The sequence below is a fragment of the Pseudorhizobium sp. NPDC055634 genome (genome assembly GCF_053618655.1).
Window position 1 is genome coordinate 1 of the sequence record NZ_JBSHHW010000006.1, and the last position, 223,649, is coordinate 223,649.

214 protein-coding genes, 3 tRNA genes, 1 rRNA gene, 1 pseudogene and 2 riboswitches (1 of these 221 running past the window's edge) are annotated in these 223,649 nt (G+C 64.5%); of the genes and pseudogenes, 86 read left to right on the plus strand and 133 right to left on the minus strand.

From position 1 onward, the window contains the following. Nucleotides 1–244: ribosomal RNA gene (locus ACWGPT_RS11345) — 16S ribosomal RNA — on the minus strand; the annotation flags it as partial. A 755-nt stretch (nt 245–999) separates the two neighbouring features. Between ACWGPT_RS11345 and ACWGPT_RS11350 the strand changes: the two genes are divergently transcribed. Continuing rightward, nucleotides 1,000–2,940 (plus strand): M23 family metallopeptidase, encoded by a 1,941-nt coding sequence (locus ACWGPT_RS11350; RefSeq protein ID WP_452605715.1) that lies wholly within the window; start codon nt 1,000–1,002, stop codon nt 2,938–2,940. Between the two features lie 64 nt (nt 2,941–3,004). Here the strand turns inward: ACWGPT_RS11350 and clpB are convergent, their stop codons facing one another. The 8 genes from clpB to ACWGPT_RS11390 all read right to left on the minus strand — a co-directional run bounded on the left by clpB (nt 3,005) and on the right by ACWGPT_RS11390 (nt 14,679). Then, nucleotides 3,005–5,611, minus strand: coding sequence for an ATP-dependent chaperone ClpB (gene clpB / locus ACWGPT_RS11355; protein WP_452605716.1), 2,607 nt, complete (start codon nt 5,609–5,611; stop codon nt 3,005–3,007). Between the two features lie 228 nt (nt 5,612–5,839). Then, nucleotides 5,840–7,063 (minus strand): hypothetical protein, encoded by a 1,224-nt coding sequence (locus ACWGPT_RS11360; RefSeq protein WP_452605717.1) that lies wholly within the window; start codon nt 7,061–7,063, stop codon nt 5,840–5,842. Between the two features lie 181 nt (nt 7,064–7,244). After that, nucleotides 7,245–7,955, minus strand: a complete 711-nt coding sequence (locus ACWGPT_RS11365) for a DUF4167 domain-containing protein (RefSeq protein ID WP_452605718.1) — start codon at nt 7,953–7,955, stop codon at nt 7,245–7,247. Between the two features lie 303 nt (nt 7,956–8,258). Further along, the gene (gene prmC, locus ACWGPT_RS11370) at nt 8,259–9,128 is read right to left on the minus strand and encodes a peptide chain release factor N(5)-glutamine methyltransferase (protein WP_452605719.1); all 870 of its coding nucleotides are present in this window, start codon (nt 9,126–9,128) and stop codon (nt 8,259–8,261) included. After that, nucleotides 9,125–10,207: a peptide chain release factor 1 gene (prfA, locus tag ACWGPT_RS11375; RefSeq protein WP_452605720.1), complete on the minus strand. Its 1,083-nt coding sequence runs from the start codon at nt 10,205–10,207 to the stop codon at nt 9,125–9,127. The genes prmC and prfA overlap by 4 nt, the downstream gene beginning before the upstream one ends. A gap of 25 nt (nt 10,208–10,232) precedes the next feature. Next, a complete protein-coding gene (gene ptsP, locus ACWGPT_RS11380; protein WP_452605721.1) occupies nt 10,233–12,500 on the minus strand; it encodes a phosphoenolpyruvate--protein phosphotransferase in 2,268 nt (755 codons plus the stop codon). Nucleotides 12,501–12,585: 85 nt separating this feature from the next. Next, nucleotides 12,586–13,860: an aspartate kinase gene (locus ACWGPT_RS11385; protein ID WP_452605722.1), complete on the minus strand. Its 1,275-nt coding sequence runs from the start codon at nt 13,858–13,860 to the stop codon at nt 12,586–12,588. A gap of 198 nt (nt 13,861–14,058) precedes the next feature. Continuing rightward, nucleotides 14,059–14,679 carry an SH3 domain-containing protein gene (locus tag ACWGPT_RS11390; RefSeq protein WP_452605723.1) on the minus strand — a complete coding sequence of 207 codons (621 nt, stop codon included), beginning with the start codon at nt 14,677–14,679 and terminating at the stop codon, nt 14,059–14,061. A 358-nt stretch (nt 14,680–15,037) separates the two neighbouring features. Between ACWGPT_RS11390 and ACWGPT_RS11395 the strand changes: the two genes are divergently transcribed. After that, nucleotides 15,038–15,466, plus strand: coding sequence for a hypothetical protein (locus ACWGPT_RS11395; RefSeq protein WP_452605724.1), 429 nt, complete (start codon nt 15,038–15,040; stop codon nt 15,464–15,466). Further along, a complete protein-coding gene (ubiG, locus tag ACWGPT_RS11400) occupies nt 15,463–16,209 on the plus strand; it encodes a bifunctional 2-polyprenyl-6-hydroxyphenol methylase/3-demethylubiquinol 3-O-methyltransferase UbiG (RefSeq protein WP_452605725.1) in 747 nt (248 codons plus the stop codon). The genes ACWGPT_RS11395 and ubiG overlap by 4 nt, the downstream gene beginning before the upstream one ends. Nucleotides 16,210–16,211: 2 nt before the next feature. Here the strand turns inward: ubiG and ACWGPT_RS11405 are convergent, their stop codons facing one another. Genes ACWGPT_RS11405 through ACWGPT_RS11420 form a run of 4 tightly spaced genes read right to left on the minus strand, consistent with a single transcriptional unit; the run spans nt 16,212 to nt 18,595 of the window. Next, nucleotides 16,212–16,640, minus strand: a complete 429-nt coding sequence (locus tag ACWGPT_RS11405; RefSeq protein WP_452605726.1) for a DUF1178 family protein — start codon at nt 16,638–16,640, stop codon at nt 16,212–16,214. After that, on the minus strand, nt 16,637–17,491 hold the full coding sequence (locus ACWGPT_RS11410) for a carbon-nitrogen hydrolase family protein (protein WP_452605727.1): 855 nt from the start codon (nt 17,489–17,491) through the stop codon (nt 16,637–16,639). The genes ACWGPT_RS11405 and ACWGPT_RS11410 overlap by 4 nt, the downstream gene beginning before the upstream one ends. A 12-nt stretch (nt 17,492–17,503) precedes the next feature. Further along, complete coding sequence (gene grxC, locus ACWGPT_RS11415; RefSeq protein ID WP_452605728.1) at nt 17,504–17,761, minus strand: glutaredoxin 3; 258 nt, start codon at nt 17,759–17,761, stop codon at nt 17,504–17,506. 60 nt (nt 17,762–17,821) lie between these two features. Next, nucleotides 17,822–18,595: a ComF family protein gene (locus ACWGPT_RS11420; protein ID WP_452605729.1), complete on the minus strand. Its 774-nt coding sequence runs from the start codon at nt 18,593–18,595 to the stop codon at nt 17,822–17,824. A gap of 96 nt (nt 18,596–18,691) precedes the next feature. Here ACWGPT_RS11420 and ACWGPT_RS11425 point away from each other — a divergent pair, with 96 nt between their 5' ends. Then, a complete protein-coding gene (locus ACWGPT_RS11425; protein WP_452605730.1) occupies nt 18,692–19,582 on the plus strand; it encodes a methyltransferase domain-containing protein in 891 nt (296 codons plus the stop codon). Here ACWGPT_RS11425 and ACWGPT_RS11430 read toward each other — a convergent pair. From ACWGPT_RS11430 to ACWGPT_RS11455, 6 genes are all read right to left on the minus strand, one after another. After that, nucleotides 19,579–19,752 carry a Flp family type IVb pilin gene (locus tag ACWGPT_RS11430; protein WP_452605731.1) on the minus strand — a complete coding sequence of 58 codons (174 nt, stop codon included), beginning with the start codon at nt 19,750–19,752 and terminating at the stop codon, nt 19,579–19,581. The genes ACWGPT_RS11425 and ACWGPT_RS11430 overlap by 4 nt on opposite strands. A 38-nt stretch (nt 19,753–19,790) precedes the next feature. Beyond that, a complete protein-coding gene (locus tag ACWGPT_RS11435) occupies nt 19,791–20,111 on the minus strand; it encodes a hypothetical protein (protein WP_452605732.1) in 321 nt (106 codons plus the stop codon). 111 nt (nt 20,112–20,222) lie between these two features. Continuing rightward, entirely contained in the window at nt 20,223–20,642 is a 420-nt protein-coding gene (mutT, locus tag ACWGPT_RS11440) for an 8-oxo-dGTP diphosphatase MutT (RefSeq protein WP_452605733.1), read from the minus strand. Then, entirely contained in the window at nt 20,639–21,409 is a 771-nt protein-coding gene (locus ACWGPT_RS11445) for a GNAT family N-acetyltransferase (protein ID WP_452605949.1), read from the minus strand. Before ACWGPT_RS11445 ends, mutT begins: the two co-directional genes overlap by 4 nt. 8 nt (nt 21,410–21,417) lie before the next feature. Next, on the minus strand, nt 21,418–22,659 hold the full coding sequence (gene argJ / locus ACWGPT_RS11450; protein ID WP_452605734.1) for a bifunctional glutamate N-acetyltransferase/amino-acid acetyltransferase ArgJ: 1,242 nt from the start codon (nt 22,657–22,659) through the stop codon (nt 21,418–21,420). A 60-nt stretch (nt 22,660–22,719) separates the two neighbouring features. Continuing rightward, on the minus strand, nt 22,720–23,613 hold the full coding sequence (locus ACWGPT_RS11455) for a peptidylprolyl isomerase (RefSeq protein WP_452605735.1): 894 nt from the start codon (nt 23,611–23,613) through the stop codon (nt 22,720–22,722). Between the two features lie 248 nt (nt 23,614–23,861). Between ACWGPT_RS11455 and secA the strand changes: the two genes are divergently transcribed. The 3 genes from secA to ACWGPT_RS11470 all read left to right on the plus strand — a co-directional run bounded on the left by secA (nt 23,862) and on the right by ACWGPT_RS11470 (nt 29,417). Continuing rightward, nucleotides 23,862–26,579, plus strand: coding sequence for a preprotein translocase subunit SecA (gene secA, locus ACWGPT_RS11460; RefSeq protein ID WP_452605736.1), 2,718 nt, complete (start codon nt 23,862–23,864; stop codon nt 26,577–26,579). Between the two features lie 142 nt (nt 26,580–26,721). Next, nucleotides 26,722–28,131 carry a lipopolysaccharide biosynthesis protein gene (locus ACWGPT_RS11465; protein WP_452605950.1) on the plus strand — a complete coding sequence of 470 codons (1,410 nt, stop codon included), beginning with the start codon at nt 26,722–26,724 and terminating at the stop codon, nt 28,129–28,131. A 2-nt stretch (nt 28,132–28,133) separates the two neighbouring features. Next, entirely contained in the window at nt 28,134–29,417 is a 1,284-nt protein-coding gene (locus ACWGPT_RS11470) for a GNAT family N-acetyltransferase (protein ID WP_452605737.1), read from the plus strand. Nucleotides 29,418–29,420: 3 nt separating this feature from the next. Here the strand turns inward: ACWGPT_RS11470 and ACWGPT_RS11475 are convergent, their stop codons facing one another. After that, a complete protein-coding gene (locus ACWGPT_RS11475; protein WP_452605738.1) occupies nt 29,421–31,058 on the minus strand; it encodes an AMP-binding protein in 1,638 nt (545 codons plus the stop codon). Between the two features lie 196 nt (nt 31,059–31,254). On the opposite strand from ACWGPT_RS11475, the gene ACWGPT_RS11480 reads away from it, so the two are divergent. Further along, a tRNA-Leu gene (locus ACWGPT_RS11480) sits at nt 31,255–31,339 on the plus strand. 148 nt (nt 31,340–31,487) lie between these two features. Beyond that, nucleotides 31,488–32,015 (plus strand): disulfide bond formation protein B, encoded by a 528-nt coding sequence (locus ACWGPT_RS11485; RefSeq protein ID WP_452605739.1) that lies wholly within the window; start codon nt 31,488–31,490, stop codon nt 32,013–32,015. A 6-nt stretch (nt 32,016–32,021) separates the two neighbouring features. Here ACWGPT_RS11485 and ACWGPT_RS11490 read toward each other — a convergent pair whose 3' ends face one another. Beyond that, a complete protein-coding gene (locus ACWGPT_RS11490) occupies nt 32,022–32,579 on the minus strand; it encodes an HNH endonuclease (RefSeq protein ID WP_452605740.1) in 558 nt (185 codons plus the stop codon). A 92-nt stretch (nt 32,580–32,671) separates the two neighbouring features. Next, nucleotides 32,672–33,367 (minus strand): DNA-3-methyladenine glycosylase family protein, encoded by a 696-nt coding sequence (locus ACWGPT_RS11495; protein WP_452605741.1) that lies wholly within the window; start codon nt 33,365–33,367, stop codon nt 32,672–32,674. Here ACWGPT_RS11495 and gluQRS point away from each other — a divergent pair. Continuing rightward, nucleotides 33,366–34,247: a tRNA glutamyl-Q(34) synthetase GluQRS gene (gene gluQRS, locus ACWGPT_RS11500; protein ID WP_452605742.1), complete on the plus strand. Its 882-nt coding sequence runs from the start codon at nt 33,366–33,368 to the stop codon at nt 34,245–34,247. The two genes, ACWGPT_RS11495 and gluQRS, sit on opposite strands and share 2 nt — an antisense overlap. Here the strand turns inward: gluQRS and ACWGPT_RS11505 are convergent. Beyond that, the gene (locus ACWGPT_RS11505) at nt 34,212–35,177 is read right to left on the minus strand and encodes a YihY/virulence factor BrkB family protein (protein ID WP_452605743.1); all 966 of its coding nucleotides are present in this window, start codon (nt 35,175–35,177) and stop codon (nt 34,212–34,214) included. The genes gluQRS and ACWGPT_RS11505 overlap by 36 nt on opposite strands. 65 nt (nt 35,178–35,242) lie before the next feature. On the opposite strand from ACWGPT_RS11505, the gene ACWGPT_RS11510 reads away from it, so the two are divergent. The 7 genes from ACWGPT_RS11510 to ACWGPT_RS11540 all read left to right on the plus strand — a co-directional run bounded on the left by ACWGPT_RS11510 (nt 35,243) and on the right by ACWGPT_RS11540 (nt 40,506). Continuing rightward, complete coding sequence (locus ACWGPT_RS11510; RefSeq protein WP_452605744.1) at nt 35,243–36,076, plus strand: SDR family oxidoreductase; 834 nt, start codon at nt 35,243–35,245, stop codon at nt 36,074–36,076. A 23-nt stretch (nt 36,077–36,099) separates the two neighbouring features. After that, complete coding sequence (locus ACWGPT_RS11515) at nt 36,100–36,297, plus strand: twin transmembrane helix small protein (RefSeq protein ID WP_452605745.1); 198 nt, start codon at nt 36,100–36,102, stop codon at nt 36,295–36,297. 2 nt (nt 36,298–36,299) lie between these two features. Continuing rightward, entirely contained in the window at nt 36,300–36,872 is a 573-nt protein-coding gene (locus ACWGPT_RS11520) for a cob(I)yrinic acid a,c-diamide adenosyltransferase (RefSeq protein ID WP_452605746.1), read from the plus strand. Between the two features lie 22 nt (nt 36,873–36,894). Beyond that, nucleotides 36,895–37,641, plus strand: coding sequence for a rhomboid family intramembrane serine protease (locus ACWGPT_RS11525; RefSeq protein WP_452605747.1), 747 nt, complete (start codon nt 36,895–36,897; stop codon nt 37,639–37,641). Nucleotides 37,642–37,794: 153 nt separating this feature from the next. Continuing rightward, nucleotides 37,795–38,544, plus strand: coding sequence for an electron transfer flavoprotein subunit beta/FixA family protein (locus ACWGPT_RS11530; protein WP_452605748.1), 750 nt, complete (start codon nt 37,795–37,797; stop codon nt 38,542–38,544). 26 nt (nt 38,545–38,570) lie between these two features. Further along, a complete protein-coding gene (locus ACWGPT_RS11535; protein ID WP_452605749.1) occupies nt 38,571–39,500 on the plus strand; it encodes an electron transfer flavoprotein subunit alpha/FixB family protein in 930 nt (309 codons plus the stop codon). A gap of 121 nt (nt 39,501–39,621) precedes the next feature. Then, nucleotides 39,622–40,506 (plus strand): 3-hydroxybutyryl-CoA dehydrogenase, encoded by an 885-nt coding sequence (locus ACWGPT_RS11540; RefSeq protein ID WP_452605750.1) that lies wholly within the window; start codon nt 39,622–39,624, stop codon nt 40,504–40,506. Nucleotides 40,507–40,510: 4 nt separating this feature from the next. Here the strand turns inward: ACWGPT_RS11540 and tlpA are convergent, their stop codons facing one another. Beyond that, nucleotides 40,511–41,170, minus strand: a complete 660-nt coding sequence (gene tlpA / locus ACWGPT_RS11545) for a thiol:disulfide interchange protein TlpA (RefSeq protein WP_452605751.1) — start codon at nt 41,168–41,170, stop codon at nt 40,511–40,513. 23 nt (nt 41,171–41,193) lie between these two features. Between tlpA and argH the strand changes: the two genes are divergently transcribed. The 4 genes from argH (at nt 41,194) to ACWGPT_RS11565 (ending at nt 46,993) form a co-directional block, all read left to right on the plus strand. Continuing rightward, complete coding sequence (argH, locus tag ACWGPT_RS11550; protein ID WP_452605752.1) at nt 41,194–42,597, plus strand: argininosuccinate lyase; 1,404 nt, start codon at nt 41,194–41,196, stop codon at nt 42,595–42,597. Nucleotides 42,598–42,681: 84 nt separating this feature from the next. Further along, nucleotides 42,682–42,882: an LPS translocon maturation chaperone LptM gene (gene lptM / locus ACWGPT_RS11555; protein ID WP_452605753.1), complete on the plus strand. Its 201-nt coding sequence runs from the start codon at nt 42,682–42,684 to the stop codon at nt 42,880–42,882. 12 nt (nt 42,883–42,894) lie between these two features. After that, nucleotides 42,895–44,163, plus strand: coding sequence for a diaminopimelate decarboxylase (gene lysA, locus ACWGPT_RS11560; protein WP_452605754.1), 1,269 nt, complete (start codon nt 42,895–42,897; stop codon nt 44,161–44,163). Between the two features lie 160 nt (nt 44,164–44,323). Further along, on the plus strand, nt 44,324–46,993 hold the full coding sequence (locus ACWGPT_RS11565; RefSeq protein WP_452605755.1) for a TIGR02302 family protein: 2,670 nt from the start codon (nt 44,324–44,326) through the stop codon (nt 46,991–46,993). 1 nt (nt 46,994) lies between these two features. Here the strand turns inward: ACWGPT_RS11565 and ACWGPT_RS11570 are convergent, their stop codons facing one another. The 3 genes from ACWGPT_RS11570 to ACWGPT_RS11580 form a co-directional block, all read right to left on the minus strand. Further along, nucleotides 46,995–47,372 (minus strand): response regulator, encoded by a 378-nt coding sequence (locus ACWGPT_RS11570; protein WP_452605756.1) that lies wholly within the window; start codon nt 47,370–47,372, stop codon nt 46,995–46,997. A gap of 120 nt (nt 47,373–47,492) precedes the next feature. Next, a complete protein-coding gene (hpt, locus tag ACWGPT_RS11575; protein ID WP_452605757.1) occupies nt 47,493–48,047 on the minus strand; it encodes a hypoxanthine phosphoribosyltransferase in 555 nt (184 codons plus the stop codon). A 41-nt stretch (nt 48,048–48,088) separates the two neighbouring features. Continuing rightward, a complete protein-coding gene (locus tag ACWGPT_RS11580) occupies nt 48,089–48,730 on the minus strand; it encodes a hypothetical protein (RefSeq protein WP_452605758.1) in 642 nt (213 codons plus the stop codon). Between the two features lie 209 nt (nt 48,731–48,939). Here ACWGPT_RS11580 and ftsE point away from each other — a divergent pair, with 209 nt between their 5' ends. The 4 genes from ftsE to ACWGPT_RS11600 all read left to right on the plus strand — a co-directional run bounded on the left by ftsE (nt 48,940) and on the right by ACWGPT_RS11600 (nt 52,333). Next, entirely contained in the window at nt 48,940–49,599 is a 660-nt protein-coding gene (ftsE, locus tag ACWGPT_RS11585; protein WP_452605759.1) for a cell division ATP-binding protein FtsE, read from the plus strand. Further along, a complete protein-coding gene (locus ACWGPT_RS11590) occupies nt 49,592–50,599 on the plus strand; it encodes a cell division protein FtsX (protein ID WP_452605760.1) in 1,008 nt (335 codons plus the stop codon). Before ftsE ends, ACWGPT_RS11590 begins: the two co-directional genes overlap by 8 nt. A gap of 66 nt (nt 50,600–50,665) precedes the next feature. Continuing rightward, nucleotides 50,666–51,403: a YdcF family protein gene (locus ACWGPT_RS11595; RefSeq protein WP_452605761.1), complete on the plus strand. Its 738-nt coding sequence runs from the start codon at nt 50,666–50,668 to the stop codon at nt 51,401–51,403. 87 nt (nt 51,404–51,490) lie between these two features. Continuing rightward, complete coding sequence (locus ACWGPT_RS11600) at nt 51,491–52,333, plus strand: lysophospholipid acyltransferase family protein (protein ID WP_452605762.1); 843 nt, start codon at nt 51,491–51,493, stop codon at nt 52,331–52,333. Here ACWGPT_RS11600 and ACWGPT_RS11605 read toward each other — a convergent pair. Then, nucleotides 52,308–52,841 carry a gamma-glutamylcyclotransferase gene (locus ACWGPT_RS11605; protein WP_452605951.1) on the minus strand — a complete coding sequence of 178 codons (534 nt, stop codon included), beginning with the start codon at nt 52,839–52,841 and terminating at the stop codon, nt 52,308–52,310. The genes ACWGPT_RS11600 and ACWGPT_RS11605 overlap by 26 nt on opposite strands. Nucleotides 52,842–52,894: 53 nt before the next feature. On the opposite strand from ACWGPT_RS11605, the gene ACWGPT_RS11610 reads away from it, so the two are divergent. Further along, nucleotides 52,895–53,902, plus strand: coding sequence for a DUF2125 domain-containing protein (locus ACWGPT_RS11610; RefSeq protein ID WP_452605763.1), 1,008 nt, complete (start codon nt 52,895–52,897; stop codon nt 53,900–53,902). A gap of 2 nt (nt 53,903–53,904) precedes the next feature. On the opposite strand, the gene ACWGPT_RS11615 is transcribed toward ACWGPT_RS11610, so the two are convergent. The 3 genes from ACWGPT_RS11615 to ACWGPT_RS11625 all read right to left on the minus strand — a co-directional run bounded on the left by ACWGPT_RS11615 (nt 53,905) and on the right by ACWGPT_RS11625 (nt 56,783). Then, nucleotides 53,905–54,834, minus strand: a complete 930-nt coding sequence (locus ACWGPT_RS11615; RefSeq protein ID WP_452605764.1) for a prephenate/arogenate dehydrogenase family protein — start codon at nt 54,832–54,834, stop codon at nt 53,905–53,907. Continuing rightward, on the minus strand, nt 54,831–55,940 hold the full coding sequence (hisC, locus tag ACWGPT_RS11620; RefSeq protein WP_452605765.1) for a histidinol-phosphate transaminase: 1,110 nt from the start codon (nt 55,938–55,940) through the stop codon (nt 54,831–54,833). The genes ACWGPT_RS11615 and hisC overlap by 4 nt, the downstream gene beginning before the upstream one ends. Nucleotides 55,941–56,018: 78 nt before the next feature. Then, complete coding sequence (locus ACWGPT_RS11625) at nt 56,019–56,783, minus strand: class I SAM-dependent methyltransferase (RefSeq protein ID WP_452605766.1); 765 nt, start codon at nt 56,781–56,783, stop codon at nt 56,019–56,021. An 89-nt stretch (nt 56,784–56,872) separates the two neighbouring features. Between ACWGPT_RS11625 and gloB the strand changes: the two genes are divergently transcribed. Together gloB and ACWGPT_RS11635 are read left to right on the plus strand one after the other, a co-directional pair. Further along, nucleotides 56,873–57,643 (plus strand): hydroxyacylglutathione hydrolase, encoded by a 771-nt coding sequence (gene gloB, locus ACWGPT_RS11630; protein WP_452605767.1) that lies wholly within the window; start codon nt 56,873–56,875, stop codon nt 57,641–57,643. Between the two features lie 23 nt (nt 57,644–57,666). Continuing rightward, entirely contained in the window at nt 57,667–58,092 is a 426-nt protein-coding gene (locus tag ACWGPT_RS11635) for a cupin domain-containing protein (protein ID WP_452605952.1), read from the plus strand. Here the strand turns inward: ACWGPT_RS11635 and ACWGPT_RS11640 are convergent. From ACWGPT_RS11640 to ACWGPT_RS11650, 3 genes are read right to left on the minus strand one after another with little or no spacing between them, the layout of a single operon-like run. Continuing rightward, nucleotides 58,084–58,731, minus strand: a complete 648-nt coding sequence (locus ACWGPT_RS11640; RefSeq protein WP_452605768.1) for a lysoplasmalogenase family protein — start codon at nt 58,729–58,731, stop codon at nt 58,084–58,086. The genes ACWGPT_RS11635 and ACWGPT_RS11640 overlap by 9 nt on opposite strands. Before the next feature lie 10 nt (nt 58,732–58,741). Next, the gene (yddG, locus tag ACWGPT_RS11645; RefSeq protein ID WP_452605769.1) at nt 58,742–59,632 is read right to left on the minus strand and encodes an aromatic amino acid exporter YddG; all 891 of its coding nucleotides are present in this window, start codon (nt 59,630–59,632) and stop codon (nt 58,742–58,744) included. A 31-nt stretch (nt 59,633–59,663) separates the two neighbouring features. Further along, complete coding sequence (locus tag ACWGPT_RS11650; RefSeq protein ID WP_452605770.1) at nt 59,664–60,437, minus strand: DUF3108 domain-containing protein; 774 nt, start codon at nt 60,435–60,437, stop codon at nt 59,664–59,666. Between the two features lie 257 nt (nt 60,438–60,694). On the opposite strand from ACWGPT_RS11650, the gene rpmB reads away from it, so the two are divergent. Together rpmB and ACWGPT_RS11660 are read left to right on the plus strand one after the other, a co-directional pair. Next, nucleotides 60,695–60,985, plus strand: a complete 291-nt coding sequence (gene rpmB, locus ACWGPT_RS11655; protein ID WP_452605771.1) for a 50S ribosomal protein L28 — start codon at nt 60,695–60,697, stop codon at nt 60,983–60,985. A gap of 110 nt (nt 60,986–61,095) precedes the next feature. Then, nucleotides 61,096–61,734, plus strand: coding sequence for a queuosine precursor transporter (locus ACWGPT_RS11660; protein WP_452605772.1), 639 nt, complete (start codon nt 61,096–61,098; stop codon nt 61,732–61,734). A gap of 18 nt (nt 61,735–61,752) precedes the next feature. On the opposite strand, the gene ACWGPT_RS11665 is transcribed toward ACWGPT_RS11660, so the two are convergent. The 4 genes from ACWGPT_RS11665 to ACWGPT_RS11680 form a co-directional block, all read right to left on the minus strand. After that, nucleotides 61,753–62,733 (minus strand): esterase-like activity of phytase family protein, encoded by a 981-nt coding sequence (locus ACWGPT_RS11665; protein WP_452605953.1) that lies wholly within the window; start codon nt 62,731–62,733, stop codon nt 61,753–61,755. 14 nt (nt 62,734–62,747) lie between these two features. Next, nucleotides 62,748–64,646 carry a cobaltochelatase subunit CobT gene (cobT, locus tag ACWGPT_RS11670; protein WP_452605773.1) on the minus strand — a complete coding sequence of 633 codons (1,899 nt, stop codon included), beginning with the start codon at nt 64,644–64,646 and terminating at the stop codon, nt 62,748–62,750. Between the two features lie 12 nt (nt 64,647–64,658). Continuing rightward, nucleotides 64,659–65,651, minus strand: coding sequence for a cobaltochelatase subunit CobS (gene cobS, locus ACWGPT_RS11675; RefSeq protein ID WP_452605774.1), 993 nt, complete (start codon nt 65,649–65,651; stop codon nt 64,659–64,661). Between the two features lie 61 nt (nt 65,652–65,712). After that, on the minus strand, nt 65,713–66,333 hold the full coding sequence (locus tag ACWGPT_RS11680) for a J domain-containing protein (protein ID WP_452605775.1): 621 nt from the start codon (nt 66,331–66,333) through the stop codon (nt 65,713–65,715). 100 nt (nt 66,334–66,433) lie between these two features. Between ACWGPT_RS11680 and ACWGPT_RS11685 the strand changes: the two genes are divergently transcribed. Beyond that, nucleotides 66,434–66,715, plus strand: a complete 282-nt coding sequence (locus ACWGPT_RS11685; RefSeq protein ID WP_452605776.1) for a BolA family protein — start codon at nt 66,434–66,436, stop codon at nt 66,713–66,715. A gap of 3 nt (nt 66,716–66,718) precedes the next feature. Here ACWGPT_RS11685 and ACWGPT_RS11690 read toward each other — a convergent pair whose 3' ends face one another. From ACWGPT_RS11690 to ACWGPT_RS11700, 3 genes are read right to left on the minus strand one after another with little or no spacing between them, the layout of a single operon-like run. Then, the gene (locus ACWGPT_RS11690; RefSeq protein WP_452605777.1) at nt 66,719–68,023 is read right to left on the minus strand and encodes an HlyC/CorC family transporter; all 1,305 of its coding nucleotides are present in this window, start codon (nt 68,021–68,023) and stop codon (nt 66,719–66,721) included. Beyond that, a complete protein-coding gene (aroB, locus tag ACWGPT_RS11695; RefSeq protein WP_452605778.1) occupies nt 68,020–69,144 on the minus strand; it encodes a 3-dehydroquinate synthase in 1,125 nt (374 codons plus the stop codon). The genes ACWGPT_RS11690 and aroB overlap by 4 nt, the downstream gene beginning before the upstream one ends. Nucleotides 69,145–69,152: 8 nt before the next feature. Beyond that, a complete protein-coding gene (locus ACWGPT_RS11700) occupies nt 69,153–69,746 on the minus strand; it encodes a shikimate kinase (protein WP_452605779.1) in 594 nt (197 codons plus the stop codon). Between the two features lie 159 nt (nt 69,747–69,905). On the opposite strand from ACWGPT_RS11700, the gene ACWGPT_RS11705 reads away from it, so the two are divergent. From ACWGPT_RS11705 to ACWGPT_RS11725, 5 genes are all read left to right on the plus strand, one after another. After that, entirely contained in the window at nt 69,906–70,061 is a 156-nt protein-coding gene (locus ACWGPT_RS11705) for a hypothetical protein (protein ID WP_452605780.1), read from the plus strand. A 6-nt stretch (nt 70,062–70,067) separates the two neighbouring features. Further along, a complete protein-coding gene (xerD, locus tag ACWGPT_RS11710) occupies nt 70,068–71,012 on the plus strand; it encodes a site-specific tyrosine recombinase XerD (RefSeq protein ID WP_452605781.1) in 945 nt (314 codons plus the stop codon). Between the two features lie 40 nt (nt 71,013–71,052). Further along, on the plus strand, nt 71,053–72,006 hold the full coding sequence (locus ACWGPT_RS11715) for an acetyl-CoA carboxylase carboxyltransferase subunit alpha (protein ID WP_452605782.1): 954 nt from the start codon (nt 71,053–71,055) through the stop codon (nt 72,004–72,006). Between the two features lie 178 nt (nt 72,007–72,184). Continuing rightward, on the plus strand, nt 72,185–73,465 hold the full coding sequence (locus tag ACWGPT_RS11720) for a L,D-transpeptidase family protein (RefSeq protein ID WP_452605783.1): 1,281 nt from the start codon (nt 72,185–72,187) through the stop codon (nt 73,463–73,465). Further along, nucleotides 73,462–73,698, plus strand: a complete 237-nt coding sequence (locus tag ACWGPT_RS11725) for a sulfurtransferase TusA family protein (RefSeq protein WP_452605784.1) — start codon at nt 73,462–73,464, stop codon at nt 73,696–73,698. Before ACWGPT_RS11720 ends, ACWGPT_RS11725 begins: the two co-directional genes overlap by 4 nt. A gap of 12 nt (nt 73,699–73,710) precedes the next feature. On the opposite strand, the gene ACWGPT_RS11730 is transcribed toward ACWGPT_RS11725, so the two are convergent. Together ACWGPT_RS11730 and ACWGPT_RS11735 are read right to left on the minus strand one after the other, a co-directional pair. After that, a complete protein-coding gene (locus tag ACWGPT_RS11730; RefSeq protein ID WP_452605785.1) occupies nt 73,711–74,868 on the minus strand; it encodes a CobW family GTP-binding protein in 1,158 nt (385 codons plus the stop codon). A 9-nt stretch (nt 74,869–74,877) separates the two neighbouring features. Beyond that, on the minus strand, nt 74,878–75,933 hold the full coding sequence (locus ACWGPT_RS11735) for a D-alanyl-D-alanine carboxypeptidase family protein (protein ID WP_452605954.1): 1,056 nt from the start codon (nt 75,931–75,933) through the stop codon (nt 74,878–74,880). Nucleotides 75,934–76,127: 194 nt separating this feature from the next. Here ACWGPT_RS11735 and ACWGPT_RS11740 point away from each other — a divergent pair, with 194 nt between their 5' ends. Both ACWGPT_RS11740 and ACWGPT_RS11745 read left to right on the plus strand, forming a co-directional pair. Further along, on the plus strand, nt 76,128–77,291 hold the full coding sequence (locus ACWGPT_RS11740) for a M20 aminoacylase family protein (RefSeq protein WP_452605786.1): 1,164 nt from the start codon (nt 76,128–76,130) through the stop codon (nt 77,289–77,291). 94 nt (nt 77,292–77,385) lie between these two features. Then, a tRNA-Arg gene (locus ACWGPT_RS11745) sits at nt 77,386–77,462 on the plus strand. A gap of 12 nt (nt 77,463–77,474) precedes the next feature. Here the strand turns inward: ACWGPT_RS11745 and ACWGPT_RS11750 are convergent. From ACWGPT_RS11750 to ACWGPT_RS11760, 3 genes are all read right to left on the minus strand, one after another. Next, a complete protein-coding gene (locus tag ACWGPT_RS11750) occupies nt 77,475–78,182 on the minus strand; it encodes a fumarylacetoacetate hydrolase family protein (protein ID WP_452605787.1) in 708 nt (235 codons plus the stop codon). 115 nt (nt 78,183–78,297) lie between these two features. Next, nucleotides 78,298–79,398 carry a methyl-accepting chemotaxis protein gene (locus tag ACWGPT_RS11755; RefSeq protein WP_452605788.1) on the minus strand — a complete coding sequence of 367 codons (1,101 nt, stop codon included), beginning with the start codon at nt 79,396–79,398 and terminating at the stop codon, nt 78,298–78,300. A gap of 194 nt (nt 79,399–79,592) precedes the next feature. Continuing rightward, nucleotides 79,593–80,813, minus strand: a complete 1,221-nt coding sequence (locus tag ACWGPT_RS11760) for an FAD-dependent oxidoreductase (protein WP_452605789.1) — start codon at nt 80,811–80,813, stop codon at nt 79,593–79,595. A gap of 133 nt (nt 80,814–80,946) precedes the next feature. Between ACWGPT_RS11760 and dxr the strand changes: the two genes are divergently transcribed. Then, entirely contained in the window at nt 80,947–82,140 is a 1,194-nt protein-coding gene (gene dxr / locus ACWGPT_RS11765; RefSeq protein WP_452605790.1) for a 1-deoxy-D-xylulose-5-phosphate reductoisomerase, read from the plus strand. Between the two features lie 35 nt (nt 82,141–82,175). Here dxr and hemA read toward each other — a convergent pair whose 3' ends face one another. The 4 genes from hemA to ACWGPT_RS11785 form a co-directional block, all read right to left on the minus strand. Further along, entirely contained in the window at nt 82,176–83,390 is a 1,215-nt protein-coding gene (gene hemA, locus ACWGPT_RS11770; protein ID WP_452605791.1) for a 5-aminolevulinate synthase, read from the minus strand. A 188-nt stretch (nt 83,391–83,578) separates the two neighbouring features. Further along, on the minus strand, nt 83,579–84,376 hold the full coding sequence (locus tag ACWGPT_RS11775) for an FAD binding domain-containing protein (protein WP_452605792.1): 798 nt from the start codon (nt 84,374–84,376) through the stop codon (nt 83,579–83,581). A 12-nt stretch (nt 84,377–84,388) separates the two neighbouring features. Next, nucleotides 84,389–86,737, minus strand: a complete 2,349-nt coding sequence (locus ACWGPT_RS11780; protein ID WP_452605794.1) for a xanthine dehydrogenase family protein molybdopterin-binding subunit — start codon at nt 86,735–86,737, stop codon at nt 84,389–84,391. Nucleotides 86,738–86,839: 102 nt separating this feature from the next. Next, nucleotides 86,840–87,328 carry a (2Fe-2S)-binding protein gene (locus tag ACWGPT_RS11785; RefSeq protein WP_452605795.1) on the minus strand — a complete coding sequence of 163 codons (489 nt, stop codon included), beginning with the start codon at nt 87,326–87,328 and terminating at the stop codon, nt 86,840–86,842. Nucleotides 87,329–87,612: 284 nt separating this feature from the next. Here ACWGPT_RS11785 and ACWGPT_RS11790 point away from each other — a divergent pair, with 284 nt between their 5' ends. From ACWGPT_RS11790 to ACWGPT_RS11805, 4 genes are all read left to right on the plus strand, one after another. Beyond that, nucleotides 87,613–87,876, plus strand: a complete 264-nt coding sequence (locus ACWGPT_RS11790; protein WP_452605796.1) for a YMGG-like glycine zipper-containing protein — start codon at nt 87,613–87,615, stop codon at nt 87,874–87,876. 162 nt (nt 87,877–88,038) lie between these two features. Further along, nucleotides 88,039–89,961: an autotransporter assembly complex protein TamA gene (locus ACWGPT_RS11795; RefSeq protein ID WP_452605797.1), complete on the plus strand. Its 1,923-nt coding sequence runs from the start codon at nt 88,039–88,041 to the stop codon at nt 89,959–89,961. Nucleotides 89,962–90,009: 48 nt separating this feature from the next. Then, nucleotides 90,010–94,476 (plus strand): translocation/assembly module TamB domain-containing protein, encoded by a 4,467-nt coding sequence (locus tag ACWGPT_RS11800; protein ID WP_452605798.1) that lies wholly within the window; start codon nt 90,010–90,012, stop codon nt 94,474–94,476. Between the two features lie 206 nt (nt 94,477–94,682). Beyond that, complete coding sequence (locus tag ACWGPT_RS11805; RefSeq protein ID WP_452605799.1) at nt 94,683–95,162, plus strand: chemotaxis protein CheW; 480 nt, start codon at nt 94,683–94,685, stop codon at nt 95,160–95,162. A gap of 80 nt (nt 95,163–95,242) precedes the next feature. Here the strand turns inward: ACWGPT_RS11805 and ACWGPT_RS11810 are convergent, their stop codons facing one another. The 15 genes from ACWGPT_RS11810 to ACWGPT_RS11880 form a co-directional block, all read right to left on the minus strand. Then, nucleotides 95,243–96,898 (minus strand): OFA family MFS transporter, encoded by a 1,656-nt coding sequence (locus tag ACWGPT_RS11810; RefSeq protein WP_452605800.1) that lies wholly within the window; start codon nt 96,896–96,898, stop codon nt 95,243–95,245. A gap of 78 nt (nt 96,899–96,976) precedes the next feature. Next, complete coding sequence (locus ACWGPT_RS11815; protein WP_452605801.1) at nt 96,977–97,321, minus strand: formate dehydrogenase subunit delta; 345 nt, start codon at nt 97,319–97,321, stop codon at nt 96,977–96,979. Continuing rightward, the gene (fdhD, locus tag ACWGPT_RS11820) at nt 97,311–98,138 is read right to left on the minus strand and encodes a formate dehydrogenase accessory sulfurtransferase FdhD (RefSeq protein WP_452605802.1); all 828 of its coding nucleotides are present in this window, start codon (nt 98,136–98,138) and stop codon (nt 97,311–97,313) included. The genes ACWGPT_RS11815 and fdhD overlap by 11 nt, the downstream gene beginning before the upstream one ends. Before the next feature lie 8 nt (nt 98,139–98,146). Further along, the gene (gene fdhF / locus ACWGPT_RS11825; RefSeq protein WP_452605803.1) at nt 98,147–101,026 is read right to left on the minus strand and encodes a formate dehydrogenase subunit alpha; all 2,880 of its coding nucleotides are present in this window, start codon (nt 101,024–101,026) and stop codon (nt 98,147–98,149) included. A gap of 4 nt (nt 101,027–101,030) precedes the next feature. Continuing rightward, nucleotides 101,031–102,587, minus strand: coding sequence for a formate dehydrogenase beta subunit (locus ACWGPT_RS11830; RefSeq protein ID WP_452605804.1), 1,557 nt, complete (start codon nt 102,585–102,587; stop codon nt 101,031–101,033). Continuing rightward, nucleotides 102,584–103,063, minus strand: coding sequence for a formate dehydrogenase subunit gamma (locus ACWGPT_RS11835; protein ID WP_452605805.1), 480 nt, complete (start codon nt 103,061–103,063; stop codon nt 102,584–102,586). Before ACWGPT_RS11835 ends, ACWGPT_RS11830 begins: the two co-directional genes overlap by 4 nt. A gap of 137 nt (nt 103,064–103,200) precedes the next feature. After that, nucleotides 103,201–104,094, minus strand: a complete 894-nt coding sequence (locus ACWGPT_RS11840; protein ID WP_452605806.1) for a LysR family transcriptional regulator — start codon at nt 104,092–104,094, stop codon at nt 103,201–103,203. Nucleotides 104,095–104,197: 103 nt separating this feature from the next. Continuing rightward, the gene (locus ACWGPT_RS11845; RefSeq protein WP_452605807.1) at nt 104,198–104,605 is read right to left on the minus strand and encodes a F0F1 ATP synthase subunit epsilon; all 408 of its coding nucleotides are present in this window, start codon (nt 104,603–104,605) and stop codon (nt 104,198–104,200) included. A 68-nt stretch (nt 104,606–104,673) separates the two neighbouring features. Next, nucleotides 104,674–106,116, minus strand: coding sequence for a F0F1 ATP synthase subunit beta (atpD, locus tag ACWGPT_RS11850; RefSeq protein ID WP_452605808.1), 1,443 nt, complete (start codon nt 106,114–106,116; stop codon nt 104,674–104,676). A 23-nt stretch (nt 106,117–106,139) separates the two neighbouring features. Then, complete coding sequence (locus tag ACWGPT_RS11855; RefSeq protein ID WP_452605809.1) at nt 106,140–107,021, minus strand: F0F1 ATP synthase subunit gamma; 882 nt, start codon at nt 107,019–107,021, stop codon at nt 106,140–106,142. Between the two features lie 42 nt (nt 107,022–107,063). Continuing rightward, entirely contained in the window at nt 107,064–108,593 is a 1,530-nt protein-coding gene (gene atpA / locus ACWGPT_RS11860) for a F0F1 ATP synthase subunit alpha (RefSeq protein WP_452605810.1), read from the minus strand. Next, nucleotides 108,593–109,159, minus strand: a complete 567-nt coding sequence (locus ACWGPT_RS11865; protein ID WP_452605811.1) for a F0F1 ATP synthase subunit delta — start codon at nt 109,157–109,159, stop codon at nt 108,593–108,595. The genes atpA and ACWGPT_RS11865 overlap by 1 nt, the downstream gene beginning before the upstream one ends. Before the next feature lie 248 nt (nt 109,160–109,407). Continuing rightward, nucleotides 109,408–109,791 (minus strand): AGROH133_08824 family phage infection protein, encoded by a 384-nt coding sequence (locus ACWGPT_RS11870; RefSeq protein WP_452605812.1) that lies wholly within the window; start codon nt 109,789–109,791, stop codon nt 109,408–109,410. Between the two features lie 53 nt (nt 109,792–109,844). Then, nucleotides 109,845–112,064 carry a primosomal protein N' gene (locus tag ACWGPT_RS11875; protein WP_452605813.1) on the minus strand — a complete coding sequence of 740 codons (2,220 nt, stop codon included), beginning with the start codon at nt 112,062–112,064 and terminating at the stop codon, nt 109,845–109,847. 51 nt (nt 112,065–112,115) lie between these two features. Then, on the minus strand, nt 112,116–113,033 hold the full coding sequence (locus ACWGPT_RS11880) for a GNAT family N-acetyltransferase (protein WP_452605814.1): 918 nt from the start codon (nt 113,031–113,033) through the stop codon (nt 112,116–112,118). Between the two features lie 136 nt (nt 113,034–113,169). Between ACWGPT_RS11880 and ACWGPT_RS11885 the strand changes: the two genes are divergently transcribed. Continuing rightward, on the plus strand, nt 113,170–114,105 hold the full coding sequence (locus ACWGPT_RS11885; protein ID WP_452605815.1) for a tyrosine recombinase XerC: 936 nt from the start codon (nt 113,170–113,172) through the stop codon (nt 114,103–114,105). A 78-nt stretch (nt 114,106–114,183) separates the two neighbouring features. Then, complete coding sequence (locus ACWGPT_RS11890) at nt 114,184–115,275, plus strand: TraB/GumN family protein (protein WP_452605816.1); 1,092 nt, start codon at nt 114,184–114,186, stop codon at nt 115,273–115,275. Here ACWGPT_RS11890 and ACWGPT_RS11895 read toward each other — a convergent pair. The 19 genes from ACWGPT_RS11895 to tsaD form a co-directional block, all read right to left on the minus strand. Further along, nucleotides 115,272–115,769: a cytochrome b gene (locus tag ACWGPT_RS11895; protein ID WP_452605817.1), complete on the minus strand. Its 498-nt coding sequence runs from the start codon at nt 115,767–115,769 to the stop codon at nt 115,272–115,274. The genes ACWGPT_RS11890 and ACWGPT_RS11895 overlap by 4 nt on opposite strands. A gap of 113 nt (nt 115,770–115,882) precedes the next feature. Continuing rightward, nucleotides 115,883–117,289, minus strand: a complete 1,407-nt coding sequence (gene lpdA / locus ACWGPT_RS11900; protein WP_452605818.1) for a dihydrolipoyl dehydrogenase — start codon at nt 117,287–117,289, stop codon at nt 115,883–115,885. 34 nt (nt 117,290–117,323) lie between these two features. Further along, on the minus strand, nt 117,324–117,737 hold the full coding sequence (locus tag ACWGPT_RS11905) for an MAPEG family protein (RefSeq protein WP_452605819.1): 414 nt from the start codon (nt 117,735–117,737) through the stop codon (nt 117,324–117,326). 24 nt (nt 117,738–117,761) lie between these two features. After that, nucleotides 117,762–119,000 carry a 2-oxoglutarate dehydrogenase complex dihydrolipoyllysine-residue succinyltransferase gene (gene odhB / locus ACWGPT_RS11910; RefSeq protein WP_452605820.1) on the minus strand — a complete coding sequence of 413 codons (1,239 nt, stop codon included), beginning with the start codon at nt 118,998–119,000 and terminating at the stop codon, nt 117,762–117,764. Nucleotides 119,001–119,049: 49 nt separating this feature from the next. Then, nucleotides 119,050–122,049, minus strand: coding sequence for a 2-oxoglutarate dehydrogenase E1 component (locus ACWGPT_RS11915; protein WP_452605821.1), 3,000 nt, complete (start codon nt 122,047–122,049; stop codon nt 119,050–119,052). Nucleotides 122,050–122,244: 195 nt separating this feature from the next. Then, nucleotides 122,245–123,150 (minus strand): succinate--CoA ligase subunit alpha, encoded by a 906-nt coding sequence (gene sucD, locus ACWGPT_RS11920; protein WP_452605822.1) that lies wholly within the window; start codon nt 123,148–123,150, stop codon nt 122,245–122,247. An 18-nt stretch (nt 123,151–123,168) separates the two neighbouring features. Further along, nucleotides 123,169–124,362 (minus strand): ADP-forming succinate--CoA ligase subunit beta, encoded by a 1,194-nt coding sequence (gene sucC / locus ACWGPT_RS11925; protein ID WP_452605823.1) that lies wholly within the window; start codon nt 124,360–124,362, stop codon nt 123,169–123,171. A 31-nt stretch (nt 124,363–124,393) separates the two neighbouring features. Beyond that, nucleotides 124,394–125,356, minus strand: coding sequence for a malate dehydrogenase (gene mdh / locus ACWGPT_RS11930; protein ID WP_452605824.1), 963 nt, complete (start codon nt 125,354–125,356; stop codon nt 124,394–124,396). Nucleotides 125,357–125,521: 165 nt separating this feature from the next. Then, nucleotides 125,522–126,694 (minus strand): cell division protein ZapE, encoded by a 1,173-nt coding sequence (gene zapE / locus ACWGPT_RS11935; protein ID WP_452605825.1) that lies wholly within the window; start codon nt 126,692–126,694, stop codon nt 125,522–125,524. Nucleotides 126,695–126,721: 27 nt separating this feature from the next. Then, a complete protein-coding gene (locus ACWGPT_RS11940) occupies nt 126,722–127,246 on the minus strand; it encodes a protease inhibitor Inh/omp19 family protein (RefSeq protein ID WP_452605955.1) in 525 nt (174 codons plus the stop codon). 169 nt (nt 127,247–127,415) lie between these two features. Next, nucleotides 127,416–128,195, minus strand: a complete 780-nt coding sequence (locus tag ACWGPT_RS11945; RefSeq protein ID WP_452605826.1) for a succinate dehydrogenase iron-sulfur subunit — start codon at nt 128,193–128,195, stop codon at nt 127,416–127,418. 18 nt (nt 128,196–128,213) lie between these two features. Next, nucleotides 128,214–130,067, minus strand: a complete 1,854-nt coding sequence (gene sdhA, locus ACWGPT_RS11950) for a succinate dehydrogenase flavoprotein subunit (protein WP_452605827.1) — start codon at nt 130,065–130,067, stop codon at nt 128,214–128,216. 7 nt (nt 130,068–130,074) lie between these two features. Further along, on the minus strand, nt 130,075–130,455 hold the full coding sequence (gene sdhD, locus ACWGPT_RS11955) for a succinate dehydrogenase, hydrophobic membrane anchor protein (protein ID WP_452605828.1): 381 nt from the start codon (nt 130,453–130,455) through the stop codon (nt 130,075–130,077). 11 nt (nt 130,456–130,466) lie between these two features. Beyond that, the gene (gene sdhC, locus ACWGPT_RS11960) at nt 130,467–130,859 is read right to left on the minus strand and encodes a succinate dehydrogenase, cytochrome b556 subunit (RefSeq protein ID WP_452605829.1); all 393 of its coding nucleotides are present in this window, start codon (nt 130,857–130,859) and stop codon (nt 130,467–130,469) included. Between the two features lie 633 nt (nt 130,860–131,492). Next, complete coding sequence (locus ACWGPT_RS11965) at nt 131,493–132,164, minus strand: class I SAM-dependent methyltransferase (protein WP_452605830.1); 672 nt, start codon at nt 132,162–132,164, stop codon at nt 131,493–131,495. A 7-nt stretch (nt 132,165–132,171) separates the two neighbouring features. Continuing rightward, nucleotides 132,172–132,612, minus strand: coding sequence for an EVE domain-containing protein (locus ACWGPT_RS11970; RefSeq protein ID WP_452605831.1), 441 nt, complete (start codon nt 132,610–132,612; stop codon nt 132,172–132,174). Between the two features lie 4 nt (nt 132,613–132,616). Beyond that, complete coding sequence (locus ACWGPT_RS11975) at nt 132,617–132,910, minus strand: YciI-like protein (protein ID WP_452605832.1); 294 nt, start codon at nt 132,908–132,910, stop codon at nt 132,617–132,619. Between the two features lie 19 nt (nt 132,911–132,929). Then, the gene (locus ACWGPT_RS11980; RefSeq protein WP_452605833.1) at nt 132,930–133,916 is read right to left on the minus strand and encodes an NAD(P)H-dependent glycerol-3-phosphate dehydrogenase; all 987 of its coding nucleotides are present in this window, start codon (nt 133,914–133,916) and stop codon (nt 132,930–132,932) included. Beyond that, on the minus strand, nt 133,913–135,010 hold the full coding sequence (tsaD, locus tag ACWGPT_RS11985) for a tRNA (adenosine(37)-N6)-threonylcarbamoyltransferase complex transferase subunit TsaD (protein ID WP_452605834.1): 1,098 nt from the start codon (nt 135,008–135,010) through the stop codon (nt 133,913–133,915). Before tsaD ends, ACWGPT_RS11980 begins: the two co-directional genes overlap by 4 nt. A gap of 71 nt (nt 135,011–135,081) precedes the next feature. On the opposite strand from tsaD, the gene hemC reads away from it, so the two are divergent. The 5 genes from hemC (at nt 135,082) to ACWGPT_RS12010 (ending at nt 140,200) form a co-directional block, all read left to right on the plus strand. Next, nucleotides 135,082–136,011 carry a hydroxymethylbilane synthase gene (gene hemC / locus ACWGPT_RS11990; RefSeq protein ID WP_452605835.1) on the plus strand — a complete coding sequence of 310 codons (930 nt, stop codon included), beginning with the start codon at nt 135,082–135,084 and terminating at the stop codon, nt 136,009–136,011. A gap of 4 nt (nt 136,012–136,015) precedes the next feature. Then, nucleotides 136,016–136,735 (plus strand): uroporphyrinogen-III synthase, encoded by a 720-nt coding sequence (locus ACWGPT_RS11995; RefSeq protein ID WP_452605836.1) that lies wholly within the window; start codon nt 136,016–136,018, stop codon nt 136,733–136,735. Between the two features lie 90 nt (nt 136,736–136,825). Further along, on the plus strand, nt 136,826–138,103 hold the full coding sequence (locus tag ACWGPT_RS12000) for a mitofilin family membrane protein (RefSeq protein WP_452605837.1): 1,278 nt from the start codon (nt 136,826–136,828) through the stop codon (nt 138,101–138,103). Further along, the gene (locus ACWGPT_RS12005; protein WP_452605838.1) at nt 138,100–139,725 is read left to right on the plus strand and encodes a heme biosynthesis HemY N-terminal domain-containing protein; all 1,626 of its coding nucleotides are present in this window, start codon (nt 138,100–138,102) and stop codon (nt 139,723–139,725) included. Before ACWGPT_RS12000 ends, ACWGPT_RS12005 begins: the two co-directional genes overlap by 4 nt. A gap of 10 nt (nt 139,726–139,735) precedes the next feature. Next, nucleotides 139,736–140,200: a tellurite resistance TerB family protein gene (locus ACWGPT_RS12010; protein ID WP_452605839.1), complete on the plus strand. Its 465-nt coding sequence runs from the start codon at nt 139,736–139,738 to the stop codon at nt 140,198–140,200. A 104-nt stretch (nt 140,201–140,304) separates the two neighbouring features. On the opposite strand, the gene ACWGPT_RS12015 is transcribed toward ACWGPT_RS12010, so the two are convergent. Next, a complete protein-coding gene (locus ACWGPT_RS12015; protein WP_452605840.1) occupies nt 140,305–141,540 on the minus strand; it encodes an MFS transporter in 1,236 nt (411 codons plus the stop codon). Nucleotides 141,541–141,670: 130 nt separating this feature from the next. Here ACWGPT_RS12015 and ACWGPT_RS12020 point away from each other — a divergent pair, with 130 nt between their 5' ends. Both ACWGPT_RS12020 and ACWGPT_RS12025 read left to right on the plus strand, forming a co-directional pair. Next, nucleotides 141,671–141,961: a YggT family protein gene (locus tag ACWGPT_RS12020; RefSeq protein ID WP_452605841.1), complete on the plus strand. Its 291-nt coding sequence runs from the start codon at nt 141,671–141,673 to the stop codon at nt 141,959–141,961. Next, nucleotides 141,958–142,272 (plus strand): DUF167 domain-containing protein, encoded by a 315-nt coding sequence (locus ACWGPT_RS12025; protein WP_452605842.1) that lies wholly within the window; start codon nt 141,958–141,960, stop codon nt 142,270–142,272. The genes ACWGPT_RS12020 and ACWGPT_RS12025 overlap by 4 nt, the downstream gene beginning before the upstream one ends. 1 nt (nt 142,273) lies before the next feature. On the opposite strand, the gene ppa is transcribed toward ACWGPT_RS12025, so the two are convergent. From ppa to ACWGPT_RS12045, 4 genes are all read right to left on the minus strand, one after another. Continuing rightward, nucleotides 142,274–142,810, minus strand: coding sequence for an inorganic diphosphatase (gene ppa, locus ACWGPT_RS12030; RefSeq protein ID WP_452605843.1), 537 nt, complete (start codon nt 142,808–142,810; stop codon nt 142,274–142,276). Nucleotides 142,811–142,906: 96 nt separating this feature from the next. Next, nucleotides 142,907–143,416 (minus strand): N-acetyltransferase family protein, encoded by a 510-nt coding sequence (locus ACWGPT_RS12035; RefSeq protein WP_452605844.1) that lies wholly within the window; start codon nt 143,414–143,416, stop codon nt 142,907–142,909. Nucleotides 143,417–143,604: 188 nt separating this feature from the next. Further along, the gene (gene typA, locus ACWGPT_RS12040; protein WP_452605845.1) at nt 143,605–145,428 is read right to left on the minus strand and encodes a translational GTPase TypA; all 1,824 of its coding nucleotides are present in this window, start codon (nt 145,426–145,428) and stop codon (nt 143,605–143,607) included. A 134-nt stretch (nt 145,429–145,562) separates the two neighbouring features. Next, on the minus strand, nt 145,563–147,650 hold the full coding sequence (locus ACWGPT_RS12045) for a M3 family metallopeptidase (RefSeq protein WP_452605846.1): 2,088 nt from the start codon (nt 147,648–147,650) through the stop codon (nt 145,563–145,565). Between the two features lie 274 nt (nt 147,651–147,924). On the opposite strand from ACWGPT_RS12045, the gene ACWGPT_RS12050 reads away from it, so the two are divergent. Then, nucleotides 147,925–149,100, plus strand: coding sequence for a multidrug effflux MFS transporter (locus ACWGPT_RS12050; protein ID WP_452605956.1), 1,176 nt, complete (start codon nt 147,925–147,927; stop codon nt 149,098–149,100). A gap of 56 nt (nt 149,101–149,156) precedes the next feature. Here ACWGPT_RS12050 and ACWGPT_RS12055 read toward each other — a convergent pair whose 3' ends face one another. Next, nucleotides 149,157–150,377 (minus strand): argininosuccinate synthase, encoded by a 1,221-nt coding sequence (locus ACWGPT_RS12055; protein ID WP_452605847.1) that lies wholly within the window; start codon nt 150,375–150,377, stop codon nt 149,157–149,159. A gap of 209 nt (nt 150,378–150,586) precedes the next feature. On the opposite strand from ACWGPT_RS12055, the gene ACWGPT_RS12060 reads away from it, so the two are divergent. Continuing rightward, on the plus strand, nt 150,587–151,228 hold the full coding sequence (locus tag ACWGPT_RS12060) for a LysE family translocator (protein WP_452605848.1): 642 nt from the start codon (nt 150,587–150,589) through the stop codon (nt 151,226–151,228). Between the two features lie 9 nt (nt 151,229–151,237). Here ACWGPT_RS12060 and tenA read toward each other — a convergent pair whose 3' ends face one another. From tenA to ACWGPT_RS12110, 10 genes are all read right to left on the minus strand, one after another. Next, nucleotides 151,238–151,900 (minus strand): thiaminase II, encoded by a 663-nt coding sequence (gene tenA, locus ACWGPT_RS12065; protein ID WP_452605849.1) that lies wholly within the window; start codon nt 151,898–151,900, stop codon nt 151,238–151,240. 31 nt (nt 151,901–151,931) lie between these two features. Further along, nucleotides 151,932–152,726 carry an ABC transporter ATP-binding protein gene (locus tag ACWGPT_RS12070; RefSeq protein ID WP_452605850.1) on the minus strand — a complete coding sequence of 265 codons (795 nt, stop codon included), beginning with the start codon at nt 152,724–152,726 and terminating at the stop codon, nt 151,932–151,934. Further along, entirely contained in the window at nt 152,723–153,604 is an 882-nt protein-coding gene (locus tag ACWGPT_RS12075) for an ABC transporter permease (RefSeq protein WP_452605957.1), read from the minus strand. The genes ACWGPT_RS12070 and ACWGPT_RS12075 overlap by 4 nt, the downstream gene beginning before the upstream one ends. Before the next feature lie 96 nt (nt 153,605–153,700). After that, nucleotides 153,701–154,654 (minus strand): ABC transporter substrate-binding protein, encoded by a 954-nt coding sequence (locus ACWGPT_RS12080; RefSeq protein WP_452605851.1) that lies wholly within the window; start codon nt 154,652–154,654, stop codon nt 153,701–153,703. A gap of 93 nt (nt 154,655–154,747) precedes the next feature. Next, a complete protein-coding gene (rlmN, locus tag ACWGPT_RS12085) occupies nt 154,748–155,920 on the minus strand; it encodes a 23S rRNA (adenine(2503)-C(2))-methyltransferase RlmN (protein ID WP_452605958.1) in 1,173 nt (390 codons plus the stop codon). A 272-nt stretch (nt 155,921–156,192) separates the two neighbouring features. After that, a complete protein-coding gene (locus ACWGPT_RS12090; RefSeq protein WP_452605852.1) occupies nt 156,193–156,696 on the minus strand; it encodes an invasion associated locus B family protein in 504 nt (167 codons plus the stop codon). A gap of 245 nt (nt 156,697–156,941) precedes the next feature. Beyond that, on the minus strand, nt 156,942–157,334 hold the full coding sequence (locus ACWGPT_RS12095; protein WP_452605959.1) for a YkvA family protein: 393 nt from the start codon (nt 157,332–157,334) through the stop codon (nt 156,942–156,944). Between the two features lie 55 nt (nt 157,335–157,389). Further along, nucleotides 157,390–157,692, minus strand: coding sequence for a 4a-hydroxytetrahydrobiopterin dehydratase (locus ACWGPT_RS12100; protein WP_452605853.1), 303 nt, complete (start codon nt 157,690–157,692; stop codon nt 157,390–157,392). A 14-nt stretch (nt 157,693–157,706) separates the two neighbouring features. After that, on the minus strand, nt 157,707–158,294 hold the full coding sequence (gene thpR / locus ACWGPT_RS12105; RefSeq protein ID WP_452605854.1) for an RNA 2',3'-cyclic phosphodiesterase: 588 nt from the start codon (nt 158,292–158,294) through the stop codon (nt 157,707–157,709). A 67-nt stretch (nt 158,295–158,361) separates the two neighbouring features. Further along, nucleotides 158,362–159,015: an arylesterase gene (locus ACWGPT_RS12110; RefSeq protein ID WP_452605855.1), complete on the minus strand. Its 654-nt coding sequence runs from the start codon at nt 159,013–159,015 to the stop codon at nt 158,362–158,364. Between the two features lie 74 nt (nt 159,016–159,089). Here ACWGPT_RS12110 and ACWGPT_RS12115 point away from each other — a divergent pair, with 74 nt between their 5' ends. The 4 genes from ACWGPT_RS12115 (at nt 159,090) to ACWGPT_RS12130 (ending at nt 163,967) form a co-directional block, all read left to right on the plus strand. Beyond that, nucleotides 159,090–159,800, plus strand: coding sequence for an ABC transporter ATP-binding protein (locus ACWGPT_RS12115; RefSeq protein WP_452605856.1), 711 nt, complete (start codon nt 159,090–159,092; stop codon nt 159,798–159,800). Further along, nucleotides 159,797–162,340 carry an ABC transporter permease gene (locus tag ACWGPT_RS12120; protein WP_452605857.1) on the plus strand — a complete coding sequence of 848 codons (2,544 nt, stop codon included), beginning with the start codon at nt 159,797–159,799 and terminating at the stop codon, nt 162,338–162,340. The genes ACWGPT_RS12115 and ACWGPT_RS12120 overlap by 4 nt, the downstream gene beginning before the upstream one ends. A 217-nt stretch (nt 162,341–162,557) precedes the next feature. Further along, nucleotides 162,558–163,304: a Bax inhibitor-1/YccA family protein gene (locus ACWGPT_RS12125; protein ID WP_452605858.1), complete on the plus strand. Its 747-nt coding sequence runs from the start codon at nt 162,558–162,560 to the stop codon at nt 163,302–163,304. A gap of 105 nt (nt 163,305–163,409) precedes the next feature. Further along, nucleotides 163,410–163,967: an N-acetyltransferase family protein gene (locus ACWGPT_RS12130; RefSeq protein WP_452605859.1), complete on the plus strand. Its 558-nt coding sequence runs from the start codon at nt 163,410–163,412 to the stop codon at nt 163,965–163,967. Here the strand turns inward: ACWGPT_RS12130 and ACWGPT_RS12135 are convergent. The 3 genes from ACWGPT_RS12135 to acnA form a co-directional block, all read right to left on the minus strand. Next, complete coding sequence (locus ACWGPT_RS12135) at nt 163,964–164,350, minus strand: DUF2794 domain-containing protein (protein WP_452605860.1); 387 nt, start codon at nt 164,348–164,350, stop codon at nt 163,964–163,966. The two genes, ACWGPT_RS12130 and ACWGPT_RS12135, sit on opposite strands and share 4 nt — an antisense overlap. A 252-nt stretch (nt 164,351–164,602) precedes the next feature. Next, nucleotides 164,603–165,352 carry a DUF1223 domain-containing protein gene (locus tag ACWGPT_RS12140; RefSeq protein WP_452605861.1) on the minus strand — a complete coding sequence of 250 codons (750 nt, stop codon included), beginning with the start codon at nt 165,350–165,352 and terminating at the stop codon, nt 164,603–164,605. Between the two features lie 322 nt (nt 165,353–165,674). Beyond that, nucleotides 165,675–168,368 (minus strand): aconitate hydratase AcnA, encoded by a 2,694-nt coding sequence (acnA, locus tag ACWGPT_RS12145; RefSeq protein ID WP_452605862.1) that lies wholly within the window; start codon nt 168,366–168,368, stop codon nt 165,675–165,677. 266 nt (nt 168,369–168,634) lie between these two features. Here acnA and ccmA point away from each other — a divergent pair, with 266 nt between their 5' ends. The 5 genes from ccmA to ACWGPT_RS12170 are packed head-to-tail and all read left to right on the plus strand — an operon-like array spanning nt 168,635 to nt 171,515. Next, nucleotides 168,635–169,279: a heme ABC exporter ATP-binding protein CcmA gene (ccmA, locus tag ACWGPT_RS12150; RefSeq protein ID WP_452605863.1), complete on the plus strand. Its 645-nt coding sequence runs from the start codon at nt 168,635–168,637 to the stop codon at nt 169,277–169,279. Continuing rightward, entirely contained in the window at nt 169,276–169,935 is a 660-nt protein-coding gene (gene ccmB / locus ACWGPT_RS12155; RefSeq protein ID WP_452605864.1) for a heme exporter protein CcmB, read from the plus strand. The genes ccmA and ccmB overlap by 4 nt, the downstream gene beginning before the upstream one ends. Nucleotides 169,936–169,979: 44 nt before the next feature. Beyond that, nucleotides 169,980–170,738 carry a heme ABC transporter permease gene (locus ACWGPT_RS12160; protein WP_452605865.1) on the plus strand — a complete coding sequence of 253 codons (759 nt, stop codon included), beginning with the start codon at nt 169,980–169,982 and terminating at the stop codon, nt 170,736–170,738. Between the two features lies 1 nt (nt 170,739). Next, entirely contained in the window at nt 170,740–170,913 is a 174-nt protein-coding gene (gene ccmD, locus ACWGPT_RS12165; RefSeq protein WP_452605866.1) for a heme exporter protein CcmD, read from the plus strand. Beyond that, nucleotides 170,910–171,515, plus strand: coding sequence for a DsbE family thiol:disulfide interchange protein (locus tag ACWGPT_RS12170; RefSeq protein ID WP_452605867.1), 606 nt, complete (start codon nt 170,910–170,912; stop codon nt 171,513–171,515). The genes ccmD and ACWGPT_RS12170 overlap by 4 nt, the downstream gene beginning before the upstream one ends. A gap of 7 nt (nt 171,516–171,522) precedes the next feature. Here ACWGPT_RS12170 and ACWGPT_RS12175 read toward each other — a convergent pair whose 3' ends face one another. The 6 genes from ACWGPT_RS12175 to ACWGPT_RS12200 all read right to left on the minus strand — a co-directional run bounded on the left by ACWGPT_RS12175 (nt 171,523) and on the right by ACWGPT_RS12200 (nt 177,996). Continuing rightward, complete coding sequence (locus ACWGPT_RS12175) at nt 171,523–172,116, minus strand: DUF2585 domain-containing protein (protein WP_452605868.1); 594 nt, start codon at nt 172,114–172,116, stop codon at nt 171,523–171,525. Next, nucleotides 172,113–172,760 carry a septation protein A gene (locus ACWGPT_RS12180; protein WP_452605869.1) on the minus strand — a complete coding sequence of 216 codons (648 nt, stop codon included), beginning with the start codon at nt 172,758–172,760 and terminating at the stop codon, nt 172,113–172,115. Before ACWGPT_RS12180 ends, ACWGPT_RS12175 begins: the two co-directional genes overlap by 4 nt. Nucleotides 172,761–172,813: 53 nt before the next feature. Then, nucleotides 172,814–174,184 (minus strand): signal recognition particle-docking protein FtsY, encoded by a 1,371-nt coding sequence (gene ftsY, locus ACWGPT_RS12185; RefSeq protein ID WP_452605870.1) that lies wholly within the window; start codon nt 174,182–174,184, stop codon nt 172,814–172,816. 14 nt (nt 174,185–174,198) lie between these two features. Beyond that, complete coding sequence (mtaB, locus tag ACWGPT_RS12190) at nt 174,199–175,473, minus strand: tRNA (N(6)-L-threonylcarbamoyladenosine(37)-C(2))-methylthiotransferase MtaB (RefSeq protein ID WP_452605871.1); 1,275 nt, start codon at nt 175,471–175,473, stop codon at nt 174,199–174,201. Further along, nucleotides 175,470–176,372: a diaminopimelate epimerase gene (gene dapF, locus ACWGPT_RS12195; protein ID WP_452605872.1), complete on the minus strand. Its 903-nt coding sequence runs from the start codon at nt 176,370–176,372 to the stop codon at nt 175,470–175,472. The genes mtaB and dapF overlap by 4 nt, the downstream gene beginning before the upstream one ends. Nucleotides 176,373–176,913: 541 nt before the next feature. Then, entirely contained in the window at nt 176,914–177,996 is a 1,083-nt protein-coding gene (locus ACWGPT_RS12200) for an MBL fold metallo-hydrolase (protein ID WP_452605873.1), read from the minus strand. Nucleotides 177,997–178,296: 300 nt separating this feature from the next. Here ACWGPT_RS12200 and ffh point away from each other — a divergent pair, with 300 nt between their 5' ends. The 6 genes from ffh (at nt 178,297) to ACWGPT_RS12230 (ending at nt 182,356) form a co-directional block, all read left to right on the plus strand. Further along, complete coding sequence (ffh, locus tag ACWGPT_RS12205) at nt 178,297–179,862, plus strand: signal recognition particle protein (protein WP_452605874.1); 1,566 nt, start codon at nt 178,297–178,299, stop codon at nt 179,860–179,862. An 8-nt stretch (nt 179,863–179,870) separates the two neighbouring features. Further along, on the plus strand, nt 179,871–180,185 hold the full coding sequence (locus tag ACWGPT_RS12210) for a chorismate mutase (RefSeq protein WP_452605875.1): 315 nt from the start codon (nt 179,871–179,873) through the stop codon (nt 180,183–180,185). A gap of 51 nt (nt 180,186–180,236) precedes the next feature. Further along, nucleotides 180,237–180,611: a 30S ribosomal protein S16 gene (rpsP, locus tag ACWGPT_RS12215; RefSeq protein WP_452605876.1), complete on the plus strand. Its 375-nt coding sequence runs from the start codon at nt 180,237–180,239 to the stop codon at nt 180,609–180,611. A 111-nt stretch (nt 180,612–180,722) separates the two neighbouring features. Further along, complete coding sequence (gene rimM / locus ACWGPT_RS12220; RefSeq protein WP_452605877.1) at nt 180,723–181,301, plus strand: ribosome maturation factor RimM; 579 nt, start codon at nt 180,723–180,725, stop codon at nt 181,299–181,301. Continuing rightward, nucleotides 181,298–181,990 carry a tRNA (guanosine(37)-N1)-methyltransferase TrmD gene (gene trmD / locus ACWGPT_RS12225; RefSeq protein WP_452605878.1) on the plus strand — a complete coding sequence of 231 codons (693 nt, stop codon included), beginning with the start codon at nt 181,298–181,300 and terminating at the stop codon, nt 181,988–181,990. The genes rimM and trmD overlap by 4 nt, the downstream gene beginning before the upstream one ends. Nucleotides 181,991–181,993: 3 nt before the next feature. Further along, on the plus strand, nt 181,994–182,356 hold the full coding sequence (locus tag ACWGPT_RS12230) for a DUF4260 domain-containing protein (protein WP_452605879.1): 363 nt from the start codon (nt 181,994–181,996) through the stop codon (nt 182,354–182,356). On the opposite strand, the gene ACWGPT_RS12235 is transcribed toward ACWGPT_RS12230, so the two are convergent. Continuing rightward, entirely contained in the window at nt 182,338–183,084 is a 747-nt protein-coding gene (locus ACWGPT_RS12235; RefSeq protein WP_452605880.1) for a sulfite exporter TauE/SafE family protein, read from the minus strand. The two genes, ACWGPT_RS12230 and ACWGPT_RS12235, sit on opposite strands and share 19 nt — an antisense overlap. 297 nt (nt 183,085–183,381) lie before the next feature. Here ACWGPT_RS12235 and rplS point away from each other — a divergent pair, with 297 nt between their 5' ends. The 3 genes from rplS (at nt 183,382) to ACWGPT_RS12250 (ending at nt 186,340) form a co-directional block, all read left to right on the plus strand. Then, entirely contained in the window at nt 183,382–183,915 is a 534-nt protein-coding gene (rplS, locus tag ACWGPT_RS12240; protein WP_452605881.1) for a 50S ribosomal protein L19, read from the plus strand. A 313-nt stretch (nt 183,916–184,228) separates the two neighbouring features. Then, nucleotides 184,229–185,638, plus strand: coding sequence for a 3-isopropylmalate dehydratase large subunit (gene leuC, locus ACWGPT_RS12245; protein ID WP_452605882.1), 1,410 nt, complete (start codon nt 184,229–184,231; stop codon nt 185,636–185,638). Between the two features lie 153 nt (nt 185,639–185,791). After that, a complete protein-coding gene (locus ACWGPT_RS12250) occupies nt 185,792–186,340 on the plus strand; it encodes a SixA phosphatase family protein (protein ID WP_452605883.1) in 549 nt (182 codons plus the stop codon). A gap of 56 nt (nt 186,341–186,396) precedes the next feature. On the opposite strand, the gene ACWGPT_RS12255 is transcribed toward ACWGPT_RS12250, so the two are convergent. Both ACWGPT_RS12255 and ACWGPT_RS12260 read right to left on the minus strand, forming a co-directional pair. After that, nucleotides 186,397–188,385, minus strand: a complete 1,989-nt coding sequence (locus ACWGPT_RS12255; RefSeq protein ID WP_452605884.1) for a PhoX family protein — start codon at nt 188,383–188,385, stop codon at nt 186,397–186,399. 80 nt (nt 188,386–188,465) lie between these two features. Continuing rightward, nucleotides 188,466–189,014: a L,D-transpeptidase family protein gene (locus ACWGPT_RS12260; RefSeq protein WP_452605960.1), complete on the minus strand. Its 549-nt coding sequence runs from the start codon at nt 189,012–189,014 to the stop codon at nt 188,466–188,468. A 134-nt stretch (nt 189,015–189,148) separates the two neighbouring features. Here ACWGPT_RS12260 and ACWGPT_RS12265 point away from each other — a divergent pair, with 134 nt between their 5' ends. Further along, nucleotides 189,149–189,832: a response regulator transcription factor gene (locus ACWGPT_RS12265; RefSeq protein WP_452605961.1), complete on the plus strand. Its 684-nt coding sequence runs from the start codon at nt 189,149–189,151 to the stop codon at nt 189,830–189,832. Nucleotides 189,833–189,840: 8 nt separating this feature from the next. Next, complete coding sequence (locus tag ACWGPT_RS12270; RefSeq protein WP_452605885.1) at nt 189,841–190,293, plus strand: cyclic nucleotide-binding domain-containing protein; 453 nt, start codon at nt 189,841–189,843, stop codon at nt 190,291–190,293. Between the two features lie 3 nt (nt 190,294–190,296). Here the strand turns inward: ACWGPT_RS12270 and ACWGPT_RS12275 are convergent, their stop codons facing one another. The 6 genes from ACWGPT_RS12275 to tesB all read right to left on the minus strand — a co-directional run bounded on the left by ACWGPT_RS12275 (nt 190,297) and on the right by tesB (nt 197,628). Beyond that, nucleotides 190,297–191,100, minus strand: a complete 804-nt coding sequence (locus ACWGPT_RS12275) for an exodeoxyribonuclease III (protein ID WP_452605886.1) — start codon at nt 191,098–191,100, stop codon at nt 190,297–190,299. 90 nt (nt 191,101–191,190) lie between these two features. Beyond that, on the minus strand, nt 191,191–191,841 hold the full coding sequence (locus ACWGPT_RS12280) for an outer membrane lipoprotein carrier protein LolA (protein WP_452605887.1): 651 nt from the start codon (nt 191,839–191,841) through the stop codon (nt 191,191–191,193). Between the two features lie 69 nt (nt 191,842–191,910). After that, the gene (locus ACWGPT_RS12285; RefSeq protein WP_452605888.1) at nt 191,911–194,553 is read right to left on the minus strand and encodes a DNA translocase FtsK; all 2,643 of its coding nucleotides are present in this window, start codon (nt 194,551–194,553) and stop codon (nt 191,911–191,913) included. Nucleotides 194,554–194,794: 241 nt separating this feature from the next. Then, the gene (locus ACWGPT_RS12290) at nt 194,795–196,156 is read right to left on the minus strand and encodes an ammonium transporter (protein WP_452605889.1); all 1,362 of its coding nucleotides are present in this window, start codon (nt 196,154–196,156) and stop codon (nt 194,795–194,797) included. Nucleotides 196,157–196,181: 25 nt separating this feature from the next. Beyond that, nucleotides 196,182–196,520 (minus strand): P-II family nitrogen regulator, encoded by a 339-nt coding sequence (locus ACWGPT_RS12295; RefSeq protein WP_452605890.1) that lies wholly within the window; start codon nt 196,518–196,520, stop codon nt 196,182–196,184. Between the two features lie 223 nt (nt 196,521–196,743). After that, on the minus strand, nt 196,744–197,628 hold the full coding sequence (gene tesB / locus ACWGPT_RS12300) for an acyl-CoA thioesterase II (protein WP_452605891.1): 885 nt from the start codon (nt 197,626–197,628) through the stop codon (nt 196,744–196,746). Nucleotides 197,629–197,678: 50 nt separating this feature from the next. Between tesB and ACWGPT_RS12305 the strand changes: the two genes are divergently transcribed. Further along, nucleotides 197,679–198,929 (plus strand): ubiquinone biosynthesis hydroxylase, encoded by a 1,251-nt coding sequence (locus tag ACWGPT_RS12305; protein ID WP_452605962.1) that lies wholly within the window; start codon nt 197,679–197,681, stop codon nt 198,927–198,929. Between the two features lie 9 nt (nt 198,930–198,938). Here the strand turns inward: ACWGPT_RS12305 and ACWGPT_RS12310 are convergent, their stop codons facing one another. The 4 genes from ACWGPT_RS12310 to ACWGPT_RS12325 all read right to left on the minus strand — a co-directional run bounded on the left by ACWGPT_RS12310 (nt 198,939) and on the right by ACWGPT_RS12325 (nt 201,489). Then, on the minus strand, nt 198,939–199,127 hold the full coding sequence (locus ACWGPT_RS12310) for a Trm112 family protein (RefSeq protein WP_452605892.1): 189 nt from the start codon (nt 199,125–199,127) through the stop codon (nt 198,939–198,941). A gap of 5 nt (nt 199,128–199,132) precedes the next feature. After that, nucleotides 199,133–199,807 carry an LON peptidase substrate-binding domain-containing protein gene (locus tag ACWGPT_RS12315; RefSeq protein ID WP_452605893.1) on the minus strand — a complete coding sequence of 225 codons (675 nt, stop codon included), beginning with the start codon at nt 199,805–199,807 and terminating at the stop codon, nt 199,133–199,135. Between the two features lie 116 nt (nt 199,808–199,923). Further along, a complete protein-coding gene (gene trxA / locus ACWGPT_RS12320; protein WP_452605894.1) occupies nt 199,924–200,913 on the minus strand; it encodes a thioredoxin in 990 nt (329 codons plus the stop codon). 54 nt (nt 200,914–200,967) lie between these two features. Further along, the gene (locus tag ACWGPT_RS12325; RefSeq protein ID WP_452605895.1) at nt 200,968–201,489 is read right to left on the minus strand and encodes a prolyl-tRNA synthetase associated domain-containing protein; all 522 of its coding nucleotides are present in this window, start codon (nt 201,487–201,489) and stop codon (nt 200,968–200,970) included. 277 nt (nt 201,490–201,766) lie between these two features. Here ACWGPT_RS12325 and ACWGPT_RS12330 point away from each other — a divergent pair. Further along, nucleotides 201,767–201,841 (plus strand) — tRNA-Gly (locus ACWGPT_RS12330). A 78-nt stretch (nt 201,842–201,919) separates the two neighbouring features. On the opposite strand, the gene ACWGPT_RS12335 is transcribed toward ACWGPT_RS12330, so the two are convergent. The 4 genes and pseudogenes from ACWGPT_RS12335 to ACWGPT_RS12350 all read right to left on the minus strand — a co-directional run bounded on the left by ACWGPT_RS12335 (nt 201,920) and on the right by ACWGPT_RS12350 (nt 205,895). Beyond that, entirely contained in the window at nt 201,920–202,933 is a 1,014-nt protein-coding gene (locus ACWGPT_RS12335; RefSeq protein ID WP_452605896.1) for an aldose epimerase family protein, read from the minus strand. A gap of 63 nt (nt 202,934–202,996) precedes the next feature. Further along, a pseudogene (locus tag ACWGPT_RS12340) lies at nt 202,997–203,948 on the minus strand (vWA domain-containing protein). Between the two features lies 1 nt (nt 203,949). Then, nucleotides 203,950–204,870 carry a homoserine O-acetyltransferase MetA gene (metA, locus tag ACWGPT_RS12345; protein ID WP_452605897.1) on the minus strand — a complete coding sequence of 307 codons (921 nt, stop codon included), beginning with the start codon at nt 204,868–204,870 and terminating at the stop codon, nt 203,950–203,952. 54 nt (nt 204,871–204,924) lie between these two features. Continuing rightward, a riboswitch (SAM riboswitch) is annotated at nt 204,925–205,002 on the minus strand. 53 nt (nt 205,003–205,055) lie between these two features. Next, on the minus strand, nt 205,056–205,895 hold the full coding sequence (locus ACWGPT_RS12350; RefSeq protein ID WP_452605963.1) for an AAA family ATPase: 840 nt from the start codon (nt 205,893–205,895) through the stop codon (nt 205,056–205,058). 98 nt (nt 205,896–205,993) lie between these two features. Here ACWGPT_RS12350 and ACWGPT_RS12355 point away from each other — a divergent pair, with 98 nt between their 5' ends. From ACWGPT_RS12355 to ACWGPT_RS12385, 7 genes are all read left to right on the plus strand, one after another. Beyond that, nucleotides 205,994–206,644: a thiamine diphosphokinase gene (locus tag ACWGPT_RS12355; RefSeq protein ID WP_452605898.1), complete on the plus strand. Its 651-nt coding sequence runs from the start codon at nt 205,994–205,996 to the stop codon at nt 206,642–206,644. A gap of 3 nt (nt 206,645–206,647) precedes the next feature. Continuing rightward, nucleotides 206,648–208,471: an ABC-F family ATP-binding cassette domain-containing protein gene (locus ACWGPT_RS12360; protein WP_452605899.1), complete on the plus strand. Its 1,824-nt coding sequence runs from the start codon at nt 206,648–206,650 to the stop codon at nt 208,469–208,471. Between the two features lie 150 nt (nt 208,472–208,621). Continuing rightward, nucleotides 208,622–209,071, plus strand: a complete 450-nt coding sequence (locus ACWGPT_RS12365; RefSeq protein ID WP_452605900.1) for a response regulator — start codon at nt 208,622–208,624, stop codon at nt 209,069–209,071. Nucleotides 209,072–209,121: 50 nt separating this feature from the next. Further along, nucleotides 209,122–209,220, plus strand: a riboswitch (TPP riboswitch). Nucleotides 209,221–209,237: 17 nt separating this feature from the next. Further along, nucleotides 209,238–210,260, plus strand: coding sequence for a thiamine ABC transporter substrate binding subunit (gene thiB, locus ACWGPT_RS12370; protein ID WP_452605964.1), 1,023 nt, complete (start codon nt 209,238–209,240; stop codon nt 210,258–210,260). A gap of 6 nt (nt 210,261–210,266) precedes the next feature. Then, a complete protein-coding gene (locus ACWGPT_RS12375; protein WP_452605901.1) occupies nt 210,267–211,898 on the plus strand; it encodes a thiamine/thiamine pyrophosphate ABC transporter permease ThiP in 1,632 nt (543 codons plus the stop codon). Further along, on the plus strand, nt 211,885–212,610 hold the full coding sequence (locus ACWGPT_RS12380) for a thiamine ABC transporter ATP-binding protein (protein WP_452605902.1): 726 nt from the start codon (nt 211,885–211,887) through the stop codon (nt 212,608–212,610). The genes ACWGPT_RS12375 and ACWGPT_RS12380 overlap by 14 nt, the downstream gene beginning before the upstream one ends. 190 nt (nt 212,611–212,800) lie before the next feature. Continuing rightward, nucleotides 212,801–214,330, plus strand: a complete 1,530-nt coding sequence (locus ACWGPT_RS12385) for a M48 family metalloprotease (RefSeq protein WP_452605903.1) — start codon at nt 212,801–212,803, stop codon at nt 214,328–214,330. Nucleotides 214,331–214,339: 9 nt separating this feature from the next. On the opposite strand, the gene ACWGPT_RS12390 is transcribed toward ACWGPT_RS12385, so the two are convergent. From ACWGPT_RS12390 to ACWGPT_RS12410, 5 genes are all read right to left on the minus strand, one after another. After that, nucleotides 214,340–215,200: an RNA polymerase factor sigma-32 gene (locus ACWGPT_RS12390; protein WP_152341715.1), complete on the minus strand. Its 861-nt coding sequence runs from the start codon at nt 215,198–215,200 to the stop codon at nt 214,340–214,342. Between the two features lie 290 nt (nt 215,201–215,490). Continuing rightward, nucleotides 215,491–216,060 (minus strand): CarD family transcriptional regulator, encoded by a 570-nt coding sequence (locus tag ACWGPT_RS12395; RefSeq protein WP_452605965.1) that lies wholly within the window; start codon nt 216,058–216,060, stop codon nt 215,491–215,493. A 370-nt stretch (nt 216,061–216,430) separates the two neighbouring features. After that, nucleotides 216,431–216,769, minus strand: coding sequence for a ferredoxin FdxA (gene fdxA, locus ACWGPT_RS12400; RefSeq protein ID WP_452605904.1), 339 nt, complete (start codon nt 216,767–216,769; stop codon nt 216,431–216,433). A 237-nt stretch (nt 216,770–217,006) separates the two neighbouring features. After that, nucleotides 217,007–217,351 carry an RNA-binding S4 domain-containing protein gene (locus ACWGPT_RS12405; RefSeq protein ID WP_452605905.1) on the minus strand — a complete coding sequence of 115 codons (345 nt, stop codon included), beginning with the start codon at nt 217,349–217,351 and terminating at the stop codon, nt 217,007–217,009. A gap of 2 nt (nt 217,352–217,353) precedes the next feature. Next, nucleotides 217,354–220,398: a helicase-related protein gene (locus tag ACWGPT_RS12410; protein WP_452605966.1), complete on the minus strand. Its 3,045-nt coding sequence runs from the start codon at nt 220,396–220,398 to the stop codon at nt 217,354–217,356. A 306-nt stretch (nt 220,399–220,704) separates the two neighbouring features. Between ACWGPT_RS12410 and ACWGPT_RS12415 the strand changes: the two genes are divergently transcribed. Continuing rightward, a complete protein-coding gene (locus ACWGPT_RS12415) occupies nt 220,705–220,860 on the plus strand; it encodes a DUF3309 family protein (protein WP_065814554.1) in 156 nt (51 codons plus the stop codon). A 31-nt stretch (nt 220,861–220,891) separates the two neighbouring features. After that, nucleotides 220,892–221,146, plus strand: a complete 255-nt coding sequence (locus ACWGPT_RS12420; protein ID WP_452605906.1) for a YMGG-like glycine zipper-containing protein — start codon at nt 220,892–220,894, stop codon at nt 221,144–221,146. 66 nt (nt 221,147–221,212) lie between these two features. Here the strand turns inward: ACWGPT_RS12420 and phbB are convergent, their stop codons facing one another. Further along, a complete protein-coding gene (phbB, locus tag ACWGPT_RS12425) occupies nt 221,213–221,938 on the minus strand; it encodes an acetoacetyl-CoA reductase (protein ID WP_452605907.1) in 726 nt (241 codons plus the stop codon). A 97-nt stretch (nt 221,939–222,035) separates the two neighbouring features. After that, nucleotides 222,036–223,217: an acetyl-CoA C-acetyltransferase gene (locus tag ACWGPT_RS12430; protein ID WP_452605908.1), complete on the minus strand. Its 1,182-nt coding sequence runs from the start codon at nt 223,215–223,217 to the stop codon at nt 222,036–222,038. A 237-nt stretch (nt 223,218–223,454) separates the two neighbouring features. Between ACWGPT_RS12430 and phaR the strand changes: the two genes are divergently transcribed. Further along, nucleotides 223,455–223,649: the 5' portion of a polyhydroxyalkanoate synthesis repressor PhaR gene (phaR, locus tag ACWGPT_RS12435; protein WP_452605909.1), read on the plus strand. Its footprint extends 381 nt past the window's final position; only the first 195 of its 576 coding nucleotides appear in the window; it begins with the start codon at nt 223,455–223,457; its stop codon lies beyond the right edge, outside the window.

Consider the following 223,649-nt stretch of genomic DNA (forward strand, 5'->3'; position numbering starts at 1 on the left):
CGAAGGGCACATACGGTATTAGCTCCAGTTTCCCGGAGTTGTTCCGTAGTAAAGGGTACGTTCCCACGCGTTACTCACCCGTCTGCCGCTCCCCTCCATCAAGAAAGCTTCATTCTGAAGCGTTCATGATCTTCTTTTTCTAGGAGTAAATCCTTCAAGCTTGCTTGAAGGAGGGGCGCTCGACTTGCATGTGTTAAGCCTGCCGCCAGCGTTCGTTCTGAGCCAGGATCAAACTCTCAAGTTGAGAATCCAATCCGTGACTGATCACTTGTTCTGAATCGACGAGAACTCACTCTGGACCCGACGCATCACTGCGCCAAACCCATGGTGTTCTCATATCAAAACGTGACCGTCACTTGTCTTCTTCATAGACAGTCCGAAGACCGTCCGCGAAAACCGCCGACCACGTTTCTCTTTCTTCCATTCTTCAATTGTCAAAAAACCGACGAAATCAACCCGAAACCGGACCTTCCGTCAAAAACCCAACTCCCCGACCCATGGCCGGGAAACAAACCAGCATTCGCCAATTCAAAGGGTTTCTCTAGAACGAGAGAGGTCGTCGCCAGCAGCGCCGCCGCCCTCGTTGGTGAGCGGTTTATAGTCCCAACCCCCAAAACAAGTCAACACGGATTTTCAAAATCATCCAAACTTTCATCCAACCAACTGATATAAAACACAAATTCCAAAACCAAAGGCCAAAACGCCGGTAAATCCCCTCCTGGCACGCGAGAGCACCGTGGATAAGCGGCACGCCAGAAGCAGGCGGCCTCCGTCCCGCCCCGACTTTTTCACAATCCTCATGTTAAGAGCGATTCCATTGCGGCCAAGGCCTGTCCGGTGCTTCGCCGGCGCGCCGCTCATGCGTCTCTCTTCCTTCCCTTATGGGGACGTGTCGTGATTTGACACGGTCGGGTGAAAAGGGGCACATGTTTGGCCCAAGCTCGCGGCGCCACGATGGCTCGGCGATCAGACGAGCATAAGGGGAATGCAGGGAGAGGCATGATCAACGCCCGCAACACGATCCGGACGCTCGGCAACGAGCCGCCACTGCTGGCCGACGGCCGGCGGGCCCCGGACCGGCGCGAGATCTCGCTGCGATGGCTGTCCGGCACCTTCCTCACCGGCATCACCTCCTCCATCCTCATGGGCGTCGCTCTCTTCGCCGCGCTCGACGGCCGCCAGCAGCTGGCGATCCCGGCCGAGGCCTCCGCCTCCCTGCCGCTCGAGGACGAGCCCGATACGGTCAGCCGCGGCGGACGCCTTCTCGGCGGCAACATCGTCGCCATGCCGACCGACCGCAAGGTTCTCGAAGTCTCGACCGTCGTCCACGAGGGCAACAAGGAAATCATCCGGCGGCGCCCCTTCGCGCATGTGAAGATGAACCTCGCCGCCAATCACGTCGCCCAGGAGGATTATCCGGACTTCGATCCGCTCACCATCTTCTCCTCAAGCGAGGGCAAGGCGCCCGCCCCCGGCACGACCGGCCTCATCTACGGGTCTGAAGTGGAATCGGAAGTCAGCCTGAGGACGATCGCCTTTCCCGCGAGCGGCGCGCACTATCCCTATGCGCCCTCCATGTCTCTGGAAGAGGTCGAGGAGAACGTCCGCTCCAACGGCTCCGTCCTGACCGACGGCGACACGCAGCTTTCGGCACTCTATTACGTCGACCCGCAGCGTTTCTCCTCCGGCGGCGACGGTCTCGACCTGACGGCGGGCCTTGCCGCCCGCATCGTCGAGCAGAACATGTCGGTGACGCCGGCGGAGCCCGTCACCCCCGAGACCCGAGACTATGCCGACGACATCATCCCGATCCGGGCGGAGAAGGACATCGCCGAGGCACTCGAGGATGTCGGCTATCCCGCCGGCAAGTCGCAGGAGATCGCCGGCCATCTCGGCAACCGGCTCCGCGAGCCGAAGCTATTTCCCGGCGACGTCCTCAGGATCGGCGTCGTCCAGCAGGGCGAAATGGTCCTCGTCGTGCGCGCCAGCGTCTATCGGAAGGGCGGGCACGAGGTCACCATCGCTGTCAGCGACCATGGAAGGATGATCGACGGCGAGGAACCCCCGATGATCGACGCCATCGCCGGCGCGTTCAGCGACCAGCCGGTCCAGGTCGTCGCCGGGCGCGAACTGCCCCGGGTCTACGACGGCATCTACCGCGCCTCGCTCTCCTACGGCATGACGACCGAAATGACCGGCCTTCTCGTCAAGCTTCTCGCGAGCAGCGTTGACCTGCAGGCGCAGCTGAAGCCGACCGACCGCATCGAGGCCTTCTTCTCCGCCCAGGACGAGAGCGGCCAGGCGAGCGAGCAATCCGAACTCCTCTACGTCAACGCCCATTTCGGCGACACGACCACCCGCTTCTACCGCTTCCAGGATCCGAAGGACGGCACCGTCGACTACTTTGACGCCGAGGGCCGCAGCATCCGCCAGTTCCTGCTCCGCAACCCGGTTCCGAACGGCCGCCTGACCTCGAGCTTCGGCATGCGCCGCCACCCGATCCTGCGTTATGCGCGCATGCATACCGGCACCGACTGGGCCGCCCCCCGGGGCACGCCGATCATCGCCGCCGGCAACGGCGTGGTGGAAAAGGCCGGCTGGGACAAGGGCGGCTACGGCAACCAGACGATCATCCGCCACGCCAACGGCTATGTCTCCTCCTACAACCACCAGAGCGCCATCGCCAAGGGCATCAAGCCCGGCGCCAAGGTCACCCAGGGCCAGGTCATCGGCTATGTCGGGTCGACCGGCCTTTCGACCGGCGCGCACCTGCACTACGAACTGATCGTCAACGGCAGCAAGGTCGACCCGATGAAGATCCGCCTGCCGGGCGGCAAGTCGCTCGAGGGCGACAACCTCGCCCGGTTCAAGGAGGAGCGGAACCGGATCGATGCGCTGCTCGGTTCGGGTGGCGATCCGGCCGAGGTCGCGAGCCGCTAGGGCATCGATGAAAAAATGGCGGCTCGGGGCCGCCATTTTCATGTCTGCGATGCGATCTGCCGGGTCAGGCCGCTTCGGCCTCCGCCACCGTCCGCCTGACGCGGAAGAGCAGCCGGTCGGAGCCGGCATCGACGGCGACCGCGGACCCGTCCGGGATATGCCCGCCGAGGATCTGCTCGGCCAGGGGATCCTGGACGAACTTCTGGATCGCCCGCTTCAGCGGCCGCGCCCCGTAGACCGGATCGTAGCCCTTGTCGGCCAGCCATTCGCGCGCATCCTCGCCGAGTTCGATCGTGATCTTCCGCTCGGCGAGCAGCGAGACCAGCCGCCTCATCTGGATATCGACGATCGCCCCCATTTCCGTCCGCTGCAGGCGGTGGAAGAGGATGATCTCGTCGACGCGGTTGAGGAATTCCGGCCGGAACGAGGCCTTCACCACGTCCATCACCTGTTCGCGCACCTGGTCGGTATCGGCCCCTTCCGGAAGGCCGGTGAGATATTCCGCCCCGAGATTCGAGGTCATGATGATGATCGTGTTCTTGAAGTCGACCGTACGGCCCTGCCCGTCCGTCAGCCGCCCGTCGTCGAGCACCTGCAGGAGAACGTTGAACACGTCCGGATGCGCCTTCTCGATCTCGTCGAACAGCACGACCTGGTAGGGCTTGCGCCGGACCGCTTCGGTCAGCGCCCCGCCTTCCTCGTAGCCGACATAGCCGGGAGGCGCGCCGATCAGCCGGGCGACGGAGTGCTTCTCCATGTATTCCGACATGTCGAGACGCACCATCGCCGTCTCGTCGTCGAACAGGAAGCGGGCAAGCGACTTCGTCAGCTCCGTCTTGCCGACGCCGGTCGGGCCGAGGAAGATGAACGAGCCGATCGGCCGGTTGGGATCCTGCAGCCCGGCGCGCGAGCGGCGCACCGCGCGGGAAACCGCCTGGACGGCGTCGCCCTGGCCGACGACCGACTTCGCCAGCTCATCCTCCATGCGCAGCAGCTTGTCACGCTCGCCCTCCAGCATCTTGTCGACCGGAATTCCGGTCCAGCGGGAGACGACATGGGCGATGTTGTCCGGGGTGACGACCTCCTGCACCATGGCCGTGGCGGTCGTATCCTGGGCTTCGGCGGCGGCCAGGTCCTTTTCCAGGCCCGGGATCACCCCATAGGCCAGTTCGCCGGCGCGCTGGAACTCGCCGCTGCGCTGGGCGATCGCCAGTTCGTTGCGGGCTTCGTCCAGCTGCTTCTTCAGGTCCGCGGCAAGCCCGAGCTTCTGCTTTTCTGCCTGCCACCGCGCCGTCAGCGCATCCGCCTCTTCCTGGAGGGAGGCGAGTTCGCTTTCGAGCCGGGCAAGCCGGTCGGCCGACGCCGTGTCGGTCTCCTTCTTCAGCGCTTCGCGCTCGATCTTCAGCTGGATGATGCGGCGATCCAGCTCGTCCAGTTCCTCCGGCTTGGAATCCACCTGCATGCGCAGGCGCGAGGCAGCCTCGTCCATCAGGTCGATCGCCTTGTCCGGCAGGAAGCGGTCGGTGATGTAGCGGTTGGAAAGGGTCGCAGCGGCAACCAGCGCGGAGTCGGAAATCCGCACCTTGTGGTGCTGCTCGTATTTTTCCTTCAGCCCGCGCAGGATGGAGATCGTGTCCTCCACCGTCGGCTCGTTGACCATGACGGGCTGGAACCGGCGGGCGAGCGCGGCATCCTTCTCCACGTGCTTGCGGTATTCGTCGAGCGTGGTCGCGCCGACACAATGCAGCTCGCCGCGGGCAAGGGCCGGCTTCAGGAGGTTCGACGCGTCCATCGCGCCGTCCGCCTTGCCGGCGCCGACCAGCGTGTGCATCTCGTCGATGAACAGGATGATCTCGCCGTTCTCGGCCTGGACCTCGCTCAGCACGGCCTTCAGACGTTCCTCGAACTCGCCCCGATACTTCGCGCCGGCGATCAGCGAACCCATGTCGAGCGCCATGAGCTTCTTGTCCTTGAGGCTTTCGGGCACGTCGCCGTTGACGATGCGAAGCGCAAGCCCCTCGGCGATCGCCGTCTTGCCGACCCCCGGCTCGCCGATCAGCACCGGATTGTTCTTGGTGCGGCGCGAAAGGACCTGAATGGTGCGGCGGATCTCGTCGTCACGGCCGATGACCGGATCGAGCTTGCCCTCGCGGGCCTCGGCCGTCAGGTCGCGCGCATACTTGTTCAGCGCGTCGAAGCCCTGCTCGGCATTCGCGCTGTCGGCCGTGCGGCCCTTGCGAACGTCGTTGATGACCTGGTTCAGCGCCTGCGCGGTGACGCCCGCCTTCTTCAGCGTCGCGGATGTCGAGGCTGTGCTTTCGATCGCCAGCGCGAGGAGAAGTCTTTCGACCGTGACGAAACTGTCGCCGGCCTTCTTGGCGGCATCCTCGGCGGTGGTGAAGACCTTTGCGAGCGGCTGCGACAGGTAGACCTGGCCGCCACCGCCGGAAACCTTCGGCAGCTTGGCAAGCGCCGCGTCATTGGCAATGCGTGCTTCCTTGGGGTCGCCGCCGGCGCGGGTGATGAGCGAGGACGCCATGCCCTGGTCATCGTCGAGCAGCACCTTGAGCACATGCTCGGGCGTGAACTGCTGGTGCCCTTCGGACAGCGCCTGGGTCTGCGCCGACTGCAGGAAGCCGCGAACCCGTTCGGAATATTTCTCGATATTCATGTAGAACCTCCACGAATCGTTCCGCCCAATCGTAAGGCACGGAGCGATGATTGAGATTGAGCTCCCTCAAAGGCCAGCCCGTCGCCGGATTGCCCGGCGTTGAAAGTGATATGGGAGGTCGTTTTGCGGTTTTAAAGGACCCGGCCGCCTGCAAAACGAGCGGCAGCCAGCCGGGCCGGAAGATGCCTTATGCGGTCCGGAATGCGCGGTGCACCGGCCCGTGGCGCGTCAGTGGTCCACACCCTCCCCACCGACCGCGACGATGTTGAACGGAAGGCCTTCGACCGGGATGCTGCGCGTCTCCTTCAGGGTCTCCGCATCAAGAATCCTGATGCGTTGCTGGCGGGGATCGCTCACGGCGATCTCGTCGCCCATGACGGCGAGCCGCGGCCGCGGGTCACGCCAGTGGCCGTCCTTGCTGTATGCTTCGGTGACCTGCGCCGAGCCGGTCAGTTCGCCGCTCAGTATATCGAGCACATGGAGCTTGCCGTCCTCGGTGAAGATATAGGCGGTCGACGGCCTGCCGGGATCGAGCGCGAAGTCGACCCGCCGGACCGGCAGCGGCACCACGCGGTATGGCTCGCTCGACGAGGGGTCAATCACAACCACCTTGTCCTCCCCGTAATTGCCGAGGAAGAACTGCATCGACCTGCCGCCGAGGAGCGTGCCGACCTGGCCCTGCGGCATGTCCTCACCGTAGGGCAGCAATTCGGCCTTCGGCGCCTCGCGGCCGCCGTCGCGCACCACGAGCACCCCTTCCTTGCAACCGAAGGCAACGAGACCGGCGGAACTCGCCTCGCCGTGCAGTCCGGTGCAAGGGTAGACCTCCCCGACCTGCCGGCCGTCCTTGCCCAGCACCTTGAGCCCGAGACGAGGCGGCAGCTCGCCCTCCTTGACCACAGCCTCGCCCGAAAGGTTCGGCTCCGAGACGAGCATGTACTCGCCCATCCGGACCGCGACCCCGTGATGCGGGGCTGCGGCTTTCACCACCTCGTGGTCCTTTCCGCCGTTCAGGAGTGCCGTTTCGTTAAAGATGCGCGCCTCTCCTTCCAGATCGAAGAATTGCAGCATCTCGTCGCCATGGGGAACCGCGTGAACGGGACGCTTTCCTTCCACACGCAGAAGAACTGCCGGCGTCTCCAGTTCGATGTCGCGGTGTTCGCCGTGATCCGTAAGGGCGACGCCGGTACTCACCACCTCCACCGCGTTGTGATCCATCTGAACGGCAAAGACCGTCCTGCCGCTTTCGCTCGCCACCAGGTGGGTCGCGTAACCCTTCAGCGGGAATTCCGCGACCCGCTCGCCGTTCGCCGCATCGAGTACGGTCAGCTTCGCGGCACTCTGATCACCGACGAACAGCCGCCACCGCTCGGTGTCGGCCGCGGGAACCGGCATCGCTCCTGCAGCCAGCAGGATTGCCACAAGAAAAATACGCGTTGGATGGAAATTCATTTCGACCTCCAAGTTATGTAATATCATAACGATTAGAGGGTTGAGATGCGCTTGTCCAGCGGGTCCGCATCCGGCGCCTCACAGGAAGAGAGCCTGGCACCGACTGGAGACCGGGTGCGGAAAACAAAAAAGCTCCGGCCGCGGGGCCGGAGCTTCGAACTGTTTATTGCTGAAGGAGCGTCTATTCGCCGCTCGCGTCCGCCATTTCCGGCTGGCCTTCGTCGGCGCCTGCTTCCGAAGCTCCGCCTTCCTCGCCGCGGCGGGGACGCCGCGGACGGTTGCCGGCGGTGCGGCGGCGAGGCTGGCGTTCGCGTTGCGCGCTCTGCTCTTCCGATTCCGCCGCCACTTCGGCGGGGATGCCTTCGATCACCGGCTGCGGACCGGAGCCGTCGATCGCGGGCGCTGCCTCGGCAGCCGGAAGCGGATCACGCTCGCGGCGGTTCTGGCGCGGCGGCTGCTGGTTGTCGCGGCGCTGCGGCTGGGCATCCGAGGACTGCGGCTGGCGGATCGAACCGTCGTCGTCGCCGTCCTGCATCTCCATGTCGTCGCCGTCCTGGCCGTCGCGATCCTGGAACTCGCCGCGTTCGTCGCGCTGGAAACGTTCCTGCATCTGCGCCTGGGCGGTAGCAATGATGCGGTTGTAGTGTTCCGCATGCTGCAGGTAGTTTTCCGCCATCACCCGGTCGCCCGAGCTCTGCGCATCCCGCGCAAGCGCCGAATACTTCTCGGCGATGTGCTGGGCCGTACCGCGGATTTTCACATCTGGGCCGGAGCTGTCATAGGTGCGGGTAAGAGGATTGCCGCCCTTGCGATTGAAGTTGCCGCCGCCGCCACCACTGTTGTTGCTGCCGCCACGCCCTCGACCGCGCTTGTTCTGCTGTCCTGGCCTCATTGATAGATCACCTGAATTGTCTGTTATCCGCTGATAAGGGGCCGCGCGGCCATGCTGGCTCTGCGCCAGACCAAGACTTCGCGCGCCGCGCACAGGAAGACACCAAGTCGCCTGCCGCTAGTGAAAGTCAAATTACCTGAATCACGCACCAGGAAATGTTCAACCTTTGAAACTCAAAAGAGCCGGTCTCAGGGTTGACCTTAACCCGAACGAATCTTCCGTTCATTCCCAGCCGCCCGGTACGTGGCCGCAAACTATCTTGCTTCCTTGGGGAATCCAAGCCTTTTCTTTCGCTGCGCAAAATCAACCGCCAGGTTCTGCACGGGCAAACAGGAGGACGCGATCATTGTCTCCGAAATCGCGAAACGCCTGCCGCAGCACGAAGCCTTTGGCCACGAAGACGGTCGTGACGCTGTCCTTCTGGTCGTATCCGATCTCGAGCCCGATGAGCCCGCCTTGCGTCAGCACCCGGCCTGCGCCTTCGGCGATCGCGCGGTAGCATTCCAGCCCGTCCGGACCGCCGTCCAGAGCCCGCATGGGATCAAACTCCCTGACTTCCGGCTCCAGCGCGGCGATTACATCCGTCCTGATATAGGGCGGATTCGAGACCACGATGTCGAACTGTCCGTCGACGTTTTCGAGCCAGTTGCTCGCGATCGTCTCGAAACGGTCCGCAAGCCCGAGGCTCGCTGCGTTTTCCCGCGCCGTCTGAAGCGCATCGTCGGAGATATCGGTCCCCACGCCGGTCGCCTGCGGACACTCCTTCAGGAGCGCCAGGATGATGGCACCGGTTCCGGTTCCGAGGTCCAGGATGCGAGCTTTCCCGCCCGATGCGACAATCTGCCTCACGCGGGGCAGGACCGCATCCACCAGAATTTCGGTATCCGGCCGCGGCTCCAGGGTCGCGGGGGAAAGCCTCAGCATCATGCCGTGAAATTCTCGTCTTCCTAATATGCGATGGACCGGCTCGCGTTTCAAGCGGCGCGCGATGGCATTTTCAATTTCGGCACGCTCGCCCGCGCCGATCATCCTGTCGCCCTCGACGAACACTTCCGTCGCCGTCAGCCCGAGAAGCCCCCCGATCAGGATCCGGGCTTCCAGCGCGGCGTCCGGCAGACCCGCCGCCGAAAGCCGGCTCCTCGCATCGACAACGAGGTCGGAGAGCGTCGTCAACCCTGCTGCTCGCCGAGTTGCGCCAACTGACCTGCCTGGTAATCGGCGATGAGCGCGTCGACCACCTCGTCGATCTCGCCCTCCATCATCCGGTCGAGCTTGTAGAGCGTCAGGTTGATGCGGTGGTCGGTCACGCGGCCCTGCGGGAAATTGTAGGTGCGGATGCGTTCCGACCGGTCGCCGGAGCCGACCTGGCTCTTGCGGTCGGCCGATCGCTCGCTTTCCGCCCTCTGCCTTTCCATGTCGTAGAGGCGCGACCTGAGGACCTGCATCGCCTTGGCGCGGTTCTGGTGCTGCGACTTCTCCGAACTCGTCACCACCAGCCCCGTCGGCAGATGGGTGATGCGGACGGCGGAATCGGTCGTGTTGACGTGCTGCCCGCCGGCGCCAGACGATCTCATCGTGTCGACGCGGATGTCCTCCGGGCGGATTTCGATGTCGATCTCCTCCGCCTCCGGCAGGACCGCGACGGTTGCGGCCGAAGTGTGGATCCGCCCCTGCGTCTCCGTGTCGGGCACGCGCTGGACCCGGTGCACGCCGGATTCGAACTTGAGCTTGGAGAACACCCCCCGCCCGCTGACGGTCGCGATGATTTCCCGGAAGCCGCCCGCCTCGCCTTCGCTGGCCGAAAGCACTTCGACCTTCCAGCCTTTGCCGGCGGCGTAGCGCTCGTACATGCGGAAGAGGTCGCCGGCGAAAAGCGCCGCCTCGTTGCCGCCTGTCCCGGCCCGGATTTCGAGGATCGCGCTCTTCTCGTCGGCGGCATCCTTCGGAAGGAGGAGGACCTGCATGTCCTTTTCCAGCGCCTCGACCCGCTCCTCCACCTCCGGAAGCTCCATCTCGGCCAACTCGCGCATCTCGCGATCGGTCGCCTTGTCTGCAAGCAGCGTCCGCAGGTCGGCCACTTCCGCGGTCGCCTTCTCGAAGTCGCGGATCTTGCGCACCACCGGCTGCAGTTCCGAATACTCCGAGGCCAGCCGCACATAGACGTCCGCGGCCGGACCCTCGGACATGCGGGCCTCGATCTCGCCGAAGCGGCGCTCCAGTTCGCGCATCTTCTCTACAGGAAGCTTCGCCACCCGCATCTACTCCATCTTGTTGTCGTCAGACCGGGATGCCGTTCTCGGCAGCGAACCGCAGCAGCAGTTCGCGCACAGGCTGTCCCGGCTGCCTGTCGTCCAGGGCCGTGTTCAGGGTTTCCATCAGCCTGTCCGCATCAAGGGACAGAAGCATGGCCTTGACCGGCCCGATGGAGGTGGGCGCCATCGAGACGGAGCGAAACCCGATCCCGATCAGTGCCATGGCGGAAAGCGGCTTCCCGGCCATCTCGCCGCAAAGTGTCAACGATGTCCTGTTGCGCTCCGCCGCTCTGACGATGTCGCGCAGCATCCGCAGGAACGGCCGGCCCAGCATGTCGAAGCGGTCGGAGACGCGGGCATTGCCCCGGTCGACGGCCATCGAGAACTGGAAGAGGTCGTTGGAACCCACGGAAACGAAGTCCACCTCCGCCATCAGCTCGTCCAGCTGCCACATCAGCGCCGGCACTTCCAGCATCGCCCCGAAGGAGAGCTTGCGCGGCAGGCTGTGGCCGAACTTCGAGAGGTGCTGGACTTCCTTCTGCAGGAGGTCGCGCACCGCGTGGATTTCCGCCACCTCGGTCACCATCGGCAGCATCATCCTGAGTTCCGCGTCGGCCGACGCCCGCAGCAGGGCGCGCAACTGCGTGCGCAGGAGGCCCGGGCGGTCGAGCGAAAGGCGGATCGCCCGCCAGCCGAGCGCCGGGTTCTCTTCCTCGTGGGCGCGGAAATAGGAGACTACCTTGTCGCCGCCGATGTCGAGCGTCCGGAAGGTCACCGGCATGCCGCCGGCCTGTCGGATGACGTTGCGGTAGAAGGCTTCCTGCTCCTCGAGCTTCGGCATGGTCGAGGCGATCATGAACTGCAGTTCGGTGCGGAAGAGACCTATCCCGTCGGCGCCCGATTCCGGCAGATGCGGCAGGTCGACGATCAGCCCCGCATTCATCATCAGGCTGATGCGCTTGCCGTCCCTGGTCACCGGCTCGACGTCGCGCAGGGCCCGGAACTGTTCCTGCCGGCGGGCGCGCAGCCGCACCTTTTCCTCGTAGGCCTTCAGCACGTCCGGCACCGGCCGCAGGTGAAGCTGCCCGTCGTCGCCGTCGATGATCGCCGCGTCGCCGTTTTCGGCGAGCGCCACCGCGCCGGCCGCCTGGCCGACCACCGGAATGCCCATAGCCCGCGCCACGATCACCACGTGGCTTGTGACGGCGCCGTCTTCCAGCACCAGCCCGCGCAGCCGCTCCCGCGGATAGTCGAGAAGTTCGGCCGCGCCCATGGCACGCGCGAAGATGATCGCGTCGGCCGGCAGGCCCTCGCCGATCGCCCGGCCGCTGAACCCGGTCAGCTGCCGCAGCAGGCGGTTGGCGAGGTCGTCGAAGTCGTGCATGCGCTCGCGCAGGTACGGATCGGTGAGGCGCATCATCCGCGCCTTTGTGTCGCTCTGCACCTTCTCGACCGCCGCTTCCGCCGTCAGGCCGTTGTGGATCGCCTCCTCCATCCGGCGCACCCAGCCCTGGTCGTAGGCGAACATCCGGTAGGTTTCGAGCACCTCGCGATGCTCGCCCTCGCTCGCCACGTCGCGGCGCGACAGCATGTCGTCGATGGAAATCCTGAGCGATCCCAGCGCCTCGGCAAGCCGCCGCACTTCGCTCTCGGCATCCTCGTTGAGAAGATTGGTCACCACCACGCGCGGCTCGTGCAGGATCACGTGCCCGAGGCCGATCCCCTCGTTATAGCCGTCGCCCCCGATCGTGACGGCGCGCGTCAGGTCGAGCTCCAGGCCCGGCTTGGTGATCTTCTTCAGCTCCCCCGTCGCAATCATCTCGGCAATCACCATGGCAGTCGTCTCGAGCGCCTCGACCTCATCCTCGCGATAGGTCCGACTCGCTCTGTTCTGGACGACCAGGACGCCCAAAGTGCGGCCCGCCCTCAAAATCGGCACGCCGAGGAAGGAATGGTAGATTTCTTCACCGGTTTCAGGGAGATAGCGGAAGGCGGGATGGGCCTGCGCATCGGAAAGATTGAGGGGCTGCGCCGATGCGGCGATCGTTCCGACGAGGCCCTGCCCCATTTTCAGCTGGGACAGGTGGACGGCTTCCGGATTGAGACCCTCGGTGGCGTAGAGTTCCAGCACGCCGTCCGATCGAAGCACGTAGACCGAGCAGACTTCCGCCACCATGTTGCTGGCGATCTGGCGGACGATTCGGTCGAGACGCTCCTGCGGATCGAGCGGCTCCGCCATCAGTTCGCGCAACCGCCGAAGCAGAACACGCGGCCCGGCCGACAGGTCTCTCATCGGCGTCCTAGCTCCCGAAAAAGGTGCCCCATGCGTCAGGGGCAGCACCTTCCCGCGCGGGAAGGGCGGCACCGTCCGCTCATGATCAACTCTTATCGAGACCGTAGGCGGAATGCAAAGTCCGAACGGCAAGTTCGGAATAAGCGCCATCGATCAGGATGGAAATCTTAATCTCGGAGGTGGTGATCGCCTTGATATTGATGCCTTTTTCGGCAAGTGCCTTAAAAGCTTGCGCGGCAACGCCGGCATGGCTGCGCATGCCGATGCCGATCACCGACACCTTGCACAGGCCTGATTCGTTTTGGGCGACGTCGAAGCCGATCTTTTCCTTGTTGTCCTCGAGAATCTTCAGCGCCTTCTGCACGTCCCCGTAGGGAACCGTGAAGGTCATGTCGGTGCGCGACCCGTCCTCGGAAATGTTCTGGACGATCATGTCGACATTGATATGCGCTTCCGCCAGCGGCCCGAAGATGGCGGCCGAGACGCCGGGGCGGTCCGCAAGCCGGCGGAGCGAAATCTGCGCCTCATCCTTGGCATAGGCGATGCCGGTCACGACTTCCTGTTCCACGATCTCATCCTCGTCGCAAATCAATGTACCGGGCGGGTTGATGAGGTCACCCATGCCCGGCGCATCGGGATCCTCGAAACTCGAACGCACGAAGGTGCGGACCTTGTGGACCATGGCAAGCTCGACGGAGCGAACCTGCAGGACCTTGGCGCCGAGCGACGCCATCTCCAGCATTTCCTCGAAGGTGATCTTCTTCAACCGTCGCGCCTGCGGCACGACGCGCGGGTCGGTGGTGTAGACGCCGTCGACATCCGTGTAGATGTCGCAGCGGTCGGCCTTGACGGCGGCAGCGATCGCGACCGCGGACGTATCCGAGCCGCCGCGCCCGAGCGTCGCCAGCCGATTATCCGGCCCGATACCCTGGAAGCCTGCCACGACGGCGACCTGCCCCTCGCCCATCCGCCGGATGATGTCGGAGCCGTCGATATCGAGGATGCGGGCAGCGCCGTGGGCATTGTCCGTCTTGATCGGGATCTGCCAGCCCTGCCAGGACCGCGCATTGACGCCCATCGACTGCAGCGCGATCGCCAGAAGACCCGAGGTCACCTGCTCGCCGGACGCCACCACGGCGTCATACTCGCGCGCGTCGTAGAAAGGGGAACTCGATCCGGCCACCTTGGGAATGTCCTGTACCCAGGCGACCAGTTCATTGGTCTTTCCCGACATGGCGGAGACGACGACGGCAACCTCGTTGCCGGCATCCACTTCGCGTTTCACATGGCGCGCGACATTGTGGATGCGCTCCAGATTGGCGACCGAGGTGCCGCCGAACTTCATGACGATGCGAGCCATGTTGACCAATACCACCCATTCGCCCCGGAGGGCGTCTGCATATGCTGCCTCGGGGGAGGCAGGAATTCGGGCGTCTCTTAGCGAAAAGGGAACATGCGCGCAATGGCACCGCGGGCGACAACCGTGCCCCTCAACAGTACGGGCTCCGCGAGGAGCCCGTACTGTTGGAAATCGGTTGGAAGCGGGCGATCGACGCCCTCAGCGCCGCAGGCAGCGCTCCTCGCCGGCGAAGCAGACCGTGCCGTCCGGACGGGTGATCACGCCGACGCGGTCGCCGTCGCGACGACGATCTCCGTCCCAGTCGCCGCGACGGCCATCGCGGTCCCTGTCCTGGCCCCTGCCCCTGTCCCAGTCGCCCCGCCGTCCGTCGCGATCGAAGTCGCGCCGGTCACGGTCGCGCCATTCGCCTCTGTCGCGCCGGTCCCAGCGGTCACGGTCGCGGTAGAAGTCCCGGCCGCGATAGTGCCGGTCCCAGTAGTTGCCGACCTCGAAGGTGACGCTCGGAATGCCGAGGGGACGGTAGTGCTGGGGACCGACATAGACGCGGCGCTGTTGAAGGGTGGCCTGGACGTAGTTGCCAGAGACCCAGCCGCGACCGCCGCTGAAGGCGACGTCGCACCAGTTCACGCTGCTCATGCATCCGTAGATGGTGACGGGCGCGCCGTTCGGGATGACGGTAACGGTGGGGTAGGATGTGCTCGGACCCGATCGCATGTTGACGTTCGCGGTCGCAAAGCCCCGCACCGCGGCATCGGCGAGCGAGGGGACGGCGATCACTGCACCGAATGCGGCGACAGCACTGATAAGATGTTTCCTCACGTATTCTTCTCCTGGAAAGCCTCCGCCAGGCAACCAACCCGGCCGGTCCCGCAAAAATGTCGATACGGCGTCATTGTTCCCCTCGCGCCTGAACCCGCCATGAACATGGCCTTCATCCTCGCTCGCCCTCTGTGTGCCGGAGTTGCGCTGGCAAAGAACACCGAACGGGACACGTCGCGTGTCACATAAAAACTAAACACGAGACACACGACGTGTCCCGGCCGATCCCCGGTAGAACCGGGGAATTAAAAGAGTTCAACCGTCCTGCTCCGGAAGGACGCAGAAAGATCCCCGGAACGCCAAGGGAGGAGTCCGTCCTTTTCACTGGCGCCCTCTCATCAGCCTCAAGGACGAGACGATGACCGCAGACATGACCGACTACGAAAAGATGCGGGCAGCCAGGCACGAGGCGCTCTGCCGCATGACCGCCAGCCTATCGACGATCAGGCTGACCTGCCGCTTTCGCCGGTGCCGCCGCGACCGCATCTGCAAGGGACCGCTGGTCCTCTCGAACCACCAGGCGCTGCAAGTCGAGGTGCAGCGCATGATCGGACTGAGCGGCAATGCCTGCGCGACTCTGCCGTCCTGTGTCGACCGCCTCCCCCCACGCGCTTATGAGCTGTTCAGGAAGGGAATGAGCGACTTCGCTGAGGACATGGCCCGGTGGCCAGAGCTCGATCCATGGGATGTCATCCATGACGCCGCCCGGCTTCTCGGCAGGCGCCCCTTGACTTCCGGCCCCGATCGTCCGACCTCAGGCGCAGATCCCGGAGATGATGCCCCATGACCGATGCCGCAAAGACGACGATTGACCAGAGCGAAGTCGACCGATTCTCCGCCATGGCGGCGGAATGGTGGGATCCCACGGGCAAGTTCAAGCCGCTCCACAAGTTCAACCCCGTACGTCTGGCCTATATCCGTGACCGGGTGGCCGAAAACTTCGGCCGCGATCCGAAGGCGCACCTGCCGCTTTCCGGGTTGCGGGTCCTCGACATCGGCTGCGGCGGCGGCCTTCTCTCCGAGCCGGTTGCCCGCATGGGCGCGACCGTGGTGGGCGCCGACCCGTCCGAGAAGAATATCGGGATTGCCTCGACCCATGCCGCCGAGACCGGCACGAGCATCGACTACCGCGCCGTGACGGCCGAGCAATTGCAGGAGGCCGGCGAGATGTTCGACGTCGTCCTCAACATGGAAGTGGTCGAACACGTCGCCGACGTCGACTTCTTCATGCGCACCTGCGCCTCCATGGTGAAGCCGGGCGGCCTGATGTTCGTCGCCACCATCAACCGCACGATGAAGGCTAGGGCGCTCGCCATCTTCGCCGCCGAGAACATCCTGCGCTGGCTGCCAAGGGGCACGCACCAGTACGAGAAGCTTGTTCGACCGGATGAACTGGAAGCCCCCCTTGAGGCGAGCGGCATGGACATCGTCCACCGCACCGGGGTCTTCTTCAATCCGCTGCAGGACCGCTGGAACCTCTCCCCGGACATGGACGTCAACTACATGCTGATGGCGAAGAAGCGGGGATGACCCTAGTTGGCATCTTCGGGCAGCGCCGGCAGCGGCGCGACCTCGATGCCTTCCTCGATGAGTTCGCGCACGTCGGCAAAGCTCGCCTGGCCGATGATGCCGCGCGCGTCGGCCTCGCCGTAGTGGATCTTGCGGGCTTCCTCGGGGAACTTCTCGCCGACATCCTCGGCATTGGCCTTGATGGCCGCCACCGCTTCGCGGATCTTCGCCATCACCTGCTTCTGGGCGATGTCCATCGCAACCGCCTGCTTCTCCTCCTTCTTGCGCGCGGTGGAGACGGAAGGCGCCATCAGCGACTTGGAGATCGCAGCCGAATTGCAGACCGGGCAGGTGAGCAGGCCTGCCTCGACCTGGCGGTCGAAGTCGGCACTGCCGGAGAACCAGCCTTCGAAGTCGTGGGCATTGTCGCAGACGAGAGAGTAGCGGATCACGCGGCCACCCCCTTCGCCTCCGAGGCCACCGTGTCGAGGGTGAAGTCGCGGGCGTTCTTGAGATTGGGGATCTTGCCCCGGGCTGCCTTGACCTGGTCGACGTCGATCTCGGCGATGACGATCGCCTCGCCGCTGCCGCCCGCCGACGCCAGGACCTTGCCCCACGGGTCGATGATCATCGAGTGGCCGAACGTCTCGCGGCCGTCCTCATGGACGCCGGCCTGGGCGGCGGCAATGACGAAGGCGCCGTTCTCGATGGCGCGGGCCCGCAGCAGCACTTCCCAATGCGCCTCGCCCGTCTGGCGGGTGAAGGCGGCCGGGACCGTCAGGACCTCGGCGCCGGCAACCGCCTCGGTGCGGAACAGCGAGGGGAAACGGACATCGTAGCAGATCGCAAAACCAAGCTTCGCGAACGGAAGCTCCGCCACCCGCGCCTCGCCTCCCGGCCGGTAGACGGCGCTTTCGCGCCAGCTCTCGCCGTTGTCGAGATCGACGTCGAACATGTGGATCTTGTCATAGGTGCAGATCCGTTCGCCGCCGGGTGCGAAGAGGAAACCGCGATTGGCGATCTTTCCGTCGGGCAGCGCAATCGCCGTGGAACCGACATGGACGTGGATGCCGAGGTCGCGGGCAAGGTCGCGGGCGGTGGCGACGATGACGTCGTTCGCCTCGTCCCGGAGCACGGCCATCAGGCCGGGGCGGTCCCTCTGTACCGCCCCGGTCATTTCCGGGGTCTGGACATAGACGGCGCCCTGGGAGGCGGCCTCGCGGACGAGCCTCTCCATGTCGGCGGCGTTCTTCTCCGGATCGACACCGGAGCACATCTGGATGGCGGCAGCCTTGAACGTCATCGTCCCTCTCCCTCAGGCAGCGAGCATCTCGTCGAGCTTCCCGGCCCGATCGAGAGCATGAAGATCGTCGCAACCGCCGACATGCTTGCCGTCGATGAATATCTGCGGGAAGGTGGAGCTGCCATTGGCCTTCTGGATCATCTCCTGGCGCAGGTCCGGGGAGAAGGTCGCGTCGTGCTCGGTGAAGCTGATCCCCTTCGACTGGAGCAGCGACTTGGCGCGGGAACAGTAACCGCAGCCCTGACGGGTGTAGATCGTGACATCGGCCATCGAGATTTCTCCGGGGCGCGACCGGGCGGGATGGGGCCGCGCAGAATTGTGTTACAAACTTCATATAGGCCCGGCGATAGCCATTGCAAAGGTCAAAACGGTGACCTCGGCGGCCCCCGCCTTCTTCAGCGCCCGCGTCGCGGACGACACGGTGGCGCCGGTTGTGAAGACGTCGTCGACCAGCACCAGACGCTTGCCGACAAGGTCGCTCTCCCGGCCGGGAACCACCTTGAACGCCGCCCGGACGTTCTCCTCGCGGCCCCTCGCCGTCAGCCCCACCTGCCGCGCCGTCCTCTTCACCCTGACGAGGGTCGACGGCAGGAAGGGATGGCCGGAAAGTCGCGCCAGGTGGCGGGCGAGTTCCGCGGACTGGTTGAACTTGCGCCCGGCAAACCGCCAGCGATGCAGAGGGACGGGAACGATGCCGTCGCATTCGAGGACATGCCGCTCCGAGGCGCGCAGCATCCACCCCGCCATCATCGCCGCGAGATCGGTGCGGTCGCGGTATTTCAGGCCATGAACCAGATGGCGCACCGGGCCTTCATGGATCGCCACGCTGCGCAGCCGGTCGAAAACCGGCGGCGCGGCGATCGCATCTGCCGAAACCATGCCCTCGCCCGGATCATAGCCGAACGGGATGCCGAGGACCTCGCAGTACGGACGTTCGATGAAGCGGATGTCCCGCCAGCACGTTGCACAGAAGCTCGTCCGCTCCGCGAGGATCGTGCCGCAGGCGGGGCAGGACGGCGGATAGACGAGGTCGCCGATCCAGCGCAGCCACGCCCGGCCGTGCGACGACGACCTTTCCCCGCTCGACTTGTCCCCACTCCCCATAGCCACCCCCCGCGGCCACCACGCTCACCCCTGTGGATTGACATTTGCTCCCGCCGGGCGCCATTCCGCAACTGGAAATACGAAGGACCACGCGCGATGGAGATTCTTTTCGACCAGGCTCTGGTGGAGGCACGTCGGGAACGGGCGTTCAGGAATGCCGATCCGGAAGCCTCGTTCCTGCTTGACCTGGTGGCCCGCGAACTGGCCGAACGGCTCTCGGTCGTGGAGCGGAGGTTCGACACCGCCGTGGAGCTTCATGGCGGCCCGGGACCGGCGGCGCGCCTCGCCTATGAAACCGGCAAGATCGGCTCGATTGAGCGGGTGGAGACAAGCACGGTCTTCGCGGCACCGGGCGAGCCCCTGACGGTCGCGGCCCTGGACGACGTTCCGCTGGAGCCTTCTTCAACGAACCTCGTGCTTTCGCCGCTCTCCCTCCATCTGGTCAACGACACGCCGGGCGTGCTCGTGCTAATTCGCCGCGCCCTGAAGCCGGACGGCCTGTTCATGGCGGCGATACCGGGAGCCGGCACCCTGGCCGAACTGCGGGACGTCCTGCTCGCCACCGAGATCGAGCGGACGGGAGGAGCAAGCCCCCGCGTCATCCCCTTCGCCGATGTCCGCGACGTCGGCGCGCTGCTGCAGAGGGCGGGCTTCACCCTGCCCGTGGTGGATGTCGAGAACTACACGGTGCGCTACGATTCCATCTTCCCGCTGATGCGCGACATCCGGGCGATGGGAATGGCCAATCCGCTCGTCGGACGAAGCCGGATGCCCGTCGACAGGGGCTTCTTCCTGAGGGCCGCAGAGCTTTACGCCGAGCGTCACGCCGATCCGGACGGACGCATCCGCGCCACCTTCTCGATCATCTACGTCTCCGGCTGGGCCCCGCACGAAAGCCAGCAGAAACCGCTGAAGCCCGGCGCCGCGAAGATGCGGCTTGCCGATGCGCTGCGCGTGCCGCGTGACGATGAACCGGGGAAAGGCTAGCTGACAGCGTTCGTGAGATAGCCGTCGATCGTGTCGAACACGCTCACCAGCGTGTCGGCAAGGCCACCGAACGCGACGACCAGCACGACCGCGATGAGCGCGGCGATCAGGCCGTACTCGACGGCGGTCGCTCCTTTTCGGTTGCGGGGAAATGCCTTCAGAATACGCATGCGATATATCCTTTCAGCAGGGCTCCCGGAACTGTCGATCAGCAGCGGGCGTCCGTGTCGTAGGGCTGTATGATGCAAACCGAGCCGGGCGTTTCCTGAAGTACGCTGCGGCGGATGGTGTAATGCCTCGACCCCCGGTCGACGGGCATGATCGACCCGGTGGTCATCCGGTCGAATTCTTCCTGGACATGGGCGAGACGCCGGCCGTCACCGCTGTCGGCGATCATCGGCGTGACGATCAGCGAAAGCGCGATCGCCGCCGTGCCGAACAGGAGAGCGATGTTCAGGACGCCGGTCCTGCCGGACCGGTACACCGACCGGTTTCGGACCCGGACAGTCTTCCACAATTCCTCGTCCATACCTTCAAAGCCTCGACGCCAGTACTGCCTTGGTGAAGCCGGAGACTAGGGGATTTGGTTAAACGATCTGTTAACACCGATTTACGGTTTGCCGCACTTGTTGCCGGCAATCTACAGCAGATCCTGCAGGAACGGGATGAGCGGCTCGTCGGCCGGCGGCATGGGATAGTTGCGCAAGTCGCGGGACCGGACCCACTTGATCGCCTGGCCTTCCTGCCCCACCGGAATGCCCTCGTATCGCCGGCAGATGTAGAGCGGCATCAGGAGATGAAAGCGCTCGTAGGTATGGCTGGCGAAGGTCAGCGGCGCAAGGCAGGGTATCTTCGTGGTGATCCCAAGTTCTTCGTGCAGTTCGCGCACCAGCGTCTCCTCCGGCGTTTCGCCCGGCTCGACCTTGCCGCCCGGAAATTCCCAGAGGCCCGCCAGTTCCTTGCCTTCCGGGCGCTGTGCCAGAAGGATGCGATTGTCGGTATCGACGAGCGCGCAGGCGGCGACCAGAAGCATGCGCCGCGGTTCGGATTGCACGGTCATGCCTCCCGCCAGTAGTGGTACCGATAGGCTTCGACGAAACCGAATTTCCGGTACAGCGCCATCGCCGGCAGATTGTCGGAGACGACCTGGACCCAGGCGCTTCGCGCGCCGTTGATCCGCGCCCAGCGGAGCGCCGAGGACAGGATTTCGGTGCCGAGCCCCTGACGCCTGGCCGTCGCATCGACGGAAAGTCCGAGGATGCCCGCGAGGTCGGTGTCCTGGACGCAGAAGCACACCGCAAGAGGACCGCCACCCGCAGCCTCGATGGTGAATAGCCCCTTGGTGGGTTTGATGGCGTTGAGGACCTCGGCGAGCGCGGGCTTCAGCGCCGGATCCTCCCCGGCGACAAGCAGGCTGGCGTCGATGAAGCGGCCGATGTCGTGCGTCGGCAGGTGATCGATCGTCTCTGGCAGCGACAGGCGAGCAAGGTCCGCCGTCATCACGCTCACCGTCTCGAACCGCTCCCATCCGGCTTCCCGCAGATGTGCGATGAGCTGCGGCGGCGCAAGCGGCGTTTCGCGCAGGATGAGCGGCCGGCCGTAGGACTGGAAGCGCTTTCGGGCCTTGGCAAGGCGCAGGTCCATGTCGCGAAAATCCGAGGGATCGAGCGGCACCACGCAGTTGAGGCGCTTGGAGGGATGCCCGCCGGCAAGCCGAATCTGCCAGCTCCCGTCGTAGATCACCGACGCGGCCGGCCAGGCCCGGAAACCGACGGCCTCCAGGCGGCGGACGAGTGGAAGATTTTGCGAGAGCGGCGTTGCCTGCATCGTCTGCATCAGCTCCGATAGTCTCCGTTGATGGCGACATACTCCTTGGTCAGGTCACAGGTCCACACGGTTGCCCGTCCCTCGCCCAGCCCGAGATCCACCCGGACCGGAATATCCTCGTTCTTCATCACCGCGCTCGCGGCCGCTTCCGAATAATCGGGATCGCGCTCGCCGTTGACGGCAACCCGGACCTCGCCGAACCAGATCGCCAGCCGGTCGCGGTCCGCCATCTGACCCGCCTTGCCGACCGCCATGACGACGCGGCCCCAGTTGGCGTCCTCGCCGGCGACCGCCGTCTTCACCAGAGGCGAATTGGCAATCGAAAGAGCGATGCGTTTGGCGGCGGCGGCGCTCTCGGCACCGGTGACGGTGACCTCGAGCATCTTGCGGGCGCCCTCGCCGTCGCGAACCACCTGAAGTGCCAGATCCTTGAGAAGCTCGTTCAGGGCCTCCCGGAAGCCGGCAAGAGCCGGGTCTTCGAACGAGGTGATCCTCGCCTGGCCGTCGGCAGAGGCCGCGCCGGTCGCAAACAGCATCAGCGTATCGGACGTGGACGTGTCGCTGTCGACCGTCACCGAATTGAATGTCGGGCCGACGCCCGCCGCCAGCAGCTGCTGCAGGACGTCGGGAGCGATGTCAGCATCCGTCGCGACGAAAGACAGCATGGTCGCCATGTCGGGCGCGATCATGCCGGCACCCTTGGCGATGCCGTTGACCGTCACCGTGACGCCGCCGATGGAAGCCGACCGTGTCGCGACCTTGGGATAGGTGTCGGTGGTCATGATGGCCTTGGCGGCCTCCAGCCAGAAGTCGGGCTGGGCCCCGGCATGCATGTCACCCAGCACGCCCGAGAACTTGCCGGCATCGAGCGGCTCGCCGATCACCCCGGTCGAGGCCAGGTAGACCTCGTTTTCATCGCATCCGACGGCAGCCGCAGCCGACTTTGCCGTCAGTTCGGTTGCGGCCTTCCCCTTGAGCCCCGTGAAGGCGTTCGCGTTGCCGGAATTGACGACGACCGCCCTCGCCTTGCCATGGGGCAGGTTCGCCCGGCAGAAATCGACCGGCGCGGAGGGGCACCTGGAGCGCGTGAAGACGCCCGCCACCGCCGCCGGCTGGTCGAAGACCATCAGCAATACGTCGGTACGGTTCTTGTACTTGATCCCCGCGGCGGCGGTTGCCATGCGAAGGCCCCTGATCGGCGGCATGTCGGGGAAGGACTTGGGTGCGAGAGGAGAGACGGAAGCGGACATGGAGGATGGCATCCAGACTGAATATGGAAAGGCCCGGAAAACCGGGCCCTTGCTGAAGACTTACTGCTGCGGCGCAGGCGTTTCGCCCGCTGCGGGATCGGCTTCCGGCGCCTTGGTGACGTCCTCATAGCCCTTGCGCAGCGTCTCGTCCATGATCTCGACTGGCTGCTCATCCTTGGCCTTCTCGATGAGGGCCAGATACTTGTCACGCATGACCAGCTGACGGACCTGGGGCTCGACCTGCTCCAGCGCCGGCGGCTGGACGTCGCGGCGATCCTCGAGCTTGATGACGTGGAAGCCGAACTGCGACTTCACCGGCGTCTTGGTGTAGGCGCCCTTCTCCAGCCCGAAGGCAGCTTCCTCGAATTCGGGAACCATGCGGCCCTTGGAGAACCAGCCGAGGTCGCCGCCGTCATCCTTGTTGGAATCTTCCGACTTCGCCTTTGCGAGTTCGGCGAAATCCTTGCCGGCGTCGAGTTCGGTGATGATTTCCTTGGCCTCGTCCTCGGTCTTCACCAGGATGTGCCGGGCGTGGACCTCTTCCTGCTTCGGCAGGGCAGCGATTTCCTTCTCGTAACGCGCCTTGACCTCGTCGTCGGTCACGGCATCCACGACGTGCTTGCGGAAGAAGGAATTGTGCAGTTCGCGGTCGCGGATATAGTCCATCCGCTTCTTGAACTCCTCGGTATCGCCGATCCCTTCCTCGGCCGCGCCCTGGGCAAGCAGCTTCACGTCGATGGCGCCCGACAGGGCCGCGACGCGCTTCTGCTCTTCGGGGAGTTGCTGCAGCTGCGGATCGAGGTTGGCGATGGCCAGGTCGAGTTCGGACTGGCGGATCTCCAGGTCACCGACCTTGGCCACCACGGCGTCTTCCTGCGCGAAGGCAGGCGCACCGGCGGAGAAGGAGAGCGCGACAGCAAGTGCAGCCGTTGCGAGAAGTTTATGGCGCAGCATCAAGTCACCTTTCAAGAATGATAGCCGGCCTTGAGAAAGCCCGCGGCCGGCCGGAAAGCGTTCACAAACATCGGAATGTGGCCTTTGTGTATCGGCCGCTACCGTTGACATCAATTCGACCCCCTCTTATCTGTCACGCAACTTTGCGTCCAGATGAGTTTCCGGGCGTAGCGGGCAATTTTGGCGGTTCTGCAGACTAGCCGCAGGCCTGCGATCACAAGTACGTATAATCAGAAAGGACCATTCGAATGGTCAGCTTCGGCGGATTGGCCCGCAAACTCTTCGGCTCGGCAAACGAGCGTCGCGTCCGCTCCTACAAGTCCCGCGTCGATGCTGTCAACGCCCTCGAGGAGAAGACGAAGGCGCTCTCGGATGCGGAACTGGCGGCCAAGACCGCAGAGTTCCGCCAGCAGCTGGCCGATGGCCAGAGCCTCGACGATCTCCTCACCCCGGCCTTTGCAGTCGTTCGCGAAGCCTCCCGCCGCGTTCTCGGCATGCGTCCCTTCGACGTCCAGCTGACCGGCGCGATGATCCTTCACGACGGCGCGATCGCCGAGATGAAGACGGGGGAAGGCAAGACGCTCGTGGCGACGCTTGCGGTCTACCTCAACGCGCTCGCCGGCAAGGGCGTCCACGTCGTTACCGTCAACGACTACCTCGCCCGCCGCGACGCCGCGACCATGGGGCGTCTCTACGGCTTCCTCGGCCTGACGACCGGCGTGATCGTGCACGGACTTTCCGACGAGGAGCGCCGCGCGGCCTACGCCTGCGACATCACCTACGCGACCAACAACGAACTCGGCTTCGACTACCTGCGCGACAACATGAAATACGACCGCGGCCAGATGGTCCAGCGCGGTCACAACTACGCCATCGTCGACGAGGTGGACTCGATCCTGGTCGACGAGGCGCGCACGCCGCTCATCATCTCTGGCCCGCTCGACGACCGCTCCGAACTCTACAACACGATCGACGCCTTCATCCCCATGCTGGATGAAAGCGACTACGAGATCGACGAGAAGCAGCGCTCCGCGAACTTCTCCGAAGCCGGCACCGAGAAGCTGGAGAACCTGCTGCGCCAGGCCGGCCTCCTGAAGGGCGAGAGCCTCTACGACGTCGAGAACGTCGCGATCGTCCACCACATCAACAACGCCCTGAAGGCTCACAAGCTCTTCACCCGCGACAAGGACTACATCGTCCGCAACGACGAGATCGTCATCATCGACGAGTTCACCGGCCGCATGATGCCGGGCCGCCGCTACTCGGAAGGGCAGCACCAGGCGCTCGAAGCCAAGGAAAAGGTCCAGATTCAGCCGGAGAACCAGACGCTCTCCTCGATCACCTTCCAGAACTATTTCCGCATGTACGACAAGCTGGCCGGCATGACCGGCACGGCCTCGACGGAAGCGGAAGAGTTCGGCAACATCTACAAGCTCGAGGTCGTGGAAGTCCCGACCAACCTGCCGATCCAGCGCATCGACGAGGACGACGAGGTCTACCGGACCTTCGAGGAGAAGTTCAAGGCGATCATCGCCGAGATCAAGGCGGCCCACGAGCGCGGGCAGCCGGTTCTGGTTGGCACGACCTCGATCGAAAAGTCCGAACTGCTCGCCACCATGCTGCGGCAGTCGGGCTTCGACAAGTTCCAGGTCCTGAATGCCCGCTACCACGAGCAGGAAGCCTATATCGTCAGCCAGGCCGGCGTGCCCGGAGCCGTGACGATTGCCACCAACATGGCGGGCCGCGGTACCGACATCCAGCTCGGCGGCAATATCGACATGCGCCTCGAGCGCGAGCTCGAAGGCATGGAGCCCGGCCCGGAGCGCGATGCGAGGGAAGCCGCGGTGCGCGAGGAAGTCCAGCGCCTCAAGGAACAGGCACTTGCCGCCGGCGGTCTCTACGTCATCGCCACCGAGCGGCACGAAAGCCGCCGCATCGACAACCAGCTGCGTGGCCGTTCCGGCCGTCAGGGCGACCCCGGCCGCTCGAAGTTCTACCTGTCGCTGCAGGACGACCTGATGCGCATCTTCGGCTCCGACCGCATGGACGGCATGCTGCAGAAGCTCGGCCTGAAGGAGGGCGAGGCGATCGTCCACCCGTGGATCAACAAGGCACTCGAGCGCGCCCAGAAGAAGGTCGAGGCCCGCAACTTCGACATCCGCAAGAACCTCCTGAAGTATGACGACGTCACCAACGACCAGCGAAAGGTGATCTTCGAGCAGCGCATCGAACTGATGGATGCCGATGCCGAGGACCTCAAGGAGATCGTTGCCGACATGCGCAACGAGGTGATCGAGGTCATGGTCGCCAAGCACATTCCGGAACGGGCCTATGCCGAGCAGTGGGATGTCGAAGGGCTGCAGGGCGAGGTCCAGCGCCTGCTGAACCTCGACCTTCCCGTCGTGGACTGGGCGAAGGAAGAAGGGATCGGCGAGGAAGACATCCGCGAGCGGATCACCGAAGCGGCCGACAAGGCCGTCGCGGACCGCACCGAACGCTTCGGCCCCGACATCATGACCTATGTCGAGCGGTCCATCGTGCTGCAGACGCTCGACAATCTCTGGCGCGAGCATATCGTCAACCTCGACCATCTGCGCTCCGTCGTCGGCTTCCGCGGCTACGCCCAGCGCGACCCGTTGCAGGAATACAAGTCCGAGGCGTTCGAACTCTTCCAGGCGCTGCTTGCAAACCTGCGGGAGGCCGTGACGGCGCAGATGATGCGCGTCGAACTGGTCCGCGAGGCGCAGGCTCCGGAACCGCCGCCGCTCATGGAAGGGCATCACATCGACGCGACGACGGGCGAGGACGAGTTTGCCGATGCCGACAATTCCGGCCTGCAGACGGCGCCCGAGGACCGCGATCCGGCCGATCCCCAGACCTGGGGCAAGGTCGGCCGCAACGAGGCATGCCCCTGCGGCTCCGGGAAAAAGTACAAGCACTGCCACGGCGCCTTCGAACAGGCCTGAGCCGGGCGCAGGATAGCCTATCGAAATGCCGCCTCCGGGCGGCATTTTTCGTTTCCGGCACCCCTTTCCAAAGGATTGTTAACCCTGCGGTGGCAAGAGTGGGATACCGGTATTGAGTTGATGTGAGTAGTGCGTGCCGATCATGGCGGTTCTCGAGACAGCTGAGAGATATCTGCCCGACGGCCTGCGTTCCAGGCTGAGGCCCGTGCTCGACTGGGTGACCGAGGCGAACGACCTGGATGACGAGACGGCCCGCGCCCAGCGGCAGGCCCTCCTCGCGTTTGCGATCCGCGTCTTCAGCGCCGCCATCGCCTTCGGTTCGCAGATCGTCCTCGCCCGCCTGATGGGCGAGTTCGAATACGGCATCTTTGCCTTCGTCTGGGTGATCGTCGTGCTGGCCGGAAATCTCTCCTGCCTCGGCTTCCATGCCTCGGTGATCCGCTTCCTGCCGCAGCACCAGGCCGATGGCGACCTCGCCGCCGCACGCGGCCTCCACGTGACGGCCCGCGTCTTCGCGATGCTGTCGGCAAGCCTCCTGGCCGTGCTCGGCTTCCTCTTCCTGCGCCTGTTCGAAGGCTCGCTCGAGGACTATTGGCTGGCGCCGCTGTTCCTCGCCCTCTTCACGCTGCCGATGATCGCGCTCGGCGACGTCCTCGACGGGACCGCGCGCGCCAGCGGCTGGACGGTGACGGCGCTGACGCCGACCTTCCTCGTCCGCCCGACGCTGATCCTCATCTTCATGGTCGGCGCCGTCCGGTTCGGCGCGCCCGACACGGCCGTGACGGCGATGGGGGCCGCCCTTGCCGCCACCTATCTCACGACACTGATGCAGTTCCTGCGCCTGCGCCGCCGGTTGCGGCGGGCGCTTGGCCCCGGACCGCTTCGCCTCGACGCCGGAGCATGGCTCGGCTATTCGCTGCCGATCTTCCTGGTCGATGGAATCGGCTTCCTGCTGACCAATGCGGACGTGGTGGTGGTCGGCCTCTACCTGCCGCCCGACCAGGTCGCCGTCTATTTCGCGGCAACGAAGACGATCGTGCTCGTCCAGTTCGTGGCCTTCGCCGTCAAGGCGGCCGCGGGCCCGAGCTTTTCGGCCATGCTCGCGAGGGGCGAGACGGAGGAACTGGCGGCGTTCGCGGGTCGGACGTCACGCTGGAGTTTCTGGCCCGCGCTCTTCCTCGGCGCGGCCACCCTGCTGGTCGGCGAGCATCTGCTTTCGCTCTTCGGCCCGGCCTTCACGGCGGGCTACTGGCTGCTGCCGATCCTCTTTGCGGGCATCCTCGCCAAGTCCCTGGTCGGCCCCGTGGAAGTGCTGCTCAGCATGGCCGGCCGGCAGAACCTCTGCGTGCTTCTCTACGCCGTCGTCCTCGCCGCAAACATCGTCATGAACATCGCGCTCATTCCCCGTTTCGGCCTGAGCGGCGCGGCAACCGCGACCGCCGGCGCCATGGTGCTGGAGGCGATCCTGCTCCACCTCGCCCTTCGCCGGACGCTCGGGATCGCCATGTTCGCCTTCGCCGCTCCCGCCCCCCACCCAGCAAAGGGGGGATGACCATGTCCTCGTCACCAGACAGCCGCCGGCAACAGGATCCCGCAGCATCTCTCTGGACGCCACCCCTGGCACCGCTGCCGCACGCCGACCGGCCCCAGGCCGACAGCCATGCCGAGGTCGGACGCCCGGGACGCGAACTCTGCGTCTATCCGGCCGCACTCGGCTACGACCTGCAGCAGGAGCTGGAATTCCTCTCCAACCGGGCGATGGAGCCGAACGTCTTCTTCAGCGCCCGCCTTCTGGCGCCCGCCATGCCGAGGCTCGAGGACAAGCAGGTCCGTTTCGCGGTGATCCGCGACGAGGACGATGTCCGATCCCGCATGCGCCTTCTGATGCCCTTCACGATCGAGAAGCCGGGTTTCTCGATCGGGCCCGCCATCACGCGTGCCTGGGCAAACCCGTTCGGACCGCTCGGGACGCCGCTGGTCGACGCGGAGGGCGCCGCGGAGACGATCGACAACCTGCTGGAAGGCCTCGCCCGGCCAGAGATGCAGCTTCCCTCCGTGCTGGTGCTGCCGCAGATCCGGGTCAATGGACGCTTCGCACAGCTGGCGCGCGCGGTTGCCGTCGCCCGCGACCTGCCGGTGACGCTGGCCGAGCGTGGTACGCGGCCCATGCTGGAAAGCCTCGAGGCGTCGGATGCCTATCTCAAGCAGGCGGTCTCCCCCCACCACTACCGGGAAATGCAGCGCCAGTGGCGACGGCTCGGCGAGCACGGGCCGCTCGACTATTCCGTCGCGCGGCAGCCGGAGGAAATCCGGCTTCGCATGGAGGAATTCCTGGCGCTGGAGGCGACCGGCTGGAAGGGACGCAAGCGCTCGGCCCTGATCAACGACCGCTACCGCGCCGCCTTCGCCCGCGAAGCGATCACCAATCTCGCCGAGATCGACGCGGTCCGCATCCATACGCTCGACCTCGGCGGTCGGGCGATCGCCTCGCTGATCGTCTTCGTCATGGCCGGTGAAGCCTATACCTGGAAGACCGCCTTCGACGAGGCGTTCGCCGCATGGTCGCCCGGCAAGCTGCTGATGATGAAGCTGACCGAATGGCATCTCGACGATGCCAACATCCTGCGCACCGATTCCTGCTCGACCGCCGACCACTCCATCATGAGCCGGCTCTGGCAGGAGCGGGAGGACATGGGAACGCTCGTCGTCGGCCTCCGGCACAATGCCGACAAGGACGTCCGCCAGGTGGCGGCCCAGCTTCACATGTACCGGAGCACGCGCAACATGGCGCGCATGCTGCGGCAGAAGATCCTGTCGATGGCAAGGCGGCCCGAATAGAGACTATTCGGCCGCCGCGCGCAGCCGCAGCTCGCGGCGGATCACCTTGCCGCTCGTCGTCAGCGGCAGTTCGTCGACGAACGCCACTTCGCGCGGATATTCGTGCATCGACAACCGGTACTTGACCCAGTCGCGGAGTTCGATCGCGAGCGCTTCGCCGGGCTCGTAGCCCTCCCGCAGGACGATGTAGGCCTTGACGATCTCCGTCCGAAGCGCGTCCGGCTTGCCGATCACGGCCGCCAGCCGGACGGCGGGGTGGCCGCTGAGGCAATCCTCGATTTCCGCCGGGCCGATCCGGTAGCCGGCCGACGTGATGACGTCGTCGTCCCGGCCGACGAACTCCACGAATCCGTCCGCGTCGCGGCGTCCGATGTCTCCCGTCAGAAGCCAGCCTTCCCTCACCTTTGCCTCCGTCGCGGCCGGATCGTTCCAGTAGCCGAGGAACATGACCGGGTCCGGCGCCCTGACGGCGATCTCGCCCTCGACGCCATCCCCAACTTCCAGGCCGCGCTCGTCGAGAATGGCGACCTCGTGGCCGGGCACGCCCCGTCCGATCGCGCCGGCCCTGGTGATGCCGAGCGCGGCGCAGGAACCGAGGACGAAATTGCACTCGGTCTGGCCGTAAAGCTCGTTGACGGAAACGCCGAGGGCCTGGCGGGCCCATTCATAGGTCTCCCGCCCGAGTGCCTCGCCCGCGGACGTCACCGTTCGCAGGCGATGCGGACGACGCGGATGGGAACCGGCGACCGATCGCATGAGGCGGAGCGCCGTCGGCGGGATGAAGGCATTGCGGACGTCCATCTCGGCGATGATCCGGAACGCCATGTCGGCGTCGAACTTCTGCGCCGGCGAGGAGACGACCGGAATGCCGAGCATCAAGGCCGGAAGTAGAACATTCAGCAGGCCGCCGGCCCAGGCCCAGTCGGCGGGCGTCCAGATGCGATCTCCCTCCTGCGGCGCAAACTCGTGGCCCATCTGGAAGCCCGGAATGTGGCCGGCCAGCACCCGGTGGCCGTGAAGCGCAGCCTTCGGCGGCCCGGTGGTTCCCGAGGTGAAGATCATCAGCGCCGGGTCGTCGGGTCCCGTTTCCTCGACCGGAAACGGGGACGGATGCCGATCCAGCAGGTCGTCGAACGCCAGCGCGCCGTCTCCCACGGGACCCGGACCGGCAACGATGACATGCCGGAGCGCCGGCAGCCTTCCGCGAACCGCCTGCAGTCGCGCCAGGCCGAAATGGTTGGTGACGATCGCCGCCGCACCCGCCATGCGCAGCCGGTATTCCAGCGCCTCTTCCCCGAAGAGCAGGGCCAGCGGCAGTGCGATCGCACCCAGCCTGTAGATCGCCATATGGGCAACGACGGTATCGAAGCCCTGCGGCAGCAGGAGGGCCACGCGGTCGCCGCGGCCGATGCCGAGCGAGCGCAACCCGCTCGCCAGCGACGAGGAGCGCTCCCGAAGCGCGCCATAGGTCGTGGCGAGATGCCGCCCGTCGTGACTGAAATGCTGGAGGCAGACGCGGGAGGGTTCTCTTTCCGCCCAGGCATCGCAGGCGACGTGGGCGATGTTGAACGAGGGCGGGATGCGCCATTCGAACGCGCGCAGGATTTCCTCGTAGGACGATCTGGAGGCAGGAAGCAGCATGGCCCGGGTCGCGTTTCGGCGTCTTAATCTGCTAGCATCACGGGACCGGACCCACAAGGCGCGGCAACGGCCGCCTCCGCCTTCGACCCTTCGCTCAGGCCGACCGCAGGAGCATCCCGCGCCCCTGCTCCGCCCCGCCACCTCGTCCCTTGCGCATCGGTGCGCGCGCATGATAGAGGCGATCCTTACCTTCCGTGCCCCGTTGGCGGAACTGGTAGACGCGCCTGACTCAAAATCAGGTTCCGAAAGGAGTGCTGGTTCGATTCCGGCACGGGGCACCACGCTTTCCCTTCCCAATCAGATCCCGCGCCGGCTCACGCAGATGTGTGCGCGGGAGCCTGCCGCCTGGATGCGGGACGATTTGCGCCGCCTTGAACGATGTTCTAATGAGCGGCCACGCTTGGTCGGCCCCGGCCCTGGAGACGTGCAATGGCATCCGAAACCCCTTCCCACACCCCTTTACCTGCCCCTTTCCTGATCTGCGCCTCGGTGGTGACGCTGGGCATGGCGGCGACCGTCGGCGGCGCGCTCGCCTTCGAACACATCGGCGGCTACATTCCCTGTGCGCTTTGCCTGCTGCAGCGCGATCCCTATTATTACGGCATTCCGGTCGGCATCGCCGCGATCCTCGCCTCGGCCTTCCACCTGCCTTCCTGGATCGCCCGCAGCCTGCTCGCGCTCGTCGGCATCATGATGATCGTCGGTGCGGGCATGGGCGTCTATCACGCCGGAGTGGAATGGGGTTTCTGGGAAGGGCCCGCCACTTGCGCCACAAGTTCGCCGGGCATCACGACCGATGCCGGCAGCCTGCTGGACGATCTGAACGCCTTCCGCGGCCCGTCCTGCACCCAGGCGTCGCTGCGCATTCTCGGCCTGTCCTTCGCCGGCTGGAACGTGATTGCAAGTCTCGCCCTTGCCGCCATCGCCTTTTTCGGCGCGACGCGGAAGGCGGCCTGAACGGCCTCAGGGCTGCAGTTCCGTATCCCAGTACAGGTAGTCCATCCAGCTTTCGTGCAGGTAGTTCGGCGGGAAGAGCCGGCCATTGTTGTGCAGATCCTGCACGGACGGCGGATAGGGCTTCTGGTGGGGGAACATGCCTGCGTGTTTGGGAAGCTTGCTGCCCTTGCGAAGATTGCAGGGAGAACAGGCGGCAACGACGTTTTCCCAGGTCGTCTGCCCGCCATGGGCGCGCGGGATGACATGGTCGAAGGTCAGGTCGTCGCGCGAGCCGCAATACTGACATTCGAAACGGTCGCGCAGGAAGACGTTGAACCGTGTGAAGGCGGGATGGCGGGTCGGCTGGACATAGGTCTTGAGGCTGACGACGCTCGGCAGGCGCATCGAAAAGCTGGGCGAGGAAACCGAATGCTCGTACTCGGCGATGATATTCACGCGGTCAAGAAATACGGCCTTGATCGCGTCCTGCCAGGACCAGAGCGACAAGGGATAATAACTCAACGGCCTGTAGTCGGCATTCAGCACGAGCGCCGGCAAGGCCTGGGGAGAGACTGCAATCGTCAAGGGGTACTCCTTACCGATTCGGCATCTGCAGTTCCGATATTAGGTCCGTTGCCACAGTATTGTGAAGCCAAAATAACAACGGTGCCCGGATGTTACTGCCCGACCGGTGCGACATCCTTGTGAAGCTTCGCGGAATAGTAGGCCCAGAGGAGCCGGGCGGCGACCGAGCGCCATGGACGCCAGTCCTCCGCGATCCGCGCAAGCTCCCGGGCACCCGGCCTTTCGGGCAATTGAAGGGCGGTCGCCGCCGCGGCCTGGAGCGCGACGTCGCCGGACGGAAATATGTCCGCATGACCGCCGCAGAACATGAGATAAACTTCCGCTGTCCACGGGCCGACACCTGGAAGGGCCGTCAGCGTCGCCATGGCGGCCCCGGGCTCGATCCGGGCGACGAGGTCGAGATCGACCTCTCCGGTGGAGACCAGCCTTGCGAGATTGTGGAGCGTCGCCGCCTTGGCGCGCGACAACCCGAACAGGGCGACGGTTTCGGGCTCGTGGCGCAGGTAATCCTCCGCGCTCGCCGACCCTGCGAGCGCCATGCGCCGCCAGATTGCCGCCGCGCTCGCCTTGGAGATCATCTGCGAGACGATGATGAAGGCAAGGCCGGCGAAGCCCGGCTCGATGAGCCTCAAGGGGACCGGCCCCGCCGCAGCGATCACGGGCGGCAGCCGGGGGTCGGCCGCCGCAAGCGCCGCGAGCCCTTCCCGTATGTCGTCGTCGCTCCGGATGGTCCGCATCATCCCCTCACCCAGTGGCCGCAGCCAAAATTTCATGGCAGAAGAAACCATGCCCGCGACACCCGGTCAAAGACCCGTCTTCCGTTTTGCGCCAAGCCCCAATGGCTTCCTGCATCTTGGCCATGCGCTTTCCGCCATCCTCAACCACGAGATGGCGGAGAAGAGCGGCGGCCGTTTTCTGCTGCGCATGGAGGATATCGACCTCGCCCGCTGCACGCCCGAGTACGAAGATGCCATCTACCGGGACCTCGCATGGCTCGGACTTCGATGGGAGGAGCCGGTCCGCCGGCAGTCGGATCATTTCGACGACTATGCCGTTGCGCTCGAGCGGCTAAGGGAGATGGACCTCGCCTACCCTGCGTTCATGACTCGCGGCGAGGTGAGATCCGCCGTCGCCGCTTCCGAATCGAGCGGCGACGCCTGGCCACGCGACCCGGACGGCTCGCCGCTCTATCCCGACATCGACCGCAACCGCAGCCACGCGGAACGCTCGCGCCTCCTGACGGAAACCACCCGGCATGCATGGCGTCTCGACATGGCAAAGGCGCTGGCTGCGATCGGCCGGCCGCTGTCGTGGCAGGAGACGGGTGGTGGCGGAGAACGGGACGTCGAGGCGGATCCCGCGGCCTGGGGCGACGTCATCCTGTCGCGTTCGGACGCGCCGTCCAGCTATCACCTGTCGGTCGTGGTGGACGATGCCCTCCAGGCGATCACCCATATCGTGCGCGGCATGGACCTCTACCCTGCGACCTCGGTCCATCGGCTGCTGCAGGAACTGCTGGGGCTTCCGGCACCCGTCTACTACCACCACCGCCTGATCCTCGGTCCGGACGGGCGCAAGCTTTCCAAGAGCGAACAATCGACCGGCCTTGCGGCGCTCAGGGCCGCCGGCGCCTCACCCGCGGATATTCGCAGACGGATCGGGCTCTGAGGCATCCTTGATGCGACCGCTGCACCCAGGGCGACCGTGGCGGCCGTGGCGCCTGCGGCGCGCATGCACCACCACCGAATAGACCCGGTACTTCATCAGCGCCGCATTGATCTCGGCCCCCAGCATAAAGATGACGCCGACCATGTAGAGGAAGACAAGCACGATCATCACCGAGGCGAGGCCCGCATAGGTGGCGGCATAGTTGGCGAAAGTGGCGAGGTAGGAGGCGAAGATGAGCGCGCCGATCGTCCAGAAGACGAGGGTGATCACGACACCGGGAAGGACGTCGACGATCCGCCGATGACCGTCCGGCAGCCATTTATGGGACAGGATCAGCCCGGCCATCAGCACGATCACCGTGCCGTAGACACCCCAGTCCGACGCTGCCCGCAGCACGCCCTCCAGCCAGGGAAAGAAGCGTTCCGCATAATGGAGGGCAACGGGAACGGCGACGAGAAGAATGCTGATGAAGGCGAAGATGATCGCCGCCGCCAACATGTAGCCGAGGCTCGCAAGCCGGGTGACGTACCAGGGGCGGGTCTCCGTGACCCGGTAGGCGCGGTTGAGCGAGACGCGAAGGGCCTCCACGCCGTTCGACGCGAAATAGGCGGCCGCCAGGACCGAAACGGTCAGCAACCCCCCGCGCGGAATGGTCAGCACCTGGCGGATTTCGGCCGCGAGCGGTTCGGCGATATCCTTCGGCCAGGCGTCGAACAGCAGGTGGACCGCCGTCTCCGAAAACGTGTCGGCGCCGAGAAGGCCGGCGAGCGCCGTGCCGAAGATCAGGAACGGGAAGAGCGCAAGCAGCCCGGACAACGCGACGTGGCTCGCCATCGCCCAGCCATCGTCCTCGTTGAAATGGCAATAGGCGTCGTAGGCGACCTTGTAGGCGAGCTCCAGGCCGCGGATCCTGCTCTTCTTTTCGGCCAATACCGGCTCCGTTGTCACTGCCCCCGAAATATGGGATGCACGGTCCCCTTGTACAGGACCCTTTCATGCCGCATCCCAGATCGATCATCGTTACCGGCTGCTCCTCGGGCATCGGCGCCCATTGCGCTCGTGCCCTGAAGCGCGACGGCTGGCGGGTCTTCGCCACCGTCCGCAAGGCCGAGGATCTGGCCTCGCTGGAGGCGGACGGTATCGAGGCGCTCTCGATGGACGATACCAGGCCCGACACGATCGCAGCGCTGGTGGAGGCCGTGCGGGAACGGACGGACGGCCGCATCGACGCGCTCTTCAACAACGGCGCCTACGGCCAGCCCGGCGCCGTCGAGGATATTTCGACCGCTGTGCTGCGCGAGCAATTCGAGACCAACCTGTTCGGCTGGCACGAACTGACCCGGCGGGTCGTGCCGCTCATGCGCCGACAGGGCCGCGGGCGGATCGTCAACTGCTCCTCCATTCTCCGCCTCCTGCCCTATCGTTACCGTGGCGCCTATACTGCCTCGAAATACGCGCTCGAGGGCCTGATGGTGACGATGCGGATGGAACTGGACGGCAGCGGCGTCCACGTCAGCCTGATCGAGCCCGGACCGATCGCATCGCGCTTCACGGCCAATGCGCTGGCGAAGATCGAGCAGCATGTCGACCTGGAAAACTCGGCGCATTCCATCGAGTACAAGCGCCAGCTTGCCCGGCTTGGCGGAACCGGGCAGAAGAACCCCCACCGCTTGGGCCCCGAGGCGGTCTACGACGTGCTGACGCATGCCTTGACCGCATCACGACCCAAGCCACATTATCTCGTCACGACACCCGCGAGACAGGGAGCCCTGCTCAAGCGCCTCCTCCCGGCCGATCTCTTCTACCGCCTGATGCGCCGGCTTGACTGACAACGAAAAGGTCAACATCCAGAATGTCCACATTCACCACCATCCTCACCGTCATCGTGATGGGACTGGTCGTCCTCGTCCTGATCCGCGGCCTGTTCAACATGATGAAGGGGACCGACGCCAACAAGTCGAACAAGCTGATGCAGCTGCGGCTGGTGCTGCAGGCGATCGCCATCGTGCTCATCATGCTCACCCTCTGGATCACCGGCGGGGGACGATAACCATGGTCAAGATCAACAAGGTCTACACGCGCACCGGCGACACCGGCATGACCTCGCTGGTGAGCGGCCCGCGACGGGACAAGCACGACCTGCGCGTAGACGCCTTCGGGACGGTCGACGAGACCAATTCGGTCATCGGCATGGCGCGCCTTCATACAGCAGGGATAGAGCCGCTCGACGCGATGCTCGCCCGCATCCAGAACGACCTCTTCGACCTCGGCGCCGACCTTGCCAATCCCGAGGTGGAGAAAAACCCCGAGTACGAACCGCTGCGCGTCGTGGCCGCCCAGGTAACGCGCATCGAGAACGAGATCGACGAACTGAACGCGGTCATCGAGCCTCTCCGCTCCTTCATCCTGCCGGGCGGATCGCCGGCAGCGGCCTATCTGCACCTCGCCCGCACGGTGGCGCGCCGCGCCGAGCGGCTGATGGTGGAACTGTCCCGGCAAGAGATCGTGGGCGAGCCCGCCCTGCAGTATATCAACCGGCTCTCGGACTTCCTGTTCGTCGCCGCCCGTCACGCCAATGACGACGGCCGGACCGACGTGCTCTGGGTGCCGGGCAAGAACCGCTGACGGAAAGGCCGGGCGGGCAGCCATGTTCATCCCCATCCATGATGCCAATACGCTGAAGCACATCCGCGTCCAGTACGTGACGATCGGGCTGATCGCGATCAACGTCGCGGTCTGGGCCCTGACCGCAGTCACGCCGGACATGGTGGGCGAACTCGCCGCGCTCGGCCTCGGCTTCATTCCGGCGGTGGCATCGAACCACGCCTATCTCGATCCGGAACTCGTGCTGGTGCCCGGATCGTTCACCTACACGACCTACGCCTTCGTCCACTTGGACTTCTGGCACCTCGCCTCCAACATGCTCTTCCTCTGGGTGTTCGGGGATAATGTGGAGGATGCGCTGGGGCACGTCCGGTTCCTGGTCTTCTACCTCCTCTGCGCCGCGGCCGGAGCTTTGCTGCATGCGGTTCTGGCGCCGGGATCCGAGGGGCCGCTGATCGGCGCATCCGGGGCCATCTCCGGGGTGGTGGCCGCCTACTTCATCCTGCATCCACGCGTAAGGCTCTGGGTTCTGGTGCTCTTCCGCATACCGCTTCCGCTGCCGGCCTTCATTCCCCTCGCGCTCTGGCTGATGCAGCAGTTCCTGATGCTGGTCGTCGACCAGGAGGGCGATGTTTCCTGGGGCGCCCATGTCGGCGGCATCCTGGCCGGCGCCGTTCTCGTCCTCTTCATGCGGCGGAAGGGCGTGCCACTCTTCGATCGCAGGATCGTCCTTCCCAGGGCAGTCTGTACCCGCGCCTCCGTACCCCTCGTCGGCTCCAGCCTGCCATAGATGTCCGTCATAGCGATATGACGAATGGGCAGGCCCTGCGGTCCAAAACCACGTTGTCTTCGGTAAAAAAATGGGTATCCATGTCGCCCACTGACTAAAGAAGCGAACGGCAGAGCCGCATGCGTGCGGCGTGATAAGTCAAGGAAGGACCCCATGAAGATCCTGGTGCCTGTCAAGCGAGTGGTCGACTACAACGTCAAGATCCGCGTCAAGCCGGATGGTACGGGCGTCGAGCTTGCCAATGTGAAGATGTCGATGAACCCCTTCGACGAAATCGCCGTCGAGGAGGCGCTTCGCCTGAAGGAGGCCGGCAAGGCCCAGGAAGTGGTCGTCGTATCGATCGGTCCGGCCAAGGCCGAGGAGACCCTGCGCACGGGCCTCGCCATGGGCGCGGACCGGGCGATCCTGATCGAAACCGACGACACCGTCGAGCCGCTCGCCGTGGCGAAGATCCTCAAGGGCGTGGCCGAGGCGGAAGCCCCGGGCCTGGTCATCATGGGCAAGCAGGCGATCGACGACGATTCGAACCAGACCGGCCAGATGCTCGCCGCCCTCCTGAAGTGGGGCCAGGCGACGTTCGCCTCCAAGGTGGAACTCGATGGCGGAGCCGCGAAGGTTACCCGCGAAGTGGACGGCGGCCTTCAGACGGTCGAAGTCAAGCTTCCCGCGATCGTTACCACCGACCTGCGTCTCAACGAGCCCCGCTACGCCTCGCTGCCGAACATCATGAAGGCGAAGAAGAAGCCGCTGGACAAGAAGTCGCCTGCCGATTTCGGCGTCGACACCGCCCGGCGCCTCAAGGTGCTGAAGACCGAGGAGCCGGGAGGCCGCAAGGCCGGCATCAAGGTGAAGACCGTCGCCGAGCTCGTCGAAAAGCTCAAGACCGAAGCCGGCGTGCTTTAAGTCGGAAGAACAGGGAGACTAAAGACATGGCCATTCTTCTTCTGGCAGAACACGACAACACCTCCGTTTCCGACCAGACCGCCAAGGCGCTGAGCGCGGCGAAGTCGATCGGCGGAGACATTCACGTCCTCGTTGCCGGCGCCGGCGCGAAGGCCGCAGCGGATGCCGCAGCAAAGCTCGACGGCGTATCCAAGGTACTGCTCGCGGACAGCGCCGATCTCGCCAACGGCCTTGCCGAGCCGCTCGCCGACCTGATCGTCTCGCTCGCAGGCAATTACGACACGCTCATCGCCCCGGCGACCGCATCGGCCAAGAACGTCATGCCCCGCGTGGCAGCCCTTCTGGATGTCATGCAGGTGTCGGAGATCACCGAAGTGGTCGCGCCGGACACCTTCAAGCGGCCGATCTACGCGGGCAACGCGATCCAGACGGTGCAGTCGACCGACGCCAAGAAGGTCATCACCGTGCGCACCGCGGCCTTCCAGGCCGCAGGCGAGGGCGGTTCGGCCTCGGTCGAGACCGTTGCGGCTCCGGCCAACCCCGGCCTTTCGAGCTTCGTCTCCGACGCGATCGCCTCCTCGGAACGTCCCGAACTGACCTCCGCGAAGATCATCGTATCGGGTGGCCGCGCCCTCGGTTCGGCCGAGAAGTTCAACGAGGTCATCCTGCCGCTCGCCGACAAGCTGGGTGCGGCCGTCGGCGCTTCGCGGGCGGCCGTCGATGCCGGCTACGCGCCGAACGACTGGCAGGTCGGACAGACCGGCAAGGTCGTCGTCCCCGACCTCTACATCGCGGCCGGTATTTCCGGTGCGATCCAGCACCTGGCCGGCATGAAGGATTCCAAGGTCATCGTCGCGATCAACAAGGACGAGGAAGCGCCGATCTTCCAGGTCGCCGACTACGGCCTCGTCGGGGATCTCTTCGAAATCCTGCCGGAACTCCAGAAGTCGCTTTAGCCGTTGCTTCGCACCTGCGAAAAACGCTAGAACTGAGGCTGATCGGCCACAACAACGACATGCCGGCCCTCCCCCGGGCCGGCATCAAGCGGGCGCCGCCGCGCGCCTCGGGAGCATATCCATGGGATTGGCTAGTATTCGCAACGTCGGCGTCATCGGAGCGGGGCAGATGGGATGCGGCATTGCCCATGTCGCTGCCCTGGCGGGCTACAAGGTCCACATCTACGACCTTTCGCAGGACCGCATCGAGGCCGGCCTCGCCACGATCAACGGCAATCTCGCCCGGCAGGTGACCAACGGCAAGCTGTCCGAAGAGGACCGCAAGGCGGCGCTTTCCCTCATCTCCGGCTCCTCCGACGTAAACGACCTGGCTCCGATGGACCTCGTCATCGAGGCCGCCACCGAGGACGAGAGCGTCAAGCGCAAGATCTACGCCCAGATCTGCCCGGTCCTGAAGCCGGAAGCGCTGCTTGCGACCAACACCTCGTCCCTCTCCATTACCCGTCTGGCTTCCGCGACCGACCGCCCTGAGCGCTTCATGGGCATCCATTTCATGAACCCGGTTCCGGTGATGAAGCTCGTGGAACTGGTCCGCGGCATTGCAACCGAAGAGACCACCTTCTCCACCGCGAAGGAATTCGTCGCGACGCTCGACAAGACGATCACGGTTGCCGAGGATTTTCCCGCCTTCATCGTCAACCGCATCCTGCTGCCGATGATCAACGAGGCGATCTACACGCTCTACGAAGGCGTCGGCTCGGTCGAGGCGATCGACACCGCGATGAAGCTCGGCGCCAACCACCCGATGGGCCCGCTGCAACTGGCCGACTTCATCGGCCTCGACACCTGTCTGTCGATCATGCAGGTCCTGCACGACGGCCTGGCGGATTCCAAATACCGCCCCTGCCCGCTGCTGGTGAAATATGTCGAGGCCGGCTGGCTCGGCCGCAAGTCCGGCCGAGGCTTCTACGACTACCGGGGTGAAACGCCGGTTCCGACCCGCTAACGGGTCAGGAACCCTTTGCGGCCGCGATCAGCGCCTTGGCATCGGCGCTGTCCCAGACGGCCGGTCCATTCATCGCCGAGACGAGACAGCCCTTCGGGTCGATGATGAGCGTGACGGGCAGGCCGAAGGCGAGCCCTTCCTTCTTCATGACGTTGAACACGCCCATGGTGCTGTCGCGGTAGTAGCCGAGGGCATCGACACCGGTTTCTGCAAGGAAGGCCTTCGGCTTCTCGTCCGTGCCCGTGTCGATATTGACGGCGACCACCTCGAAATCCTCCCCGCCCATCTCCTTCTGCAGATTGTTGAGCGCCGGCATCTCCTCGCGGCAGGGCCCGCACCAGGTCGCCCAGAGATTGAGAAGCACCGTCTTGCCGGCGAAATCGGTCGTTTTCAGATCCTGCCCCTGCGGCCCCTTGAACGAGAGGTCGATCAGCCGCGGCGACGTCGCGGCCGCCATGGCGGCAACTTCGCCCCGCGCGAACTCATCGACCGACCGGGCCAGTTCCACCGCGCCCTCGCAGGCACCGGCACCTGCGGCGACCTCGCCATTGCCAGACCCGGCATTCCTCACGTATACCGCCACGGCACCGGCCATCAGCCCGGCTATGGCGGCGATCACGATCAATCTGGCGGAGGGTAGGCCTAGCGGTCTCTTATTCGTCATCTAGCACTCCAGGACTTTGCATCATGGCTGACGGCACGAAGGACGCGGTTTCCTCCAACCAGATGTGGGGCGGTCGCTTCGCCTCCGGCCCGGATGCGATCATGGAGGAGATAAATGCCTCCATCGGCTTCGACAAGAAGCTCTACGCCCAGGATATCCGCGGCTCAGTGGCGCACGCGACCATGCTGGCGGCAAAAGGCATTATTTCCGCAGAAGATAAAGACAAGATCGTCGAGGGGCTGAACACGATCCTGTCAGAGATCGAGAGCGGCAATTTCCAATTCTCGCGAAAGCTGGAAGACATCCACATGAACGTGGAGGCACGGCTGGCCACCCTCATCGGCCCGGCCGCCGGCCGCCTGCACACCGCCCGCTCGCGCAACGACCAGGTGGCGCTCGACTTCCGGCTCTGGGTGAAGGAAGAGTTGTCAAAGACCGAACGGATGCTGACCGACCTGATCTCGGCCTTCCTCGACCGTGCCGAGGAACACGCCGATACCGTCATGCCGGGCTTCACGCACCTGCAGACCGCCCAGCCGGTGACCTTCGGGCATCACTGCATGGCCTATGTGGAAATGTTCGGCCGCGACCGGCAGCGGGTGCGCCACGCGATCGAGCATATGGATGAATCCCCGATCGGCGCCGCGGCGCTTGCCGGCACCGGCTTCCCGATCGACCGGCACATGACCGCGGCAGCACTCGGCTTCCGCGAGCCGACCCGCAATTCGATCGACACCGTTTCGGATCGCGACTTCGCGCTGGAATTCCTCTCCATTTCGGCGATCTGCGCGATGCACCTCTCGCGGCTCGCCGAGGAGATCGTCATCTGGTCGACACCGCAATTCGGCTTCATCCGCCTGTCGGACGCCTTTTCCACCGGCTCCTCCATCATGCCGCAGAAGAAGAACCCTGACGCGGCCGAACTGGTGCGCGCGAAGACCGGCCGCATCAACGGCTCGCTGGTCGCGCTGCTGACGATCATGAAGGGCCTGCCGCTCGCCTATTCGAAGGACATGCAGGAAGACAAGGAGCAGGTCTTCGATTCCGCCGAGAACCTGGAGCTTGCGATTGCTGCCATGACGGGCATGGTCCGCGACATGACGGTCCGATCCGACCGCATGCGCGCCGCTGCCGGATCGGGCTATTCGACCGCGACCGACCTTGCCGACTGGCTGGTCAGGGAGGCGGGGCTGCCGTTCCGGGACGCCCATCACGTGACCGGCCGGGCCGTGGCGCTTGCTGAGCAGAAGGGCTGCGACCTCGGTGAGCTCTCGCTTGCAGACCTCAAGGGTATTCACGACGCCATCACCGAGAAGGTCTTCGACGTCCTCTCGGTGGACGCGTCTGTTGCAAGCCGGACGAGTTTCGGCGGCACGGCACCCTCGGAAGTGCGCAAGCAGATCGCCTGGTGGCGCGCCCGCAACTAGCCATCGAAATGACGGCGGAGTGACTGCACAAGGGCCAGGAACTCCGCTATGACACCAGCGCAGCCTGCTTGGAAAGGAACCGGAATGTCGAAGATCGCTCAAAAATTCGGCGGCATCGCTCTGACGCTGGCGGTGGCCGGCATCGTTCTTTCCGGATGCGGCCGCAAGGGCGATCTCGACCGCCCCAGCACGCCCGTCGAGCAGCAGAACCTGCGCAAGACGGGAGACAACCGCAAGCCCGAGCCCGTCTCGGAAAAGCGCTTTTTGCTCGATCCCCTGCTCTGAACGAAGGCTTCCGTGAACCACTTCCAGTACATTGATGGCGTCCTGCACGCCGAGAACGTCCCGATTCCCGAGATCGCCAAGGCCGTCGGCACCCCATTCTACGTCTATTCGACCGCGACGCTGGAACGCCATTACAACGTCTTCTCCAAGGCCTTCGCTGATATCGACGCGATGGTCTGCTATGCAATGAAGGCGAATTCCAATCAGGCCGTGCTGAAGACGCTCGCCAGACTCGGGGCCGGCGTCGACGTGGTGTCCGGTGGTGAACTGCGCCGGGCGCTCGCCGCCGGCATTCCGGCCGACCGGGTCATGTTCTCCGGCGTCGGCAAGACCGCAGCGGAAATGGACCTGGCGCTCGATGCCGGGATCTACTGCTTCAACGTCGAGTCCGAGCCCGAACTCGAGGTCCTGAACCAGCGCGCGCAGCGCAAGGGCAAACGCGCGCCTGTCTCCTTCCGCATCAATCCGGACGTCGACGCCCGGACGCATGCGAAGATCTCCACCGGCAAGAAGGAAAACAAGTTCGGCATTTCCTACGAGCGTGCCCGCGCCGTCTACGCGCATGCGGCCACGCTGCCGGGAATAGAAGTGACCGGCATCGACATGCATATCGGCAGCCAGATCACCGATCTGCAGCCCTTCGAGGATGCTTTCCGGCTGCTGCGCGAACTGGTCGACACGCTGCGCGCCGACGGCCACGGAATCCATCACGTCGATATCGGCGGCGGGCTCGGCATTCCCTACCGGGACGACAACGATCCGCCGCCGCTTCCCGATGCCTATGCCGAGACGGTGAAGCGGCAGCTGAAGTCGCTCGACTGCAAGATCGTCACCGAGCCGGGCCGGCTCATCGTCGGCAATGCGGGTATCCTCGTGACCGAGGTCGTCTACGTCAAGGACGGGGGCGAGAAGTCCTTCGTCATCGTCGACGCCGCCATGAACGACCTGATCCGCCCGACGCTTTACGAGGCCTATCACGAGATCCGCCCCGTGATCGTGCCCGGTCCCGGTGCGCCGCGGATCCGCGCCGACATCGTCGGCCCGGTCTGCGAAACAGGGGACTACCTCGGGCTGGATCGCGAGATGGCGGCGCCGAAGCCCGGCGACCTCATCGCGGTGAGCTCCGCCGGCGCCTATGGAGCGGTACAGGCGGGCACCTACAATTCCCGCCTTCTGGTTCCCGAGGTCCTGGTCCGGGGCAGCGGCTTCCATGTAATCCGGCCGCGCGGCACCTACGAGGAACTCATCGGACTGGACTCGCTTCCCGCCTGGCTCGTCTGAAGCCTCATCAACGCCTGTTCACATCTGTTGGAGGCCGGCGGATTTATGCCGGCTTCGGCAACAGCGCTCTCGTCTTCGCCACAAAGATCGCTATCTTGAACGGATGCAGCGCTGCGCGCGGCGCGGCGTCGAGTTGCGCCTCCACGAGGAGAGGGATTGCATGAGCAATATCCGCAAAGGGGCGTTCGACGCCCTTCCGGGGCTTGCCCGACGGGTTGCCTGGAAGCGTGTCCTCGCCCGTGCGGTGCTCTTCCTCGAACGGGTGATACCCCGCCTCCTGCCCGTCGTCGGGGTCGCAGCCCTCTTCCTCGCCTTCGCATGGTTCGGCCTCTTCCGCCTCATGCCGGACATGATCCGCTGGGTTCTGCTGGCCGCCTTCGGGATCGCGTTTGCGGCCACACTTCTGCCGATCGCCCGCGTACGCTGGCCCGCCCCCGCCGATGCCGACCGTCTGCTCGAGGAGCGAAACCACCTGCCGCACCAGCCGGTCGCGGTGCAGGACGATGCGCTCTCCCACGACACCCCCTTCGCCCGCGCGCTGTGGAAGGAGCACCAGATCCGCATGGCGGAGCAGATCGCCGCCCTCGACGCCGGCCTGCCGCAGCCCGACATCGCCCGACATGACCGGCATGCCCTGCGCGCCATTCCCGCGCTCCTGCTGGTCATCGCCTTCGGCTTCTCCTTCTCCAACGGCGCGGGAACGATCGGCGATGCCTTCCGCCCGGCCGCGGCACCGGTCGATCTGGCCCCGGACCTGAGGATCGATGCCTGGCTGACGCCGCCTTCCTATACCGGCCGCCCGCCGGTCTTCCTCACCGGGGACGCGACCGGCGCGGCTTCGCCGCTCTCCCAGCCACAGCACTCGAAACTGACCGTCCGGCTTACCGGCGGAAACGGCGAGGAGACCGTGACCTTCAGACCGGCCGCACAGGCGGAACCTGTCGTCCTCGTGAGCGAAGAGGCGATCGCTGCGGAAAAGGCGACGGCGGGCGACGCTCAGGCGTCGCAGGTCGCTGTCCCCGCAACGCCTGCCACTCCCCCGGCAGGCCAGTTCCCGCAACGGCGCACCTATCTGATGACGCTCGACGGGAGCGGCGAGCTTGCGGTCAACGGGCAGACCTGGACGTTCGACGTCATTGCCGACCGCCCCCCGGAGATCGCCTTCGACAAGCAGCCGCGCCGTGCCGTGAACGGTGCACTGGAGATATCCTTCAAGGGCAAGGACGATTACGGCATCCGTGACGCCGAGGCGATCATCGAGCCGGCCGATGCGGCGGAAGCGGAAGCGTCCCCGCTCTACCCCCTCCCGACCTTTCCCCTCGAACTGCCCCGGCGAAGCGCCGAAGAGGTCAAGGGGCTGACCAGCCGCGACCTCACCGAGCATCCGCTGTCCGGGACGCGAGTGCGGATCACGCTCACGGCACGGGACGGCGCCGGCCAGACCGCGAAAAGCGAGCCCTTCGAGATGGTCCTGCCCGCCCGGCCCTTCTCGGAGCCGCTGGCTGCCGCAGTAGCAGAACAGCGGCAGGTCTTCGCCCTGGATAGCCGGCAGGTTCCGCGGGCGCTCGAACTCAACGAGGCCCTGACCCTTAGGCCTGACGAGACGATACCGAAACTGTCGCACTTCCTGCTTCTCCGTTCGGCCCACGGGCGAATGGAACTTGCCCTGAACGACGAACAGCTGAGGGAAGCGGCGGACTACCTCTGGACCATCGCGCTCGGGATCGAGGACGGCGATCTGTCGGCGGCGGAGCAACGTCTTCGGGATGCCCAGAATGCGCTGAACGAGGCGCTCAAGGACGGCGCTAGCGACGAGGAGATTGCCAAGCTCATGGAGGAACTCCGGCAGGCCATGCAGGAGTTCATGTCGGAGCTTGCCCAGCGCCTGCAGGACAGCCCCCGCGCATCGCAGGACATGCAGGCGCAGAACGTCCTTCGTCAGCGTGACCTGCAGAACATGCTCGATCAGATCGAGAACCTCGCCCGGTCGGGGAACCGCGATGCGGCCCAGCAGATGCTCTCGCAACTGCAGCAGATGATGAACAACCTGCAGGCCGGCCGCATGCAGCAGGGCCAGCAGGCGCAACAGGACAGCCCGATGCGCCAGCAGATCGACAAGCTTGGCGAGATCATGCAGGAACAGCAGCGGCTGATGGACCAGACCTTCCAGTTCGACCAGGCTCTGCGGGACCGCATGCAGCGAGGCGATCCCGGTGAGCAGGGCGAGCAGCCCTACGAAGATCAGCAGGCGCAACAGGGACAGCAGGGGCAACCGGGCTCGCCCACCGATGAGATGACCGCCGAACAGTTGCGGGAGGCGCTGAAGAACCTTCAGGCCCAGCAAGATGGTCTCGCCAAGAAGCTCCAGGAACTGCAGCAAGGCCTCAAGGACCTCGGCATGCAGCCGGGCCCGGGTTTCGGAGAGGCGGAGCGCGAGATGGGCAATGCCGGAAAGGCTCTGGGCCAGGGCGAAGGCGAACAGGCTGTCCAGGGCCAGGGCAACGCCCTCAATGCCCTGCGTCAGGGGGCCCAGGACATGATGCAGCAGATGATGCAGGCCATGCAGCAGGGCCAGGGCCAGGGTGAAGGCCCGGGCGAGGTCTCGCAGGGCGAGCGGAACGGCCGCGATCCGCTGGGACGGCCCCGCAACAACGAAGTGGTCATCGACGGGAGCCAGAAGGTGCCCAACGAGATCGATGTACAGCAGGCCCGGCGGATCCTGGACGCCATTCGCGAAAAGCTGGGTACCGCCATCGGAGAGCGGCTTCTCAACCCGTCAGCGGGTGAGATCGAGCGGAATTATCTGGAGCGCCTGCTGCAGTCCAAGTAGCTCAGGCGGCGCAGGTTTCCCGGCCCCGAAGTGCTGCGGCAACGGCCTTGCGGATTTCCGGCAAGGCAAACGGCTTCTGCACGACGTCGACGATCTTCTCGGCGAGATCGTCCGCCCGCTCCCGCTGCTCCGCATAACCTGTCATCAGGAGGATTTTGAGACCCGGGTGACGCGAGGCGGCGTGATGGGCGAGTTCGATCCCGTCCATGACCGGCATGCGAATGTCGGAAAGCAGAAGATCGAATTCCAGCTCCGCGAGCTTCTCCAATCCTTCCGCGCCGTCGCCCGCTTCATGGGTTTCGTGCCCGTCGAGACGAAGGGCACGAGCAACGAACATGCGCAGCGAATCCTCGTCCTCGGTAATCAGGATCTTGGCCATGGCGCTCGATTCTCCCTTTGGTCTTATTGAGGGAGCAAATCACCAGACTTTCCTTTGCGAGGAGTAAACGGGCTCCCGCAAAGCGGCTGACATGGTTAACGAGATACGGAGCGCGGACTGCTAGGTCTCGCCGGGCGCGTCGCCGGTGACGACGCCGACGAAGGGGAGTTCCCGGAAAGCGTAGGCGACGTCCATCCCGTAGCCGACGACGAAATAGTCCGGGCATTCGAAGCCGACATAGTCCGCCTCAAGGTCTTCCTTGCGCTTCACGCTCTTGTCGAGGAGCACGGCGATAGAGACGTGCCGCGCACCGCGCTCGTAAAGCATCTGCTTGGCAAACAGCAGGGTGCGGCCGGATTCCAGGATGTCGTCGATCAACAGCACGTCGCGATCCTTCACGTCGCTGTCGATATCCTTGACGATGCGCACGCCCTGCGAAACCGTGCCCGCCCCGTAGCTGGAGAGCGTGATGAATTCCACCTCCGGCGCCAGGCCGACATCGTGGAGCGCCCGGATGAGATCGGCGGCGAAGATGAAGGAGCCCTTCAGGATGGCGATGACGAGCAGGTCCTTCGTGGGACCCTTGGCGATCTCCGCAGCGATCGCGCGATTGCGTTCCGCGATGGCCTCGGCGGAATAAAGCGGCTCAATGATCTTGCCGCGAACGACGGGCATGGGGCTCTCCTGACTGCTTCAGAAGGCCGCCGATAGCATAATCAGGGCGTGGAGGCACCCGCCGATGCGAAGGAAAGCCGCAGTTGCGGCATTTTTCCACCAGGATGGGGAATGCGCGCGGAAAACCCGTGGCTCTCGCCAGCCCTGATTGCCGGCACGGGCGGGTCGATGACGGCACTGGCGACCGTCGCACCGTCCGACATCAGGTCCGCGTGGATCGGCAGCGCGTCGAGCGGATCCTCGCTGTTGTTTTTGATGATCCCGGTGATCAGCAGAAGCGACATGCCGTTCGCATCCTGCGGCGTCAGGTTAACATGCGTCAGATCGAGCCCGGCCGCATGTGCCCGCGCCGGCTCGGCCAGGAACAACGCGAAACCACCCGCGAGACCGAACACGGTCACGAAGACGACCGCGACGAGAGCCGCGAACACATCGGCCGAAAGGTTCATGAGCGACCGCTCTATCATCGAGAGGATTGCCCCGGCAGTCTGCTTCTCCGCCACTGCTCGCCGAGGGGCCGATCGCGGCCGAAGCCTTTCCGAACGTTCGGCTGCGGGCGCGTTTCTACGGGAGGTGGCGTTCACGGTGACGAAGGCGGCGTCCGCGACATTGCCGGTGGCGCGATGGGTGAGGCGTCCGCGGGCGGATCTCGGTTCGGGGGGCAGGATATCGATGACGGTCATCGCTCGCCTTTCCGGGCTCCGGCCTGCCGGGCCCTGAATGCCGCTTTTCCCCACTCGGAAAACTTGGCATTGAATCGAATCTTGCCCAGTCGTAAATTCAAATGGTTAATGCTTCGGAAATGCGGCCCTCAAGACGACCTGATCCGGCGGCGATGCAAATCGCCTGACTTCGGTTGCAGGGGCAGCGCAACACGGGACCAGGTTTCCTCTTGATCCACTTCGAGAACGTCGGCCTCCGCTACGGGATGGGGCCGGAAATCCTTCGGGACATGACCTTCGATATCCCGAAGCGGTCGTTCCAGTTCCTTACCGGCCCCTCCGGAGCCGGGAAGACGACGCTTTTGCGCCTGCTTTTCCTGTCGCTGCAGCCGACCCGCGGCCTGATCCGGATGTTCGGGCGCGACCTGACCCAGATCCCCCGCGGCGAACTGCCGATGCTGCGCCGGCGGGTGGGCATCGTGTTCCAGGATTTCCGGCTGCTCGACCACCTGACCACCTACGAGAACGTCGCACTTCCGCTGCGCGTCCGCGGCAAGGAGGAGAGCGGCTACCGGAACGATGTCGTCGAACTGCTGAAATGGGTGGGCCTCGGCGAACGCATCAATGTCCTGCCGCCGGTGCTTTCCGGCGGGGAGAAGCAGCGCGCGGCGATCGCGCGCGCCCTGATCGACCGCCCGGAAATCCTGCTCGCCGACGAGCCGACGGGAAACGTCGACCCGCCCATGGCAAAGCGGCTTCTCTCGCTCTTTCTGGAACTCAACCGACTGGGTACCGCCGTGGTCATCGCCACCCACGACCTCGCGCTGATGGACCAGATCGATGCGCGTCGCATGATCCTGACCGAAGGGCGGCTCGACATCTATGAATGAGATGACCCGCTCCAATCCGGCACAGCGACCGACGCAGCAGCGCACGGCGATGCGCGTGCGCCCGACCGGTCCCATCCTGCCGCCCTCCAACATCCAGGGCAATGCGCTGATCGTCGTCATCGCCATCATGGCCTTCCTGGCATGCCTGACCTTCGGCGCCGTCACCATGGTCCGGGCAACCGCATCCGGCTGGCAGAGCGAGATCGCCCGGGAGATCACGATCCAGATCAAGCCTTCCGAGGGGCTCGATATGGATGCGGCACTGGAGAAAGCCAGGGAACTGGCTCTCGGCTTCGTCGGCACCGAGCAAGGAACGATCCTCGACGACAGTGCAACGGCGCGGCTTCTCGAGCCCTGGCTCGGCACGGGGCTCGACCTGAAGGAACTGCCGGTTCCCAGGCTGGTGGTGATCACCATCGACGAGGAAAATCCGCCCAACTTTGCCGAGATGCGGGAACTGCTGGCGCATGAACTGCCCCAGGCGATCCTGGACGACCACCGCACCTGGGTCGACCGCCTCGTCTCGATGGCGAGCACCACGGTGATGATCGGCACCGGCGTCCTCGTCCTCGTCTTCACGGCCATGGTCCTCACCGTCGTCTTCGCGACCCGCGGCGTCATCGCGGGCAATCGCCACATCGTCGAGGTGCTGCATTTCGTCGGCGCGGAGAGCAGCTTCGTGGCGCGGGAATTCCAGAAGCACTTCCTCAAGATCAGCCTCAAGGGGTCGGCGGCCGGAAGCGCGCTCGCCGCAATCCTCTTCGCGACGCTGGGCTTCTGGCAGGCCAATACCCGGGCGACGCCCGAAAGCGACCAGGCGATGGCGCTGTTCGGGACGTTCTCGCTCGGGCTGAGCGGCTATCTCGGCATCATCGCGACAATGATCCTGATCGCGCTCCTGACGACGCTAACTGCGCGCCTGACCGTGATGCGCACGATCGACGAAATCGATCTCATCCGCTCGGATCCCGCGCGATCCGACGGTCTCCCCGCATCGTGAAGGTAGCGACCGGAGAGCGGATACAAAAACCTGTTCATCGCGGGGGACTCGGTCTATTCACTTCCCATGAGCACGACTCGTCAATCGAAGCAGGAACGCCTGCCCGACTCGCCGCGTGAGCGTGTAGCGACGCAGCTCTTTTCCCGGAGCAGCAGGCTGAGGCGGGTTGCGCGCTGGATCATAATCGGTTCCCTGGCCGTAATCGCCGCCATCCTCGGCGGGTTCCTGTGGTTTGCCGATTCGGTTGCCTCCCTGCGTCCGCCGGAAGGGGTAAAGGCCGATGCGATCGTGGTGCTGACCGGCGGCTACCAGCGCATCGACCAGGCGATGGGCCTGTTGCGCGACGGTGCCGGCAAGAAGCTGCTGATCTCCGGCGCACATCCTTCCACCAGCCCGGCGCAGATCCGCAAGATGACTCAGACGCCGTCCGACCTATTCTCCTGCTGCGTCGACATCGGCTATGACGCGATCGACACGATCGGCAATGCCAACGAGATCTCCCGCTGGATCCACGACAACGGTTTCAGCGTCGTGCTGGTGGTCACCCAGAACTACCACATGCCGCGCAGCCTTCATGAACTGCGCCGTGCCGACCCCGTTACGGAATTCATCCCCTATCCGGTGGTCAATTCGGACCTGACGCGCAAGGCGTGGTTCGCCGAACCGGACGTCGTCCGCACGATGATGCAGGAATATGTGAAGGTCGTCGCGGCGACGATGAGGGACTGGGTGGGCCTTGGCCACCGCAACGGCCTGCGAACCGGCGACAAGTCGGAGGCCGCCGGGTACAAGGCGAAGCTCTGAGAGCGGCCTTTGCCCATGCGTGGTTGAGACAGCTTTTGCTGCGGGTCATTCTCGTGTAGGCAGGCATCGTTCACGAGGAAGTCCCGTATGCTGATGGTTCGATCCATCCTCTTCAACCTGGCATTCTATGCCAACCTCATCCTGCAGATGATCGTCCTGACGCCGGTCTATTTCTCGCTGCCCCGCAAGGAGGCCCTGAGGGTCCCGAAGAACTGGGCGCGCTCCAACCACTGGCTGATGGAAAAGATCGTCGGGACGACCTTCGAGATCGAGGGGCTGGAGAATATTCCGGAAGGCGGCTGCATCTTCGCACCCAAGCATCAGTCCTTCTGGGACACTTTCGCGCTCCTGCCCTGGCAGAACGACCCCGTCTACATTCTCAAGCGCGAGCTCCTCTGGATCCCGCTTTTCGGCTGGTACGTGATGAAGCAGCGGATGATCCCGGTCAATCGCGGCGCCCGCGGCAGGGTGATGGTGGGCGTGATGGAGCGCACCAAGGAGGAGATGAAGAAGGGCCGCCAGCTCATCATCTATCCCGAAGGGACCCGTCGTCCGCCGGGAGCCGAGCCGGAATACCGCTATGGCATCGCGCGGATCTATCGGGACATCCAGGTGCCGGTCGTGCCTATCGCCATGCATCCCGGCCTGTTCTGGCCCCGCCGCCGGTCGATCCGCTACCCCGGCCATTTCAAGGTACGCATCCTTCCGCCGATAGAGCCCGGCCTCGACCCCGACGTCTTCTTCCAGACGCTGACTGACCGCCTCGAAAAGGCAAGCGACGAACTGCTCGTGGAAACCGTGGAAGCCAATCCGCACCTGAAGCTTCCACCGACCGCCGTCAAGCGACTGGCGGAACTGCGGGCGGCGGCGGAAACTCCACACCGCGCCGAAGCAGGCGCAGCCGTCACTCCAGATCGATCAGCCGGCTGACGCCTTCCAGCCAATGGTCGCGAATTCCCATCTCGCGAAGATGGGAAACCGTGTTGAGCACATAGGCCGGGTTGGGTCCGGACTTGCCCGCCGCACTTCGCACGATCTGCGCCGCTTCTCCCACGTCCAGCACGCCTGCATATTGTGCATGGCGGCGGTCCACCACATAGCTGAGCGCGTGGACCTGTCGCCGGTCGTCCAGCACGGCGGGCAGCAGTCGTTCCTTGTAGACGTGGGTGACGAGTTCCCGGGCCCGCAGGTAGGCGAGCACCTCGAGACGCTCCTCGCGCGGCACGCGAAATGCCAGGCCGCGACAGGAGCCGCCACGATCCAGCCCAAGGACCAGGCCCGGCTGTTCCGGAGTGCCGCGATGGACATGGGAGCGAACGCAGAGCGAGCGGCGATAGCCGAATATGTGCGCCTGGGCCTTCTCCTCGAAGGGGAAGCCCGGGTTCCACATGAGCGACCCGTAGCCAAATACCCAAAATTCGTCCATATCCGGCGCCATGCGTACCCGTCGGCGTAGTTTGCGCTGCAACAGACCACCTTTGGGAGAACATCATGGCAGCGTCAAGCCGATCCGGCACGGCGAAGAAAGTTTGGTTTCTCGCGATAGCCATCGTTCTGGTCATCGCCATCTATACCGGCGGGTGGTTCTACGCCGCCCACGCACTGAGAGAAAGGACGCTTGCGCTTCTCGGAAGCAAGGAGGCCGAGGGAGTGACGGCCGAATGCCTGGACGCCGAGTACCGGGGCTACCCGTTCCGGATCGGACTGTTCTGCTCGCGGGTCAACATCGACGACCGCAATCACGGGGTCTCGGCGAGCCTCGGCGCCCTCCGCTCGGCAGCACAGGTCTATGACCCCGGCCACATCATCTGGGAGATCGACGCGCCCGCGGAAGTCAGGACCAGCCACGGCCTTTCGGCCTCGTCGGTCTGGGAAAGCCTTCAGTCGAGCCTCGTCACCAGCAGCGGCCGCATCGAGCGCAGTTCGACCGTGATCCAGCATCCTTCCACGAGCCTCGTCTCCACAACAGCGGGGCAATCGCTGAGCCTTGCGGCCGACCGGGCGGAAATCCACCTGCGCCAGAACGGCGATGATCTGGACGCGGCGCTCAGCCTCGACAACACCCGGGCAAGGGACGAGGGTCTGGCGGACCTTCTCCCGGCCGCGTCTGCCGTCGTCGACATGACGCTGGTGGGCCGTGCCGGAATGGCGGATGGCACGGACCCCAACGGTCTTGCCCTCTACGGCACGCAAGGCGAGATGCGCAGGCTGGCGATCGATCTCGGCGAAGGCCGGCTCATCACCGTCACCGGCCCCTTCTCCATCGATGACGAGGGCTATCTTTCGGGCCGGCTGAAACTGCAGGTGGAGCAGATCGAGGCCTGGCGAAACAGCCTCGCCCAGGCATTCCCCGAGGTCGAGCCGGTCATCAGGACGGTTTCCGGCATGCTCTCTGCATTGACCGGGGGCGGCCAGAATGCCTCAATCGACCTGACGATCGACCGCGGCAAGGTGCTAGCCGGCGGATTTATTCCGGTCGCCGAGATCCCGCCGATCTGAGCCTATTTCTTGACGTCCAGCGCGTGGCGGCCGAAGTCGGGCGCGTCCACGTCCTGGCCGGCCTCGATGATCGACCGGCGGACGGCCCGCGTCCGCGTGAAGAGGTCGAACAGCTTGTCGCCCTCGCCCCAGCGGATCGCCCGCTGAAGATAGGCGAGGTCCTCGGAAAACCGTGCCAGCATTTCCAGGATCGCATCTCTGTTGTGCAGGCAGACGTCGCGCCACATGGTCGGATCGGAAGCGGCGAGGCGCGTGAAGTCGCGGAAACCGGAGGCGGAATACTTGATGACCTCCGATTCCGTCACCGTCTCGAGATCGTCCGCCGTGCCGACGATGTTGTAGGCGATGATATGCGGCAGGTGCGAGACGATGGCGAGAACCTTGTCGTGGTGCTCGGGGTCCATCTCGTCGATGCGCGAACCGAGCGCGGTCCAGAAGGCCTTGAGCTTGTCCAGGGCGCCTTGGTCGGTGTCCGGCAGCGGCGTGAAGATGCACCAGCGGCCGTGGAAGAGGCCCGCAAACCCGGCGTCGGGGCCGGATTTTTCCGTTCCCGCCAGCGGGTGGCCCGGAATGAAATGCACCCCCTGCGGCATGTGCGGCGCCATCTGCGCGATCACCGACGCCTTGGTCGAGCCGACATCCGTGACGATGGCTCCGGGCTTCAGGTTGGGGGCGATCTGCTTCGCCACCTCTTCGGAGGCGCCGACCGGAACGGAAACGATCACCAGGTCGGCATCGCGCACCGCGTCCGCCGCCGAAGCGACGTAGGCCGTCCCGAGATCCAGTTCCTCGGCCCGCTTCAGCGTCTGGCTGCTGCGGGTGGAGATGACGACTTCCTTCGCCAGCCCCAGTTCCTTGATATCACGGGCGATCGACGAGCCGATGAGGCCGATCCCGATGAGCGCGATCCGGTCGAAATGTGCGTCCGTCATGCGCCGCGGCCCATGAATTCGCCGAGCGTCTCGATCACGCCGCGGTTCGCCTCCTCGGAACCGACCGTCATCCGCAACGCGTTCGGGAAGCCATAACTTTTCACCGCACGCAGAATGTAGCCGCGGCTGGTGAGCAAGGCGTCCGCGTCCTCGGCCCGCTTGCCGTCGACATCCGGGAAATGGATGAGGAGGAAGTTGGTGACCGACGGCGTGACCGTGAGCCCGATCGCCTCGAAGGCATGCGTCAGCTTGTCCAGCCATAGGCTATTGTGCGCGACGGCGGCCTCGATGAAGCCCTGGTCGCGGATGGCCGCAGCTCCTGCGGCAATGGCCGGGGCATTCATGTTGAACGGCCCACGCACGCGGTTCAGCGCATCGACAATGGCGGCTGGCGCGTACATCCAGCCGATGCGCAGCGCTGCCAGCCCGTAGGCCTTGGAGAAAGTGCGCGTCATCACGACATTGCGGCTTCCCGAGACGAGCTCGAGCCCGGCCTCGTAGTCGTTGCGGCGGACATATTCCGCATAGGCCGCATCGAGCACCAGGACGACGTTCTTCGGCAGCCCCGCATGCAGGCGGCGGATTTCCGATACCGGCACATAGGTCCCGGTCGGATTGCCGGGGTTGGCGATGAAGACGATCCTCGTCTTTTCCGTCACGGCCGAAAGTATCGCATCCACGTCGACGCAACAGTCCTTCTCCTTGACGACGACCGGTGTGGCCCCCGACGCCATGATCTGGATCTTGTAAACGAGGAAACCGTGTTCGGTGATGATGCCTTCGTCGCCGGCCCCCAGGTAGACGTGGCAGAGAAGCCCGAGCAGCTCGTCGGAGCCGTTGCCGCAGAGGATATTGGCCGCGTTGAGGCCGTGCACGCCCGCGATCGCCTGGCGCAGATGGGTTGCCTGGCCGTCGGGATAGATTTCGAGATGGTCGGCCGCAGCCTTGAACGCTTCGATCGCCTTCGGGCTCGGCCCGAGCGGGGTTTCGTTGGAGGAAAGCTTGAAGACGCGCGCGACGCCCGGCGCATGTTCCTTGCCCGGCACATAGGCGGCAATGTCCAGGATACCAGGACGGGGAACAGGCTCGTTGACGACGATACTCATGGAAACGACCTTCTGAAGGGTGCCGGTACCGGCAAATAATGCTGTGGCATTAATGCCGAAACGGGTCTTTGTCGAGGGTCAGGCCCCCGCCCCGCAGCCATCGGCCGCATCCCGGGTCGTCGGCACGCCATGCGGGGCGAGGACGGGCACGAACACCCGGCGGGACGCCCGCGCGGCGACCGGCAGCCCCTGATAGAGACGCTTCTGTGCTTCGACGATGATGACGCCGGAAAAGACCGGCCAGAATCGTCGCCCCATCCGCTCAATCACGTTCCTGAACCGCAGCACGGTCCGCAACTTCGAGGGCGGAAAGAACAGTGCCTCGGCGCTCGCGGCGGGCGTAAAATTCGTTTCCCGCAGCAGGTGGGTCAGCTGGCGGCGTGAATAGGGACGGCCGGAGCCGAACGGGGTATGTTCCATGCGGGCCCAGACACCGCGACGGTTCGGGACAACGATGACGAGCCGTCCGCCCGGCGCGAGCACGCGCCACAATTCCTTCAGCGTCTCTCGCGGGTTCTCGGCGAATTCGAGCGAGTGCACCAGCAGCACGCGGTCGATCGAGGCGTCCGGCAGCGGCAGCTCTTCCTCAAACACGAGAGCCGTCGCCGACAGTTCACCGGAGGGCCAGTTCACCGCGCCCTGCCCGGCCGGCATGAAGGCGAAAGTCCGCTCGGTATCGGCACGGAAGCGTTCGAGATAGGGAACGGCATATCCCAGCCCGACAAGCCGCTCTTCCGGCAGCCTCGCCCAGAGGGAGGCGAGCGCGAAGGTGATCGATCGCTCCGCAAGGCGCCCCAACCGGGAGTGATAGAATTCGCGGAGATCGACGATATCTGTATGCATCGGAGAAATGCTAGCAGAGAGCGGTTGGACATCATAGCCGGAGCCCCTACATTGTCCGCCGGCGCCATTTTTGCAACGGGGACAGCATCATGAAGCCGCTGGAGATCGAAGTCTTCCAATGCCGGAGCGACAACTACGGCGTGCTCCTGCACGATCCCGAAACGGGGCAGACCGCGTCGATCGATGCTCCGGAGGAACAGCCCATCCTCGACGCCCTCGCAAGGCGGGGCTGGACGCTCACCCATATCCTGACCACCCATCATCATACCGATCATGTCGAGGGCAATCTCGGCCTCAAGGAGCGCTTCGCGGTCGAGATCGTCGGCCCGGTCAACGAAGCCGTCGCCATACCGGGACTCGACAGGTCGGTCGCCGATGGCGACGAATTCGAGTTCGGCGACCACACCGTCTGCGTGATCGAGACGCCCGGCCACACGGCGGGACACGTCTGCTACTATTTCCCGGACGACAAGATCCTCTTTGTGGCAGACACGCTTTTCGCGCTCGGTTGCGGGCGGCTGTTCGAACGACCTGCCGCGGACATGTGGCATTCGCTGCAGAGGCTCTCCGCGCTGCCTGACGAGACGGCGGTCTATTTCGGCCACGAGTACACGCTTTCCAATGCGCGCTTCGCACTGACCATCGACCCGGACAACAAGAGGCTTCAGGCGCGGGTTCGCGACATCGAGGAGGCCCGCGCGGCAAGCCGCTTCACCATCCCGACGACGATCGGGCTGGAGAAGGAGACGAACCCGTTCCTGCGCGTCACTGATCCCGCGGTGCGCCGCAACCTCCTGATGGAATCGAAATCGAACGAGGACGTGTTTGCGGAAATCCGCAAGCGCAAGGACAACTTCTAGCCCACCGAAAGGGCAGCGCGATGATGGACCCGCAGCAGATCATCAGCCTTCTCGACATGCAGCATCACCCTGAAGGGGGATGGTACACGGAGACGTTCCGCGACCCGGCAGGGGGCGACCGCAGCTATTCGACTGCGATCTATTACCTGCTCCAGGCAGGCGAGCGGTCCCACTGGCACCGGGTGCGCGACGCCGCGGAGATCTGGCACTATTATGGGGGCGATCCGCTCCGCCTCGACATCTCCATTGACGGGGTCAACCGGGAGGCGGTGACGCTCGGCATGGACATCGCCAACGGCGAGCGTCCCCAGGTCGTCATCCCGGCGGACGCGTGGCAGGCGGCGGAGCCCCTTGGCGCCTTCACCCTGGTCGGCTGCACGGTGGCTCCGGGGTTCGAATTCTCCGCTTTCGAAATGGCGCCTCCCGGCTGGGAGCCGGGCTCAGGCTGACGGGAGCCCCACGATCGCAAGAGTGAACACGAGCTGCGCTGTGTAGTAGCTCGCCCATACGACGTTGCGCAGCACGCGACTTGTCCGCGTGCCCGAGGCGACCAGGAACTTCTCCACCGCAAGTGCCGTGTCGGAGGACAGGAACAGGGCGGCCCCGACAAATACTGCCACATCCGTGACCGCCAGTGCCGTCAGGCCCATGCCGCCGATAACCAGCCCATAGACGGCGACCGGCAAGGCCAGGGGTCCGGCGGGGCCCCTGAGGACGAGGATCAGCACCGGAACCAGGACTGCCAGCAGGCCGGCGCCGGCAAGCCGCCACACCTCGCCGGAAATCGCTGCCGGGTCGGCCATCGGCCAGAACAGCATGACATAGGCCAGATGCGAGAGGAGGAAGGCGACGAGCCCCGCCATGAAGGCACGCTCGCCATCATGGGCAAGGCAGAAGTCCCCCAGGGCGCCGAGGAGGAGTGCCGTCGCCAGCCAGGCGGGCCCGCCGGCGACCATTGCGTAGACGGCCAGAAGCAGGACGGGCGCGGTCTTGAGAACCGCGCGGCGATGGCTGGCCGGCTTTGCGAGAAGGCGGAAATAAAAAAGCGCCAGCAGAACCGACAGAACAAGAGCCAGGAGAGCCAGCATCGGCGACAGGCTATTCTGCCGGCGTCGACTGCCGCGACGCTCGCGGCATGATCATGTCCCGTGCCGCCAGCACGGCTCCGCCGGTGATCAGCAGGCAGGCGACGCCGATGCGCCAGTCCGGCTCGGCGTAACCGCTTGCCACCAGGATCAGCGTCGAAAGCAGGGGAGCCGCATAGCTCGCGGCACCGATGATCTGGATGTCGCCGTTCTTCACCCCGTAGTCCCAGGCGTAGAAGGCAGCCCCCACCGGAAGCAGGCCGAGCCCCGCCACCGCCAACCATTCGCCGCCGCTGGCAGGCCACACCGTCGTCTCGAGAAGAAGATGGCAGAGGAGCGACAGGAGCGAGGTTGCCAGGCAGAACCCGGTGACGACATCGGTCGAGACACGGTCGAAGCTCCGCGTCAGCAGCGAATATCCGGACCATGTGAAGGCGCAGAGAAAGGCGGCTCCGTAGCCGAGGGCGTACTGGTCGTCGAAGGAGATGCCGTTTCGCGACACGATCGCCACGGTTCCCACAAGGCCGGCCACGGCGCCCGCGACATGATACCAGCGGAGACGCTCGCCGGGCAGCAGGGCCGATCCCACGACGATGAAAAGCGGCCACAGATAGGCGATCAGGCCCGCCTCCACCGCCGGCGCGCTCCTGAGCGCGGTGAAATAGAGGAAATGGTAGCCGAACAGACCGGCAATGCCGATGATCCACACCCTGGGCGGTTGGCGCAGGAACCTCAGCCGCTGCGGTCGTGCCGCGAAAAGGAGAAGACCCGGAAGGCTGCCGATCGCAAAGCTGATGGCCGAGAGCTGGAAGGGTGGCATCTTTCCGGACGCCGCCGTCATCAATGCCAGCAATGACCACATGAGAATGGCCGTGAAGCCGATCAGCGTCCCGCGTACCTTCACCCTGCCCCCTTCGGGGCGGATAGAGCCCCCGTCAGCCGCCGTATTTCGCGGCCTTCACATATACCTGCCCCATGCTCGTCGGTATGCGGGCATAAACGGGAGCATATACATTTACCGATTGCGCCTTGGCAAACCAGATCTCCATCGGCGTCTTCCTGAGATACTCGATATCGGAACGCCCGCGCTTGAAGCCTGATTTCGGCACGTAGCGGATCTCGCAGACCAGCACCTCGCCCTCGAAGCCTTCGGTGGAAAAGTTCTCCGTCCCCTTCGGAGTAAGGATAAGGTCCATCCGCGATTCCCCGTCATAGATGGGGACGCGGCGTGGGCAGGATTTCGCGTCACCGGAAAAGACCAGCCCCGTCAGCGGGTCGAGCACGGAACGCAGGTCCTCCGGCGCGACCGGCACCCAGCTGTCGGGCCGCGGCTTCGGCTCCGGCTTCGTCACGGACCGCGTCACGTCGCCGTTTTTGTAGGTTACCTCGTAGACGCGGGTGCGCTTGCCGGTCTTGTACACGAGGTCGTATTGCTCCGCCTCCAGCCTGTCGCCGCGCTTGCGACCGGTGACGCTGGTCTCCGCCGAGATCTTGCTGATGATCTCCGCCAGCCCCCAGGAGCGGAAGGTCCCGGCGATGCGGTATTCACTGCTGCCGAACTCGCTCGCGAAGGCCGCCCGTGCAATGGGCAGGATGCCGAGCGAGATATGATACTCGCTGACATGGCGGATACCCGCCGTTCCCACGGGTCCGGCCAGTAGGGAAAAGGCGCATGCTGTGGCTATAACGGCCCCGCGGCCCCTGGACATGATCGTGCCTCGACAGAAGTGAGCATGGGGATGGTCCGTCCCCGGTCGAAACGATATAAGCCCGCCACTATGGCAAGAAAATAGCCGGCCTCCGCCACTTGCACCGGATTCTGCACCAGCAACCCCAAGGTTTGGCTTGACGCGACCGCCCTCACTGACTATAGAACCGCAACTTTCCAATCAGACCAGTTGGATCGGCGCGCCGGGCATTGCCCGGAAGTACCATTCGATTGCAGAAGAACAACAAAGGTGTACCCATGTCTCGTATGTGCGAACTGACCGGCAAGGGCGTTCAGACCGGCAACAACGTCAGCCACGCAAACAACAAGACGCGCCGCCGGTTCCTGCCGAACCTGTGCCACGTCACGCTGATCTCCGATGCGCTCGGACAGCGCTTCCGCCTTCGCGTATCGGCGCACGCCCTTCGCTCGGTCGAGCATCGCGGTGGCCTCGACGCCTTCCTGCTGAAGGCTGACGAAACCGACCTGTCGATGCGCGCCCGCCTGCTGCGCCGCCAGATCGTCAAGAAGACTGCCGAAGCCGCCTAAGCTTCGACCGACCTTTCATGGTTCCAGCAGGGGCTTGACGGGCGACCGTACAAGCCCTTTCTGTTGAACAACATACGACTCGAACTGGTGGCATCACCCAGGATAAAAAAATGCGATATTTTCGCTATACCTTTGTCTATACGCTGCTGATGGCGTTCGTCGTCGTCGCCTCGAACTTCCTCGTCCAGTTCCCGCTCGCCGGCACGCTGTTCGGCGTCCAGCTCGGCGACCTGTTGACATGGGGCGCATTCAGCTATCCCGTCGCATTCCTCGTCACCGACCTCACCAACCGGCAGTTCGGCCCCTCGATCGCCCGGCGCGTCGTGCTGGCCGGTTTCGTCGTGGGCGTGACCGTCTCCTTCTTCACCTCCGTGCCGCGCATCGCGATCGCTTCCGGAACGGCCTTCCTGATCGGCCAGCTTCTCGACATCTCGGTCTTCAACCGGCTGCGCCGGCAGACGTGGTGGCGGGCACCGCTCGCCGGCTCGCTCGCGGGCTCGGCAATCGACACCGCCCTCTTCTTCTCGATCGCCTTCGCGTCCGTGTTCATCCTTCTCGGCCCGAACGACCCGTTCGCGATCGAATCGGCTCCGATCCTCGGCATACTGTCGATGGAAGCACCGCGGTGGATCTCCTGGGCCCTCGGCGATCTCGGCGTGAAGGTCCTCGTCGGCGTAGTGATGCTGCTTCCCTATGGGGCGCTGATGAGCGTTCTGAAGCCCATGCCGCCTGCCCAGCGCGCACAGTGAGGATGATCCGGCAGGCGGTCAGTCCACCAGCCGGAATTCCAGCATCAGGTTGCGCTGCAGGAAGGACCCGTTGTCATCCGACACAATGATGATGCGGGTCTCGCCGTTCTCGACAAGGACGTCGAGGCCTTCCATGTTGTCGATCTCCGCACCCATGTCGGCTTCGATCAGCACCTTCCCGTCCACCAGCGCGCCCGGCTTGATGGCGTCGGCCTCGATACGCCGCAGGCGCATGCCGACGCCGCCCAGATAGCTGAAGCGGCGCTCCAGGAGGAGCAGGTCGCCATCCGGCAGGAAGGCGCCGTCGGTCACCGCCCAGGGCTGGTGGCGTGCCACCTTGAAGACACCCTTCCGAGGTCCGTCCAGCACGGCGGCAAACAGGTTCCCATCGCCGTCTATGCTCCGCTCGGCCACCGCCACCAGCGCCCCCGCCAGAGGGCTCTCGGCAGGCGCGGCCACCAGCGTCTCGATACCGCCGTTGGTGCGCAGTTCCCGCGACGGGATCACCATGCCGACCGATCGCGGTCTGGCCTTCTCATATCCCGGATCGGGATAGGCATCGATCCGGTGCTTTCTCTCGTAGCTGACGATCAAACGACCGGGCTGCATCGCAAGCCCTTCAGCATCGATGTCGAACTTCGACGGGGACCGCCCCCTGGCGTCCAGCATCGCGTCGATCGACAGCGAGGAAAGACCCTTAAGGCGCCCGGCTGCGTCGCGTTCTATGGATCCGGTGACCCATTCCCCCGTATCCTGGACGGCCACGAAATCGCGCCCGTTCGGGCGGAAACGGATGGCGGACAGGCCGCCGAGCCGGCTGTCGGAGGACGAGAACTGGAAGCCTCCCAGGAATTCCAGCGCGCCGAAACGGGTATCGGCCGAGCCCTTCCGGAACTGCGCGATCAGGGAGGTCTCGATGGGCAGGCGATCGGTCGCGGGCGCGACCGGAGAGGCGGCGATCAACGCCAGGAGCGGCGCGAGGACGAGGCTTCGGCGCATCGGGGGAAGGTATGTCACCCGGCGCGCCGCATCCGGGATTTGCCGGCACCGCCATTCTCCTCGAACAGCGCGGCGAGCTGCTCGGTCATTGCGCCGGCAAGCTCGTCGGCGTCGACGATCGTGACGGCCTTGCGATAGTAGCGCGTGACGTCGTGGCCGATGCCGATCGCCAGCAGTTCGACCGGAGAACGGGTTTCTATCTGCTCGATGACGGCGCGCAGGTGGCGCTCCAGGTAGTTGCCCGGGTTGACCGAAAGGGTCGAGTCATCGACCGGCGCCCCGTCGGAGATCATCATCAGGATCTTGCGCTGCTCGGGACGCCCGATCAGGCGATTGTGGGCCCACATCAGCGCTTCGCCGTCGATGTTTTCCTTGAGCAGCCCCTCACGCATCATCAGCCCGAGGTTACGGCGCGACCGGCGCCAGGGTGCATCGGCGGACTTGTAGACGATGTGCCGAAGATCGTTCAGGCGACCGGGATTGGGCGGCTTGCCGCCGGCCAGCCACGTTTCGCGCGACTGCCCGCCCTTCCAGGCCTTGGTGGTGAAGCCGAGGATCTCCACCTTGACGCCGCAGCGCTCGAGCGTGCGGGCAAGGATATCGGCGCAGGTGGCGGCAACCGTGATCGGGCGTCCGCGCATCGAGCCGGAATTGTCCAGCACCAGCGACACGACCGTATCGCGAAACTGCGTGTCCCGCTCCTTCTTGAAGGAGAGCGGCTGCATCGGATCGATGACCAGGCGCACCAGGCGAGCCGAGTCGAGATAGCCCTCCTCGAGGTCGAAATCCCAGGAGCGGTTCTGTTGGGCCATCAGGCGGCGCTGCAATCGGTTGGCAAGGCGCCCAACGGCGCCCTGGAGGTGCGACAGCTGCTTGTCGAGGAAAGCGCGAAGCCGCTCCAGCTCCGCCTCGTCGCAGAGTTCCTCGGCGAGGACCTCCTCGTCGAACTCCTGCGTGAAGATGCGGTAATCCACCTTCTCGTTGAAATCGTCGAACGGGCTGTGCGGGCGTCTCGTCTCGCCGGGGGTCTCGGAGTGATCGTCAGCCTCGTCCGACATTTCATCGTCGGACATTTCGGCGCCGTCCATCTCCCCTTCGTCCATCTCGTCGTCGGCAGCTTCGCTCTGCTCGGCCGGCGCGGCATCCGAACCGGCTTCCTCCTCGACTTCCTCGTTCTCAGCCTCGTTGCTGCGCGGCTGCTCCTCGTCGTTCGGGTTTTCCATCTCCTCGGGCTCGGCATCCTCGTCGCCGAGGTCTTCGGCGACCTGCATGGAGGAGAGCATGTGGCGGACCAGTCGGGCAAACGCCTGCTGGTCCTCGATGGCACCCTTCAGATTGTCGAGGTCGCTGCCGGCCTTTTCCTCGAAGAACGGACGCCAGAGATCGAGAACCTTGCCGGCGCTTTCCGGCACAGGGGTGCCCGCGAGCTTCTCGCGCACCAGCATCGCCAGGGCCTCCGCCAGCGGCGCGTCCTCCTTGCGCTCGATCCCGGAAAAGTTCGCCTGTGCGTATTTCTCGGCGTTCATCGAGCCGAGGTTGGCGGCAACGCCGCTCATCCGCAGCGCGCCGAGCGATTCGACGCGCGCCTGTTCGACGGCATCGAAGACGGAACGCGCATCCGTCCCTTGAGGAGACAGGCTCGCATGGACCCCGGTATCGTGGCAGGCAAGCCGCAGCGCCATAGAGTCGCCCAGCCCGCGCGTCACCGCCAGTTCATGGGCGGTCGGGCGCTTGGAGATCTCGGGCAGCCGGATACGCTCCCCGGCCATGCCGGGACGCTCGTTGGCGAAGTTGACCTCCACCTCCGCGCTCCCCGCGATCGAACGGACACATCCGGCAATAGCGCGGCGCATCGGCTCGGCGTCTACCGGGCCGCCCGACCTGCTTTTCTGGTTGTCTCCGGGACCTGCCATGCCGACCCTGCCTCAGGCTCCCAGTACGATATTCGCCGCACTTTCCTTCAGCTCTACGCCGAAGGCGCGCTGGTACTGCTCGGCCACCAGCGTCCGCTCCAGCTCGTCGCACTTGTTGAGGAAGGTGATGCGGAAAGCGAAGGCGACGTCGCCGAAGATCTCCGCGTTCTCGGCCCAGGTGATGACCGTCCGCGGGCTCATCACCGTCGACAGATCGCCGTTCATGAAGGCGGAGCGTGTAAGATCGGCGACGCGCACCATCTTCGACACCGTCTCGCGGCCCTCGGCGGTCTTGCCGAAGCTCTTCACCTTGGCGGCGACGATATCGACTTCCTTGTCGTGCGGCAGGTAGTTCAGCGTGGTGACGATCGACCAGCGGTCCATCTGTGCCTGATTGATCTGCTGGGTCCCGTGATAGAGGCCGGTCGTGTCGCCGAGCCCGACCGTGTTGGCGGTCGCGAACAGGCGGAAGGCGGGGTGCGGTCGGATGACGCGGCTCTGGTCGAGCAGCGTCAGGCGACCGGAGGATTCCAGCACGCGCTGGATGACGAACATGACGTCCGGGCGACCCGCATCATACTCGTCGAAGACGAGCGCGACATTGTGCTGGTAGGCCCAGGGCAGGATGCCGTCCTTGAACTCGGTGACCTGCTTGCCGTCCTTCAGCACGATCGCGTCCTTGCCGACGAGATCGATCCGGCTGACGTGGCTGTCGAGGTTGACGCGCACGCAGGGCCAGTTCAGTCGCGCGGCCACCTGCTCGATATGGGTCGACTTGCCCGTTCCGTGGTAGCCGGAGACCATGACGCGCCGGTTGTGCGCGAAGCCTGCGAGGATGGCGAGCGTCGTGTCGCGATCGAAGAGATAATCCGGGTCGAGGTCTGGGACGTAGGGATCGCCGCTGCTGTATGCCGGCACCTTGATGTCGGTGTCGATGCCGAAGACCTCCCGGACAGAGATTGTGGTGTCGGGAAGGTTAGAAATATCCAGATCGATCTTGCTCATTATCTCTCCAAGGCGCGAGCCACCGCCCGGCCGCCATATCCTCTGCCATTCGTCGTACCGCTTAGCAGAAACCGGCTTGCTTCAACAACTGATATGCTTGGATTACGGCGCGAAAACGTTCCTCGGAACCCCGGTCCCCGCCGTTCGCGTCGGGATGATGCTTCTTGACCAACTGCTTGTAGCGGCTCTTGATCTCGTCGGACGTGGCGCTTGCGGTGAGGTCCAGCGTGTCGAAGGCCTTGGCCTCCAGCGTCTTGAGCTTGCGCGCCTGCGGGCGTGGCCGCGCCCCGTGTCCCTGGGCCACGAAGCCGAACGGATCCTTGACCCTATTATGGGAGGCGGCGGACCCGGAACGCATCGTCGAGTGAAGCGGCGCGGTCTTCGAGGCCTTGTTGACGCCCATCGTCCAGGTGGGTCGATGGCCGGTGATGGCTTCCTTCTGGTAGCGCGCGATCTCGCTGTCCGACAGGCCGGAGAAATAGTTGTAGCCCTTGTTGTAGTCCTTCACGTGCTCGAAGCAGAACAGGAAGAACTGCCCCTCCGCGTTGCGGCCGACCGGTGCCCGGTGGACGCCAGGCTTGTCGCATCCGTCCCACTGGCATACCGGCGCCTCCACGGCAGTTTCCTGCTGCGGCTTCCTGCGCGTGCGAATGCGATCGAAATATTTGGAGTCGAGTTTCATACCGGCCCATTATGGGGTTCGGGCACGAGCGCTACAAGAATTGACAAAGCGGATTCTTGCTGGTTTCTGGGTAGCCCCTTTTCCCTTCGCCGGAGGCGATATGTCCATCAAGGCCCAGATCGAATCGCTCCTCAGGGACGGGCTTCAGCCGGAGCAGATCGAGGTCATCGATGAAAGCCATCATCATGCCGGCCATCAACCGGACTTCGACGGGAGCGGCGAAACGCACATGCGGGTGAGGATCGTCGCCGCGAAGTTCAGCGCCATGAGCCGGCTGCAGCGTCACCGCGCCGTGAACGAGCTGCTGAAGCCGGTCCTCGATGCCGGCCTGCACGCGCTCGCCATCGAGGCGGCTGCCCCCGGAGAGCCCCGCCGCTGGTAGGCGTCATTCGGCGGGAAGGTCGACTTCCACCGGGCGGATGCGCAGGCGCGTGATCCGGTTCTTCTCGCGCTTGATGATGATGAAGCGCTTGCCGTAGAAGGTGAAGGCCTGTCGTTCGCGCGGGATCAGCTTGGATTCGTGGATCACGAGGCCTGCGATCGTGGTCGCCTCGTCGTCGGGCAGGTTCCAGTCGAGCGCCCGGTTCAGGTCGCGGATCGGCACGGAGCCGTCGACGAGGATGGAACCGTCCGCCTCCTGCCGCACGCCCTCGATCTCCAGGTCGTGCTCGTCGGAAATATCGCCGACAATCTCTTCCAGGATGTCCTCGAGCGTGACGATGCCCTGCACCTCGCCATACTCGTCGACGACGACTGCGAAGTGCACCTTGCGGCGGAGAAAGGCGTTTAGCTGGTCCTTGAGCGTCGTGGTGTCGGGCACGAACCACGGCTTCTGGGCGATCTTGACGATATCGAGGTTTTCCGGCTCGACATTCGGCTCGGCCAGCGCGCGCAGCAAATCCTTGGCGTGGACGACGCCGATGATGTTCTCCGTCGAGTTCCGCCAGACCGGCATGCGGGTGAACGGGCTCTCCAGCACCGTCCTGACCGCCACTTCCGGAGGATCGTCGGCATTGACAGCGCGCATGACCGTGCGGTGCTTCATGATATCGGAAACCTCGAGCTCCTCCAGGTCCAGGAGGCCGCCGACGCGGTCGCGGTCGGCTTTCTTGAAGCCGCCCTCGCGATGGAGGTGGTCGAGCGCGCTGCGAAGCTCTTCATGGCCGGAAAGCATGGAGCTTTCCTTCGAAAGATTGATCCCGACGAGGGAGAGAAGCGCGCGGACAATCGCGTTCACAGCGCTCGACAGGGGGCCGGCCACGAGCACGAAGAGGCGCACCGCCGGCGCCACCACGATCGCGAAGCGATCGGGAGAGGAGATCGCCCAGCTCTTGGGAAGGACCTCCGAAAAGATCACCAGCAGGACCGTCATCAGAAGCGTGGCGAAGGCGACACCGGAATCCCCGAACACGCCGAGAAAGACGCTGGTCGCCAGCGAAGACGCCAGGATGTTGACCAGGTTGTTTCCGATCAGGAGAGCGCCGATCAGGCGGTCGCGGCGCCGGATCAGGGACACGACGATGCCGGCCCGTTCGTCGCCATTGGCCTCGAGCGTATGCATCCGCGCCGGGGAGGTGGCCGTCAGCGCCGTCTCCGAGCCGGAGAAGAAGGCGGAAGCGACGATCAGCACGAGGATGGAGACGATCGTCAGCCAGTATTCCGACAAGACGGTGAGCAGGGTATCCATCATCGCGAGCGCATGTCCTCCAGGAAGCTCGCAACCTCGGACTGAGACACGTCATCGGCAACGAATGCCTGCCCGACGCCACGGGTCAGGATGAAGGTGAGCTTGCCGCTCTTGACCTTCTTGTCCTGGGCAATCGCATCCATGAGGACCTCCGATGGAGGAAGCTCGCCCTCGATATCGGCCATCCGCGTCGGCAGGCCCACGGTGGAAAGGTGTCCGGCGACACGCTGCGCATCATCGGGACTTGCGAGGTTCAACCGGGCGGAAAACTGGTGGGCGAGGACCATGCCGATCGCCACGCCCTCGCCATGGACGAGGCGGCTGCTGTCATAGCCCGTCGCGGCTTCCAGCGCGTGACCGAACGTGTGGCCGAGATTGAGGAGCGCACGGCGACCGGTCTCCCGCTCGTCCTCGACGACAACGTCTGCCTTGGCCTGGCAGCTGACGGCGATCGCCTCGATTCGCTCGGGTCCGCCCTCGAAGACCTGCTTCCAGTGCTTCTCAAGCCAATGGAAGAAATCCGGCTTGTCGATCAGACCGTATTTCACGACCTCGGCGTAGCCCGCCCTAAATTCTCGCGGAGGCAGGCTGTCGAGGACGGCCGTGTCCGCAAGCACGAGATCCGGCTGATGAAAGACGCCGAGAAGGTTCTTGCCGTGGCGCGTGTTGATGCCCGTCTTGCCGCCCACGGAGGAATCGACCTGCGCAAGCAGCGAGGTCGGGACCTGGACGAAGCGGACGCCACGCCGCACGATGCCGGCCGCAAAGCCTGCCAGGTCGCCGATGACCCCGCCGCCGAGAGCGATCACCGCATCGTTGCGCTCGATCCTGGCCGACAGCACCATGTCCGCGACCGCGCCGAGGTTGTCGAAGTTCTTCGTCTTCTCCCCCGGCGGAAGCGTCAGCGAAACGGCCTCCACACCGTCGGTCTGCAGGCTGTCCATGAGCGGCGCGAGGTAGTGGGAGCCGACATGCTCGTCGGTGATGATCGCGGCGCGCCTGCCCTTAAGGCGTGCGGTAAATTCGCCACCCGCGCGGCCGATGAGGCCGGGACCGATCAGGATGTCGTAGGCGCGCTCTCCGAGCGGAACATGGACGAGACGCTCTTCCGCCGTTCTCGGCATCGCGGCACTCATTCGGCCCGGCCTTTCCCTGCAAGTTCGACAACCGCGGTCAGCACGTTGGTCACCATTGTTTCCTTTCGGACATTGCCAGAGTACACGGTGAGGTCTGCCTCCGCATAGATCGGGTAACGGTGGTTCATGAGGTTTTCGAGGGTAGCCCTGGGGTTTTCCGTCTTCAGCAGCGGCCTGTGGTCGCGCTTGCTGACCCGCTCCCACAGGATGTCCAGGTCGGCCTTCAGCCACACCGATATGGCGCCTTGCTTGATGAGCCTGCGAGTGTTGTCGTTGATGAACGCCCCGCCGCCGGTCGAGATGACCCTTGGCCCGCCTTTCAGCAGCCTGTCGATCACCCTCGACTCCAGCGCGCGGAATTCGGGCTCCCCGTAGGCGGCAAACAGTTCGGCGATCGTCATGCGCGAGACCTTCTCGATCTCCGCGTCCGTATCGACGAACGGGATCGAGAGGGCCTGGGCGACCATCCGTCCGATCACGGACTTGCCCGCGCCCATCAGGCCGACGAAGACGAGGTCGCGCTTGCCCAGCGCCGCGCGGGCCTGTTCGGCAAGCGAAGCCGGCGCGACGGGTGTTAGGAGGTCTGTCATCGTCCGTTATCCATTTGTTCAAGGGTATCGACAAATGGACCGGCAGCGTCAAGTCGTGCCGCGGCGAAAGCCGTCGCCAGCCGCAGACTTGCCTGACGGCAATGCTTTAAGCATATAGTGGCGACCTCGCGCCCGATGGCGAACGGAGCTTTCCATCCCATGCCCACCCTCTTTCGCTTCCTCTTCATCCTGACGGCCATCGCCGGCGTGGTCTACGGAAGCATGCTCGCACTCGTCCTCCTGGTGGAGCCGCGCGAGCGCGAGGTCTCCGTCAGGGTTCCGTCCGAGCGCCTGAACCCCGCCCCCCGGGAGTAGGCGGCCATGGCCGATCTCTCCTACGCCCGCATCGAGGCCTTCCTCGAGATGATGAGCGCCGAACGTGGCGCGGCCGCCAACACGCTTGCGTCCTATCAGCGGGATCTCGACGATCTCCACTCCTTCCTCGCCGCCCGGAAGGTCTCGACGGTCGCGGCCGGCAACAGCGACCTCAGCGCCTATCTGGCCGATCTCGGAAGGAAGGGATTTGCACCCAGTTCCCAGGCCCGCAGGCTCTCGGCCATGCGGCAGTTCTACAGGTTCCTCTATGCAGAAGGCCTGCGGGGCGACGACCCCACATCCACCCTCGACAGTCCGAAGAAGCGCAGGACCCTGCCGAAGGTCATGAGCGAGGAGGACGTGACGCGCCTTCTGGAGCAGGCGGCAAGGGAGGCCGATGATCCCTCCCCCGGCCAGTACGCCCGGCTCCGGATGCTCGCGCTGATCGAACTCCTCTATGCGACGGGAATGCGGGTCAGCGAACTCGTCTCGCTGCCCGCGAGCGTCCTCGGCCAGGAAGGACGCTTCCTGATGATCCGGGGAAAGGGCAACAAGGAAAGGTTGGTCCCGCTGTCAAAATCGGCGATCGCCGTCCTGCAGCGGTATCGACAGTCGCTGCAGGCGACGCGGCCGGACGCGGCAGACGGTTCCTGGCTATTCCCATCGTCGGGGAAGGAGGGTTACCTGCCGCGCCAGGTCTTTGCCCGCGACCTGAAAGCCATCGCCGCGCGTGCCGGACTTAGAGCCGCCGCAATTTCACCGCACGTGATGCGCCACGCGTTCGCGAGCCATCTCCTGCAGCACGGAGCGGACCTGCGCATCGTTCAGGAATTGCTGGGTCATGCGGACATTTCCACCACGCAGATTTACACACATGTGCTTGAGGAACGGCTGAGGCAACTGGTGCAAACGCACCACCCCCTTGCAAAAAGCGGTGAAAACCGGGATTAGAAGGCCGCCGCCAAGCCAGAATGATCGGAACACGGATCTCATGCAGACTTATCTCGACTTCGAAAAGCCTATCTCAGACCTCGAGGCGAAGATCCATGAACTGAAGAAGCTTGCCGCGGAAGACGAGAGCATCGACACCTCGGAAGAGATCGCGAGGCTCGAGGGGCGCGTGCGCGAAGCGACCGAGGAAATCTACTCCAAGCTGAACGCCTGGCAGAAGACCCAGGTGGCCCGCCACCCGCAGAGACCGCATTTCGTGGACTATGCCGCCCACCTGCTGACCGATTTCACGCCGCTCGCCGGCGATCGCGGTTTTGGCGAGGATGCGGCGATCCAGGCCGGCCTCGCACGTTTCCGGGGCCAGCCCGTCGCCATCATCGGCCAGGAAAAGGGCCACGACACGAAGAGCCGGCTGAAGCACAACTTCGGCAGCCCCCGTCCGGAAGGCTACCGCAAGGCGATCCGCGTCATGGAAATGGCAGACCGCTTCGGCCTGCCGATCATCTCGCTGGTCGACACCGCGGGCGCATATCCGGGCGTCGGCGCGGAAGAGCGTGGTCAGGCGGAAGCGATTGCCCGCTCGACGGAGATGTGCCTGGGAGTACGCGTTCCCATGGTATCCGTGGTGATCGGCGAGGGCGGATCCGGAGGCGCGATCGCCATCGCGACCGGCAACCGCGTCTACATGCTGCAGAACGCCATCTATTCGGTCATCTCGCCGGAAGGGGCGGCCTCCATCCTCTGGCGGGACTCCACCCGTGCGAAGGAAGCCGCCACCAACATGCGCATCACCGCCGAGGACCTCAGGGAACTCGGGATCATCGACGACATCATTCCCGAGCCCGTCGGCGGCGCCCACAGGGACCCGCAGACGGTCATCACCGCGACCGGAAACGTCATCGAGGCAGCCCTGGCGGAACTCAGCCAGCTTTCCGGCGATGAGGTCCGCGCCGCGCGCCGCCAGAAGTTCCTGCAGATCGGACGCAACCTCTGATCTGCGGAGCGATACATAGCGCAATTTGGCCACATTGCTGTTCAGAGTGACAGCAAGCCGCAGTTTTGCTTTACAGACGGGGACGAGCGGTTAAGAAGATGTAAAGCTTACCGCTTCACTATCGCTGCTGTTGTCCAGATTTCTGGTGTCCGCAACACACAGTCACGTGGTCATGCCGATGCGCCTGAAAAACATCGCTATCGCTCTTGCACTTGCGACAGCCCTTGCAGGCTGCAACGATACTCTCGACTCCGTCGACGTATCCAAGATCAAGAACAAGGTGGAGCATCCCCTGCCCTCCCGCATCGTCGCGGAGATGCAGAAGAAGAACATGCCGCGCACCTCGCCGATCATGATCCGCATCTTCAAGGAAGAAGGGGTCCTCGAAGTCTGGAAGGCGAAGGCCGACAACCGCTTCGACATGATATCGAGCTATCAGATCTGCGCCTGGTCAGGAAAGCTCGGACCGAAGAAGAAGGAAGGCGACCGGCAGGCGCCCGAGGGCTTCTACAACCTGACGCCGGCGCATCTCAATCCGAATTCCAAATACTTCCTGGCGATCAATACGGGCTTCCCGAACCGCTACGATCAGGCCAATGGCAGGACCGGATCCAACCTGATGATCCACGGCGCCTGCTCCTCGTCCGGATGCTACTCGATGACCGACGAGCAGGTCCTGGAAATCTACGCCTTTGCCCGGGACGCCTTCAAGGGCGGCCAGTCGGCCGTGCAGCTGCAGGCCTTCCCCTTCCGCATGACGGCCGAGAACATGGCCCGCCATCGCGACAGCGAGCATCATGATTTCTGGCAGATGCTGAAAACCGGATACGACAACTTCGAGGTCACGAAGCGTCCTCCGGAGGTGAATGTCTGCGAGAAGAAATACGTCTTCAACCAGCAGGTCGAGGGCACGGGAGCGTTCAACGCCGCCGCGGCCTGCCCGCCGATGTCGGCGCCTCCGGCCCTGATGGCCGCTCTTTCGTCGCATCAGAAGACCTACGAGGTCGCCTATGAGAAGGCGGTCAAGAAGCTCGACGGCATGGTCTGGTACGAGCCCTCCGAGGCCGAACGCAAGGCCGTGGTGGCCGAGAAGCGGAAGGGCCGGGACATCGCCTACGCGCCGACCGGAACCTCTCTCGAAGCCGGCAAGCTGATGAAGCGGGAAGCGTTCGAAGCGCTGATGGCCAAGCGTACCGCACCGGAAAGCAAGCCGGCCACGACGATGCTGGCCTCGACCTCCGCCCGGCCGGAGACCGCCGCCGAACGGATGAAGCAGGACCGGCTGCCGGGCCCGGAGACCGAGATCGCGAGCACACCCGCGGCCGAGCAGCCGGTGGCCACGGCCGACGCATCCACCGGTACGATCCCTATCCCCGTCCAGAACCCCATGGCCTATGCCGCACCGCCCGTCAGCGACAGCAAGAAACGGCCCTTCTGGAAGATCTGGTCGCAGGAATGATGTCCCGCACATCGGAGGCCGCCTACGACCTGCGCGGCCTCAAATGCCCCCTCCCCGTGCTCAAGACCCGTCGTCGCCTAACGTCGATGCGCTCCGGCGAGGAACTCGTCGTCGAGACGAGCGATCCCCTGGCAGGCATCGACATCCCGCACTTCTGCCGGGAGGAAGGCCACGAACTGCTGCAGTCGGAAAAAACCGGCGACGGCCACCGCTTCCGCATCCGGAAGGGATGACCGCGAACTCGCTTAGATCCTCATACCGGGAACGGCGAGGGGATTGTCCTCGAGGGCGGCACGATCCGGGCGATCGATGCGCGGCTGCCCGGTAAATGCGGCGAAGACATCGGAGACGAACTCTTCCGAGAGCCCCTGGGTGATCAGCACCATCCGCGTCCGCCGGTCCGACCCTGCCGGCCAGGCATTCAACCGCTGGGGCGGGTGGAAAATCGTCTGCACGCCGTGCAGTACGAGCGGCCGGTCCGGGTTGTCCGACAGCGCCACCACAGCCTTCATCCGTAGCAGCTTCTCCCCATGGGCGGAGCGGAGCAGGTCGACGAACATGTCGATGGCCACCGGATCGATCGGCCGATCGCAGATCAGCGAGAAGGAACGAATGTCATCGCCATGACGGTTTACGTCGTGGTGGTGATGGTGATGACCATGATGGTGGTGATCGTCGTGGCCATGCCCGTGAGCAGGGTGCTGAGCATGACCTCCCGGCGCTTGCGCCAGTTCGTCCTGGAGCCACCGTTCCACGTCGGGGTTCTTGGTGGCGAGGTCGTAGAGACCGTTGGCGAGCACGGCAGCGCTCGCGGCCTCCGCGATGTCGCCGTCCATGCGGGGCGCGCGGGGGTTCAGCGCCGTCAGGCGGGCCTCGAGAGCCTCAAGCCGGGCGGCATCGGCGAGCGACCTTTTCGACACGACGAGGCGATCCGCCACGGCCACCTGCTTGGCGGCTTCCGGATGCCGGTCGAGCGTCGCCAGGCCGTGAACCGCATCGACGACGGTGACGACGCCGTCAAGTTCGAAGTTCTGGGCGATGACCGGGTGCCCCATGATCGACTGCATCACCGGTGCCGGATCCGCGAGCCCCGTCGTCTCGATGACGATCCGCCGCAGGGGCTTGAGCTTCCCGGTCTGGATGGCATCCATGAAATAGGCGAGCGTATCGACGAGTTCCCCCCGGACCGTGCAGCAGAGGCAACCGTTGGAAAGCTGGATCAGCGCGTCTCCGGATGACTCGACCAGCAGGTTGTCGATGCCGACCTCACCGAACTCGTTGATGATGACGGCCGTATCAGCCATGGCGGGATCCTTCAGGATCCGGTTGAGAAGCGTCGACTTGCCCGCGCCGAGAAAGCCGGTGAGTATCGAGACCGGAATTCGGCCGGAAGCAGAAGACATCGGGTCCACTCAGAAAGTTGGTCGGGGAAGCGGGATCGGCACATTGGCGATCTCGTTCTCACCCTTGGTGCTTGCAGCGAGTTCGGAGCCGGGGATCAGGCCGGCAAAGCTGTAGCGCGGCGGCCGCGACATTTCCTTGATGTATGGCGAATGCACGACCATCCGGCCGGCATCGTCCCGGCCTTCGCTGCGCACCTTCGCCGCCTTCGGGTTGCAGATCTCGGCGCTGACGTCGTTGACGGTTCTCGTATCGCCATATGGCGCCAGAGAGGAGAGCGGCTCGCCCCGGCCGAGAGGCGCCGACAGGCCCATCTGCAGGAGTTCGGCGGATTCGTCGGCGCGCCCGGCGAGACTGTCGGAGCCGAGGACCACCGAAACCACGGTGCGGCCGTTCCGCGTCGCCGACGAGACCTGATTGAAGCCGGAGGCACAGATAAAGCCGGTCTTCATGCCGTCGGCGCCGTCGAAGCGACCGACGAGCATGTTGAAGTTGCCGTAATTCTTCTTGCCTGTGGTGACGCCCTCGAGCGCGAAATAGCCTGCATACTGCGGAAATTCCCGCTTCAGCTGCACGGCAAGGACGGCCATGTCGCGGGCCGTCGTATACTGCCCCTGGCCCGGCAGGCCGTGGGGGTTGATGAAGCGGGTCGACGTCATTCCCAGACGGGCGGCTTCGGCGTTCATCATCACGATGAACTCGTCGAGCGTCCCGCCGACCGTCTCCGCAATGGCCACCGCGACGTCATTCGCGGATTTGACCAAAAGCAGCTTGAGGGCGCTGTCGAGCGTCAGTTTCGAGCCCGGCTTGAAGTACATCTTGCTGGCCGGCTGGTCCGCGGCCCTCTTGCTCATGACGACTTCCGAATCCAGCGACAGCTCGCCCGACCGCAACGCCTTGAAGGCGACATAGGCTGTCATCAGCTTGGTGAGCGAGGCCGGGTACCACTTCCGGAACGCCTCCTCATGTGCAATCACGCGGCCCGTACGAACGTCCACCACCATGCTCGGATTAGCATGAGCGGCACTAGCCGACGCCAACACCGCAACGGCGAGGGCACATGCCATCACCCGGGGAAAACGCGGCAGGCTGGTACGATCGATGAGCAAGGCATGATCCTCGTTGTCTCGGGAACGAGCGTGGCCATAGGCGGCCTATGTGGCCAAGCAATGGCAAAGAAGATTGATTGCGTCAATCGCAACCGCCACTATGCAAGGGGGCGAGGATTCACGATCACGTATCCAGTATCCACGGGGAAAGAATGCCGATCATCAACCGAGCCGCCGAGCTGCAGGCGGAAGCCACGGAATGGCGACGCCACCTGCACCAGCACCCCGAAATCCTCTACGACGTTCACGAGACCGCCGCCTTCGTGACGGCCCGTTTGCAGGAATTCGGCGTCGACGAGATCGTCGCCGGCATCGGCGAAACGGGCGTCGTCGGGATCATCCGGGGCCGGGGGCCCGGCGAGCGGACGATCGGCCTGCGCGCCGACATGGATGCCCTGCCGCTCGAGGAGATGACCGGCAAGCCCTGGAGCTCGAAGGAACCTGGCCGCATGCATGCCTGCGGCCATGACGGCCACACGTCCATGCTTCTCGGCGCCGCGAAATACCTTGCGGAGACGCGCAATTTCAACGGCTCCGTCGCCGTCATCTTCCAGCCCGCCGAGGAGGGTGGTGCCGGAGCGTGGGCGATGATCCAGGACGGGCTTATGGAGCGTTTCGGGATCGACGAAGTCTACGGCATGCACAACATGCCCGGTATCCCGATCGGCCGGTTCGCCATCCGCAACGGCGCCATCATGGCGGCCCCGGACAAGTTCGCGATCACCGTCAGCGGACGGGGCGGCCACGCCGCGCAGCCCCATCGCACGATCGACCCCATCTTCGTCGGCGCGCAGATCGTCGGCGCCCTGCAGGCGATCGCCGCGCGCAATACCGATCCGCTGGCCTCGGTGGTCGTTTCTGTGACGCGTTTCCAGGCCGGAACGACGCACAACATCATCCCCGACAGCGCCGAACTCGGCGGCACGGTGCGCAGCCTGAGCGACGAGGTCGGCGATCTCGCCGAGGAGCACATCCGCCGGATCGTCGACGGCATCGCGCTTGCCCATGGCGCGACCGCCGAAATCCGCTACGAGCGGAATTGCCCCGTCACCATCAACCACGACCGGGAAGTCGGCCATGCCGTAAGCGCAGCATCGGAGGTCGTCGGAGCGGCAAATCTCGATACGGACGTGGAGCCGTCCATGGCAGGCGAGGATTTCGCCTTCATGCTGAGGAGCCGGCCGGGAGCCTTCATCTTCATCGGCAACGGCGACAGCGCCGCCCTCCACAACCCCGCCTATGACTTCAGCGACGAGGCGATCGCCTACGGCATATCCTACTGGGTGCGCCTCGCCGAACAGCGGCTGGCCGACTGACCGGCAACGAATGACGATGTACGACCGACGCCGGCGAACGCCCTGACGAAAGGGCTTGGCTTCGGCGGACGGCTTTTGTATGGATGCTGGCAATGGTCCCGTAGCTCAGCAGGATAGAGCACCAGATTCCTAATCTGGGGGTCGCGCGTTCGAATCGCGCCGGGATCACCATTCCCCTCTAAATCACACCACCCGGAAGCGTATCTCGCCCAGACCTTCCACGTATCCGCTCATCTCGTCGCCCCGCGAAACGGCGCCCACGCCCGGGGGTGTGCCGGCGAAGATGAGGTCGCCTGCCTTCAGCTCGAACAGGCGCGAGAGGTAGGCGATCATTTCCGGCACCTTCCAGATCATCTGGTTGAGGTCGCCGTTCTGGCGGATTTCGCCGTTCACCTTCCGCCAGATCGCCCCCCGAACCGGATGTCCGATATCGACGACCGGATGAAGGGGACCACAGGGAGCCGAAGCCTCGAAGGCCTTGCCGGTTTCCCACGGGCGGCCGAGCTTCTTGGCCTCACCCTGAAGATCGCGCCGGGTCATGTCGAGGCCGACCGCATAGCCGTAGACGCAATCGAGAGCACGCTCGACAGGGATGTCGCGCCCGCCCTTTGTGAGCGCCACCACCAGTTCGACCTCGTGATGGACATCGCTGGACATGGCCGGATAGGGGAAGTCCTGCCCCACGGGGACGATCGTGTCCGGGTTCTTCTGGAAGAAGAAGGGCGGCTCCTTGTCCGGATCGTGTCCCATCTCGACGGCGTGATCGGCGAAATTGCGTCCGACGCAGTAGATACGGTGGATCGGGAAGAGCGCATCGCGTCCCGCGACCGGAAGCGACGGCACCGGCGCCGGCTCGAAGACGAAAGTTCGGTTCTGGGACGTCTGCGTCATGTCTTGCTCCGGCAGGCTCTGGCAAAGGCCCAGCCTTGCCACATCGCCGGCGCTCCGTCGAGACGTCGCTCCGGCATTGTCGTGAGTGCCGGTCGTTCACGGGTGGACTGTGGTATTATCCGAGGTCGAGCGCCGCGCGGATCAGGTCGTCGCTCTCGGTCTCCTGCACGACGACGCCGTACCAGCCGAGGCCGTCATAGTCCTCGTAGCCGAGGGTCCTTGCGAAGGCGACGATCGCGCCGTTGCGATCGTAGTAGCTGCCCTTGTCCTCTCCGGCCTTCTTCTGCAGGGCGTAATGGGTGAAGAGCAGTGAAGGATGCGTGGTGGCGATGACCTTGCTGCTGCTATCGACGAGCATGATCGTCGTCTTCTCGGCCACCTGCGGCGGAAGGTTCGCTTCCTTCTCGACGATCGCCTGGCCCTGCATCTGCCAGTCGAAATAGACCCCGAGCGTTCCGATGAGTTCTCCGTCCAGCTTGCCGCCTGCCCTGACGCCGGTCGCATAGACCAGGGCGTTTCGCCCGTCGTGCAGGCTGCTCGGCTTGACGTCGTCGACGATATAGTCGTCGCCGGATCCACACCGCCTCGCGGTCGTGAACCATGGTTCGGATGCGACGATGGAACCAGCGATCCGCCTCTGGAACGCGGGGTTGGCGGAGGCGACGACGCGACCGTCCAGATCGGTCAGCACCAGGTCGAGATAGACGGTGTAGAAGCGGTTGATCACGCCGAGCCGCTCGGAGGCGAAGGCGCGGGTCTCGGCGTCATCGCCGGAAAGGGCCTGCCAGAGCGCGGAGTCCGTTGCCCACCAGCGCACGTCGGCCGTGCGTTCGAAGAGGTTTCGGACGATCAGCTGCACCAGCGTCTGTGCGAGGTCGGTAAGCCGGACACCCTCCATCTCGACGACCAGCGAATCCGCCATGCTGCGACCGAGGCCGATACGACCGAGAACCCGCGATTCGAACTTCTCGGCAATCTCCGTGGCAGTCTGCGCAAGCCGTTGCACCTCGTTGGCGACGACGGCGAAGCCTTTTCCGGTATCGCCGGCCTTTGCGGCCTCGATCAGCGCGTTGATCGCCAGAAGCCGGATCTGTTTCACGACGCTGGCATTGTCGGCGCTGAACCGGTCCAGTTCGCTACCGATGCCCTCGGTGACGATCTTCATGGTGCGGGGCGTTGCCGCAGCGGGAGGCTTGTCCTTGGTCTGCGGCAGCATGGAATGGCCTTGCCGATCAATACGAGAAGGTTGAAACCGGAACTTTTACGACATTACCTGACTATACTTATGCAACACGGTTAATGTTGTGTTACGTCGCGTCGCGGGCGAGCCAGGATTTACCCAAATAATTCCGCTTCCGGGCGCCGATTGAATGCCAGGTAGTAACGCCATCGGGCCAGTGCCGAGCTTGCCTACCGGCTGGTCCGGACGTGCTCCATGCGAAATCCGAGACCGATCAGCCGGCCGGCCAGATGGGCAAGGACCGGCCAGCGGGCGATGCCGCGGATGAAGGCGGGCGGGCCCTTTCGCCTTTCCGTGTCGCCCTCATCCTTCCGCCGGCTGCTGCGCATCATCACCTGGAGCTTCTGGGTCGCCCTGGTCGGGAAACTGCGCCGCTGCTGGACGGCCGCGAGGTCGGCATCGGCCAACCGGCCTTCGCGAAGCGGCCGGGCAAGGATATTGGCCGTCGCCACGGCGTCCTGGATGGCAAGGTTTACCCCGACCCCGCCGATCGGCGACATTGCATGGGCGGCGTCGCCGATGCACAGCAGCCCCGGCCGCCACCATTGCTTCAGGCGATCGATGCGGACGGTGAGCAGGCTGACGTCCTCGAAGCTTTCGATTTCGTCCAGGCGATCGGGCGGCAGCGGGGAAATCTCCCGCACCATCTGCCGGAATGCTTCGATCCCGTCTTCCCTGATCTCGGCATACGTCCCCTTGCGAACGACATAGCCGCACTGCCAGTAATCGCCGCGGTTGATCAGCACCAATCCCTGCCGCGGACCGGCGTGCCCCATGACCTCGACCGGATCTCCCGGCTGCCGGCTGAGCTTCATCCAGAGCACCTCGCTCGGCACGCCGAGGTTTTCGACCTCGAGCCCGGCTTCCCGCCGCACGACCGAATTGCGGCCGTCGGCCCCGACCACGAGTTGCGAGCGGATCTCCGTGATGCCCTTTTCCGTCTCGACGCGAAGCCCGACGACGCGACCTCCATCCTCGATCAGGTCGACGACCCTCGCGGGCATCACAAGCCGGAAGTTCGCAAACGCACCTGCCTTGCGTGCGAGGAAGTCGAGGAAATCCCATTGCGGCATGAAAGCGATGAACCGGTTCCTCACCGGCAGGCGGGAGAAATCCGCGATCGTCACGTTGCGCCCGCCGATCTCCGCCGAAAGCTTCGGCGCGCGCGTATGCGGCAGCGCCAGGAACTCCTCCGCCAGCCCCAGTTCATGCATCACTTCCAGCGTCGAGGGATGGATGGTGTCGCCGCGAAAATCGCGCAGGAAGTCCGCGTGCTTCTCGACGACAACCACATCGACGCCGGCCCGCGCAAGGAGGTATCCGAGCATCAGCCCGGCGGGACCGGCTCCGGCGATGACGCATGTGGTCTGCATTCTGTCCTGCTGATCCATGTCCCTTACTTCGTGTGAACGGTGGCCGGGATCAAGGTGCGGCCGATAGCAGTTTCGTCAGTCGAGGCTCACCCTTGTGACGTTCATCCCGGGCCTGTAGACCACCACGAGATCATCTGCGGGAAAAATGACAATGGCAATCGGCTCCGGCGCTAAGCGCCGCATCTCCATTCTCGGCTCGACCGGATCGATAGGCGTCAACACGCTCGATGTCGTCGGGCAGCTGGGCGGGCGGGACGCATTCGACCTGGTTGCCCTTACCGGCAACCGCAATATCGAGCTGCTTGCACGGCAGGCGAAGGCGTTCGGGGCAAAAACCGCCGTGACCGCCGACGAGGCAAGATACGCGGAACTGAAGGCGGCACTTTCCGGAACCGGGATCGAGGCCGCAGCCGGCCGAAACGCGGTGGTGGAAGCCGCCGCCGCCGAAGCCGACTGGGTCATGGCAGCGATCGTCGGGACAGCCGGACTGGCGCCGACGCTTGCCGCGGCAGAACGGGGCGCCGATATCGCGCTTGCCAACAAGGAGTGCCTGGTATCGGCCGGCGATCTTTTCGTGCACGCCGTGAGGAAGGGCGGCGGCCGCCTGATCCCGGTCGACAGCGAGCACAGCGCCATCTTCCAGTCCCTGGAGGACGACCAGCATCATGCGGTGGAGCGCATCATCCTGACCGCGTCCGGAGGGCCCTTCCGCACATGGTCAAGGGAACAGATGGCGGACGTCACGGCGGATGTCGCCAGGGCGCATCCCAACTGGTCCATGGGCCTGAAGATATCGATCGGCAGCGCCTCCATGTTCAACAAGGCGCTGGAGATGATCGAGGCAAAGCACCTCTTCGACCTGCGGCCGGAGCAGATCGAGGTCATCGTCCACCCGCAGTCGATCATCCATTCCATGGTGGGCTACACGGATGGCTCGGTTCTTGCCCAGCTCGGCGCGCCGGACATGCGCACGGCAATCGGCTATGCGCTCGCCTATCCGGACCGGCCGATGCTGAACGTCGACCGGCTCGATTTCGCCAAGCTCGCGAAGCTCGATTTCGAGGCTCCTGACGAGGTGCGCTTCCCGGCCCTGCGGCTGGCACGCACGGCGCTGGAGCGCGGCGGCGTCCAGGGTGCGGTGATGAATGCCGCCGAGGAAGTTGCCTTCGATGCCTTCTGCGCCGGTCGGATCGGCTTCCTGGCGATGGCGGACGTTGCCGAGGAGGTCATGGAGGCGATGGTCGCTCATCCTACCGCTGGCTCCATCGAAGAGGTCTTCGAGGCGGACGCGGAAGCCCGCAGACGGGCGGCGGCGATAGTCTCCAAACGAACAATGGCCGCATAAGCGGCCATTGGACTTGTCCGATCTGTCGGGGAGCCTCAGGCGACCGCGCGAGCGAGCGCGCAGCGCGACCAGAGCTGGTGCACGCCTTCGACGAGACGCTCGAGATCGCCGTCCGTATGCAGCGGCGTCGGGGTGATGCGCAGACGCTCCGTCTTGCGCGGCACCGTCGGGTAGTTGATCGGCTGCACGTAGATGTCGAACGAATCGAGCAGGATGTCGGAGATCCATTTGCACTTGGCCGCGTCGCCGACCATGATCGGGACGATGTGGCTCGGATTGTTCATGTGCGGGATTCCGCGCGCATCGAGCAGCGAACGCAGCTTCTTGACGCGATCCTGGTGGCGGATGCGCTCGAACGGGCTCGCCTTGAGATGGCGGATCGAGGCGGTCGCGCCGGCAGCCAGCGTCGGCGGCAGGGCCGTCGTGAAGATGAAGCCGGAAGCGAAGGAGCGGATGAAGTCGCAAAGAGCGGCGGACGCGGCGATATAGCCGCCCATCACGCCGAACGCCTTGCCGAGCGTACCCTCGATGATCGTCAGCCGGTCCATCAGGCCTTCGCGCTCGGCAATGCCGCCGCCGCGCGGGCCGTACATGCCGACCGCATGAACCTCGTCCAAATAGGTCATGGCGCCGTACTTGTCGGCGAGATCGCAGATCTCCTTGATGGGGGAGATGTCGCCATCCATCGAGTAGACGGATTCAAACGCGATCAGTTTCGGCGCCTTGGGATCGGCGGCCGCAAGCTTTGCTTCCAGGTCCTCGAGGTCGTTATGCTTCCAGATCACCCGCTCGCACTTGCCGTAGCGGATGCCCTCGATCATCGAGGCGTGGTTCAGCGCGTCCGAGAAGATGATCAGGCCCGGAATCTTCTGGCCGAGCGTACCGAGCGTTGCCCAGTTGGAAATATATCCCGACGTGAAGACGAGCGCCGACTCCTTGCCGTGCAGATCGGCAAGTTCCTGCTCGAGAAGAACATGGTAGTGGGTGGTGCCAGAAATATTCCGGGTGCCTCCCGCACCCGCGCCACAGTGATCGATCGCCTCATGCATGGCGGCGATCACGGCCGGATGCTGGCCCATGCCGAGATAGTCGTTGGAGCACCATACGGTGACTTCCTTCGGGCCGTCAGGAGTATGACGCGTGGCGCGCGGAAAACTGCCGCGATGCCGCTCGAGATCGGCGAACACGCGATACCGGCCTTCCTGATGAAGACCCTCCAGTTCGCTCTTGAAAAATGCCTCGAAATCCATGTCAAACTCCAGAACCTTGCAACGGTTTTGGTTTCTCGCTCGCGCCCCGTCAACCCCGTAGATTGGAATTAATCCAGACTGCGGCAATTGGACGTTCTTTCGACCGGTCCCGGCGTCACAGGTATCTGATCCGGCTCACCCGGATTTGATCCACATCAAGCGGAGAGACAAATGCCGGCCTTGCCTCCTCACCCCGCCGCCATCACCGCACGCTTCGCCATCACGCGGACGAGATTCGCCCGGTAGTGTGCGTCGGCATGCATGTCGGAGAGCATGTCTGCCGGTTCGACTTCGGCATCCCCGACAGCTTCAGGCGACCAGGATGACGAAAGCCTCTCCTCCATGCCCGTGTGGCGGAAGACGCCGTTGGCCCCCGCGCCGGTCACCGCAACCCGCACACCCTCGGCCTTCCTCGCCACGAATACGCCCACAAGAGCAAAGCGCGACGCGGGATTTGCAAACTTTGCGTAGCCTGCCTTCTCCGGCGCCTCGAAGGTCACCGCGGTCACCATCTCGCCCTCCTCGAGCGCCGTTTCGAACAGGCCCGCGAAGAACTCGTCGGCAGCGATCCAGCGCCGATCGGTGATGATCGTCGCCCCGAGCGCCAGGATCGCGGCCGGATAGTCGGCGGCCGGATCGTTGTTGGCAATCGAGCCGCCGAGCGTTCCCATGTGGCGGACATGCGGATCGCCGATCATGCCGGCGAGGTCGCAGATCGCCGGACAGACCGATCGCAGGAGCGACGAGGCGGCGACATCCGCATGGGGCGTCCCGGCCCCGATCCGGACATTCCCGCCATCGATGGAAACCCCCTTCAGATCGGGAATATGGCGAAGGTCGATCAGGTCCGTTGGCGCCGCCAGCCGTTGCTTCATCGTGGCGATCAGTGTCATCCCTCCGGAAAGGTAACGCCCTTCCTCATGCTGGCCCTTCAGCTTGACGGCGTCCTCGACGGAGGAGGCGCGGTGATAGCTCGTTGCATACATGTCCGATCCTCCTCAGTTCTGCGCGTGGATGGCCCGCCACACTTTCATGGGCGTGGCCGGCATGGTCAGGCTGTTGTTGCCGATTGCATCCGTGATGGCATTGATGAGCGCCGGCGGGGAACCGATCGCTCCCGCCTCGCCGCAGCCCTTGATGCCGAGCGGATTGCTCGGGCAGGGCGTGTTCTGGTGCGAGACGCTGAACGAGGGCAGGTCGTCCGCCCGCGGCATGGCGTAATCCATGTAGCTCGCGGTCAGCAGCTGGCCGCTGTCCCGGTCGTAGTGCACTTCCTCCAGCAACGCCTGGCCGATCCCCTGCGCCAGTCCCCCGTGCACCTGGCCCTCGACGATCAGCGGGTTGATGATATTGCCGAAATCGTCGGCCGCGACGAACTGTATGATTTCGGTCTTGCCCGTCTCGGGATCGATCTCCACTTCGGCGATGTAGCAGCCGGCCGGGAAGGTGAAGTTGGCGGGATCGTAGAAAGCCGTTTCCTTCAGGCCGGGCTCCATCCCGGACGGCAGATTGTGGGCGGTATAGGCAGCCAGCGCCACCTGGAACCAGGGAAGCGTCTTGTCGGTGCCGGCCACCTTCAGTTCGCCGTTCTCGATGACGATGTCGCTGTCGTCCGCCTCCATCAGGTGGGCGGCGATCTTCTTCGCTTTCGTCTCGACCTTCTCCAGCGCCTTGACGACGGCGGACATGCCGACGGCCCCGGAACGGGAGCCGTAGGTTCCCATCCCCATCTGGACCTTGTCCGTATCGCCGTGGACGATGTTGACGCTGTCGATCGGAACGCCGAGGCGCTCCGCCACCAGCTGCGCGAAGGTCGTCTCGTGACCCTGGCCGTGGCTGTGCGAGCCGGTAAGAACCTCGATGGTCCCGACCGCGTTCACCCGCACTTCCGCCGATTCCCACAGGCCGACACCGGCACCCAGCGAGCCGACGGCAGCCGAGGGCGCAATGCCGCAGGCCTCGATATAGCAGCTCATGCCGATACCGCGCCGCCGGCCACGCGCTTCGGCCTCGTCCCGCCGGGCCGGGAAGCCATCCCAGTCGGCCGCCTCCATGGCAGCGTTCAGCGACGCCTCGTAGTCGCCGGCGTCATAGTTCATGATCACCGGCGTCTGGTGGGGGAACGTGCGGATGAAGTTCTTGCGGCGCAACTCGGCGGGAGAGATGCCGAGTTCCCGTGCGGCCGTCTCCATCGTCCGCTCCAGGAGGTAGGTCGCCTCCGGTCGCCCGGCCCCGCGATACGCATCGACGGGCACCGTATTCGTATAGACCGTGCGGACATTGGCGTGGATGGACGGGATGGCGTACTGCCCGGAGAGCAGCGTCGCATAGAGATAGGTCGGCACGGCAGAGGAAAAGAGCGACATGTAGGCGCCGAGATTGGCGATCGTGTCGACCTTCAGGCCGATGATGCGATGATCGGCATCGAACGCCATCTTGACCTTCGAAACATGGTCGCGGCCGTGCGCATCGGTGAGGAAGGCTTCCGTGCGATCCGACGTCCACTTGACCGGGACGCCGGTCTTCTTCGACGCCCAGAGACAGACGATTTCCTCCGGATAGATGTAGATCTTCGAGCCGAAGCCGCCGCCGACATCGGGGGCGATGACCCTCAGCTTGTTTTCCGGCGCGACATTGTAGAAGGCGCTCATGACGAGCCGCGCCACATGCGGGTTCTGGCTCGTCGTGTAGCACGTGAAGTGATCCTCGGCGGCGTCGTAGATCCCGAGCGTCGCACGCGGCTCCATCGGGTTGGGGGAGAGCCGGTTGTTGTGGAGCTCGATCTCGGTGACATGGGCGGCCGTTGCGATCGCGCGGTCCGTCTCGGCGCTGTCGCCGATCTCCCAGTCGAAGATCAGGTTGCCCGGCGCTTCGGGATGGATCTGCGGCGCGCCGGCTTCCAGCGCGGCAACCGCCTCCGTCACGGCCGGAAGCTCCTCGTAGTCCACGACCACCGCTTCGGCCGCGTCGCGCGCCTCGGCGGAGGAATCGGCAACGACGATGGCGACCGCATCGCCGACATAGCGGACGGTTTCGTGCGCGAGCGGCCGCCAGGCCCCCATGTTCATCGGAGAACCGTCCCGGGAGTGGATCATCCAACCGCAGATCAGGTTGCCGATGCCGTCGGCCTGCAACGCCTTGCCCTCCAGAACGTCGATGACGCCCGGCATGGCCTTGGCCGGAGAGACGTCGATGCCGCGTATTCTTGCATGGGCGTAGGGGCTGCGTACAAAGCACGCGTACTTCATTCCCGGAACCGACATGTCGTCCGTGTACCGGCCCTTGCCGGTCAGGAACCGTTTGTCCTCCTTGCGGGTGACGCGTGCACCAATTCCTTCAACACCCATCTTCATCTCCTCCAGAAATGAGCGAACAGCGGAACTGGCGAATGGCGGAAGCGTCTTCAGACCGGCCGCGGAGCGGCTGACCGTCGCTCCTGCCTTCGCCCCTTACTCGGCGGCCTGCCGGCCGGCGTGGATCTCGGCATTCGCCGACAGCACTGCCTTGACGATGTTGTGATATCCCGTGCACCGACAGATATTGCCCTCGAGCTCGCGACGCACTGTCGCCTCGTCGAGGGTCCCGCCATGACGGCTGATCATGTCCACGGCGGTCATCACCATGCCGGGCGTACAGAAGCCGCATTGCAGGCCATGGTGCTCCTTGAAGGCTGCCTGGACGGGGTGAAGCGCGCCGGGAGCGGAGACCCCCTCGATCGTCGTGACGCTGGAGCCGGACGCCTGGACGGCGAGGATGGAGCAGCTCTTGACGGACTTGCCGTCCACGTGGACCACGCATGCACCGCACTGGGTGGTGTCGCATCCGACATGCGTGCCCGTCAGCCCCAGTTTCTCCCGGATGAAATGGACCAGAAGCATGCGGTCGTCACAATCGCCGCTCACCGTACGGCCATTCACCGTCAGCGTCACTTTTGCCATAGTGCTCCTCCTCGTGCCTCCTCCAGACACACCCGCATCATTTGCCTTTTTGGCGGGCCGATCAACCCTGCCTTCCCGTGGACGCGTATTTTTCCGAAAGCCCTCGCGAACGCCCCGCGAAAATGCTTCCAAGGAACCGGGAATGAAAGATTCCGCCGTTGCCCGTCCCGGCGTATGGACATCGGCGTCGACCGATCTATTGTTCTCTCGGATACGCTGCGCACAGGCCACGCAGAAGCGTTGCTGCCAGCGGCAGTACGAACTTGAATTTTGGGAGAGAGACCATGAAAAAAGCACTCGCACTCGTGCTGACGGGCTTGATGCTGGCAAGTTGCACGCAGACTGAACAGGGCGCCGCCATCGGGGCCGGCACCGGTGCCGTGATCGGCGGCCTGGCGACAGGCAATGTCCGGGGTGCCGCGGTGGGCGCCGCGATCGGTGGCGTTTCCGGCGCCGTGATCGGCTCCGTCGCCGAACAGCCCGGCCAGTGCTACTATCGTGACCGCTACGGCCGCCGTTACATCGACGACTGCCCGCGTCGCTATTAAGCCCCCCATCTGGCGAATGTGGCCCCGGAGCAAGCTCCGGGGCTTTTCTTTTGAAAACAAATGCTGAAACATCAAAAGAGGTGTTCGGCCACGGCTTTAGCCGCTAAAAGAGCGAGCTTGACGCTTGATAGACCGCTCGGAAGGCAAAACCCGATAGTGCGCATGCGTAAACCAGTTAGCGAGGCAGCCGGCGCCTGCTTCCCAGGGCGAGTGGCGACGTTCACGGCCTCGGCGGTCGTGATCGGCCTGCTGTCCGTCTCGCCGGCTCATGCCTTCAAGCTGTTCGGCCTCAATCTGTTCGGCTCCGACGAGGAGACCGTCGAGGTCATCAATCCCGTCCGCTATGACGCCACGCTGTCCACCGGCGACGCCGACCGGGATCTCGCCAAGCGCCTGGAAAACGCCACGACGCTCGTCAACGACGAAAAGCAGCCGGTATCCGGCGATCTCGGCATCGTCATCAAGGCCAGGGAAGACCGGGACCGGCTTGTGGCGGTGCTCTACGAGGAGGCACGCTACGGCGGCACGGTGGAGATCGCCATCGACGGCGTGGATATCGACGCCCTCCCTCCTAACCCGACCTTCGATCACTCCCGCCCGGTACCGGTGACGGTCACCGTCGTGCCCGGCCCGGTCTTCACGCTGGGCTCCGTTCGGTTCGAAGGCGATGCCGCCGGGCGCAATCCTGCTGACTACGACCTCGTTCCGGGTGGAGAGGCGGGGTCTCGCGTCATTCTCAAGGCCAGCGAGAAGCTGCTCGTCGATGTGAAGGCGGAGGGACGCCCGCTTGCGCGCCTGACGGAGCGGCAGGTGACCGCCGACCACCGGACGCTGACGGTGGACGTGGTGACGGGCGTCATCAGCGGCCCCGAGGCCGATTTCGGCAATGTGGCGGTCAAGGGATCTCGCACCGTGAAGGCGGATTTCATCCGCCGCTATTCGCGATTGGACAGGGGCGAACGCTATTCGCCCGAGCAGTTGCAGAAGGCTTCCGAACGCCTGCGGGAACTCGGCGTGTTTTCCAGCATCACCATCAAGGAGGCGGACGCGCTCGCCCCCGATGGCACGCTCCCGCTCGTGATCGAAGTTTCCGAGGGCAAGCATCGCTATTTCGGTTTCGGCGCCGAATACTCCTCTCTCGATGGCGCGGGCGTGGAAGGCTACTGGGGCCACAGGAACCTCTTCGGGGAGGCTGAATCGCTCCGCGTCGAAGGCAAGGTCTCCGGCATCGGTGCGACGACCGACGTGACGACCTTCGACTATTCCGCCGGCATCATCTTTACCAAGCCCGGCTTCCCGGTGCCCGAAGCTACCTTCGACGCGCGCCTTGTGGCCAAGAGCGAAACGCCGGACGACATCTACGAGGCGCAGACGATCCTGGGTTCGGCCGGCTTTTCCTACGAACTCAACGAAACGGACACCCTGAAGGCCGGCGGAGAAATCGCCTGGATCAAGGCCGACGACGCCTTCGGCGAAAACGAGTACCTGACCTTCAGCATTCCGGTAGCGTTCGAGCGGGACGCGCGTAACAACAAGCTGGACCCGACCGAGGGATACTGGGCGACAATCGGCGCAAAGCCCTCCTACGAGTTCTTCAACGGCACCGTCTTTTCCACCTTCGAGGGCTCGCTGTCCGGCTATCTCGGGCTCGGGGCGGAGGACAATATCGTGTTGGCGGGCAAGGTTGCGGCCGGCACGCTGGCCGGAGCGGACAATCTTGCAGACATACCGGTAACCCGCCGCTTCTTCGCCGGTGGCGGAGGATCGGTTCGCGGCTATTCGTTCAGGGAGATCTCGCCCTATAATGATGCTGACGAGGCTCTCGGCGGACGCTCCTACGCGACGGCCTCGTTCGAAGTCAGGACCAGGATCACCGAGAATATCGGTCTCGTGCCATTCATCGACGTCGGCACGGTCTCGACCGAAATGGTGCCCGATTTCTCGGATATCCGTGCTGGCGCGGGAATCGGGGTCCGGTATGCGACGCCGTTCGGGCCGCTTCGCCTGGACGTTGCAGTACCGCTTCAGAAATACGACGGCGGCAGCGACTACGGCATCTATGCCGGGATCGGGCAATCGTTCTGAGTGCGCCGCGAGGCGATTAACTAGAGGCAGGATTGGATGGTTCGCCTGTTGAAATGGATTGTGAAGATCGCGCTTGTCGCGGTGGCGGTCCTGCTCGTCATGGCCCTTGGCATCCTGCTCTTCCTGGGATTGACGCCGGTCGGAAGCAAGATCGCCGCCGAACGGGTCGCGTCAATCATCTCAACACCCGATCGCGAGATCAGCTTCTCCCCTCCTGAAGGCCTTCTGAGCGGCGACCTGCGCATTGCCTCCGTCACGCTTTCGGACGACCAGGGCGCCTATGCGCAGATCGACGGCCTGCGGGTCGACTGGTCGCCCACGGCGCTGCTCGGCGGCGTCTTCCGCGCGGAAAGCGTGACGGTGGACAAGGTCGACCTCTTGCGCGCGCCGGGTCCTTCCGCCGTGCCGCAGGACCGTAGCCAGTCATCCGGTTTCTCCCTGCCGGTGGGCGTGCAGGTCGCGCAGATCGACATGCCGGACATCGAGATCTCCCCGGCTCTTGCGGGGCGGCCGTTCTCGCTTGCCCTGAAGGGGTCCATCGACGCCACCGAACACAGCATACGCCTCGATCTCCAGGCGTCCCGCAAGGACGAGCCGGCTGCACGCGCGGTTGCGGATATCCTCTACGCACCGGGAGAAAACCGGCTTTCCGTCGATGCGTCGGTTTCGGAGCCGCAGGGCGGACTGCTCGCGCGGCTGCTTCGCCTGCCCGGCACTCCCGCGGTGGACCTTGCGCTGACAGGCGACGGCCCCCTCTCCGACTGGTCCGGCAAGCTGGACGGCAGCGTGGCCGGAGAGCCGGTTGTCTCCGTCGACGCGAACCACCAGATGCTGCCCGACGGAAGTCGCAGCGTCTCCGTCATCGGAGGCGGCCAGCTCGCAACCCTGATGCCGCCGGCGTTTCGACCGCTGTTCGAGGATACGACGGACATCGACGTCGCGGCCAATGTCAGCCCTGGCGGACGGATTTCGATCGACGAAGGCCGTATCCGTTCCGGCTCCGTGGATGTCGTCGCTTCGGGGGCCTGGGACCCTACCGGCGACAACAGCCTGACGGCAAGCCTGACGGGAACCAAGGGACCGGTGTCGATCCTCTGGCCGATCGCAGGTCACGACAGCCGCTTCACCATCGACACCGTGAACTTCACGCTGACGGGAGCCGCCACGTCGGCACGTTTCAACGCGACGGCAGCGCTCCAGTCGGCCGAGCTTGCCCAGGGACGTTTCGGTGGGATCAGGCTTCAGGCCGAAAGCGAGGACCTGGACCTGACGCAACGGACCGGCAGCATACGCTCGCGCCTCACCGTGGCCGAAAGCGACTTCACGGACGAAAACCTGGATCGCGTGCTGCGAGCCCCAATTACGCTGGACGCCCCTTTGCGCCTCGATCTTCCGGCCATCGGGCTGGACGCTGCCACGATCGACAGCGCGAGGGTCAACGGGACCGTCAGCGCCACCTACAATACCGAGACGCAGAACTTCAGCGGCAATTTCCGGGTTACGGCGGCGCCGGCCGCCCTGCCACCCTCCCTCGCCTCGCGCTTCGAGAACCCAATCCTGGCGGAAGGTTATGTCGAGCGAAATGCCGACCAGATGAAGGTCGAAAACCTCGTCCTGAGATCGGACACGGTCGAGGCCCACGGCAATGCGACGCTGAACGGCCAGCAGTTGACGGGCCGCATCGCCGGCCGCGTCCTTGAACTTCGCCGCTGGGTGGCCAATGCCGAAGGTGCGGCGGGATTTGACGTGTCGGCCGAGGGGCCGCTCGACGCCCTCTCTGTGACCGGCATCATCAACGCGGCCGAGATCCGGCTGGCCGGAAAGCTCGTGCAGGACCTGCGCGTTGACGTAGAAGGCGTTGCCAACCCGCAGTCGCCGACCGGAAAGCTCGCAGCCACGGGCTCGATAGAAGGACAGCCGCTCAAGATCAACGCGGACGTGGTCACGGAAGGATCGCGCACTTCGGCACCCGCAATCAACCTCGAGGTCGGCCCCAACCGGCTGGAAGGTGCCCTGAGCTTCTCTCCTGACCTGCTGCTCGACGGAAATCTGACGTTCGACTTTCCGGACGTCTCTCTCTTGGCAGCGCTCGCGGCCCAGAGGGCGGAAGGCGACCTTCGAGGGTCGGTCGGCTTCCGCAACAGTGACGGGCGGACGTCCGCGGTTGTCCAGGCAAGCGGCACCCGGATCGCGAGCGGCAGCCTCGAGGTCGCAGAACCGGTGATCGACGTGACCGTGCCCGATCTTGGGACTCTGGCTGCGGACGGAACCGTCCGCGCCAGCCGTCTTGGAACCGCGACCGCGGCGATCGAGGCGCTCAACCTCGGCTTCGCGCACGAGGGTTCAGGGACCCGGCTTAACCTCGACGCCCGCTATGACAACGCGCCGCTTCGCGGTGTCGCCACCGTACAGACCGGTGACGCAACGACCGTGGATCTCGAAAGCTTCACCGCCGAGCCTCGCGGGATCCCCGTCCGGCTGGTCGCCCCTTCGACGATCGTGATCGCCAACGGCGACGCCCGGCTCTCCGATTTGACCATCGGCACCGGTGACGGCCGCGTTCGCCTGACGGGCACGGTCGGAAACATGCTGGATCTGCGGGCAAACATTCAATCGCTTCCGGCGAGCCTGCTCAACGCGTTCCTGCCCGCGCTCAACGCAGCCGGCGCCATTTCCGGCACGATCGATGCGGACGGCTCTCTCTCGGCTCCTTCGGTGCGATATGACCTCGAGTGGAGCGAGGCACAGCTGCAGCAGACGAGGCAGGCGGGCGTCGGGCCCCTGCAACTCCAGGCGACCGGCAGCTTTGCCGACAAGACGCTTCGCCTCGAGAACACGCGGCTCACCGGACCCGATGGGCTGGATCTCGATGCGTCCGGCCGCGTCATCCTGAACGAAGGCGCCCCGCCCGCCCTCGACATCAACGCTACGGCCAAGTCCATCCCGGCCAGTCTCGCCAATGCCTTCGTTCCCGGCCTCGGCGCGCGCGGGACAATAACGGGCACCGTTACTGCGGCCGGCACTCCGGAGGCTCCCGCTGTCCGTTATGACCTGACATGGTCGGATGCAGCGGTGGCGCAGACGACGTCCTCGGGGCTCTCCGCCCTTCAGGTAAAGGCGAGCGGCGAATACCGGGACAATACGGTTACGCTTGAGACGCGCCTTGCGGGCCAGAGCAACCTCACCCTCTCCGGCGGTGGCACGATCTCGCTCGTCGGAGAACGGGCGCTCGATCTCCGTTTCAACGGTCAGATACCGTTTGCCATCCTGGCCGGGCAACTGGCAAGCCAGGGCTTCGTGCTGGAGGGGACGGGCCGGGTCGACCTGGCGATCGGCGGGACCACGGGATCACCCTCCATCACCGGCTCGGCCTCTACCTCCGGCGCACAGCTGATCGATGTCCAACGCAACCTCGCGATCCAGCAGCTTGCCGCAAATGTCGCCTTCACGGGTACCGAGGCGAATATTACCAGCCTGACGGGAACGCTCTCGACCGGCGGCCGTGTTTCGGCAAGCGGCACCATCGGTATAACCCCCGGCTCCGGTTTCCCCGCCGACCTGTCCGTCATCCTGGACAACGCCACCTATGTCGACGGCACGCTTTTTACGGCGACGGCAAGCGGCAACCTCACCGTGAAGGGGCCGCTGACGGCAGGCCCGGTCCTCGGCGGCCGCATCACGCTCTCCGAAGCGTCCATCACCGTCCCGGCCAAACTGCCGACCTCCCTGACCGAGATCGAGATCCGCCACCGCAATCCGCCACCCGCCGTGGTCAGGCAGGTCCGCGAACTGGCGCCGGAACAGCCCTCGGGCACGTCCAGCCCCATGGCTCTCGATCTCCAGATCAGCGCGCCCAGCGGGATTTTCGTGCGCGGTCGCGGCATCGATGCGGAACTCGGTGGCGAACTCACCGTCACCGGCACCGCCGCCGCGCCCCAGGTCTCCGGCAGTTTCGAGATGCGCCGCGGACGCATCGTCATCCTGACCAAGCGTCTCGATTTCACCTCCGGCGAGATCACCTTCGGCGGCGGCCTCATCCCGGTCCTCGATCTCGAGGCGAGCACCTCATCGGCGCAGACGACGATCACCGTCAACGTGAGAGGCGTCGCCAACGATCCCGAGATTACGTTCTCCTCCTCGCCTGCCCTGCCGCAGGACGAGGTGCTGGCGCGCCTGATCTTCGGCCAGTCGATGTCGCGTCTGTCGCCCCTGCAGATCGCCCAGCTCGCCGACGCTGTGAGCCAGCTGGCAGGCGGCGGCTCGACATCGCTGCTGGAGACGCTCCGCAGCAATCTCGGCGTCGATGACCTCGACATCAACACCGACGACACGGGCCAGACCAGCGTTTCGGTCGGTCGCCGCCTGAACAATCGCACCTACCTGCAACTCGAACAGGGCGGATCCGACGGCGCGCGCGCGACCATCAACATAGACATCGGCCGCGGCGTGAAGCTCAAGGCGGGCGCCGGCACCGAGGGCGGCAGCGCGGGTATCTTCTACGAACGGGAATACTGACCGGCGCCGAGCGGCGGGCAGATTGAAAACGCGGCGCGCTGCGCGGACTGCGTTTGCGGCCGGCGGTTTAGATTTATTCAACGTTCTCGGAATAGGCTGGTGACATCGCACCACGACACGAAGCGCGCAGCCGGAAGCCGCGTCCGCTTTCAACGCCGCGTCGCGCGTCGCCTTGCTCCAGGCACCGGAGAGATGGGAAGACATTGATGGCCACGATGAACACTTCTGCAAGCTACAGCGCCGAGACGCTGGAAATCATCGCATTCCGCCTCCACGACCAGGAGTTCTGCGTCAAGACCACCACCATTCGCGAGATCCGCGGATGGGCGCCGTCCACGCCGATCCCGCATGCACCCGCGGACGTCATCGGCGTCATGAACCTGCGCGGCTCGGTTATCCCGATCATCGATCTGGCCCAGAAGCTGGGCATGAAGAGCGCCGTCGCCACCGAGCGTAGCGCGATCGTCGTCGCGGAGGTCCACAACATGGTCATCGGCATGCTGGTCGACCAGGTCTCCGACATCCTGACCATCCCGTCGAACCAGGTCCAGCCGGTCCCGGAAATCTCCGCTTCCTTCGACAAGTCCTTCTCCGAAGGCATCATCGCCAACGAGAACGGCATGATCTGCTTCCTGAACCTCTCCAAGATGTTCAAGGGCAACGAGGTCGAGGATCTCGCCGCCTGAATTCGTCCCATCCGGACAAGAAAAAATGCCGCCCGATCTCCATCGGGCGGCATTTTCGTTTCATCGCACCGTAGCCGGTCTTATCCGAAGATCGCCAGGCTGCTCTTCAGCGTGACCCATACGCCCCAGAGGAGCGGGATGCCGACCACCGCCCAGGCGGCGAGTGCCTTTCCGTCAAACCCGCCCTTGCCGATTCCGAAGGAACCGGTCGGACCTGCGCTGGCAGCGGCAGTCTTCGCCTGCAGCGAGGCTACTTCCTCTTCCGACATGAACCACTTGTCGGCGAGCGGGCGGATGAAGGCGTTCGCCACGAGACCGAGCGCCAGCATGCCGGCGAGGATGTACATCGTGCCGCTGTAGAGGGCGGGACCCGGCGCAACGCCGGCCGCAATCTGTGCCTCGCGGATATAGTTCACGACAACCGGACCGACGATCCCGGCCGTGGCCCAGGCCGTCAGCAGCCGTCCGTGGATCGCGCCCACGAACTGCGTACCGAAGATGTCGGCCAGGTATGCCGGGATCGTGGCGAACCCCCCGCCGTACATGGAGAGAATGATCCCGAAGGCGAGGACGAAGAGGGCCTTGCTGCCCATTTCGGCCAGTGTCGGTGCTGCAGCGTAGAGGACGATGCCGATGATGAAGAACGCGAAATACGTGTTCTTCCGACCGATCTTGTCGGAGAGCGAAGCCCAGAAGAACCGACCGCCGATGTTGAACAGCGAGAGCAGCCCGGCAAAGCCCGCGGCGATCGCCGCGATCTGCGCCTTCTGGGCGGTATCGAGTTGCGAGAAACTGAGTTCCGGCAGGCCGATCAGGGACCCGGCGAAAATTTCCTGCAGCATGGGCGAAGCCATGCCGATGACGCCGATACCTGCCGAAACGTTGAGGCAGAGCACGACCCAGATCAGCCAGAACTGCGGCGTCTTGTGAGCGTTTCTGAGATGCACGTGACGGGTCGTGATCATCGTGTTCTTCGCAACCGGCGGGGTCCAGCCCTCCGGCCGCCAGCCGGCCGGCGGAATGCGATAACCGAACGCGCCGCCGAGCATGAACGCGAAATAGATGATCGCCATCACGACGAATGTCTGCCAGACCCCGACCGTCGTATCGGTCTTGAAATAGTTCATCAGGATGTTGGCAAGCGGTGCACCGATCATCGCACCGCCGCCGAAGCCCATGATCGCCATGCCGGTCGCCATGCCGCGGCGGTCCGGGAACCACTTGATGAGCGTCGAGACCGGCGAGATGTAGCCGAGGCCGAGGCCGATGCCGCCGATGACACCGGCGCCGAGCCACATCAGCCACAACTGGTGGGTCATGACGCCGAGCGCCGCCACCAGCATGCCGCCGCACCAGCAGCAGGCAGAGACGAAGCCGGCCTTGCGCGGGCCGACCCGCTCCAGCCAGCCGCCCCAGATTGCTGCCGAGCAGCCCAGGAGCACGAAGAACAGCGTGTAGATCCAGCCGAGATCCGCAACGCGCCAGTTGCACTCGGTGGTAAAGAGCGCGCCGATCAGGTTCAGGTCGGCGCAACCGGCCGGCGTCTCAGCGCCGAGCGCGCGCGACAGCGGCAACCAGAATACGCTGAACCCGTAGGCCATGCCGATGCACAGGTGGATCGCCAGCGCCGCGGGCGGCACGAGCCACCGGTTGAAGCCTGGCTTTGCGATGATCCGTTCTCGGTCGAGAACGCCGGGCTCGGAGAGCCCTCCGGCGGTTGTCCCTGCGACTGCCATTCCAATCCTCCTCTGGAAAATGGACTTCACAAAATGCGGTTCAAGCGCCCTCTCACCCGAAGTCGGTGCATTGCCCCCTCAGGCGCTGCGTTCCGGGATGCTTGGTTCGGAAAGTGACTCGCCCGCGACCACGCCCTTGCCGCCCGGAGCGCCTTCGGCGGCCTCGGCGCCGACGCCGACCCCCGAACCGACCCTGGCCTCCGGCCTGCGGATCAGGGTCGAGGCCTCGATGACCAATGGAAGCAGTCCGTCTCCGCCGGCATCGAGATGCTCGAAGAGGTGCCGGCGCATGCGCGGCTCCCAGAACTTGTTGATGTGAGTCGCGACCCCTTCCGCCCGCACGCTCTCGGGCTGGGAAAGGAAGAAGGTGGCGATCTGGTTCGCCATCCGGATGAGCTTGTCGTGAGACTGGTCATGCGACATGAAGGGTGGTTCCCATCTTGATGCGGTCTCCCCGTGTGAAGACCTCGAAATCCTTGCCCCGGGCCAGCGCGACGATCGTCATGCCAGCCTCTTCGGCCGTGCGGATGGCGAGCGCCGTTGGCGCGGAAATGGCGATCAGCATGGGCGAGCCGAGGATGGCCGTCTTCTGCACCATTTCAACGGAAAGCCGGCTGGTCACCACCACGACGCCGCTCGAGCCGGCAGTCCCCTGGCGCGCAACGGCGCCGATCAGCTTGTCGAGCGCGTTGTGCCGTCCGACATCCTCACGCACCGCGGTCAGTCCCCTGCCCGGCACGAAGAAGCCTGCACCATGCACCGCATGCGTCTCCGCATGGAGCGGCTGGCTCGCGTTGAGGGCGGTGATGGCCGCGCTGACATCCTTCGCGTCCAGCTGGCACTTGACGCCGGAAAGCTCGGGCACCGGGCGCATCGCCTGGTCGAGCGATTCCAGGCCGCACAGACCGCAGCCGACGGGACCCGCCATGCTGCGTCGACGGCGGCGAAGCGCCTCTTCCTTGTTTCCGACAAGGGTGATCTGGACATCCAGTCCCTTGCCGGCCGAGACCACCTCGACCGCTTGGATCTCGTCCGGTGAACCGATGATCGCCTCCGTCAGGCTGAAGCCCACGGCGAAATCGACGAGATCGCCGGGGGTGCCCATCATCACGGCATGGGTCGAGCCGCCGTAGGAGAATGCGATCGGCACCTCCTCCGGAACGACCCGGACGCCGGGACGCACATCGCCGTCACGGCACACGGTTTCCCGCGCCGCCGTCTTCGTTTCGTAAGCCTGCACCGCCTGTCCTATTCCGCTGCTTCAAGCTTTCCGGCAATCCGCCGGGATCGCCGCGACAGTTCCTCGTAATCCTGCTGCCATTCTGTCGGCCCGTTGGAGGGCGATACCTGCACCGCAGTAACCTTGTATTCCGGGCAATTCGTCGCCCAGTCGGAAAAGTCCGTGGTGATGACGTTCGCCTGCGTGTCCGGATGGTGGAAGGTCGTGTAGACGACGCCCGGCGAGACGCGATCGGTGATCAGAGCCCGCAACGTGGTGTCGCCGGAGCGGCTCGCGAGCTTGATCCAGTCTCCGTCCTTGATGCCGCGCTGTTCGGCATCGTGCGGATGGATCTCGAGCCTGTCCTCGTCATGCCAGACGACATTCTCGGTCCGACGCGTCTGCGCCCCGACATTATACTGGCTGAGGATGCGGCCGGTGGTGAGAAGCAGCGGGAAGCGCGGTCCCGTCCGCTCGTCGGTCGCGACATATTCGGTGCGGATGAACTTCCCCTTGCCGCGCACGAAACCGTCCACGTGCATGATCGGCGAGCCGTTCGGGTACTTCTCGTTGCAGGGCCACTGGACCGAACCCTTTTCGTCCAGATAGGCGTAGGAAACGCCGGCGAAGCTTGGCGTGGTGAACGCGATCTCGTCCATGATCTGGGACGGATGCGTGTAGGTCCAGTTGAGGCCCATCGCCTGCGCAAGCTTCTGGGTAACCTCCCAGTCCGCATAACCGTTCTTGGGGCTCATGACCTTGCGCACGCGGTTGATGCGCCGCTCCGCATTGGTAAAGGTGCCGTCCTTTTCGAGGAAGGTGGAGCCTGGCAGGAAGACATGCGCGTAATTGGCCGTCTCGTTCAGGAAGAGGTCATGCACGACGACGCATTCCATCGCGGCAAGACCGGCGGCGACATGCTTGGTGTCCGGGTCTGACTGCAGGATGTCCTCGCCCTGGATATAGATGCCCTTGAAACTGCCCTCGACGGCGGCATCCAGCATGTTGGGAATGCGCAGGCCCGGTTCGTTGTTGAGGGTGACACCCCACATCTTCTCGAATGTATCGCGGGTCGCGTCGTCCGAGATATGGCGGTATCCGGGAAGTTCATGGGGGAAGGATCCCATGTCGCATGAACCCTGGACGTTGTTCTGGCCGCGCAGCGGGTTCACGCCGACGCCCGGCCGGCCGATATTCCCGGTCGCCATGGCAAGGTTCGCAATCGCCATGACCGTCGTCGAGCCCTGGCTGTGCTCGGTGACGCCCAGGCCGTAGTAGATCGCTCCGTTGCCGCCCTTGGCGTAGAGCCTGGCCGCGCCGCGGACGAGCTCCGCCGGAACGCCGGTGAAGGCCTCCGTCTGTTCGGGGCTATGCTGCGGCTCGGCGACGAAGGCGGCCCAGTCCTCGAACTCCGACCAGTCGCAGCGCTCGCGGATGAAGGCTTCGTCGAATATGCCCTCGGTGACGATCACGTGGGCCAGCGCGGTCAGGACGGCGACATTGGTGCCCGGCTTCAGGGGCAGGTGGTAGCTTGCCTCCACATGCGGCGTGCGAACGAGGTCGATGCGGCGCGGATCGATGACGATCAGCTTTGCGCCCTGCCGCAGGCGCTTCTTCAGGCGCGAGCCGAACACCGGGTGACCTTCGGTCGGGTTGGCGCCTATGACGATGACGACATCGGAATGCTCGACCGAATCGAAGTTCTGCGTCCCGGCGGACGTCCCGAAGGCCTGCCCGAGGCCATAGCCCGTCGGGGAGTGGCAGACGCGGGCACAGGTATCGACATTGTTGTTGCCGAAGCCGGCGCGGATGAGCTTCTGGACGAGGAAGGTCTCCTCGTTGGTGCAGCGCGAGGATGTGATCCCGCCGATCGATTCCCGACCGTACTGATACTGCAGTCGCCTGAACTCGGAGGCGACATGCGAGAACGCCTCCTCCCAGGTAACCTCCCGCCAGGGATCCGTGATCTTCTCGCGGATCATCGGGTTGAGAATGCGGTCCTTGTGATTGGCATAGCCATAGGCAAAGCGACCCTTGACGCAGGAATGGCCGCGGTTGGCCTGCCCGTCCTTGTAGGGCACCATGCGCAGAAGTTCCTCGCCGCGCATCTCCGCCTTGAACGAACAGCCGACGCCGCAATAGGCGCAGGTGGTCACCGCCGAATGCTCCGGCTGGCCGATGGCGATCACCGATTTCTCGGTGAGCGTGGCTGTCGGGCACGCCTGCACGCAGGCACCGCAGGAGACGCATTCGGAGTCCAGGAAATGCTCGTGCATGCCCGGCGACACGCGGCTATCGAAGCCGCGGCCCTCGATCGTTAGCGCGAATGTCCCCTGCACCTCTTCGCAGGCCCGGACGCAGCGCGAGCATACGATGCATTTCGACGGGTCATAGGTGAAATAGGGGTTGGACTCGTCCTTCGGCATCCACTGCGGATTGATCTCGCCGTTACTGCGGGCCTTCACGTGGTTGTCGCCGTCATAGCCGTAGCGCACGTCGCGCAGGCCGACGGCGCCCGCCATGTCCTGCAGTTCGCAGTCGCCGTTCGCGGCGCAGGTGAGGCAGTCGAGCGGATGGTCGGAAATGTACAATTCCATCACGCCGCGGCGGATCTGCTTCAGCCGTTCGGTCTGGGTGTGGACGACAAGGCCCGGCGCGACCGGCGTCGTGCAGGAGGCGGGGGTGCCGTTTCGTCCCTCCACCTCCACCAGACAGAGGCGGCAGGAGCCGAAGGCATCCACCATGTCGGTGGCGCAAAGCTTGGGAACCTGGATCCCGGCCTCCCGGGAGGCCCGCATGATCGAGGTTCCTTCCGGGACCGTCACCTCGCGCCCGTCTATCGTCAGCGTGACCTGCGCCTCGGAGCGGGAAGCCGGCGTGCCGTAGTCGATTTCGTGGATCAGGGCCATTGTCTTACTCCGCCGCTTCGACGATGGGGGTGGGAGCGAAATCCTCGGGGAAGTGCGTCATCGCACTCATCACCGGGTACGGCGTGAAGCCGCCAAGCGCGCAAAGCGACCCGAACTTCATCGTGTTGCAGAGGTCCGCCAGGAGTGCCCTGTTCTTCTCCGGCTCTATCCCCTGCGCGATGCGGTCGGCGGTCTCGACACCGCGGGTCGAGCCGATACGGCAGGGCGTGCACTTGCCACAGCTCTCGATCGCGCAGAATTCCATGGCGAAGCGGGCCTGCCGCAGCATGTCGGCGCTGTCGTCGAAGACCACCACGCCCGCATGCCCGATCAACCCGTCTTTCGCGGCAAAGGCCTCGTAGTCGAAGGGCGTATCGAAGAGCGAGCGGGGGAAATAGGCGCCGAGTGGCCCGCCGACCTGCACCGCCTTCACGGGCCGGCCGGTCATCGTACCGCCACCGATCTCGTCGACAATCTGTCCGAGAGTGAGCCCGAACGCCGTCTCGAACAGTCCGCCATGCTTCACATTGCCGGCGATCTGGATCGGGATCGTGCCACGCGAGCGGCCCATTCCGAAGTCGCGGTAGAATTCGGGGCCGCGGTCGAGGATGGGAGGCACGGACGCAAGGGAGATGACGTTGTTGACGACCGTCGGACAGCCGAGGAAACCCTTGAGCGCCGGCAGCGGCGGCTTTGCCCGCACGACGCCACGCTTGCCTTCCAGCGAATTGAGAAGAGACGTCTCCTCCCCGCACACATAGGCGCCCGCGCCGGCCCTGACCTCCAGTTCGAAGGCATGGGCCGAACCCATCACCGACGGGCCGAGGATACCGGCCCGGCGGGCGACGGCGATCGCCTCGTTCATGACCCGAATCGCATGCGGATATTCCGAGCGGGTATAGACGTACCCACGCGTCGCGCCGGTGGCGAGCCCGGCGATGATCATTCCCTCGATCAGCACGAAGGGGTCGCCCTCCATGATCATCCGGTCGGCGAACGTTCCGCTGTCGCCCTCGTCCGCGTTGCAGACGATATACTTCTGGGGGCCCGCGGCATCGGCCACCGTCTTCCACTTGATACCTGTCGGGAAGCCCGCGCCGCCCCGGCCGCGCAGTCCGCTGTCGGTCACAGCCTGGATGATCTCCGGCGCCGACATTGTCAGCGCACGCTCGAGGCCCTTCAGCCCCTGGTAGTGACGGTAATCTTCAATCGAAAGCGGATCGGTGACGCCGCAGCGTGCAAATGTCAGGCGGGTCTGCTGACGGAGGAAGGGAATTTCCTTCGTCAGCCCCAGACAGAGCGGATGATCCCCGCCGGTCAGGAACCCCGCGTCGAAAAGGCCGCCCACATCCGACGCCTTCACCGGCCCGTAGGCGATGCGCCCCCGCTCCGTGCGGACTTCGACGAGCGGCTCGAGCCAGAACATGCCGCGCGATCCGTTGCGCACGATGCGCGCGTCCAGCCCGTGGTTGGCTATCTCGGCCGCGATCGCGGCCGCAACCTTGTCGGCGCCGAGCGCGACGGCCGCGGCATCGCGGGGGACGAAGATGGTGACGGTCATCGGCGCGCCTCCGCAACGAGTTCGCCAAGAGCGCCTGCATCCACGCGACCATGAACCTCATCGTCCAGCATGGCCGCCGGGGCACATGCGCAGAGCCCGAGACAGTAGACAGGCTCCAGCGTGATTGCGCCGTCCAGCGTGGTCTGGTGGAAATCGATGCCGAGAAGCCGGCGCGCCGAGACGGCAAGGTCATCGGCGCCCATGGCCTGGCATGCCTCAGCCCGACAGAGCCTGAGGACGTGCCGCCCGGCCGGCAACTGGCGGAAATCATGGTAGAAGGTGACGACGCCGTGTACTTCCGCCCGCGACAGGTTGAGTTCCTGGGCGATGACGGGCTTCACTTCCTCGGGGATAAAACCGAACTCCTCCTGAATGGCGTGGAGGATAGGTAGCATCGGCCCTTCCAGGTGCTTCAGCTCCCGGATTATCGAAAGCGATCGCTCGGCATTGCTGCCGCCCGTCACATGTACATTCATCGTATTCCAAGCCTCCCTGAAGAATGCCTCCCCGGCAATCTCCCGCACGCGGATCCGCGTACTCTTGTGTACACAGTCTCTTCCCGTGCCCCGAGAGGGTCAATATTGATGTTTCGTTACGCGATAGAAAAAAACTATCAGATCAGGGCTTGCGAATTCAGGCTGCGGGCCTGGTAAAGAAGCGCCGAGACGAGTGGCGTGAAAGGCTCACGATGGGTCGCAACGAGCCCGACAAGGTGGCTGGCTTCCGGTTCCACGATCGGTATCATGCGGATCTGCTTGGCAAATCCGAAGGATCGCGCGACATTCCGTGGCATGATGCTGGCCCATTGGCCCGTCGCCACATGCGAAAGCAGCACGACCATCGAGTTGGATTCGAGGGTCGGCTTCACGACAACTCCGGCATCCGCCAGATGCTGGTTTATGATCCGACGGTTCTGCATGTCGGGCGTCAATAGGCAAAGCCTAACGCTATCGAGCTCCGTCCAGGTCACGTTCTCGCGGTCCGCGAAGGGCGTGCCTTCCGCGGTCACCAGAATATAGCGCTCTGCATACAGCGGCACGCTGGTGACGCGCCCGAGAGGCTCGTTGTCGAGATAGGTGATCCCCGCATCGATCTCGAAATTGTCCAGCTGACTCAGCACTTGAAGCGAGTTTCGAGAAACCACGGAGAAGGTGACGTCCGGATGCTTCGCCTGGAAGGGTTCAGTCAGGCGGGGGATCATGGCAAGCGCGGTCGGTATCGCCGCCAGCCGGATATGTCCGGAAAGCCCCTTCTTTGCGGCGCGCATCTCCTCGCGCATGGTGCGGGCATCGGCGACAATCCGCTTGGCCCATTCCAGTACCCGCTGGCCCTCGGGCGTCAGTCCCTGGTATCGCGACCCCCGCACGACCAGACCGACGCCGAGCTGGTCCTCGAGCTGCCGGATCGCCGCCGACAGGGACGGCTGCGAGATCCCGCACTCGTTGGCTGCCCGCCCAAAATGCTCCTCACGGGCGAGTGCTATGAAGAATTCCAGCTTGTCGATCATGCTCCGCGCTTCCTCCACCGCCCACACAACAGCAAATGGGAGGGCACAGGCAACAAAAAAGGCGGCCCGAAAGCCGCCTTTTCAAAACAAGTGCCGGACGCTGTCAGGCCGGCAGAATGGTCTCGTTGAGCTGCGTCAGCTGAGACAGGTATTCTTCGAGCCGGGTCTTCTGCTCGTAGTCGACAGCTGCGCCGGCATTGCTGCGGGCAGTCTCGATGTGAGCCTGAAGCCTGTCCCGCGTCAGGTCCGAAAGCGGCAATGCTGATTCCGCAAGAACGGTGCAGCCGGTCGGAAGGATGTCGGCAAAGCCGCCGAACACGACGTACTTGCTCTCCTGCCCGGATGCCAGCTTCACGCGGACGACGCCCGGCTTGATCGTCGTCATCGTCGGAGCGTGGTTCGCGAGAACCGTCATCTCGCCCAGCGTGGCCGGGATCACGACTTCGGTGACCTTCTCCGACAGGAGAAGGCGCTCCGGAGAAACGAGCTCGAAATTGAAGGCGTCAGCCATGGCGGTTCACTTCTTCACGTGTTGCATGCAAAGGCGCGCCGCATGTGCCGCGCGCCCGCTGGTCCTGCTTAGGCGGCAGCCGCCAGCTTCTTCGCCTTTTCGATGGCTTCTTCGATCGAGCCTACCATGTAGAAGGCGGCTTCCGGAAGATGGTCGTACTCGCCGTTGACGAGGCCCTTGAAGCCCTTGATCGTGTCTTCGAGCGAAACCAGCTTGCCCGGCGAACCGGTGAAGACTTCGGCGACGAAGAACGGCTGCGACAGGAAGCGCTCGATCTTGCGGGCGCGGGCGACGGTCATCTTGTCCTCTTCGGACAGTTCGTCCATGCCAAGGATGGCGATGATGTCCTGCAGCGACTTGTAGCGCTGCAGCGTCGTCTGGACCTGGCGAGCAACCTGATAGTGCTCTTCGCCGACGATCATCGGGTCGAGCATGCGCGACGTGGAGTCGAGCGGGTCAACGGCCGGATAGATGCCCTTTTCGGCGATCGAACGCGACAGAACCGTCGTTGCGTCCAGGTGGGCGAACGAGGTTGCCGGCGCAGGGTCGGTCAAGTCGTCGGCGGGAACGTAGATGGCCTGAACCGAGGTGATCGAGCCCTTGGTCGTGGTGGTGATCCGCTCCTGCATCTGGCCCATGTCGGTGGCCAGGGTCGGCTGGTAGCCAACGGCCGAAGGAATACGGCCAAGCAGAGCCGACACTTCCGAACCCGCCTGGGTAAAGCGGAAGATGTTGTCGACGAAGAACAGAACGTCCTGGCCCTTGTCGCGGAAATCTTCCGCGATGGTGAGGCCCGTCAGGGCGACGCGTGCACGTGCGCCCGGAGGCTCGTTCATCTGGCCGTATACGAGCGCAGCCTTGGAGCCTTCGCCGCCGCCAAGCTTGTTCACGCCGGATTCGATCATTTCGTGGTAAAGGTCGTTGCCTTCGCGGGTACGCTCACCCACGCCTGCAAACACCGAGTAACCGCCGTGTGCCTTAGCAACGTTGTTGATCAGTTCCATGATGAGAACCGTCTTGCCAACGCCGGCGCCGCCGAACAGGCCGATCTTGCCGCCCTTCGCGTAGGGAGCCAGAAGGTCGACCACCTTGATGCCGGTGACGAGGATCTGGGCTTCCGTGGACTGCTCGACATAGGCCGGAGCTTCCTGGTGGATAGAGCGCAGCGTGCTCGTGTCCAGCGGACCTGCTTCGTCGACGGGCTCGCCGATGACGTTCATGATGCGGCCGAGCGTCTGGTCACCGACCGGAACGGAGATCGGGGCACCGGTGTCCTTGACCGGCTGGCCGCGAACGAGACCTTCCGTCGCATCCATCGCAATCGTGCGGACCTGGTTTTCACCGAGGTGCTGAGCGACTTCGAGAACGAGGCGGTGACCGTTATTGTCGGTTTCCAGCGCGTTCAGGATCGGCGGCAGTGCGCCGTCGAATGTAACGTCGACGACGGCGCCGATCACCTGCGTCACCTTACCGACGGAGGTGTCGGCGTCCAGGGTAGCTGCGATAGCCATTTTTCTTACCCTCTTTCCTTATCTCAGAGCGCTTCCGCGCCCGAAATGATTTCAATGAGTTCCTTGGTGATCTGCGCCTGGCGCTGACGGTTGTAGGACAGCGTCAGCTTGTTGATCATATCACCGGCATTGCGCGTCGCGTTGTCCATTGCGGACATCTGAGCGCCATAGAAGGATGCGTTGTTTTCGAGCAGCGCCCGGAAGATCTGGACGGCGACGTTGCGCGGCAGAAGATCCGCGAGGATCTCCTCTTCGCTCGGCTCGTATTCGTAGAGCGCCGACGATCCGTTGCCGACCTCAGCCGTGTCGGCGAACTTGGCCGGGATGAGCTGCTGTGCTGTGGCTTCCTGCGAGATCACCGAATGGAACCGGGCGTAGAAGAGCGTGGCTACATCGAACTCGCCCTTGTTGAAGAGCTCGAGAACCCGGCGCGCAACATCGTCCGCGTTCGCAAAGCTCAACTGCTTCACTTCGCGGAAGGTCACGTAATCGATGATGTTGTCCGTGAACGTCCGCCGCAGGATGTCGTTGCCCTTGCGGCCGACGGTCAGGATCTTGACCGTCTTGCCTTCGCGGATCAGCTTGAGGGCATGATCGCGCGCCATGCGGATGATGGACGAGTTGAAGCCACCGGCAAGACCGCGCTCCCCCGTCGCGACAATGAGAAGGTGAACCTGGTCACGACCCGTGCCGGACAGAAGCAGAGGCGCTTCCGCATTGCCGGCATTGGCCGCCGACAGGCTGGCCAGCACCTTGTTCATGCGTTCCGCGTAGGGACGAGCGGCCTCGGCCGCCTCCTGCGCACGGCGCAGCTTCGCCGCGGCGACCATCTTCATCGCCTTGGTGATCTTCTGCGTCGCCTTGACGGAGGCGATCCGGTTTTTCAGATCCTTAAGTGAAGGCATCCGTTATCGGTCCCCTAAGGGTTAGTGTGCGTGATCCGGGTCTCAGGCGAAGGACTTGGCGAAAGTGTCGAGCGCCGCCTTCAGCTTGGCCTTCGTGTCGTCGGAAATGGCCTTCTCGGTGCGGATCGCATCGAGGACAGCCTTTCCTTCCGAGCGCATGTAGCTCAGCAGACCCTGCTCGAACTTGCCGACGTCGCCGACCGCGATCTTGTCCAGGTAGCCGTTGACGCCCGCGAAGATCACCGCGACCTGCTCTTCCGTCTTCAGCGGCGAGAACTGCGGCTGCTTGAGAAGCTCGGTCAGGCGTGCACCGCGGTTGAGGAGGCGCTGCGTCGAGGCGTCGAGGTCGGAACCGAACTGCGCGAAGGCAGCCATTTCACGATACTGGGCAAGCTCGCCCTTGATCGAGCCGGCAACCTGCTTCATCGCCTTGACCTGTGCGGCGGAACCCACGCGGGAAACCGACAGACCGACGTTCACGGCCGGGCGGATGCCCTGGTAGAACAGGTCGGTTTCAAGGAAGATCTGGCCGTCGGTGATCGAGATCACGTTGGTCGGAATGAAGGCCGAAACGTCGTTACCCTGCGTTTCGATGACCGGCAGCGCCGTCAGCGAACCGGCGCCACGCTCGTCGGAGAGCTTTGCGGCGCGCTCGAGAAGACGCGAATGCAGGTAGAAGACGTCGCCCGGATAGGCTTCGCGGCCCGGCGGACGGCGCAGGAGAAGCGACATCTGGCGGTAGGCGACGGCCTGCTTGGAAAGGTCGTCATATGCGATCAGCGCGTGCTGGCCGTTGTCACGGAAGTATTCGCCCATGGCGCAGCCGGCGAACGGTGCCAGGTACTGCATCGGAGCCGGATCGGAAGCGGTCGCGGCAACGATGATCGAGTACTGCAGCGCACCGCGCTCTTCGAGCACCTTGACGAACTGGGCAACGGTCGAACGCTTCTGGCCGATGGCGACATAGACGCAGTAGAGCTTGTCGTTGTCCGGGCCGTTGTCGTGGATCGGCTTCTGGTTCAGGAAGGTGTCGAGAATGATGGCGGTCTTGCCGGTCTGGCGGTCGCCGATCACGAGCTCGCGCTGGCCACGGCCAACCGGGATCAGGGCGTCGATAGCCTTGAGGCCGGTGGACATCGGCTCATGAACCGACTTGCGCGGAATGATGCCGGGAGCCTTGACGTCGACGCGCGCACGGCGGGTCGCGTTGAGCGGGCCCTTGCCGTCGATCGGGTTGCCGAGAGCGTCAACGACGCGTCCGAGCAGTTCCGGACCGACCGGCACGTCCACGATGGCGCCGGTCCGCTTGACGGTGTCGCCTTCCTTGATCTCACGGTCCGAGCCGAAGACAACCACGCCGACATTGTCGGATTCGAGGTTGAGAGCCATGCCGCGCACGCCGCCCGGGAACTCGACCATTTCGCCGGCCTGGATGTTGTCCAGACCGTAGACGCGGGCGATACCGTCACCAACGGAGAGAACCTGGCCGACTTCGGATACCTCAGCCTCCTGGCCGAAGTTCTTGATTTGATCTTTCAGAATTGCGGAAATTTCCGCGGCGCGGATATCCATCAGCCAACCTCTTTCAGTGCAAGCTTAAGGGTGGAAAGTTTGGTGCGAAGGGAGGTGTCGATCTGACGCGACCCGACCTTTACGATCAGGCCACCAAGGAGCGTGGGGTCCACCGTGACGGCGACGACCACATCCTTGCCAGTGACGCCCTTCAGCGCCGACTTGAGTTCTTGTTCCTGGGCCGGCGTCAACGCATGCGCGGACGTTACCTCTGCCGTCACCTCGCCGCGCTGGGCTGCGGCGATCTGACGGAAAGCCCGGATCATGCCAGGCAATGCGAAAAGCCGGCGGTTGCCGGCCACGACCTTGATGAAATTGCCGACGAGACCGCGGATGCCCGCCTTGTCGGCGACCGCGGAGATCGCACGCAGCTGATCCTCGGAAGAGAATACCGGGCTCTGGATCAGGCGACGCAGGTCTTCGCTCTCGTCCAACATAGCCTGGAGCCGGTCGAGATCCGCGCCGACTGCATCAACGGAACCCGCCTCGAGCGCAAGCTCGTACAGCGAGGATGCATAGCGCTCAGCTACACCGGAAATCAGCTGGGACGTGTCAGCCACGGGCACAGTTTCCCTTGATTGTCATCAACGGCCGGACCTCGCGGACGGAGATCGATAAGCCCTTGTGAGTATTTGCTATTTTGTTGAAAACAACCAGCTTTCGGGCTGGCCCCTTCAGACTTTCGCGGTTCGTCTACCATAGGATCTATGGACTCGCAACACGGCAGATAGGCTAAAACGTCAGGGCTAGAAGGGCTTGAAACGATTTTATCACGCTGCTTGTGCGGATTCTGGAGATCCGAAATGTCGCCCTGTCAGAAATAACCGAACACATATCCGAGCGGCAGGGCGGCCAGCACGAGTTGCGCGATCAGCACCAGGGCATTGATCACGATCCTTCCCCTGTCGACAAAGAGCGACAGGAGGCGCCCGAAAGCCGCAAATCCAAGGGCGCTGCCCAGCATGAGATAGGTGAAGTCCTGCGCAAGTGCGATCGCCGCCAGACCGAGACCGAGGTGCAGGCCGCCTATGGAGCGCGTGGCGCCGAAGCCGACGGAGGTTATCTCTCCCGTGACCAGCCCCCCTGCGCGCAGAAGTCGCGCCGGGAACAGCATCGTCAGGAGCCCGAAGCCGGCGACGACCAGGGCGGAAAGGAAGGCAAGGCGTTCCGGCATCTCGGTGGGAAAATAAAGTTCCAAATCTTCGCTCCTGCACTCCGGGGACTAACGGGATACCAGCAGGAACATGATTCTCAAAGGAAGCTCTGGGGGTCGACGTCGATCTGCACATGCACCGTGCCGCGAACCTTCGGCCCCTGCGCCACCATCGTCTTCAAGAAGGCCTGCATGTCGGAATTCCGCCGTCCGTGGACCAGGAGCCGGAAGCGGTGCCGCCCCCGGACCAGCGCCAGCGGCGCCTCGGCGGGCCCGAGAACCGATATCCCGGAGACATGCGGAGCCGCGGCGCGCAGGCCGCGCGCATGAGCTTCCGCGTCGGCCCGCCCCTCGGCGGACACGATGATCGACGCGAGCCTGCCGAAGGGAGGCAGGATCGCCCGCTCGCGCTCGAGGATCTCGCGCTCGTAGAAGGCTCCGGCGTCGCCGGAAACGATCGCCTGCATGACGGGGTGCTGCGGCTGGTAGGTCTGCAGCAGGCCGTGACTCTTGAGCCCGGTCCGCCCTGCTCGCCCGGTCACCTGGTTCAGGAGCTGGAATGTCCGCTCGGCAGCGCGAGGGTCTCCATTCGCCAGCCCGATATCCGCGTCGACGATGCCGACCAGCGTCATCATCGGGAAATTGTGCCCCTTCGCCACCAGTTGGGTGCCGATAACGATGTCGGCGTCGCCGCGGGCGATGGCCTCCAGTTCCAGCCTCAGGCGCTTCACGCCGCCGAGGAGGTCGGATGACATGACGATCGTGCGGGCCTCCGGAAAATGCCTTTCCACCTCTTCCGCAATCCGCTCGACGCCCGGGCCGCATGCGACGAGGTGGTCGAGCGTCCCGCACTCCGGGCAGGCCTCCGGCGTCGGCTCGCTATAGCCGCACTGGTGGCACTGTATCTGGTTGCGGAACCGGTGCTCCACGAGCCAGCTGGAGCATTGCGGGCACTGGAAGCGATGGCCGCAGACACGGCAGAGGGTCAGCGGCGCATAGCCGCGGCGGTTGAGGAAGAGAAGCGCCTGCTCGCCCCGCTCAATGGTCTTGCCCACCGCCCGCAAAAGCACGGGAGACAGGAAGCCCCCTCGCTCGGGCGGATGCCTGCGCATATCGAGAAGATGGAGATCCGGCAGCGCCGCTTCCCCGTAGCGGGTCGGCAGATGCACGAGGTGGTAACGCCCCGCCTGCGCATTCACCTGGCTTTCGACCGAGGGCGTCGCCGAGACGAGGACGATCGGGAAATCGCCGATCCGTGCCCTGACGACCGCCATGTCGCGCGCATTGTAGAAGACGCGGTCCTCCTGCTTGTAGGCGGGGTCGTGTTCCTCGTCGACGATGATCAGGCCGAGGTTCTCGAACGGCAGGAACAGTGCCGACCGGGCGCCTGCGACCACCTGAACCTCTCCGGTCACGATGCCGCGCCAGACCTTCTCCCGCATCCGCGGGGAGAGGTCGGAATGCCACTCCCCGGGCTTTGCGCCGAACCGGCTCTCGAAGCGTTCCAGGAAACTCGACGTCAGCGCGATCTCCGGCAGCAGGATGAGGACCTGCCGGCCCTGCCGCAGCGTCTCCGCGATCGCCTCGAAATAAACCTCCGTCTTTCCGGATCCGGTGACGCCGTCGATGAGCGATGCGGAATAGCCGCCTTTCCTCACGAGCGTCACGATCTCGGCGGCGGCATCCTTCTGCGGGCCCTGGAGCCGCGAGGCGGCATGCTCGGGGTCGGGCCTGGCGACTACCGGCGGGGGCGGCAGGAAGATCGTCTCGAACAGCCCCTGTTGCGTCAGCCCGTCGATGACGGACGTCGACACACCGGCTGCATGGGCAAGCCCGGCCCGCGTCCACGGTGTATCCTCGTCGACGAGATCGAGGACCCGGGATCGCGCCGGCGTCATCCGCTCCGGGTGCCCGCCGGAATAGCGAATGCCCTCCACCATCGGCTCGGGCGCGAGCGCCGCAGGAGCCCGGATCGCCATGCGCGCCACCAGTCCCGGCGGCGACAGGGTATAGCTCGCCACCCACTCCACGAAGCGGCGCATTTCGGCTGAAAGAGGCGGACAATCGAAGGCCAGCGTGATCGGCCGCAGTTTCTTCGGGTCGAGCTTGTCGTCGTTGCCGCCGTCCCAGACGACGCCGATCACCTGACGCGGGCCGAGCGGCACCTGCACCACGGAACCGGCTTCGACATGCATCCCCTCCGGCACGGCGTAGCTGTAGGGACCCGGCGCCGGCAGCGGCACCAGGACCGGGACGACACGCCTTGCCGGCGGCCGCTCCAGCAGTTCACCGAAGAGAGAGGAGGAATCTGAACCCATGCGGCGGGACCTTGCCCCGAAGCCCGGCAAAATGAAACACCGGATTTGCAGCTAGGAGGCGGTTTCCTCCAGCGGCTTGAACACGGCCTGCTGGTCCCGGGCCAGATCGACGATCGTGTGCCGCTCGATTGCCCGCGTGACGTCCTGCGGGTCGCCGTCCAGCTGCTCGGGCGGGATCAGTTGCCCGATGGTCACGTCAAACCGGTTGCCCTTCTTGTTGAGGAGCTCGTAGAAGACGGTCATGTCTCGCAGCTCCGTCGACCACTTGGCGAACCAGTAGAACAGCCCCGAATTGCGCGCCTTCATATGGATCGGCACGATCGGCAGGTTGTACTTCTTGGCAAGCCCGACGGCGGACGTCTTCCAGGGCCGTTCGTTGAGCCGACCGTTCGCCCAGTAGGCGATGCGCCCCGAGGGAAACAACACCATCACCTTGCCATCCTCCACCGCCTTGTTGGTGAGGACGAGCGTCTCCCGCGTCTTGAGCTTGCTCTTGTGCTCCTCCCGCCACTCGACCGGGATGATCATTTCCGAGAAGCGTGGATTTACACGCACCGCATCCCGGTTTGCGAACACCATCAGGTCCGGCCGGCACCCCTTGAGGACGTCGAAGACGGCGACCCCGTCGGCAATGCCCGTCGGATGGTTGCTGACGAGAATGAAGCCGCCGGTCTTCGGAATGCGATCGGCATTCGTGACCCGCACGTCGAGCTTCAGGACGTCGCTCAGATATTCGAAGGACTGGAGGCCCGAAAGGGCCGCGATGTCGTTGGCGAACTCGATCGCCCGGTCGTAACGCAGCAAGGTATAGAGGAATGGCCGCATCACCGGCCAGAGCGGATGTTTTACGATCCGCTGGCCTCGCTCAGCGATGAGGATATCGACGATATGACCAGGTTTTCCTTGGGAAACCAGAGAAAGGGCTTCGGCAAAATGTCCCAGCGAGGACATTGAATCTCGGCGCGCCATACGAACTCCTGCAGAGAGGATAGGGGTATATCTCAGTCCGGCATGATCGGCCAGCGACAGCGACGCCGCGCTTCATTGAATCCTAACGCCATCAGGTCAAATTGGCCTCCACCCGCACCAATTCAATAGGCATGACGTGAGCGAAATACTGACGATCGCCGCTCCCGACCTTCTCCAGCGACGGGCGGAATGGCTCGAAAACCTTGCCCGGGAGCGACGCCTTTCCGCCAACACGCTGGAGGCCTATGAACGCGACACCCGCCAGTTCCTGGGCTTCCTGACCGGCCATCTCGGTTCGCCGCCCCGGATCGCCGATATCCACACGCTCCGCCCGGCTGACCTGCGTGCATTTCTGGCGGCACGCCGGCGCCACGGCTCCGGCGCCCGTTCGCTCGGCCGCCACCTGGCCGGGCTGCGTTCCTTCTTGCGTTACCTGGAACGACAGGGGCTGATCAATGCTGCCGCGGCAGGCGCGGTCCGTGCGCCGCGACAGCCCAAGTCGCTTCCCAAGCCACTCAGCGACAGGCAGGCGCTGGCGGTCGTCGCCACCGGCTCCCAGTTGCAGGACGAACCATGGATCGCCGCCCGGGATGCCGCCGTGCTGACGCTCCTCTACGGTTGCGGCCTGCGCATATCGGAGGCGCTCGCACTGACGCCGCGGGACTTCGATCCGGGTGCGACGAGCCTTCGGGTCAACGGCAAGGGCGGCAAGGTCCGGATCGTCCCCCTGCTCCCTGTCGTGGCCGAGGCGGTCGCGGCTTATCGCAAGCTCTGCCCCTATGTTCTTCCCGGCGAAGAGCCCATGTTTCGCGGCGCCCGCGGCGGCCCTCTGCAGCCGGCCATCATCCAGCGCGGCATGCAGAAGCTGCGGAGCGCACTCGGCCTGCCGGATTCGGCGACGCCGCACGCGCTGCGCCATTCCTTCGCCACGCACCTGCTGGCCGGCGGAGGAGATCTGCGAACGATCCAGGAACTGCTCGGACATGCGAGCCTCTCCACCACGCAGGTCTATACGGGCGTGGATACGCAGCGCCTGCTGGAGGTCTACGACCGGGCGCATCCGCGGGCATAGGATTGCCTTAACCATCCGCCTTAATGGCTCGTGCATGTGGCGAGGCTAAGGTCCTCGCGGCTTCCCTGGAAGGACGACATGACGACCCACGCTCTGTTCCCGCTGCCGCAGCGCATTCTGCACCGGCTGTCCGCTCTCACCCTCTGGCTTCTCGCCGCCTGCCACCTCCTGGCGCTGGTTTCGCTGCTGGTGGTGCTTGCCATGCATGCCCCGGCACGCGCCGAAACCGCCTGCCAGGGGGAGAACCTGCTGGACGAACTGGAGCGCGCCGATCCGCAAGCTCATGCCGCCGTGATGGCGGAGGGCCGCGCCGTCGTGAACGGCCAGGGCCTTTTCTGGCGGATCGAGCGCCCGGGCATTCCGGCATCCTACCTTCTGGGCACCATGCACGTCACGGACCCGCGCGTCCTCAGGATGCCACCGGGGGCGGCAGAGGCTCACGCCGGCGCGAAGGTTATCGTCATCGAATCCGACGAGATCCTCGACGAGCGGAAGGCCGCCGCCGCGATCCTCTCCAGGCCGGAACTGACCATGTTCACCGACGGCCGGTCGATCGAGAACCTTCTCTCCCCCGAGGATCTCGAGGTCCTCCGCGAAGGACTGGAGAAACGGGGCCTCGTCCTGTCCGCGGTGTCGCGCATGAAGCCTTGGATGCTTGCGGGCTTCGTCGCGACCTCGGCCTGCGAATCCGCCCGCAAGGCGGACGGCGGGGTATTTCTCGACAAGAAGATCGCGCTCGATGCCATCGCTTCCGGCAAGCCCGTGAAGGGGCTGGAGACGCTGCAGGAGCAACTGGCGGCAATGGCGGAGATGCCCATCGACTTCCATCTCCAGGCCCTGGTCGAGACCGTCAGGCTCGGCGACCGGATGGACGACGTCGTCGAGACGATGACTGGCCTCTACCTCTCCGGCGATACGGGCCTGACCATTCCTGCGCTGAGGGCGCTGACCCCGACGCTGACCGACGAGGACGAGAGCGCCTACGCCGCGTTCGAAAGCGCCGTGATTTCCGACCGCAACCACCGGATGGCGGAGCGGGTCGGCCCCATCCTTGCGGAAGGCGGGGCATTCGTCGCCGTCGGCGCCCTGCATCTGCCGGGAGAAGCCGGCCTGGTGGAACTGTTCCGCCGGCAGGGCTTTACCGTGACCCCGGCGAACAACGCCGACTAACCGACCGTCATCCGTCGCATCACGTTGGTCTTCCAGTAGAACTGATGCACCAGCACGCCGAGCACGTGCGCGGCGATCAGGATCCAGAGAAGCGTCTTAAGCGGACCTCCATGGACATCGCCGGCCTGCTCGTTGCCGAAGTAGTAGGCCCCTATGCCGGTGAACGGCAGGGCGAGGACGACGACGTAGAGAAGGCCATGCACGACCTTGGCCGCCAGCCGGAATATCGGCGGCTCTTCGGGCGGGAGGGCCGGGCTCTTCATGGTCAGCAGCAGGATGATACGGCAGAGCGTCAGGATCAGAATGAGTATTCCGGCATAGGCATGCAGGTTGGCGCTCGCCACCTGCTCCGGGGTCGCCGTGCCCGTCTGACGGATGGCGCGGTTCCATGCTTCCATGCCATCCGGAAGAAGCAGGTTGAAGAAAACGAGCCCGACGACCAGCCAGTGCAGGACACGTTGGGGAACCGAATAGGAAACAACATCGGAAGCCATGGCCTTGCCTTTCGTCAACAAGGTGAGCCGCAATAGATCCGATGTTAAAGGCCGCAGCCTGCGTGGCAAGCTGCGGCCTTCAAGATGAAGAAGATTTAACCTCGTCCTGCGCCTTACATGTGCAACGGCTTGAAGAAGGTCGCCAGCGCGGCTTCCTTCACGGCTTCCGACATGGTCGGGTGCGCGTGGCAGGTTCGGCCGAGATCTTCGGACGATCCGCCGAACTCCATCAGAACCGCGATCTCGTGGATCATCTCGCCGGCGCCGAAGCCGACGATATGTCCGCCGAGAACCCGATCGGTCTCCTTGTCGGCGAGAATCTTCACGAAGCCATCGGTCACCTGCATGGCGCGGGCGCGGCCGTTTGCGGTGAACGGGAACTTGCCGACCTTGTAGGCGATGCCCGCGGCCTTCAGCTCTTCCTCGGTCTTTCCGACGGAGGCGACCTCCGGCTGGGTGTACACGACGCCAGGAATGACGTCATAGTTCACATGGCCGTGCTGCCCGGCAAGAATTTCGGCGAGCGCCACGCCCTCGTCCTCAGCCTTGTGGGCAAGCATCGGCCCCTTCACCACATCGCCGATCGCGTAGATGCCGTCGACATTGGTCTTGTAATGCCCGTCGATCTCGACGCGACCGCGATTGTCGAGCACGACACCGGCCTCTTCGAGGCCGAGGCCTTCCGTGTAGGGCTTGCGGCCGGTGGAAATCAGTACGACATCCGCCTCGATGGTCTGTGCCTCGCCGCCCTTGACGGGCTCGAATGTCACCTTAGCGCCGGCGCCGGCCTTTTCGACGCCCGTCACCTTGGCGCCGAGGTTGAAGGTCATTCCCTGCTTGGCGAGCATCCGCTGGAACTGCTTGGAAACCTCGCCGTCCATCCCGCCGAGGATGTTGTCGAGGTACTCGACGACCGTGACCTTGGCGCCGAGACGCATCCAGACCGAGCCGAGCTCCAGCCCGATCACGCCGCCGCCGACGACCACGAGGTTCTGCGGCACCTTGTCGAGCGCGATGGCGCCGGTGGACGAAACGATCACCTTCTCGTCGATCGCGACGTTGACGCCCGGGATGCCGGCGACATCGGAACCCGTCGCGATGACGATGTTCTTCGCCTCCAGCTCCTGCACCTTGCCGTCGTCGCCGGTGACGGAAACCTTGCCCGCCGAGACGATGCGGCCGGTGCCGGTGAAGCCGTCGATCTTGTTCTTCTTGAACAGGAAGGCCACGCCGTCGACGTTCGACTTCACAGTCGCGTCCTTGTGCGCCATCATCTTTTCGAGGTTGAGCTTCGGCGCCGGGATCTCGACGCCAAGCGTATCCATGCCGTGGGCCGCATGGCTGAACATTTCCGAGGCGTGCAGCAGGGCCTTTGACGGAATGCAGCCGATGTTGAGGCAGGTGCCGCCATAGGTGGCGCGCTTTTCGACGACCGCGACCTTAAGGCCCAACTGGGCCGCCTTGATGGCACAGACGTAACCGCCAGGGCCGCTTCCGATTACGACAACATCATAAGCCATTGCAGAGTCCTTTTCAGTATGACGCCGTGTCAGGTCAGAGGAACAGGGCGAGCATCATCAGCGCGAGGCCGAGGATGCTGACCAGCCAGACCAGCGAACGGACGTAAGGGATGCCGGCCAGGTAGAGCGGGATATAGACGATCCGCGCCACCAGCCAGACTGTTGCGCCGAGGAGGCCGAGCCCCGAGCTGTCACCCACGAAGGCGAGCCCAAGCAGCAGCCCGATAAAGGCGGGATAGGTTTCCCGGAAGTTCGTCAGCGCACGGGCGGCACGGCCTGCCCGTGGGCTCTTCGGTTCACGCCCCTCGTCCCTCGGCCCCGCATTCCAGTCGGTGCCGAGTTCCCTGGTGGCAAGCATGGCCTGCAGCCCGATATGGACGAGCAGCAGGACGACGCTCAGAACGAGCAGCGCCAGGAGATAGGTTGCGTCTGCCGAGACGGGCTCCATGCTGCTCTCCGCTCTCGTGTCCGCTTAGAGGTCGAGGACCAGACGCTCCGGATCTTCCAGGCTTTCCTTGACCCGGACCAGGAATGTCACGGCTTCCTTGCCGTCGACGATCCGGTGGTCGTAGGAAAGCGCCAGATACATCATCGGACGGATGACCACCTGGCCGCCGATGGCGACCGGGCGCTCCTGGATCTTGTGCATGCCGAGAATGCCGGACTGCGGTGCGTTGAGGATCGGCGAGGACATCAGCGAACCGTAGACGCCGCCGTTCGAGATGGTGAACGTGCCGCCCTGCATGTCGGCCATCGAGAGCTGGCCGTCACGGGCTGCCCTGCCGAGGCGGCCGATTTCCTTCTCGATCTCGGCGATCGACATCTGGTCGGCATCACGGACGACCGGAACCACCAGGCCCTTGTCTGTGCCGACGGCGACGCCGACATGGCAGTAGTTCTTGTAGATGATGTCGGTGCCGTCGATCTCGGCATTGACCGCCGGCAGTTCCTTCAGCGCATGCGTCACGGCCTTGGTGAAGAAGCCCATGAAGCCGAGCTTCACGCCATGCTTCTTCTCGAAAATGTCCTTGTAGCGGTTGCGCAGGTCCATCACCGCCTTCATGTCCACCTCGTTATAGGTGGTCAGCATGGCGGCCGTGTTCTGCGCGTCCTTGAGGCGGCGCGCGATCGTCTGGCGCAGGCGGGTCATCTTGACCCGCTCCTCGCGAACCGCGTCCTCGGTCGTGGAGGGTGCACGGACAGCCTTCGGGGCCTCGGCGGACGCTGCCGGGGCGGATACGCCCTTGGCGACGGCGGCGATTACGTCGCCCTTGAGGACCTGGCCGCGCTTGCCGGAACCTTCCACCTGGTCGGCGGACAGGTTGTTTTCAGAGAGCATCTTGGCGGCGGCGGGGGCGGCCGGCATGTCGGAGGAACCCTTGGCGACAGGGTCGGCGACCTTTGCGGGCGCAGCTTCCGCAGCCTTGGCGAGTGCCTCGGCCTTGGCCGGAGCAGCCGGTGCGGCACCAGCAGCGCCTTCCGCGATCTGTCCAAGGAGCGCGTCGAGCCCGACGGTCTCGCCATTCTGCGCGACGATCTCCGTCAGCACGCCGGATGCCGGTGCAGGAACCTCGACGGTAACCTTGTCCGTCTCGAGTTCGACCAGCGGCTCGTCCGCGTTGACGGTATCGCCGACTTTCTTGAACCAGGTGCCGACAGTTGCCTCGCTGACGGACTCGCCGAGGGTAGGGACGCGGATTTCGGTGGCCATGGACTGTTTCCGTTTTCTCTAGAATGTCGATCTTGTCGCTGGCGGCAGATCAGCCGCCGAGCGCGTCTTCGAGGAATGCTTCGAGCTGGGCGAGGTGCTTCGACATCAGGCCCGTGGCCGGCGATGCCGCGGCCGGGCGGCCAGTGTAGCGCACCCGCTGGTACTTGGCATCGATATGCGCCAGCACCCACTCCAGGTAGGGGTCGATGAACGACCAGGCGCCCATGTTCTTCGGCTCTTCCTGGCACCATACCATTTCCGCGTTGCGGAAGCGGGAGAGCTCGTTGATCAGGGCCTTTGCCGGGAACGGGTAGAGCTGTTCCACGCGCAGCAGGTAGATGTCGTCGATGCCCCGCTTTTCGCGCTCTTCCAGAAGGTCGTAGTAGACCTTGCCGGTGCACATGACGACGCGGCGGATCTTGGCATCCTTCTGCAGCTTGATCGGACCGTCCTTGATGACCTCCGCATCGTCCCACAGCAGGCGATGGAAGGCGGTCTCGCCGGCCATTTCCGCAAGCGTGGACGTTGCCCGCTTGTGGCGCAGAAGCGACTTCGGCGTCATCAGGATCAGCGGCTTGCGGAAGTCGCGCTTCACCTGTCGGCGCAGGATGTGGAAGTAGTTGGCCGGCGTCGTGCAGTTGGCGACCTGCATGTTGTCTTCCGCGCAAAGCTGCAGGAAGCGTTCCAGGCGGGCCGACGAGTGCTCCGGACCCTGTCCTTCGTAGCCATGCGGCAGGAGGCAGACGAGGCCGGACATGCGCAGCCACTTGCGTTCACCCGACGAGATGAACTGGTCGAACACGACCTGCGCACCGTTGGCGAAGTCGCCGAACTGCGCTTCCCACAGTGTCAGCGCGTTCGGGCGGGCGAGCGAGTAGCCGTATTCGAAGCCGAGTACTGCTTCTTCCGAAAGCATCGAGTTGATGACCTCGTAGCGGGCCTGGGTCGGCGACAGGTTCGCAAGCGGAATGTAGCGCTCTTCGCTCTCCTGGTCGTAGAGGACGGAGTGGCGCTGCGAGAAGGTCCCGCGTTCGCAATCCTGTCCCGACAGACGGATCTTCGTGCCTTCGACCGCCAGCGATCCGAAGGCCAGAGCCTCGGCCATCGCCCAGTCGATACCCTCGCCCGTCTCGATCATCTGGGCGCGGTTTTCCATGAAGCGCTTGATCGTGCGGTGGGCATTGAAGCCTTCCGGAATGGTCGACAGCTTGCGGCCGATCTCCTTCAGCTGCTTCATCGGAACGGCGGTCTTGCCCCGACGCTGCTCGTCGGCATTGTCGGCGGAGCGGAGCCCCGACCATACGCCGTCCAGCCAGTCGGCCTTGTTCGGCTTGTAGGTCTGGCCTGCCTCGAACTCCTGCTCAAGATGGGCGCGCCAGTCGGCCTTCATCTTCTCGAACTCGCCTTCGTTGATCAGGCTTTCGGCGATAAGGCGATCGGCATAGAGCCGCGCAACCGTCTTGTGGGAGCGGATGACCTTGTACATCTTCGGCTGCGTGAACGCGGGCTCGTCGCCCTCGTTATGGCCGAAGCGGCGATAGCAGAACATGTCGATCACGACCGGCTTGTGGAACTTCATCCGGTATTCGGTGGCGATCTTGGCGGCGTAGACGACCGATTCCGGGTCGTCGCCGTTCACGTGGAAGATCGGCGCCTCGATCATCTTGGCGACGTCCGACGGATAAGGCGACGAACGCGAGAAGCCCGGATTGGTCGTGAAGCCGATCTGGTTGTTGATGATGAAGTGGATCATGCCGGCGACCCGGTGACCGCGCAGGCCCGAAAGCCCGAGGATCTCCGCGACGACGCCCTGGCCCGCAAAGGCCGCATCGCCGTGCAGCAGCAGCGGCAGGACCTTGGCGCGCTCCTCGAGCGGGATGATGCCGTCCTTGTCGAAGGTCTTGGCCAGCATGTCCTGCTTGGCGCGGGCCTTGCCCATGACGACCGGGTCGACGATCTCGAGGTGAGACGGGTTGGCCGTCAGCGACAGGTGAACCTTGTTGCCGTCGAACTCGCGGTCGGAGGACGCACCGAGGTGGTACTTGACGTCACCGGAGCCCTCGACGTCGTCGGGCTTGAACGAGCCGCCCTTGAACTCATGGAAGACCGCGCGATGCGGCTTGCCCATGACGTTGGTCAGCACGTTGAGGCGGCCGCGGTGGGCCATGCCCAGCACGATCTCCTGCATGCCTTCCTGGCCGCCGCGCTTGATGATCTGCTCCAGCGCCGGGATGAGCGATTCACTGCCGTCCAGGCCGAAGCGCTTCGTGCCCTTGAACCGGACATCCAGGAACTGCTCGTAGCCTTCGGCCTCGACGAGCTTGTGCAGGATCGCCTTCTTGCCGTTGGGGGTGAATTCGACGCCCTTGTCGGGACCTTCGATCCGCTCCTGGATCCACTGCTTCTCCTCGGGGTTGGAGATGTGCATGAACTCGACGCCCATGGTCGAGCAGTAGGTCCGCTTAAGGATGTCGAGCATCTCGGGAATGGTCGCGTATTCCAGCCCGAGCACGTTGTCGATGAAGATCTTACGGTCGTAGTCCGCTTCCGTGAAGCCGTAGGCGCTGGGCGAAAGCTCGTTATAGTCCTCGACCGGTGCGGCCAGTCCGAGTGGATCGAGATTGGCATGCAGGTGGCCGCGCATGCGATAGGCGCGGATCATCATGATGGCGCGGACGGAATCGCGCGTCGCCTGCAGGATGTCGGCTTCGTTGACGGCCGTGCCGGTTGCTGCGGCGGCAGCCTCGGCCTTCGCCTTCACCTTGGTCTCGATCGCCTTTTCGACGATCGGCCAATTGCCGTCGAGCGCCGATACGAGATCGCCGCCCGGCGTCACCGGCCAGTTTCGCCGCTGCCAGGAAGCGCCTGCGGCAGCCTTCTTCACATCCTCCGGATTGTCGGCGAGCGCCTTGAAGAAGGACTGCCATTCCGGCCTTACGGAATTGGGGTCTTCCTCATACCGGGCATAGAGCTGCTCGATATAGGAGGCGTTGGCGCCGTCCAGGAAGGAGGTGATGAGAAACTGCTCGTTGGCTTCTTGCCGTGCCATGGTTCTTCTGCGGACGCCGCGTCCGCCTCCTGACGTAATTGAGGGCCGGAGACTGGGCGCCGGCCACCGCCATCAAACTGCAATCGCCGGCGCAGGCCGGCATAGCGCGTCTACCGACGCTAGGCCGGACTGGCGGCGCGTGTTCGTCGCCAGCCCGAAGCGTGTCCGATGCGGTTGACGCATCGGTATGTGGTCTCAGCCCTTGAGGACTTCAACCAGTGTCTTGCCGAGGCGCGCCGGGGAAGGCGAAACCCGGATCCCGGCCGCTTCCATGGCCGCGATCTTCGATTCCGCATCGCCTTTGCCGCCGGAAACGACGGCGCCCGCATGGCCCATCGTGCGTCCCTTCGGGGCAGTACGACCGGCAATGAAGCCTGCCATCGGCTTCTTGCGGCCTTTCTTGGCCTCGTCGATCAGGAACTGAGCCGCATCCTCTTCGGCCGAACCGCCGATTTCGCCGATCATGATGATCGAGGTCGTCGCGTCGTCCGCGAGGAACATTTCCAAGACGTCGATGAACTCGGTGCCCTTGACCGGGTCGCCGCCGATGCCGACGGCCGTCGTCTGACCGAGGCCTTCGTTCGAGGTCTGGAACACGGCTTCATAGGTAAGCGTGCCCGAACGGGAAACGATGCCGACCGAGCCCTTGCGGAAGATCGAGCCCGGCATGATGCCGATCTTGCACTCTTCCGGCGTCAGGATGCCCGGGCAGTTCGGGCCGAGTAGGCGCGACTTGGACTTGTCGAGCCTGGCCTTCACCCGGACCATGTCCAGCACCGGGATACCCTCGGTGATGCAGGTGATGAACGGAACTTCCGCTTCGATCGCCTCGATGATGGCATCGGCCGCACCCGCCGGCGGAACGTAGATCACGGTCGCGTCGGCGCCCGTGCGTTCCCTGGCTTCCGCGACGGAGGCGAAGATCGGCAGCGAGGTGCCGTCGAGGCCCGACGACCAGGATTCGCCACCCTTCTTGGGATGCACGCCACCGACCATCTTGGTGCCGTAATAGGCGAGCGCCTGCTCGGTGTGGAAGGTGCCGGTCTTGCCGGTCAGGCCCTGGACGATGACCTTGGTATCTTTGTTGACGAGAATTGACATTCTTGCGGTCCTTCCAGATTAGGCTTCGATCGCTGCGACGATTTTCTTCGCCGCATCGTCAAGGTCGTCAGCCGCAGTGATCGCAAGGCCGGACTCGTTCAGGATCTTCTTGCCGAGCTCGACGTTGGTGCCTTCCAGCCGCACGACGAGCGGAACCTTCAGGCCCACTTCCTGCACCGCCGCGACCACGCCCTCGGCGATGACGTCGCAGCGCATGATGCCGCCGAAAATGTTGACCAGGATGCCCTCGACCTTCGGGTCGGCCGTGATGATCTTGAAGGCTGCGGCAACCTTCTCCTTGCCGGCGCCGCCGCCGACGTCGCAGAAGTTAGCCGGCTCCTTGCCATAGAGCTTGATGATGTCCATCGTCGCCATCGCGAGACCGGCGCCGTTCACCATGCAGCCGATATTGCCGTCGAGCGCCACATAGGCGAGATCCCACTTGGAGGCCTCGATTTCCTTGGCGTCTTCCTCGGTCTCGTCGCGCAGCGCCCGGATGTCGTCGTGACGGAACAGCGCATTGCCGTCGAAGGAAACCTTGGCGTCGAGGACGCGCAGGTGACCGTTCTGCATGACGATCAGCGGGTTGATCTCGAGCAGCGACATGTCCTTCTCGGAGAAGGCCTTGTAGAGGATCGGGAAGAGGGACTTCGCATCCTCGGCAGCGGCACCCGTCAGTTCGAGCGCCTTGGAGATCTTCGCCACGTCGTCGGCGGTGGCGCCGGTTTCGGGATCGATATCGATCGTGTGGATCTTCTCCGGCGTGTCGTGAGCGACGGCTTCGATGTCCATGCCGCCTTCCGTGGAGACCACGAATGCGACCCGACCGACCGAGCGGTCGACCAGCAGCGAGCAGTAGAGTTCGCGGGCGATGTCGGCGCCGTCCTCGATGTAGAGGCGGTTGACCTGCTTGCCGGCCTCGCCCGTCTGGGCGGTCACCAGCGTGTTGCCGAGCATTTCCTTGACGTGGGCAACGACCTCGTCGATCGACTTGGCGAGGCGGACGCCCCCCTTCGCATCGGGGCCGAGTTCCTTGAACTTGCCCTTGCCGCGGCCGCCGGCATGGATCTGGCTCTTCACCACGTAGAGCGGACCGGGAAGCGAACGGGCGGCAGCGTCGGCTTCCTCGACCTTCATGATGGCCACGCCTTCCGCGACCGGCGCGCCATAGCTCTTGAGCAGAGCCTTGGCCTGGTATTCATGGATGTTCATCAGCTTGTCCTTGAATGGTTGGCTGGTGCGATTACTTGAGCGCGGGGGCGATGTTAATGCAGGCTTCGCAAAGACCGGCGACGGCGCCGACCGACTTCTGGAAGGCTGCTTCTTCTTCCTTGTTGAACTCGACCTCGATCACGCGTTCGACACCGCCGGCGCCAATCACGGTGGGCACGCCGACATACATGTCCTTCACGCCGTACTGGCCGGTCAGGTGAGCGGCGACAGGCAGTACGCGCTTCTTGTCCTTCAGGAAGGATTCGGCCATCTCGATCGCGGAGGCGGCCGGGGCATAGTAGGCAGAACCGGTCTTCAGCAGGCCGACAATCTCGGCGCCGCCGTCACGGGTGCGCTGAATGATCTGGTCGAGGCGCTCCTGGGTGGTCCAGCCCATCTTGACCAGGTCGGTCAGCGGAATGCCGCCGACGGTCGAGTAGCGGGCGAGCGGCACCATCGTGTCGCCATGGCCGCCGAGAACGAATGCGGTGACGTCCTGGACAGAGACGTTGAACTCCTCGGAGAGGAACAAGCGGAAACGCGCGGAATCGAGGACGCCGGCCATGCCGACAACCATGTTCTTCGGCAGGCCGGAGAACTTCTGCAGCGCCCATACCATGGCGTCGAGCGGGTTGGTGATGCAGATGACGAAGGCGTTCGGGGCATACTTCTTGATGCCTGCACCGACCTGCTCCATGACCTTCAAGTTGATGCCGAGAAGATCGTCACGGCTCATGCCGGGCTTGCGGGCAACGCCGGCGGTGACGATGCAGACATCGGCGCCTTCGATGGCGGCATAGTCGCTGGCTCCGGTGAGCTTGGCGTTGAAGCCCTCGACCGGCGACGACTGGGCAATGTCCAGACCCTTGCCCTGGGGAATGCCGTCCGCAATGTCGAAAAGGACGATGTCGCCCAGTTCCTTCAGGCCGGCCAGATGTGCCAGCGTGCCACCGATCATGCCGGAACCGATAAGTGCGATCTTCTTACGCGCCATAGAAGCTTCCTCTCGCGATAAAACCCTTGGCCGACACGGCTTGCGGCCCGCCAATGTGCCCAACGCCATACCGGCAACAGGCGAAATTGGCAACCTGTTCTTTTGGACCTAGAATTTTCAATCGGTTAGATTATTATTATCTTACGTAAACGTAAGAATTGTTCGTCATGCAGCAGTATTTCGGCCGTGTCGCGCGCGGTGAAGAGCGGCGTAATCGGCACTCCTCATTTCAAAGAGGCGCGACACCGTCCGGTCGAATTCGAAACCGTCCGTGCCACGCTTCTCCGTCAGCAGGTTCTCCGGCTGGGCGGCCGCAGAGACATAAAGGCGGATGGCGTTGTCGTATAATGTGTCGACAAGGTTGATGAAGCGTTTCGTCTCGTTGCGCCTGTCCGGCCCGAGTTGCGGCACGCCTTCGAGGAATACGGAATCGAAGCGCTCCGCAATGGCCAGATAGTCTGCGGCGCCCAACGGTCGCTCGCAAAGGTCGGCGAATGAAAAGCGGGCAGCACGCCCGGCTGCCGCGGGAACGGCAATGGAGCGCCCTTTCCTCGGCACTTCGGAGGGTGTGGGCTTCATCCCGTCCGTAACCTCGTGCCAGGCGGCCTCGATGGCCGCGTCCGCCTGCGGGCCGAGAGGCGCGACATAGACCGGCAGGTTCGCGAGTTTCTGCATCCGGTAATCGGTATCGGAATCGAGCGTGGTGACGTCCACGTGCTGGCGCAGGAGATCGATGAAAGGAAGGAAGAGCCCCCGGTTCAGGCCGTCCCGGTACAGGTCCTCCGGCGCGACGTTCGACGTGGCGACTAGGACGCAACCCAGGGAGAAGAGTTCGGTAAAGAGCCGTGCGAGGATCATCGCATCGGTGATGTCGGTCACGGAAAACTCGTCGAAGCAGAGGAGTTCGGCCTCCGCATAGATGGAAGCCGCGACGGGCGGGATCGGATCGGGATCGCGGACCTCACCGTTCTTGACCTTCATCCGGTGCTCGTGCACCCGCACATGCACATCAGCCATGAATTCGTGGAAATGGGCGCGGCGCTTCCGGTCGGTCGCCGCCTGCCTGAAGAACATCTCCATCAGCATGGTCTTGCCGCGGCCGACGCTGCCGTGGACATAGAGCCCGCGGACCGGCTTCGGCCTTCCGCCGCCCTTGGCGAACAGCCAGCCGAGCGCGCTCTTCTTCTTCGCGGGCCTCGCATCCCGAAGGTCGCCGAGCACACGGTCGAGCTTCGCGGCGACGTCCATCTGGGCATGGTCCGGCACCAGCTTGCCGGCCTCCGCCAGGGCCTTCAGCTCTTCTACAACGCTGTGCGTGTAGTCCGGAATGGCTTCCATGAAACGGCGCAGGGCTCCCCGAGCCGGTCAGCGGCTCAGCGAGACCGGCTGGCCCGAATTGGTGGTGCCGTCGAAGCGGTTTTCAGCCGACTTGTAGACGCGGCCGATCACATTGCCGGAGCGGTCCTTGAACTGCACCATCTTGCCCGACACTTCCCAGGATCCCATGGACGTGAGTTCGCCAGTACATCCGCGGGTGCCCCCGCGCGAACCGCTGCCGAGATTGGTGAGCGTCAGGAACATGTCGCAGGAGGCCCCGCCGGAGGCAACGCGCCAGTTTCCGACCATCTGCTCCTTGGTGACGTCAAGCGCGGATGTCGGAGCGGCCGAGGCATTCGGATCGAGAGATGCGGTCTGCTGCTCCGGCGCCGTCGGGAACTGGCCGGCGCCGCCGGGAGGCGGCAGCTGGTTCGACTGCACCGAGGGAACAGGCTGCGCCTGCAGGGGAGCGGGCTGTGACGGGAGATTGTCGTAGGGGCTGTAGGAGGTACGCTGGCAACCCGCCAGCGATACGGCGACCACCAGGCCGGTTGCGACATATCTGAACTTCATCATTCACTCCGATCTTTGCCTGCTGCCGTTGCTATGGATGAAAGACGGCGGATTATCGCGAAGAGATGTTTCGAATCAAGACAGGGCGGAACCGCCCGCCCCGAATGCCTCGATTGGCAAAATGGGCCAAGTCGACCGAACATCAAGCGATGGTCCGCCGCATTTCCCCCTAGAGCCGGCGCTCGACCATCATCTTCTTGATCTCTGCGATCGCCTTGGCGGGATTAAGCCCCTTCGGACAGGTCTGCGCGCAGTTCATGATCGTGTGGCAGCGATAGAGGCGGAACGGGTCCTCGAGGTTGTCGAGCCGTTCGCCCTTCGCCTCGTCACGCGAGTCGATGAGCCACCGGTAGGCCTGCAGGAGGACGGCCGGACCGAGATAGCGGTCGCCGTTCCACCAGTAGCTCGGACAGGACGTCGAGCAGCAGGCGCAGAGAATGCACTCGTAGAGCCCGTCGAGCTTGAGACGGTCCTCGTGGCTCTGCTTCCACTCCTTGGCAGGCGGCGGCGAAACCGTCTTGAGCCACGGCTCGATGGAGCGGTGCTGGGCGTAGAAGTTGGTCAGGTCCGGCACGAGGTCCTTCACGACCGGCATGTGGGGCAGCGGATAGACCTTCACGGTACCGCCTATGTCCTCCATGCCCTTGGTACAGGCGAGCGTGTTGGCGCCGTCGATGTTCATCGCGCAGGAGCCGCAGATGCCTTCACGGCAGGAGCGCCGCAGCGTCAGCGTCGGGTCGACGTTGTTCTTGATGTAGAGAAGACCATCGAGAACCATAGGCCCGCAATTGTCGACGTCCACATAGTAGGTGTCGATCCGCGGGTTCTGGCCGTCGTCCGGGTTCCAGCGATAGATCCGGTACTCGCGGAGGTTCGTGGCACCCTCCGGCTTCGGCCAGACCTTGCCTTCGGTCATCTGAGAGTTCTTGGGGAGGGCGAGTTCAACCATGTCCAGTTCCTCTCGGGATCAGTAGACGCGGGCCTTGGGCTCGATCTTGGCGGGATCGATGCCGTCGGCAATGAGTTCGGTATGAACCGGGCGATAGTCCAGCTTCACGTCGCCGGCGTCGTTGACCCAGGCAAGCGTGTGCTTGCGCCAGTTCACGTCGTCGCGGCCGGCGAACGGACCTTCCGTATAGTCCTCGCGGGCATGCGAGCCGCGGCTCTCCTTGCGGGCCTCGGCGCCGTAGACGGTCGTGATGGCGTTCGCCATCAGGTTCTCCAGTTCCAGCGTCTCGACGAGGTCCGAGTTCCAGATCATCGAGCGGTCGGTGACCTTGATGTCCTTAAGCTCGCTCCAGATCGCCGACATGCGGCGACAGCCCGATTCAAGCGATTCCTGGGTCCGGAAGACGGCGGCGTCCTCCTGCATGGTCCGCTGCATCTTGTCGCGAAGGACAGCAGTCGGCGTTCCGCCGTTGGCGTTCCGCAGCCGGTCGAACCGGTCCATGATCCGGTCGCATGCGGCCGTGTTGAGGGCCGGAACAGGCGCCGCCTTGTCGATGACCTCGCCCGCCCGGATGGCGGCCGCGCGTCCGAAGACGACAAGGTCGATCAGCGAGTTCGAACCGAGTCGGTTTGCGCCGTGTACCGAGGCGCATCCCGCTTCGCCGACAGCCATCAGGCCCGGAGCGATGCGACCCGGGTTTTCGCTGTCCGCGTTGAGCACTTCGCCCCAGAAGTTGGTCGGGATGCCGCCCATGTTGTAGTGGACCGTCGGCAGGACCGGGATCGGCTCGCGGGTCACGTCGACGCCGGCGAAAATCTTCGCGCTCTCGGAAATCCCCGGCAGGCGCTCGTGCAGAACGGCCGGATCGAGGTGGTCGAGATGGAGGAAGATGTGATCCTTGTTCTTGCCCACCCCGCGGCCCTCGCGGATTTCCAGCGTCATGCAGCGCGAAACAACGTCGCGTGACGCAAGATCCTTGGCGGAGGGCGCATAGCGCTCCATGAAGCGCTCGCCTTCGGAGTTGACGAGGTACCCGCCCTCGCCGCGCGCGCCTTCGGTGATCAGGCAGCCCGAGCCGTAGATGCCGGTTGGGTGGAACTGGACGAACTCCATGTCCTGGAGCGGCAGTCCCGCACGGGCAATCATGCCGCCGCCGTCGCCGGTGCATGTATGCGCCGACGTGGCGGAGAAGTAGGCGCGCCCGTAACCGCCGGTCGCCAGCACCACCATCTTGGCGGCGAAGCGATGGATCGTGCCGTCATCGAGGTTCCAGGCGACGACGCCGGTGCAGCGACCGTCATCGGACATGATCAGGTCGAGCGCGAAATACTCGATGAAGAATTCGGCGTTGTTGCGTAGCGACTGGCCGTAGAGCGTGTGCAGGATCGCGTGGCCCGTACGGTCGGCGGCGGCACAGGTGCGCTGCACCGGCGGGCCCGCGCCGTAGTTCTGCATGTGGCCGCCGAACGGCCGCTGGTAGATCTTGCCTTCCTCGTTACGGGAGAAGGGCACGCCGTAATGCTCGAGTTCGTAGACCGCCTTCGGCGCTTCCATGGCCAGATACTGCATGGCGTCGACGTCGCCCAGCCAGTCGGAACCCTTCACGGTATCGTAAAGGTGCCACTGCCAGCAGTCCGGGGTCATGTTCTGCAGCGAGGCGGCGATGCCACCCTGTGCCGCGACCGTGTGGGACCGCGTCGGGAATACCTTGGTGATGCAGGCGGTCTTGAAACCCTGCTCCGCCATGCCGAGCGTGGCGCGGAGGCCCGCTCCGCCCGCACCCACGACGATCACGTCGTAGGAATGGTCCACATAGGTATAGGCCTTGCCGGTCTGGGATGTCCCCTGCGCGATGGGAGTAATCGATGCCATGGCGGATTTATCCTGCAAATGCGATTTTCAGGACGGCGATAAGACAGAGACCGCCGAGCAGAAGCGAGAAGGAAGCGTTGAGGATGAGAAGAGCGATCTTCATCCCCTCGCTATGGACATAGTCCTGGATCACTTCTTCCATTCCAAGACGCATGTGAATGACCGTCGCCAGCACCGCGAGCGCATTGATCGCCGCGACGAACGGATTGGCCAGCGCGCCGATCACCTCTTCATAGGGGCGGCCCACGTACATGATCAGGAAGACGATGTAGAAGATGACGAGCGGAACGAGCGCGACCGATGTGGTGCGGACTTTCCAGAAATGATCGGTACCGCTCTTGGCAGAACCGAGGCCCCGGACTTTTCCGAGGGGCGTGCGCATATCCATGATCTTACTCCTCAGCGAACCATGACCACGATGATCCAGACGAGGATCGTAAGGGCGATCGAACCGGCAAGGTTGGCCTTGGCGAGCTTGGTCGAGAACTCCTTCTCGAAACCGTAGCCGAGATCCCACATCAGGTGGCGCAGGCCGCCCAGGAGGTGATGAAGCAATGCCCAGGTAAAGCCGAAGAGGATGATCTGGCCGACCAGCGAACCAAACAGCGCATTGGCCTGGTTGAAGCTTTCCTCGCCGGACGCGGCGGCGACCAGCCAGGCCACCACGAGGATCATGCCGAAATAGAGCGCCACACCGGTAATGCGGTGCAGGATCGACATGGCCATGGTGGGAATGAATTTATAGACCTGCAGATGCGGCGACAGGGGCCGGTTTTTTGTCACGTTCGCCATCAGGACCTCGCGGCGTTGAAGCGGCTTGCGAGCATTGCACCCGCCAATGCACCATGCCGAGGAAATGTGCATTGCATCACGGAGCGTGGTTTAATGCCCGATATGTCCTACGACAAGCGAATTCAAACGGATTTCAAATTTAAATCGATTGGGGTCGAAACCCCTCAATTCCCGCTTCCCGCGCCCCGCAGATTAACCAGATCCTGCATTCGTCCCACAGCCCTCACGACTCCCTAGGACAACTGTGTTAACCTACCGTTAACGCTAGAACCGGAGGGTCATGATGACCTCGAACCGCATGGCTTTGGCCGCTCTTGTTTCCTTTCTCGGCGCAGTTGCGGCCGGACCTTCCTTAGCCGGCGACGGATGGGGCCCTTCCTCGCGTGGGCTGGGCCATCATCGTCACTACGGAACCTCCCGGCCGCTCGGCTATACAAGCCCCGTCATGCGGGTACCGCGAACAGCTACGTTCAGCCGATCCGTCTGGGTGATGAACCCGGGAAATCTCAGGTCCCGGTCGCCGGTCTTGCTGCCCAAGGCCACCATCCTCCATGTCGGCAGCCCTTCCGCCCCGTACGGTTTCCCCGATCCCTGTTCCTACGAATCGGGTGTCTGCGTGATCCGGATGAACGACTAGATCCTGCTATCCGGACCCGACGGCGGGACGAGACGCCAGACGGTGGTCCGCTTGACCTCGCTGTCCTCCAGCGCCCGGGTGACAGGCACCTGGTAGACGGCAAGTTCCTCCAGGTGCTCACGAGGCAGGTAGCTTCGCCCCGGATCGCCGACGAGGACATCGACGCCCCGCTCAGCCAACCCGGTGAACCACGGCATGAGCGCATCGGCGAAGCTCCGGTCGTAGAAGACGTCGCCGGCGAGAAAAACGTCGACCTGCACGGCCGAGTCGATCAGGTTGTCGCCGGAGAAGAGGATCTCGACGCCATTCGCGGCCGCATTGAGGGCGACGGCATCGCCGGCCCACGGATCGATATCTGCGGCGAGAACTTCCCGTGCCCCCGCAAGCGCCGCGGCAATCGCCACCAGTCCGGAACCCGTCGCGAAATCCAGCACACGACGCCCCCGCACCACCTCCGGGTGATCGAGCACGTAGCGCGCCAGCCCCTGCCCGCCGGCCCAGGCAAAGGCCCAGAAGGGCGGCGGCAGGCCGATTTCCTCCAGTTCCTCCTCGGTCTTCAGCCAGAGATCATGAGCCTCGTCGGCCAGTTGCAGGCGAATTTCCGGCACGTGCGGCGGCGCCTGCAACGCGGTGTTGTCGAGGATGAAGCTGCGAGGAGCGGTTTTCACACCTGAATCACTCCGGCGAACGGGGAGGATTGTCCACGCCGCCGAGCCGGCAGATCTCGAGATACTCTTCCTCCGTGACCGGCTGCACCGACAGCCGCATCGACGTCACCAGCGACATGGTCTCGAACTTCGGGTTCGCTTTGATGTCCTTCAGCGTCACCGGCTTCGGCACGTCGCAGACGGCGCGGATATCGACGCAGTCCCATCGTGCGTCGTCACCGGCCGTCGAATCCGGATGGCTGAGGGCGCAGACCTCGACGATCCCGACGATCTCCAGCCCCTCGTTGGAGTGGTAGAAGAAGCCCTTGTCGCCGAGCTTCATCGCCCGCATGTTGTTTCGCGCCTGGTAGTTGCGAACCCCCGTCCACTCCTCGCCGGCCTCGCCCTTGGCCTTCTGCATCTCCCAAGACCAGACATTCGGCTCGGACTTGAAAAGCCAGTACGCCATCGCCTCAGGCCTCCGGCTTGTTGAAGACCCAGTTATAGGGCTTCACCTCGACCTTCTCGAAAAGGCCGGCCTGGTAATAGGGGTCCGCCTCGGCAAGCGCTCGCGCGGCCGCGATGTCTTCGGCTTCGACGATCACCAGGCTTCCGTTCGGCTTGCCGTCGTCGTCGAGGAATGGGCCGGCCATCTTGAGGATGCCGTCGGCGTTCAGCTTGTTCAGGTGCTCCAGATGCGCGGGACGCGTGTCCATCCGCACATTGAGGTGGCCGGGCTTGTCCGTGCAGAGGAAGGCGAAAAGCATCGGAAATTCTCTCCGTTGGTCATTCGGTTGTGATTGGACGCGTCATCAGCCGCTCCACTGCCTCGGGGATGGCAAGTTCCCCGGCGATGATGTCGGCAACGGCATTGGTGATCGGCAGGTCGACGCCGCGGCTCCTGCCGAGCTCGGCGGCGACGGCGGCCGCGAATGCGCCCTCTACCAGATCACCGCTCCCGCCATTATGCGTCTGCTGGCCGAGCATGATGCCATAGCGAAGGTTGCGCGACTGGTGACTGGTTCCGGTCAGGACGAGGTCGCCGAGCCCCGAGAGCCCCCGCACGGTCTCCGCGCGTCCGCCCATCCGGTCTACGAGACGAGACATCTCGGCAAGCCCCCGGGAAATGAGCGCGGCGCGGGCGGATTCGCCAAGACCCGCCCCCTCGACGATCCCGCAGGCAATCGCCAGCACGTTCTTCAGCGCCCCGCCCAGCTGTACGCCGGCGCGGTCGGTCGAGGCATAGAGCCGGAAGGTCCGGGTCGAGAGCGAATGCGCCAGCCTTTCGGCAAGCTCCGCGTCGCCCGCCGCGATCGTCATCGCCGTCGGCAGTCCACGGACGATGTCCGCGGCAAATCCCGGTCCGCTCAGGGCGGCGGCAGGCCTGCCGTTCAGCTCGCGCTCGAGGACTTCGGTCAGAAGCGCGCCGGATGTTCGTTCCAGCCCCTTTGCACAGGTGACGACCACCGCGTCCCGCGCGAGGTAGGGACCGTAGTGGCGGGCCGCGTCGGCCTGTGACTGCGATGGCATGGCAAAGAGCACGAAGCCGGCATCCGAGATGACATCCGGCTCGGCCGAGAATTCCAGCGCGTCGGGAAGCGGCACCCCGGGAAGGGCGCTTTCATGGGTACGAAACTCTGCGAGATCGTTCATGAGCACCGGATTGCGGCCGACGAGGGTGACCCTGGAGCCCCCCTGCAGGGCCATGACCGTTGCAAGCGCCGTTCCGAAGGCTCCCGCCCCGATGACCACCACGTCCTGCGATCTCGTCATGCCTTTGCTCCCCGCTTGCCCGACCCGAGAACGGTCTGCGCGGCCATGTCGAGCGGCCAGCGCGACCGCGGCTGGACGTCAAGCGGGTCGGAGGGAAGGTCCGCCGCCATCCGCTCGAGGCCCGCCCAGGCGATCATAGCGGCATTGTCGGTGCAAAGCCTCATCGGCGGCGCGACGAAGCGGAAACCGTATTCGATGCAGAGCGCCTGAAGGGTGCGGCGGATTTCCTGGTTGGCGGCCACCCCGCCCGCCACGACGAGGGCCGGCTGGACGCCGCTATCCGCATATTCAGAGATGAACCGGGCAAGCCCGCGGCCGATCCGGTCCTGCAGCGTCCGGGAAATCGCCTTCTGGAAGGAGGCGCAGATATCCGCGACGTCCTGTTCGCTGAGCGGCGCGATCTCGGTCGCCGCCTGCCTCACCGCGGTCTTGAGGCCCGAGAACGAGAAGTCGAGCCGCGCCTCGCCGACCAGCGGTCGCGGCAGCTTGAACCGGTCCGGATCGCCATGCTGCGCCGCCCGCTCGACAGCCGGCCCGCCGGGATAGGGAAGCCCCAGAAGTTTCGCGGTCTTGTCGAAAGCCTCGCCCAGCGCATCGTCGATCGTCGTGCCCCAGCGCTCGTAGTCCCCGACGCCGCGAACGAGGACGAGCTGCGTATGGCCGCCCGAAACGAGGAGCATGAGGTAGGGGAAGGCAAGTCCGTCGGTAAGCCGCGCCGTCAGCGCATGCCCTTCGAGGTGGTTGATTGCAAAGAGCGGCTTGCCGGTTACCCTGGCGATTGCCTTTCCCGTCATCAGCCCGACGATCAGTCCCCCGATCAGCCCGGGCCCCGACGTGGCCGCCACGGCGTCGATCTCGGAAAGGGAGACATTGGCCTGTGCCAGGGCCTGCTCGACCAGACCGTCGAGCGCCTCGACATGAGCGCGCGCGGCGATCTCTGGCACCACGCCGCCGTAGGCGCTATGCTCCTCGAGCTGCGACAAAACGACGTCGGAGAGGATTTCCCCGCGCCCGTCCGGATGCCGGCACACCACGGCAGCCGCGGTTTCGTCGCAGCTTGTTTCGATGCCGAGGATGCGAAGAAAGGGCATCATGAGCCGATCGTTCATTGCGGGACAGGGCGAAGCCGGTTACCAAAGCCCCGGTTAACAACGGACGAAAGCGGATGCAAACAAAACCTTTCCGGATCGGCACGCGCGGCAGCCCGCTCGCGCTCGCTCAGGCGGCGGAAACACGGGCCCGGCTCATGGCCGCCCACGACCTGCCCGAGGAGATGTTCGAGATCGTCGTGCTGTCCACCACGGGCGATCGCGTCACTGACCGGCCGCTGAGCGAGATCGGCGGCAAGGGGCTTTTCACGCTGGAACTGGAGGAACAGCTTTCCTCCGGCGAACTCGATTTCGCCGTCCATTCCTCCAAGGACATGCCGACGGTCCTGCCCGAAGGGCTCTACATTTCGACCTACCTGCCGCGCGAGGATATCCGCGACGCCCTGATCGGCCGAACTGCGCCGACCCTCACGGCCCTGCCCGATGGCGCGACGGTCGGCACGGCATCGCTTCGCCGCCAGGCCCTCGTCCGCCGCGTCCGGCCGGACCTGAAGGTGGAGATCTTCCGGGGTTCCGTGGGCACGCGCCTGCGCAAGCTCGATGAAGGTCATGTGGACGCCACCCTGCTCGCCTTTGCGGGCCTCAAGCGGCTGGCGCGGGAAGAGGTCGTTACGGAACTGCTCGACCCGGCGGATTTCCCCCCGGCTCCGGCTCAGGGCGCGATCTGCATCGAAAGCCGGATCGGCGACAGGCGCATTGACGCGCTGCTCGAAGCCGTCAACCACCGGCAGACCTATGATGCGGTAAGCTGCGAGCGTTCATTCCTGATGGCGCTCGACGGCTCGTGCCGTACTCCGATCGCCGGTTATGCCCTCTGCGAGGACGATCGATTGAAGTTCTCGGGCATGATCCTGACGCCGGACGGCCAGAAGGAATATTCCGTCGAGGTCGACGGTACGCGCGCCGAGGCCCTGGCGCTCGGGCGACGGGCCGGCGAGACCGTGCGGACCGCGGCCGGTCCCGGGTTTTTCGAAACCTGGACCTAGCCTCTTGCGCGTCCTCGTCACCCGTCCCGAACGCGCCGCGACGCGGACCCTGGAGCGGCTGAGGGCTCTGGGGCACGACCCCGTTTCCCTGCCGGTGACGATGGCCGAGCATCATCCGGAACCTGTCCGCGAGGCGCTCGACAAGCCCAACTCCGCGCTCATCGTCACCAGCGCAGAAGCGGTTCGTGTCCTGCAGGCACTGGGAACGAGCGTATCACGCCACGTCGCCGAAACGGTCTTCGCCGTCGGCGACGGCACGGCGGCGGCACTGCGCGAAACGGGCTTCACCGACATCCGCATCGCCGAGGGTACGGGCGACAGCATGATACGCCTCTTCGGCGAGGACTTCCGGCGGGTTGCCTCGACCTCGCCGCTTCTTTACCTCGCGGGCTACCCCCGGTCGCCGGCGCTGGAGGCGGGACTTGCCGATCTCGGGGTGCCGGTTACCGTCGTGGAAGCCTACAGGATGCGCCCGCTTTCCGTCGCGCCGGACGCAATCGAAACAGCCCTTCGCGATCCATCTCCCGATGCCGTGCTCCTCTATTCACGCGAGACCGCGAAACAGTTCTTCCAGGTCGTGGGCGGCCAGGCGCTCGGGGCCCTCCGGGACGTGCCCCTCCTGTGCCTGAGCGCGAATGTCGCAGAGGCCGTGCCGGACGCGTTGCGCGCGAACGTCCGCGTCGCAGCCGCCCCGGACGAGGAGAGCCTCCTCGCTCTCCTTTGACCTGTGGCGAAGCCCCAAAATCGGCCTCGCCCCTTTCCTTCACCTGCCCCTCTCACTAGTTTCAGCGGGAAGTTTCAGAATGAGGTCTTGATGGAACCGGAAAAGCCGACCCGCCGCCCGAAGCCGAAAAAAGAACCGGCCACGATCGACCTGACGGCGGAGGAGGCATCGGTTGCCGAGCCCGTGCGCAGCAACGATTCCGACAACGGGATCGAGGCTTCGCCCGAGACCTCCATCGAGGAGAGCCAGGCATCCGAAACCGCGGCATCTTCCCTGCCGCCGCAGTCGCAGGATGCGGAAGCCGAGGCGGCTCCGGTACCGACGTCCACCGAGACGGAGACGAAGCCCGATCCGACATTCGGCCGGCAGGATGAGGCAGCGGCCGAAACGCAGCCCGAGCCTCGCGTGCGCGCCTCCAGCCCCGCGACCTCCACCCTGATCGCCGCTGGCATCTTCGGCGGCCTCGTCGCGCTCGCGCTCGCCGGCAGCATGCAGTATGCGGGTTACCTTCCCGCCGCCACGCGCTCGCCGGATGCAAGCGCCGACATCCAGTCGTTGCGCCAGGAGATCGAAGCGCTCCGGCAGGCGACCGCCTCGCCGCCGGCCGCCGCTGCCGCGGATCCGCAACTCGTTTCCCGTATCGACGCGCTGGAATCGCTGTTGGCGCAGAGGCCCGACGATACTGCCCTCCAGGAAAGGCTTGCCTCCGTGGAGCAGCAGTTGCAGTCGGCGCAGGCCGAAACCCGGGAGACCGTCTCGGCGAATACGGCGCGCCTGGGAGAACTGCAGGGACGGCTCGATCAGGCAGAGGCGAAGCTGGACGAACCCGGTGCGGAAGAAGCGGCCGCACGCGCCATTGCCGCCGCAGCCCTGAAGGCTGCCATCGACCGCGGCGGCACGTTCACCGCCGAACTCGACACCTTCAGCGCTGTCGTACCCGACAGCCAGGTCGCCGGGCAGCTTCGCCCCTATGCAGCGGAAGGCGTCCCCACTCGCGCCCAGTTGGTCGAGCGGTTCGCCTCGGCAAGGGATGCGATCCTCGATGCCGTGTCCGGCCCGGAGGAAAACCAGAACATCGCCAGCCGCCTGATGTCGAGCGCCTTCTCGGTCGTGAAGGTCCGTCGCACGGGCGATGCGGAAGGCGACAGCCCCGAAGCAGTCGTCGCGCGGATGGAAAATGCGCTGAAGACTGGTGACCTTGTCGCAGCGGCAAGCGAATGGAACGCCCTGCCGCAACCGGCCAGGGATGCCTCGGCCAACTTCAAGCAGGCGCTGGATGCTCGGATCGCCGTCGACGGTCTGGTCGGCGATGCGCTTACCCGCGCCGTCAGCGAAACCGGCGAGCAGAACCGAGGAATGGCCGAATGATCCGATTGTTTGTTTTCATCCTCCTCGTCCTCGCACTCGGCTGGGGTTTTGCCTGGCTGGCGGACCGTCCCGGCCTGATCTCCATCACCTGGCAGGACTATCTGATCGAGACCAGCCTGATGGTCGCGGCCACGGCCGTCGCCGCGCTGATTGCGGCGGTCATGATCCTCTGGTGGCTCTTCCATCTCATCTGGACCTCGCCCCATTCCGTCCGCCGCTATTTCCGGGCCCGCAAGCGCGACCGGGGCTATCAGGCGCTCTCCACCGGCCTGATCGCCGCCGGCGCCGGCAATGCCATCCTCGCCCGCAAGATGAGCCTGCGTGCCCAGGGCCTGCTGCGCGCGGACCAGGAACCCCTGCTCCAGCTCCTCGATGCCCAGGCGGCCCTGATCGAAGGCCGCCACGACGATGCGCGGCGCCGCTTCGAACGCATGGCCGAGGACCCGGAGACCCGCGAACTCGGCCTGCGCGGACTTTACGTCGAGGCCCGTCGTGCCGGAGCCGACGAGGCTGCCCGGCAGTATGCGGAGCGGGCCGCCGAACAGGCCCCCTATCTCCCATGGGCGGCCGAGGCGACCCTGGAGGCCCGCTGCCGCGAAGGCCGCTGGGACGAGGCGATCCGACTCCTGGAACAGCAGCGCATCGCCAATGTCATCGACAGGAAGCAGGCCGATCGCTGGAAGGCCGTCCTCCTGACGGCAAAGGCCAGCGAGCGGCTTGAGGCCGATCCCAAGGGGGCCCGTGACGATGCGCTGGCGGCCCTGAAGCTCGCCAAGGATCTGGTCCCCGCCTCCATCATCGCCGCCAAGGCCTATCTGCGGGAGGACAACATCCGCCGCGCCGCTACGCTGCTGGAGAACGCGTGGAAGACGACACCCCATCCCGAGATCGCCAGGGCCTATCTGCATGTCCGCAGCGGCGACAGTGCCGTAGACCGCCTGAAGAGAGCCGAGAAGCTTGAGGCCGCCCGGCCCAACAACGTCGAATCCCTGATCGCCGTCGCCGAAGCCGCCCTCGATGCGCGGGAACTGAAGCGCGCACGTGCCAAGGCGGAGGCGGCTGCGCGCATGAGCCCGCGGGAAAGCATCTACCTCCTGCTGGCCGATATCGAGGAAGCCGATACGGGAGACCAGGGCCGCATCCGCCACTGGATGGGCCAGGCGCTGAGGGCACCGCGCGATCCCGCCTGGGTCGCCGACGGCGTCGTTTCCGAGCACTGGCTGCCTATCTCCCCCGTTTCCGGCCGCATCGATGCGTTCGAGTGGAAGGTGCCGTTCGACCAGCTCGAGGCCCCGGTCGAGGAAGGTGATCTTGCCGGCAAGGCGATTGCGGAATTGCCGCCGGCAGCGCCCGAGGCTCAGCACGAGCCCGCGCCGGCTCGACCGGACGCAATCGTCGACGTGACGCCCGCGCCTCCACCCCCGCCCACCGTTGCCGAGAACGACGTCAGGGAGGAAGACAAGCGCGTCGTATCGATCGCGGCAGGCATGGACCAGAAGACGCAGCCGGCAGCGAAGGAAGAGCCCGATCCGGATCCCTTCTTCGGCCGCCCCCCGGATGACCCGGGCGTCAAGGATCCGTCCGCAACTGCCCAGCCCGCCAACCGCCTGCGGCTTTTCTGAGAGGCTTGCCATGTTCGAGCGCTTCCAGGCATTCATCCAGAAACTCGCGTCGCGTCAGCCGGAAGGCACGTTCGCACCGGATGACCCGCGTGTCGCGTTCGCCGCCCTCTGCTTTCAGGTCATGGAGGCAGACGGCACCGTGTCCGACGAGGAACAGCGCCACCTGCACGACCTGCTGCGTGAGCGCTACGATCTCGGAGACGAACAGCTCGCCGAACTGATCGATGCCGGGAGGGATGCGGGGCAGGAGGCGGTGGACTACTACCGCTTCACCTCCGATCTCAACCGTCACCTGGACCCGGAACAGCGCGTCGAACTCCTCGGCGTGCTGTGGGATCTCGTTCATGCGGACGGCAAGCGGAACGAGATGGAGGATCACGTCATCTGGCGGATCGCCGATCTGCTCGGCGTCTCCGCCCGTGATCGCGTCCTGCTGCGCCAGGAGGCCGAGGCCCGTTCCGAACCCGAGGCGTGATGCAGGCGGCACGCCTCCAATGCCTGGAGCCGGGGCCGGGGCGAGGAACCTGCGTCGCGACCGCAGCCCCCCTTTGCTGAAGCAGGCTTCGGACGCCGTCGGTCCTAGCGCTCTGGCGCGGCCAGGCTGTCGATCCGGCGCAATTGCGGAAACTTGAGTGCCCAGATGCAGGCGACGGCCAGCGTCCCGGCACCGCCGATGACGACGGCGGGTACCGCGCCGATGACGGACGCCATCGTGCCGGCGCGGAATTCGCCGAGTTCGTTGGACGCCCCGACGAAGACCATGTTCACCGCATTGACCCGCCCGCGCACCTCGTCGGGCGTCCACAGCACGATCAGGGTTTCGCGGACATAGACCGAGATCATGTCCGAGGCCCCCATCAGCACGAGGGCCGCGATCGAGAGCCAGGCGGTCTGCGACAGGCCGAAGACGATCGTCCCGGCGCCGAACAGGGCGACGCCGACGAACATGGCGACGCCGGCATTGCTGCGGATGGGAAAGAAGGCGAGCCAGAGGGCCACCGCGACTGCGCCGACGCCCGGCGCCGCGCGAAGCAGACCAAGCCCCCAGGGTCCGAGCACCAGCACGTCACGCGCGAAGATCGGCATCAGCGCCACGGCGCCGCCGAGCAGCACGGCGAAGAGATCGAGCGAAATGGCGCCGAGCACCACCTTTTCCCGGCTGATGAAGCGGAAGCCTGCGAGGATTTCGTTCCAGCTCACCGTCTTCGAGCCCGTTCGCTGCGCCGGCTTCGGGATCAGCACCACGAGCACCACCGCCAGCATCATCATGGCGAGCGCGACGGAATAGGCGACGGTGGCACCGAGACCGTAGAGCAAGCCTCCGGCGACCGGTCCGACGATCGACGCGGTCTGCCAGGAGGACGAATTCCAGGCAATCGCATTGGGAAGATCCCGTTCCGGGACGAGGTTGGGCGCAAGCGACTGCACCGCGGGGCCCATGAAGGCGCGCTCGATGCCGAACACCGTGAGGATCAGGAAAACCACCCAGGGAATGAAGAGACCGGCATTGGTGAGGACCAGAAGCGCAAGTGCGCAGGCGGACCCGACGGCGAGGCATATCGCGACGATCGCCCGCCGGTTGTAGCGGTCCGCGACGGAGCCCGTCACCAGGATCAGGAGCAGCGAGGGCAGGAACTGGAAGAGGCCGATCAGGCCCAGGTAGAGCGCGCTTCCGGTCTGGTCATACATCTGCCAGCCGACCGACACGCTGATGATCTGGATGGCGAAGGCGGCAAGGAAACGGGCGGTGAAGAAGCGGGCATAGGATGCATGCCGGAAGGCCGCAAACCGATCACCGGGCATGGAAGTCGACATCGGCAACGAGCTTTCCAGGAATGAGCGCTATCCGGCACCGTTAAACATGATTCGGCCACCCTGCCGGCGCGGTACTTGCCCGTTAGTCCCCCAATGTCTACATGTCTGTCAACTCGAAATGGAGACCTGAATGCTCGCGCTGTTTCAGACGATTGACCTGGCCCTGAACCTCTACACCTGGATCTTGATCGCCAGCGCCATTTTCTCCTGGCTCTATGCCTTCAACGTGATCAATTCCCGCAACCAGTTCGTCAACGCCATCGGCACCTTCCTCTACAACGTGACGGAACCGGTGCTGCGCCCGATCCGCCGCATCATGCCGGATCTGGGCGGCATCGACATCTCGCCGATCATCGTCCTGCTGATCATCTTCTTCCTGCGGTCGCTGCTATGGACCAGCATCTACCCGATGTTTGCTTGAGGCTGCCCTACAGCCTTCATGACGACCATGTCCGCCTCTCGGTGCGCCTGACGCCGGGCGGCGGTCGAAACGGGATCGAGGGCGCCGAGACCTCTGACGATGGCACGACCTACCTGAAGGCGCGCGTGACCGCCGTCGCCGAGGGCGGCAAGGCCAACAAGGCGCTTGTCGAGCTGCTTGCCAAATCGCTCCGCCTTCCGAAGAGCGCCTTCTCCATTCTCAGCGGCGAGACCGCGCGTAAAAAAATCCTCCGGATCGATGGCGACCCGGAGGATTTGGCATCCCGACTGAAGACCCTGCTCGGGTCCTGATTTACGTCTTGGAACCCTTGTAGCGCTCGATCGCCTCGACAATCAGCTTCTTGGCCACGTTGACATCCTGCCAGCCGCCGATCTTCACCCACTTGCCGGGCTCCAGATCCTTGTAATGCTCGAAGAAGTGCTCGATCTGCTTGAGGGTGATTTCCGGCAGGTCCGAGTAGTTCTCGATCTTGTCGTAGCGGCGCGTCAGCTTGGGCACCGGAACGGCGATGATCTTCTCGTCCTGGCCGCCGTCGTCTTCCATGACCATGACGCCGATGGGACGGACGTTGATGACGCAGCCCGGAACGAGGGGGCGCGTATTGCAGATCAGGACGTCGATCGGGTCGCCGTCCTCAGAAAGCGTGTGCGGCACGAAGCCATAATTCCCCGGATAGGTCATCGGGGTGTAGAGGAAACGGTCGACGATCAGCGCACCGGCTTCCTTGTCCATCTCGTACTTGATGGGGTGACCGCCAACCGGCACTTCGACGATGACGTTGACGTCGTCAGGCGGGTTCTTCCCTATGGAAATCGCATCGATACGCATTCTTCTCCCCGATGAGGTGTGACGATGCGCCTCGATACTGGGAATTATGCTGCAAGGCAACAAGGCTTTGGGGGTGGCCGCGCCCGGGCGCCTCGTTCATCGAGGCCAGACGAACCCGATCTTGCGCAACGACGTCCCGCCGAAGTCTTCCATGCCCTCGACCATGTCGAGGCCCCCATGACGGCGGAAGAAGCGCGTGGCATGCTCGCTGTCCTCCAGGCACCAGACCACGAGCCCGTCGCAGCCCAGCGACTTCAGGAGACGCCGGCTCTCGCCGAACAGGCGGCGGCCAAGTCCGATGCCCTGGAATTCCGGGCGGAGATAGATCTCGTAGACTTCGCCATCATAGGGGAGCGCCTTGGCGCGGTTCAGCCCTATGGTGGCGTAACCGGCAATCGTTCCGGCGACGTCCAGCACCAGAAGCGTCGCGGATCCGCGCGTCGCCTTCCGCCACCAGGCCTCGCCCCGACGCTCCAGCATCTGGACGAGCGGCTTGTGCGGGATCAGGCCGGCATAGGCCTGGCTCCACGCGGCACGGTGCGTGTCCGCTATCGCGCACGCATCTTGCGGCTCCGCTCGCCGCACATCGATCGACAACGTCTTCATAACGCTACTCTGGACCCAATCATCGGGCTTCGCGAGATGTCATACAGAGTCAGAACGCCAGTCCCCAGCAATGGTTCTGGCGCCCTTGGGACGAAGTTAACGCTTTTTTTACGCTTGGAACAAGGGTGTCCGGATTAAAGACACAAAAGAAAAACCCGGCGGATCGCCGGGTTTTTCAGGGTCTCTTGTCAGCCGGCCATTTTGGCCTTTTCGAAGCGCTTGCGATCGTTCGGATCGAGGTAGAGCTTGCGAAGCCGGATCGACTTCGGCGTCACTTCAACCAGTTCGTCGTCCTGGATCCAGGAGAGCGCGCGTTCCAGCGTGAACTTGATCGGCGGCGTGAGCTTCACGGCGTCGTCCTTGCCTGCGGCCCGGATGTTGGTGAGCTTCTTGCCCTTGAGCACGTTCACGTCGAGGTCGTTGTCGCGGCTGTGGATGCCGATGATCATGCCCTCGTAGACCTTCTCGCCGGCGTCGATGATCATCGGGCCGCGGTCCTCGAGGTTGAACAGGGCATAGGCCACCGCTTCACCGGACTCGTTGGAGAGCAGCACGCCGTTCACACGGCCGCCGATCTCGCCCTTGTAGGGCTGGTACTCGTGGAAGAGCCGGTTCATGACTGCCGTGCCGCGTGTATCGGTCAAAAGCTCCGACTGATAGCCGATCAGGCCGCGGGTCGGGGCGTAGAAGCGAAGGCGGACGCGGTTGCCGCCGGACGGGCGAAGCTCGACCATCTCGGCCTTGCGCTCGGACATCTTCTGCACGACGACGCCGGAATGCTCTTCATCGACGTCGATGACGACTTCCTCGATCGGCTCCATCATCTGGCCGGTCGCCTCGTCCTTGTGCATGACGACGCGCGGACGCGACACGGCCAGCTCGAAGCCTTCGCGGCGCATGTTTTCGATCAGGACGGCCAGCTGAAGCTCGCCGCGGCCGGAAACATAGAAGGAATCCTTGTCGGCGGATTCCTCGATCTTCAGCGCGACATTGCCTTCGGCTTCCTTGAACAGACGGTCGCGGATGACGCGGCTCGTCACCTTGTCGCCTTCGGTGCCGGCAAGCGGGCTGTCGTTGACGATGAAGGACATGGTGACGGTCGGCGGGTCGATCGGCTGGGCTGCCATCGGCTCGTTGACCGCCGGGTCGCAGAACGTGTCGGCGACGGTGCCCTTCGAGAGGCCGGCGATGGCGACGATGTCGCCCGCATGGGCTTCCTCGATCGGCTGGCGCTCGATCCCGCGGAAGGCGAGGATCTTCGAGATCCGGCCCTGCTCAATCAGGCGGCCGTCCTGGCCGAGGACCTTCACGGCCTGGTTCGGCTTGATCGAGCCGGAAGCGACGCGGCCGGTGATGATGCGGCCGAGGAAGTTGTTGGCCTCGAGGATCGTGCCGATCATGCGGAACGGGCCCTCTTCCACCTTCGGCTCCGGCACGTGCCTGAGAACGAGGTCGAGGAGCGGCGCCATGCCTTCGTCCTGCGGGCCTTCCGGGTTGAGGTTCATCCAGCCGTTGCGGCCCGAGCCGTAGAGGATCGGGAAGTCGAGCTGCTCGTCAGTGGCGTCGAGGTTCGCGAAGAGGTCGAACACCTCGTTCAGCACTTCCTCGTGACGGCCGTCCGGGCGGTCGATCTTGTTGATGGCGACAATCGGCCTGAGGCCGACCTTCAGCGCCTTGCCGACGACGAACTTGGTCTGCGGCATCGGGCCTTCCGACGCATCGACGAGGACGATTGCGCCGTCCACCATCGACAGGATGCGCTCGACCTCGCCGCCGAAGTCGGCGTGGCCGGGCGTGTCGACGATGTTGATGCGCACACCCTTCCACTCGATCGACGTCGCCTTGGCGAGGATCGTGATGCCGCGTTCCTTTTCGATGTCGTTGGAATCCATGACGCGTTCTGCAACGCGCTGGTTTTCGCGGAACGAGCCGGACTGCTTCAGAAGTTCGTCAACCAGGGTCGTCTTTCCATGGTCAACGTGCGCGATAATCGCGATGTTGCGGATTGCCATATAGTATATCTCTGGGTTCGGGGCGCTACTTGTGGTGGGAGGGCGCCAATTTCGTTGGCGCGCTCATACCCTGTTTTTCGCAAATGCGAAAGAGGGGCCGCCTATTCTTGGCGAAGGACAGCCATGCACCTGCGTCAGGCGTCGCTGCCGGAAAGCTCCTCGGCCATTGCCAGCCCCTTCTTGCGCAGCATCGCCTTCGGATCCGGCAACTTGCCGCGGAAGGCCCGGTAGGCATCCTCGGGGTCGACCGATCCGCCGACTGAGTAGATATTGTTCTTGAGCTTTCGCGCCGTGACCGGATCGAAGGTGTCGCCCATTTCCTCGAAGGCGGAGAAGGCATCCGCATCGAGCACTTCCGACCACATGTAGGAATAGTACCCGGCCGAGTAGCCGTCACCGGAGAAGACGTGCTGGAAATGCGGCGTGGCGTGGCGCATGACGATCGACTGCGGCATGCCGATCGTCTCCAGCACCTCCGCCTGGACCTGCATCGGATCCTCCACCGCATCCCTGGTATGGAAGGCCATGTCGACGAGCGCCGACGAGGTGAACTCGACCGTGGCGAAGCCGGCATTGAAGGTGCGCGCGGCCAGAACCTTGTCCAGCAGCTCCTTCGGCATCGGCTTTCCGGTCTCGTAGTGGACCGCGTACTTCTCCAGGATGTCGGGCACCGTCAGCCAGTGCTCGTAGAGCTGCGAGGGCAGTTCCACGAAGTCGCGCGCCACGCCCGTGCCGGAAACCGACGGATAGGTGACGTTGGAGAGCATCCCGTGCAGCGCGTGCCCGAACTCGTGGAACAGAGTACGGGCATCGTCGAGCGACAGCAGCGCCGGCGTGCCGGGCGCCGGCTTGGCGAAATTGCAGACATTGTAGACGATCGGGATCTCGCCCTGCTTCCCGTTCTTGAGCGTCAGCCTGTGCTGGGACTGGAAGGAACTCATCCAGGCGCCCGAACGCTTCGACGAGCGGGCGAAATAATCGCCGAGGAAAATGGCCTTCAGGGCGCCCTCCTCGTCGCGGATCTCGAAGACCCTCACGTCGGGATGATAGGCCGGCACGCCCTTCACCTCCCGGGCGGTGATCCCGAACAGCCGTTCCGCGACATCGAAGCAGGCTTCGATGATCTTCTCCAGCTGCAGATAGGGCTTGAGCTCCGTTTCGGAGAAGTTGAAGGTCCGCTGGCGCAGCTTTTCCGCATAGAGGCGCCAGTCCCACGGCATCACCTCGTGATTGCCTCCCTCTTCCGCGATCAGGCCCACAAGGCTCGCCTCCTCCTCCAGCGCCCGGCTGCGGGCCTTTTCCCAGACCGCCATCAGAAGGTCGTTCACCGCCTCCGGCGTCTTCGCCATCGTATTGTCGAGCTTGAAGGCCGCGAAGCTTTCATAGCCCAGGAGCCGCGCCCGTTCCGCGCGGAGGTCGAGCGTCTCCTTGACGATCGCGAGGTTGTCCGTCTCTCCCCCGTTTGCTCCGCGTGCCGCCCAGGCCCTGAACGCCTGCTCCCTGAGATCGCGACGTTCCGAGAAGGTCAGGAACGGCTCGATGATCGAGCGCGACAGCGTCACCGCATAGCCTTGTTCATGCCCCCGGTCGCGCGCGGCCGATGCCATGGCGTCGCGCAGGAAGGGCGGCAGGCCGGCAAGATCGGCCTCGTCCGTCAGCAGCAGTTCCCAGCTCTTCTCGTCCGCCAGCACGTTTTGGCCGAACCGTGCGCCGAGCCCGGCAAGCCTCTCGTTGATCGAAGCGAGGCGCTCCTGTTCCTCCCTGGGAAGCTTCGCACCGGTGCGCACAAAACCCTTCCAGTGCCGTTCCAGGACCCGCGCCTCCTCCACCGTCAGGCCGAGCGCCTCGTGGCGCGTCCACAGATCGTCGATCCGCCTGAACAGCGCCGCGTTCATGGAAATCTTCGAATAGTGCCGCGACATCTTCGGCGCGATCTCCCGCTCGAGCGCCTGGATGGCCTCGTTCGTATGAGCGCCGGCCTTGTTCCAGAACAGGGCGGAGACCCGCGACAGCTCGTCGCCCGCGATCTCCAGCGCGACGATGGTATTTTCCATCGTCGGCTCGCGCGGATCGGAAGCGATGTCGTTGATCTCCGCGTCGTGTTTGGCCATCGCCGCATCGAAGGCCCCGGCGAAATCCTCGTCCCTGACGAGGTCGAAGCGCGGCAGCCCCTCGTGTCCGGTCCAGTCGATCAGCGCGGGCGTGATGTGAAGCTGCGGCATGCGGTATCCTTCGTGATGATTTCAGTCGTGTCGCGGGGACGCGGATAGGGATTTAATTGGGAAGCTAGCCGATCCATGCAAGCTGCCAAGGGGAAATCTGTCGCTCGTGAAAAACAGGCCGCACTCTTGCCTCGGGGGTGAAAGGAAGTATCTGTGGGCCTTCCTGCCGGCTGCAGTTCCTCGTCACCGGCATATCCTGCAGTCCTGCCGGCAAAGAGCTGTCTCACCGCCCGTCCCGCGAATGAAAGCCGACACCATCAGATCCACATCCGTCATGACGCCGCGCCGGACCTCGTTGCTGGGCGCCTTGCTGACCGCCCTCGGCCCGGTCTCCATGGCGATCTATACGCCCGCCATGCCGGAGCTTGTCGAGGCGTTCTCGACGACCGAGAGCGCCGTCAAGATGTCGCTCTCGCTCTATTTCGCGGGCTTCGCCCTCGCGCAGCTCCTGGCCGGCCCGGCCTCCGATGCGTTCGGCCGCAAGGCGTCGACCATCGGCTTCCTGCTGATCTACCTGACCGGGTCGGTGATTGCCGCCATGGCCCCTAGTATCGAGTTGATCCTGGCGGGCAGGCTGGTCCAGGGCATCGGCGCTTCCGTCGGCATCACCGTGGCGCGAGCAATGGTGCGCGACCAGTTCGCGGGCAAGGAAGCCGCGGGCATCATGAACCTCATCGCCATCATGCTGACCGTCGCGCCGGCGCTCGGCCCGACGCTTGGCGGCCTCTCCCTCGCCGCCTTCGGCTGGAAGTCCGTCTTTCTCCTCATGCTCGGGTTCGGCGTCATCTCGATCGCCAGCGTCTGGCTCTTCCTCCGGGAAACCACGACGCCCGACCGGACACGACTTCGGCTGGATCGCCTGGTCGCCGGATACGCGGAAGTGCTTTCCAATCCGCGGTTCGTGCTCGCCTCCCTCGTCATCGGCGGCTCGATCGGCGCGCTCTACGCGCAATCCACGATGCTGCCCTTCGTTCTCATCAACGAGGTGGGGCTTACGCCGACCGAGTTCGGTCTCGGCATGCTGGTGCAGACGGGCTCCTACCTTGCCGGGTCGCTGGCGCTCCGCCGCCTGTCCCGTCGGCTCTCCGGCCATCGCGCCGTCGTCGTCGGCCTCTGCTTCTCGGCGACCGGCGGGATCGCCATGATCCTCTCCGCGGCGCTGCTGCCGCCGAGCTTCCTGTCGATCATGCTCCCCGTCGGCATCTGCACCTTCGGCATCGCCTTCATCGGCCCGCACATCATTACCATCGGCATGGCGCCCTTCCCGCATATCGCGGGCTCGGCTTCGGCCATGATGGGCTTCATCCAGATGAGTTCGGGCTTTCTCGGAGGGCTCGCGGCCGCCGCGCTCGGCTCCCCCCTCCTGGCCTTCGGCACGGTTATCCCGCTGATGGAATTTGCAGCGGTCGGCAGCTATCTCGCCTATCTTTACGTCGAACGGCGGGTATGAAAAACCCGCCGGCGTTGCAACGCCGGCGGGTCTGATGCGATCGGAAAAAAAGGACCTCAGCCCAGCCGGCGCTTGGCAAGCGTCCGCAGGCGCAGGGCATTGAGCTTGATGAAGCCGGCTGCGTCCTTCTGGTCGTAGGCGCCCTGGTCGTCCTCAAAGGTGACCAGCGTGTCGGAATAGAGCGACTTGTCGCTCTCGCGGCCGATGACCATGACATTGCCCTTGTAGAGCTTCAGCGTCACCTCGCCCTCGACATGCTCCTGGCTCTTGTCGATCAGCGCCTGCAGCATCTCGCGCTCCGGCGAGAACCAGAAGCCGTAATAGATGAGCTCCGCATAGCGCGGCATCAGCTCGTCCTTCAGATGCGCGGCACCCCGGTCGAGCGTGATCGACTCGATCGCCCGGTGAGCGGCAAGAAGGATCGTGCCGCCGGGGGTCTCGTAGACGCCCCGGCTTTTCATGCCGACGAAGCGGTTCTCGACGAGGTCGAGACGGCCGATGCCGTTGTCGCGACCGTAATCGTTGAGCTTGGCGAGAAGCGTCGCCGGGCTCAGGCGTTCGCCGTTGATCGACACCGCATCGCCCCGCTCGAAGCCGATCTTGATGATCGTCGCCTTGTCCGGCGCGGCTTCGGGAGAGATCGTGCGCATGTGGACGTATTCCGGAGCCTCCTTGCTCGGATCCTCCAGCACCTTCCCTTCGGACGACGAGTGCAGCAGATTGGCGTCCACGGAGAAGGGCGCCTCGCCCTTCTTGTCCTTGGCAACCGGGATCTGGTGCTGTTCGGCGAAGTTCAGGAGATCCGTCCGGCTCTTGAAGGCCCAATCGCGCCAGGGCGCGATGATTTTGATGTCCGGGTTCAGCGCATAGGCCGAAAGCTCGAAGCGAACCTGGTCATTGCCCTTGCCGGTGGCACCGTGGGCGATCGCGTCGGCGCCGGTCTTCTTGGCGATCTCGATCAGGTGCTTGGAGATGAGCGGGCGGGCGATCGAGGTGCCGAGCAGGTAGACGCCTTCATAGACGGCATTGGCCCGGAACATCGGGAATACGAAGTCGCGGACAAATTCCTCGCGAACATCCTCGATGAAGATTTCCTTGATCCCCAGCATCTCGGCCTTGCGGCGGGCCGGCTCCAACTCCTCGCCCTGGCCGAGGTCCGCGGTGAAGGTCACCACTTCTGCGCCGAGTTCGGTCTGCAGCCATTTCAGGATGATCGATGTATCGAGCCCGCCGGAATAGGCGAGGACGACTTTCTTCACGTCTTTGGGGAGTGCCATATGTCTTGATCCGTCTGGATGAGGGCGTACGCCGCGAGGCATGCGATGGCCGGCACTTTTAGCGTGTTTGCCGGGCGGTGCAAGATGCACCTGCCGCGGTCTTCTGCCGCTTCCCTTCCGCGGCTCCTTTCCGCCATCCCGGCGTGATTGGCAGTTGCCCCGAACCCGGCTAAGGATGAAGGGATCGCAATCCGCCTTTAGAGCCTGCCATGGATTTCCTGCCGAGCCTGCCCGTCCTCCTCGCGTTCACTGCCGCCAGCCTGCTGCTCGCGCTCACACCCGGGCCCGACATGACGCTGTCGATCAGCCGTGCCCTGGCACAGGGCCGTGGGCCGGCGCTCTTCGTCGTGATCGGAACCTCGACGGGGATCCTCATCCACACGCTGCTGGTCGCCTTCGGCATTTCGGCCCTGATCACGGCCTCCCCCACCGCCTTCTTCATCCTGAAGACGGGCGGAGCCGGTTATCTGCTCTGGCTGGCGATCCAGGCGGTGCGGTCGGGCTCAAGCCTGTCGGTCGAGAAGGTCGAGGGCGCGCGGGGTTCGGCACTTGCCAATATCGCCACCGGCCTCTGGGTCAACCTCCTGAACCCGAAGATCATCATCTTCTTCATGACCTTCCTGCCGCAGTTCGTGACAGCCGGCGACCCGTCGGTCACGCAGAAACTGATCTTCCTCGGCGTCTTCTTCATCGTCGTCTGCTCACCCGTCAACGTGCTGGTGATCCTGGCCGCCGACAGGCTTGCCTCCTGGCTGCAGGCAAATCCGAAGGTTCTGCGCGGCATCGACTACACCTTCGCAGGCGTCTTCTCGATCTTCGCCTTCAAGATCTTCATGACGCAGACCCGCTGAAGATTGCCGTCAGGCGAGGTCGAGACCCATCTGCCAGAAGTCGGCCTCCAGGCGCGTCGCGTCCCGGAAGATCAGCGAGAGCCGGTTGAGCCGCGTTTCGTCCACCTGCGAAAGCCGCAGGTTCAGCCATTCCAGTTCCGAGCGTATATGCTCCTGGTATTCCTCGCCGGCATACATCTCGATCCACTCTTGATAGAGATTGCCGGCGATCTTTGCAAAAGGCTGGCCGAGGATCCAGTTGGCGATCTCGCCGTAGCCGATGATGCAGGGCGCGAGCGCCACGTGGAGATCGAGAAGGTCGCCGCTCATCCCGACGTCGAGAACGTAGCGCGTATAGGCAAGCGTCGCCCGTGACTCCTGAAGTCCCGGGAGGTCGACCTCGTCTATGCCCCACTCGGCGCAGTAGCGAACATGTAGCCCCATCTCGACATCGACGATCGCCTTCAGCGACCCGAGCCCCTGGCGGATCTCCGCGAGGTCCCGGCTCTTGTAGACGGCAAGCCCCCATGCGCGGGCGAACTGGATGAGGAAAAGGTAGTCCTGCTTGAGGTAGTGCCGGAAGGCCTCCTGCGGCAGGCTGCCGTCGGCAAGTTCCCTCACGAACCGGTGTTCGCAATAGCGCTGCCAGTCCCCGGCGTTGCGCTCTTTCAGGATGTCGAACGGTCTCGCCATGTCGCCTCCGGAGCCTTGATGGCCGCTTGCGTCAGCCCATCAGCAGTGCATCGTCGTCCAGCGTCTCGCCGCGCATCTTCCGGAACATGGCGATCAGGTCCTCGACCTGGATATCCTTGCGGCTGTCGCCGCTGACGTCCAGCACGATCTCCCCGCCATGCAGCATGATCGTGCGGTGCCCGAAATCGAGCGCCTGGCGCATGGAATGCGTCACCATCAGTGTCGTCAGCCGTCGCTCGGAGACGATGCGCTGCGTGAGCCCCATGATGAACTCCGCCATGCCCGGGTCAAGGGCTGCCGTATGCTCGTCGAGAAGCAGGACCTCCGAGCCGGCAAGGGTCGCCATGACCAGCGAGACCGCCTGCCTCTGCCCGCCGGACAATAGGTCCATCCGGTCCTTCATCCGGTTTTCCAGCCCGAGATTGAGTTCCGCGATCCGAGCGCGAAAATGCTCGCGCCGGTGCGGGCCAAGCGCTGCGGCGAGACCGCGCCGCTCGCCACGCCGTGCCGCAAGCGCAAGATTTTCCTCGATGGACAGGGCGCCGCAACTGCCGGTCAGCGGGTCCTGGAAGACGCGGGCGACGAGCCCCGCGCGCGCCGCGGTGGTCCGGCGGGTGACATCCCTGTCGCCGACCATGACCTTGCCGCTCGTTGGCAGCACGTCGCCTGCCAGGACACCGAGCAGCGTCGACTTGCCCGCGCCGTTCGAGCCGATGACCGTGACAAAGGAGCCCTGCTCGATCTTGAGGCTCACGCCCTTGAGCGCCTCCTTCTCGAGCGGCGTCCCCTTCCCGAAGGTGACATGGATGTCCTTGAGATCGATCACGACGCGGCTCCTCCCCGGCGCAGGCGCGGCAGGACGAGCGCGACCGCGACCAGAACCGCCGTCACGAGGTTCAGGTCCGAAGCCTTGAGCCCGAGCGCGTCGGTCGACAGCGCGACCTGGATGGCGAGGCGGTAGAGGATGGAGCCGACGACGCAGCCGATCAGCGCGAGCAGGATGCCGCGCGCCCCGAAGAGCGTTTCCCCGATAATGACCGCGGCAAGGCCGACGACGATCGTCCCGACCCCGGAGGTCACGTCCGCGAAACCGTTCGTCTGGGCGAAGAGCGCGCCGCCCAGCGCCACCAGCGCGTTCGAAAGCGCAAGGCCGAGATAGACCTGGAAGCGCGTCTCGACCCCCTGGGCCCTCGCCATGCGCGGATTTGCACCTGTCGCCCGCATGGCAAGTCCCGCGTCGCTTTCCAGGAAGCGCCAGACCAGGATGATGGCAAAGATCACCAGGATTCCGACGAACAGCGGACGGACATAGACCTCACGCAGGCCGAGGCCGAAGAAGGGGCTCAGCATCGTGTCGGCATTGATCAGCGCGACGTTCGGCTTGCCCATGACGCGAAGGTTGACGGAAAACAGCGCGATCATCGTCAGGATCGAGGCGAGCAGGTTGAGGATGCGGAAGCGGACGTTGAGGAAGGCCGTGACCAGTCCCGCGGATGCTCCGGCCGCCATGGCGATCGCCGCGGCGAGCCAGGCATTGACGTCGCTGGTGATCAGCACCGCTGCCACCGCCGCGCCGAGAGGAAACGAGCCGTCCACCGTCAGGTCGGGAAAATCCAGCACGCGGAAGGCGAGGAAGACGCCGATCGCCACGAAGGCGAAGACGAGACCCAGTTCCACGGCACCCCAGAAGGCGATCTGACTCAGCACTGTTCCTTGCTCCTCTTGACGGCCGGAGCCTGTCCTCCGGCAGCCCTGCGGAGGCCGGCGACCGGCCCCCGGTTTCCTGAAGGCGGGCAGCCCTTATTCGATGACCTTGTTCGCCCGCGTCAGCACGGCGTCGGAGAAGGTGACGCCCATCTTCCCGGCCGCCGACTTGTTGATCACGAGATCGGTGCCGGCCGCGACCTTTACCGGGATCTCGCCCGGGGCCTCGCCCTTCAGCACGCGGACCACCACGTCGCCCGTCTGCCTGCCGACATCGAAATAGTTGAAGCCGAGCGCCGCCAGGGCGCCACGCGCAACCGAATCCGTGTCGCCCGCATAGAGCGGCAGCTTGGCCTCTTCCGCCACGCCGACGGCCGCCTCGAAGGCGGAGACGATCGTGTTGTCGGTCGGGATATAAATGACGTCCGCGCGCCCGACGAGCGCACGCGCCGCACCCTGCACTTCCGCAGATTTCGTGGCGACGGATTCGATCACCTCAAGCCCCGCCTTGGCGGCCTCTTCCTTGAGAGCGGCGAGGGTCGACACCGAGTTCGCTTCCGCGGTGTTGTAGATGAAGCCGATCGACTTCGCGTCCGGCGTGATTTCCTTGATCAGCGCGACGTGGTCGGCGACGGGCGACATGTCGGATATGCCGGTGACGTTGCCGCCCGGCTTGTCCATGTCCTTGACCAGTTGCGCCCCAACCGGATCGGAAACCGCCGTGAAGACGACGGGAATGTCGCGGGTGGAGGAAATGACCGCCTGGGCGGAAGGCGTCGAGATCGGAACGATGACCGTCGGTTCCTCGCCGACGAACTGGCGGGCGATCTGCGCCGCGGTCCCCGGGTTGCCCTGTGCGGACTCGTAGAGGAAGGTCAGGTTCTCGCCTTCCTTGTAGCCGGCCTGCGAGAGCGCCTCCTTGACGCCGTCGCGAACCGCATCGAGTGCAGGGTGCTCGACGATCGCGGTGACGGCGACGGTGACGTCCTCGGCCTTTGCAGGCATGACGAGGGCGGTTGCGGCAGCGAGGGCCAGGATGAAAGCGCGCATGTTCTCCTCCAAGAATGGCTTTATCTGAAGCGCTTCTTAGGGAGCCGGCGCCGCGAAATCAACACGCCCGTTAACCCGCGTGGAGACGGCGGCCTAGTCGTCTTCGCCGTGGCCGGCGATCATCATGGCCTCGAAGGCAAGCCGCTCGGTCTTGCGCATGCGTTCCGATTCGGACTTCAGCTGCCCGCAGGCCGCGAGAATGTCGCGCCCGCGCGGTGTGCGGATCGGCGAGGCGTAGCCCGCCTGGTTGATGAAATCGGCGAACTTCTCGATCGTCGCCCAGTCGGAACACTGGTAGTTCGTGCCCGGCCAGGGGTTGAACGGGATCAGGTTGATCTTCGCCGGCACGCCCTTCAGGAGCTTCACCAGCTCCTTGGCGTCCTCGAGACTGTCGTTGACGTCCTTCAGCATGACGTATTCGAACGTGATGCGGCGCGCGTTGGAGAGGCCCGGATAGGCCCGGCAGGCCTGGATCAGCTCCTTGAGCGGATACTTCTTGTTGATCGGCACCAGCATGTCGCGCAATTCGTCGCGCACCGCGTGGAGCGAGATCGCCAGCATGACGCCGATCTCCTCGCCGGTCCGGTAGATTTCCGGAACCACGCCGGAGGTCGACAGCGTGATGCGGCGCTTGGACAGCGACAGTCCGTCGCCGTCGGATGCGATGAGAAGGGCCGTCTTCACCGCCTCGAAATTGTAGAGCGGCTCGCCCATCCCCATCATCACGATATTGGTGACCTTGCGGTCGCTGGAGGGGATCATCGCCCCCTGCGGCGCTTCGCGATCCGGGAAATCGCCGAGCCGGTCGCGCGCCAGCAGCAGCTGCGACAGGATTTCCTCCGCCGTCAGGTTGCGCACCAGGCGCTGCGTTCCCGTGTGGCAGAAGGAACAGGTCAGCGAACAGCCGACCTGGCTGGAAATGCAGAGAGTCCCCCGGCCTTCTTCCGGAATATAGACGGTCTCGACCTCCACCGGCCGGCCGGCCCCACGCGGGGGGAAGCGCAGCAGCCACTTGCGGGTGCCGTCGTTGGAAACCTGTTCCTCGACGACCTCCGGGCGGGCGATGGTGAAATGCTCCTTGAGCATCTGCCGCATGTCCTTCGCGACATTGGTCATCTGGTCGAAATCGGACACCCCGCGGATGTAGAGCCAGTGCCAGAGCTGGCTGACCCGCATCTTCACCTGCCGTTCCGGAACACCCTTCTCGATCAGCGCCCGCGCCATGTCCTCGCGCGAAAGCCCGATCAGCGACGGCTTGGTCGCCATGAGATCGGGTCGCGCGACGAGCGGCGCCTTGACGGCGGGTTCGAGAACGGCTTCTGAGACTGGCATCGGCTTGTCCTGTTCAAACGCATGCGCCCGCCGCGGCGGAAAACTGATCGGGGCATGTTGTGCTTGAGATCGTCGTACCGGCGTCTGTCGCCGGTTGAATTTGCGGCGGCACATAGCATCAAATCGGCGCGACGTCACCATTCTTCAAGACAAGGCAAGGGCCGGTCTTGCGACCGGCCCTTCACGGATGCCTGGTGGCAGGCTGCTTACTTGCAGGATTCGATCTGCTTCAGCGCTGCCGAAATGCCCGATAGCGAATAGGAATAGGACGTGGCGGTGCCACGGCCGGACTTCGCGCTCACCGTCATCTCGGAACCGCCCTTCATGGCGGCAACCAGGGCGGGCTCCTCTGCCGCGTTCTCCACCCAGGCGGCCTTGTCCTTGGTGAACATCACGAAGGTCTTGCCATCGATGGTGACATTGACCTTGGAGTTCGCCTGCAACGGATAGCCCATCATCGCCTGCGGCTCGTAGGAAATGTTCTGGCCGGGGCGCTGCGAGACGATGAAGAAGATGTCCCCGTGGTCCACATTGGCCGGCTCCTTGGCGGTCGGCACGGAAAGAACGTAGCAGACCGTGCCACCCGGCGACTTGTATGAGTAGGCGCCCCATGCCTTGAACTGCTGGATGCGGGTGGGCGATTGGGCGACTGCGACGCCGGCGGTGGCGAGCATCAAGGTCGCTACGGTTGCTACGATTTTAACAGACATGGTCTCCTGCCGCTTCTCTACTGGGGGCCGATAAGGCAAGCCTGGTCAGGCATCATCACGATTCGGTTTAATTTGACTTAATTGCGGTTACCAAACCGTCAACAGGGTACCGATCCCGCGCAGATTACCTGCACCCGAATGAACGGGAGCTTACGAAGAGCGGCACCACGGGCCACTGAGCGGGAGAATTGGGCGAGAGTTTGTCTAAGCCCGCCCCGAGATGCTCCGCCCGGATCACAGCTAGGTTAGGCGGTCGGAGTTTCCGTCTGCGCGTCCGCAGCCAGCGCCTTGTCGGCGGCGTCGTAATGGCGGTCGGCGATATGGCCCTGGATCATCCGCAGCGCGGCGGCGAACACCGCCATGTCGTCGGTGAACCCGACGACCGCGAAGACGTCGGGCAGGAAGTCGAGGGGGAGGATGAAATAGGCAAGCGCCGCGAGCAGCACGCCGCGCACGCGGGTCGGCGTCCTCGGGTCCATCGCGCAGTAATAGGCGGCCACCAGATCGCGGCTGAAGGGGATATGGGCAGCCACGCGCTTCAGCTTCGGCCAGAACTTGGCCCGTACCTGCTTCTCGCGACGATCCTGCGTGTCATCGTCGCCCGGCAGGAGGATTTCACCGATCTTCACGTCATCCATAAGCTTCAACCCGTGCGCAACCTCGTCCCTCATGTGGGTCGTCGCGCCGTCCACGTCAATCGCCGCGGTGTGCGGCCCTTTCCATCGCCTGAGCCAGCTTGATGTCTCGTGCCGTCACTCCCCCGGTATCGTGGCTCGTCAGCGTGACATCCACCCGGGAATAGACGTTGGACCATTCGGGATGGTGGTTCATGCGCTCCGCCACCAGCGCGCATTCCGCCATGAAGCCGAAGGCCTGGCTGAAGGTCCGGAACCGGAAACTCCGCGTGATCGCGGCTCCGTCTTCGCGCAGTGACCAGCCGGGAAGTTCCCCGAGCGCCTGCTCGATATCTTCCGCCGAAAGTTTGTCGACAGACATACCGACAGCCCCGCTCAGACGAAGCTCTTGATCGGCTCCACGGAAGACCAGTTGGTCCCCGTCCCGAGGTCCTGGAGATCGAACGCCTCTTCCGTCAGGTACGGCCCGCCGCCGACCGATTCCTTCGACGACATCAGGACGAACCTCGAGACCTTGAAGGGCAGGGTATGGAAGTCGCCGCGCCCGGAAAGATAGGTCACCACATCGTCCAGCCTGCAGGTCTTCAGCCGGGCGAGCGTCACGTGCGGCATGAACTTGCGGGGGTCCGGCGGAAGTCCGATCCGCTGACAGATCCGCTCGATCTCCGACTGCAGGGCCGACATCTCCAGCGACGGGGAGACACCCGCCCAGATCGAGTGGGGCTTCTTCGACCCGAACGAGCCGATGCCGTTGAGGCTGATCTGGAATTCCGGCCGATCGATGCGGTCGAGCCGGTCGACGATCTCGTCGGCGGTGCGGCCGTCCACGTCGCCGATGAAGCGCAGCGTGATGTGATAATTCTCGACGTCGATCCAGCGCGCGCCAGGCAGGCCGCCCCGGAGCAGCGAGAGACTCATGGCGATGTTGCGCGGAACTTCGAGGGCGGTGAAAAGTCTCGGCATTGCGAACCTCCTCGAATCTCTTGCGTCTGCTAACAGCGAATCACGGGGGCCGGTTCCTGGCAAGCTGTTATTTAGGCGATGCCGGAATGTCCCCCAGAAAGGCCTCCACGACCGGCAGCGAGCGCTCGACCATGATCCCGACGCCCTTTGCATTCGGATGCATGCCGTCCTCGAGCTGCGTCCCGGCCACCGTCACGACACCGTCGAGAAAGAAAGGATAGAGCGGCACGCCGTGCTTTTCGGAAAGGCGCGGATAGATCTCGTTGTAGCGCTCCGCATACTCGGCGCCCATGTTCGGCGGCGCCATCATGCCGGCGAGCAGGACCGGGATGTTCCGCTCCTTCAGCCTGGCGATGATCGCATCGAGGTTCTTTTCGGTCTCGTCCGGCGAAATCCCCCTCAGCGCATCGTTGGCGCCGAGTTCGAGAATGACGCCGTCCGTACCATCCGGCACCGACCAGTCGACACGCGAAAGGCCGCCCGCCGTCGTATCGCCCGAGACGCCGGCATTGGTGACGACCACGTCATGGCCCCGGGCTTTGAGCGCCGTCTCCAGTTGCGCGGTGTAGGATTCGTCCGGCGACAGTTGGTAGCCGGCCATCAGGCTGTCTCCGAAACCGACCAGTTGCAGCGGCTGCTGGGCGGCCGCCGGCGCCACGGACATTCCCAGGGACAGAAAAGACATGACGAGGAAGTGAAAGAGGGTTGCTTTAAATCTCAAGGCCCGGTTCCTAGATTGGCGCTGCCGCGGCTCGGCTTCGGTTTTTGCTCAAGGTCAATATAGGAAGCTTTGTTTTGACTGAAACCATCATCGAGCTGAGCCACGCGGATCTTACACTCGGAAGCGCCGCGGCATCCGTCCATGTCCTGAAGCAGATCGATCTCAAGGTCCGGCGAGGCGAAGCGGTCGGCATCGTCGGCCCGTCCGGCTCCGGCAAGTCGACCCTGCTGATGGTCCTGGCCGGCCTGGAGCGCCTCGACCGGGGCGAGATCCACATCGCCGGCGAGCCACTGCATGTCCTCTCGGAGGATGCACTGGCCGATTTCCGGGGAAGAAACATCGGCATCGTCTTCCAGTCCTTCCATCTGATCGCCAACATGACGGCGCTGGAAAACGTCGCCGTTCCGCTGGAACTCGCCAATGTCCCCGACCCTTTCGACATCGCCCGGCGGGAACTGGAAGCGGTCGGGCTGGGGGAACGCCTCAGCCACTATCCGGGACAGCTTTCGGGCGGCGAACAGCAGCGGGTGGCGATCGCCCGGGCGCTTGCGCCCTCGCCGCTGGTCCTGATCGCCGACGAGCCGACCGGTAACCTCGACACGGAGACCGGGCGCCAGATCGCCGATCTCCTCTTTGCCAAGCAGGCCGAACGCGGCATGACCATGCTGCTCGTCACCCATGACAATGCGCTCGCCGACCGATGCACGCGCCAGATCCGGGTGCGCTCCGGCGAAATCGTCGGCGATACGTCCGCCCATGCCGCGCCGGAAGCGGTGCGCGCATGAAGAGCCCCATTCGACGGCTCGGAACCGCCTGGACGCTGGCACTTCGCGAGATGCGTGGCGGCCTTTCCGGCTTCTATATCTTCCTCGCCTGCATTGCGCTCGGCACCGGCGCGATCGCCGCCGTCAACTCGGTTTCGCGTGCGATTACAGGCGCCATCGCCACCCAGGGGCAGGATATTCTCGCCGGCGATATCCGCTTCGAGTTGGACAATCGCGAGGCCGGACCGGAGGAACTCGCCTTCCTGGAGGGCCTTGGCGAGCTTTCCGTGTCCACCGGCCTCCGGTCGATGGTGCGCATCCCCGATGGCTCCGAGCAGGGCCTGGTCGAGGTGAAGGCCGTCGATGACGCCTATCCGCTCTACGGCACGTTCGAGGCCGAACCGAACCGCCCGCTCGACGAACTGCTGCAACGGGACGGCGAGGTATTCGGCGCGGTTGCCGCCCCGCTTCTCCTCGACCGGCTCGGGGTTCGCGTCGGCGATGAAGTCCTGCTCGGCAATTCGCGCCTGCGCCTGACCGGAACGGTCGCCGCCGAGCCGGATGCGATTTCCGACGGCTTCGGCTTTGCGCCGCGACTGCTGGTGAGCCGCGAAGCCTTGACGGCCTCCGGCCTCGTCCAGACGGGCAGCCTCGTCGAGCACGCCTACAAGATACGCCTTGATGACCCGGCCGCGCGGGGCGCCCTTCCCGCCCGCGCCGCGGCCGAATTCCCCAATGCCGGCTGGTCCATCCGGACCGCGGATCGCGCCGCCCCTTCCCTGACCGAGAATGTCGAGCGTTTCTCCCAGTTCCTGACGCTCGTCGGGCTGACCGCGCTCATCGTCGGCGGTGTCGGCGTCGCGAATGCGGTGCGGGCCTTCCTCGATGCGAAGCGCACGACAATCGCGACCTTCAAGTGCCTCGGCGCCCCCGCCTCCATCATCGCGGCGATCTACCTTATCCAGATCCTGATGCTGGCAGCGGTCGGCATTGCAATCGGCCTGGCGATCGGCGCTGTCGCGCCCTTCGTCGCGATGCGGTTCCTGGATGGGGTTCTTCCCGTTCCGGAGGAGGCGGTGTTCTACCCCGGCGCACTCGGGATGGCTGCCCTCTTCGGACTGCTCATCACCTTCGCCTTTTCGGTTCTTCCCCTCGGCCAAGCCCGGGAAGTGCCGGCAACCGCGCTTTTCCGTGAACAGAGTTTCGACCAGGCCGGGCTTCCGTCCTGGCCGTATCTGCTCGCCGCGGCTTCTGCCCTCGCTGCCCTCGCCGCCCTTGCGATTACGACCGCCGAGGATCGCTTCGTCGCGAGCGTCTTCCTTGCCGCCGTCGCTGGCGCCTTCGTTCTCCTGAGGCTCGTGGCGCTGCTGATCGCAGCGCTTGCCCGCCGCAGCCCGCGCGTCAACTCTCCGGCACTCCGCCTTGCAATCGGCAACATCCATCGTCCCGGCGCGCTCACCCCTTCGGTCGTGCTGTCGCTCGGCCTCGGCCTTGCACTCCTCGTCACCCTGGCGCTGATCGACGGAAACCTGCGCAGGCAGCTCACCGGCACCATGGCGGAGCAGGCGCCGAACTTCTTCTTCGTCGATATCCAGGGCAATGAACGCGAGGGCTTTCTCGACATCCTGAAGAGGCAATCGCCGGAGGGGTCGATCAACCAGGTGCCGATGCTGCGGGGCCGGATCATCGCCTTCAACGGCGAGGACGTCACCCGCATGGACGTACCGCCCGGCGGACGATGGGTCCTCAGGGGCGATCGCGGCATCACCTACGAGGACACGCTTCCGTCCAATGCGACGCTGACGGAGGGTTCCTGGTGGCCGCAGGACTATGACGGCGAGCCGCTCGTCTCCTTCTCCGCGGAGGAAGCCGGCGAACTCGGTCTTTCCATTGGCGATACCGTCACGGTCAATGTCCTCGGCCGCAACATCACGGCGCGCATCGCCAGTTTCCGCGAGGTCGCCTGGGAGTCCCTGTCGATCAATTTCGTGATGGTCTTCTCCCCCAATACCTTCCGCGGCGCGCCTCACGCATGGCTCGCGACGCTGAGCGACGCGGCTGCGACCCCCGCGAAGGAGGCCGAGATCCTGCGCGAGGTGACGAATGCCTATCCGACGATCACCAGCGTGCGGGTGAAGGACGCGATCGACATCGTCGACCAGCTCGTCGGCCAGCTTGCAACGGCCATCCGCGCCGCGGCGGCCGTCGCCCTCGTGGCGTCCGTGCTGGTCCTGGCGGGCGCCCTTGCCGCCGGCAACCGGGCCCGCACCCACGATGCCGTCATCCTGAAGACGCTCGGCGGGACGCGTTCGCTGCTGATCAGGGCCTTCAGCTACGAGTACATGATCCTCGGCGCGGCAACCGCCGTCTTCGCCCTGGTCGCCGGCGCCACTGCCGCCTGGTTCGTCGTCAGCCGCATCATGAACATGCAGTCGACCTTCTTGCCCGACGTTGCGCTCGGAACCCTTGTCGGGGCCCTTGTCCTCACCGTCGGCATCGGCCTGATCGGCACCTGGAGGGTTCTGGGCCAGAAGGCCGGCCCCGTCCTGCGGGAACTCTAGTCGCCACCATTGCGGGTGGAGCGACCCGATCACATCCGCGTCAGTGGAGGCGTTCGCACGCCTCCGGCCGGCCGATTCGACGCATTCGGCCGCCCAACCCCTTGTAGAATAGTCGATCTGCCCTCATATTCGTCGCAGGCATGCTGAGCTCCGCAGCGGCGCCTGGGATTGTCAATCCCGACACCGTGACCAATTCCGGAGCTTGAATGAGGTAACTATGGCTGACTTCAACAACTACCAGAACCGTATGGCGCGCGGCCAAGCGCAGACGGGCGCGATGATCGACGAAGGCCTTCGCGCCTATATGCTCAAGGTTTACAACCTGATGGCGCTCGGTCTGGCGATCACTGGCGTTGCAGCTTTCCTGACCTGGCAGTTGGCGGTTGCGGACGGCCAGCTCACCGGTTTCGGGCAGATGCTCTACGCCAGCCCTCTGAAATGGGTCGTCATGCTGGCTCCGCTCGGCATGGTGTTCTTCCTGAGCTTCCGCATCAACCGGATGAGTGTCGCCGCGGCGCAGACCACTTTCTGGATCTACGCGGCGCTGATGGGCCTGTCGCTGTCCTCGATCTTCCTGGTCTTCACCGGCCAGAGCATCGTGCAGACATTCTTCGTGACCGCCGCCTCCTTCGGCGCGCTGTCACTCTACGGCTACACGACGAAGAAGGACCTGTCGGGCTTCGGCACCTTCCTGATCATGGGCCTGTTCGGCCTGATCATCGCGTCGATCGTCAACATCTTCCTCCAGTCGTCCGCGATGGGCTTCGCCATCTCGGTGATCGGCGTCCTGGTCTTCGCCGGCCTGACCGCCTACGACACGCAGAAGATCAAGGAAATGTACTGGGATGGCGACGAGGCTGTGGTAGCCGGCCGCAAGGCGATCATGGGTGCGCTCACCCTCTACCTCGACTTCATCAACCTGTTCATGTTCCTCCTGCAGTTCCTCGGCAATCGCAACGAGTAGCGGCATCGGAAAGACAGATTGAAGGCGGCCCCCGGGCCGCCTTTTTTGTTGCCAGTCCTTTATTGCGCCCATAGTTTCGTTCTTGTTTTCCCTCGGCATCCCGACATGACCTTCACCCTGCGCGACGCCTTGCCGTCGGATTTACCCGCGATCACCGCCATCTATGCGGACTGCGTCATCAACGGCACGGCGAGCTACGAGCTGGAACCGCCGGACGCGGCGGAGATGACCGCCCGCTTCACTGCCATCACCGGCAGCCGCTATCCCTATATCGCCGCCGTGGATCCGGACGGCACCGTGCTCGGCTATGCCTATGCGTCGGCCTTCCGCACCCGGCCCGCCTATCGCTGGCTGGTGGAGGATTCCATATACCTTGCACCTGAAGCCCGCGGCCGGGGCATCGGCAAGGCGCTCTTGTCGGAACTCCTGGTACGCTGCACGCATCTCGGCTTCCGCCAGATGGTGGCGGTGATCGGTGGCGCAAGCCCCGCCTCCGTCGCCCTCCACGAGGGGCTCGGCTTCGCGATTGCAGGCAGGCTGGAGGCGACGGGCTTCAAGCACGGCCGATGGCTCGACACCGTGCTGATGCAGCGGGCGCTCGGCGATGGTGCGGCGACCGACCCGGACGCCCACACCTATCCCGGCAGCCTCTACCCGGCTTAGTCGATCAGCTTCAGCACCTTGTCGAAGACCTTCAGCACCTGCGGCAGCTCATGGCCCCGCTTGAGGATCATCCCGTGCGTGTTGACGACGCAATACTGGCCCTGCTTGGCCGCCAGCTTGGGGTTCTTCTCGATCCGGTAGAGCGGCATCTCCCCGGAACGCTTGAAGACCGAGAATATCGCCCGGTCCTTCAGGTGATCGATGGCATAGTCCTTCCACTCGCCCTCGCCCACCATGCGTCCGTAGATCCTGAGGATGGCGTCCAGCTCGCGGCGATGGAAGGTAACGGGGACCGGCTCTCGGGCCTGGCGGTATTCGGTCAGGCTGACGACCACGTCGTCCTCTGGGTTGCGGGTACCCCGCAAATCCGGCTGATCCGTCATCACGACTCCATGGATGATGTCAGTGCCATGACACTCTGCCCGAGCGGGGGTAAAAATCAATCTGTAACGCGATTATTGAGTAGCGCTGCCGAGTTTTTAATCTTGCCGCAATTCGGACAAAACACCGCCGGATTCGGGGACAACATTCCCGTCGTTGGTTGGCTTCTGGCCCCAATAGATCCGGCCCGGTTTCATTGACCCTTACCCCCAGCCCCCCCAATGTCTCCGGGTCGGATCATCCAACAAAGGCTGTCAGTGGCGCTTGCGCCCCGCCATCAGGATCGTCGCGCCGATGATCGACGCCGGCTCCCCGCCGGAGCCCGATCTCTGTAGCAGGATCGCGCAGCCGTCCTTCTTCCATTTGCCCATGAACTTGCCGGGAAGCGAGAGCTTGAGCGGCTTGCCCGCCCACATGCCGACCGACTGCACGTCGTAGACGCTGTGCCAGTATTCGATGGTCTTGCCGGCATTCTCGCCCTTCGGCACCTCGACATCCTGCTGCTTGGTGAAGTAGGCGACCACCACTTCGGCCTCGCCCTCACCCTCGCCGATCTCGATCTCGATCTCCTTGCCGTGCATCCGCGCGGTGACCGGCACCGTCAGCCCCTGCCCTGCGGCCCGCAGCCTGTCGACGGTCGCGTTGATCGCGCTGAGTTCGGTGCCCTTCACGTGGTCGCGGCCGTTGATGACGGCCTGCGGGGTATAGACGCCGGTCCGGCCGAGCGATTCGGCATATCCGTACTGCCGCTCCGTGTTCGCCTTCGAACTCAGCGTGTCGGTCCAGCCGAGATAGTTCCAGTAATCGACATGGTAGGACAAGGCGACCACGTCGCCCTGGTGGACGAGTTCCTTCAGCACGGCGTCGGCCGGCGGGCAGGACGAGCAACCCTGCGACGTGAACAGCTCGACCACGCCTTTCGGCGTCTTGCCCTCTTCCGCTCCTGCTGCGGTTGCAGCCAGGACACCGGCAAGGAATATCGCTCTGCGGACGATGGGCAGCATGAACGCAAACCTCTTGAACTGAACTTTGTTAGCCACGGCTGACCGCGCGGATCAAGAGGCTAACGCGAGAACTCGGGCAAACTAACTGCCCGGACCGCCAAAGAGGAAGTCACGATGGGGTGAGCAGGCACATGGCCTTCATCCCGCGCCGTTCGCCGGTGGATGCAAGGGCGGCTCCGGTTGGAGCGCCTTGCTAAGCATCGATGTCGGGAAGACTGTCGGCGCCATGGCCGCGGGGAAGACCGGGCTCATGGCACCCGGAAACGGGGCTCCGGGCCGATAACACCCGCCGGACAGTGTCCGGCGGGTGAATGGTTTCGGATCAGGCGGCCAGATCGCGAAGAACGGTCTGCAGGATGCCGCCGTTGTTCATGTAGGTCACCTCGTCGAGGGTATCGATGCGGCACAGGATGTTGACGTCCTTCACCGATCCGTCGCTGTAGGTGATCTTCGCCGTCTTCCATTCGCGCGGCTTGATCGGTCCTTCCAGGCCTTCGATGGTGACGGTTTCGTCACCCTTCAGGTTGAGGCTGGCCCAGGTCGTGCCTTCCTCGAGGACGAACGGAACGACGCCCATGCCGACCAGGTTGGAGCGGTGGATACGCTCGAAGGACTGGGCGATAACCGCCTTGACGCCGAGGAGGTTCGTGCCCTTCGCCGCCCAGTCGCGGGACGAACCGTTTCCGTATTCGACACCGGCGAAGATGACGAGCGGGACGCCTTCCTGCTTGTACTTCATGGCGGCGTCGTAGATCGACATCTCTTCCTTCGACGGATAGTGGATCGTGTAGCCACCTTCCTTGCCGTTCGGGCCGAGCATGTGGTTGCGCAGGCGGATGTTGGCGAAGGTACCGCGCATCATCACCTCGTGGTTGCCGCGGCGCGTACCGTACTGGTTGAAGTCGGCAACCCCGACGCCATGATCCATCAGGTAGGCACCGGCTGGCGACGCGGCCTTGATGGAGCCTGCCGGCGAGATGTGGTCCGTGGTGATCTTGTCGCCGAACAGACCGAGGATGCGGGCACCCTTGATGTTCTTGATGCCGGCGCCCGTCTTGCCCATTCCGACGAAGTAGGGCGGGTTCTGGACATAGGTCGAATCGTCGTCCCAGGCATAGGTCTGGCCCGGCGGAACCTGGACGGCCTGCCAGTTCGTGTCACCCTTGAAGACGTCGGCGTACTTCGACTCGTAGAGTTCGCGGGTGACGTACTTCTGGATGAACTCCTGCACTTCGTGCGAGGTCGGCCAGATATCCTTCAGGTAGACCGGGTTGCCGTTCTGGTCTTCGCCGATCGGCTCGGACGTGAGGTCCTTCTGGACCGTGCCGGCGAGTGCGTAGGCGACGACGAGCGGCGGCGAGGCCAGGTAGTTCGCCTGGACGTCCGGCGAGATGCGGCCTTCGAAGTTGCGGTTGCCCGACAACACGCCGGCTGCGATCAGGCCCTTGTCGTTGATCGTCTTGGAGATCGGCGCCGGCAGTGGGCCGGAATTGCCGATGCAGGTCGTGCAGCCGAAGCCGACAAGGTTGAAGCCGAGCTTGTCGAGATCGGCCTGCAGGCCGGACTTGGCGAGATATTCACCGACGACCTGCGATCCGGGTGCGAGCGAGGTCTTCACCCACGGCTTGGTCTTGAGACCCTTGGCGACCGCGTTGCGCGCCAGGAGGCCTGCTGCGATCAGCACGCTCGGGTTGGAGGTGTTGGTGCAGGACGTGATCGCGGCAATGGCAACGTCGCCGTGGCCGAGATCGAAATCGGTGCCTTCCACCGGATAGCGGCTCGAAAGCTGGCCCGGCTTCTTGTAGTCGGCGTCGAGCGCTGCGGCAAAGCCGGAAGCGATGTTCTCGAGCGCGATGCGGCCTTCCGGACGCTTCGGGCCGGCCATGGACGGGACGACGTCGCCGAGGTCCAGTTCAAGCGTATCGGTGAAGACGAGATCGGAGCCGTCGCCGTCGCGCCACATGCCCTGGGCCTTGGAATAGGCTTCGACCAGCGCGATCCGGTCGTGGGTACGGCCCGACATGGTGAGGTAGTTGATGGTTTCGCCGTCGACCGGGAAGAAGCCGCAGGTAGCGCCGTATTCCGGGCCCATGTTGCCGATCGTCGCACGGTCGGCAAGCGGCATGTTGTCCATGCCCGGGCCGAAGAACTCGACGAACTTGGAAACGACGCCCTTCTTGCGCAGCATCTGCACGACGGTGAGCACGAGGTCGGTCGCGGTGACGCCTTCCTTGAGCTTGCCGGTCAGCTTGAAGCCGATGACTTCCGGAAGGAGCATGGAAACCGGCTGGCCGAGCATGGCCGCTTCCGCCTCGATGCCGCCCACGCCCCAGCCGAGAACGCCGAGACCGTTGATCATCGTGGTGTGGGAGTCCGTGCCGACGCAGGTGTCGGGATAGGCGATGGTCTCACCGTCCTCTTCCTTGGTCCAGACCGTCTGGCCGAGGTATTCGAGGTTGACCTGGTGACAGATGCCGGTGCCGGGGGGAACGACGCGGAAGTTCTTGAACGCCTGCTGGCCCCACTTCAGGAACCGGTAGCGCTCGCCGTTGCGCTCGTATTCGAGGTCGACGTTGCGGGCAAAGGCCGTCGGGGTGCCGAACTCGTCGACGATGACGGAGTGGTCGATGACGAGGTCGACCGGAACGAGCGGGTTGATCTTTTCCGGGTCGCCGCCCAGCGAAACCATCGCATCGCGCATGGCGGCGAGGTCGACGACGGCGGGAACGCCGGTGAAGTCCTGCATCAGGACGCGGGCCGGGCGATAGGCGATTTCGCTTTCAACCATGCCCTTGTTGTTGAGCCATTCGGCGACCGCCAGGATGTGGTCCTTCGTGACGGACCGGCCATCTTCGAAGCGCAGCAGGTTCTCGAGCAGGACCTTCATCGAGAAAGGCAGCTTCGACACGCCGGGGAGACCGTTCGCTTCTGCCTTGGGCAGGCTGTAATAGACGTAGTCCTTACCGCCAACGGTAAGGACGGAGCGACAATTGAAACTGTCGAGAGATTTAGCCACGGACAATAACCCCGCTGATAATGAGAGCCAACACGCGCGTGCGGACGCCTATGCACTAATGCACATCAGGATGCGGGTACGACCATTTCCGCTGTCCGCACGAGAAGATTGAGGTCTTCAGGTTCGGCGCAAGATGATAATCACGCCGGCCGCTGACGTGGTTGCGAAGCTTATAGATAATTTCTAAGAAGGGTTCCAGACCGCTTTATGGTCATTGCGTGCAAATTTTCTCCTCGGTTAACTGGAAGCTTCATGAAGGACCTGCCATGCGGTTGACGGCCGACAAGCTCGCCGCCCGGCGCGGGGAAGACCTTCTTTTCTCCGGCATTTCCTTCGAGCTCGGTACCGGTGAGGGACTGATCCTGACGGGCAGGAACGGCTCCGGCAAGTCCACCCTTCTGCGGGTCATCGCGGGCCTCCTGCGGCCCGAAGAGGGCCATGTGGCCTGGACCTCCGCCGGCGAGGAAACGATTCGCGCCAGCGAAGCCTGCCACTATCTCGGTCACCGCAATGCGATGAAAGCGGAGCTTTCCGTCGCCGAAAACCTGTCTTTCTGGAAGAGCTTCTTCGGCGATTTCCCGGGCGGCGCAGGGGTTTCCGTGTCCGAGGCGGCCGAGCGGGTCGGCCTCGGCGGCATCACGCATCTTCCCTTCGGCTATCTCTCCGCCGGCCAGCAGCGTCGCATGGCCTTCGCCAAGCTTCTCGTCGCGCACCGGCCGGTATGGATCCTCGACGAGCCGACCGCCGCGCTCGACACCCGGGCGGAAGCGACCTTCGCGGAGCTGATCCGCGACCATCTGGATCGGGGCGGCATCCTGCTTGCCGCGACCCACCAGCCGCTGGGGCTCGACGGGATGCGGGAACTGCACATGACCGGCTTTGCGGGCGTGGCCGAGGAGGCTGCGGCATGATGTCCCTCCTGCTCCGCGACCTGCGGCTGTCCGTACGCGCCGGCGGCGGCGCCCTGATCGGCGTCCTCTTCTTCATGACCGTGGTCGCCGTCATTCCGTTCGGCGTCGGCCCCGACCTCAACCTGCTCTCCCGCATCGGCCCGGCAATCGTCTGGATCGGGGCGCTGCTCGCGGCCCTGCTGGGGCTCGACCGCCTGTTCCAGACGGAGCGCGATGACGGATCGCTCGACCTGATCCTCATGCAGGAGCACCCGCTGGTGCTGACCGTGCTGGTGAAATGCATTGCCCACTGGGTGGCGAACAGCCTGCCCCTCGTCATCGCCTCGCCGCTTCTCGGCCTGTTCATGAACATGAGCGAGGTCGCGATCGGCGCCGTCGCCCTGACGCTGCTGGTCGGCACGCCGGCGCTGACCTTCATCGGGGCGGTAGGAGCGGCCGTCGCGGTCACCCTGCCGCGCGGCGGCCTGCTGGTTTCGATCCTCGTCCTGCCGCTCGCCGTGCCGGTGCTGATCTTCGGCGTCAGCGCGTCCTATGCGGCGGTGCAGCACCCGGCCCCGTTTATGCCGCCTTTCCTGATATTACTGGCGATCACGATGTTTTTTGCCGTCCTCGGGCCGCTCGGTGCAGCACTTGCTTTGCGCAATGCGAGCGATTGACTAGAATCAAGTCTGGAAGAAGCGCCTTCGCCTAGAGAGAAGCCATGACCGAAAGCCTTGCCATCACAAAATTCAGCGACCTGGCCAACCCCACCTTCTTCGTGAACCTCTCGGGACGGGTGCTTCCCTGGCTGGGCTGTCTCACCGCCGCCCTGTTTGCCGTCGGCCTCTATCTGAGCTTCACCACCGACGGCGACTACCAGCAGGGCGACACCGTCCGGATCATGTATGTCCATGTCCCGGCGGCCTGGCTTTCGATGATGTGCTACTCGGTCATGGCGCTGTCGGCGATCGGCACGCTGGTCTGGCGCCATCCGCTCGCCGACGTCTCCCACAAGGCCGCAGCACCGCTCGGCGCCGCCTTCACGCTGATCGCGCTCGCCACCGGCTCGCTCTGGGGCAAGCCGATGTGGGGAACCTGGTGGGTCTGGGATGCGCGGCTCACCTCGGTCTTCGTGCTTTTCCTGATGTATCTCGGCCTGATCGCCCTCAATCGCGCCATGGACGACCCGTCCCGGGCCGCGCGGGTCAGCGCCGTCCTTATCCTCGTGGGCTTCGTCAACATCCCGATCATCAAGTTCTCGGTCGAGTGGTGGAATACCCTCCACCAGCCGGCCAGCGTCGTGCGCCTCGACGGCCCGACGATCGATCCGGAATTCCTCATCCCGCTCCTGGTCATGGCCTGCGCCTTTACCTTCCTTTTCTTCACCCTTCATCTGATGGCGATGCGCAACGAAATCTGGCGCCGGCGCGTCACCGCGCAACGGCGCATGGCGGCCCGCATGGCCAGCCGGGAGGCTTGAAATGGGTCACGGATTCTACGTCGCGATTTCCTACGCGATCTCCGCACTCGTCATCGCCGGCATGCTCGGCTGGGTCTTCTTCGATGGCCGTGCCCGCCAGCGCGAGCTTGCCGAGCTCGAGGCAGCCGGCATCCGGCGCCGCTCGGCCGCATCCGGGGAGGGTAGCGCTCCATGAGCAGTCAGACAGGCGATACGCCCGCCCGGCGCCGCGGCATCGGCCGATATGTCCTCGCCTTCATCCCGCTTGCGGTCTTCGCCGGATTTGCTCTGGTGGCCGGCAAGATGCTCTACGACCAGGACGTCAACGGTCTCGACGTCTCGGCGATCCCCTCGGCCCTGATCGGCCAGAAGGCGCCCTCGCTGTCGCTGCCTTCGCTCGAAGGCTCGAACACGCCGGCCCTTACGGACGCGGCGATCGACGGCAAGCTGACCCTCGTCAACGTCTTTGCCTCCTGGTGCGTGCCCTGCCGGCAGGAGCACCCGATCCTGACGGAACTGGCGAAGGACGAGCGGCTGACGATCGTCGGCATCAACTACAAGGATCGCAACGACAACGCCCTTCGCTTCCTCGGCGAACTCGGCAATCCCTATGACGCGATCGGCGTCGATCCGAACGGCAAGGCCGCGATCGACTGGGGCGTCTACGGCATCCCGGAAAGCTATCTCGTCGGCCCCGACGGGACCATCCTCTACAAGAAGGTCGGCCCGTTCGACGAGCGCAGCCTCACCCAGGACCTGCTGCCGGCGATCGAGAAGGCCGCCTCCGCCGGCGTCTGACCGATCGTCAGCCGAGCCCCGCCTGCCATTCGCGGATCGCGTCGACCGGCCAGACCAGCATCAGCACGTTGAGCGCAAGGTTGTCGCGGATGATCCAGCCGGTCATCAGCTCGAAGCCGATGGCGATCGCAACCGTCACCCACACCGGCAGGCGTGCCGCGGCCAGGAAGCCCAGCGCCATGAAGACGGTGTCCATGGCCGAGTTGAGGATGCTGTCGCCCGTGTAGCCGAGCGCCATGGTGGCCGTGCGGTAGCGGTCGATCACCATCGGCGTGTTCTCCAGCACTTCCCATGCCGCCTCGACCAGGACCGCGAAGGAAAACCTCGCCGTCAGCGGAGCGCAGCGGAAGAGCAGCCAGGCGAACCAGTAGAACAGGAACCCGTGAATGATGTGGGACGGCGTGTACCAGTCCGACAGATGCTGGGAATTGCCGCTGGAATTGACCCCGCCTTCCCAGAGCTTCACGTAGCCGCATTCGCAGATCGGGATGCGGTCCATGGCGTAGAGCGCCACGAGCTGGAGCACGAAGAACGCGAGTGCCGCGCCCAGCCAGTAGCGCGAGGACGGCGACGGAGAGGAGGGCACGATCGCGGCGCTCACCTGTCGGCGTCCGAGACCGCGTCGGGAACCGTGTGACGCATGATCAGGGGCAATTGCGCGAAGGTGAAGGCGAGCGTGATCGGCATCGTTCCCCAGACCTTGAAGTTGACCCAGAAGTCGTTGGAGAAATTGCGCCAGACCACTTCGTTGAGCACGGCCAGGACCAGGAAGAAGATGCCCCAGCGGAAGGTCAGCTTCCTCCAGCCCATCTCGTCGAGGTTGAAGGCTGCGTTGAAGACGTAGCCGAGGAGCGACTTGCCGAACAGGAGTCCGCCGAGCAGCACCAAGCCGAAGAGCGTGTTCACGATCGTCGGCTTCATCTTGATGAAGGTCTCGTCCTGCAGCCAGATCGACAGCGTGCCGAAGACCATGACCACCACGCCCGAGACGAAGGGCATGACCGGCAGGTGCTTGAAGACGATCTTCGAGACGACGAGCGAGATTACCGTGGCGACCATGAAGAGCGCGGTCGCGATCAGCAACGGTCCGCCGACCACGCCGAGCGCCGGAAAGGTTTCCGCCAGCCATTCGCCACGAATATTTCCGAAGAAGAACACCAGGAGCGGGCCGATCTCCAGCGCGAACTTCAGCATCGGATGCTGCTTCTCGTCTGGAGTTGCCTTGGTATCACTTTCGATCTGCATCAGGTTCAACTTCTCTCATGGGTTCGGCGACTGCAAACCCGCCTTCTGTGGCATCAATGGGTCAGGCCGGCAATGGCCTTGGCGAAATCGTCGGCCTCGAAGGGTTCCAGGTCGTCGACCCCTTCGCCGACGCCGATGAAATAGACCGGAAGCTTGTGCCTTGCCGCAATCCCGACGAGGATGCCGCCGCGCGCAGTACCGTCCAGCTTGGTCATGATCAGGCCGGTGACGCCGGCGACGTTGCGGAAGATCTCCACCTGCTGCAGGGCATTCTGGCCGGTCGTGGCGTCAAGCGTCTGCAGCACCGTGTGCGGCGCTTCGGGATCGAGCTTGCCGAGAACGCGGACGATCTTCTCCAGTTCGGCCATCAGCTCCGCCTTGTTCTGCAGGCGGCCTGCCGTGTCGATGATCAGCACGTCCGACTTCCTCGCCCGCGCCTGCTCGTAGGCATCATAGGCGAGCCCCGCGGCATCGGCCCCGAGTTTCGTGCCGATGAATTCCGAGCCGGTGCGGTCGGCCCAGATCTTCAGCTGCTCGATCGCCGCGGCGCGAAAGGTGTCGCCGGCGGCGAGCATGACCTTCAGCCCGGAGCGCGAAAGCTTGGCGGCCAGCTTGCCGATCGTGGTCGTCTTGCCGGTGCCGTTCACGCCGACGACGAGGATGACATGCGGCTTGTGATTGAGGTCGAGCTGAAGCGGCTTTGCGACCGGCGACAGGACCTTGCTGATCTCGGCGGCCATGATGCGCGACACATCCTCGCCGGTCACGTCCTTGCCGTAGCGTTCGGCCGAGAGCGCCCCGGTGATGCGCATCGCGGTCTCCACGCCGAGGTCGGACTGGATCAGCAGGTCTTCCAGGTCCTCCAGCGTCTCCTCGTCCAGCTTGCGCTTGGTGAAGAGGGCGGCGATCTGGCCCGTGAGCTGGGACGAGGTCCGCGCCAGCCCGGCGCGCAGACGCTGGTACCAGCTCATCCGCGGCGCTTCGACCTCGACTTCCGGCGGCTCTTCGGCGCGGGTGGTGAAACCCTTCGGCAGGACCGGCTCCGGCACCGGCGAGCTCTCCGTGCCGGCTTCGCTCTCCGCCTCGAGCAGCGATAGCGGCACGAGGCCGATTTCGGTATTCTCCTCGGCGACCGGGAGGAGCGGAGACAGTTCGTCCTCGCGCGCGTCGTCCTCTACCGCCTCGACCTCGACCGATTGGTCGATATCCCGCGCATCGTCCGCCGGGCCGCCGGCCGTCTCGATCTCGAGCGGCGCGACCGGATCGACCGGCGAAACCGGCAGGTCTTCGCTGCGCGGATGCGGTTCCGATTCCGCGTCGATCGCCGCGGCTTCCGCCGGCGTCAGCTGCGTTTCCGGTTCCTGTTCCCCGGCCGGCTTCTCCTTGCCGAAGGTGAAGACCTTTTTGATGAAGCCTATTGCCATGAATTCCGATCCGGTTACGCGGCGAGAGCCGACGCAACCTCCATATCCAGATGTTTGCCGTTGTGCCCGGTAATGATAACGCGCCTGACCTCGCGGGGAACAAGCCCGGGCGCGGCAACAAGCGAAAAATTCTCCGTATGCGCCATGCCGTTCATCTCGACGATGATCGTCTGCTCGCTTCCGATCATGCGATCGAGATGGGCCCGGTGCAGAGCCTCGCCCCGCGCCCGAAGCTTCGCGGCACGCTCCTTGACGAGACGGCGGTCGAGCTGCGGCATGCGCGCCGCCGGCGTGCCCGGCCGCGGGCTGTAGGGGAAGACGTGCAGGAAGGCGAGGCCCGCCTCCTCCGCAAGCGTCGCCGCATTCTCGGCCATCTCTTCCGTTTCGGTCGGAAAGCCGGCAATCATGTCGGCCCCGAAGGCGATGTCGGGACGAAGGCGTCTTGCCTGTTCGACGAAGGCGAGCGCGTCGGCGCGGGAGTGCCGGCGCTTCATGCGCTTCAGGATCAGGTCGTCGCCGTGCTGCAGCGAAAGATGCAGATGCGGCATGAAGCGAGGCTCGTCGGCGATCAGGTCCCAGAGGTGGTCGTCCGCCTCGATGCTGTCGATCGACGACAGGCGAAGGCGCAGGATTTCAGGCACCTGCTTGAGAAGGGTTCTGGCAAGCAGGCCAAGCGTCGGTTGGCCGGGAAGATCGGCGCCGTAGCTCGTGGCGTCGACGCCGGTCAGCACGATTTCGCGGTAGCCGCCCTCGACGAGCTTGCGGGCCTGGTCGACCACGGCGCCCATCGGCACCGAGCGGGAATTGCCGCGGCCATAGGGGATGATGCAGAAGGTGCAACGGTGGTCGCAGCCGTTCTGGACCTGGATGAAGGCGCGCACGTGACCGTCGATGTGCCTTACCATCTGCGGCGCGGTCGCCCTGACGCTCATGATGTCGTTGACCCGCAGCTTCTCTTCCGCCGAGACCCCGAAATCGGGCAGCGCGCGGTAGGAGGCGGCCGTCAGCTTCTCCTCGTTGCCGAGCACGGCATCGACTTCCGGCATTTCGGCGAAGACCTGTTTCTCGGTCTGTGCCGCGCATCCGGTGACGATGATGCGGGCATGCGGATTGTCGCGACGGGCCCGGCGGATGGCCTGGCGCGCCTGGCGCACCGCCTCCGCGGTGACGGCACAGGTATTGACGAGCACGGCATTGTTCAGGCCGGCCTTTTCGGCCGCGGCCCGCATCACTTCGGACTCGTAGGTGTTCAGCCGGCAACCGAATGTGATGACGTCGACGCCGCTCACTGCACCCCTGCCTCCGGCTCCTCGTCTCGGATGAAGGCGCCCGTCGCCGGGTCGAGCTTTCCGGACCATTCCCATTCGGCGGGACCCGTCATCACCACATGGTCGTCGGCGCGCCAGTCGATGACCAGCGGCTGGCGGCTCGGCGCCGATGCGACGTCGATGGTGACGATGCGCCCCGTGCGGCCCGTGCGGGCGGCGCAGACCGCGGCTGCGCAGGCGGCCGAACCGCAGGCGAGCGTCAGCCCGGCGCCGCGCTCCCAGGTGCGGGTGCGAAGCGAATTGCCCGACGTCACCTGGGCCAGCGTGATGTTCGCCTTCTCGGGAAACATGGGATGATTTTCGAGAAGCGGCCCGAAGCGCTCCAGATCGAATGTCATCGGGTCGCGATCGACCCAGAAGACGGCATGCGGATTGCCCATCGACATGGCGGAGGGCGAATGCAGGACGGGCGCATCGATCGGGCCGATCTGCAGCTCGATGCGGCTGGTGTCGGCGAATTCCTCGGCAAGCGGGATACGGTCCCAGTCGAAGACGGGCCTGCCCATGTCGACGGAGATGGTGCCGTCCTCGTGCTCCTCGGCATTCAGGATGCCGGCGACCGTCTGGAAGGTGAAGGCCCTGCGGCCCGTCTCGGCGGCGAGCGCCTGGACCACGCAGCGCGTGCCGTTTCCGCAGGCCTGCGCTTTCGAGCCGTCCGAATTGAGGATGTCGATCCAGGCGTCCGTACCCTGCGCCTTCGGATCGTGGATCGCCATGATCTGGTCGAACCGGGTCCGCGGATCGGCATTGAGGGCGATCGCCGCCTCCGGCCTCACCTTGTCCGGCCGGCTGCGCATGTCGACGACGAGGATCTTGTTGCCAAGCCCGTTCATCTTCGCGAATTCGACCAGTTGTGCCATTGCCTTCGATCCCGTTGGGCCGTGCCGCTTCCGGCCGTATATGGCGGAAAAGGCGGGTAATTACCAGAGCGCGGACATGCTTCGCCACCGCTACCGGGTGCCGGCGCGGTTGGAGTTATTGTCAAGGAGAGCCCACGCACATGCGAAACCTCTCAAAGTATTTATGTGTGGCTCCGCATGTGCGTGGCCTTCGGCGTTCTTTCGGGACTTCCGGTCCCTACAGGTGATCGTCTCGCCTCACTGCACGCAGGATCGCTCCTGCGCTTGAACGGCTGAACCGAACCGGGCTTGGCGACCCGGGGGAGGCTTGATAGGCGGCAACATCCTGGAATGCTCCGCCATGCCTTTCACCTCCCTGCCCTCACCGCACGTTACGGCATTGGAACAGGGCGCCGGCTCCCGCCTGCCCGCGAACGTCTCGCGAAACACTCCGGCAACGGAAGCAGGCCAAGTATCCACCACCTTCGGCTGACGTGAATCCTGAAGATGCCAAGTCATTCATTTTGTTGAGATCCACCCCCGGATTCATCCCCCTGAAGGGTTAGACAGCAGCTGCCGGAACCTCGAAGACTTCGCCTGGCCGCATCGGACGGAACCGGTCCCGCGGCAGGCTGCGCTTGTCGAGCGCCGCATGCAGCGCCTCGACCGGCTCCTCTATGCCTTCGTCGGTGAGCTGGAACGTCCCCCAGTGATGCCCCGCGACGTGCGCGGCATTGCACAGGAGCATGCCCTCCACGGCTTCGTCCGGGTTCTGGTGCTGCGCCTTCATGAACCATTGCGGCTCGTAGGCGCCGAAGGGCAGGTTGGCGAGACGGAAGCCGCCGTGCTTCTCGCTTGCGGCGCGATAGTTGATGCCACCGTGGAAGCCGGTATCGCCGACATGGTAGACCTTGCCGGCCGGCGTCTCGATGACGAAAGCGGCCCAGAGCGCCATGCGCCGGTCGCCGAGCCCCCGGGCCGACCAGTGGTGGCAGGGCTCGCAATGCAGGGCGACGCCCTGGCCGATTTCCAGCCGGTCGCCCCAGTCCATCACGTCGAAGCGGGCATCGGCAACGCGGCCGCGGATGATCTCGTCATTGCCGAGCGGCGTGACGAGGCGCGGCCTGTCACGACCCTGGAGGACCCAAAGGGTTTCCAGATCCATGTGGTCGTAATGATTGTGGGTCACGATGACGAGGTCGATGGGCGGCAGGTCGCCCATGTTGATGCCCGGCCGGTTGACGCGCCGGGGGCCGGCGAAGCTGAGGGGACTTGCACGCTCGTCCCAGACGGGATCGGTCAGGATGTTGAGCCCGGCGACCTGGATGAGGAAGGAGGCGTGGCCGACCATGGTGACCACGAGCCGATCACCGGACACGCGCTCTTCCGGGACCGCCTGCGGGAAGGGACTGGGAAAGCTTTCCGGCCAGGCCTTGCTGCCGTTGGCGATCTTCCAGCGGATCAGGTTGAGGAGACCACCCGGCTCTTCCCCGCCCGGATTGAAGAAGAGCTTCCCGTCGAAATGGTCGCTGGCGGGTCCGGAATAGTATCTGTTGCCTGCCATGGCGGTCCCTGCCGTGACGCCCCCGGCAAGCGCGGCAAGGGCCGCGAGACCGGACCATTTGAGGAAATTGCGACGGTTCATGTTCCCATCTATATGGTGGGCCTCCGACGGCCGCAAGTTTGAGGGGAGCCCTCCCGGAAAAGTGACGAGCCCGCCCGAGCTTGACTTTCCCGGCCGTTTCCTGTTAATCGCGGCCATCTGCTGACAAGTTACGAGACTTGGAGCCGCCGACCGGGGCCGAACGACGAGCCCGGAGGTCAACACCCGACAGCGCGATGCGCCCTCGGGTGCTTTTTGGCTTTGCCCGTTTGCGGGCGTCTTGTTTTCGACGCGGAAAGACCCGACGTTTCCGGCACCCGGAAACGAAGAAGGAAGACACGGATGTTTGAAAACCTCCAGGACCGACTTGGCTCCATTCTGAATGGACTGACCGGCCGTGGCGCACTGAGCGAGGCGGATGTCTCCGCCGCGCTGCGCGAGGTTCGCCGTGCCCTGCTCGAGGCGGACGTTTCGCTCGAGGTCGTCCGCTCGTTCACCGACAAGGTCCGCGAGAAGGCGGTCGGCGCCGCCGTCGTGAAGTCGATCAAGCCCGGCCAGATGGTCGTCAAGATCGTCCATGACGAATTGGTCGAGATGCTGGGCTCCGAAGGGGTCGGCATCGACCTGCACGCGCCCGCTCCCGTCGTCATCATGATGGTCGGCCTCCAGGGCTCGGGCAAGACGACGACCACCGGCAAGATCGCCAAGCGGCTGACGGACCGCGACAAGAAGAAGGTGCTGATGGCGTCGCTGGACACGCGACGTCCCGCCGCCCAGGAACAGCTGCGGCAGCTCGGCGCCCAGACCGGGATCGACACGCTGCCGGTCATCGCCGGCCAGTCGCCCACCGACATCGCCGCGCGCGCCGTGCAGGCCGCCAAGCTCGGCGGCCATGACGTCGTCATCCTCGACACCGCCGGCCGCACGCATATCGACGAGCCGCTGATGGTCGAGATGGCGGAGATCAAGCGGAAGGCGAACCCGCACGAAATCCTGCTCGTTGCCGACAGCCTGACCGGCCAGGACGCCGTCAACCTGGCGCGCAATTTCGACGAACGCGTCGGCATCACCGGCCTCGTGCTCACCCGCATGGACGGCGACGGCCGCGGCGGCGCGGCCCTTTCGATGCGCGCCGTCACCGGCAAGCCGATCAAGCTGATCGGCACGGGCGAGAAGATGACGGAGATGGAGGAATTCCATCCCCGCCGCATCGCCGACCGCATCCTCGGCATGGGCGACATCGTCTCGCTCGTGGAGAAGGCCGCCGAGAACATCGACGCCGAGAAGGCGCGCGCCATGGCCGAGAAGATGGCCAAGGGCAAGTTCGACCTGAACGATCTCGCCGAGCAGCTGCGCCAGATGAAGTCGCTCGGCGGCATGGGCGGCATCATGGGCATGATGCCGGGAATGGCCGGCATGAAGGACAAGCTGGCCGCCTCCGGGATGAGCGACAAGGTCTTCGACCGCCAGATCGCCATCATCTCCTCGATGACCAGGGCCGAGCGCAGCAATCCCGACATCCTGAAGCATTCCCGCAAGAAGCGCATCGCCGCCGGTTCCGGCACGGATGCGGCCGAGATCAACAAGCTGCTGAAGATGCATCGCCAGATGGCCGACATGATGAAGGCCATGGGCGGCAAGGGCAAGGGCGGCGGCATGATGAAGCAGATGATGGGTGGGCTTGCCGGAAAGATGGGCCTTGGCGGCATGGGTGGAATGGGCGGTCTGGGTGGCATGCCGGACCTCTCGAAGCTCGACCCCAAGCAGCTCGAGGCGCTGCAGAAGCAGGCCGAAGCCGCCGGCTTCAAGCCGGGCTCGATGCCGGGCGCAGGACTGCCGGGCATGGGCGGACTGCCCGGCCTTGGCGGCGGGTTCCCGGGGCTTCCGGGCCTGCCGAAGAAGAAGTGAGGGAGACCATGGCCGAAGACGTAAAGCAGAAGCTCGCAAGTTTGCGCCAGTCGATCGACAACATCGACGCCGCGCTCGTGCACATACTCGCCGAGCGCTTTCGCTGCACCAAGGAAGTGGGCCTCCTGAAGGCCCAGTACGATTTGCCGCCGGCCGACCCGGCGCGCGAGGAATACCAGATCGAACGCCTTCGCCGCCTGGCGAACGACGCTCATCTGGACCCGGATTTCGCGGAAAAATTCCTGAACTTCGTGATCAGGGAAGTGATCCGGCACCATGAAGCCATCGCCGCCGAGCACGGCGGCACGAAACAACCCGCTTGAACCATACAGCCCGCCGGACGGCGGCCTCAAGAAAGACCAAGGAGTAAGAACATGACCCTGAAGATTCGTCTCGCCCGCGGCGGCTCCAAGAAGCGCCCCTACTACCACGTCGTCGTTGCCGACGCCCGCGCTCCGCGCGACGGCCGCTTCCTCGAGAAGCTCGGCTCCTGGAACCCGATGCTGCCGAAGGACAACGACAAGCGCGTCGAACTGAACGTCGAGCGCATCCAGGAATGGATCGCCAAGGGCGCCCAGCCGACCGACCGCGTCCTGCGCTTCCTGGCCGAAGCCGGCGTTGCCCAGCGCGACACCCGCAGCAACCCGGAAAAGGCAAAGCCGGGCAAGAAGGCCCAGGAACGCGCCGCCGAGAAGGCCCAGAAGGCCGAAGACGCCAAGGCTGCCGCTGCCGAAGCTGCCGCCGAATAAGGCCGATCCGCATCTCGCGGAAGAACGGGCGGCACGGGGACGTGCCGCCCGTTTTCTGTTTCCATTTGCCCCGGCTGCCGGTAAAAGCGCCTGAACCACCGGAATATGCGCATGACGAAGCTCCAGAACCCCATCCTCATGGCGACGATCGGCGCGGCCCAGGGCCTGCGCGGCGAAGTGCGGGTGCGCGCCTACACGGCCGATCCCATGGCACTCGGCGATTACGGGAGCCTGCACAGCAAGGATGGCCGGGTCTTCGAAATCCTCGAGATTCGTGAAGCCAAGAACGTCGTGATCGTCCGTTTCCGGGGCATCAACGACCGCAATGCGGCCGAGGCGCTCGGCGGCCTTGAACTCTACATCGAGCGGGAGAACCTGCCCGACGAAGAGCTCGAAGACGACGAATTCTATTACGCTGACCTTGAAGGCCTGGAGGCCGTCGACGGAGACGGCACCAGCTACGGCACGGTGACCGGCGTCTTCGATTTCGGCGCCGGCGACCTGCTGGAACTGAAGGGCCCCGGCCGCCGACCCGTCCTCATCCCCTTTTCCGAGACAGCCGTGCTGGAGATCGATCTCGAGGGTGGACGCATCCTGATCGATCCGCGGGCGGCAGGCCTCATCGAGGACCCAGAGGATCGCCAGCCCGGCAAGGGCCGGCGCGGCGGAGGCCCCGGCGAAGCGCCATGACCTTCCGCGCAACGGTCCTGACCCTCTATCCGGAAATGTTTCCCGGCCACCTTGCATTCTCGCTCGCCGGAAAGGCGCTGGAGCGCGGGCAATGGTCGATCGAGCCGGTGCAGATCCGCGACTTTGCCGAGGACCGCCATCGAACCGTGGACGACACCCCGGCAGGCGGCGGGGCGGGCATGGTGCTCAAGCCCGATATCCTCGCCAAGGCCATCGACCAGTTGTCGGCGGACGACAGCCGCCCGCGCCTGCTGATGAGCCCCCGCGGTCGGCCGCTGACGCAGAAGCGCGTCCGGGAACTGGCCGCCGGCGACGGCGTCGTGATCGTCTGCGGTCGTTTCGAGGGCGTCGACCAGCGGGTCATCGATGCGCGCGGGCTCGAGGAAGTCTCGATCGGCGACTACATCCTCTCCGGCGGCGAACCGGCCGCACTGACGCTCCTCGACGCCGTGGTGCGCATCCTGCCCGGCGTGATGGGCAATGCCCTTTCCGGCACCCACGAGAGCTTCGAGGACGGACTGCTCGAACATCCGCATTATACCCGTCCGCAGGTCTTCGAGGGCCGCGAGATCCCACCCGTGCTGACCTCCGGAAACCATGCCGAAATCGACAAGTGGCGCCGCGAGCAGGCTCTGAAGCTGACCGGTGAGCGCCGGCCCGACCTGTTGAGGTCCCAAAGCAAGGACTGACCGATGACGATGTTCCTGCGCCTGGAAAACGCCTGCCTCGCACTGGCTGCATTGGCGGCCTACTGGCACTGGGACGCCGGATGGTGGCTTTTCCTGATCCTCGTCCTCGTGCCCGACCTGTCCATGCTGGGCTACATCTTCGGACCCAGGATTGGCGCCATCTCCTACAACGCGGTGCACAGCCTCATCGGTGTGGGGCTGCTGCTTCTCATCGGCTACCTGGCCGCGTGGGAACTGGCCGTTCCGGTAGCCCTGATCTGGGCCTTCCACATCTTCCTCGACCGGGCGCTGGGCTACGGCCTGAAGTACCGGACCGGCTTCCAGGACACCCATCTCGGGCGGATCGGTCAGCCGGTCACGAAATAATAGGTGGTGAGCGCGATGCCCACCGCGACGACGATGACGCGCATGGCCGTCTGTGACACGCGCCGCGCCATCCAGACGCCCGAATAGCCGCCGAGCGCGACGCCCGGGATCATCACCAGCGCCTGCGGCCAGGCGACGACGCCGCCGCCGACGAAGATGACGATCGCCACGGCGGCGATCAGGATCGACAGGAGGTTCTTCAGGGCGTTGAGGTGGTGATAGGTGCCGCCCGACGTGATGCCGAGCATGGCGAGCATCATGATGCCCATTCCCGCCCCGAAGAAGCCGCCATAGATCGAGGTGAAGAACTGGGCGACGACGCTCGTCTTGGAATTGACCGGCTTTCCGGCACTGGCCTTCGGCTTAAGCCACGGTCCGGCGGCAAAGATGATCGTCGCCGCGGCCAGCAGCCAGGGAACGATCTGGCGGAAAGAGGGATTGTCCAGCGACAGGAGGAGCAGCGATCCCCCAGTGGCGCCGATAACGGAGACGATCGACAGCGCGATGGCGCTTTTCCAGCTTTTTGCGATCTCGTCCCGGTAGGCGAGCGTCGAGGTGATGTAGCCCGGAAACTGAGTGATCGACGACGTGGCATTGGCGGTGATCGGCGGCATGCCGGCAACCGTGAGCGCGCCGAAGGTCAGGAAGGTGCCGCCGCCGGCGATGGCATTGACCACGCCCGCGAAAAACGCCGAGACGAACAGCAGCAGCATCGTTAGGATTGTCATGGAATTCCCCCTTGGCCTGGCGACAGCACATAGCGGGCAGCAGCTGCGACGACAAGGCAAGTGGCAGGCGAAGCGTTACGCCGCCAGAATCTAGGCCGCAGATGATGACAAACCGGTTTCTTTGGTGTATTGGCGCACCCGGACATGGGGCTCCGCGCCTGCGCGCGATCTCCCCGTCGACCAGCAAGAAAGAATGGCGAACCCGCTCTTGTCCCGCAAGGGACACACTCCGGAGGCCCGGCCGAAGGACGATCATCGAGCGCTCTGGCTGTTTCAGAAGAACGGAAAGGTTTGACAATGAACATCATCCAGGAACTGGAAGCCGAACAGGCCGCCAAGATCGAAGCCCAGCGCAAGCTGCCGGAATTTTCCGCCGGCGACACCCTGCGCGTGAACGTCCGCGTTCGCGAAGGCAACCGTACCCGCGTACAGGCCTATGAAGGCGTCTGCATCGCCCGTTCCGGCGGCGGCATCAACGAGAGCTTCACCGTCCGCAAGATTTCCTACGGCGAAGGCGTCGAGCGCGTATTCCCGGTCTACTCGCCGCTCGTCGAAAGCGTCGAAGTCGTCCGCCGCGGTAAGGTCCGTCGCGCCAAGCTCTACTACCTGCGCGATCGTCGCGGTAAGTCGGCCCGTATCGTCGAGAACACCGGCACCCGCGCCCGCAAGCTGAACGAAGCCGAGCGCGCTGCGATCATCGAGGAAAAGGCACGCATCGAGGCCGAGAAGGTAGCAGCCGCCCAGGCGCTTGCAGCCGAGAAGGCAGCAGCGGAAGCCGCCGAGGCAAAGGCAGCGGAAGAAGCAAAGGCTGCAGAGGCTTCTGCAGAATAAGCTTCGTCCCACCGGACATCGAGAAGGCGGCCCACGGGTCGCCTTTTTTGTTGCCCGCGCTCCCCCCGGCAAAAACCGGTCATATTGAACGGCCGCCGCAAAACTGCTAATAGGGCGCCATGGGATCGAAATTCGGATGCCTCGCGAACCAGTTCATCGTGCTGCAGGACCACAAGCGTCTGCCGGCACGGTTTTTCGCGCGCATCCATGGCGCTCTGACCAGCCGACTTCGCTGAGCCGATCCATGCTCGTCCCCGGCAGCGATACGTGCCGGATTCCCTAATTCGCATATTCCCTGCAATGGATGGCAGCCATGAGCGCACCCCGTACCCTCTATGACAAGATCTGGGACGACCACGTCGTCAGCCAGGACGAGACCGGAACCTGTCTTCTCTACATCGACCGCCACCTCGTGCACGAGGTGACGAGCCCGCAGGCCTTCGAGGGACTGCGCCTGGCCGGCCGCAAGGTGCGCGCCCCGGAAAAGACGCTCGCGGTCGTCGACCATAACGTTCCGACCACGCCTGACCGCCATATCGGCATCAAGAACGAGGAAAGCCGCATCCAGGTCGAAGCGCTGGCGCAGAACGCCCGCGACTTCGGCGTGGAATACTATTCGGAAAAGGACAAGCGTCAGGGCATCGTCCATATCGTCGGTCCCGAGCAGGGCTTCACCCTGCCGGGCATGACGATCGTCTGCGGCGACAGCCATACGTCGACCCACGGGGCCTTCGGGGCGCTGGCGCACGGCATCGGCACGTCCGAGGTGGAGCATGTGCTCGCCACCCAGACGCTGGTGCAGAAGAAGGCGAAGAACATGCTGGTGCGCGTCGACGGGAAGCTTCCCGAGGGCGTGACGGCCAAGGACATCATTCTCGCCATCATCGGCGAGATCGGCACCGCCGGCGGCACCGGCCATGTCATCGAATTCGCCGGCGAGGCAATCCGCTCGCTGTCGATGGAAGGCCGCATGACGATCTGCAACATGACGATCGAGGGCGGCGCGCGCGCCGGACTGATCGCGCCGGACGAAACGACCTTCGCCTATATCCAGGACAAGCCCCGCGCACCCAAGGGCAAGGCCTGGGACATGGCGCTGGACTACTGGAAGACGCTGCACACGGACGAAGGCGCGCATTTCGACAAGGTCGTCGTGCTCGACGCGGCCAACCTGCCGCCGATCGTCTCCTGGGGCTCCTCCCCGGAAGACGTCATTTCCGTACAGGGCGTCGTTCCGAACCCGGACGAGATCCAGGACGAGACGAAGCGCACTTCCAAGTGGCGGGCGCTGGACTACATGGGCCTGAAGCCGGGCACCAGGATCACCGACATCGCGATCGACCGCGTCTTCATCGGCTCGTGCACGAACGGCCGTATCGAGGACCTGAGGGCCGCCGCCAAGGTGCTGGAAGGCCGGCATGTCGCCCCGACCGTCTCGGCGATGGTCGTCCCGGGATCGGGTCTCGTCAAGGCACAGGCGGAAGCCGAAGGTCTCGACAGGATCTTCAAGGACGCCGGCTTCGAGTGGCGCGAACCCGGCTGCTCCATGTGCCTGGCCATGAACGACGACCGCCTGAAGCCGGAAGAGCGCTGCGCCTCCACCTCGAACCGCAATTTCGAGGGCCGCCAGGGCTACAAGGGCCGCACCCATCTCGTCTCGCCCGCCATGGCGGCCGCAGCAGCGGTGGCCGGACACTTCGTGGACATCCGCGAGTGGAACTAGGCGACCGCGCCTGATCGTTTCAAACCGAAGCCGCCGATGCGCCAGTGTCGGCGGCTTCTTCATGTCCACGCTCCCGGTTCACCCGCAGAGGCTGGTCCGTCCAGTCTCGGGCTCCATATGGCCGTGAGGGCGTGACAAGATGCAGGTGAGAACATGTCCCAAATATCCGGCGGAGAACTCCCGAACAGCCCGCGCCGCCTGCTCCTGCTCCGGCACGCGAAATCCGCCTGGCCCGACGGGGTGCCGGACCACGAGCGGCCGCTGGCGGAGCGCGGCGAAAAGGCAGCGCCCGCCATGGGCGCCTTCATGGCGCGGGAACATCTCGTCCCGGACCTCGTGCTCGTTTCCGATGCGCGCCGCACGATTCAGACCTGGGATCTGGTCAGGCAAGCCCTGCCCGGCGAAATCGAGACGCGGATAAGCCCGCAAATCTACGAGGCCTCGGCCTCTACGCTGCTCGACACGATCCGCGCGGTGGGCGACCGGCCCTCTACGCTGCTCATGATCGGCCATAATCCCGGCCTGCAGGACCTGGCGCTGATGCTGGTGGGTAAGGGCGACGCCAAAGCGCGCGACGCGCTCGCGGAGAAATATCCGACGGCCGCAATCGTCGTAATCGACTTTGCCGTGACGGACTGGGGGCAGGTCGAACCGGACTCCGGCGTGCTGGCGCGTTTCGTGACGCCGCGTTCGTTACGGTAGAGTGCCGCGCGCGCGCCCCGGGTTTCCCGCGGGACGCGCGCCTTGCAAGCAGAGGATCAGACGGCGATCTTGCCGCCGCCGATCCTGGTGATGGCCAGCACCGAGGGACGCACCGGCATGTCGTCCTTGAAATCCGGCCAGCGGGTGGAGAGATCCTCATAGTAGGACGGACGGCCGTGGCCATCCCATTCCTCGCCGCCGTCGCCCGGATGCTGGACGGCCACGAAGGCGGTCTCGTCGTCCGGCGCAAACAGCGGCCCGCAGAGTTCGGCGCCCACCGGTACGCGGAAGAACAGCTTCGACGTCGCCCGCGCCTCCCCTTCGGTATCGACGGCCCACAGCCCGTCGGTGCGTCCGGTCGCCTTGTTGTTGTTGCCGTCAGTCGAGACCCAGAGGCGGCCGGCGGAATCCACCGCGCAATTGTCCGGCATGCCGAACCAGCCGTTCTTCGTGGTATCGGTCGAGAAGGTCGCGCCGACTTCGGCGACGGCAGGATCGCCGCACTTCAACAGAACTTCCCACTTGCCCGAGGTTGCGGTGAAATCACCGTCGGCTTCGGCGATCTCGATGATGTGTCCGAAGGCGTTTTCGGCACGCGGGTTGGCACCGTCGACCTCGTCCGCCTTGCGCTTGGTATTGTTGGTCAGCATGACGTAGACCTTGCCGTTGACCTCGTTCGGCTGGACGTCCTCCGGACGGTCCATCTTCGTAGCACCCAGCAGGTCGGCGGCGCGGCGGGTCTCGATGACGACATCGGCCTGGCTGGCAAACCCGTTCCCGACCGTCAGCGGACCCTCGCCGTGCACGAGCGGCAGCCATTCCATGCTGCCATCCTCCTCGAACCTGGCGACATAGAGGGTGCCGTTGTCGAGAAGGTCCATGTTGGCGGCGCGATCATCCGGATTGTAGGTACCGTCGGTCACGAACTTGTAGACGTAGTCGAAGCGCTCGTCGTCGCCCAGATAGAAGACCACCTTGCCGTTCTTCGCGACGATCGACTCCGCGCCCTCGTGCTTGGTGCGGCCAAGCGCCGTGCGCCTCTTCGGCACCGAATTCGGGTCCTCGACATCGACCTCGACGATCCAGCCGAAACGGTTAGGTTCGTTCGGCTCCTTGGAGAGGTCGAAGCGGTCATAGAAGCGACCCCATTCGTAGCTGCCTTCCGGGACGCCGTAGCGTTCATAGTTTGCGGCTTCCGTATGGCCGGCCGGGAGATCGCCCATGAAGTAGCCGTGGAAGTTCTCCTCGGCCATGATGTAGGTGCCCCAGGGGGTAACGCCGCCAGAGCAGTTGTTGAACGTTCCGATGACCCTGGTGCCGGTGCTGTCGGCCGAGGTCTTCAGCCGGTCGTGGCCGGCTGCCGGCCCGGTGAGCTGCATCTCGGTGTCGACGGTGATGCGGCGGTTGCTGGCGCCGTCGCGCACCACCTGCCACTTGCCGTCGACGCGGCGGATCTCGACGATGGTGCCGCCATGGGCCGCCATCTCGATATCGACCTGTTCCTTGCTGAGCGGGCCCTGCTCGACCTTGCCGTCGACGACCGTCACGAGGCCCGGAAACATCAGGTGCGGGTTGGTGTATTCGTGATTGACCACGAGCAGCCCGTGATCGGCGGCGCCGTCGATCGGGATGAAGCCGACATAGTCGTTGTTGTAGCCGAACTGCCGGGCCTGGGCCTCCGCCCTCTGGTTCGCCGGATCGAAGTCAGGGGAATCAGGGAACAGGGCATCTCCCCAGCGCAGCAGGACATCGGCGTCATATCCTTCCGCCACGTGATGACGGGCATCGACGCCGGCTTCCACTTCCGGGAAGGAGAAGGCGGAGCCCGAGGCGGCACGCGCCTTGTCAGCGGTCATCAGGGCGACGGGGCTCACCGTTGCCGCGATGGCCGAGACGGCAAGCGACCCCTGAAGGAAGCTGCGGCGGGAAAAACGCCGGCTGACGATCTCGCCCATCGTCGGATTGGCGCTGGCGTTACGACCGTCACCATCGGCCTCCTCAAGCTGGGTGGTCGGAAAGATCCTCGGACAGAGTTCGTCGGTCATGGCTGCCTCCTGCTGGCGGTTGTTGCGTTCCGCCGGACACTAGGGGCCCACTATTACGGTTGTGCGACAGCAGGTCACACCTAGAGGACGCGGACGATCGTTCCCCGGCGCAGGTGCGGGATCAGCCGCCGCATGTCGCTCAGGCTGACGGCGATGCAGCCCGCCGTCGGTTCGTAACCGGGTCGGATCAGGTGAAAGAAGATTGCAGACCCCCGGTTGCGTCGCCGCGAGGTCATGTTCCAGTCGAGCACCAGGCAGATGTCGTAGAGACCGTCCGCGCGCATCATCTCTTCGTGGCTGGGGCGAAACGGTGCCCGAACCGGGCGGTTATAGCCCGGGTGATCCGGCTGATCGCACCAGAGCATGTCCTTCCTGATGCGTCGCATGGCAAGGGGCGTCACGAGCGACCTCACCCGGTCGCCGCGGGTGAAGCCATAAAGAACCCGCATCGCCGCGATCGGCGTCGCGCCGTCTCCTTCCCGCTTGAAGGCGGTGCGTCCGGACCGGCCGAGCGCCGCCGGGATCGTAAGGCCGCCGAACGATAAAATGGCCCGGGAACCGTTGCCTGGGGCTGCCCGGACGGTGACGATACCCGCTTGCGAGCGCCCGTGCCTGTCGAAATCGGCCATCTTTCTCACGAATTCTTGCTTTGAATATGATTTGGTTTGAAATCATAGCACGATGCGAATTAGATCAAGTGCCTGATCTAATTACCGTCAACCGCCGTAGGACCCTTGGCGCGAAGAATGAGAGGCAGATGCACATGGCAGTCCGGACGATATTGCTGGTAGATGACGACGACGACCTGCGCGAGACGCTTTCCGAGCAGCTGTCGCTTTACGACGAATTCCTGCTCCTGCAGGAGCCGAACGCCACCGGGGCGATGCAGGTGGCGAAGTCAAGCCAGGTCGACCTGCTCATCATGGATGTCGGGCTTCCCGACATGGACGGGCGCGAAGCGGTCAAGCTGCTGCGCAAGAACGGCTTCAAGGCCCCGATCATCATGCTGACCGGGCATGATACCGATTCGGACACGATCCTCGGGCTCGAGGCTGGCGCCAACGACTACATCACCAAGCCCTTCCGCTTCGCCGTGCTCCTCGCCCGCATCCGCGCGCAGCTGCGCCAGTACGAGCAGAGCGAGGACGCGACGTTCACGGTCGGCCCCTATATCTTCAAGCCGAGCCAGAAGCTGCTGACCACCGAGGACGGCAAGAAGATCCGGCTGACGGAAAAGGAAGCGGCGATCATCCGCTATCTGTACCGCGCCGACCAGAAGGTCGTCACCCGCGACGTGCTGCTGGAGGAAGTCTGGGGCTACAACTCCGGAGTGACCACCCACACGCTCGAAACCCACGTCTACCGCCTGCGCCAGAAGATCGAGCGCGACCCATCCAGCGCCGAGATCCTGGTGACGGAGAACGGCGGCTACAAGATCGTCCCGTAAGGAATTCGATGGCACTCAGCGACGACATCCGCCTCCTTTCCCAGGTGACCCTGTTCCGGGAACTGAACGAGGACCAGCTGCGGCTCCTCGCCTTCGGAGCGGAGCGCCGTGCGATTGCCGCTGGACAGGAACTGTTCCGCGAGGGATCGCCTGCCGAATGCGCCTTCGTCGTCGCCCGCGGCACTTTCGAACTCTACGCGACGGACCGCGGAACCGCGCGCCTGCATGACGTGGCGGTGCCCGGCACGCTTCTCTCGGAGCTTGCGCTGGTGACAATGGTGGAGCGGAAGTTCACGGCGGTCGCCGTGGAGGACGCGGAGGTACTGCGCGTGACGCGCACGCTCTTCCACCGCCTGCTGGAGGAATACCCGCAGGTCGGGGGAATGGTGGAAGCACGCATCCGCGACAGCATCGTCGCCATGGCAAGCGCCGCAGTCGGCCTTCGGGGCCGCTTCAGCTAGCCGTCAGAACCGGAACACCGCCGTGACCGGGACATGGTCGGACGGCTGGTTCCAGCCGCGGGCTTCCTTCAGGACATCGATGCGGTCCAGGAAGGGACCGAGATCGTGTGACGACCAGATGTGGTCGAGCCTGCGGCCCTTGTTGGCGGCCGCCCAGTCCTTGGCGCGGTAGCTCCACCAAGTATAGAGCTTTTCCGTCTCCGGCACGTGCTGGCGCATGAGGTCGAGCCAGTTGCCCCTGGCCATTACTTCCAGCAGACCCTCGGTCTCGACGGGCGTGTGGCTGATGATCTTCAGCATCTGCTTGTGCGACCAGACGTCGTGCTCGAGCGGCGCAATGTTGAGATCGCCGACAAGGATCGAGGAGATGCCCGGCGTGAGGTCTGCCTTCAGGCCCTTCATTTCCTCGACGAAATCCAGCTTGTGCCCGAACTTCGGGTTCACCGTCCGGTCCGGCTCGTCGCCTCCCGCAGGGACGTAGAAGTTATGCAGCCGTATGCGGCGCGAGCCGCGCTGGAAGATAGCCGAGATATGGCGGGCGTCGCCCACGCCGCAATAGTTCTGCCGATGATCCTCGACGAGCGGAACGCGCGAGGCGATCGCCACGCCGTGATAGCCCTTCTGGCCGTGGATGATGACATGCTGGTAGCCGAGGTCCTTCAGCGGCTGCAGCGGGAACTCGTGCTCCTGGCACTTGATCTCCTGCAGGCAGAGAATGTCGGGCTGGTGGCGGACGATGAACTGCTCGACGATGGGCATGCGAAGCCGCACCGAATTGATGTTCCAGGTGGTGATGGAGAATGTCATTCATAAACCTCGGGCGGGATGCCGGAGGTTTATGGGATTTCAGCCGGGCGGTGAAGCGAAAAAGCCTGATGGCGACATTCCGCCACCAGCCTAGAGCTTGCGGACCTCGTCATAGGGAATGCGGAACACCCGCTCGTCGAAGCCGACGCCGTTCTTGACGTTGTAGATCATCACCGAAGTGTCCTTGTTCTGCGCGTCGGTAATGGTCCACTGGCGCAGTTCATAGGTCTTGGAATCGAACATCATCGTGATGGTCGAATCCCCAAAGATGGTCTTGTTGCCCAGCACGATGGTGGTGAGGTCGGGCTCCTCGCGCACGCCGCGGACCATCTGGTGCGACAGGTCGATCCGTTCGGCAAGCAGCAGGCTGAGCGGCGTCTTCGAGAGAGGGTAGAGGTCCCATGTCTTCAGTTTCGTATTGCCGATGACGACGTTCTTGCCGTCGGCGATGACGCGAACGGGAGACGGATCCTCGAAATTGAAGCGCAGCTTGCCCGGGCGCTCGATGAAGAACTTGCCGCCTGTCTGCTCGCCGCGGGGGCCGAACTGGACGAATTCGCCCATCATGGTCTTCACCGACGAGAAATGGTCGGCAATCCTCTGTGCCGCAGCCGATCCGGCACCCTGCGCCGCGCCCGTCGAGGGCAGCATGGCCGAGAGGCCGAGCCCTACCAACCCGGCCGCGAAGGACCGGCGGCTGATATCGCCTGGAAGAGGGGAGCAGGCGGTCTTTTTCTTCATTTTGTGTTCTCCTTCCACCGCCTTCTGTGATCAAAAGGCGGCGGCTTGATGACAACGCGCCACCGATCCTCAGCGTTCCAGAATGTCGCTTTCGGTGGGCACCAGTATTTCTCGTTTGCCGGCATGGTTCGCGGGACCGATCAGTCCCTCCTGCTCCATTCGCTCGATCAGCGAAGCGGCGCGGTTGTAGCCGATGCCAAGTCGTCGCTGGATATAGGAAGTCGAAGCCTTTCCGTCACGCAGGACGATGGAAACCGCCTGGTCGTATGGGTCGTCGGAGTCCGACAGGTTGCCGGTCCCGGCCGGCCCCATGCCGTCCATCTCCTCGTCCTCGTCCGCCGTGACGGCCTCGAGATATTGCGGCGCCCCTTGCGTCTTCAGGTAGGCGACGATTTCCTCCACTTCGGTATCGGACACGAAGGGTCCGTGGACGCGCTGGATGCGCCCGCCGCCGGCCATGTAGAGCATGTCGCCCATGCCGAGGAGCTGCTCGGCACCCTGCTCGCCGAGAATGGTGCGGCTGTCGATCTTCGACGTCACCTGGAAGGAGATGCGGGTCGGGAAGTTGGCCTTGATGGTACCGGTGATGACGTCGACCGAGGGACGCTGCGTCGCCATGATGACGTGGATGCCGGCCGCACGCGCCATCTGCGCAAGACGCTGCACGGCACCTTCGATATCCTTGCCGGCGACCATCATAAGGTCGGCCATCTCGTCGATGATGACGACGATATAGGGGATCGGCTGGAGGTCGAATTCCTCCGTCTCGTAGATCGCCTCGCCCGTTTGGCGGTCGAAGCCGGTCTGGACGGTACGGGTGAGCACCTCGCCCTTCGCCAGCGCCTGCTCGACGCGGCTGTTGAACCCGTCGATGTTCCGCACGCCGATCTTCGACATCTTCTTGTAGCGCTCTTCCATCTCGCGGACGGTCCACTTGAGCGCGACCACGGCCTTCTTCGGATCCGTGACGACCGGCGACAGGAGATGCGGGATGCCGTCATAGACGGAAAGCTCCAGCATCTTCGGATCGATCATGATCAGGCGGCACTTTTCCGGCGTGTAGCGGTAGAGCAGCGAAAGGATCATCGTGTTGATGGCAACCGACTTACCGGAGCCGGTGGTACCCGCGACCAGGAGGTGCGGCATCTTGGCGAGATCGGCGACGACCGGCTCCCCGCCGATCGTCTTGCCGAGGGCCATGGCAAGCTTTGCCTTGCTGGCCTCGAAGTCCTTCGAACCGATCATCTCGCGCAGGTAGACGGTCTCGCGGGTGCGGTTCGGCAGTTCGATGCCGATCGCGTTGCGGCCCGGCACGACGGCGACGCGCGCGGCGATCGCGCTCATGGAACGGGCAATGTCGTCCGCAAGGCCGATCACGCGCGATGACTTGATGCCGGGTGCTGGCTCCAGTTCGTAGAGCGTGACCACCGGGCCGGGGCGGACATGGATGATCTCGCCCTTCACGCCGAAATCCTCCAGGACGCCTTCGAGCATGCGGGCGTTCTGCTCGAGTGCGTCGGCAGAGAGGGTCGCGTCGCGCGCCACGGCCTTCGGTTCGGCAAGAAGGTGGACCGAAGGCAGCTGGAAGCCTTCCGAATCGATGAAGGTTGCCTGCGCCTCACGGGCGACGCGGGCGCTGGGCTTCGGAGGGGCTGGCGGTGCGGCGACGCGGGGCTGGACGCGTCCGCCGGGAGCCGACGGGCGGCTGGACGCGGCGAAGGGAACGTCGTCGTCCGAAAGGATGCCGGCCGGCCGGACCATGGGTTCGTCATCCAGGTCGTCGTCATCGTCATGAGCCATTGGCGGCGTCACGATCGACCGGCGGGCGCCCCCATCCAGAGACGGCTCGATGCGACCGGTACCGGATGCAGGCACCTTGGCGCGCACGGGCTCGTTCAGCGTGCCGAACTCGTCGTCGTTGAAATCGTAAGGCTGGTCGAAGCTCCGGCTCGCCTGCCTGACGCCGAAGAGCCGCCGGACGCGCGCCTGTGCGATGTACCAGTAATGGGCCAGCGCGCCGAGCGCCAGGAAGCCGACGAAACCGCCCTCGTCCTCGTCATCGTCCTCATCGATCTGCGAACGCGCCCGCGCCCGTGACTGCTGAGGCGGCACATGGGTTTCGTCGTCGTCCTCGAAGGCTTCTCCAACCAGGCCCGAGGCGAAAAGCAGCAGCCAGGCGGCCGGCACCGCGAACAGGATACCGAGAATGGTCGCGAGCGTACCGGTCGGATAGGCGCCGACGAACAGGGCCGGGAAGCGAAGGATCATGTCCCCGATCACGCCGCCGATGCCGTTCGGGATCGGCCAGGTCAGCGGCGCTGGAAAGCAGCCGAGCGAGGCGGATGCAAGCAGAGTGCCGCCACCCCATGCCGCAAGCCTTGCCGGGATGCGATTGAACTCCCGCCCGGAGATCAGCGCCAGGGCGACGGCCAGGATCGGCAGCAGCGTCACGAGGCTCGACAGACCGAGGAACTGCATCATCAGGTCGGCGAAGGCCGCACCCGCGTGGCCGAGCAGGTTGGTGGGTTCGTTGTCGGTTGCATAGGAGAAACTGGGGTCGGCGACATTCCAGGTGGAAAGTGCCGCGATCGCAAGCCCCAGCCCGAGGAAAATCCCGAAACCCGCCAGCGCCATCGCCTGCCGTATGACGAAGGCCATCAGCATCGCGCGGGCCGTCCCGCTTCCCATTGCCGCCGAAGTACTTCTACCCATTACGCTTTCCGCCGTGCCAACAATCGTCGAGGATGGCGGTTGCGAATGTCGCACGCCACCACGTTGGTCGCAGGGTAGCGCGACGGTGGTTAACGCGTCTTTAACCACGATGCCGGCGCCGGGAAGCCCGCCTTCCCGGAACGAAAAAGCCCGGACCGCTGGTCCGGGCAAATGCGGCAGCCGTAGCCGCCGCGACGGGATGTTCTGCGGCGATCCCGGAGGACCGCCGCAGGTGTGGTTATCAGGAGTGGTAGGCCGCTTCGCCGTGGGAGGCGAGATCGAGACCTTCGCGCTCCGCTTCCGGGCTGACCCGCAGGCCGACGATGACATCGACGATCTTGTAGAGGATCACCGAGCCGATACCGCACCACGCGATGGTGATGACGGAAGCCGTCAGCTGGGTCATGAACTGGCCGCCCATGGTGACGCCTTCGGCATAGCCGATGCCGCCGAGCGACGAGGACGCGAAGATACCCGTTGCCAGGGCGCCGAAGAACCCGCCGACACCGTGAACGCCGAAGACGTCCGCCGTGTCGTCATAGCCGAACTTGTTCTTGATCACGGCGATGAAGAAGTAGCAGATCGGCGAGACGAGGATGCCCATGACGATGGCACCCATGGGTCCGGCGATACCGGCGGCCGGGGTGATCGCCACGAGGCCGGAGATCATGCCGGACGCGGCGCCGAGCATGGAGGCCTTGCCGCGGGTGAACGTCTCGACGACGCACCAGGATAGGATGGCCGCGGCGGTCGCCAGGAAGGTGTTGACCGCAGCAAGCATCGCGCCGCCCGAAGCTTCCAGGTTGGAGCCCGCGTTGAAGCCGAACCAGCCGAGCCAGAGCATGGCTGCACCGACGAGCGTGAGCGTCATCGAATGCGGAGCCATCATGTCCTTGCCGTAGCCGATGCGCTTGCCGATCATGATCGCGCCGATGAGACCGGCGACGCCAGCGTTGATGTGCACGACCGTGCCGCCCGCGAAGTCAAGCGCGCCCATGTTGAAGAGCAGGCCGTTGGCATCCCAGACCATGTGCGCGACCGGGAAGTAGACGAAGGTCACCCACAGAATGCAGAAGAGCACGGCGGCCGAGAACTTGATGCGCTCGGCAAAGGCGCCGACGATCAGGGCCGGCGTCAGCGACGCGAACGTCATCTGGAACATCATGAAGACGTATTCGGGGATGACCGCATCCGAGAAGGTTGCAGCCGTCGAATCCATCGACACGCCGGACAGGAACATCTTTGCCGTGCCGCCGAAGAAGGCGCTTTCCGATCCGCCGAAGGCGAAGGAATAGCCGTAGATGACCCAGATGAGCATCATGCAGGCGCCGACGACGGTGCACTGCATCAGGACCGACAGCATGTTCTTGGCGCGCACGAGGCCGCCGTAGAACAGGCCGAGGCCCGGCATCAGCATGAACAGCACGAGAAGCGTGCAGATGAACATGAAGGCGGTATCGCCCTTGTCCGGGACCGGAGCGGTCGCGGCGGCTTCGACGCCGGGTGCGGCAGCCTCCTGCGCGAACGCGACGACCGGTGCCATCAGGCCCGCGATGAAGGCGCCCAGGCGGCCTAGCGAGGTGGTGAATCTGGAAAATTGCATTGGTAGCTCCCCAATCAGCCGTTCGTTAAAGCGCATCTGTGCTGGTTTCGCCCGTCCGGATGCGCACGGCCTGTTCAATCGAATAGACAAAGATCTTGCCGTCGCCGATCTGGCCCGTCTTGGCAGCCGAGGCGATGGCGTCCACGGCCCTGTCGACGAGGTCCGTGGGCACGGCCACTTCGATCTTCAGCTTCGGCAGGAAACTCACGGCGTATTCGGTTCCGCGATAGATCTCGGTATGCCCCTTCTGCCGCCCGTAACCTTTGACTTCGGTAACGGTCAGGCCCTGGATACCGACGGCTGTGAGGGCTTCCCGCACCTCGTCCAGCTTGAACGGCTTGATAATGGCCATCACGATTTTCATCTGGCTTTCCCATCCTCTGTTAGTTCGGCCGGAGCCGAATACCCTGATCGCCGACGGCGAGCCGAGGCGACTGAGGGAGGAGATACAAAGGCCGTGCCAGACTGGGGTACGATTAACTAAATACCTGATTACTGGAGGAAAAACTTGTTCCGCCCCTACGGACGGCACATTTTTCGGCAGCTATTGCCCAAAAACTGATCAGCGAAAAAAATACGCCGAATATCTATTCATCTGCCCGTTTACGAATCAGACCTTCCTGGGCGACCGACGCAACGAGCGTTCCGGAGCGCGTGTAGAGGCCGCCACGCGTCATGCCGCGGGCCCCCGAGGCGCTCGGGCTGTCCTGGGTATAGAGCAGCCAGTCGTCCATCGCGCAGGGTCGGTGAAACCACATGGCGTGGTCGAGGCTCGCCACCTGCAGCTTCGGATTGAAGATCGACGTTCCGTGGGGATAGAGCGAGGTGTCGAGTAGCGTCATGTCGGAAAGGTAGGCGAGGATGCATGCCTGGTAGTGCCGGTCCGCCGGGACCGCGCCGACGGCACGCACCCAGATATCCTGCCGCGGCTCGAGCTTCTCCTTGGTGAGATAATGCACGAGCGAGACCGGGCGTATCTCGATCGGGCGGTCCTGGCTCCAGTATTTCCGCACGACCTCGGGCGCCTGGACGAGGAAGAGTTCCTTGAACTCCTTCTCCCCCATCAGTTCCTCTGGCGGCGTGACGGCAGGCATCGGCACCTGATGGTCGAGGCCGCCTTCCTCCACCTGGAAAGACGCCGACATGGAAAAGATCGGCCGGCCGTGCTGGATCGCCACGATCCAGCGGGTTGCAAAGCTTGAGCCGTCGCGTATCCGGTCCACCTGGTAGACGATCGGCACCGAAGGATCTCCCGGGCGGATGAAATAGGCATGAAGGGAGTGGACGAAGCGGTCCTCGGGGACCGTCCGTTGCGCCGCCATCAGCGCCTGCGCGATCACCTGGCCGCCGAAGACGCGCTGCCAGCCGACCTGCGGGCTGCTGCCGCGAAAGAGATTTTCCTCCAGCTTCTCCAGATCGAGAGTGGACAGCAACTGGTCCATTGCGGCGTGAGATCCGGGCAGGCGCGACATTCTGAAGACTCCGATGGTAGGAAGCTGGTGCCGGATGATCTATATGGACGATATCGTCTTCTCAAGTCTCTCGGGAGAATGGAAAAATGCTGGATATGCTGGTGGTCGGCGGGGGCTATGTCGGGCTTTCCGCGGCGGTCGCGGTGAAGCAGTCTGCCCCGCATCTGAACATCGAGGTCATCGAGGCCGCACCCGAGCACGTCTGGCAGAAGGACCAGCGCGCCTCCGCGATCATCGCCGCCGCAAGCCGCATGCTCGAGGTGCTGGGCGTATGGCAGGAGATCCTGCCGGATGCGCAACCGATCAACAGGATGGTCGTCACCGATTCCCGCACCTCCGATCCGGTGCGTCCGGTTTTCCTGACTTTCGACGGCGCCGTCGAGGAAGGCCGACCGTTCGCGCACATGGTCCCCAACGTCTCGATGGTCCGGGCGCTCAGGGGCGCCTGCGACCGTCTCGGAATTGCCATCAGACACGGCCTGTCGGCGACCGGCTTTGCCACCACGAGCACGAGGACGACCGTCACCCTGTCGGACGGCAGCACGATCGACACCCGCCTGCTTGTCGCCTGCGACGGCGTCAGATCGAAGCTGCGCGACATGGCGGGCATCAAGACGGTGAGCTGGGACTATGGCCAGTCGGGGATCGTCACCACGGTTGAACACGAGAGGCCGCACAACGGCGTGGCCGAGGAACACTTCCTTCCCTCCGGCCCCTTCGCGATCCTGCCGCTCACCGGAAATCGCTCGTCGCTGGTATGGACCGAGCGCCGCGAAGACGCGAACCATCTCGTCGCGGCCGATGAACTGGTCTTCGAGGAGGAATTGCAGCGGCGCTTCGGCCACAAGCTCGGCGCCATCACCGTCGCCGGCAGCCGGCAAGCCTTCCCGCTCGGGCTGACCCTGGCGCGCGCCTTCGTCGCGCCGCGCTTTGCACTCGCGGGCGACGCGGCGCACGGCATTCACCCGATCTCGGGACAAGGCCTCAACCTGGGCTTCAAGGATGTCGCAGCACTGGTCGAGACGATCGTGGAGGCGGATCGCCTTGGCCTCGACATCGGCGCCTTGAACGTGCTCGAACGCTACCAGTCCTGGCGGCGCTTCGACACCTTCCGCATGGGCGTGACGACGGACGTGCTGAACCGCCTCTTCTCCAACGACATCACGCCGATCCGGATCGCCCGCGATTTCGGTCTGTCGCTGGTGGAGCGGCTGCCGGCCCTGAAATCCTACTTCATCGGCGAGGCCGCCGGCACCGAGGGACCCAACCAGCCGAAGCTCCTGACCGGCCAGCCGATCTGAGGGCGGCAACTACTCGTTCAGCCGCCGTGCCTCCGAGATCAGCATGATCGGCACGCCGTCGCGGATGGGATAGGCAAGCCTCGCCTTTTCCGAGACGAGTTCGTTTGCGTCGCGATCGAAGCGCAGCCTTGCCTTCGACAGCGGGCAGACGAGGAGCTCGAGCAGTTTGGGGTCGACCTTGCTGACGATCTGATCCATGGCGACTACTGCAGCACCGTATCGGTATCGCCCGCGCCGCGGGCGAGGAGGATTTCGGTTATCGCGATCAGCGTCTCCGCCCGCGTCCTGAGGTCGGGGGCCTCGAGCAGCGCCTGCTTCTCGGCCGGCCCGAAGGGCGACATCATCGAAAGCGAATTCACCAGGGTGCGGTTTCCGGCGCGCTCCACGCTCTCCCAGTCCGCTTCGAGCTTGTTGGCGTCGAGATAGGCGCGAAGCACACGCAGCAGTTCGGCGCGATCGACCGTAGCCTCGTCGTCCTCGGCCGAGAGATCAGCCATCAGTGGAGCGATCCTGAAGGTACGGAAGGGATGGCCCTCGCCGACCTCGTCCAGCAGCCGAAAGCGGCAGACGCCGCTCAGCGAGACGATGTAGCGGCCGTCTCCCGTCTCGGCAAAGGAGGTGATGCGCCCGATGCAGCCGACGCTGCTGAGCGACGGCCTCGCGACGTCGGTTCCGCCCTGCTCCGACAAGGCCGGCTGCACGATGCCGATCAGCCGATCGCCGGCCAGCGCCGCATCGAACATGCTGAGATAACGTGGCTCGAAAACATTGAGCGGCAACTGGCCGCCGGGCAGAAGAAGCGCCCCTGTCAGCGGGAACACCCGTGCCGTTTCCGGCAGGTCCTCGCGCTTCACATATCGTGCATTACCCACAATCATCAGGCCCAATCCTCCATAGGACCACCGAGTACCGTGCCCTCTCCGCCATTGTCGCTAATGTGGGGCGGCGGACCGGCAACGCAAGGTGGCCTTTCGCCTGCCAGGGCAGCAGGAACTCAGGAGAACAGGATGGAAGACATCCGGCGGCGGGCCGCGATGGTGGTCGGATCCTTCGGCCCCCACGCCTCGAAGAATTCCAGAAGCTGGCGGCGCGCGCCATCGTCGTCGAAGCTGCGGTCCTTGCGCATGATCATCAGCAGGTGATCGGCCGCCTCCTCGCGCTTGCCTTCGGCATTGCGGATCTTCGCAAGCTTCATCCGGGCTTCGTGATCGTCCGGATCGAGGGACAACTGATGTTCGAGCGCGGTCGGATCACCCAGCTTGCGGGCCTCCTCGAACTGCTCGATCTTCTTTGCGACCGCCTGCACGGCGGGTTCGGCTGCGATTTCCGGCGGAAGGGACTGCAGCATCTGCGAGGCGCGCGCGAGGTCGCCGAGCTCGATCATGCAGCGCATCATCCCGGCGGCTGCCTTTGCGTTTTCCGGATCGGCCTGGAGAACGGCGCCGTAGAGCTGCGCCGCCGACTGGACGTCACCGCTAGCGAGCAGGCCATCGGCCTCGACGAGTGCCGCCTCGATCTCGGCCGCCTGATCGGCACCGGCCGGACCGGCCACCTTGTCGATGAACTGCCGGATCTGCGTCTCCGGCACCGCTCCCATGAAGCCGTCGACCGGCCGGCCGTCCACGAAGGCGACGACGGCGGGAATGGACTGGATGCCCATCTGGCCGGGGATGGCCGGATGGTCGTCGATGTTGAGCTTGACGAGCCTGACCCGCCCCTGCGCCTCGTTGACGACGCGCTCCAGGACCGGCGTCAGCTGCTTGCACGGGCCGCACCAGGGCGCCCAGAAATCGACGAGGACCGGCTGCCGGCGCGATTCCTCCATCACGTCGGTCGCGAAGGCCGCCGTGGTCGTATCCTTGATGTAGGAGCCGGCGCCGTTGCCGGCTTCACCGCCGTTCGTTGCGGCCGGGCCGCCGAACTGGGCCTGGCCGGTCATCTGGCCACCATAGGAGCCGCCATAGGGATTGTCTGTGCCGCTCATGAGCTCTCTCCCGGTATCGTCTTCGCCGCTTTATACGCCGCGAAACATCGTATGTCAGTCGGTGACTTTCAAGACAAGCGGTGTATGGCCCGTCGCTTCCAGGAACCGGATGAGGTCGGCGCGGCCGACCGACGTGGTTGCATCGTTGGAAAGCGGATGGCCGTTGATGACCTCGTGCTGCATCAGGTCCTCGTCCAGGACGAAGGTGACATTGCCGCCCTTGTCGTTGATCGCACCGAACACCGTGACCGAGCCCGGCACGACGCCGAGATATTCCATCATCTTCTCGGGCCGGCCGAACGACACCCGGCTGGAGGCACCGATGATTTTGTGGACCGTCTTCAGGTCGACGGTCGCGTTCTCCTCAACGGTCAGGACAAAGTAACGGTCCTTCTTGTCCTTCACGAAGAGGTTCTTTGTATGCCCGCCCGGGATCTCGTCGCGCAGGCTGACCGATTCCGCCACGGTGAAGACCGGGGCATGCGTCTTCGTCGTGTGGGAAATGCCGAGCTTGTCGAGGAAATCATAGAGATCCTCGGGTGTGGTCGCCGGAGGCGCGATCGCGGTGTCGTTCATGTCAGCCGATTGTCCGTTGTTCAGGTCCGGCGGGCGTACCGCCGCCGGCCATCGGATTATCGTGGCCTCCGATTGCGGGCAAGCGAAACGCGCCCTCGACGGAGCCCGCCCATTGCCATTTTGAAGAGGCACCCGGGGTCGGCGCGCCGCCCTTAAAAATTTCTGGGCTGCATCGTCTTTTCCCTGTTGCAATCAAAAACGACTTAGGCCATATACCGCCCGTCGCCGGACGATGGCGGCCCACGATCCACTGACTACCCCAGGATCGCGGATATGAGCGGGTGTAGCTCAGGGGTAGAGCACAACCTTGCCAAGGTTGGGGTCGAGCGTTCGAATCGCTTCACCCGCTCCATTTTTCTCTCAATCGCGAATATTAGGCACACCGGATCTGACGTCGGTGAACGGGCCTTTTCGCAACAAAATACTCCTCCTACTCCTTCCTGAACACGTAATCCGTCTCCTGGCGCAGCACCTCGCCCGGGCGCAGGATCGTGCCGGGGAATCCGTGGTGGTTGACGGCGTCCGGCCAGCCCTGGGTTTCCAGACAAAAGCCGGCAAAGGCCGGATAGCGACGGCCGTCGAGGCCGGGGACGGGTACGTCGAGCTTGTAGCCGGAATAGAACTGGAGGCCTGGCTCCGTCGTGCGAACCTCAAGCGACACGCCGGAACGTGCGCTACGAGCGAGGGCAACCGGGCGTTTGCCCACCCTTTCCTCAGAGAGGCAGAAATTGTGATCGAACAGGATACGTCCTTCCCCCTGAGGACGGTCCATCGGCCCCATGACGCGAAGATCGTAAGGCGTGCCCTCGACCGCGGTCAGGTTTCCGGTGGGGCACTGCCGCTCGTCGACCTCGAGAATATGGTCGGCGGCGATCATGATGTCGTGGCCGAGCGTGGTCTCCGCCCCGTCGAGGTTGAAATAGCTGTGCTGGCAGATGTTGCAGGGCGTCGACTGGTCGGCGGTCGATTCGTAGGTGACGCCAAGCACGCCATTCCCCGGCAGATGGTAGGTAGCCTTTATGGTGCAGTTTCCGGGATAGCCGGCGCGCCCGTCGGGGTCGGTGATCTGCAACACCACCCGGTCCGCAGCAAGGTCGACGATCTCCCAAACCCGTTTCGCCATACCATCGCTTCCGCCATGGAGATGGGTGACGCCCTTCTCGTTGAGTTCGAGCTGATGGACCCTGCCGTCGAGCCGGAAGCGCCCGCCGGTGATGCGGTTGGCGACGCGTCCGGGCGTGGCGCCGAAATAGGATGAATACCGCGGATAGTCGTCGAACTTATCGAAGCCGAGCACCAGGGGCGGCTCGTGACCGTCCAGGCGCAGATCCTGGATGACCGCGCCCCATGTCATGACGGCGGCCGTCAGCCCTCCACCAGAGAGCCGGACCCGATGAACCGTCTCCCCCTTCGCCGTCTTCCCGAAAACTTCCGGCCCTGCCATCGCACCCTCCCAGATCCGCCGCAGAACCTGATCGATTCAGGCGGATGATGCAACTGCAAAGCCCTAGCGTCCGAGGACGCGCGTCACCTGCTCCAGCCCGCCGAGCGTCAGCGGATACATCCGGTCGGAGAGGAGCTGGCGCATCATGCCGATCGACTGGACATAGGGCCATTGGGCGTCCGGCACCGGATTGATCCAGGCAAAGCGCTGGAAATGTGCTGTCACGCGGCGAAGCCACACCTCCCCGGCTTCCTGGTTCCAATGCTCCACGGAACCACCGGGATGGGTGATCTCGTAGGGACTCATCGACGCGTCGCCGACGAAGATGACCCGGTAGTCCTTGCCGAACCCGTTGATGATCGCCTCCGTCGGCACTCTTTCCGAACGGCGGCCGTTGTTCTTCCATACGCTCTCGTAGAGGCAGTTGTGGAAGTAGAAATGCTCCAGATGCCGGAATTCGCTGCGGACGGCGGAAAACAGTTCCTCGACGTCCCGTACGTGATCGTCCATGGAGCCGCCGACATCGAAGAACATCAGCAGCTTTACGGCATTGCGGCGTTCCGGCCGGGTTGTAGCCGTAGGCGCCGAACGGAGAGGTTCCGGCCGTGCCGATCCACTTCGAGCCTCCCTGATGGCGTCCCTTCTGCTCTTCGAGGCGTTTGCGGAGCGTTTCCATCAATGCCTCGAAGCCGCCGAGCGCCTCGACGAGCCGCTTTTCCTCCTCAGTCAGGTGCTTTTCCGCCAGCCTGCGCAGCCACTCGTCCGGAAGCTCGACCACCTCGGCCCCGGCCTCTCCCGAAACCGCCTCCAGCCCGCGAAAATGCGAGCCGAAGACCCTGTCGAACCGGTCGATGTGGCGCTCGTCCTTCACCAGGCATGTCCGCGCGAGGTAATAGAAGGCTTCGACGTCGAAATCCGCAAGCTGCTGCTTCATCCCCTCGAGGAGGGTGAGATATTCCCGCAGCGTGACGGGAACCCTTTCTGCCTTGAGCTGAAGGAAAAAGGAAAGCAGCATTCTACTTGGTCCCGATGCGCTCCAGGTCGTATTCGGTCGTCTGGTAGATCTCGTTGATCCAGTTCCCGAACAGGAGATGCGCGTGGCTGCGCCAGCGGTTCTGCGGCGGCAGGGTCACGTCGTTATGCGGGAAATAGTTGTGCGGCATCTTGATCGGCACCCCGGCATCGACGTCGCGGAAGTACTCCTCGGCCAGCGAAGTGGAATCATACTCCACATGATTGAACATGTAGAGGCGGCGGCCCTTTTCCTCCTCGACGAGACAGACGCCCATCTCGTCGGATTCCATCAGGATCCTGAGGTCGGGGACCTTCTCGATATCCTCGCGCCGAACCTCCGTCCACCTGGACACCGGCACCTGGAAGTCGTCCGAGAAGCCGGTCAGGTAGACGGACGACGGACTGAGATTGCGGTGGCGATAGACGCCGAACGCCTTTTCCGGCAGTTCTTTCTTGGGCACGCCATGGAAATGGTAGATCGCCGCCATCGCGCCCCAGCAGACATTCATCGTCGAATGCACGTTGGTCGTCGTCCAGTCGAGGATCTGCTGCATTTCCTCCCAGTAGGTGACGCTCTCGAAGGGCAGCGTCTCGACGGGCGCGCCGGTGATGATGAAGCCGTCGAACTTGCGATGCTTGATCTCGTCCCAGGTGTTGTAGAAGGCGAGCAGATGATCCTCGGACGTGTTCTTGGCCTTGTGACCTCCGACCCGCACCAGCGACAACTCCACCTGCAGAGGCGTAGCCCCGACGAGCCGCGCCATCTGCATCTCGGTCCGGATCTTGTTCGGCATGAGATTGAGCAGCCCGATCTGCAGGGGGCGGATATCCTGACGCACGGCGACCGTCTCGGTCATCACCCGCACACCCTCCTGCACGAGGGTTCCGAATGCAGGCAGCGTATCGGGAATCTTGATCGGCATCGCACACTCACAAAACAAAAAGCCGGCGGCGACAAATCGCAACCGGCGCGTCAAAGTGAACTTCGCGCGGCCCTTTAGCGACTTGTTTAACGTGGCTGCAAGCCGGCCGGCCAAATCACCACGAAGTGAAATCTAGATAGGCTCTTCTTCCCCGCAGGTCAATTCCGGTCGGCGGGTACGGAGCGTCACCGCTCCCGCCGCGCCATGAAGGCCAGGCGTTCGAACAGGTGGACGTCCTGCTCGTTCTTCAAAAGCGCCCCGTGCAGCCGCGGCAGGATCGTCTTGACGTCGGCGCGCAGGTCCGCCGGGTCGATATCGTCGGATACCAGCAGCCGGATCCAGTCGAGGGCCTCCGAGGTGGACGGCTTCTTGCGCAGGCCCGGCACGTCCCTGATCTGGTAGAACTGCGCCAGCGCGTTGCGGACAAGTTCCTGCTTGATGCCCGGATAGTGCACCTCGACGATATGGGCCAGCGTCTCGGCATCGGGAAAGCGGATGTAATGGAAGAAACACCGGCGCAGGAAGGCGTCGGGAAGTTCCTTTTCATTGTTGGACGTGATGATGACGATCGGACGCTGCCTCGCCTTCACCGTCTCGCCGGTCTCGTAGACGTGGAATTCCATCCGGTCGAGTTCCTGCAGGAGGTCGTTCGGAAACTCGATGTCGGCCTTGTCGATCTCGTCGATCAGCAGGACGGTCTTCCGGGGCGCCGAAAAGGCCTGCCACAATTTACCCTGCCGGATGTAGTTGGCCACATCGTTGACGCGCTCGTCGCCGAGCTGGCTGTCGCGCAGGCGCGACACGGCGTCGTATTCGTAAAGGCCCTGCTGCGCCTTTGTGGTCGACTTGACGTTCCACTCGATGAGGTCGAGACCGAGAGCGGCAGCGATCTGCCTGGCCAGTTCCGTCTTGCCCGTCCCCGGCTCGCCCTTGACCAGGAGCGGCCGTTCGAGACGGATCGCGGCGTTGACGGCGACCATCAGGTCGGTGTCGGCGATATAGTCGGCGGTACCCTGGAACTGCATGATGGACCTGTTCGGATTGTGGCCGCAACCTAAAAGCTCGGCGAATGCCATGCAAGTCGCTTTCCCTCGCCGGCCCGTTTGGGCTATGGGCTTCACCAATGACCAAGTCCACGTTCACGATCCTGCTCGGAGGCGAGCTTACGCTCACCGACCGGCTGCGACGGGCGCTCGAAGGAAGCCGCTTCATCGCCGCCGACGGGGGCATGCGCCATGCCGCGACCCTCGGGATCGAGCCGGAACTTTGGGTCGGCGATTTCGACTCCACGGAGCCGGCCCTGATGAAGGCTTTCCCGGACGTCCCGCGCCACCCGTATCCGTCAGCCAAGAACGAAACCGACGGAGAGATCGCGACGGCCGAGGCAATCGAGCGGGGAGCGGGACGCCTTGTGCTTGCGGGCGCCCTCGGCGGCGAGCGAAGTGACCATGCCCTGCAGCATGTCGTCCATGCCCTGAGCCTTGCCGAGCGGGGCATCGACGTGCTGCTGACCTCCGGAACCGAAGAAGCCGTGCCCCTGCTTCCGGGACGCGTCGCGATCGACCTGCCGGCTGGTTCCTTGTTCTCGGTGATCGGTCTCTCCGACCTGGAGGGTCTCGATATCGTCAACGCCCGCTACCCGCTGGAGAGTTTCTCCCTGCCCTTCGGCTCGTCCCGGACGATTTCAAATGTGGCCAAGGGTCCCGTCACCTTCGCCCTTCAACGCGGCACGGCGATGATCCTCGCCCGCCCCTATGACCTCAGCGGAGCCTGACCCATGGCGCCTCCCATCCTCAAACTCGACGATATCTTCCTGAGCTTCGGGGGCACGCCCCTTTTGGCCGGCGCGAGCCTGCAGGTGGAACCGGGCGACCGCATCTGCCTCGTCGGACGTAACGGATCCGGCAAGTCCACGCTGATGAAGATCGCCGCCGGCATGGTCGAGCCGCAATCGGGCGAAGTATTCCGCCATCCGGGGGCGACGATCCGGTACCTCGAGCAGGCACCGGACTTCCAGGGCTATCGAACGGTCCAGGCTTATGCGGAAGCAGGCCTCGGGCCCGGCGACGATCCCTACCGCGTCACCTACCTCCTGGAACATCTCGGCCTCACCGGGGAGGAGGACCCGGCACGCCTCTCGGGCGGCGAAGCCCGGCGCGCGGCGCTTGCCCGCGTCATGGCGCCCGAGCCCGACATCCTCATGCTCGACGAGCCGACCAACCACCTGGACCTGCCGACGATCGAATGGCTGGAGGACGAGCTCCGGAAGACGCGAAGCGCCCTCGTGCTGATCTCGCACGACCGGCGTTTCCTGGAGAAGGTCTCGACGGCGACCGTCTGGCTAGATCGCGGCACCTCCCGTCGTCTCGACCGCGGCTTTTCCCATTTCGAAGCCTGGCGCGACGAGGTGCTGGCGGCGGAGGAACTGGAGCAGCACAAGCTGGGCAAGGCGATCGAGCGCGAGGAGCACTGGCTGCGCTACGGCGTGACGGCGAGGCGCAAGCGCAACATGCGCCGCCTTGGTGAATTGCAGACCATGCGCGCGACCTACCGCGGCCACAAGGGTCCGCAGGGGACGGTGCAGGCGGCCGCATCGGAAGGCCGGGAATCCGGCAAGCTGGTGATCGAGGCGGAGGCCATTACCAAGCTCTACGGGGAACGCGTCATCGTCGCTCCCTTCTCGATCCGCGTGCACCGTGGCGACAGGATAGGCCTCGTCGGCCCGAACGGTGCAGGCAAGACCACCCTCCTGAAAATGCTGACAGGCCAGCTCGAGCCCGATAGCGGCACAGTCCGGCTCGGAACCAATCTCGAGATCGCCACCCTCGACCAGAAGCGCGAGGACCTCGACCCCGAGGACACGCTTGCCCACTACCTCACGGACGGACGCGGCGAGACGCTTCTCGTCAATGGCGAACAACGTCACGTCGCGGGCTACATGAAGGATTTCCTCTTCCAGCCCGAGCAAATGCGGACGCCGATCAAAAACCTTTCCGGCGGCGAGCGCGCGCGCCTGATCCTTGCCCGGATCATGGCCAAGCCTTCCAACCTGCTGATCCTCGACGAACCCACCAACGACCTCGACATCGAAACGCTGGACCTGCTGCAGGAGATCGTCGCCGGCTACAACGGCACCGTCATCCTGGTCAGCCACGATCGCGACTTCCTCGACCGGACGGTGACCTCGACCATTGCGCCCGCCGATCCCGAGGCGCCGGACGGGCGCTGGATCGAATATGCTGGCGGCTATTCTGACATGCTGGCCCAACGGCGCGGCGCGCAGGAGGAAAGACGGCGATCCGAGCGCCAGGCCAGGGAAAAGGCGGAAGGGACGCCGCCCGCCGGCGATGCGCCCAAGAATCGCGGCAAGCTGTCCTTCAAGCAGAAGTTCGCCCTGGAAAACCTGCCGAAGGATATCGAAAGGGCCGAGGCCGAGATCGCCTCGCGGGAAGAGCGAATGGCCGATCCGAACCTTTTCTCGAGGGACCCGGCAGGCTTCAATGCGCTGGCTGGCGAACTGGAGGCACTGCGCAAGCGCCTTGCCGGGATGGAAGAGGAATGGCTTGAGCTTGAAATGCTGCGCGAGGAGCTTGAGGGCTGATCTTAACCATCTGTTAGCCATGAAAAGGACTTGAAGCACGTCAACCTGTCGCATTGCGGAACAATGCCGGCGAGTGGTCGTTCGGGTGGCAGTATCGATGTGGCACGGCCTGATCGGTACCAAGCGGCACCGAACCATCAGGAGCATCCGATGCTGACAGGCGTAACGAGTGGTTGGCAGAACCCAGTCTCCGAGGAACACCGTGTCCTCATCGTGGAGGACGAATTCCTGATTGCCCTCGACGTGGCAGAGACGATCGAGGCCATGGGCCTCAAGGTCGCCGGACTGGCGAACGGTCGCAGCCCCGCCCTGGCACTCGCGCATTCCGCGGACATCGCCCTCGTCGACGTCAACCTGGCGGACGGCAGGACAGGCCCGTCCATCGGCCGTGAACTGGCGGAGAAATACGGAGTTACGGTTATCTTCATGACCGCAAATCCCGAGGAGATCGAGCCTGGCAACAACGGCCCTCTGGGCGTTCTCACCAAGCCGGTCATGCCTCATGTCATCGAGCAGTCGATCGGCTATGCGCTTGCGGGCCGCACGGGCGGCTGCGCCGAACTGCCGCGCGAGCTTCGCGTCTTCCAGCGCGCTCACTGACCGCACCTGGACGGCGCTTGCAAAGCGCCGTGTCCCTCGCTAAATCTCTGGCTGATCTAACGGGGTGCCGCGCGCGGCTGAGAGGTATCCACCAACCCGCAGAACCTGATCCGGTTAACACCGGCGGAGGGATTAGACGGCGTCCATCGGCCCCTATTCCTTCGCGATCAGCACGGAGGCATGGATGCGGCTCTCGGGATTTTTGGCTTTCATCGCGGGATTGACCGCTCTGACCCCGGCTCTTGCCCAGGAGCCCAGCCTTACCGTCTATACCTACGAAAGCTTCACGGCCGAATGGGGCCCGGGCCCTCGGGTAAAGGCGGAGTTCGAGAAGTCCTGCGGATGCAGGGTGAACTTCGTGGCTGTGGCCGACGGCGTCGCGCTTCTCTCCCGGCTGAAACTCGAAGGCGAAAATACTGAGGCCGACATCGTCCTGGGTCTCGACACCAATCTTGCCGCAGAAGCCAAGGCGACGAGCCTGTTCGAGCCTCATGGTCTCGATACCGGCGCAATCACGGTGCCGGGCGGCTACCGGGACGACATCTTCATCCCCTATGACTACGGACATTTTGCAGTCGTCTACGACACCAAGACCATCGACGCCCCGCCGACGAGCCTGAAGGATCTGGTGGAGGGGGACCCGTCGCAGAAGATCGTGATCCAGGATCCACGCACCTCCACCCCGGGGCTCGGATTGCTCTTGTGGGTGAAGTCCGTCTACGGCGACCACGCCGAAGAGGCATGGACCAAGCTTCGCCGTCGCATCCTGACCGTAACTCCGGGCTGGTCGGAGGCCTATGGCTTGTTCACCAAGGGCGAGGTTCCGATGGTCCTCTCCTACACCACCTCTCCCGCCTATCACATGGTCGCCGAGGGTAGCGATCGATACCAGGCGGCACCCTTCGCTGAGGGCCATTACATCCAGATCGAGGTGGCAGGGCTGACGCGGACGTCGGATGAGAAGGAACTTGCGCGGCGGTTCCTCGATTTCATGATGTCGCCCGCCCTCCAGGACATCATTCCGACGACCAACTGGATGATGCCGGCGGGAAAGACGAGCGAGCCTTTGCCACCAGCGTTCGATCGGCTCGTGCAGCCGGCCAGGACCTTCCTCATGGATCCTTCCGAAGTGGCATCGAACCGTCAGGCATGGATCGACGAATGGCTGACCGCCATGAGCGGACGCTAGCCTCCGATGCTGACAGGACGGGAGCAGAGAGCCGCGATCGGCGGAGGCATTATCGCCTTCTTCGCCATCGCCGCTTTTGTAGGGCTTGCCGTCTACGCACTTCTTGCCGCCGCGCCGGCAGGTGAAGGTCACGCCTTCTGGTCGGCCTATACGGTGCGCGTACTGCGGTTCACGCTGCTTCAGGCGGGGCTCTCGACGCTGCTTTCCATCGGACTTGCAATCCCGGTCGCACTGGCGCTCGCCCGGCGGCCGCAACTTCCGGGACGGCTCTGGATCCTGCGGCTGATGGCGCTGCCGATGGGGCTTCCCGCACTTGTGGCGGCGCTTGGCCTCATCACGATCTGGGGCAGACAGGGGCTCCTCAACTCGCTCCTCCTGCAGGCAGGCCTCGACGAGCCGGTGAGCATCTACGGCCTCGGCGGCATCCTGCTCGCGCATGTTTTCTTCAACCTGCCGCTCGCCTGCCGGTTGATGGTCGCCTCACTCGACCGTCTGCCGGGCGAATACTGGATGCTTGCCGCGCAACTGGGCATGCGGCCGGCGCCTATCTTCCGGTTCATCGAATGGCCTGTGCTGCTCCGGGTCCTGCCGGGAATCGCCGGCCTGGTCTTCATGCTTTGCGCAACGAGCTTCACGCTCGTCCTGGTGCTCGGAGGAGGACCGGCCGCGACCACGCTGGAAGTCGCGATCTACCAGTCCCTGCGGTTCGACTTCGATCCCGCCCGCGCGGTGGCGCTGTCGCTGCTGCAGATCGGTCTGACGGCCCTGCTCCTGATCACGCTCTCCCTCCTGCCTGCCACCGATGACCGGTTTCCGAGAAGCGGGCGCCACGTGCGTCGTTTCGACGGGCATGGATTTGCCGCGCGTGCATGGGACGCGCTGGTCATCACCACCGCCACCGCCTTTGTCCTCCTGCCCGTTCTCGCGGTTCTCGCTGCGGGGTTACAGGCGGACCTCTCCCGTCTCCTCCAGAGCAACACCTTCCATCGGGCGCTGGCAACGAGCGCGACGATCACGCTGGCATCCGGCCTGCTCGCAGTCTCGGGCTCGGTCGCCCTCGTCAACGCGCGCCTGGCGATTGCCGACCGAAAGAACCCCGGCATGCTGCTCGGCGGCTTCTCCTCCATTCTCGGCGCCACCTCCCTGCTCGTCCTCCTCGTGCCACCGGTCGTGCTGGGCACGGGCTGGTTCCTGTTTCTGCGGCTCTCGGGCTCGGCGTCAACGTGGATCGTCTGGATCGTCGTTGCGATCAACGCGCTGATGTCGATCCCCTTCGTCATCAGGGTACTGGAACCGGCAATGGCCGAGCATCGCAGGGATACCGCCCGCCTTGCCGCGAGCATTGGCGTGACGGGATGGGCCCGCTTCTGGCGGATCGACCGCCCCGTGCTGACGAGGCCGGCGCTCCTGGCGCTATCGTTCGCGATGGCGCTGTCCCTCGGCGACCTGGGGGCGGTCGCGCTCTTCGCTTCCAACGATTTCGTCACCCTGCCCTGGCTGCTCTACGGCAGCCTCTCCAGTTACCGCACGCAGGATGCCGACGGTCTCGCGCTGTTGCTGGCGGCGGTATGTCTCCTGCTGACGGTGATCGGAACGTCGGGTCGGCAAATGAACGGGAGCCATCATGCCCATCGCTGAGTCTGCGCCTGAAATCCGGCTCGAGAACCTGGACCTGAATCTGGGGAGCGCGCGCCTTCATCTCGACTGCACCATCCCGGCCGGTATAATCACCGCCATTGCCGGGCCATCCGGCGCGGGCAAGTCCACGCTTCTGAACCTTGTCTCCGGATTCGAGATGCCGGACAGCGGTCGCGTCCTGTTCGGCGGCAAGGATATGGCGGGCCGCCATCCCTCCGAGCGCCCGGTATCGCTGGTCTTCCAGCACAACAATCTCTTCGGTCACCTCGACGTCTTCACCAACGTCTCGCTCGGGATCAACCCGTCCCTGCGCAAGCTGAGCGGCGAGGAGCGGGAAGCCGTGGTCACCGCGCTTGATCGGGTCGGGTTGGCGGGCATGGAGCGGCGGCTCCCGCCCACACTGTCCGGCGGCGAGCAGCAACGCGTCGCATTTGCCCGCGCGCTGGTGCGCCGCAAGCCCGTCCTCCTGTTGGACGAGCCCTTCGCCGCGCTGGATCCGGGGCTGAGGCTGGAGATGGCCGAGCTCCTGTCCGATTTGCATCGGGAGACCAGGATTACCGTCATCCTCGTGACCCACGACCGGGAGGAGCTTCGCCGCCTGGCGGACCATGTCCTTTTCATGGACGGTGGACATATCCTGGTCGCTGCCCCGGTCGCGCAGTTCCTGAAGCGGCATGATCTGGCCGCCGTCCGGCAATTCCTCGCCGGCTGACCCCTGCCACAATTTAGTCGTGGCACGGTGGCATCGCAGCAACAGCATGGTCCTGCTTTGATTGCCACGGGCGTTCTGGACAGGAAGCACTATATTGGCTGAAAGAAAGTCGCTAAGCCGGAAGAAAAAGGCGGCCGGCCTTGTACAGGGTGGGGCGTCCCCTGCGGATGATGGGAAGCGGGTCTGTAGAATGACGAAGCCGAGACTGCGGACGAGCAAGCGTGGAGGGACGGCGTCCCGCCGGACCGGTACGGCCCGCGCGGCAAGGCATCTTGCCTTCCTGTTCGCCTCCGCCGCCGCGCTCTCCAGCTGCCAGTCCATCCTCGACCAGGCTTACCAGCCGAATGTCGCCCCATCCGAGAACCCGCAGATCGTCGATCAGGTTCAGAAGAACGACCCCCGTGCCCAGATGGGCGCGCGCGAACATCCTCGCATCGTCGCGAGCTATGGCGGCGAGTATCACGATGCCAAGACCGAAAGGCTGGTCGCGCGCATCGCCGGGGCGCTGACGGCCGTCGCGGAAAATCCCTCGCAGTCCTACCGCATCACCATCCTGAATTCGCCGGCGATCAACGCGTTCGCCCTGCCGGGCGGCTATCTTTACGTGACGCGCGGCCTGCTTGCACTCGCCAACGACGCGTCGGAAGTCGCGGCCGTTCTCTCGCACGAAATGGCCCACGTGACGGCCAACCACGGGATCGAGCGCCAGAAGCGGGAGGAGGCGGAGGTCATCGCCAGCCGGGTGGTCGCCGAAGTCCTTTCCAGCGACCTCGCCGGCAAGCAGGCCCTCGCACGCGGCAAGCTGCGGCTGGCCGCCTTTTCCCGGCAGCAGGAACTGCAGGCCGACGTGATCGGCGTCCGGATGCTGGGAGAAGCCGGCTACGACCCCTATGCCGCTCCGCGCTTCCTCGATTCCATGGCCGCCTATGCGCGCTTCTCCTCGGTGGATCCGGACAGCGACCAGAGCCTCGACTTCCTCTCCAGCCATCCCAACGCACCGCAGCGCGTCGATCTCGCGCGGCGACACGCGAGGGCGCAGGGCATGGAGGGGACTGTCGGTGACCGGGGGCGTGAGTACTATCTGGCAGGCATTGACGGCCTTCTCTACGGCGACAGTCCGGAGGAAGGCTTCGTGCGCGGGCAGACATTCCTGCACGGAAGCCTTGGCATACGCTTCGAGGTCCCGGCCGATTTCCGGATCGACAACAAGGTGGATGCCGTGCTCGCGACCGGGCCCGGTGAAACGGCGATACGCTTCGATGGGGTCGATGCCGGCGACACCACCAGCCTGACCAACTATCTGACCAGCGGCTGGGTTGCCGGCCTGAAGCCGGAAACGGTCCGCATGACAAGCGTCAACGGCCTTCCGGCCGCGACCGCCCGTGCCTCGGCCGAGCGCTGGGATTTCGACGTCACCGTCATCCGGATCGACGACCAGATCTTTCGCTTCCTGACGGCGGTTCCCAAGGGGAGCGCGGCGGTGGATTCGGTTTCGACCGTGCTCAAGTCGAGCTTCCGGAAGATGACGCCCGAAGAGATAGCCTCGCTGAAGCCGCTCAGGATACGGATCGTGACGGCCGGGCCGCAGGACACCCTGGCAAGCCTTGCCGGACGCATGATGGGTACGGACCGCAAGCTTGACCTCTTCAAGCTGATCAACGCGCTTCCGGCCGGCGCGGCGATTTCGCCCGGCCAGAAGTTCAAGATCATTTCAGAATAGCACCGCCCTCTAGCAGGCGGCCATCTGCGGATTGGCGGATACGAGCGCGGACTTGAGCTTCTCCATCGCCCGGCTCTCGATCTGGCGCACGCGTTCCTTGGAAATGCCGAGCTCCGCACCAAGGGCTTCGAGCGTCGCTCCCTCGTCGGTCAGCCGACGCGCCCGGATGATCTTCTTCTCGCGATCGTTGAGCTTGGTGAGGGCACCGTGCAGCCATCGCATGCGCCGCTCGCCGTCGATCATCCCGGAAACCTGCTCGTCGGGGAGAGGCTCTCCGCTTGCGAGCATGTCCAGCCGTTCGCCGCTGTCTGCATCGCCGGCTATGGAAGGCGCCTGGAGAGAGGCGTCGTTGCCCGAAAGCCTCGCATCCATTGTCTGGACATCGGCGACACTGACGCCGAGGGCGGCGGCGATCTCCTCATGGATCGCACGCGATGTAAGATTGCTGTCGCCGCGCGCGAGCTTGGCGCGAAGGCGCCTCAGGTTGAAGAACAGCGCCTTCTGGGCGGAACTCGTGCCGCCGCGGACAATCGACCAGTTGCGGAGGATATAGTCTTGCATCGAGGCGCGGATCCACCAGCTGGCATAGGTGGAAAAACGGACGTCGCGGGCGGGCTCGAACCGGGCGGCTGCCTCAAGAAGCCCGACATAGCCTTCCTGTACGAGGTCGCTCATCGGCAGGCCGAAGCCGCGGAACTTGGAAGCCATGGCGATTACCAGCCGCATATGGGCGAGCGCAATCTGGTTTCGGGCATCCTGATCCTGGTCGTCCTTCCACCTGACCGCAAGGTTTCGTTCCTCATCTCTCGCCAGATAGGGAGCCGACATTGCGATCTTGATCATATTGCGGTCCGCAGACATGGCTTTCATCGTGTCTTCTCCGTGACGTTGGCTGGCTTCGACAAGAATGACAGTCGGATGATGCCGCGGCCGCTGCCACGAATTGACCCCTTCCGCCGTCCTCATCCCCTCTTCGTTCCCGCGAGGTCTTGCCATCTCGAGGCCGACCTCTATGTCGTGTTTGGGAAACAGCCGTTGAGGCGTCGTGCAGACGGACAACAGTCGCCGTTACGGCGGATTAACGTCCTGCGCGGAAAAAAGTTCCAAAAAAAACCCGGCGCGAAGGCCGGGTCTTTGGGTCAGCAATGAAATGACTGCGCTTACGCGGCCTCTTCCTGGGAGTCTTCTTCCTCTACGACCTTGCCCCGCTTCGGTCCCTTGGCGAGATTGACCTCGACCAGGCGGACGGCCTCCGTATCGGACATCTTGTTGACCGCCGCGATTTCACGGGCCATCCGATCGAGCGCAGCTTCATAGAGCTGGCGTTCGGAATAGGACTGCTCAGGCTGATTTTCGGCACGGTAAAGATCGCGCACAACCTCGGCGATAGAGATCAGGTCGCCGGAATTGATCTTGGCATCATACTCCTGCGCGCGACGCGACCACATCGTGCGCTTCACGCGGGCCTTGCCCTGGACAACCTTGAGGGCGCGCTCGACGAAATCGGTCTCGGAGAGCTTGCGCATGCCGATGCTGACGGCCTTGGCCACCGGCACCTTCAGCCGCATCTTGTCCTTCTCGAAGTCGATCACGAAAAGCTCGAGCTTCATGCCCGCCACTTCCTGTTCTTCGATGGCGGTGATCATGCCTACGCCGTGCGCCGGATAAACAATCGCTTCACCGGTCTTGAAGCCGTGGCGTGCCGAAGATTTTTTCTGCTGGGTCGTCATACGTTTCACAAACTCCCTGTTACGCACCCGGTGTACGACCGGGGCCGGGTCAGGCAGGCCCGGATGAGACGGGGGAAACCGTCGGGTCACTCGATACTGGTCCGACCACGTGCGCGAAAAGAAACTCCACCGCGATCAACGACGACAAACACATTATTGGAATGTCACGGAAACCGCGTCGGATGTCCTGTTACTTTCGTGATGTTTTTTGGGCACACCAGTGCCGCTTGTGGAACAGTGTTGTCTGTCTACCACAAAAAAGTGCGGAAATCAATTATTTGCTTTTATGCGTGGCGTGACAGCATCATCTCTGCCTGCTTAATCAATAGGCAGCGCATAGACCACAAGCCGCGGTTGACGCCGTACGGACTTAGTCGCCCTTTCCGGGTTCCGGCGAGAAGTATTGCTCGAACTTGTCGGAAACTCCATCCATCTCCTTGGCTTCCGGCAACGGATCACGTTTCACCGTGATGTTGGGCCAAATCTGGGCATATTCCGCATTGATCTTGAGCCATTTGTCGAGCCCCGGCTCCGTATCGGGCTTGATCGCCTCGGCCGGGCATTCCGGCTCGCAGACACCGCAATCGATGCACTCGTCGGGATGGATGACGAGGAAATTCTCCCCTTCGTAGAAACAGTCGACCGGGCAGACCTCTACGCAATCGGTATATTTGCAGCGTACACAATTGTCAGTGACTACGTAGGTCATGCGGCACTCCAGAATTGCGGTCTGGCGGAGGCGGCCTCGGGAGGTATGCCGCTCGCCGGCGCGTACGAAAGGCGTTGGCCATGGGGCCACCCGGCACAAAAGCCCGCGCGTCGGTGTGTGAGGTAAGACCTTTCCCCGCGCATGGCAAGAATAAACCTTCTTCGCAAACCAATGCGTTGAGAGCATTATTCTCCCGCCCGCGCGGTGCGTGGCATGTCGCGGGCAAGGAGGCGCCACTCAAGGCTTGAGGCGCCTCTGGGCGCGCTCGAACGGCGTCAGCTTGGGCTGTTCGCCGAGTTCGGCCGAAATGTCGGAGTAGAGGAGTTGCGCCTCCTCGAACGGTCCGCGGCGCGACCCGCCGTCCCGAACGAGAAGCAGGACGTCGCGTCGCTCGAGCGCAAGCTTGACCTTGTCCCCGGGACGAACCTGGCAACTCGACTGGATGACAGGTTCGCCGTTCAGGGTCACTGCACCCGCCGCAATCAGCGACTGGGCGAGCGAGCGTGACTTCACCATGCGCGCGAAGAAGAGCCACTTGTCGATACGCTGATGCGAACCTTGACCCGGGCCGTCTTCGTCCATGGCTACTTCTTCATCTGCTCCTTCAGGGCGGCCAGCTTTGCGAATGGCGAATCCGGGTCTACCGGCTTCTCCTTGCGGGGCGGTTTTGCCTCGAAGCGAGCAGGCTGCGACGCTTTGCCGCGATCGGGACGTTCGCCCCTCTCAGGACGCGGTCCACGCTCCGGCTTGCCCTCCGGCCGACGGTTCGGTCGGCCCGGGCCCTTCGCGTCCCGTTCACCCTGTCCCCGCCCCTCGCCGCGACCTTCGCCGCGATTATGGCGGCGGTCCGGCTGCTGCGACCGGCCGGTACGCTGGTTTTCGTTGCGGCCCGCCGGACGCCACAGGAGTACCGGCTTGGGCGCCTCGGGCTCTGTTGTTACCGACGCCTCGCCGGCGGCAGCGGCAGGGGCAGCAGTGTCCGCAGCAGAGGCATCGGCCTCTGCTTCCGGGGCATCTGGTGCCGTGACGGAAGTTTCGGCTTCGGGGCCATGATCGTCGCCGGATGCTTCGGGAGCCTGCTCCTCCGTCGGCGCCTGATCGCCTTCGGGTGCGGTCGGCTCAACCTGCTCCTCGGCCGCCACGGAGGTGTCGGACGCGGAAGCCGGCTCCTGGGCCGAGAGGAAGGCCGAGGCCTCCTCGGCGGTAACGATGTCCGCCCGATATCCGAGGCCCTTGAGAATTTCCTCCATGTCGTCCGGCGTTGCGCCAAGGATCGAGAGCATGGACGTCGTCGTCATGAAGCGGCGACCGTCATAGGCGCCGTCCGGACGTGGAGACGTTCCGGGCTTCCACTGCAGGAGGGGACGGATGAGGTCCGCCAGACGCTCCAGGATGTCGACGCGGACCGCGCGTTTCCCGAGGAAGCGGAAACCTGCAAGCTTGTAGAACGTGCGCTCGAAGCCCGGATCGGCAACGACAGAGGTCCGGCCGGCGGCCAGCGCCGGTATGAGTTCGCCATAGCCCGGCTTGTCGAGACCGTCGTTCTTGAGCGCCCACAGCAGCGTGATGAGTTCTGCAGGCGCAGGCTTCAGAAGGGCCGGCATGAAAATGTGATAGGCGCCGAAACGGATGCCGTACCGGCGCATGGAGGCGCGCGCGTCCTGGTCCAGCGACTTCACGTCGTCGGCCACATCCCGGCGGAACAGGACGCCGAGGTTTTCGACCAGCTGGAACGCCAGACCCTTGGCGAGACCCTGGAGGTCCTCCGCGCGGGAAAGATCGTCGAGCGGCTTCAGGACGGTGGCGATGTGATGGTTCACGAACCGCTCGATGCGGGCGATGACATGATCGCGTGCATTGCCGGCCAGTTGCTCGTCCGCAAGGAGGATGACGCGCGGACGCATGACGTGGTCGCTTGCCGCGAGACGGGCAACCGGGTCACCGAGCCAGCGGACGAAGCCGTCCGAGCCGATCGCCAGGTCGCTGTTGCCGGACGCAAAAAGCCGGGCAGCCCGCGCCTCGAACTCGAGCGTCAGGGCCTTCTGCGCGGCGGCCTGGACAGCCTTCGCATCGGGACCTTCCGCACCCGAGATCGGCGTAAACCGGAATCCGGCCAACTGTCCGACGTGATGTCCTTCTACGAAGACATCGCCATTCACACTGATTTCTGCTTCCAGCATCGCATTCTCTCTCAGGCGCCTCATGAGCACAGATGTCCTGCGGTCAACAAAGCGTTTCGTCAACCGTTCATGTAGCGCGTCCGACAGCCTGTCCTCAATTTCCCTGGTCTTTTCTTGCCAGTGTGTCGGATCGGTCAGCCAGCCGGGGCGGTTCGAGACATAAGTCCAGGTGCGGATCTGGGCGATCCGAGCGGACAAGGTATCGATTTCGCCGTCCGTCCGGTCAGCGCGCTTCACTTGCTCGGCCATGAAATCTTCATTCACGGTACCGTGGCGCACCAGATCGAAGAAAAGAGTCGAAATAAGGTCCGCATGCTGCGCCGGCGCGATTCTGCGGTAGTCGGGAAGCGCGCAGGCCTCCCACAGTTTTTCCACGCGTGCCGGGGTGGTCGAGACGTTGACGATCTCGGGATAGCGGCAAAGATACTCCAGCGCCTGACTGTCGGTGGCGGGCAACGCCCGCGTGAGGCCAGGGATCGTCGGCGCCACTTCAAGGCTTTCGCGCAGGCCGCGCAGCGACGAGAAGTCGAGTGCCTTCGACCGCCATTGCAGCACCTTCACCTCGTCGAACTCATGGCTCTCGATCCGCTCCACCAGTTCATCGTCGAGCGGAGCGACCTGCCCGGTCACGCCGAACGTCCCGTCGCGGAGGTGACGGCCGGCACGACCGGCGATCTGCCCCATCTCGCCGGGCGTGAGATGGCGGAACTGGAAGCCGTCGAACTTCCGGTCCTGGGCAAAGGCAACATGGTCGACATCGAGGTTGAGGCCCATGCCGATCGCGTCGGTAGCGACCAGATACTCGACGTCGCCCTCCTGATAGAGGCCGACCTGGGCATTGCGGGTCCGCGGGCTCAGCGCGCCGAGAACGACCGCCGCGCCGCCGCGTTGCCTGCGGATCAACTCGGCGATCGCGTAGACCTCGTCGGCCGAAAACGCCACGATGGCCGATCGCTGCGGAAGCCGGGTGATCTTCTTCTGACCCGCGTAGAAAAGCTGCGACATCCGCGGCCGCTCGACGATCGTGATGCCGGGAAGGATCCGCTGCAGGATCGGCCGCATGGTGCCGGCCCCCAGAAGCAGGGTTTCCTCGCGGCCGCGCAGATGCAGGATGCGGTCCGTGAATATGTGTCCGCGCTCGAGATCGGCCGCGAGTTGGACCTCGTCGATCGCGACGAAGGCAGCCGTGGTTTCACGCGGCATCGCCTCGACGGTACAGACGGAGAAGCGGGCATTGGGCGGGGTAATCTTCTCTTCACCGGTGATGAGGGCCACCGCGTTCGCCCCGACCTTTTCCACAACGCGGGTATAGACCTCACGGGCAAGCAGCCTCAGCGGCAGGCCGATCACGCCGCTCCCGTGCGCCACCATCCGTTCGATTGCGTAATGGGTCTTTCCCGTATTGGTCGGGCCGAGCACGGCGGTGACGCCGCGGCCGCTCAGGATCATGGGTTGGAAATTCAAATCCGTATCCGCACACTGTCGCTGGAAGTCACGCCTTCCGCGCCCCAGAGATGGCAATCGCGGCCCCTCCTGGCAAGAGAGCCGCAAGCCTGTCCCGCTTTTTTGACCGGATGACCCGCGAGGGGACCAGCAAGGTCACGATCGGCGGCTGACCGGCCCCCGTTTATCGACGCGCGGTCTGATCCGGGGAAGGTCGCTGGAACATTCCGCACTCCAGGCATTGATGCGGCGGAACAAAACGGTAGAAGATGCGTTTGTTCCCGCATCCTGAACTTTGGATCGGAGAATAGCATGCTCGGTACGGTGTTGCTCGTAATCCTGATACTGCTTCTGATCGGCGCGCTGCCGAATTGGGGTTACAGCCGCGGCTGGGGCTATGGGCCATCAGGAGGTCTAGGGCTCATCCTGGTCATCGTCATCATCCTCCTGCTTATGGGCAGGATCTAGTAACGCGTCGTTAAATCGGGAAGGAACAACCATGAAGAAGATCTTGCTCGCGGCTGCCCTCATCGGCTCCCTCGCATCCTGCACCTCCACGGAGCGTGGCACGGCCATCGGCGCCGGCACCGGTGCCGTCATCGGCGGCGTTGCTACGAACAGCTGGGGTGGCGCGGCTATCGGCGCAGTTGCGGGCGGTGCCGTTGGCGCGCTCGTCGGCGCCTCTCAGGACCGCCAAGGCTATTGCGTCTATCGCGACCGTTATGGCCGGACCTACGAAGCGCGCTGCCGCTAATCGTCACCCTCCGTCAACAAGAAACGGCGCCGTCTCCCACGGCGCCGTTTTTCCTTGTCCCGTCTGTCAGGCGAAATGCTGCCCGCCGTTCACGGTAATCGTCGAGCCGGTGATGAAGCCGGCATTGTCCGACGCGAGAAAGACGACGCATCGAGCGACCTCCTCCGGCTCCCCCAGCCGACCGACGGGGATCTGCGGAATAATTCGTTCGTTGAGGACCTTTTCCGGCACGGCCTTGACCATGTCTGTGCCGATATAGCCTGGGCAGATGGCATTCACGGTGATGTTCTTGGCCGCTCCCTCCTGGGCGAGCGCCTTGGTAAACCCCAGGTCGCCCGCCTTGGCGGCGGAATAGTTGACCTGGCCCATCTGGCCCTTCTGCCCATTGATGGACGAGATGTTGATGACGCGACCGAAGCTGCGATCCCGCATCCCGCCCCAAACCTGGTGCGTCATGTTGAACAGGCCGGTAAGGTTCGTGGCAATGACCTCGTTCCATTGCTCGGGCGTCATCTTGTGAAACATGCCGTCACGGGTAATCCCGGCATTGTTCACGAGCACGTCCACCGGTCCGATCTCCTCCTCGACGCGGGCGACGCCATCGGCGCATTCCCGGTAATTGGAGACGTCCCACCTGAAGACCGGGATGCCGGTCTCTTCCCCGAAAGTCTTCGCCTTCTCCTCGTTTCCCGCAAAACTTGCGGCGACACGAAATCCGGCAGCCCCGAGTGCGATAGAGATGGCCGCGCCTATTCCGCGCGTGCCCCCCGTGACCAATGCAACCCTGCTCATCACCGCTCTCCTCCCTTGCACCTTCAATCGGCCATCGCGGGCCCGGGCCGGACCCGATCAGAACGGCTGCCGCACCCGCTGCAGCGGCCGTCGCCCGTCACATCGCCTCAAGGCACATGGCAACCCCCATGCCACCGCCGATGCAGAGCGTTGCGAGGCCCTTGCGCGCGCCGCGCCGCTTCATCTCGAAGACCAGTGTGTTGAGGATACGGGCACCCGAGGCTCCGATCGGATGACCGATGGCGATCGCCCCGCCATTGACGTTGACGATCGCCGTATCCCAGCCGAGTTCCTTGTTGACGGCGCAGGCCTGGGCGGCGAACGCCTCGTTCGCCTCCACCAGATCCAGGTCCTGGGCCTTCCACCCTGCCTTTTCCAGCGCCTTCCTCGACGCCGGAATGGGCCCGGTTCCCATGATCTGAGGATCCACCCCGGCCGTTGCCCAGGAAACGATCCGCACGAGCGGCTGGATACCCCGCCGACCCGCCTCTTCCTCGGTCATCAGGACAGCCGCGGCGGCGCCATCGTTGATGCCGGACGCGTTGCCGGCGGTCACGGTGCCATCCTTGTCGAACGCCGGCCGAAGCTTCGCCATGTTGTCGAAGGTGGTCCCGGCGCGGATATACTCGTCGGCATCGACAGTGACATCGCCCTTGCGACCCTTTACGACGAACGGGACGATCTCGTCCTTGAACCGTCCTGCGGCCTGGGCGGCTTCCGCCTTGTTCTGCGACTGCACGGCGAACTGGTCCTGCTCATCGCGGGACAGCTGCCACTGGCGGGCCACGTTTTCGGCCGTGATACCCATGTGGTAACCATAGAAGGCGTCCGTCAGCCCGTCCTTGATCATCGTGTCGATCATCTTCATGTCGCCCATCTTGACGCCATTGCGCAGGTGAGCGCAGTGGGGGGCCATGGACATCGATTCCTGGCCGCCGGCGACGACGATCCTGGCATCGCCGAGAGCGATCTGCTGCATGCCAAGCGCTACCGCGCGAAGACCCGAACCACAAAGCTGGTTGACGCCCCAGGCGGTCGCTTCCTTGGGAACGCCGGCCTTGATCGCGGCCTGACGTGCCGGGTTCTGCCCTTCGCCCGCCGGCAGGACCTGCCCAAGGATAACTTCGTCCACTTCCGCGGCCTCGACCCCGGCGCGACCGAGCGCGCCGGCGATCGCCGCAGCGCCCAGTTCATGCGCCGGCACGTTGGCGAAAGCGCCGTTGAAGGATCCGACGGCGGTTCGGGCGGCCGACGCAATTACGATGGAATGGCTGGTCACGGACGTCTCCTCGTCGTTCTGTTTTGTCGAGACAGTGGCAAAGCTTCCCTGTGAAGTCAAACAGCTCTGAATGAGCCTTTCCCGAAAGGAAAGAAGGAGAATGGAGCTTCTTTTTGCGCAGCAAATTGCTGTCCGTGCGGCGCACAAAAACAAATTGTCAGGCTGCTTCGTTTGGGCTTACATTTGAAACGGGACAGCTCTTCATGCGGGAGCCTGCGCGGAGCGAGGAGAGGAAGAATGGCCAAGACCGAAGGCGAGACAGTCATCAAGAAATACGCCAACCGACGTCTCTACAACACCGGCACCAGCACCTACGTAACGCTGGAAGACCTCGCGAAGATGGTCAAGAAAGGCGAGGAATTCCTCGTTCAGGACGCCAAGACGGGGGAGGACATCACCCACTCGGTCCTGACGCAGATCATCTTCGAGCAG

Excerpts from the sequence above, each read along its gene's own strand:
- ACWGPT_RS11350 (WP_452605715.1), top strand. The coding sequence starts at position 1,000 with ATGATCAACGCCCGCAACACGATCCGGACGCTCGGCAACGAGCCGCCA.
- clpB (WP_452605716.1), bottom strand. The coding sequence starts at position 5,611 with ATGAATATCGAGAAATATTCCGAACGGGTTCGCGGCTTCCTGCAGTCG.
- ACWGPT_RS11360 (WP_452605717.1), bottom strand. The coding sequence starts at position 7,063 with ATGAATTTCCATCCAACGCGTATTTTTCTTGTGGCAATCCTGCTGGCT.
- ACWGPT_RS11365 (WP_452605718.1), bottom strand. The coding sequence starts at position 7,955 with ATGAGGCCAGGACAGCAGAACAAGCGCGGTCGAGGGCGTGGCGGCAGC.
- ptsP (WP_452605721.1), bottom strand. The coding sequence starts at position 12,500 with ATGAGAGACCTGTCGGCCGGGCCGCGTGTTCTGCTTCGGCGGTTGCGC.
- ACWGPT_RS11385 (WP_452605722.1), bottom strand. The coding sequence starts at position 13,860 with ATGGCTCGCATCGTCATGAAGTTCGGCGGCACCTCGGTCGCCAATCTG.
- ACWGPT_RS11395 (WP_452605724.1), top strand. The coding sequence starts at position 15,038 with ATGACCGCAGACATGACCGACTACGAAAAGATGCGGGCAGCCAGGCAC.
- ubiG (WP_452605725.1), top strand. The coding sequence starts at position 15,463 with ATGACCGATGCCGCAAAGACGACGATTGACCAGAGCGAAGTCGACCGA.
- ACWGPT_RS11410 (WP_452605727.1), bottom strand. The coding sequence starts at position 17,491 with ATGACGTTCAAGGCTGCCGCCATCCAGATGTGCTCCGGTGTCGATCCG.
- grxC (WP_452605728.1), bottom strand. The coding sequence starts at position 17,761 with ATGGCCGATGTCACGATCTACACCCGTCAGGGCTGCGGTTACTGTTCC.
- ACWGPT_RS11420 (WP_452605729.1), bottom strand. The coding sequence starts at position 18,595 with ATGGGGAGTGGGGACAAGTCGAGCGGGGAAAGGTCGTCGTCGCACGGC.
- ACWGPT_RS11425 (WP_452605730.1), top strand. The coding sequence starts at position 18,692 with ATGGAGATTCTTTTCGACCAGGCTCTGGTGGAGGCACGTCGGGAACGG.
- ACWGPT_RS11430 (WP_452605731.1), bottom strand. The coding sequence starts at position 19,752 with ATGCGTATTCTGAAGGCATTTCCCCGCAACCGAAAAGGAGCGACCGCC.
- ACWGPT_RS11435 (WP_452605732.1), bottom strand. The coding sequence starts at position 20,111 with ATGGACGAGGAATTGTGGAAGACTGTCCGGGTCCGAAACCGGTCGGTG.
- mutT (WP_452605733.1), bottom strand. The coding sequence starts at position 20,642 with ATGACCGTGCAATCCGAACCGCGGCGCATGCTTCTGGTCGCCGCCTGC.
- ACWGPT_RS11445 (WP_452605949.1), bottom strand. The coding sequence starts at position 21,409 with ATGCAGGCAACGCCGCTCTCGCAAAATCTTCCACTCGTCCGCCGCCTG.
- argJ (WP_452605734.1), bottom strand. The coding sequence starts at position 22,659 with ATGTCCGCTTCCGTCTCTCCTCTCGCACCCAAGTCCTTCCCCGACATG.
- ACWGPT_RS11455 (WP_452605735.1), bottom strand. The coding sequence starts at position 23,613 with ATGCTGCGCCATAAACTTCTCGCAACGGCTGCACTTGCTGTCGCGCTC.
- secA (WP_452605736.1), top strand. The coding sequence starts at position 23,862 with ATGGTCAGCTTCGGCGGATTGGCCCGCAAACTCTTCGGCTCGGCAAAC.
- ACWGPT_RS11465 (WP_452605950.1), top strand. The coding sequence starts at position 26,722 with ATGGCGGTTCTCGAGACAGCTGAGAGATATCTGCCCGACGGCCTGCGT.
- ACWGPT_RS11470 (WP_452605737.1), top strand. The coding sequence starts at position 28,134 with ATGTCCTCGTCACCAGACAGCCGCCGGCAACAGGATCCCGCAGCATCT.
- ACWGPT_RS11475 (WP_452605738.1), bottom strand. The coding sequence starts at position 31,058 with ATGCTGCTTCCTGCCTCCAGATCGTCCTACGAGGAAATCCTGCGCGCG.
- ACWGPT_RS11485 (WP_452605739.1), top strand. The coding sequence starts at position 31,488 with ATGGCATCCGAAACCCCTTCCCACACCCCTTTACCTGCCCCTTTCCTG.
- gluQRS (WP_452605742.1), top strand. The coding sequence starts at position 33,366 with ATGCCCGCGACACCCGGTCAAAGACCCGTCTTCCGTTTTGCGCCAAGC.
- ACWGPT_RS11495 (WP_452605741.1), bottom strand. The coding sequence starts at position 33,367 with ATGGTTTCTTCTGCCATGAAATTTTGGCTGCGGCCACTGGGTGAGGGG.
- ACWGPT_RS11510 (WP_452605744.1), top strand. The coding sequence starts at position 35,243 with ATGCCGCATCCCAGATCGATCATCGTTACCGGCTGCTCCTCGGGCATC.
- ACWGPT_RS11515 (WP_452605745.1), top strand. The coding sequence starts at position 36,100 with ATGTCCACATTCACCACCATCCTCACCGTCATCGTGATGGGACTGGTC.
- ACWGPT_RS11520 (WP_452605746.1), top strand. The coding sequence starts at position 36,300 with ATGGTCAAGATCAACAAGGTCTACACGCGCACCGGCGACACCGGCATG.
- ACWGPT_RS11525 (WP_452605747.1), top strand. The coding sequence starts at position 36,895 with ATGTTCATCCCCATCCATGATGCCAATACGCTGAAGCACATCCGCGTC.
- ACWGPT_RS11530 (WP_452605748.1), top strand. The coding sequence starts at position 37,795 with ATGAAGATCCTGGTGCCTGTCAAGCGAGTGGTCGACTACAACGTCAAG.
- ACWGPT_RS11535 (WP_452605749.1), top strand. The coding sequence starts at position 38,571 with ATGGCCATTCTTCTTCTGGCAGAACACGACAACACCTCCGTTTCCGAC.
- ACWGPT_RS11540 (WP_452605750.1), top strand. The coding sequence starts at position 39,622 with ATGGGATTGGCTAGTATTCGCAACGTCGGCGTCATCGGAGCGGGGCAG.
- tlpA (WP_452605751.1), bottom strand. The coding sequence starts at position 41,170 with ATGACGAATAAGAGACCGCTAGGCCTACCCTCCGCCAGATTGATCGTG.
- argH (WP_452605752.1), top strand. The coding sequence starts at position 41,194 with ATGGCTGACGGCACGAAGGACGCGGTTTCCTCCAACCAGATGTGGGGC.
- lptM (WP_452605753.1), top strand. The coding sequence starts at position 42,682 with ATGTCGAAGATCGCTCAAAAATTCGGCGGCATCGCTCTGACGCTGGCG.
- ACWGPT_RS11565 (WP_452605755.1), top strand. The coding sequence starts at position 44,324 with ATGAGCAATATCCGCAAAGGGGCGTTCGACGCCCTTCCGGGGCTTGCC.
- ACWGPT_RS11570 (WP_452605756.1), bottom strand. The coding sequence starts at position 47,372 with ATGGCCAAGATCCTGATTACCGAGGACGAGGATTCGCTGCGCATGTTC.
- hpt (WP_452605757.1), bottom strand. The coding sequence starts at position 48,047 with ATGCCCGTCGTTCGCGGCAAGATCATTGAGCCGCTTTATTCCGCCGAG.
- ACWGPT_RS11580 (WP_452605758.1), bottom strand. The coding sequence starts at position 48,730 with ATGACCGTCATCGATATCCTGCCCCCCGAACCGAGATCCGCCCGCGGA.
- ACWGPT_RS11590 (WP_452605760.1), top strand. The coding sequence starts at position 49,592 with ATGAATGAGATGACCCGCTCCAATCCGGCACAGCGACCGACGCAGCAG.
- ACWGPT_RS11595 (WP_452605761.1), top strand. The coding sequence starts at position 50,666 with ATGAGCACGACTCGTCAATCGAAGCAGGAACGCCTGCCCGACTCGCCG.
- ACWGPT_RS11600 (WP_452605762.1), top strand. The coding sequence starts at position 51,491 with ATGCTGATGGTTCGATCCATCCTCTTCAACCTGGCATTCTATGCCAAC.
- ACWGPT_RS11605 (WP_452605951.1), bottom strand. The coding sequence starts at position 52,841 with ATGGCGCCGGATATGGACGAATTTTGGGTATTTGGCTACGGGTCGCTC.
- ACWGPT_RS11610 (WP_452605763.1), top strand. The coding sequence starts at position 52,895 with ATGGCAGCGTCAAGCCGATCCGGCACGGCGAAGAAAGTTTGGTTTCTC.
- ACWGPT_RS11615 (WP_452605764.1), bottom strand. The coding sequence starts at position 54,834 with ATGACGGACGCACATTTCGACCGGATCGCGCTCATCGGGATCGGCCTC.
- hisC (WP_452605765.1), bottom strand. The coding sequence starts at position 55,940 with ATGAGTATCGTCGTCAACGAGCCTGTTCCCCGTCCTGGTATCCTGGAC.
- ACWGPT_RS11625 (WP_452605766.1), bottom strand. The coding sequence starts at position 56,783 with ATGCATACAGATATCGTCGATCTCCGCGAATTCTATCACTCCCGGTTG.
- gloB (WP_452605767.1), top strand. The coding sequence starts at position 56,873 with ATGAAGCCGCTGGAGATCGAAGTCTTCCAATGCCGGAGCGACAACTAC.
- ACWGPT_RS11635 (WP_452605952.1), top strand. The coding sequence starts at position 57,667 with ATGGACCCGCAGCAGATCATCAGCCTTCTCGACATGCAGCATCACCCT.
- ACWGPT_RS11640 (WP_452605768.1), bottom strand. The coding sequence starts at position 58,731 with ATGCTGGCTCTCCTGGCTCTTGTTCTGTCGGTTCTGCTGGCGCTTTTT.
- ACWGPT_RS11650 (WP_452605770.1), bottom strand. The coding sequence starts at position 60,437 with ATGTCCAGGGGCCGCGGGGCCGTTATAGCCACAGCATGCGCCTTTTCC.
- rpmB (WP_452605771.1), top strand. The coding sequence starts at position 60,695 with ATGTCTCGTATGTGCGAACTGACCGGCAAGGGCGTTCAGACCGGCAAC.
- ACWGPT_RS11660 (WP_452605772.1), top strand. The coding sequence starts at position 61,096 with ATGCGATATTTTCGCTATACCTTTGTCTATACGCTGCTGATGGCGTTC.
- ACWGPT_RS11665 (WP_452605953.1), bottom strand. The coding sequence starts at position 62,733 with ATGCGCCGAAGCCTCGTCCTCGCGCCGCTCCTGGCGTTGATCGCCGCC.
- cobT (WP_452605773.1), bottom strand. The coding sequence starts at position 64,646 with ATGGCAGGTCCCGGAGACAACCAGAAAAGCAGGTCGGGCGGCCCGGTA.
- cobS (WP_452605774.1), bottom strand. The coding sequence starts at position 65,651 with ATGAGCAAGATCGATCTGGATATTTCTAACCTTCCCGACACCACAATC.
- ACWGPT_RS11680 (WP_452605775.1), bottom strand. The coding sequence starts at position 66,333 with ATGAAACTCGACTCCAAATATTTCGATCGCATTCGCACGCGCAGGAAG.
- ACWGPT_RS11685 (WP_452605776.1), top strand. The coding sequence starts at position 66,434 with ATGTCCATCAAGGCCCAGATCGAATCGCTCCTCAGGGACGGGCTTCAG.
- ACWGPT_RS11690 (WP_452605777.1), bottom strand. The coding sequence starts at position 68,023 with ATGATGGATACCCTGCTCACCGTCTTGTCGGAATACTGGCTGACGATC.
- aroB (WP_452605778.1), bottom strand. The coding sequence starts at position 69,144 with ATGCCGAGAACGGCGGAAGAGCGTCTCGTCCATGTTCCGCTCGGAGAG.
- ACWGPT_RS11700 (WP_452605779.1), bottom strand. The coding sequence starts at position 69,746 with ATGACAGACCTCCTAACACCCGTCGCGCCGGCTTCGCTTGCCGAACAG.
- ACWGPT_RS11705 (WP_452605780.1), top strand. The coding sequence starts at position 69,906 with ATGCCCACCCTCTTTCGCTTCCTCTTCATCCTGACGGCCATCGCCGGC.
- xerD (WP_452605781.1), top strand. The coding sequence starts at position 70,068 with ATGGCCGATCTCTCCTACGCCCGCATCGAGGCCTTCCTCGAGATGATG.
- ACWGPT_RS11715 (WP_452605782.1), top strand. The coding sequence starts at position 71,053 with ATGCAGACTTATCTCGACTTCGAAAAGCCTATCTCAGACCTCGAGGCG.
- ACWGPT_RS11720 (WP_452605783.1), top strand. The coding sequence starts at position 72,185 with ATGCGCCTGAAAAACATCGCTATCGCTCTTGCACTTGCGACAGCCCTT.
- ACWGPT_RS11725 (WP_452605784.1), top strand. The coding sequence starts at position 73,462 with ATGATGTCCCGCACATCGGAGGCCGCCTACGACCTGCGCGGCCTCAAA.
- ACWGPT_RS11730 (WP_452605785.1), bottom strand. The coding sequence starts at position 74,868 with ATGTCTTCTGCTTCCGGCCGAATTCCGGTCTCGATACTCACCGGCTTT.
- ACWGPT_RS11735 (WP_452605954.1), bottom strand. The coding sequence starts at position 75,933 with ATGGCATGTGCCCTCGCCGTTGCGGTGTTGGCGTCGGCTAGTGCCGCT.
- ACWGPT_RS11740 (WP_452605786.1), top strand. The coding sequence starts at position 76,128 with ATGCCGATCATCAACCGAGCCGCCGAGCTGCAGGCGGAAGCCACGGAA.
- ACWGPT_RS11750 (WP_452605787.1), bottom strand. The coding sequence starts at position 78,182 with ATGACGCAGACGTCCCAGAACCGAACTTTCGTCTTCGAGCCGGCGCCG.
- ACWGPT_RS11755 (WP_452605788.1), bottom strand. The coding sequence starts at position 79,398 with ATGCTGCCGCAGACCAAGGACAAGCCTCCCGCTGCGGCAACGCCCCGC.
- ACWGPT_RS11760 (WP_452605789.1), bottom strand. The coding sequence starts at position 80,813 with ATGGATCAGCAGGACAGAATGCAGACCACATGCGTCATCGCCGGAGCC.
- dxr (WP_452605790.1), top strand. The coding sequence starts at position 80,947 with ATGGCAATCGGCTCCGGCGCTAAGCGCCGCATCTCCATTCTCGGCTCG.
- hemA (WP_452605791.1), bottom strand. The coding sequence starts at position 83,390 with ATGGATTTCGAGGCATTTTTCAAGAGCGAACTGGAGGGTCTTCATCAG.
- ACWGPT_RS11775 (WP_452605792.1), bottom strand. The coding sequence starts at position 84,376 with ATGTATGCAACGAGCTATCACCGCGCCTCCTCCGTCGAGGACGCCGTC.
- ACWGPT_RS11780 (WP_452605794.1), bottom strand. The coding sequence starts at position 86,737 with ATGGGTGTTGAAGGAATTGGTGCACGCGTCACCCGCAAGGAGGACAAA.
- ACWGPT_RS11785 (WP_452605795.1), bottom strand. The coding sequence starts at position 87,328 with ATGGCAAAAGTGACGCTGACGGTGAATGGCCGTACGGTGAGCGGCGAT.
- ACWGPT_RS11790 (WP_452605796.1), top strand. The coding sequence starts at position 87,613 with ATGAAAAAAGCACTCGCACTCGTGCTGACGGGCTTGATGCTGGCAAGT.
- ACWGPT_RS11795 (WP_452605797.1), top strand. The coding sequence starts at position 88,039 with ATGCGTAAACCAGTTAGCGAGGCAGCCGGCGCCTGCTTCCCAGGGCGA.
- ACWGPT_RS11805 (WP_452605799.1), top strand. The coding sequence starts at position 94,683 with ATGGCCACGATGAACACTTCTGCAAGCTACAGCGCCGAGACGCTGGAA.
- ACWGPT_RS11810 (WP_452605800.1), bottom strand. The coding sequence starts at position 96,898 with ATGGCAGTCGCAGGGACAACCGCCGGAGGGCTCTCCGAGCCCGGCGTT.
- ACWGPT_RS11815 (WP_452605801.1), bottom strand. The coding sequence starts at position 97,321 with ATGTCGCATGACCAGTCTCACGACAAGCTCATCCGGATGGCGAACCAG.
- fdhF (WP_452605803.1), bottom strand. The coding sequence starts at position 101,026 with ATGGCCCTGATCCACGAAATCGACTACGGCACGCCGGCTTCCCGCTCC.
- ACWGPT_RS11830 (WP_452605804.1), bottom strand. The coding sequence starts at position 102,587 with ATGACCGTCACCATCTTCGTCCCCCGCGATGCCGCGGCCGTCGCGCTC.
- ACWGPT_RS11835 (WP_452605805.1), bottom strand. The coding sequence starts at position 103,063 with ATGAATGTACATGTGACGGGCGGCAGCAATGCCGAGCGATCGCTTTCG.
- ACWGPT_RS11840 (WP_452605806.1), bottom strand. The coding sequence starts at position 104,094 with ATGATCGACAAGCTGGAATTCTTCATAGCACTCGCCCGTGAGGAGCAT.
- ACWGPT_RS11845 (WP_452605807.1), bottom strand. The coding sequence starts at position 104,605 with ATGGCTGACGCCTTCAATTTCGAGCTCGTTTCTCCGGAGCGCCTTCTC.
- atpD (WP_452605808.1), bottom strand. The coding sequence starts at position 106,116 with ATGGCTATCGCAGCTACCCTGGACGCCGACACCTCCGTCGGTAAGGTG.
- ACWGPT_RS11855 (WP_452605809.1), bottom strand. The coding sequence starts at position 107,021 with ATGCCTTCACTTAAGGATCTGAAAAACCGGATCGCCTCCGTCAAGGCG.
- atpA (WP_452605810.1), bottom strand. The coding sequence starts at position 108,593 with ATGGATATCCGCGCCGCGGAAATTTCCGCAATTCTGAAAGATCAAATC.
- ACWGPT_RS11875 (WP_452605813.1), bottom strand. The coding sequence starts at position 112,064 with ATGGGTTCAGATTCCTCCTCTCTCTTCGGTGAACTGCTGGAGCGGCCG.
- ACWGPT_RS11880 (WP_452605814.1), bottom strand. The coding sequence starts at position 113,033 with ATGGCGCGCCGAGATTCAATGTCCTCGCTGGGACATTTTGCCGAAGCC.
- ACWGPT_RS11890 (WP_452605816.1), top strand. The coding sequence starts at position 114,184 with ATGACGACCCACGCTCTGTTCCCGCTGCCGCAGCGCATTCTGCACCGG.
- ACWGPT_RS11895 (WP_452605817.1), bottom strand. The coding sequence starts at position 115,769 with ATGGCTTCCGATGTTGTTTCCTATTCGGTTCCCCAACGTGTCCTGCAC.
- lpdA (WP_452605818.1), bottom strand. The coding sequence starts at position 117,289 with ATGGCTTATGATGTTGTCGTAATCGGAAGCGGCCCTGGCGGTTACGTC.
- ACWGPT_RS11905 (WP_452605819.1), bottom strand. The coding sequence starts at position 117,737 with ATGGAGCCCGTCTCGGCAGACGCAACCTATCTCCTGGCGCTGCTCGTT.
- odhB (WP_452605820.1), bottom strand. The coding sequence starts at position 119,000 with ATGGCCACCGAAATCCGCGTCCCTACCCTCGGCGAGTCCGTCAGCGAG.
- ACWGPT_RS11915 (WP_452605821.1), bottom strand. The coding sequence starts at position 122,049 with ATGGCACGGCAAGAAGCCAACGAGCAGTTTCTCATCACCTCCTTCCTG.
- sucD (WP_452605822.1), bottom strand. The coding sequence starts at position 123,150 with ATGTCAATTCTCGTCAACAAAGATACCAAGGTCATCGTCCAGGGCCTG.
- sucC (WP_452605823.1), bottom strand. The coding sequence starts at position 124,362 with ATGAACATCCATGAATACCAGGCCAAGGCTCTGCTCAAGAGCTATGGC.
- mdh (WP_452605824.1), bottom strand. The coding sequence starts at position 125,356 with ATGGCGCGTAAGAAGATCGCACTTATCGGTTCCGGCATGATCGGTGGC.
- zapE (WP_452605825.1), bottom strand. The coding sequence starts at position 126,694 with ATGGAAGCCATTCCGGACTACACGCACAGCGTTGTAGAAGAGCTGAAG.
- ACWGPT_RS11940 (WP_452605955.1), bottom strand. The coding sequence starts at position 127,246 with ATGAAGTTCAGATATGTCGCAACCGGCCTGGTGGTCGCCGTATCGCTG.
- ACWGPT_RS11945 (WP_452605826.1), bottom strand. The coding sequence starts at position 128,195 with ATGGTTGAACTCGCCCTCCCCAAGAACTCTCAGATGACCGAAGGCAAG.
- sdhA (WP_452605827.1), bottom strand. The coding sequence starts at position 130,067 with ATGGCATCGATTACTCCCATCGCGCAGGGGACATCCCAGACCGGCAAG.
- sdhD (WP_452605828.1), bottom strand. The coding sequence starts at position 130,455 with ATGGATATGCGCACGCCCCTCGGAAAAGTCCGGGGCCTCGGTTCTGCC.
- sdhC (WP_452605829.1), bottom strand. The coding sequence starts at position 130,859 with ATGGCGAACGTGACAAAAAACCGGCCCCTGTCGCCGCATCTGCAGGTC.
- ACWGPT_RS11970 (WP_452605831.1), bottom strand. The coding sequence starts at position 132,612 with ATGGCGTACTGGCTTTTCAAGTCCGAGCCGAATGTCTGGTCTTGGGAG.
- ACWGPT_RS11975 (WP_452605832.1), bottom strand. The coding sequence starts at position 132,910 with ATGCTTTTCGCCTTCCTCTGCACGGACAAGCCCGGCCACCTCAATGTG.
- ACWGPT_RS11980 (WP_452605833.1), bottom strand. The coding sequence starts at position 133,916 with ATGACGAGATCGCAGGACGTGGTGGTCATCGGGGCGGGAGCCTTCGGA.
- tsaD (WP_452605834.1), bottom strand. The coding sequence starts at position 135,010 with ATGATGCCCTTTCTTCGCATCCTCGGCATCGAAACAAGCTGCGACGAA.
- hemC (WP_452605835.1), top strand. The coding sequence starts at position 135,082 with ATGCAAACAAAACCTTTCCGGATCGGCACGCGCGGCAGCCCGCTCGCG.
- ACWGPT_RS12000 (WP_452605837.1), top strand. The coding sequence starts at position 136,826 with ATGGAACCGGAAAAGCCGACCCGCCGCCCGAAGCCGAAAAAAGAACCG.
- ACWGPT_RS12005 (WP_452605838.1), top strand. The coding sequence starts at position 138,100 with ATGATCCGATTGTTTGTTTTCATCCTCCTCGTCCTCGCACTCGGCTGG.
- ACWGPT_RS12010 (WP_452605839.1), top strand. The coding sequence starts at position 139,736 with ATGTTCGAGCGCTTCCAGGCATTCATCCAGAAACTCGCGTCGCGTCAG.
- ACWGPT_RS12015 (WP_452605840.1), bottom strand. The coding sequence starts at position 141,540 with ATGTCGACTTCCATGCCCGGTGATCGGTTTGCGGCCTTCCGGCATGCA.
- ACWGPT_RS12020 (WP_452605841.1), top strand. The coding sequence starts at position 141,671 with ATGCTCGCGCTGTTTCAGACGATTGACCTGGCCCTGAACCTCTACACC.
- ppa (WP_452605843.1), bottom strand. The coding sequence starts at position 142,810 with ATGCGTATCGATGCGATTTCCATAGGGAAGAACCCGCCTGACGACGTC.
- ACWGPT_RS12035 (WP_452605844.1), bottom strand. The coding sequence starts at position 143,416 with ATGAAGACGTTGTCGATCGATGTGCGGCGAGCGGAGCCGCAAGATGCG.
- typA (WP_452605845.1), bottom strand. The coding sequence starts at position 145,428 with ATGGCAATCCGCAACATCGCGATTATCGCGCACGTTGACCATGGAAAG.
- ACWGPT_RS12045 (WP_452605846.1), bottom strand. The coding sequence starts at position 147,650 with ATGCCGCAGCTTCACATCACGCCCGCGCTGATCGACTGGACCGGACAC.
- ACWGPT_RS12050 (WP_452605956.1), top strand. The coding sequence starts at position 147,925 with ATGACGCCGCGCCGGACCTCGTTGCTGGGCGCCTTGCTGACCGCCCTC.
- ACWGPT_RS12055 (WP_452605847.1), bottom strand. The coding sequence starts at position 150,377 with ATGGCACTCCCCAAAGACGTGAAGAAAGTCGTCCTCGCCTATTCCGGC.
- ACWGPT_RS12060 (WP_452605848.1), top strand. The coding sequence starts at position 150,587 with ATGGATTTCCTGCCGAGCCTGCCCGTCCTCCTCGCGTTCACTGCCGCC.
- tenA (WP_452605849.1), bottom strand. The coding sequence starts at position 151,900 with ATGGCGAGACCGTTCGACATCCTGAAAGAGCGCAACGCCGGGGACTGG.
- ACWGPT_RS12080 (WP_452605851.1), bottom strand. The coding sequence starts at position 154,654 with ATGCGCGCTTTCATCCTGGCCCTCGCTGCCGCAACCGCCCTCGTCATG.
- rlmN (WP_452605958.1), bottom strand. The coding sequence starts at position 155,920 with ATGGCGACCAAGCCGTCGCTGATCGGGCTTTCGCGCGAGGACATGGCG.
- ACWGPT_RS12090 (WP_452605852.1), bottom strand. The coding sequence starts at position 156,696 with ATGTCTGTTAAAATCGTAGCAACCGTAGCGACCTTGATGCTCGCCACC.
- ACWGPT_RS12095 (WP_452605959.1), bottom strand. The coding sequence starts at position 157,334 with ATGGATGACGTGAAGATCGGTGAAATCCTCCTGCCGGGCGACGATGAC.
- ACWGPT_RS12100 (WP_452605853.1), bottom strand. The coding sequence starts at position 157,692 with ATGTCTGTCGACAAACTTTCGGCGGAAGATATCGAGCAGGCGCTCGGG.
- thpR (WP_452605854.1), bottom strand. The coding sequence starts at position 158,294 with ATGCCGAGACTTTTCACCGCCCTCGAAGTTCCGCGCAACATCGCCATG.
- ACWGPT_RS12120 (WP_452605857.1), top strand. The coding sequence starts at position 159,797 with ATGAAGAGCCCCATTCGACGGCTCGGAACCGCCTGGACGCTGGCACTT.
- ACWGPT_RS12125 (WP_452605858.1), top strand. The coding sequence starts at position 162,558 with ATGGCTGACTTCAACAACTACCAGAACCGTATGGCGCGCGGCCAAGCG.
- ACWGPT_RS12130 (WP_452605859.1), top strand. The coding sequence starts at position 163,410 with ATGACCTTCACCCTGCGCGACGCCTTGCCGTCGGATTTACCCGCGATC.
- ACWGPT_RS12135 (WP_452605860.1), bottom strand. The coding sequence starts at position 164,350 with ATGACGGATCAGCCGGATTTGCGGGGTACCCGCAACCCAGAGGACGAC.
- ACWGPT_RS12140 (WP_452605861.1), bottom strand. The coding sequence starts at position 165,352 with ATGCTGCCCATCGTCCGCAGAGCGATATTCCTTGCCGGTGTCCTGGCT.
- ccmA (WP_452605863.1), top strand. The coding sequence starts at position 168,635 with ATGCGGTTGACGGCCGACAAGCTCGCCGCCCGGCGCGGGGAAGACCTT.
- ccmB (WP_452605864.1), top strand. The coding sequence starts at position 169,276 with ATGATGTCCCTCCTGCTCCGCGACCTGCGGCTGTCCGTACGCGCCGGC.
- ACWGPT_RS12160 (WP_452605865.1), top strand. The coding sequence starts at position 169,980 with ATGACCGAAAGCCTTGCCATCACAAAATTCAGCGACCTGGCCAACCCC.
- ccmD (WP_452605866.1), top strand. The coding sequence starts at position 170,740 with ATGGGTCACGGATTCTACGTCGCGATTTCCTACGCGATCTCCGCACTC.
- ACWGPT_RS12170 (WP_452605867.1), top strand. The coding sequence starts at position 170,910 with ATGAGCAGTCAGACAGGCGATACGCCCGCCCGGCGCCGCGGCATCGGC.
- ACWGPT_RS12180 (WP_452605869.1), bottom strand. The coding sequence starts at position 172,760 with ATGCAGATCGAAAGTGATACCAAGGCAACTCCAGACGAGAAGCAGCAT.
- ftsY (WP_452605870.1), bottom strand. The coding sequence starts at position 174,184 with ATGGCAATAGGCTTCATCAAAAAGGTCTTCACCTTCGGCAAGGAGAAG.
- dapF (WP_452605872.1), bottom strand. The coding sequence starts at position 176,372 with ATGGCACAACTGGTCGAATTCGCGAAGATGAACGGGCTTGGCAACAAG.
- ACWGPT_RS12200 (WP_452605873.1), bottom strand. The coding sequence starts at position 177,996 with ATGAACCGTCGCAATTTCCTCAAATGGTCCGGTCTCGCGGCCCTTGCC.
- ffh (WP_452605874.1), top strand. The coding sequence starts at position 178,297 with ATGTTTGAAAACCTCCAGGACCGACTTGGCTCCATTCTGAATGGACTG.
- ACWGPT_RS12210 (WP_452605875.1), top strand. The coding sequence starts at position 179,871 with ATGGCCGAAGACGTAAAGCAGAAGCTCGCAAGTTTGCGCCAGTCGATC.
- rpsP (WP_452605876.1), top strand. The coding sequence starts at position 180,237 with ATGACCCTGAAGATTCGTCTCGCCCGCGGCGGCTCCAAGAAGCGCCCC.
- rimM (WP_452605877.1), top strand. The coding sequence starts at position 180,723 with ATGACGAAGCTCCAGAACCCCATCCTCATGGCGACGATCGGCGCGGCC.
- trmD (WP_452605878.1), top strand. The coding sequence starts at position 181,298 with ATGACCTTCCGCGCAACGGTCCTGACCCTCTATCCGGAAATGTTTCCC.
- ACWGPT_RS12230 (WP_452605879.1), top strand. The coding sequence starts at position 181,994 with ATGACGATGTTCCTGCGCCTGGAAAACGCCTGCCTCGCACTGGCTGCA.
- ACWGPT_RS12235 (WP_452605880.1), bottom strand. The coding sequence starts at position 183,084 with ATGACAATCCTAACGATGCTGCTGCTGTTCGTCTCGGCGTTTTTCGCG.
- rplS (WP_452605881.1), top strand. The coding sequence starts at position 183,382 with ATGAACATCATCCAGGAACTGGAAGCCGAACAGGCCGCCAAGATCGAA.
- leuC (WP_452605882.1), top strand. The coding sequence starts at position 184,229 with ATGAGCGCACCCCGTACCCTCTATGACAAGATCTGGGACGACCACGTC.
- ACWGPT_RS12250 (WP_452605883.1), top strand. The coding sequence starts at position 185,792 with ATGTCCCAAATATCCGGCGGAGAACTCCCGAACAGCCCGCGCCGCCTG.
- ACWGPT_RS12255 (WP_452605884.1), bottom strand. The coding sequence starts at position 188,385 with ATGACCGACGAACTCTGTCCGAGGATCTTTCCGACCACCCAGCTTGAG.
- ACWGPT_RS12260 (WP_452605960.1), bottom strand. The coding sequence starts at position 189,014 with ATGGCCGATTTCGACAGGCACGGGCGCTCGCAAGCGGGTATCGTCACC.
- ACWGPT_RS12265 (WP_452605961.1), top strand. The coding sequence starts at position 189,149 with ATGGCAGTCCGGACGATATTGCTGGTAGATGACGACGACGACCTGCGC.
- ACWGPT_RS12270 (WP_452605885.1), top strand. The coding sequence starts at position 189,841 with ATGGCACTCAGCGACGACATCCGCCTCCTTTCCCAGGTGACCCTGTTC.
- ACWGPT_RS12275 (WP_452605886.1), bottom strand. The coding sequence starts at position 191,100 with ATGACATTCTCCATCACCACCTGGAACATCAATTCGGTGCGGCTTCGC.
- ACWGPT_RS12280 (WP_452605887.1), bottom strand. The coding sequence starts at position 191,841 with ATGAAGAAAAAGACCGCCTGCTCCCCTCTTCCAGGCGATATCAGCCGC.
- ACWGPT_RS12285 (WP_452605888.1), bottom strand. The coding sequence starts at position 194,553 with ATGGGTAGAAGTACTTCGGCGGCAATGGGAAGCGGGACGGCCCGCGCG.
- ACWGPT_RS12290 (WP_452605889.1), bottom strand. The coding sequence starts at position 196,156 with ATGCAATTTTCCAGATTCACCACCTCGCTAGGCCGCCTGGGCGCCTTC.
- ACWGPT_RS12295 (WP_452605890.1), bottom strand. The coding sequence starts at position 196,520 with ATGAAAATCGTGATGGCCATTATCAAGCCGTTCAAGCTGGACGAGGTG.
- tesB (WP_452605891.1), bottom strand. The coding sequence starts at position 197,628 with ATGTCGCGCCTGCCCGGATCTCACGCCGCAATGGACCAGTTGCTGTCC.
- ACWGPT_RS12310 (WP_452605892.1), bottom strand. The coding sequence starts at position 199,127 with ATGGATCAGATCGTCAGCAAGGTCGACCCCAAACTGCTCGAGCTCCTC.
- ACWGPT_RS12315 (WP_452605893.1), bottom strand. The coding sequence starts at position 199,807 with ATGATTGTGGGTAATGCACGATATGTGAAGCGCGAGGACCTGCCGGAA.
- trxA (WP_452605894.1), bottom strand. The coding sequence starts at position 200,913 with ATGAGCGGCACAGACAATCCCTATGGCGGCTCCTATGGTGGCCAGATG.
- ACWGPT_RS12325 (WP_452605895.1), bottom strand. The coding sequence starts at position 201,489 with ATGAACGACACCGCGATCGCGCCTCCGGCGACCACACCCGAGGATCTC.
- ACWGPT_RS12335 (WP_452605896.1), bottom strand. The coding sequence starts at position 202,933 with ATGGCAGGGCCGGAAGTTTTCGGGAAGACGGCGAAGGGGGAGACGGTT.
- metA (WP_452605897.1), bottom strand. The coding sequence starts at position 204,870 with ATGCCGATCAAGATTCCCGATACGCTGCCTGCATTCGGAACCCTCGTG.
- ACWGPT_RS12350 (WP_452605963.1), bottom strand. The coding sequence starts at position 205,895 with ATGCAGTTCCAGGGTACCGCCGACTATATCGCCGACACCGACCTGATG.
- ACWGPT_RS12355 (WP_452605898.1), top strand. The coding sequence starts at position 205,994 with ATGACCAAGTCCACGTTCACGATCCTGCTCGGAGGCGAGCTTACGCTC.
- ACWGPT_RS12360 (WP_452605899.1), top strand. The coding sequence starts at position 206,648 with ATGGCGCCTCCCATCCTCAAACTCGACGATATCTTCCTGAGCTTCGGG.
- ACWGPT_RS12365 (WP_452605900.1), top strand. The coding sequence starts at position 208,622 with ATGCTGACAGGCGTAACGAGTGGTTGGCAGAACCCAGTCTCCGAGGAA.
- ACWGPT_RS12375 (WP_452605901.1), top strand. The coding sequence starts at position 210,267 with ATGCTGACAGGACGGGAGCAGAGAGCCGCGATCGGCGGAGGCATTATC.
- ACWGPT_RS12380 (WP_452605902.1), top strand. The coding sequence starts at position 211,885 with ATGCCCATCGCTGAGTCTGCGCCTGAAATCCGGCTCGAGAACCTGGAC.
- ACWGPT_RS12385 (WP_452605903.1), top strand. The coding sequence starts at position 212,801 with ATGACGAAGCCGAGACTGCGGACGAGCAAGCGTGGAGGGACGGCGTCC.
- ACWGPT_RS12390 (WP_152341715.1), bottom strand. The coding sequence starts at position 215,200 with ATGAAAGCCATGTCTGCGGACCGCAATATGATCAAGATCGCAATGTCG.
- ACWGPT_RS12395 (WP_452605965.1), bottom strand. The coding sequence starts at position 216,060 with ATGACGACCCAGCAGAAAAAATCTTCGGCACGCCACGGCTTCAAGACC.
- fdxA (WP_452605904.1), bottom strand. The coding sequence starts at position 216,769 with ATGACCTACGTAGTCACTGACAATTGTGTACGCTGCAAATATACCGAT.
- ACWGPT_RS12405 (WP_452605905.1), bottom strand. The coding sequence starts at position 217,351 with ATGGACGAAGACGGCCCGGGTCAAGGTTCGCATCAGCGTATCGACAAG.
- ACWGPT_RS12410 (WP_452605966.1), bottom strand. The coding sequence starts at position 220,398 with ATGATCCTGAGCGGCCGCGGCGTCACCGCCGTGCTCGGCCCGACCAAT.
- ACWGPT_RS12415 (WP_065814554.1), top strand. The coding sequence starts at position 220,705 with ATGCTCGGTACGGTGTTGCTCGTAATCCTGATACTGCTTCTGATCGGC.
- ACWGPT_RS12420 (WP_452605906.1), top strand. The coding sequence starts at position 220,892 with ATGAAGAAGATCTTGCTCGCGGCTGCCCTCATCGGCTCCCTCGCATCC.
- phbB (WP_452605907.1), bottom strand. The coding sequence starts at position 221,938 with ATGAGCAGGGTTGCATTGGTCACGGGGGGCACGCGCGGAATAGGCGCG.